Annotated in this window: 216 protein-coding genes, 1 tRNA gene, 5 pseudogenes and 1 other annotated feature (1 of these 223 running past the window's edge); of the genes and pseudogenes, 135 read left to right on the plus strand and 87 right to left on the minus strand. The window is 49.8% G+C overall.

Annotated elements, in window-relative coordinates; translation table 11 throughout:
- The 5 genes from KP22_RS03105 to KP22_RS03125 form a co-directional block, all read left to right on the plus strand.
- Positions 1–101: the end of a DNA translocase FtsK 4TM domain-containing protein gene (locus tag KP22_RS03105; RefSeq protein ID WP_039322308.1), read on the plus strand. It extends 3,349 nt beyond the left edge of the window; the window shows 101 of its 3,450 coding nt (coding positions 3,350–3,450); the start codon falls outside the window, past its left edge; it ends in the stop codon at positions 99–101.
- Between the two features lie 214 nt (positions 102–315).
- Positions 316–927, plus strand: a complete 612-nt coding sequence (gene lolA, locus KP22_RS03110) for an outer membrane lipoprotein periplasmic chaperone LolA (RefSeq protein WP_039300684.1) — start codon at positions 316–318, stop codon at positions 925–927.
- 7 nt (positions 928–934) lie between these two features.
- A complete protein-coding gene (locus KP22_RS03115) occupies positions 935–2,278 on the plus strand; it encodes a replication-associated recombination protein A (RefSeq protein WP_039322310.1) in 1,344 nt (447 codons plus the stop codon).
- A gap of 103 nt (positions 2,279–2,381) precedes the next feature.
- Positions 2,382–3,677: a serine--tRNA ligase gene (gene serS / locus KP22_RS03120; RefSeq protein WP_039300678.1), complete on the plus strand. Its 1,296-nt coding sequence runs from the start codon at positions 2,382–2,384 to the stop codon at positions 3,675–3,677.
- Between the two features lie 315 nt (positions 3,678–3,992).
- Entirely contained in the window at positions 3,993–5,147 is a 1,155-nt protein-coding gene (locus KP22_RS03125) for an MFS transporter (RefSeq protein ID WP_039301113.1), read from the plus strand.
- Here KP22_RS03125 and KP22_RS03130 read toward each other — a convergent pair.
- Positions 5,133–6,074: a LysR family transcriptional regulator gene (locus KP22_RS03130; protein ID WP_039322313.1), complete on the minus strand. Its 942-nt coding sequence runs from the start codon at positions 6,072–6,074 to the stop codon at positions 5,133–5,135. The genes KP22_RS03125 and KP22_RS03130 overlap by 15 nt on opposite strands.
- Positions 6,075–6,348: 274 nt before the next feature.
- On the opposite strand from KP22_RS03130, the gene KP22_RS03135 reads away from it, so the two are divergent.
- From KP22_RS03135 to KP22_RS03145, 3 genes are read left to right on the plus strand one after another with little or no spacing between them, the layout of a single operon-like run.
- Positions 6,349–7,653 (plus strand): cytosine permease, encoded by a 1,305-nt coding sequence (locus tag KP22_RS03135; protein WP_039322316.1) that lies wholly within the window; start codon positions 6,349–6,351, stop codon positions 7,651–7,653.
- 37 nt (positions 7,654–7,690) lie between these two features.
- On the plus strand, positions 7,691–8,800 hold the full coding sequence (locus tag KP22_RS03140; protein ID WP_039322319.1) for an S-methyl thiohydantoin desulfurase family protein: 1,110 nt from the start codon (positions 7,691–7,693) through the stop codon (positions 8,798–8,800).
- Positions 8,801–8,810: 10 nt separating this feature from the next.
- Positions 8,811–10,379: a hydantoinase/oxoprolinase family protein gene (locus KP22_RS03145; protein ID WP_039322322.1), complete on the plus strand. Its 1,569-nt coding sequence runs from the start codon at positions 8,811–8,813 to the stop codon at positions 10,377–10,379.
- An 81-nt stretch (positions 10,380–10,460) separates the two neighbouring features.
- Here KP22_RS03145 and pflA read toward each other — a convergent pair whose 3' ends face one another.
- The 4 genes from pflA to ycaO all read right to left on the minus strand — a co-directional run bounded on the left by pflA (position 10,461) and on the right by ycaO (position 16,894).
- Positions 10,461–11,201, minus strand: a complete 741-nt coding sequence (gene pflA, locus KP22_RS03150; protein WP_039300662.1) for a pyruvate formate lyase 1-activating protein — start codon at positions 11,199–11,201, stop codon at positions 10,461–10,463.
- Positions 11,202–11,470: 269 nt separating this feature from the next.
- Complete coding sequence (gene pflB, locus KP22_RS03155) at positions 11,471–13,756, minus strand: formate C-acetyltransferase (RefSeq protein WP_039300658.1); 2,286 nt, start codon at positions 13,754–13,756, stop codon at positions 11,471–11,473.
- Positions 13,757–13,813: 57 nt separating this feature from the next.
- Positions 13,814–14,674, minus strand: a complete 861-nt coding sequence (gene focA, locus KP22_RS03160) for a formate transporter FocA (protein ID WP_039300655.1) — start codon at positions 14,672–14,674, stop codon at positions 13,814–13,816.
- Between the two features lie 456 nt (positions 14,675–15,130).
- A complete protein-coding gene (gene ycaO / locus KP22_RS03165) occupies positions 15,131–16,894 on the minus strand; it encodes a 30S ribosomal protein S12 methylthiotransferase accessory factor YcaO (protein WP_039300652.1) in 1,764 nt (587 codons plus the stop codon).
- Positions 16,895–17,223: 329 nt separating this feature from the next.
- Between ycaO and serC the strand changes: the two genes are divergently transcribed.
- The 5 genes from serC (at position 17,224) to ihfB (ending at position 22,747) form a co-directional block, all read left to right on the plus strand.
- On the plus strand, positions 17,224–18,309 hold the full coding sequence (gene serC / locus KP22_RS03170) for a 3-phosphoserine/phosphohydroxythreonine transaminase (protein ID WP_039322324.1): 1,086 nt from the start codon (positions 17,224–17,226) through the stop codon (positions 18,307–18,309).
- An 81-nt stretch (positions 18,310–18,390) separates the two neighbouring features.
- Positions 18,391–19,680 carry a 3-phosphoshikimate 1-carboxyvinyltransferase gene (aroA, locus tag KP22_RS03175; protein WP_039300646.1) on the plus strand — a complete coding sequence of 430 codons (1,290 nt, stop codon included), beginning with the start codon at positions 18,391–18,393 and terminating at the stop codon, positions 19,678–19,680.
- 223 nt (positions 19,681–19,903) lie between these two features.
- A complete protein-coding gene (gene cmk / locus KP22_RS03180; RefSeq protein WP_039300643.1) occupies positions 19,904–20,581 on the plus strand; it encodes a (d)CMP kinase in 678 nt (225 codons plus the stop codon).
- A gap of 116 nt (positions 20,582–20,697) precedes the next feature.
- Positions 20,698–22,371, plus strand: coding sequence for a 30S ribosomal protein S1 (gene rpsA, locus KP22_RS03185; protein ID WP_039357911.1), 1,674 nt, complete (start codon positions 20,698–20,700; stop codon positions 22,369–22,371).
- Between the two features lie 91 nt (positions 22,372–22,462).
- Positions 22,463–22,747 (plus strand): integration host factor subunit beta, encoded by a 285-nt coding sequence (ihfB, locus tag KP22_RS03190; RefSeq protein ID WP_005967571.1) that lies wholly within the window; start codon positions 22,463–22,465, stop codon positions 22,745–22,747.
- 160 nt (positions 22,748–22,907) lie between these two features.
- Here ihfB and hisIE read toward each other — a convergent pair whose 3' ends face one another.
- The 9 genes from hisIE to hisL form a co-directional block, all read right to left on the minus strand.
- Entirely contained in the window at positions 22,908–23,540 is a 633-nt protein-coding gene (gene hisIE, locus KP22_RS03195; protein WP_039322327.1) for a bifunctional phosphoribosyl-AMP cyclohydrolase/phosphoribosyl-ATP diphosphatase HisIE, read from the minus strand.
- A complete protein-coding gene (gene hisF / locus KP22_RS03200; protein ID WP_039300633.1) occupies positions 23,534–24,310 on the minus strand; it encodes an imidazole glycerol phosphate synthase subunit HisF in 777 nt (258 codons plus the stop codon). The genes hisIE and hisF overlap by 7 nt, the downstream gene beginning before the upstream one ends.
- Complete coding sequence (gene hisA, locus KP22_RS03205) at positions 24,292–25,029, minus strand: 1-(5-phosphoribosyl)-5-[(5-phosphoribosylamino)methylideneamino]imidazole-4-carboxamide isomerase (protein ID WP_039300630.1); 738 nt, start codon at positions 25,027–25,029, stop codon at positions 24,292–24,294. The genes hisF and hisA overlap by 19 nt, the downstream gene beginning before the upstream one ends.
- 6 nt (positions 25,030–25,035) lie before the next feature.
- Positions 25,036–25,626 (minus strand): imidazole glycerol phosphate synthase subunit HisH, encoded by a 591-nt coding sequence (gene hisH, locus KP22_RS03210; protein ID WP_039322330.1) that lies wholly within the window; start codon positions 25,624–25,626, stop codon positions 25,036–25,038.
- Positions 25,626–26,693, minus strand: a complete 1,068-nt coding sequence (gene hisB / locus KP22_RS03215) for a bifunctional histidinol-phosphatase/imidazoleglycerol-phosphate dehydratase HisB (protein WP_039322333.1) — start codon at positions 26,691–26,693, stop codon at positions 25,626–25,628. Before hisB ends, hisH begins: the two co-directional genes overlap by 1 nt.
- A 15-nt stretch (positions 26,694–26,708) precedes the next feature.
- Complete coding sequence (gene hisC / locus KP22_RS03220) at positions 26,709–27,782, minus strand: histidinol-phosphate transaminase (protein ID WP_039300623.1); 1,074 nt, start codon at positions 27,780–27,782, stop codon at positions 26,709–26,711.
- Positions 27,779–29,107, minus strand: a complete 1,329-nt coding sequence (gene hisD, locus KP22_RS03225) for a histidinol dehydrogenase (protein ID WP_039323422.1) — start codon at positions 29,105–29,107, stop codon at positions 27,779–27,781. Before hisD ends, hisC begins: the two co-directional genes overlap by 4 nt.
- Positions 29,108–29,112: 5 nt before the next feature.
- Positions 29,113–30,012: an ATP phosphoribosyltransferase gene (hisG, locus tag KP22_RS03230; RefSeq protein ID WP_039300620.1), complete on the minus strand. Its 900-nt coding sequence runs from the start codon at positions 30,010–30,012 to the stop codon at positions 29,113–29,115.
- 122 nt (positions 30,013–30,134) lie between these two features.
- Positions 30,135–30,256, minus strand: a sequence feature (His leader region).
- Positions 30,232–30,279 (minus strand): his operon leader peptide, encoded by a 48-nt coding sequence (gene hisL, locus KP22_RS22320; protein WP_106389040.1) that lies wholly within the window; start codon positions 30,277–30,279, stop codon positions 30,232–30,234. It overlaps the preceding feature by 25 nt.
- A 278-nt stretch (positions 30,280–30,557) precedes the next feature.
- On the opposite strand from hisL, the gene KP22_RS03235 reads away from it, so the two are divergent.
- Positions 30,558–31,385 (plus strand): SDR family oxidoreductase, encoded by an 828-nt coding sequence (locus tag KP22_RS03235; protein WP_039322335.1) that lies wholly within the window; start codon positions 30,558–30,560, stop codon positions 31,383–31,385.
- Between the two features lie 8 nt (positions 31,386–31,393).
- Here the strand turns inward: KP22_RS03235 and KP22_RS03240 are convergent.
- Positions 31,394–32,085, minus strand: a pseudogene (locus KP22_RS03240) (response regulator).
- 158 nt (positions 32,086–32,243) lie between these two features.
- Between KP22_RS03240 and citX the strand changes: the two are divergent.
- The 5 genes from citX to KP22_RS03265 all read left to right on the plus strand — a co-directional run bounded on the left by citX (position 32,244) and on the right by KP22_RS03265 (position 36,725).
- A complete protein-coding gene (citX, locus tag KP22_RS03245) occupies positions 32,244–32,741 on the plus strand; it encodes a citrate lyase holo-[acyl-carrier protein] synthase (RefSeq protein ID WP_039322338.1) in 498 nt (165 codons plus the stop codon).
- Positions 32,719–33,579 (plus strand): triphosphoribosyl-dephospho-CoA synthase CitG, encoded by an 861-nt coding sequence (gene citG / locus KP22_RS03250; RefSeq protein ID WP_039322341.1) that lies wholly within the window; start codon positions 32,719–32,721, stop codon positions 33,577–33,579. Before citX ends, citG begins: the two co-directional genes overlap by 23 nt.
- 377 nt (positions 33,580–33,956) lie before the next feature.
- Entirely contained in the window at positions 33,957–34,712 is a 756-nt protein-coding gene (locus tag KP22_RS03255) for a flagellar brake protein (RefSeq protein WP_039301107.1), read from the plus strand.
- A 410-nt stretch (positions 34,713–35,122) separates the two neighbouring features.
- Positions 35,123–35,365 carry a hypothetical protein gene (locus KP22_RS03260; RefSeq protein ID WP_039322344.1) on the plus strand — a complete coding sequence of 81 codons (243 nt, stop codon included), beginning with the start codon at positions 35,123–35,125 and terminating at the stop codon, positions 35,363–35,365.
- Positions 35,355–36,725, plus strand: a complete 1,371-nt coding sequence (locus KP22_RS03265; RefSeq protein ID WP_039300609.1) for an APC family permease — start codon at positions 35,355–35,357, stop codon at positions 36,723–36,725. The genes KP22_RS03260 and KP22_RS03265 overlap by 11 nt, the downstream gene beginning before the upstream one ends.
- 61 nt (positions 36,726–36,786) lie before the next feature.
- On the opposite strand, the gene sbcB is transcribed toward KP22_RS03265, so the two are convergent.
- Positions 36,787–38,214 carry an exodeoxyribonuclease I gene (gene sbcB / locus KP22_RS03270; protein ID WP_039322346.1) on the minus strand — a complete coding sequence of 476 codons (1,428 nt, stop codon included), beginning with the start codon at positions 38,212–38,214 and terminating at the stop codon, positions 36,787–36,789.
- A 281-nt stretch (positions 38,215–38,495) separates the two neighbouring features.
- Here sbcB and KP22_RS03275 point away from each other — a divergent pair, with 281 nt between their 5' ends.
- The 12 genes from KP22_RS03275 to KP22_RS03330 all read left to right on the plus strand — a co-directional run bounded on the left by KP22_RS03275 (position 38,496) and on the right by KP22_RS03330 (position 52,088).
- Positions 38,496–39,446 (plus strand): siderophore ABC transporter substrate-binding protein, encoded by a 951-nt coding sequence (locus KP22_RS03275; RefSeq protein ID WP_039322349.1) that lies wholly within the window; start codon positions 38,496–38,498, stop codon positions 39,444–39,446.
- A gap of 21 nt (positions 39,447–39,467) precedes the next feature.
- Positions 39,468–40,430, plus strand: a complete 963-nt coding sequence (locus tag KP22_RS03280; protein ID WP_039322352.1) for an ABC transporter permease — start codon at positions 39,468–39,470, stop codon at positions 40,428–40,430.
- Positions 40,417–41,424, plus strand: a complete 1,008-nt coding sequence (locus KP22_RS03285; protein ID WP_039300601.1) for an iron chelate uptake ABC transporter family permease subunit — start codon at positions 40,417–40,419, stop codon at positions 41,422–41,424. The genes KP22_RS03280 and KP22_RS03285 overlap by 14 nt, the downstream gene beginning before the upstream one ends.
- Positions 41,421–42,179 carry an iron ABC transporter ATP-binding protein gene (locus KP22_RS03290; RefSeq protein ID WP_039300599.1) on the plus strand — a complete coding sequence of 253 codons (759 nt, stop codon included), beginning with the start codon at positions 41,421–41,423 and terminating at the stop codon, positions 42,177–42,179. The genes KP22_RS03285 and KP22_RS03290 overlap by 4 nt, the downstream gene beginning before the upstream one ends.
- 183 nt (positions 42,180–42,362) lie before the next feature.
- On the plus strand, positions 42,363–42,680 hold the full coding sequence (gene tmaR / locus KP22_RS03295; RefSeq protein WP_039300597.1) for a PTS system regulator TmaR: 318 nt from the start codon (positions 42,363–42,365) through the stop codon (positions 42,678–42,680).
- A gap of 294 nt (positions 42,681–42,974) precedes the next feature.
- On the plus strand, positions 42,975–45,248 hold the full coding sequence (locus KP22_RS03300) for a ComEC family protein (RefSeq protein WP_039300593.1): 2,274 nt from the start codon (positions 42,975–42,977) through the stop codon (positions 45,246–45,248).
- 37 nt (positions 45,249–45,285) lie between these two features.
- The gene (gene msbA, locus KP22_RS03305) at positions 45,286–47,034 is read left to right on the plus strand and encodes a lipid A ABC transporter ATP-binding protein/permease MsbA (protein ID WP_039301104.1); all 1,749 of its coding nucleotides are present in this window, start codon (positions 45,286–45,288) and stop codon (positions 47,032–47,034) included.
- Complete coding sequence (lpxK, locus tag KP22_RS03310; protein WP_039322354.1) at positions 47,031–48,032, plus strand: tetraacyldisaccharide 4'-kinase; 1,002 nt, start codon at positions 47,031–47,033, stop codon at positions 48,030–48,032. The genes msbA and lpxK overlap by 4 nt, the downstream gene beginning before the upstream one ends.
- 293 nt (positions 48,033–48,325) lie before the next feature.
- Positions 48,326–48,508 carry a Trm112 family protein gene (locus KP22_RS03315; RefSeq protein ID WP_005967647.1) on the plus strand — a complete coding sequence of 61 codons (183 nt, stop codon included), beginning with the start codon at positions 48,326–48,328 and terminating at the stop codon, positions 48,506–48,508.
- Positions 48,505–49,257, plus strand: a complete 753-nt coding sequence (gene kdsB, locus KP22_RS03320; protein WP_039300587.1) for a 3-deoxy-manno-octulosonate cytidylyltransferase — start codon at positions 48,505–48,507, stop codon at positions 49,255–49,257. The genes KP22_RS03315 and kdsB overlap by 4 nt, the downstream gene beginning before the upstream one ends.
- A gap of 299 nt (positions 49,258–49,556) precedes the next feature.
- Entirely contained in the window at positions 49,557–50,870 is a 1,314-nt protein-coding gene (gene pelN, locus KP22_RS03325; protein WP_039322356.1) for a pectate lyase PelN, read from the plus strand.
- 324 nt (positions 50,871–51,194) lie between these two features.
- Positions 51,195–52,088 carry a YcbJ family phosphotransferase gene (locus tag KP22_RS03330; RefSeq protein ID WP_039300581.1) on the plus strand — a complete coding sequence of 298 codons (894 nt, stop codon included), beginning with the start codon at positions 51,195–51,197 and terminating at the stop codon, positions 52,086–52,088.
- Here KP22_RS03330 and elyC read toward each other — a convergent pair.
- Complete coding sequence (elyC, locus tag KP22_RS03335) at positions 52,040–52,888, minus strand: envelope biogenesis factor ElyC (protein ID WP_039322358.1); 849 nt, start codon at positions 52,886–52,888, stop codon at positions 52,040–52,042. The genes KP22_RS03330 and elyC overlap by 49 nt on opposite strands.
- A 168-nt stretch (positions 52,889–53,056) precedes the next feature.
- Here elyC and cmoM point away from each other — a divergent pair, with 168 nt between their 5' ends.
- From cmoM to KP22_RS03375, 8 genes are all read left to right on the plus strand, one after another.
- The gene (gene cmoM / locus KP22_RS03340; protein ID WP_039322361.1) at positions 53,057–53,842 is read left to right on the plus strand and encodes a tRNA uridine 5-oxyacetic acid(34) methyltransferase CmoM; all 786 of its coding nucleotides are present in this window, start codon (positions 53,057–53,059) and stop codon (positions 53,840–53,842) included.
- Positions 53,839–55,164 carry a chromosome partition protein MukF gene (gene mukF / locus KP22_RS03345; protein WP_039300573.1) on the plus strand — a complete coding sequence of 442 codons (1,326 nt, stop codon included), beginning with the start codon at positions 53,839–53,841 and terminating at the stop codon, positions 55,162–55,164. Before cmoM ends, mukF begins: the two co-directional genes overlap by 4 nt.
- On the plus strand, positions 55,145–55,867 hold the full coding sequence (gene mukE, locus KP22_RS03350) for a chromosome partition protein MukE (protein ID WP_039300570.1): 723 nt from the start codon (positions 55,145–55,147) through the stop codon (positions 55,865–55,867). Before mukF ends, mukE begins: the two co-directional genes overlap by 20 nt.
- Positions 55,868–55,920: 53 nt before the next feature.
- Complete coding sequence (gene mukB, locus KP22_RS03355; RefSeq protein WP_039322364.1) at positions 55,921–60,360, plus strand: chromosome partition protein MukB; 4,440 nt, start codon at positions 55,921–55,923, stop codon at positions 60,358–60,360.
- Positions 60,361–60,463: 103 nt separating this feature from the next.
- The gene (locus KP22_RS03360) at positions 60,464–60,682 is read left to right on the plus strand and encodes a hypothetical protein (RefSeq protein ID WP_039300563.1); all 219 of its coding nucleotides are present in this window, start codon (positions 60,464–60,466) and stop codon (positions 60,680–60,682) included.
- A 310-nt stretch (positions 60,683–60,992) separates the two neighbouring features.
- Positions 60,993–62,732, plus strand: a complete 1,740-nt coding sequence (ldtD, locus tag KP22_RS03365) for a L,D-transpeptidase (RefSeq protein ID WP_039322367.1) — start codon at positions 60,993–60,995, stop codon at positions 62,730–62,732.
- 179 nt (positions 62,733–62,911) lie between these two features.
- Positions 62,912–63,460 carry a peptidoglycan L,D-endopeptidase MepK gene (gene mepK / locus KP22_RS03370; protein ID WP_039300556.1) on the plus strand — a complete coding sequence of 183 codons (549 nt, stop codon included), beginning with the start codon at positions 62,912–62,914 and terminating at the stop codon, positions 63,458–63,460.
- 80 nt (positions 63,461–63,540) lie between these two features.
- Positions 63,541–64,188, plus strand: a complete 648-nt coding sequence (locus KP22_RS03375) for an MBL fold metallo-hydrolase (RefSeq protein WP_039322370.1) — start codon at positions 63,541–63,543, stop codon at positions 64,186–64,188.
- A 69-nt stretch (positions 64,189–64,257) separates the two neighbouring features.
- Here KP22_RS03375 and KP22_RS03380 read toward each other — a convergent pair whose 3' ends face one another.
- From KP22_RS03380 to pncB, 4 genes are all read right to left on the minus strand, one after another.
- Complete coding sequence (locus tag KP22_RS03380) at positions 64,258–65,448, minus strand: amino acid aminotransferase (RefSeq protein ID WP_039300549.1); 1,191 nt, start codon at positions 65,446–65,448, stop codon at positions 64,258–64,260.
- A gap of 308 nt (positions 65,449–65,756) precedes the next feature.
- Entirely contained in the window at positions 65,757–66,842 is a 1,086-nt protein-coding gene (locus KP22_RS03385) for a porin (RefSeq protein WP_039322373.1), read from the minus strand.
- Positions 66,843–67,137: 295 nt separating this feature from the next.
- Complete coding sequence (asnS, locus tag KP22_RS03390; protein WP_039300543.1) at positions 67,138–68,538, minus strand: asparagine--tRNA ligase; 1,401 nt, start codon at positions 68,536–68,538, stop codon at positions 67,138–67,140.
- Between the two features lie 193 nt (positions 68,539–68,731).
- Complete coding sequence (gene pncB, locus KP22_RS03395) at positions 68,732–69,937, minus strand: nicotinate phosphoribosyltransferase (protein ID WP_039322376.1); 1,206 nt, start codon at positions 69,935–69,937, stop codon at positions 68,732–68,734.
- A gap of 223 nt (positions 69,938–70,160) precedes the next feature.
- Between pncB and pepN the strand changes: the two genes are divergently transcribed.
- From pepN to KP22_RS03410, 3 genes are all read left to right on the plus strand, one after another.
- Positions 70,161–72,776, plus strand: coding sequence for an aminopeptidase N (gene pepN, locus KP22_RS03400; protein WP_039322379.1), 2,616 nt, complete (start codon positions 70,161–70,163; stop codon positions 72,774–72,776).
- A gap of 444 nt (positions 72,777–73,220) precedes the next feature.
- Positions 73,221–74,231 carry a quinone-dependent dihydroorotate dehydrogenase gene (pyrD, locus tag KP22_RS03405; RefSeq protein WP_039300533.1) on the plus strand — a complete coding sequence of 337 codons (1,011 nt, stop codon included), beginning with the start codon at positions 73,221–73,223 and terminating at the stop codon, positions 74,229–74,231.
- A gap of 201 nt (positions 74,232–74,432) precedes the next feature.
- Positions 74,433–75,020: a cell division protein ZapC gene (locus KP22_RS03410; RefSeq protein WP_039300529.1), complete on the plus strand. Its 588-nt coding sequence runs from the start codon at positions 74,433–74,435 to the stop codon at positions 75,018–75,020.
- A 58-nt stretch (positions 75,021–75,078) separates the two neighbouring features.
- Here KP22_RS03410 and KP22_RS03415 read toward each other — a convergent pair whose 3' ends face one another.
- Positions 75,079–76,182 carry a YcbX family protein gene (locus KP22_RS03415; protein ID WP_039322382.1) on the minus strand — a complete coding sequence of 368 codons (1,104 nt, stop codon included), beginning with the start codon at positions 76,180–76,182 and terminating at the stop codon, positions 75,079–75,081.
- 113 nt (positions 76,183–76,295) lie between these two features.
- Here KP22_RS03415 and rlmKL point away from each other — a divergent pair, with 113 nt between their 5' ends.
- From rlmKL to KP22_RS03445, 7 genes are all read left to right on the plus strand, one after another.
- Positions 76,296–78,413: a bifunctional 23S rRNA (guanine(2069)-N(7))-methyltransferase RlmK/23S rRNA (guanine(2445)-N(2))-methyltransferase RlmL gene (rlmKL, locus tag KP22_RS03420; protein ID WP_039322385.1), complete on the plus strand. Its 2,118-nt coding sequence runs from the start codon at positions 76,296–76,298 to the stop codon at positions 78,411–78,413.
- Between the two features lie 3 nt (positions 78,414–78,416).
- On the plus strand, positions 78,417–80,327 hold the full coding sequence (locus KP22_RS03425; protein WP_039322388.1) for an ABC transporter ATP-binding protein: 1,911 nt from the start codon (positions 78,417–78,419) through the stop codon (positions 80,325–80,327).
- A gap of 304 nt (positions 80,328–80,631) precedes the next feature.
- Positions 80,632–81,978 carry a membrane integrity-associated transporter subunit PqiA gene (gene pqiA, locus KP22_RS03430; RefSeq protein WP_072012530.1) on the plus strand — a complete coding sequence of 449 codons (1,347 nt, stop codon included), beginning with the start codon at positions 80,632–80,634 and terminating at the stop codon, positions 81,976–81,978.
- Positions 81,938–83,605, plus strand: coding sequence for an intermembrane transport protein PqiB (gene pqiB, locus KP22_RS03435; RefSeq protein ID WP_414625924.1), 1,668 nt, complete (start codon positions 81,938–81,940; stop codon positions 83,603–83,605). The genes pqiA and pqiB overlap by 41 nt, the downstream gene beginning before the upstream one ends.
- Complete coding sequence (gene pqiC, locus KP22_RS03440; RefSeq protein ID WP_039301101.1) at positions 83,605–84,174, plus strand: membrane integrity-associated transporter subunit PqiC; 570 nt, start codon at positions 83,605–83,607, stop codon at positions 84,172–84,174. The genes pqiB and pqiC overlap by 1 nt, the downstream gene beginning before the upstream one ends.
- 316 nt (positions 84,175–84,490) lie before the next feature.
- A complete protein-coding gene (rmf, locus tag KP22_RS21465) occupies positions 84,491–84,658 on the plus strand; it encodes a ribosome modulation factor (RefSeq protein ID WP_010276992.1) in 168 nt (55 codons plus the stop codon).
- Between the two features lie 422 nt (positions 84,659–85,080).
- Entirely contained in the window at positions 85,081–86,640 is a 1,560-nt protein-coding gene (locus KP22_RS03445; protein ID WP_039300509.1) for a methyl-accepting chemotaxis protein, read from the plus strand.
- 275 nt (positions 86,641–86,915) lie between these two features.
- Here KP22_RS03445 and KP22_RS03450 read toward each other — a convergent pair.
- A tRNA-Ser gene (locus KP22_RS03450) sits at positions 86,916–87,005 on the minus strand.
- Positions 87,006–87,281: 276 nt separating this feature from the next.
- On the opposite strand from KP22_RS03450, the gene KP22_RS03455 reads away from it, so the two are divergent.
- Both KP22_RS03455 and KP22_RS03460 read left to right on the plus strand, forming a co-directional pair.
- On the plus strand, positions 87,282–88,019 hold the full coding sequence (locus KP22_RS03455) for a phosphatase (RefSeq protein WP_039300506.1): 738 nt from the start codon (positions 87,282–87,284) through the stop codon (positions 88,017–88,019).
- A 62-nt stretch (positions 88,020–88,081) separates the two neighbouring features.
- Positions 88,082–88,663: a TorD/DmsD family molecular chaperone gene (locus KP22_RS03460; RefSeq protein WP_039322391.1), complete on the plus strand. Its 582-nt coding sequence runs from the start codon at positions 88,082–88,084 to the stop codon at positions 88,661–88,663.
- A gap of 73 nt (positions 88,664–88,736) precedes the next feature.
- On the opposite strand, the gene KP22_RS03465 is transcribed toward KP22_RS03460, so the two are convergent.
- From KP22_RS03465 to mdtH, 3 genes are all read right to left on the minus strand, one after another.
- On the minus strand, positions 88,737–89,303 hold the full coding sequence (locus KP22_RS03465) for a lipoprotein (protein WP_039322394.1): 567 nt from the start codon (positions 89,301–89,303) through the stop codon (positions 88,737–88,739).
- Between the two features lie 185 nt (positions 89,304–89,488).
- Positions 89,489–90,136: a glutaredoxin 2 gene (gene grxB, locus KP22_RS03470; RefSeq protein WP_039300500.1), complete on the minus strand. Its 648-nt coding sequence runs from the start codon at positions 90,134–90,136 to the stop codon at positions 89,489–89,491.
- Between the two features lie 162 nt (positions 90,137–90,298).
- Positions 90,299–91,504 carry a multidrug efflux MFS transporter MdtH gene (mdtH, locus tag KP22_RS03475; RefSeq protein WP_039300497.1) on the minus strand — a complete coding sequence of 402 codons (1,206 nt, stop codon included), beginning with the start codon at positions 91,502–91,504 and terminating at the stop codon, positions 90,299–90,301.
- Between the two features lie 314 nt (positions 91,505–91,818).
- On the opposite strand from mdtH, the gene rimJ reads away from it, so the two are divergent.
- The 4 genes and pseudogenes from rimJ to murJ all read left to right on the plus strand — a co-directional run bounded on the left by rimJ (position 91,819) and on the right by murJ (position 95,014).
- Positions 91,819–92,403, plus strand: a complete 585-nt coding sequence (rimJ, locus tag KP22_RS03480) for a ribosomal protein S5-alanine N-acetyltransferase (RefSeq protein WP_039300494.1) — start codon at positions 91,819–91,821, stop codon at positions 92,401–92,403.
- A 9-nt stretch (positions 92,404–92,412) separates the two neighbouring features.
- The gene (locus tag KP22_RS03485) at positions 92,413–93,057 is read left to right on the plus strand and encodes a YceH family protein (protein ID WP_039322400.1); all 645 of its coding nucleotides are present in this window, start codon (positions 92,413–92,415) and stop codon (positions 93,055–93,057) included.
- A 29-nt stretch (positions 93,058–93,086) separates the two neighbouring features.
- Positions 93,087–93,224 (plus strand): annotated as a pseudogene (locus tag KP22_RS22605) (gfo/Idh/MocA family oxidoreductase); the annotation flags it as partial.
- A gap of 254 nt (positions 93,225–93,478) precedes the next feature.
- Positions 93,479–95,014 carry a murein biosynthesis integral membrane protein MurJ gene (murJ, locus tag KP22_RS03495; protein WP_039300485.1) on the plus strand — a complete coding sequence of 512 codons (1,536 nt, stop codon included), beginning with the start codon at positions 93,479–93,481 and terminating at the stop codon, positions 95,012–95,014.
- Positions 95,015–95,178: 164 nt separating this feature from the next.
- Here the strand turns inward: murJ and argS are convergent, their stop codons facing one another.
- Complete coding sequence (gene argS / locus KP22_RS03500; protein ID WP_039300482.1) at positions 95,179–96,909, minus strand: arginine--tRNA ligase; 1,731 nt, start codon at positions 96,907–96,909, stop codon at positions 95,179–95,181.
- A 650-nt stretch (positions 96,910–97,559) separates the two neighbouring features.
- Here argS and KP22_RS03505 point away from each other — a divergent pair.
- Both KP22_RS03505 and cutC read left to right on the plus strand, forming a co-directional pair.
- Positions 97,560–98,108, plus strand: coding sequence for a VOC family protein (locus KP22_RS03505; RefSeq protein ID WP_039322403.1), 549 nt, complete (start codon positions 97,560–97,562; stop codon positions 98,106–98,108).
- Between the two features lie 284 nt (positions 98,109–98,392).
- The gene (gene cutC / locus KP22_RS03510) at positions 98,393–99,151 is read left to right on the plus strand and encodes a copper homeostasis protein CutC (RefSeq protein WP_039300475.1); all 759 of its coding nucleotides are present in this window, start codon (positions 98,393–98,395) and stop codon (positions 99,149–99,151) included.
- Positions 99,152–99,308: 157 nt separating this feature from the next.
- Here the strand turns inward: cutC and cmoB are convergent, their stop codons facing one another.
- From cmoB to KP22_RS03535, 5 genes are all read right to left on the minus strand, one after another.
- On the minus strand, positions 99,309–100,295 hold the full coding sequence (gene cmoB, locus KP22_RS03515; protein WP_039322407.1) for a tRNA 5-methoxyuridine(34)/uridine 5-oxyacetic acid(34) synthase CmoB: 987 nt from the start codon (positions 100,293–100,295) through the stop codon (positions 99,309–99,311).
- Positions 100,292–101,035 (minus strand): carboxy-S-adenosyl-L-methionine synthase CmoA, encoded by a 744-nt coding sequence (cmoA, locus tag KP22_RS03520; RefSeq protein ID WP_039300471.1) that lies wholly within the window; start codon positions 101,033–101,035, stop codon positions 100,292–100,294. Before cmoA ends, cmoB begins: the two co-directional genes overlap by 4 nt.
- Positions 101,036–101,269: 234 nt before the next feature.
- The gene (locus tag KP22_RS03525) at positions 101,270–101,665 is read right to left on the minus strand and encodes an MAPEG family protein (protein ID WP_039300469.1); all 396 of its coding nucleotides are present in this window, start codon (positions 101,663–101,665) and stop codon (positions 101,270–101,272) included.
- Between the two features lie 154 nt (positions 101,666–101,819).
- Positions 101,820–102,632 carry a DUF72 domain-containing protein gene (locus KP22_RS03530; protein WP_081926220.1) on the minus strand — a complete coding sequence of 271 codons (813 nt, stop codon included), beginning with the start codon at positions 102,630–102,632 and terminating at the stop codon, positions 101,820–101,822.
- A 96-nt stretch (positions 102,633–102,728) separates the two neighbouring features.
- Entirely contained in the window at positions 102,729–103,946 is a 1,218-nt protein-coding gene (locus tag KP22_RS03535; RefSeq protein ID WP_039322413.1) for an EAL and HDOD domain-containing protein, read from the minus strand.
- A gap of 540 nt (positions 103,947–104,486) precedes the next feature.
- On the opposite strand from KP22_RS03535, the gene aspS reads away from it, so the two are divergent.
- From aspS to ruvB, 6 genes are all read left to right on the plus strand, one after another.
- Positions 104,487–106,283: an aspartate--tRNA ligase gene (gene aspS / locus KP22_RS03540; RefSeq protein WP_039322416.1), complete on the plus strand. Its 1,797-nt coding sequence runs from the start codon at positions 104,487–104,489 to the stop codon at positions 106,281–106,283.
- Between the two features lies 1 nt (position 106,284).
- On the plus strand, positions 106,285–106,728 hold the full coding sequence (nudB, locus tag KP22_RS03545; protein ID WP_039322419.1) for a dihydroneopterin triphosphate diphosphatase: 444 nt from the start codon (positions 106,285–106,287) through the stop codon (positions 106,726–106,728).
- 23 nt (positions 106,729–106,751) lie between these two features.
- Positions 106,752–107,495: a YebC/PmpR family DNA-binding transcriptional regulator gene (locus KP22_RS03550; protein ID WP_010275900.1), complete on the plus strand. Its 744-nt coding sequence runs from the start codon at positions 106,752–106,754 to the stop codon at positions 107,493–107,495.
- A gap of 63 nt (positions 107,496–107,558) precedes the next feature.
- Positions 107,559–108,080, plus strand: coding sequence for a crossover junction endodeoxyribonuclease RuvC (ruvC, locus tag KP22_RS03555; RefSeq protein WP_039301098.1), 522 nt, complete (start codon positions 107,559–107,561; stop codon positions 108,078–108,080).
- A 91-nt stretch (positions 108,081–108,171) separates the two neighbouring features.
- Positions 108,172–108,789 carry a Holliday junction branch migration protein RuvA gene (gene ruvA / locus KP22_RS03560; protein WP_039300459.1) on the plus strand — a complete coding sequence of 206 codons (618 nt, stop codon included), beginning with the start codon at positions 108,172–108,174 and terminating at the stop codon, positions 108,787–108,789.
- 7 nt (positions 108,790–108,796) lie between these two features.
- Entirely contained in the window at positions 108,797–109,801 is a 1,005-nt protein-coding gene (gene ruvB / locus KP22_RS03565; RefSeq protein ID WP_039301096.1) for a Holliday junction branch migration DNA helicase RuvB, read from the plus strand.
- A 123-nt stretch (positions 109,802–109,924) separates the two neighbouring features.
- On the opposite strand, the gene znuB is transcribed toward ruvB, so the two are convergent.
- Together znuB and znuC are read right to left on the minus strand one after the other, a co-directional pair.
- Entirely contained in the window at positions 109,925–110,710 is a 786-nt protein-coding gene (gene znuB / locus KP22_RS03570) for a zinc ABC transporter permease subunit ZnuB (protein ID WP_039300456.1), read from the minus strand.
- On the minus strand, positions 110,707–111,465 hold the full coding sequence (gene znuC / locus KP22_RS03575) for a zinc ABC transporter ATP-binding protein ZnuC (protein ID WP_039301094.1): 759 nt from the start codon (positions 111,463–111,465) through the stop codon (positions 110,707–110,709). Before znuC ends, znuB begins: the two co-directional genes overlap by 4 nt.
- 76 nt (positions 111,466–111,541) lie before the next feature.
- On the opposite strand from znuC, the gene znuA reads away from it, so the two are divergent.
- The 3 genes from znuA to lpxM all read left to right on the plus strand — a co-directional run bounded on the left by znuA (position 111,542) and on the right by lpxM (position 115,032).
- Positions 111,542–112,531, plus strand: a complete 990-nt coding sequence (gene znuA, locus KP22_RS03580) for a zinc ABC transporter substrate-binding protein ZnuA (RefSeq protein ID WP_039300451.1) — start codon at positions 111,542–111,544, stop codon at positions 112,529–112,531.
- Between the two features lie 12 nt (positions 112,532–112,543).
- Entirely contained in the window at positions 112,544–113,866 is a 1,323-nt protein-coding gene (mepM, locus tag KP22_RS03585) for a murein DD-endopeptidase MepM (protein ID WP_039300448.1), read from the plus strand.
- A 188-nt stretch (positions 113,867–114,054) separates the two neighbouring features.
- The gene (lpxM, locus tag KP22_RS03590; RefSeq protein ID WP_039300444.1) at positions 114,055–115,032 is read left to right on the plus strand and encodes a lauroyl-Kdo(2)-lipid IV(A) myristoyltransferase; all 978 of its coding nucleotides are present in this window, start codon (positions 114,055–114,057) and stop codon (positions 115,030–115,032) included.
- Positions 115,033–115,169: 137 nt separating this feature from the next.
- On the opposite strand, the gene pyk is transcribed toward lpxM, so the two are convergent.
- The gene (gene pyk, locus KP22_RS03595) at positions 115,170–116,612 is read right to left on the minus strand and encodes a pyruvate kinase (RefSeq protein WP_039300441.1); all 1,443 of its coding nucleotides are present in this window, start codon (positions 116,610–116,612) and stop codon (positions 115,170–115,172) included.
- A 399-nt stretch (positions 116,613–117,011) separates the two neighbouring features.
- Positions 117,012–117,881 carry a MurR/RpiR family transcriptional regulator gene (locus tag KP22_RS03600; RefSeq protein WP_039300438.1) on the minus strand — a complete coding sequence of 290 codons (870 nt, stop codon included), beginning with the start codon at positions 117,879–117,881 and terminating at the stop codon, positions 117,012–117,014.
- 384 nt (positions 117,882–118,265) lie between these two features.
- Here KP22_RS03600 and zwf point away from each other — a divergent pair, with 384 nt between their 5' ends.
- Positions 118,266–119,741, plus strand: coding sequence for a glucose-6-phosphate dehydrogenase (gene zwf / locus KP22_RS03605; RefSeq protein WP_039300435.1), 1,476 nt, complete (start codon positions 118,266–118,268; stop codon positions 119,739–119,741).
- Positions 119,742–119,908: 167 nt separating this feature from the next.
- Positions 119,909–120,550, plus strand: a complete 642-nt coding sequence (locus tag KP22_RS03610; protein ID WP_039322422.1) for a bifunctional 4-hydroxy-2-oxoglutarate aldolase/2-dehydro-3-deoxy-phosphogluconate aldolase — start codon at positions 119,909–119,911, stop codon at positions 120,548–120,550.
- A 185-nt stretch (positions 120,551–120,735) separates the two neighbouring features.
- Here the strand turns inward: KP22_RS03610 and purT are convergent, their stop codons facing one another.
- The gene (purT, locus tag KP22_RS03615; RefSeq protein WP_039300429.1) at positions 120,736–121,914 is read right to left on the minus strand and encodes a formate-dependent phosphoribosylglycinamide formyltransferase; all 1,179 of its coding nucleotides are present in this window, start codon (positions 121,912–121,914) and stop codon (positions 120,736–120,738) included.
- A 200-nt stretch (positions 121,915–122,114) separates the two neighbouring features.
- Between purT and KP22_RS03620 the strand changes: the two genes are divergently transcribed.
- Positions 122,115–124,166, plus strand: a complete 2,052-nt coding sequence (locus KP22_RS03620; protein ID WP_039322425.1) for a S9 family peptidase — start codon at positions 122,115–122,117, stop codon at positions 124,164–124,166.
- 354 nt (positions 124,167–124,520) lie between these two features.
- Here the strand turns inward: KP22_RS03620 and KP22_RS03625 are convergent, their stop codons facing one another.
- Complete coding sequence (locus KP22_RS03625) at positions 124,521–124,751, minus strand: DNA polymerase III subunit theta (RefSeq protein WP_014699768.1); 231 nt, start codon at positions 124,749–124,751, stop codon at positions 124,521–124,523.
- A gap of 370 nt (positions 124,752–125,121) precedes the next feature.
- On the opposite strand from KP22_RS03625, the gene ftnA reads away from it, so the two are divergent.
- From ftnA to KP22_RS22510, 4 genes are all read left to right on the plus strand, one after another.
- Positions 125,122–125,628 carry a non-heme ferritin gene (ftnA, locus tag KP22_RS03630; RefSeq protein ID WP_039300421.1) on the plus strand — a complete coding sequence of 169 codons (507 nt, stop codon included), beginning with the start codon at positions 125,122–125,124 and terminating at the stop codon, positions 125,626–125,628.
- A 284-nt stretch (positions 125,629–125,912) separates the two neighbouring features.
- Entirely contained in the window at positions 125,913–126,269 is a 357-nt protein-coding gene (locus KP22_RS03635) for a YebY family protein (protein WP_081923363.1), read from the plus strand.
- A 531-nt stretch (positions 126,270–126,800) separates the two neighbouring features.
- Positions 126,801–127,013, plus strand: a complete 213-nt coding sequence (gene cspE, locus KP22_RS03640; protein WP_005967874.1) for a transcription antiterminator/RNA stability regulator CspE — start codon at positions 126,801–126,803, stop codon at positions 127,011–127,013.
- Positions 127,014–127,597: 584 nt separating this feature from the next.
- Positions 127,598–127,744, plus strand: coding sequence for a hypothetical protein (locus KP22_RS22510; RefSeq protein ID WP_167333794.1), 147 nt, complete (start codon positions 127,598–127,600; stop codon positions 127,742–127,744).
- A gap of 42 nt (positions 127,745–127,786) precedes the next feature.
- On the opposite strand, the gene KP22_RS03645 is transcribed toward KP22_RS22510, so the two are convergent.
- Both KP22_RS03645 and KP22_RS03650 read right to left on the minus strand, forming a co-directional pair.
- Positions 127,787–128,269 (minus strand): cupin domain-containing protein, encoded by a 483-nt coding sequence (locus KP22_RS03645; protein WP_039300416.1) that lies wholly within the window; start codon positions 128,267–128,269, stop codon positions 127,787–127,789.
- A gap of 265 nt (positions 128,270–128,534) precedes the next feature.
- Positions 128,535–128,762 carry a YdgH/BhsA/McbA-like domain containing protein gene (locus KP22_RS03650; protein WP_039300413.1) on the minus strand — a complete coding sequence of 76 codons (228 nt, stop codon included), beginning with the start codon at positions 128,760–128,762 and terminating at the stop codon, positions 128,535–128,537.
- A gap of 203 nt (positions 128,763–128,965) precedes the next feature.
- Between KP22_RS03650 and KP22_RS03655 the strand changes: the two genes are divergently transcribed.
- Entirely contained in the window at positions 128,966–130,033 is a 1,068-nt protein-coding gene (locus tag KP22_RS03655) for a malate/lactate/ureidoglycolate dehydrogenase (protein ID WP_039300409.1), read from the plus strand.
- Positions 130,034–130,072: 39 nt separating this feature from the next.
- The gene (locus KP22_RS03660; RefSeq protein WP_039322428.1) at positions 130,073–130,768 is read left to right on the plus strand and encodes an extensin-like domain-containing protein; all 696 of its coding nucleotides are present in this window, start codon (positions 130,073–130,075) and stop codon (positions 130,766–130,768) included.
- Positions 130,769–130,787: 19 nt separating this feature from the next.
- Here KP22_RS03660 and KP22_RS03665 read toward each other — a convergent pair whose 3' ends face one another.
- The 4 genes from KP22_RS03665 to yebS form a co-directional block, all read right to left on the minus strand.
- The gene (locus KP22_RS03665) at positions 130,788–130,979 is read right to left on the minus strand and encodes a YdfD/YebW family protein (protein ID WP_039300402.1); all 192 of its coding nucleotides are present in this window, start codon (positions 130,977–130,979) and stop codon (positions 130,788–130,790) included.
- Positions 130,980–131,111: 132 nt separating this feature from the next.
- Positions 131,112–132,566 (minus strand): 16S rRNA (cytosine(1407)-C(5))-methyltransferase RsmF, encoded by a 1,455-nt coding sequence (rsmF, locus tag KP22_RS03670; protein ID WP_039300399.1) that lies wholly within the window; start codon positions 132,564–132,566, stop codon positions 131,112–131,114.
- Positions 132,567–132,690: 124 nt separating this feature from the next.
- Complete coding sequence (locus KP22_RS03675) at positions 132,691–135,333, minus strand: PqiB family protein (protein ID WP_039300396.1); 2,643 nt, start codon at positions 135,331–135,333, stop codon at positions 132,691–132,693.
- Positions 135,334–135,335: 2 nt separating this feature from the next.
- Positions 135,336–136,616 (minus strand): membrane integrity lipid transport subunit YebS, encoded by a 1,281-nt coding sequence (yebS, locus tag KP22_RS03680; protein ID WP_039300392.1) that lies wholly within the window; start codon positions 136,614–136,616, stop codon positions 135,336–135,338.
- A gap of 292 nt (positions 136,617–136,908) precedes the next feature.
- On the opposite strand from yebS, the gene KP22_RS03685 reads away from it, so the two are divergent.
- The 3 genes from KP22_RS03685 to prc all read left to right on the plus strand — a co-directional run bounded on the left by KP22_RS03685 (position 136,909) and on the right by prc (position 140,308).
- Positions 136,909–137,415 carry a GAF domain-containing protein gene (locus KP22_RS03685; RefSeq protein WP_039300389.1) on the plus strand — a complete coding sequence of 169 codons (507 nt, stop codon included), beginning with the start codon at positions 136,909–136,911 and terminating at the stop codon, positions 137,413–137,415.
- Between the two features lie 84 nt (positions 137,416–137,499).
- Positions 137,500–138,273 carry an RNA chaperone ProQ gene (gene proQ, locus KP22_RS03690; protein WP_039300386.1) on the plus strand — a complete coding sequence of 258 codons (774 nt, stop codon included), beginning with the start codon at positions 137,500–137,502 and terminating at the stop codon, positions 138,271–138,273.
- 19 nt (positions 138,274–138,292) lie between these two features.
- Positions 138,293–140,308 (plus strand): carboxy terminal-processing peptidase, encoded by a 2,016-nt coding sequence (gene prc, locus KP22_RS03695; RefSeq protein ID WP_039300382.1) that lies wholly within the window; start codon positions 138,293–138,295, stop codon positions 140,306–140,308.
- Between the two features lie 117 nt (positions 140,309–140,425).
- Here the strand turns inward: prc and KP22_RS03700 are convergent, their stop codons facing one another.
- The 6 genes from KP22_RS03700 to potA form a co-directional block, all read right to left on the minus strand.
- On the minus strand, positions 140,426–140,686 hold the full coding sequence (locus KP22_RS03700) for a helix-turn-helix domain-containing protein (RefSeq protein ID WP_244879998.1): 261 nt from the start codon (positions 140,684–140,686) through the stop codon (positions 140,426–140,428).
- Positions 140,687–140,722: 36 nt separating this feature from the next.
- Complete coding sequence (locus KP22_RS03705) at positions 140,723–141,355, minus strand: YbhB/YbcL family Raf kinase inhibitor-like protein (protein WP_039322434.1); 633 nt, start codon at positions 141,353–141,355, stop codon at positions 140,723–140,725.
- A gap of 207 nt (positions 141,356–141,562) precedes the next feature.
- Complete coding sequence (gene potD, locus KP22_RS03710; RefSeq protein WP_039322437.1) at positions 141,563–142,606, minus strand: spermidine/putrescine ABC transporter substrate-binding protein PotD; 1,044 nt, start codon at positions 142,604–142,606, stop codon at positions 141,563–141,565.
- A 77-nt stretch (positions 142,607–142,683) separates the two neighbouring features.
- The gene (gene potC, locus KP22_RS03715) at positions 142,684–143,460 is read right to left on the minus strand and encodes a spermidine/putrescine ABC transporter permease PotC (RefSeq protein WP_039322440.1); all 777 of its coding nucleotides are present in this window, start codon (positions 143,458–143,460) and stop codon (positions 142,684–142,686) included.
- Entirely contained in the window at positions 143,457–144,317 is an 861-nt protein-coding gene (potB, locus tag KP22_RS03720; protein ID WP_039300366.1) for a spermidine/putrescine ABC transporter permease PotB, read from the minus strand. Before potB ends, potC begins: the two co-directional genes overlap by 4 nt.
- Complete coding sequence (gene potA / locus KP22_RS03725) at positions 144,301–145,416, minus strand: spermidine/putrescine ABC transporter ATP-binding protein PotA (RefSeq protein WP_039322443.1); 1,116 nt, start codon at positions 145,414–145,416, stop codon at positions 144,301–144,303. Before potA ends, potB begins: the two co-directional genes overlap by 17 nt.
- 367 nt (positions 145,417–145,783) lie before the next feature.
- Between potA and pepT the strand changes: the two genes are divergently transcribed.
- Positions 145,784–147,016: a peptidase T gene (pepT, locus tag KP22_RS03730; RefSeq protein ID WP_039322446.1), complete on the plus strand. Its 1,233-nt coding sequence runs from the start codon at positions 145,784–145,786 to the stop codon at positions 147,014–147,016.
- 78 nt (positions 147,017–147,094) lie between these two features.
- Here pepT and KP22_RS03735 read toward each other — a convergent pair whose 3' ends face one another.
- The 8 genes from KP22_RS03735 to rluE form a co-directional block, all read right to left on the minus strand.
- On the minus strand, positions 147,095–148,216 hold the full coding sequence (locus tag KP22_RS03735; protein ID WP_039322447.1) for a ribosomal protein uL16 3-hydroxylase: 1,122 nt from the start codon (positions 148,214–148,216) through the stop codon (positions 147,095–147,097).
- Between the two features lie 409 nt (positions 148,217–148,625).
- Positions 148,626–150,080 (minus strand): two-component system sensor histidine kinase PhoQ, encoded by a 1,455-nt coding sequence (gene phoQ / locus KP22_RS03740; protein WP_039322450.1) that lies wholly within the window; start codon positions 150,078–150,080, stop codon positions 148,626–148,628.
- Positions 150,077–150,766 carry a two-component system response regulator PhoP gene (gene phoP, locus KP22_RS03745; RefSeq protein ID WP_039322453.1) on the minus strand — a complete coding sequence of 230 codons (690 nt, stop codon included), beginning with the start codon at positions 150,764–150,766 and terminating at the stop codon, positions 150,077–150,079. Before phoP ends, phoQ begins: the two co-directional genes overlap by 4 nt.
- Before the next feature lie 243 nt (positions 150,767–151,009).
- Positions 151,010–152,380, minus strand: coding sequence for an adenylosuccinate lyase (gene purB, locus KP22_RS03750; protein ID WP_039300348.1), 1,371 nt, complete (start codon positions 152,378–152,380; stop codon positions 151,010–151,012).
- 226 nt (positions 152,381–152,606) lie between these two features.
- The gene (hflD, locus tag KP22_RS03755) at positions 152,607–153,245 is read right to left on the minus strand and encodes a high frequency lysogenization protein HflD (protein ID WP_039322456.1); all 639 of its coding nucleotides are present in this window, start codon (positions 153,243–153,245) and stop codon (positions 152,607–152,609) included.
- A 2-nt stretch (positions 153,246–153,247) separates the two neighbouring features.
- On the minus strand, positions 153,248–154,354 hold the full coding sequence (mnmA, locus tag KP22_RS03760; RefSeq protein ID WP_010275749.1) for a tRNA 2-thiouridine(34) synthase MnmA: 1,107 nt from the start codon (positions 154,352–154,354) through the stop codon (positions 153,248–153,250).
- A 138-nt stretch (positions 154,355–154,492) separates the two neighbouring features.
- Entirely contained in the window at positions 154,493–154,939 is a 447-nt protein-coding gene (locus KP22_RS03765) for an NUDIX hydrolase (RefSeq protein ID WP_039300342.1), read from the minus strand.
- A complete protein-coding gene (rluE, locus tag KP22_RS03770; protein ID WP_039322459.1) occupies positions 154,932–155,588 on the minus strand; it encodes a 23S rRNA pseudouridine(2457) synthase RluE in 657 nt (218 codons plus the stop codon). The genes KP22_RS03765 and rluE overlap by 8 nt, the downstream gene beginning before the upstream one ends.
- Before the next feature lie 101 nt (positions 155,589–155,689).
- Between rluE and icd the strand changes: the two genes are divergently transcribed.
- Positions 155,690–156,943 (plus strand): NADP-dependent isocitrate dehydrogenase, encoded by a 1,254-nt coding sequence (icd, locus tag KP22_RS03775; protein WP_039300335.1) that lies wholly within the window; start codon positions 155,690–155,692, stop codon positions 156,941–156,943.
- Positions 156,944–157,079: 136 nt separating this feature from the next.
- Here the strand turns inward: icd and KP22_RS03780 are convergent, their stop codons facing one another.
- From KP22_RS03780 to KP22_RS03885, 23 genes are all read right to left on the minus strand, one after another.
- Positions 157,080–158,219 carry a site-specific integrase gene (locus KP22_RS03780; protein ID WP_039322461.1) on the minus strand — a complete coding sequence of 380 codons (1,140 nt, stop codon included), beginning with the start codon at positions 158,217–158,219 and terminating at the stop codon, positions 157,080–157,082.
- On the minus strand, positions 158,209–158,445 hold the full coding sequence (locus tag KP22_RS03785; RefSeq protein ID WP_039322465.1) for an excisionase: 237 nt from the start codon (positions 158,443–158,445) through the stop codon (positions 158,209–158,211). Before KP22_RS03785 ends, KP22_RS03780 begins: the two co-directional genes overlap by 11 nt.
- 79 nt (positions 158,446–158,524) lie before the next feature.
- Complete coding sequence (locus KP22_RS03790; RefSeq protein WP_039322468.1) at positions 158,525–159,001, minus strand: hypothetical protein; 477 nt, start codon at positions 158,999–159,001, stop codon at positions 158,525–158,527.
- 108 nt (positions 159,002–159,109) lie between these two features.
- Complete coding sequence (locus KP22_RS03795; RefSeq protein ID WP_039322471.1) at positions 159,110–159,397, minus strand: hypothetical protein; 288 nt, start codon at positions 159,395–159,397, stop codon at positions 159,110–159,112.
- Positions 159,394–160,335 (minus strand): hypothetical protein, encoded by a 942-nt coding sequence (locus KP22_RS03800; RefSeq protein ID WP_039322474.1) that lies wholly within the window; start codon positions 160,333–160,335, stop codon positions 159,394–159,396. The genes KP22_RS03795 and KP22_RS03800 overlap by 4 nt, the downstream gene beginning before the upstream one ends.
- Positions 160,328–160,636, minus strand: a complete 309-nt coding sequence (locus KP22_RS03805) for a hypothetical protein (protein WP_039322478.1) — start codon at positions 160,634–160,636, stop codon at positions 160,328–160,330. The genes KP22_RS03800 and KP22_RS03805 overlap by 8 nt, the downstream gene beginning before the upstream one ends.
- Positions 160,636–160,959 (minus strand): hypothetical protein, encoded by a 324-nt coding sequence (locus KP22_RS03810; RefSeq protein WP_039322481.1) that lies wholly within the window; start codon positions 160,957–160,959, stop codon positions 160,636–160,638. Before KP22_RS03810 ends, KP22_RS03805 begins: the two co-directional genes overlap by 1 nt.
- Positions 160,956–161,396, minus strand: coding sequence for a class I SAM-dependent methyltransferase (locus KP22_RS03815; protein WP_244879999.1), 441 nt, complete (start codon positions 161,394–161,396; stop codon positions 160,956–160,958). Before KP22_RS03815 ends, KP22_RS03810 begins: the two co-directional genes overlap by 4 nt.
- A gap of 304 nt (positions 161,397–161,700) precedes the next feature.
- Entirely contained in the window at positions 161,701–162,510 is an 810-nt protein-coding gene (locus KP22_RS22610; protein WP_209428687.1) for a hypothetical protein, read from the minus strand.
- Positions 162,511–162,524: 14 nt separating this feature from the next.
- Positions 162,525–163,151, minus strand: coding sequence for a hypothetical protein (locus KP22_RS03825; protein ID WP_039322486.1), 627 nt, complete (start codon positions 163,149–163,151; stop codon positions 162,525–162,527).
- A gap of 15 nt (positions 163,152–163,166) precedes the next feature.
- Positions 163,167–163,586 (minus strand): hypothetical protein, encoded by a 420-nt coding sequence (locus KP22_RS03830; RefSeq protein ID WP_039322489.1) that lies wholly within the window; start codon positions 163,584–163,586, stop codon positions 163,167–163,169.
- Positions 163,586–164,725 (minus strand): hypothetical protein, encoded by a 1,140-nt coding sequence (locus KP22_RS03835; RefSeq protein ID WP_039322492.1) that lies wholly within the window; start codon positions 164,723–164,725, stop codon positions 163,586–163,588. Before KP22_RS03835 ends, KP22_RS03830 begins: the two co-directional genes overlap by 1 nt.
- A 42-nt stretch (positions 164,726–164,767) precedes the next feature.
- Positions 164,768–166,444 carry a lambda-exonuclease family protein gene (locus KP22_RS22615; RefSeq protein ID WP_052012461.1) on the minus strand — a complete coding sequence of 559 codons (1,677 nt, stop codon included), beginning with the start codon at positions 166,442–166,444 and terminating at the stop codon, positions 164,768–164,770.
- Complete coding sequence (gene bet / locus KP22_RS03845) at positions 166,428–167,273, minus strand: phage recombination protein Bet (RefSeq protein ID WP_039322494.1); 846 nt, start codon at positions 167,271–167,273, stop codon at positions 166,428–166,430. The genes KP22_RS22615 and bet overlap by 17 nt, the downstream gene beginning before the upstream one ends.
- A gap of 12 nt (positions 167,274–167,285) precedes the next feature.
- The gene (locus KP22_RS22865; protein ID WP_280513124.1) at positions 167,286–167,417 is read right to left on the minus strand and encodes a hypothetical protein; all 132 of its coding nucleotides are present in this window, start codon (positions 167,415–167,417) and stop codon (positions 167,286–167,288) included.
- Positions 167,418–167,555: 138 nt separating this feature from the next.
- On the minus strand, positions 167,556–167,891 hold the full coding sequence (locus KP22_RS03850) for a hypothetical protein (RefSeq protein ID WP_039322497.1): 336 nt from the start codon (positions 167,889–167,891) through the stop codon (positions 167,556–167,558).
- Between the two features lie 75 nt (positions 167,892–167,966).
- On the minus strand, positions 167,967–168,227 hold the full coding sequence (locus KP22_RS03855) for a KTSC domain-containing protein (protein ID WP_039322500.1): 261 nt from the start codon (positions 168,225–168,227) through the stop codon (positions 167,967–167,969).
- Entirely contained in the window at positions 168,202–168,501 is a 300-nt protein-coding gene (locus KP22_RS03860) for a hypothetical protein (protein WP_039322503.1), read from the minus strand. The genes KP22_RS03855 and KP22_RS03860 overlap by 26 nt, the downstream gene beginning before the upstream one ends.
- Entirely contained in the window at positions 168,494–168,682 is a 189-nt protein-coding gene (locus KP22_RS03865; RefSeq protein ID WP_039322505.1) for a hypothetical protein, read from the minus strand. Before KP22_RS03865 ends, KP22_RS03860 begins: the two co-directional genes overlap by 8 nt.
- Positions 168,675–168,923 (minus strand): hypothetical protein, encoded by a 249-nt coding sequence (locus tag KP22_RS03870; protein ID WP_039323429.1) that lies wholly within the window; start codon positions 168,921–168,923, stop codon positions 168,675–168,677. The genes KP22_RS03865 and KP22_RS03870 overlap by 8 nt, the downstream gene beginning before the upstream one ends.
- Before the next feature lie 157 nt (positions 168,924–169,080).
- The gene (locus KP22_RS03875) at positions 169,081–169,353 is read right to left on the minus strand and encodes a hypothetical protein (RefSeq protein ID WP_039322507.1); all 273 of its coding nucleotides are present in this window, start codon (positions 169,351–169,353) and stop codon (positions 169,081–169,083) included.
- A 718-nt stretch (positions 169,354–170,071) separates the two neighbouring features.
- Positions 170,072–170,986: a hypothetical protein gene (locus tag KP22_RS03880; protein WP_039322509.1), complete on the minus strand. Its 915-nt coding sequence runs from the start codon at positions 170,984–170,986 to the stop codon at positions 170,072–170,074.
- Between the two features lie 12 nt (positions 170,987–170,998).
- On the minus strand, positions 170,999–171,667 hold the full coding sequence (locus KP22_RS03885; RefSeq protein WP_039322512.1) for a LexA family protein: 669 nt from the start codon (positions 171,665–171,667) through the stop codon (positions 170,999–171,001).
- A gap of 110 nt (positions 171,668–171,777) precedes the next feature.
- On the opposite strand from KP22_RS03885, the gene KP22_RS03890 reads away from it, so the two are divergent.
- The 16 genes and pseudogenes from KP22_RS03890 (at position 171,778) to KP22_RS03960 (ending at position 181,558) form a co-directional block, all read left to right on the plus strand.
- Entirely contained in the window at positions 171,778–172,044 is a 267-nt protein-coding gene (locus KP22_RS03890) for a hypothetical protein (RefSeq protein ID WP_052012463.1), read from the plus strand.
- Between the two features lie 19 nt (positions 172,045–172,063).
- Positions 172,064–172,420, plus strand: coding sequence for a hypothetical protein (locus KP22_RS03895; RefSeq protein ID WP_039322514.1), 357 nt, complete (start codon positions 172,064–172,066; stop codon positions 172,418–172,420).
- Positions 172,417–172,608 (plus strand): hypothetical protein, encoded by a 192-nt coding sequence (locus KP22_RS03900; protein ID WP_052012464.1) that lies wholly within the window; start codon positions 172,417–172,419, stop codon positions 172,606–172,608. The genes KP22_RS03895 and KP22_RS03900 overlap by 4 nt, the downstream gene beginning before the upstream one ends.
- Positions 172,586–172,759 (plus strand): DUF4222 domain-containing protein, encoded by a 174-nt coding sequence (locus tag KP22_RS21470; protein ID WP_072012532.1) that lies wholly within the window; start codon positions 172,586–172,588, stop codon positions 172,757–172,759. The genes KP22_RS03900 and KP22_RS21470 overlap by 23 nt, the downstream gene beginning before the upstream one ends.
- Positions 172,756–173,730, plus strand: a complete 975-nt coding sequence (locus tag KP22_RS21250) for a hypothetical protein (RefSeq protein WP_052012465.1) — start codon at positions 172,756–172,758, stop codon at positions 173,728–173,730. Before KP22_RS21470 ends, KP22_RS21250 begins: the two co-directional genes overlap by 4 nt.
- Positions 173,717–174,535, plus strand: a complete 819-nt coding sequence (locus KP22_RS03915) for a hypothetical protein (RefSeq protein WP_039322519.1) — start codon at positions 173,717–173,719, stop codon at positions 174,533–174,535. The genes KP22_RS21250 and KP22_RS03915 overlap by 14 nt, the downstream gene beginning before the upstream one ends.
- Positions 174,532–175,437, plus strand: a pseudogene (rdgC, locus tag KP22_RS03920) (recombination-associated protein RdgC); the annotation flags it as partial. The gene KP22_RS03915 and the pseudogene rdgC, both read left to right, overlap by 4 nt.
- Entirely contained in the window at positions 175,429–175,665 is a 237-nt protein-coding gene (locus tag KP22_RS22680; protein ID WP_280513133.1) for a DNA translocase FtsK, read from the plus strand. The pseudogene rdgC and the gene KP22_RS22680, both read left to right, overlap by 9 nt.
- Positions 175,662–176,441 carry a KilA-N domain-containing protein gene (locus tag KP22_RS03925; RefSeq protein ID WP_039322525.1) on the plus strand — a complete coding sequence of 260 codons (780 nt, stop codon included), beginning with the start codon at positions 175,662–175,664 and terminating at the stop codon, positions 176,439–176,441. The genes KP22_RS22680 and KP22_RS03925 overlap by 4 nt, the downstream gene beginning before the upstream one ends.
- A complete protein-coding gene (locus tag KP22_RS03930; protein WP_039322528.1) occupies positions 176,438–177,304 on the plus strand; it encodes a phage N-6-adenine-methyltransferase in 867 nt (288 codons plus the stop codon). The genes KP22_RS03925 and KP22_RS03930 overlap by 4 nt, the downstream gene beginning before the upstream one ends.
- A complete protein-coding gene (locus tag KP22_RS03935; RefSeq protein ID WP_039322531.1) occupies positions 177,301–179,289 on the plus strand; it encodes a DNA cytosine methyltransferase in 1,989 nt (662 codons plus the stop codon). The genes KP22_RS03930 and KP22_RS03935 overlap by 4 nt, the downstream gene beginning before the upstream one ends.
- A complete protein-coding gene (locus tag KP22_RS03940) occupies positions 179,286–179,666 on the plus strand; it encodes an HNH endonuclease (protein ID WP_039322533.1) in 381 nt (126 codons plus the stop codon). Before KP22_RS03935 ends, KP22_RS03940 begins: the two co-directional genes overlap by 4 nt.
- Positions 179,663–180,310, plus strand: coding sequence for a DUF1367 family protein (locus KP22_RS03945; RefSeq protein ID WP_039322536.1), 648 nt, complete (start codon positions 179,663–179,665; stop codon positions 180,308–180,310). The genes KP22_RS03940 and KP22_RS03945 overlap by 4 nt, the downstream gene beginning before the upstream one ends.
- A 10-nt stretch (positions 180,311–180,320) precedes the next feature.
- Complete coding sequence (locus KP22_RS03950; RefSeq protein ID WP_039322540.1) at positions 180,321–180,788, plus strand: hypothetical protein; 468 nt, start codon at positions 180,321–180,323, stop codon at positions 180,786–180,788.
- Positions 180,781–181,113 (plus strand): DUF1364 domain-containing protein, encoded by a 333-nt coding sequence (locus KP22_RS03955; RefSeq protein ID WP_039322543.1) that lies wholly within the window; start codon positions 180,781–180,783, stop codon positions 181,111–181,113. Before KP22_RS03950 ends, KP22_RS03955 begins: the two co-directional genes overlap by 8 nt.
- On the plus strand, positions 181,106–181,558 hold the full coding sequence (locus KP22_RS03960; RefSeq protein WP_039322545.1) for a VRR-NUC domain-containing protein: 453 nt from the start codon (positions 181,106–181,108) through the stop codon (positions 181,556–181,558). The genes KP22_RS03955 and KP22_RS03960 overlap by 8 nt, the downstream gene beginning before the upstream one ends.
- A gap of 33 nt (positions 181,559–181,591) precedes the next feature.
- On the opposite strand, the gene KP22_RS03965 is transcribed toward KP22_RS03960, so the two are convergent.
- Positions 181,592–181,996 (minus strand): hypothetical protein, encoded by a 405-nt coding sequence (locus KP22_RS03965; RefSeq protein WP_039322548.1) that lies wholly within the window; start codon positions 181,994–181,996, stop codon positions 181,592–181,594.
- Between the two features lie 82 nt (positions 181,997–182,078).
- Here KP22_RS03965 and KP22_RS03970 point away from each other — a divergent pair, with 82 nt between their 5' ends.
- The 29 genes and pseudogenes from KP22_RS03970 (at position 182,079) to KP22_RS04120 (ending at position 207,121) form a co-directional block, all read left to right on the plus strand.
- Positions 182,079–182,897 (plus strand): TIGR02642 family protein, encoded by an 819-nt coding sequence (locus KP22_RS03970; protein WP_039322551.1) that lies wholly within the window; start codon positions 182,079–182,081, stop codon positions 182,895–182,897.
- 1 nt (position 182,898) lies between these two features.
- A complete protein-coding gene (locus KP22_RS03975) occupies positions 182,899–183,294 on the plus strand; it encodes a DUF6979 family protein (RefSeq protein ID WP_039322554.1) in 396 nt (131 codons plus the stop codon).
- A gap of 140 nt (positions 183,295–183,434) precedes the next feature.
- Positions 183,435–184,028, plus strand: coding sequence for an N-acetylmuramidase family protein (locus KP22_RS03980; RefSeq protein ID WP_039322557.1), 594 nt, complete (start codon positions 183,435–183,437; stop codon positions 184,026–184,028).
- On the plus strand, positions 184,028–184,348 hold the full coding sequence (locus tag KP22_RS03985; protein ID WP_015840528.1) for a hypothetical protein: 321 nt from the start codon (positions 184,028–184,030) through the stop codon (positions 184,346–184,348). Before KP22_RS03980 ends, KP22_RS03985 begins: the two co-directional genes overlap by 1 nt.
- Positions 184,345–184,587 carry a hypothetical protein gene (locus KP22_RS03990; protein WP_039322560.1) on the plus strand — a complete coding sequence of 81 codons (243 nt, stop codon included), beginning with the start codon at positions 184,345–184,347 and terminating at the stop codon, positions 184,585–184,587. Before KP22_RS03985 ends, KP22_RS03990 begins: the two co-directional genes overlap by 4 nt.
- An 84-nt stretch (positions 184,588–184,671) precedes the next feature.
- On the plus strand, positions 184,672–185,208 hold the full coding sequence (locus KP22_RS03995; RefSeq protein ID WP_081926221.1) for a hypothetical protein: 537 nt from the start codon (positions 184,672–184,674) through the stop codon (positions 185,206–185,208).
- A gap of 66 nt (positions 185,209–185,274) precedes the next feature.
- Positions 185,275–185,772 (plus strand): hypothetical protein, encoded by a 498-nt coding sequence (locus KP22_RS04000; RefSeq protein ID WP_156107257.1) that lies wholly within the window; start codon positions 185,275–185,277, stop codon positions 185,770–185,772.
- 78 nt (positions 185,773–185,850) lie between these two features.
- A pseudogene (locus KP22_RS04005) lies at positions 185,851–186,204 on the plus strand (Gp49 family protein); the annotation flags it as partial.
- Positions 186,205–186,429: 225 nt separating this feature from the next.
- On the plus strand, positions 186,430–187,296 hold the full coding sequence (locus KP22_RS04010) for a synaptonemal complex protein 1 (protein WP_039322565.1): 867 nt from the start codon (positions 186,430–186,432) through the stop codon (positions 187,294–187,296).
- A 47-nt stretch (positions 187,297–187,343) separates the two neighbouring features.
- On the plus strand, positions 187,344–189,008 hold the full coding sequence (locus tag KP22_RS04015; protein WP_039323443.1) for a terminase large subunit: 1,665 nt from the start codon (positions 187,344–187,346) through the stop codon (positions 189,006–189,008).
- Positions 189,008–191,149: a portal protein gene (locus KP22_RS04020; protein WP_039322570.1), complete on the plus strand. Its 2,142-nt coding sequence runs from the start codon at positions 189,008–189,010 to the stop codon at positions 191,147–191,149. Before KP22_RS04015 ends, KP22_RS04020 begins: the two co-directional genes overlap by 1 nt.
- A 27-nt stretch (positions 191,150–191,176) precedes the next feature.
- On the plus strand, positions 191,177–192,004 hold the full coding sequence (locus KP22_RS04025; protein ID WP_039322574.1) for a DUF2971 domain-containing protein: 828 nt from the start codon (positions 191,177–191,179) through the stop codon (positions 192,002–192,004).
- 229 nt (positions 192,005–192,233) lie between these two features.
- A complete protein-coding gene (locus KP22_RS04030) occupies positions 192,234–193,283 on the plus strand; it encodes a hypothetical protein (protein ID WP_039322576.1) in 1,050 nt (349 codons plus the stop codon).
- A 61-nt stretch (positions 193,284–193,344) separates the two neighbouring features.
- Positions 193,345–194,568 (plus strand): N4-gp56 family major capsid protein, encoded by a 1,224-nt coding sequence (locus KP22_RS04035; RefSeq protein WP_039322579.1) that lies wholly within the window; start codon positions 193,345–193,347, stop codon positions 194,566–194,568.
- Positions 194,569–194,637: 69 nt separating this feature from the next.
- Complete coding sequence (locus KP22_RS04040) at positions 194,638–195,021, plus strand: hypothetical protein (RefSeq protein WP_039322582.1); 384 nt, start codon at positions 194,638–194,640, stop codon at positions 195,019–195,021.
- Positions 195,022–195,077: 56 nt separating this feature from the next.
- Positions 195,078–195,515, plus strand: a complete 438-nt coding sequence (locus tag KP22_RS04045) for a hypothetical protein (RefSeq protein ID WP_039322584.1) — start codon at positions 195,078–195,080, stop codon at positions 195,513–195,515.
- Between the two features lie 2 nt (positions 195,516–195,517).
- Entirely contained in the window at positions 195,518–196,114 is a 597-nt protein-coding gene (locus tag KP22_RS04050) for a hypothetical protein (protein ID WP_039322587.1), read from the plus strand.
- The gene (locus KP22_RS04055) at positions 196,114–196,776 is read left to right on the plus strand and encodes a phage adaptor protein (protein ID WP_039322589.1); all 663 of its coding nucleotides are present in this window, start codon (positions 196,114–196,116) and stop codon (positions 196,774–196,776) included. Before KP22_RS04050 ends, KP22_RS04055 begins: the two co-directional genes overlap by 1 nt.
- Positions 196,773–198,917 (plus strand): phage tail fiber protein, encoded by a 2,145-nt coding sequence (locus KP22_RS21255; protein WP_052012466.1) that lies wholly within the window; start codon positions 196,773–196,775, stop codon positions 198,915–198,917. Before KP22_RS04055 ends, KP22_RS21255 begins: the two co-directional genes overlap by 4 nt.
- A gap of 43 nt (positions 198,918–198,960) precedes the next feature.
- Positions 198,961–199,395, plus strand: coding sequence for a hypothetical protein (locus KP22_RS04065; protein WP_039322591.1), 435 nt, complete (start codon positions 198,961–198,963; stop codon positions 199,393–199,395).
- Between the two features lie 96 nt (positions 199,396–199,491).
- A complete protein-coding gene (locus KP22_RS04070) occupies positions 199,492–201,117 on the plus strand; it encodes a hypothetical protein (RefSeq protein ID WP_039322593.1) in 1,626 nt (541 codons plus the stop codon).
- Positions 201,114–202,769, plus strand: coding sequence for a phage tail tip fiber protein (locus KP22_RS21260; protein WP_052012467.1), 1,656 nt, complete (start codon positions 201,114–201,116; stop codon positions 202,767–202,769). The genes KP22_RS04070 and KP22_RS21260 overlap by 4 nt, the downstream gene beginning before the upstream one ends.
- A complete protein-coding gene (locus KP22_RS04085; RefSeq protein ID WP_156107258.1) occupies positions 202,766–203,050 on the plus strand; it encodes a hypothetical protein in 285 nt (94 codons plus the stop codon). The genes KP22_RS21260 and KP22_RS04085 overlap by 4 nt, the downstream gene beginning before the upstream one ends.
- Positions 203,047–203,739 carry a hypothetical protein gene (locus tag KP22_RS04090; protein WP_156107259.1) on the plus strand — a complete coding sequence of 231 codons (693 nt, stop codon included), beginning with the start codon at positions 203,047–203,049 and terminating at the stop codon, positions 203,737–203,739. The genes KP22_RS04085 and KP22_RS04090 overlap by 4 nt, the downstream gene beginning before the upstream one ends.
- Positions 203,740–203,989: 250 nt before the next feature.
- Positions 203,990–204,349 carry a hypothetical protein gene (locus tag KP22_RS04100; RefSeq protein ID WP_039322602.1) on the plus strand — a complete coding sequence of 120 codons (360 nt, stop codon included), beginning with the start codon at positions 203,990–203,992 and terminating at the stop codon, positions 204,347–204,349.
- 13 nt (positions 204,350–204,362) lie between these two features.
- On the plus strand, positions 204,363–205,043 hold the full coding sequence (locus KP22_RS04105) for a hypothetical protein (protein ID WP_039322605.1): 681 nt from the start codon (positions 204,363–204,365) through the stop codon (positions 205,041–205,043).
- Positions 205,044–205,046: 3 nt separating this feature from the next.
- Positions 205,047–205,430 carry a hypothetical protein gene (locus tag KP22_RS04110; RefSeq protein ID WP_039322607.1) on the plus strand — a complete coding sequence of 128 codons (384 nt, stop codon included), beginning with the start codon at positions 205,047–205,049 and terminating at the stop codon, positions 205,428–205,430.
- Complete coding sequence (locus tag KP22_RS22130; protein ID WP_081926224.1) at positions 205,430–205,801, plus strand: hypothetical protein; 372 nt, start codon at positions 205,430–205,432, stop codon at positions 205,799–205,801. Before KP22_RS04110 ends, KP22_RS22130 begins: the two co-directional genes overlap by 1 nt.
- A 9-nt stretch (positions 205,802–205,810) precedes the next feature.
- Positions 205,811–207,121: a hypothetical protein gene (locus KP22_RS04120; protein ID WP_244880001.1), complete on the plus strand. Its 1,311-nt coding sequence runs from the start codon at positions 205,811–205,813 to the stop codon at positions 207,119–207,121.
- A 29-nt stretch (positions 207,122–207,150) separates the two neighbouring features.
- On the opposite strand, the gene KP22_RS04125 is transcribed toward KP22_RS04120, so the two are convergent.
- A complete protein-coding gene (locus KP22_RS04125; protein ID WP_039322610.1) occupies positions 207,151–207,318 on the minus strand; it encodes a hypothetical protein in 168 nt (55 codons plus the stop codon).
- Positions 207,319–207,488: 170 nt separating this feature from the next.
- Between KP22_RS04125 and KP22_RS21265 the strand changes: the two genes are divergently transcribed.
- Positions 207,489–215,309: an LPD38 domain-containing protein gene (locus KP22_RS21265; RefSeq protein ID WP_052012468.1), complete on the plus strand. Its 7,821-nt coding sequence runs from the start codon at positions 207,489–207,491 to the stop codon at positions 215,307–215,309.
- A gap of 5 nt (positions 215,310–215,314) precedes the next feature.
- On the opposite strand, the gene KP22_RS04135 is transcribed toward KP22_RS21265, so the two are convergent.
- Complete coding sequence (locus KP22_RS04135; protein ID WP_039322613.1) at positions 215,315–215,527, minus strand: hypothetical protein; 213 nt, start codon at positions 215,525–215,527, stop codon at positions 215,315–215,317.
- A gap of 177 nt (positions 215,528–215,704) precedes the next feature.
- Between KP22_RS04135 and KP22_RS21480 the strand changes: the two are divergent.
- Positions 215,705–215,881, plus strand: a pseudogene (locus KP22_RS21480) (NADP-dependent isocitrate dehydrogenase); the annotation flags it as partial.
- 114 nt (positions 215,882–215,995) lie between these two features.
- Here KP22_RS21480 and KP22_RS04145 read toward each other — a convergent pair.
- From KP22_RS04145 to KP22_RS04155, 3 genes are all read right to left on the minus strand, one after another.
- Positions 215,996–217,105: a 4Fe-4S binding protein gene (locus tag KP22_RS04145; RefSeq protein WP_039322616.1), complete on the minus strand. Its 1,110-nt coding sequence runs from the start codon at positions 217,103–217,105 to the stop codon at positions 215,996–215,998.
- Between the two features lie 416 nt (positions 217,106–217,521).
- Positions 217,522–217,872, minus strand: coding sequence for a Mor transcription activator family protein (locus KP22_RS04150; RefSeq protein ID WP_039300330.1), 351 nt, complete (start codon positions 217,870–217,872; stop codon positions 217,522–217,524).
- Positions 217,873–218,710: 838 nt separating this feature from the next.
- Positions 218,711–219,445 carry an XRE family transcriptional regulator gene (locus KP22_RS04155; protein ID WP_039300327.1) on the minus strand — a complete coding sequence of 245 codons (735 nt, stop codon included), beginning with the start codon at positions 219,443–219,445 and terminating at the stop codon, positions 218,711–218,713.
- Between the two features lie 396 nt (positions 219,446–219,841).
- Between KP22_RS04155 and KP22_RS04160 the strand changes: the two genes are divergently transcribed.
- The 8 genes from KP22_RS04160 (at position 219,842) to kdgR (ending at position 230,455) form a co-directional block, all read left to right on the plus strand.
- Positions 219,842–220,099 carry a hypothetical protein gene (locus KP22_RS04160; protein ID WP_039300324.1) on the plus strand — a complete coding sequence of 86 codons (258 nt, stop codon included), beginning with the start codon at positions 219,842–219,844 and terminating at the stop codon, positions 220,097–220,099.
- A 393-nt stretch (positions 220,100–220,492) separates the two neighbouring features.
- Positions 220,493–222,661 (plus strand): sensor domain-containing phosphodiesterase, encoded by a 2,169-nt coding sequence (locus tag KP22_RS04165; protein WP_039322619.1) that lies wholly within the window; start codon positions 220,493–220,495, stop codon positions 222,659–222,661.
- A gap of 151 nt (positions 222,662–222,812) precedes the next feature.
- A complete protein-coding gene (locus KP22_RS04170) occupies positions 222,813–224,555 on the plus strand; it encodes a sensor histidine kinase (protein WP_039300318.1) in 1,743 nt (580 codons plus the stop codon).
- Positions 224,552–225,301: a LytR/AlgR family response regulator transcription factor gene (locus tag KP22_RS04175; RefSeq protein ID WP_039300315.1), complete on the plus strand. Its 750-nt coding sequence runs from the start codon at positions 224,552–224,554 to the stop codon at positions 225,299–225,301. The genes KP22_RS04170 and KP22_RS04175 overlap by 4 nt, the downstream gene beginning before the upstream one ends.
- A 183-nt stretch (positions 225,302–225,484) precedes the next feature.
- Positions 225,485–226,708, plus strand: a complete 1,224-nt coding sequence (locus KP22_RS04180) for an L-lactate MFS transporter (protein WP_039322622.1) — start codon at positions 225,485–225,487, stop codon at positions 226,706–226,708.
- Between the two features lie 352 nt (positions 226,709–227,060).
- Positions 227,061–227,942 carry a protease HtpX gene (gene htpX / locus KP22_RS04185; protein ID WP_039300309.1) on the plus strand — a complete coding sequence of 294 codons (882 nt, stop codon included), beginning with the start codon at positions 227,061–227,063 and terminating at the stop codon, positions 227,940–227,942.
- 341 nt (positions 227,943–228,283) lie between these two features.
- Positions 228,284–229,450 (plus strand): oligogalacturonate lyase, encoded by a 1,167-nt coding sequence (gene ogl, locus KP22_RS04190; RefSeq protein WP_039322626.1) that lies wholly within the window; start codon positions 228,284–228,286, stop codon positions 229,448–229,450.
- Between the two features lie 213 nt (positions 229,451–229,663).
- The gene (kdgR, locus tag KP22_RS04195; protein WP_039300303.1) at positions 229,664–230,455 is read left to right on the plus strand and encodes a DNA-binding transcriptional regulator KdgR; all 792 of its coding nucleotides are present in this window, start codon (positions 229,664–229,666) and stop codon (positions 230,453–230,455) included.
- The last annotated feature ends 231 nt before the right edge of the window (positions 230,456–230,686 follow it).

Raw genomic sequence — 230,686 nt, forward strand, 5'->3', positions numbered from 1 at the left:
GCGCGGCGCGAATCGTTGAGCAAATGGAAGCGCAGGGTATCGTCAGTTCTCCAGGGCACAATGGCAACCGCGAGGTCTTGGCACCGCCGTCTATGGAATAGTACGCGGTATTGATTGAAGTCACTGCCTAATAAGGGCTGCGCGAGCAGCCCTTACGCAAAGAAGCGTAAAAGCGGCAATAAGCAGATAATTCACCTATCACCGCTCAAGTGGGTTCAGATAACATAGATCTACGAATAACGCGGACGCGATGTAAAACGCCTGATTTAGCTAGGCGAAGGCGCGTTATATTTAGACATTCAAAGGATTATGCGTATGAAAAAGTGGTTAGCTATCAGTTGCCTGATTGCAGGTGTTACCTCAACCGCTGTCTATGCGGACGCGGCAAAAGATTTGCAGGGTCGCCTCAATAAAGTAAACAGTTTCCATGCAAACTTCAGCCAGAAAGTAACCAGTGCCGATGGTGCAGCGGTGCAGGAAGGAGAAGGTGAACTGTGGCTGAAACGCCCTAATTTATTTAACTGGAAAACCACAGCGCCTGATGAAAGTGCATTGATTTCTGACGGTAAAACACTTTGGTTTTACAACCCGTTTGTTGAACAAGTCACGGCAACCTGGCTGAAAGATGCAACGGGAAATACGCCGTTTATTCTGATTACGCGTAACGATGCCAGCGACTGGAATAAGTACGATGTACGGCAGAAAGGCGATGATTTTGAACTTACCCCGAAGTCGGCGAGCGGCAACCTGAAGCAGTTTGCGATTAATGTGACAACAAACGGCACTATTAAGCAGTTTACCGCAACGGAACAGGATGGGCAGCGGAGCGCTTATGTGCTGAAGAACCAGCAAAACGGCGTGGTGGATGCTACGCAATTCACTTTCACACCGCCGAAAGGCGTTACGCTGGACGACCAGCGTCAGTGAGGCCAAAGTGAGCAATCTGTCACTGGATTTTTCCCATAACGAGTTCCAACCGCTGGCCGCGCGTATGCGGCCAGCGACATTGGCGCAGTATATCGGTCAACAGCACCTGTTAGGTGGTGGTAAGCCGTTGCCACGAGCCATCGAGGCAGGGCAGTTGCACTCAATGATCCTTTGGGGGCCACCGGGAACGGGAAAAACCACGCTGGCAGAACTGATTGGGCATTATGGGCAGGCCGATGTTGAACGCATTTCTGCCGTGACGTCCGGCATCAAAGAAATTCGCGAAGCGATTGAGCGTGCCCGACAAAATCGTAATGCGGGGCGACGCACCATTTTGTTTGTCGATGAGGTTCATCGTTTCAACAAAAGTCAGCAGGATGCGTTTTTGCCGCATATCGAAGATGGGACGATCACTTTCATTGGTGCGACAACGGAAAATCCTTCTTTTGAGCTTAATTCAGCATTGTTGTCTCGTGCCCGCGTTTATTTGTTAAAAGCGCTGACAGCAGAAGATATCGAGCAGGTTTTACTGCAAGCGATGAGCGACAGCGAGCGTGGCTATGGTGGACAGAATATTGTTCTGCCTGCCGAAACTGGGCGGATGCTAGCCGAATTGGTCAATGGCGATGCCAGACGTGCGCTGAATAGCCTGGAAATGATGGCGGACATGGCGGAAATTGACGCGCAGGGCATACGTGTTCTGACGCCAGCACTTCTCAACGAAATTGCTGGTGAGCGCAGCGCGCGCTTTGATAATAAAGGCGACCGCTACTACGACCTGATTTCAGCCTTGCATAAATCGGTGAGAGGCTCCGCGCCGGATGCGGCTCTCTATTGGTACGCACGTATCATCACTGCCGGTGGCGATCCGCTATATGTTGCTCGACGCCTGTTGGCAATTGCTTCGGAAGATGTCGGTAACGCCGATCCACGTGCAATGCAGGTAGCGATTTCTGCCTGGGATTGTTTTACTCGCGTTGGCCCCGCTGAAGGGGAGCGCGCCATCGCTCAGGCGATTGTTTATCTAGCCTGTGCCCCAAAAAGTAACGCGGTGTATAGCGCTTTCAAAGCGGCGATGCAGGATGCCCGCGAGAAGCCAGACTATGATGTTCCCGAACATTTGCGCAATGCACCTACCCGCTTGATGAAAGAAATGGGGCTTGGGGCAGAGTATCGGTACGCACATAACGAACCCAATGCTTATGCGGCTGGCGAGATCTACTTTCCGTCGGAAATGGCGGATACGCACTATTACACGCCGACCTCGCGTGGCCTTGAAGGCAAAATTGGTGAAAAGCTCGCCTGGCTTGCTGCTCAGGATCAAAATAGCCCGACAAAACGCTACCGTTGAACTAAGCGTTGCGGTAAGGTTATTGCCGTATTTTCTGAAACCGGCCGCGTAGCGCGCCGTGTACGCCATCATTTCATTTGATAATCATAAGCACAGGATTAGCATGCTCGATCCCAATTTACTGCGTAATGAGCTAGACGCAGTCGCCGAAAAGTTACTGGTTCGCAGAGGCTTTAAGCTGGATGTTGAAACCCTGCGTAAGCAGGAAGAACGTCGTAAAGTATTGCAGGTAGAAACCGAAAGCCTGCAGGCAGAGCGTAACTCCCGATCGAAAGAGATTGGTGCAGCGAAAGCACGCGGTGAAGATATCGAGCCTTTGCGTCGTGAAGTTAATACATTAGGCGAAAAACTGGATGCCGCGAAAGCCGAGCTGGATCAGTTGCAGAATGAAATTCGCGATCTGGCGTTAACGATCCCGAACCTGCCGGATGATTCAGTGCCGCTTGGGAAAGACGATTCACAGAACAAAGAGGTTGCTCGTTGGGGTGAGCCGCGTAAGTATGATTTCGCCGTACGCGATCATGTTGAACTCGGCGAGATGGCTGGCGGACTGGATTTTGCCGCTGCGGTGAAATTAACAGGTGCGCGCTTTGTCGTGATGAAAGGACAGATTGCTCGCTTGCACCGTGCGCTTGCCCACTTTATGCTGGATTTGCACACACAGCAGCATGGTTATCAGGAAGCGTATGTGCCTTATCTGGTAAACCACGCAACGCTATACGGTACAGGGCAGTTGCCTAAGTTTGGTGAGGATTTGTTCCACACCAATCCATTAAGCGAAGAAGCAGAAAGCAGCCAATATGCGCTGATCCCAACGGCTGAAGTTCCGCTGACCAATCTGGTCCGTGACGAAATTCTGGATGAAGAATCCTTACCGTTGAAAATGACCGCACACACGCCTTGCTTCCGTTCAGAAGCGGGTTCGTATGGTCGTGATACGCGTGGGTTGATTCGTATGCACCAGTTTGACAAGGTTGAACTGGTGCAAATCGTCCGTCCTGAGGATTCCATGCAGGCGCTAGAAGAGCTGACGACTCACGCCGAAACGGTGTTGCAACTGCTGAAATTACCTTATCGCAAAGTATTGTTATGTACTGGCGATATGGGATTTGGCTCCACTAAAACTTACGATCTGGAAGTTTGGTTGCCAGCGCAGGACACGTACCGTGAAATCTCTTCCTGTTCAAACATGTGGGATTTCCAGGCGCGCCGTATGCAGGCACGCTGCCGCAGCAAATCCGATAAGAAGACTCGACTGGTTCACACGTTGAATGGTTCTGGTCTGGCGGTTGGTCGTACACTGGTAGCGGTTCTGGAGAACTATCAGCAAGCCGATGGTCGCATCGAAATTCCTGAAGTGTTACGTCCGTATATGGGCGGGTTGGAATTTATTGGCTAATTGTGGTTATTTGAATTAAGCGCCTAAGGGCGCTTTTTTTATGTCTGATGTTCGGTAATATTTTTTCATCGTAAAAGTAATTCGTCTACCTTGCTTCATGTGTGTGACGTAATTGTTAAGATAAAAATCATTTAAAATCAGGCCATTGTTGATGTTCTACTTTTAGTGGTAGCGCCACGCTTGTGAATGTTGATTAATTCTTTCAATCCATAATTCGAGAAAGGCGTTTTAGCACTTTTTGCCTGGATTGACTTTTAAATACGCAGTGGCATGATGCGCTCACTCTTCTCTGGTTGTTTGGTTATCCACTTCGCTATGTCTGCTTATTCTCGCCCAGTGCTGTTATTGCTCTGTGGACTGCTGCTGCTGACGGTTTGTATTGCGGTATTAAATACCTTGGTTCCACTTTGGCTGAGTTATCAATCTCTTCCTGTCTGGCAGGTTGGCCTCGTTGGTTCATCCTATTTCGGCGGAAATCTGATTGGAACGCTATTAGCGGGTAAATTAATCAAACTTTATGGGTTTAACCGCAGCTATTATTTCGCGGCTTTGTTATTTGGTATTGCGATCGTTGGCCTCGGTATTTCTGCGGATATCGGCAGTTGGTTATTCTGGCGTTTCCTTGCTGGAGTAGGCTGCGCATTGATCTGGGTTGTGGTCGAAAGTGCCTTGTTATGTAGTGGAACGCCGATGCAGAGAGGGCAATTGTTGGCTGCTTATATGATTGCCTACTATCTCGGTAGCGTGATTGGACAGCTCTTACTTGGCGTGTTGCCTACGTCATTGTTGAACGTGCTGCCGTGGATGGTCGCGTTAGTTATTCTGGCCGTATTACCACTGCTGTTTACTCGTCTTCCTGCACCGCCAGAACAGCACGAGAAGCATGTCAATATGTGGAAAATGCTGGCGTATCGCAGTGCGCGTTTAGGCGTACATGGTTGTATTATTTCTGGCGCAATTTTAGGTTCGTTGTATGGTTTGATGCCGCTATTTCTCTCCCATCAGGGAATGAATGATGCGCAGGTTGGGTATTGGATGGCGCTGCTGATCAGCTCAGGCATTGTCGGTCAATGGCCTGTTGGACGGATGGCAGATCGTTATGGCCGGCTATTGGTTTTGCGGGTGTTAGTCTTCGTGGTGATTATTGGCTGCATTGCCATGCTGAGTATTAGCCACTACGCCATGGCACCATCGCTGTTCCTGTTGGGATGCGCAGGATTTACCTTATACCCCGTTGCCATGTCATGGGCATGCGAAAAAGTACGACCTGACGAACTGGTGGCGATGAATCAGGCGTTACTCCTCAGCTACACGCTTGGCAGTCTTTGCGGACCAAGCGTTGCTGCGGTATTGATGCAGAGCTACTCCGATCGATTACTGTTCGTACTAATTGCTGCTGTTGCGATGATCTACCTGATGATGTTGCTCAGAAAAGCCGATCATCATCCAACGCCATTAGCTGCTGCCTGAGCTAGCGGCATCAAGGCTGGCGAGGGAATCTTGTCCTGCTTCGACCATATTGTTCCACAGCGCCTCTGCTACCGGGCTAAGGCGCTGCTTTGCATTTCGCACCAGGTAAAATATGCTGGTGAGTTTAAGTTTTTCAGGCGAAATGGCAGTAAGTTGCCCATTTTCAACCCATTTATTCGCATAGTGGTCAGGAAGAAAACCAACATGCGTTCCAGCCAACAAGAGTAGTAAACTGCCTTCTACGTTCCAGGCGGTATTTTGCAAACCTTTCTTTGCTACTGGGCCGAGCTGTTTACTAATTTCGTGCAGCGCATGACCACCAATGAGTAATCTGTTTGGGTTAAGTGTTCCATCTCGCCACTCTTTTTCTATCCTTGCTGCATTTTCCGAGGTGGAATAAAAATAACTTTTCTCAACAAAAACGGGTTGGAAATAGATGTCTGGTGGGACATCATCCGGTAAAACGCTCAGGATAATATCGATATGTCCGTTTTTTAAACGTTCCATTAGCGGTGTATAATCACCGATCTCCAATTCAACAGCAACGTCGGGACTTTGAACGTATAATTTTCCAATCGCGTTGGAGATGACTTTAGCAGGATGGGTGACGGTATTATCCAAACAACCAATGCGAGCTTCACCAATGAGTTGGTGCTTGATCCTGGCTAATCGATTTGCAAAGTCATCTAGCGTAGCAATGACAGATTTTGCTTCCTGATATACAACTTCGCCTTCTGTTGTGAGAGCAAACCCTCCACGACCGCGCTCACACAAAACAAGCCCAAGCGTATCCTCAAGGCGTGATAGATAATGACTCAAGACAGGTTGGCTTAAGCCAGTTACGGCTTGTGCATTGGTAATACCTTGTTTTTCAACGATTTTACAAAAAAGCTTTAACCACCGAATCTCCAGTTTATCTAAGCGCATAGCATTTCCTTCGCATACATTACATATCTGAATGTTAACATCAAAATATATCTGTATTAATCGATATGAAACCGATTTATCTTGTTGCTACGCCACATTATTGATGTGGTCGCCACAAAAAATCGTGGTTTATGCGTCACATCAGGGTCTCTCATAAAGCATAATGGTGTTGTTAGCTTGCTGACGACACCATTGTTCTATACGTCGCCAGACAACCTCTATAAAATATCACAACGATACAATAATTATTTGCTGCTTATTTAATGGAGGAGTTATGTCTCAAGGGAGTGCTGTACCTGAAAAAGAACAACAGGGGCGGCAAATCTATGATTACGAATACGAACCTGTTCCTGCCGAAGCTAGAAAAAGCTGGTATGTCATCGCGTTAATATGGTTGGCAATGGGGATCGATATATCAGGTCTATTTCTTGGTGCTTTCTTAAGCGGTGGGTTGCCTTTTTCTCAGGCAGTTAGCGCAACACTTATCGGATCTGCCTTTCTAGGCGTGCTGGCAGCATTATGTGCTAACGTTGGTTATGGATGTGGATTATCAACAACGCTACTGAGCATCTCCGTTTTTGGCCGCCTCGGTGGAAAGATTATCGGTATTTTCTCCGCAGTTTCATTGATTGGTTGGTTTGCTTTTCAACTCGACTTTTTTGGTGTAATGCTGCAAAAAGCACTACTACATTATCAATTAGAACCAGGACGTTTTCTTATTTTGGTTTTCGGTATGGTACTGATGACCTCTACCGCTATTTGGGGTGTCAGGGCATTGGGAAAATTGAGTATATTCAGCGTGCCACTAATGCTGATATTGATAATTACAGGTTTAGTTTTTGCAGCAAATAATCATCCCGAAATACCTATTCCTATAATTAAAGAGCCAATTAGTATGGGAAGCGCTATCTCTTATGTTGTTTCTATTTGGATAGTATCTGCGGTAATGTCACCGGATATTGCTCGCTATGCGAAAATGCGTAAAGATGCGCTTCTCGGCGCTGGATTAGGCTTCTTTTTGGGCAATAGCTCAACGATATTAGTTGCGCTCATTCTGACTCATCTTGTTGGTACAGAGGATTTAGTGGAAGTGTTCTTCAGTATCGGTTTAGGTATGTCTGCTATTGTGGTGCTTATTTTTGCCCAGTGGACAACAAATAGTACCAACCTTGTTTCTGCATCTCTTGGACTATCCGTTGTTATTCGCGCACTATCGCGACCAGTATTGGTTGTACTCATGGCTATTGCAGGGTTGATATTAGCTTACAACGGTATGATTAATAATTTTACTCGATTCTTGTCCCTGCTAGGTGTGTTGATTTCTCCTATCGCGGGTGTCTATCTCGTCGAGTATTATTTTATTAAGTCTTCACGTTTGCAGAAAAACGTGTCAGAGGCGTCATTCTTGAATGTGGCGGCGGCTATTTCTTGGTTACTCGGTAGTATTGTGAGCCTGTTAACCTCCCCAGATTTTTTCGATTTATTTACGATAAGCTCAATCTCTGCCCTGGATGGCGTAATTGTCAGTATGGCTGCTTATATCGGCATACATAAAATTTTTCCTCAATTGGTAGATTGACCGTGTTACACAAATAACTCGTGATCTTGGGTAGGGTATGTCTCGTTATATTAATGAACAAGCAATTGATGATATAGGATTAGGAGCTGCTGTTCTCGGTACTGGGGGCGGCGGCGATCCGTATGTAGGTTCTTTAATGGTCAAACACGCATTAAAAAATGCGTCCGAAGTTCCTATATTCGGTTTAGATGAAATTAAAGATGATGATGTGTTTGTACCTTTTAGCATGATCGGCGCAACGACGGTTGTTGTAGAAAAGATCATGTCAGCGAGTCAGTTTGTTCGAGCATTTGATGCGATGGAAAAAGCACTTGAACGACCTATTACGGCGACATTTCCCATAGAAGTCGGAGGTATTAACTCCTTAATACCGTTTATTGTTGCGGCCGCAAAAGGATTGCCTGTTATCGATTGTGATGCGATGGGGAGAGCATTCCCGGAAGCGCAGATGGTGACCTTTTTTCTCGACGGTTTATCTTCGGCACCAAATACGCTAGCTGATGAGAAGGGTAACTCAGTTATCATCAATCCTATTGATGGTGTGTGGTCTGAGCGGTTAGCCCGAGCTATTACAGAACAAATGGGGGCGGCCTGTGCGATGTGTGATTATCCGCTTCGCGGGCACGAGCTCAAACGAAGCGCTATTAAAGGAACGCTGACACTGGCGCAAAACATCGGGAAAACGCTGCGTGAGGCTCATCAATCAGGCAGTCACCCGGTGCAGTCTCTGCTCACAGTGCTGAATGGCCATGTCGTTGCATCAGGAAAAATTGTTGATGTAGTACGGCGTACAACCGGCGGTTTTGCTCGTGGAAAAGTGGTGCTGGATGGCATGGGCAGTGACAAAGGTGAGTCCTTTACGGTGCTTTTTCAGAATGAACTCTTATTGGCTTATCGTTCTTCACAGACGGCAGAACCTACGCAGGATAATCTGCTGGCTGTTGTTCCAGATTTAATCTCCATAGTAGATAGTGAAACCGGACGTCCGATTATTACGGAACATTTGCGTTATGGGCAGCGAGTCGATGTCATTGCCTATCCGTGCAATGACAAATGGCGAACGCCAAAAGGGATTGACGTTGCGGGGCCGAAGTATTTCGGTTATCCGGTGCAGTATGTGCCGATAGAACTGCTTGCAAATCGCTGAGCCTTTCCCGATGTTACATAAAAATCATTACCGACTCGGGATTGATGTTGGAGGCACCAACACGGATGCAGCAATTTTAGATGCAAATCTGCGCTGTATTGCGACGGCTAAATTTGCTACCAGTATGGATATTTATAGCGGCATTGAGCGAGTGATTGCTGCGGTATTGGCGCAATCTGGTATTGCGCCTCAGCATATTCGCTATGCGATGTTAGGCACAACACAATGTACCAATGCGATTGTTGAGCGAAAAGGTCTGGATCGCGTCGGGTTATTACGTCTAAGTCTGCCAAGCAGCGATAGCGTCCCACCGTTGTTTGGCTGGGATGATGCGTGGAAAAATACGTTAGGCGAGCATTTTTACCAGCTTCATGGCGGCTATGAGTTTGATGGCCGAGAGATTCATCCTGTACTGCGAGATGAAGTGCTGGCGGTATGTGACAAGATACGTGGGCATGTGGATAGCGTGGCTATCTGCGGCGTATTTTCTCCCGTAAACAATGCGCAGGAACTGCGGGTTGCTCAATGGGTGAATGTAGTATTACCGGATGTTTCCGTATCGTTATCTCACCGGATAGGCAGCACGGGATTATTGGAAAGGGAAAATGCAACGATTCTGAATGCATCATTGCAAAGCACCGCAAACCGTTTTGTTAAGGGTTTTACACAAGCACTCGTTCGGCACGGTATCAACGCTATGCCATTCTTCGGGCAAAATGACGGCACCTTGATGTCCGAAAGTATGGTGAAGCAATATCCGATTCTGACGATGGCCTGTGGGCCAACGAACTCAATTCGCGGTGCGTGCCATCTTTCTGGATTGGATAATGCCCTGATTATCGATGTCGGCGGCACGACGACAGATATTGGCGTATTAGTGAATGGCTTCCCGCGTGAATCAGCAATTGCGGTTGAAGTGGGGGATGTGCGGACGAATTTTAGAATGCCGGACATTATTTCTATTGGCATTGGTGGTGGAACCTGTGTTCGGCAGTCTCAGGATGGAAAACTCACCCTCGGGCCTGACAGCGTTGGCTATCGCCTTCTTGAACAGAGCATCAGTTTTGGTGGGGAAACGTTGACGCTCAGCGATATCATGCTGCAACTTCAGCGTGAACGATGGACATCCACGCTTTCGCATCCACTGCCAGAACTGGATAAAGTGCTTTGCCAGCAGGCTTATCGCCAGATGGTTGAGAAAGTGGAGAGTGCAATCGATCGGATTAAATCGTCGAATGCGGCTATTCCCGCTGTTCTTGTCGGCGGTGGCAGTATTTTACTGCCTGACGTTTTATCCGGTGTCAGCCAGGTCATGCGTCCGCTGAATTTTGATGCGGCAAATGCAGTTGGCGTGGCGTTAGGGAAGGTGGGCGCACAGATTGAACGTGTGGTTAAAATGCCGGATAACGATCGTGAAAAGATAAAAAGCAAATTACAGCAGCAAACCATTTTTCTTGCGGAAGAGACAGGTGCCATGCCCGGCAGCGTTGAAATCATCGATTATCAGGAAATACCGTTGGCCTATCTACCAGGGAATGCGGTACAGGTGAAAATCAAAGCCGCAGGGAGTCTGGCCTAACACAATAATGAGTGATATCCCTCTGCTAAAACGAAAATAGCGCGCCATGAGCGCGCTATTTTTTTCAGGAAATGTCAGAGATTAGTACATTACCTTGTGACCGTAGCTTTCAAGAATCGATTTAACGCGATCCATTGTATCGGCCTTCGGCGGTTTAACTCCGTCTAATTTGTACTCTTCCCCCATCGCGATCCACTTGTGTTTGCCAAGTTCATGGTAGGGAAGAAGCTCAATTTTCTCGATGTTCGTCATATCTTTGGTGAACTCGCCCAGCTTGTGCGCGGATTCATCGTCATCAGACCAGCCGGGTACTACCACATAACGTATCCAGGTACGCTGGTTACGTTTTGCCAGATAGCGGGCGAAATCCAGAGTACGGTGATTCGATACGCCAACTAAATTCTGATGTATATCATCGTTCATTTGCTTTAGGTCAAGCATCACTAAATCACTGACGTCCAAAAGTTCGTCAATGACGGGATCGTAACGACGTACGAATCCATTGGTGTCCAGACAGGTGTTAATGCCTTCAGCCTTGCAGGCACGGAACCAGTCGCGCACAAACTCGGCTTGTAGAATTGCCTCGCCGCCTGATGCCGTGACACCACCGCCGGATGCATTCATAAAGTGGCGATAGGTCACGACTTCTTTCATGAGCTCTTCAACCGTCACTTCTTTGCCGCTGTGGGTATCCCAGGTATCACGGTTATGGCAATACAGGCAGCGCATCAGACAGCCCTGGAAGAAGATGATGAAGCGGATGCCTGGACCATCGACGGTGCCACAGGATTCAAAAGAGTGGATGCGACCAATTACTGACATTGCGAGGTTTTCTCCAAATTTGACCGGACAATAGCGGTCTTTATGAGCGCAGTCATGAGAAAGCGGGTACCGATCTGACAGGGATTTCTGGCAGAAAAACACCGTGTGACAGATGCTGCGTCGAATCTGTTTTGCAAGCCATCCACGTGACGAAGGTAACATAGCGGGCTGGCAAAACAGGCTAACAATCTGAACGACAAGCGAGGGTAAGAAAAAGGCCCCACTGACGTGGAGCCTCTATTTTACGCCTTTTCAGACAGCCATGGAAATTAGATTGACTGCGTGAAAGTACGGGTAATGACGTCTTGCTGCTGTTCTTTCGTCAGTGAGTTGAAACGCACTGCGTAGCCAGATACACGGATAGTCAACTGCGGATATTTTTCCGGGTTTTCCATCGCATCAAGCAGCATTTCACGGTTCATGACGTTGACGTTCAGATGCTGACCGCCTTCGATGCTGCTGGCTTCGTGGTGGAAGTAGCCATCCATCAGGCCAGCAAGGTTAGCTTTACGCACGTTGTCGTCTTTACCCAACGCGTTAGGTACGATGGAGAAGGTATAAGAAATACCATCTTTCGCGTAAGCAAACGGCAGTTTGGCAACAGAAGTCAGAGAGGCAACAGCACCTTTCTGGTCACGACCGTGCATTGGGTTAGCACCTGGTCCGAACGGAGCACCTGCACGGCGGCCGTCTGGTGTGTTACCTGTTTTCTTACCATATACCACGTTAGAGGTGATGGTAAGAACGGACTGAGTCGGAGTCGCGCCACGATAGGTATTCAGTTTCTGAATTTTCTTCATGAAACGTTCAACCAGATCACAAGCCAGTTCATCTACGCGAGCATCGTTGTTACCGAATTGCGGATATTCGCCTTCGATATCAAAGTCGATAGCCAGGCCATCTTCATCACGGATTGGTTTAACTTTGGCATATTTGATGGCAGACAAGGAGTCAGCAGCAACAGACAGACCAGCGATACCACATGCCATGGTACGGAACACGTCACGATCGTGCAGTGCCATCAGCGACGCTTCGTAGCTGTATTTGTCATGCATGTAGTGGATGATGTTCAGCGCGGTGACGTATTGTTTAGCCAACCAATCCATGAAGTGATCCATACGATCCATCACTTCATCGAAGTTCAGCACGTCGCCTTTGATGGGTTCTGATTTCGGACCAACCTGCATTTTCAGTTTTTCATCCACGCCGCCATTGATAGCGTACAGCATGGTTTTCGCCAGGTTGGCACGGGCACCGAAGAACTGCATTTGCTTACCAACGATCATTGGGCTTACGCAACAAGCAATCGCGTAGTCATCGTTGTTAAAGTCAGGACGCATCAGATCGTCATTCTCGTATTGCAGAGAAGAGGTATCGATGGAGACTTTAGCCGCATAGTTTTTAAAGCTTTGTGGTAGTTTTTCAGACCAGAGAATGGTCATGTTTGGCTCTGGAGATGGTCCCATGGTGTATAGCGTGTTCAGGAAGCGGAAACTGGTTTTGCTTACCAGCGTACGACCATCCAGACCCATACCAGCCAGAGATTCTGTTGCCCAAATTGGGTCACCAGAGAACAGCTCATCATACTCAGGTGTACGCAGGAAACGCACCATACGCAGTTTCATGACCAGGTGGTCAATCATTTCCTGAGCTTCTTCTTCCGTGATTTTGCCCGCTTTCAGATCGCGCTCAAGGTAGATATCCAGGAAAGTGGAGACACGTCCAAAGGACATTGCTGCACCATTCTGTGATTTCACCGCAGCCAGATAGCCGAAGTAAGTCCACTGAACCGCTTCCTGAGCTGTTGCTGCTGGGCCAGAAATGTCACAGCCATATTTAGCTGCCATTTCTTTAATTTGGCTCAGCGCATGATGCTGATCGGCAATTTCTTCACGCAGACGGATTGTTGCTTCCAGATCTTCGCCGTTTTCCAGTTTGGATTGCAGAGAAGTGAACTGAGCAAACTTGTCTTTCATCAGGTAGTCGATACCGTACAGCGCAACGCGACGGTAGTCACCGATGATACGACCACGGCCATAGGCATCTGGCAGACCAGTCAGAACGCCAGACTTACGACAACGCAGGATGTCTGGGGTATAGACATCGAACACGCCCTGATTGTGGGTTTTGCGGTATTCAGTGAAGATTTTCTTCAGTTGAGGATCCAGTTCACGACCGTAAACTTTACATGAACCTTCAACCATTTTGATGCCGCCGAACGGAATTAATGCACGTTTCAGCGGAGCATCGGTCTGAAGACCAACGATTTTTTCCAGACCTTTGTTGATGTATCCCGCGTCGTGAGACGTGATAGTTGCAGCAACATTGGTATCAAAATCAACAGGCGCGTGAGTGCGGTTTTCCTCTTTGATGCCTTCCATGACGCTGTCCCACAGCGCTGAGGTCGCTTTGGTTGCGCCAGCCAGGAAAGACTCATCACCTTCATACGGCGTGTAGTTTTTCTGGATAAAGTCACGAACGTTGACGTTATCCTGCCATTCACCTTTGCTAAAGCCTTGCCATGCATTGGCCAATTTTTCATTCAGCTCGGTCATTTTACACCTACCTTTGATATGGATTTCTTAAAACCCGACGTTGCGGCCGATTGCACCTTAGTGGTGCTTGTCTCCACCGCGCAAATAAATTACCCAATATGTTAAACCGACCATTACACCGCCGCCGATGATGTTCCCCAGGGTTACGGGAATCAGGTTATCGGTTATGAAGTGGCTAACGGTTAAATGTTCAAACTGAGATGGCACCATGCCAATGGCATTCCAGAACTCTGGAGCCGCAAAGTTTTTGATAACAATGCCCATAGGGATCATGAACATGTTGGCGATACTATGCTCAAAGCCGCTGGCAACGAACATGGCTACGGGCAAAATCATGGCAAACATTTTATCTGTGAGTGTGCGGCCAGAGTAGCTCATCCACACGGCCAGACAAACCATCAAGTTAGCTAAGATACCCAGGCACAGTGCTTCAACGAACGTATGTTCAAGTTTGTGTTCAGCTGTTTGTAGGACATTGAGACCCCATGCACCGTTTGCGACCATATGCTCTCCTGAGAACCAAATAAGTCCAACGAAGAAAAGCGCGCCAATCAGGTTGCCGACATAAACATTAGCCCAATTATAGGCTAGTTGTTTCCAGGTAATACGTCCACTGGCTTTGGCAATCACGATGAGAACGGTTGAGGTAAATAAGTCTGCGCCGCAGACGACAACCAACATGAGGCCAAGGGAGAAACAGATACCACCGATCAATTTTGCGATACCGAAAGGAATCGTTGCGGTCCCGGTGGTGGAAGTAATATAGAAGACGAAAGCGATCGAAATAAATACACCTGCTGTGATCGCTAAATAAAACGTCGTACACGGTTGTTTGGTAGCTTTATAGACTCCGGCATCTTCAGCAACTTTTGCCATCGCGGCCGGTAGTAATAGAGTGAAGGGGTTGTCAGCTTTCACACTAACTCTCTCTTAAAATTTATCAGCGTTGAGATACTAACAAAGCAGTATACGGTAAAATTTGACGTGGATCATATTGCAAGAAATTAATAGGCTGGTAAGTAGGGTGGTCTAGTAGAATTTTATGGTTAACCAATTGATTTTTATTGTGAAAAAATATTTTAAATTTTACAAAAAGAGTTGAATGACAGACGTTAAACCTACCGATTTAGCGTTAATGAAAATCATGTGTTGTAGAATTTCAGTACCACCTTGTCGAGGTAATTTAATTAAAAATTCACTATTCAATAACAATGTTCTGATTATGCATTTACGAATAATAGATATTGTACTTTGGATAACAAGATAGCCCTTCAAAATAAAGGGCTATTTGGGTTGGATGCAAATTGCCATTTGCCATTTGTAATGGTTTGCACTCATCAATATAAGACGCGTGCTGACTGCATCACTCAGGAATTATTTGGCTTGCCAATAACGACGTTTAGCCTGTTGCAGTTTTTCATAGGCTGCCAGCAGAGATTGGTGCGCAGGCAAAGAGGCAAATGTGTCATCTACGGCAAACAGCCCATAGAAGCACGCTTCGCCTGCAACAGCGGCACTGGCGGCCTCGACTGTCTCACTGCCGTACATTTTGGTAAAGGCGTCGTAATATTCTGCTGGATCGCGCTCAGACTCCTGTGCCAGTAACAGCAGGGTTTGCAGGCAACGGTAGTAATTGCTGCGCTGTGCCGTAAAGACGGAGTCGTTGAAATCTTGCGTCCACTCTGTCCAGGTCAGAGCCTGATCCAGATCGCCGCCAGCCAGAGCCAGCATGGCTTTCAATTCGCCTACACGTAAAGTGAGCCAGCCATTATCTTTGCCTGTGGCAATACCAAGCAACTCGCGTACGCGGGTGAAGTCATCCAACCCTTCGTCGTCCAACTGTTGCAACAGTGCCAGATAGTCTTCTTGTTCCCATTTGCTGTCTGGCAGGGCCAGCAGCGTTTCACGCAGGTGAGCACCCATGCTGTTATTGGCTAATAGTAGATCATCGGCGGGGTAGATGTCTGACATCCCCGGCACGATGATGCGGCAGGCATAAACGGCCAGATGCTCATAGTCAGCAATATAGACTTCTTTATCTTCCTGCTGGAAGATCGCCATCAGCGTCGCGAACTCCTCTTCTGTCGATCCTTTAAAGCTCCAGTCGGCAAATTCATAATCTGCCTGCTTCTTGAACATATCCCAAGAGATCAGACCGCTGGAATCAATAAAGTGGGTTTCCAGATTGGCGTGTTCGGCAACTTCTTCATCATCGAACGTCGGTGGAGTAAATACGTCCAGATCTTTCAGGCCACGACCCTGTAACAGTTCAGTGACGGTACGTTCCAGCGCCACGCCGAAGTCAGGGTGCGCGCCGAAGGAGGCAAAACAGGTGCCGTTAGCAGGATTAAACAATACCACGCAAATGACCGGATATTTCCCGCCCAGTGAGGCATCGTAAGAGAAAATCGGGAAGCCTTCTTTTTCCAGCGTGGCAATCGCTTCGACTACGCCAGGATAGCGGTTCAACACATCTTGCGGAATTTCCGGCAGGCTGATGGATTCAGCAATGATTCGGTTTTTAATGCTGCGCTCAAACACCTCAGACAGCCCCTGAACGCGGGCTTCGTTGGCGGTGTTACCGGCTGACATCCCGTTAGAGACGTACAGATTACCGATGATATTCATCGGAATATAAACGGTTTGCTGATCGGACTGACGAGTAAACGGCAGGGCGCAAATACCTCTGTCGGCATTGCCGGATTGCAGATCGATCAGATCGCTGGCGCTCAATTCCTGTTCTGGGTCGTAAAACTGGTGCAGACGTGCATCCAGAATGCCTTCCGGCAGCGCATTATCTTCCGGGATCGGGAACCATTTTTCATTCGGATAGTGAACGAAATCACCGTTCGCGATAGCTTTACCGAGATAGAAGTCAGCAAAGAAATAGTTGGTGGACAGACGCTCGAAATATTCGCCTAACGCGGAAGCCAGAGCCGCTTTTTTACTGGCACCTTTGCCGTTAGTGAAGCAGAGCGGGCAATCGCGGTCCCGAATATGGACAGACCAGACGTTTGGCACTGGGTTCAGCCATGACGCTTCTTCGATGTTAAACCCCAGGTCCTGGAGTTGCTGTTGAAAACGGGCGATGGAAACTTCCAGGGCGGCGTCTTTGCCTGGGATAAACGTTTGAGTCATGGTGTTCACTCTTATCGAGATTAGCGGAAGCGGCATGATACGGATTTTTCTGCCTGGACTCTATTTATTCATAACAGATTGGCAACAGCGAAAAAGAACAGACTGCGTAACGTGCCGTTTTGCATAATGAAAGCGCAATAAGCGTTGCAGCCGCGGTGGACGAGTGATAAAACCGATAACAGGGTAAAAGTAGTGTGGTTATGACGGACATCCCGTTATAACGGCGATCTTGTAACAGCGGTATTTTTATAACTAGCAGATTTGTAACTAGCAGATTTGTAACTACAGTGATAAAAACAGCCGCTATTTTTCAGATGTGGTGAGGGGAAATGGCTCAGATTTTTAATTTTAGCGCCGGTCCAGCAATGCTGCCGGTTGAAGTATTGCGTCGTGCTGAACAGGAATTATGTAATTGGAATGGCTTGGGTACATCGGTCATGGAAATCAGCCACCGCAGTAAGGAGTTTATGCAGGTTGCCGCTGAATCCGAACAAGATCTGCGTGATTTGCTGAAAATCCCCTCTAACTACAAAGTGCTCTTTTGCCACGGGGGTGCACGTGCACAATTTGCGGCAGTGCCGTTAAATCTCTTGGGTGAGCGCTCAACAGCGGACTACATCGACGGTGGATATTGGGCACACAGCGCAATCAATGAAGCAGAAAAATACTGCACGCCTAACGTGATTGACGTTAAAACGCGCGTTGGCGATCTGCGGGGCGTTAAGCCGATGCGCGAATGGAAATTGTCTGATGACGCTGCGTTTGTGCATTACTGCCCGAACGAAACGATTGACGGTATTGCGATCGAAGAAGAGCCGGATTTTGGCGATAAAATTGTGGTCGCCGACTATTCTTCCAGCATCCTGTCTCGCCGGATTGACGTTAGCCGCTATGGTGTGATCTATGCTGGTGCGCAGAAAAATATCGGACCTGCTGGCTTGACGCTCGTTATCGTGCGTGAAGATTTACTGGGGAAAGCGCGTCGTGAGCTGCCATCAATTCTGGATTACCAGGTTTTGGCGGACAATGACTCCATGTTTAACACGCCGCCGACCTTTGCCTGGTATCTGTCCGGCATGGTCTTCAAGTGGCTGAAAGAGCACGGCGGTCTGGCTGAAATGGAAAAACGGAACCAAGAGAAAGCCGACCTGCTATATAGCGCGATTGATGGTAGCGATTTTTATCGTAATGATGTCGCAGTAGCGAACCGCTCTCGCATGAATGTGCCGTTCCTGCTGGCGGACTCCGCGTTGGATAACGTCTTCCTGGAAGAATCCGTCGCTGCGGGTCTGCACGCGCTGAAAGGGCATCGTGTTGTAGGCGGCATGCGTGCTTCTATTTACAATGCGATGCCATTGGAAGGCGTGAAAGCGCTGACTGAGTTTATGGCCGACTTCGCACGTCGCCACGGTTGATTCACGCCAACCTTGCTATACATTTTGATCAACCTCGGACTTTCCGGGGTTTTATGTCCACGTTGAAAGAATAGGCTTCACATGCAGGAATCCCTGACCCTACAACCCATCAAGCTGATTAACGGTACACTTAACCTTCCAGGATCAAAAAGCGTCTCTAACCGTGCGCTTTTGCTGGCAGCCTTATCTAAAGGAAAGACCCGACTGACGAACCTGTTAGACAGTGATGACGTTCGTCATATGCTGACTGCTTTAACGGCGTTGGGGGTGGAATATCATCTGTCATCTGATCGAACCGTGTGTGAGATTATTGGGCTGGGTGGTGCATTTACGGCGGAGCAGCCGCTGGAACTGTTTTTAGGGAATGCGGGTACCGCGATGCGTCCACTGGCTGCGGCTCTGTGTCTGTCGGATGGCGATATTGTACTGACAGGCGAACCGCGTATGAAAGAGCGACCGATCGGGCATCTGGTCGATGCTCTACGCCAGGGTGGTGCGAAGATTGACTATCTGGAACAGGAAAACTATCCCCCGCTTCGCCTGCACGGTGGTTTCCAGGGCGGCGAAATTAGCGTGGATGGCAGTGTGTCGAGCCAGTTTCTGACAGCCCTACTGATGACAGCGCCACTGGCCGTGCAGGATACGCAAATCAGCATTCAGGGCGATCTCGTTTCTAAACCGTATATCGATATCACGCTACATATGATGAAAGCGTTTGGTATTGATGTACGCCATGAAAATTACCAGCGCTTCTTCGTGGCGGGTCGCCAGCAGTATCGTTCACCGGGTGATTATCTGGTTGAAGGCGATGCGTCGTCGGCCTCTTATTTCCTGGCTGCAGCGGCCATTAAAGGCGGTGTTGTACGCGTGACCGGCGTGGGTCGTAATAGCGTACAAGGTGATATCCGTTTTGCCGATGTTCTGGAAAAGATGGGCGCAATTGTACGCTGGGGTGAAGGCTATATTGAATGCGAACGTGGTGAACTGCACGCGATCGATATGGATATGAATCACATCCCTGATGCCGCAATGACTATCGCTACGGCGGCGCTTTTCGCTCAGGGCGGTACCACCACGCTGCGTAATATCTATAACTGGCGCGTTAAAGAAACCGATCGTTTAGCTGCGATGGCGATTGAGCTGCGCAAAGTAGGCGCGGAAGTGGAAGAGGGGAATGACTACATTCGCATTACGCCGCCAGCCAAGCTGAAAGCGGCAGAAATCGGCACGTATAACGATCATCGCATGGCGATGTGTTTCTCGCTGGTGGCGCTATCAGATACCCCAGTCACGATTTTGGATCCGAAGTGTACGGCTAAAACCTTCCCTGACTACTTCGAGCAATTGGCGCGTCTCAGCGAACTGGCTTAATTCCTTTCTAAGGCACGGCTCCCGTGCCTTTTTTCTCGTTCGATTTCCACCACATTCCGCTCTGTTTTCCTTCCGAAAGTGCGTAGCGCGTTCAGATAATGCCTTATTTTTCCCGTCATTCCGGTATTGTGGGGTAACCTTTCTCTGTATTGATGCGTATAATGAGGCATCCGTGATGCCATAAACGGCATAAGCGGAACTTCCCAGTATTAAGGAGAGAGAAATGACGGTGATGGCACCGGTAGTTACGGTTGACGGACCGAGCGGCGCAGGTAAAGGTACTTTATGTAAGGCATTGGCTGAAGCTTTACAATGGAACCTGCTGGACTCGGGGGCTATCTATCGTGTTTTGGCGTTGGCGGCGTTACACCATCGTGTGGATATCAGTTCCGAAGATGCGCTGGTCCCGCTAGCCTCTCATCTTGATGTGCGCTTTGTTGCAGAAGATGGGCAGTTGAAAGTCATTCTGGAAGGTGAAGACGTTAGCCACGAAATTCGTACCGAAGCGGTGGGTAACACGGCTTCTCAGGCAGCGGCTTTTCCTCGCGTTCGTGAAGCATTATTACGGCGGCAGCGTGCTTTCCGTGAGGCTCCGGGGTTGATTGCCGATGGACGTGATATGGGAACTGTGGTCTTTCCTGACGCGCCGGTGAAGATTTTCCTGGATGCCAGTGCTGAAGAGCGTGCACAACGTCGCATGCTACAGTTGCAGGGGAAGGGCTTTAATGTTAACTTTGAACGTCTTTTGTCTGAGATAAAAGAACGGGATGAGCGCGATCGTAGCCGCCCCGTTGCGCCGTTAGTGCCTGCTGCCGATGCGTTGGTGCTGGATTCAACGGAAATGACCATCGATGAAGTGATAGCGCGTGCGTTGGCTTATGCCCGCGAAATTTTAGCGTAATCACAGAAAACTGAATTTTTACCTCGCTGTAAGGATGCACAGCGGGGCATGTTAAACAACCCCATCGAGCAGGATGCCAGATGGACGTTAAATTGAAACCCTTAAGATTATCAAACATGACTGAATCTTTTGCTCAACTCTTTGAAGAATCCCTGAAAGAAATCGAAACCCGTCCTGGTTCCATCGTACGTGGTGTTGTTGTTGCTATTGATAAAGATGTCGTACTGGTTGACGCCGGTCTGAAATCTGAATCTGCCATTCCGGTAGAGCAATTCAAGAACGCACAGGGCGAACTGGAAATTCAGGTTGGTGATGAAGTAGACGTTGCTCTGGACGCTATCGAAGATGGCTTCGGTGAAACCCTGCTTTCTCGCGAAAAAGCTAAACGTCATGAAGCATGGCTGACGCTGGAAAAAGCCTACGAAGAAGCTGCAACGGTTACTGGTATTATCAACGGTAAAGTTAAAGGCGGTTTCACTGTTGAGCTGAACGGCATTCGTGCGTTCCTGCCAGGTTCTCTGGTAGACGTTCGTCCGGTTCGCGACACGCTGCATCTGGAAGGCAAAGAGCTTGAGTTCAAAGTTATCAAGCTGGATCAGAAACGCAACAACGTTGTTGTTTCCCGCCGTGCAGTTATCGAATCTGAAAACAGCGCTGAACGCGATCAACTGCTGGAAAACCTGCAGGAAGGCATGGAAGTTAAAGGTATCGTTAAGAACCTTACTGACTACGGTGCATTCGTTGATCTGGGTGGCGTTGATGGCCTGCTGCATATCACTGATATGGCTTGGAAACGTGTTAAACACCCAAGCGAAATCGTCAATGTGGGCGACGAAATCACTGTTAAAGTGCTGAAATTCGACCGCGAGCGCACCCGTGTGTCTCTGGGTCTGAAACAGCTGGGCGAAGATCCATGGGTCGCTATCGCTAAGCGTTACCCAGAAAGCACGCGTCTGACTGGCCGCGTAACCAACCTGACTGATTACGGCTGTTTCGTTGAAATCGAAGAAGGCGTTGAAGGTCTGGTACACGTTTCCGAAATGGATTGGACCAACAAAAACATCCACCCATCCAAAGTTGTTAACGTTGGTGATGTAGTGGAAGTTATGGTTCTGGATATCGATGAAGAACGTCGTCGTATCTCCCTGGGCCTGAAACAGTGTAAATCTAACCCATGGCAGCTGTTCGCAGAAACTCACAACAAGGGCGACCGCGTTGAAGGTAAAATCAAGTCAATCACTGACTTCGGTATCTTCATCGGTCTGGACGGCGGCATCGATGGTCTGGTGCACCTGTCCGACATCTCCTGGAACGTGGCTGGCGAAGAAGCCGTTCGCGAATACAAGAAAGGTGATGAAATCGCCGCTGTTGTTCTGCAGGTTGACGCAGAGCGCGAGCGTATCTCCCTGGGCGTGAAACAACTGGCTGAAGACCCGTTCAATAACTACCTGTCTGTTAACAAGAAAGGTGCTATTGTTACTGGTAAAGTTACAGCAGTTGACGCCAAAGGTGCTACAGTTGAATTAGCAGACGGCGTAGAAGGCTATCTGCGTGCTTCTGAAGCTTCTCGCGATCGCATTGAAGATGCAACGCTGGTACTGAACGTTGGCGACAGCGTCGAAGCGAAATACACCGGTGTTGATCGTAAAAACCGCGTGGTTAGCCTGTCTGTCCGTGCGAAAGACGAAGCTGACGAGAAAGATGCAATCGCAACTGTTAACAACAAGCCTGAAGAAAACAATTTCTCCAGCGCGATGGCAGAAGCGTTCAAAGCAGCTAAAGGCGAGTAATCACAACGGTAGAATGAGCAACGTAAGTTGCTCATTCTTGTAACGGTAGTCAGTTATCCTGGCTATTGATAGCCACGTATTTGGAGGCGCTATGACCAAGTCTGAACTTATTGAAAGGCTTGCTGGACAGCAATCTCATATCCCGGCCAAAGTGGTTGAGGATGCAGTGAAAGAAATGCTTGAACAAATGGCCTCTACGTTAGCCGAAGGCGATCGTATTGAAATCCGTGGGTTTGGCAGTTTTTCACTTCACTACCGTGCACCGCGTGTAGGTCGTAATCCGAAAACGGGTGATAAAGTTGAGCTGGAAGGTAAGTACGTCCCTCACTTTAAGCCAGGTAAGGAACTCCGCGATCGCGCTAATATTTATGGCTAATTTTTAGTCCTAAATACCAGCCTTATAAAAGCACCCACGTTGGGTGCTTTTTTACATTAATAGCCACCGTACTCTCAGCACTCCTGTCGATATGGCACGTCTATCTAACATCATATATGTTATCCCGCGCTATCAATGGCTGATAACGCGGGGAACAAGCCTACTTATTGTGACGCGCTTTCAGACGATTGATGATGGTCGCCAGATCTAAATCCTGATCCTGTAGCAGCACCAGCAGGTGGTACATTAAATCTGCGGCCTCGTTGGTCAGCTCTTCGCGATCGTGTACCGTTGCCGCTAACGCAGCTTCCAATCCTTCTTCGCCGACTTTCTGCGCAATACGCTTGGTGCCGCTGGCATACAGACGTGCAGTATAAGAACTGTCTGGGTCGGCATGCTTACGCTCTGCCAGCAGTTGCTCCAACTGATAGAGGAACGTCCAGTCGCTGGCAGCAGGCGAGAAACAGCTGCTGGTACCCAGATGACAGGTTGGGCCGATAGGATTAACCAGAATCAGCAGTGTGTCGTTATCGCAGTCTGGCGTGATTGAAACGACATTCAGGAAATGGCCGGAAGATTCGCCTTTCGTCCACAACCGCTGTTTGGTACGCGAGAAAAACGTCACCTTGCCGCTCTCTTCGGTAGCCTGCAACGCATCCTGATTCATGTAGCCCAGCATCAACACTTCACCGGATACCGCATGTTGCACGACAACTGGCAGCATGCCGTCCGTTTTTTCCCAATCGAGTTGGTTTCGTTGCTCGTCGTTTAGAAAGAACTCTTCACTTAACACACTCGAATCTCCACACCTTGTTGCTTAAGATATTGTTTCAGCTCGCCAATATTAATAATTTGCTTGTGAAACACCGATGCAGCCAGCGCGCCATCAACGTGGGCGGTTTGGAACGCATCTAGAAAATGTTCCATGGTGCCAGCGCCGCCAGAAGCAATCAGCGGAACATTGCAGACATCACGCACCAGATTTAACTGATGTAAATCATAGCCGTTGCGCACGCCGTCCTGATTCATCATGTTCAGGACAATCTCACCCGCGCCGCGCTTTTGCACTTCTTCCACCCAATCCAGCGTCTCCCAGGTGGTGACCTTGGTACGCGTTTCGTCGCCGGTGTATTGGTTCACATGGTAGCGGCCGGTGGCGGCATCATGCCAGGTATCAATTCCGATGACGATGCACTGCACACCATAGCGATCGGCCAATCGGGTAATCAACTCTGGATCGGCTAACGCGGGTGAGTTGATGGAGATTTTATCCGCGCCGAAAGAGAGGATTTGACCAGCCTCTTCCACGCTTTTAATGCCGCCCGCCACGCAGAAAGGAATATCGATAACTTCCGCAACGCGTGACACCCAGCTTTTGTCGACGACGCGGCCATCGGAAGACGCGGTGATATCATAAAAAACCAGTTCGTCAGCGCCTTCCTGTGCGTAGCGCTGCGCCAACGGTACGATGTCACCGATGATTTCGTGATTACGGAATTGCACACCTTTGACGACCTGACCGTTACGCACGTCCAGACAGGGGATTATCCGTTTTGCCAGCATGAAATAGCCTCCGCGACGTTAAATTTACCTTCCAGCAGCGCACGACCAACGATAACGCCTTGCACGCCGCTGCCGCGTAAATTGGCGATATCAGTCAGATTACCGATGCCGCCGGATGCCTGAAAGGCAATCTGCGGGTAGCGCTGGCTAATTTCACGATAGAGCTCGACGTTAGAGCCGCTTAGCGTACCGTCACGGGAAATATCAGTGCACAGTACATGCTTCAGACCGAACGGCAGATATTGTTCGACGACCTGCTCAAGCGTGGCGTCTGAGTTTTCCTGCCAGCCGCTGATGGCGACGAACTTCGTACCGTTGGCGTCGATACGTACGTCCAGCGCGAGTACCAGCGCTTCTGCGCCGTAACGGGTGAACCATTGCTGAACGAGTTCCGGCTGCTTAACGGCGGTAGAGCCGATGACAACACGGCTGGCACCGGCTTTTAGCAACGCTTCTACGTCCTGCTCAGTACGAATGCCGCCGCCGATCTGTACCGGTACGTTAACGCCAGCCAACAGCGTGGTTAATAGGGGGATCTGTCGGGCTGATGGATCTTTTGCTCCGGTCAAATCCACCAGATGCAGTACGCCTGCACCTTGTTGTTGGTAATCCTGCAAGCGGGGAAGCGGATCGCTTCCGTATTGGCGCTGCTGGCCATAATCACCCTGATGCAGACGGACAACCTGTCCATCAATCAGATCTAATGCGGGAATAATCATGACGCTCTACATCTCCAGAAAGTTTTTCAGCAACTGCGCGCCCGCAGCACCAGAACGCTCAGGGTGGAATTGCACACCAAAGAAATTATCTTTTTCCAGCGCCGCGGTGAAGGCTTCGCCGTAGTTGGCTTGTGCAATCGTGTTTTCGCAGACTGGCATTGCATAGCTGTGAACGAAATAGAAATAAGCGCCGTCATCGATATCGCGGAACAAACGATGTCCGGCCTTCGGAATCACCTGATTCCAGCCCATGTGCGGCAGCGGCAAGCCGTGATCAACCATCTTTTTCACTGGCGCATCGACAATCCCCAGCGTGGGGATGCCACCATTTTCGTCGCTGTGTGTCCCCAGCAACTGCATGCCGAGGCAAATGCCGAGAACCGGTTGAGTACAGGCTTTGATCAGCGCGATCAGATCGCGTTCTTCCAGTTGATTCATCGCTGCCTGCGCGGTGCCTACGCCCGGCAGAAATAGCTTGTCTGCTTGCAGGACAATCTCGGCCTCGCGGCTGACAACAGGCGTATACCCCAACCGCTGCACGGCGTAGGTCACCGAAGAGAGGTTAGCGCAGTCGGTATCAAGAATGACGACTTTCATCAGAGCACTCCTTTCGAACTCGGCAGCGTGTCACCCTCGACGCGAATTGCCTGACGCAGAGTGCGTCCGAAGACTTTAAACAGGCTTTCCACACGGTGATGATCGTTACGCCCTTTGGTTTTCAGGTGCAGTGTGCAGGCCATGGAATAAGACAGTGAGCGGAAGAAGTGTTCAACCATTTCCGTACTCAGATCGCCAACGCGCTGATAGTTGAATTCGGCTTTATATTCCAGATGCGGACGCCCTGAAATATCCAGCGCACAGCGTGCCAGGCACTCATCCATCGGCAGGACGAAACCAAAACGGCCAATACCGCGTTTGTCGCCCAGCGCTTTATTCAGGGCTTCGCCCAGTGCCAGACCGCTATCTTCCACCGTGTGATGATCGTCAATGTACAGGTCGCCTTTCACTTCAATGTTCATGCGGAAGCCGCCGTGAGTGGCGATCTGATCCAGCATGTGATCGAAGAAGCCGACGCCAGTATTGATTTTGCTGCCGCCTTCCTGATCCAGCCAGACGTTTACATCAATTGCGGTTTCACGCGTGACGCGGTTGACGTGTGCATGGCGGTTACGTTTGGTCAACTGGTTGGCGATCGCTTGCCAGTTCAGCCCACCTCGCTGGTAGAGCAGGCCAGTAATGCCCATATTCTGCGCCAGTTGGATATCGGTCTGACGGTCACCGATGACGTAGCTATTTGCTGTATCCATCAGGCCGTTGTTCAAATAGGCAGTCACCAGTTCGGTTTTGGGTTTGCGGCAGGTGCAGTTATCCGCCGGCAAATGTGGGCAAATCAACACTTGCTCAAACTGGACGCCCTGCGATGTCAGAATCTGCATCATCAGGTTGTGCGGGGGATCGAAGGTTTCCTGCGGAAAACTATCGGTTCCCAGCCCATCCTGATTCGTGATCATCACCAGCGTATAACCAGCCTTTTGCAGCGCCAGCAGCGAGGGAATGACATCTGGTTCCAGTGCCAGTTTATCCAGACGGTCAACCTGAAAATCCTCAGGCGGTTCAGCAATCAATGTTCCGTCACGGTCGATAAAGAGGTATTTCTGGCCCACGTGAGCTCCTTAAAATTAAGCGTTGATGCCCGGCAATGATTGTAACGCAGCAACAACGCGTTCACATTCGTAGCGGTTGCCGATAGTAATGCGCAAACAGCCTGCGAGGCTGGGTTGCTTATTTTGATCACGCAGAATAATGCCCTGATCCCACAGTGTTTTAAATACAGAAGGGGAGGCGGTAAAGCGTACCAGCAAGTAATTACTCTCGCTGTGAAAGACTTCCTCAATGCAGGGAATATTTTTCAGAATCTCGCTCAGCCAGCGGCGGTTGGTCGTCACCTCTGCAACATTCGCCTTCATCTTGGCGATCCCTTCGTGGCTCAGTGCCTGCGCGGCGATATCTGCCACGGGAGTGGACAGCGGATAAGGGGCGATCACCTTCAGCAAAAGCGCAATCACCTCTGGGTTCGCCAGCGTGAAGCCACAGCGCAATCCGGCAAGTGAAAAGGCTTTGGACAAGGTACGCAGAATCACCAAATGAGGGAACTCGGCCAGCCAGCCCGCAGTGGTCGCCTGCGGACAGAATTCAATGTAGGCTTCATCGATAACGACCAGCGCTTTTCCCTGTGCCAGCGTCAGCAACTGGCGTAAATCATCCCGAGCAATCAGGTTACCGGTCGGGTTGTTTGGGCTACAAACGTAAACAACTTTGGTGCCGTCGAGCTGTGCTTCAATCGCATCAAGATCCAACTGCCAGTCTGATTTGCTTGCCGCCGTGCGGCGTTCGACGCCAAACGTTTCGGCGCTGACGGCGTACATACCGTAGGTCGGAGGACAGAAAAGAATGGCATCTTTCCCCGGTTCGCAGAATGCACGAATCAGCAATTCGATACCTTCGTCGGCACCACGGCTAACCAAAACCTGTTCTGGCGTTACGCCTGCATACTCGGCGTAACGGTTGATAACCAGAGCCGGCTGACATTCCGGGTAGCGGTTCAACGTCTGCAAGGTTAACTGAAATTCTGGCGCTTGAGGATATTCATTGGCATTTAGCCAGACATCGCCGTTGCCACCCAGACGGCGTGCAGACTGATACGGTGTCAATGCACGGACGTTGGCGCGTGCCAGTTCTTCAATGCTGCTCATGCTTGCTCCTTCAGTGCTGCAACACGTAGGGTAACGGCGTTTTTGTGGGCGGTCAGCTGTTCAGCCTGTGCCAAAATCTCTATTGTTGGTGCCAGTTGCAGTAACCCCTGCGGCGTGAGCTGCTGTACGGTCATGCGCTTCTGGAAATCGGCCAGACCCAGGCTTGAATAGGTTGAGGTATAGCCATAGGTCGGCAAAACATGGTTAGTACCGGAGGCGTAATCGCCAGCGGATTCCGGTGACCAGTCGCCAAGGAACACGGAACCGGCGCTGGTGATGCTATCAACCAGCGACTCGGCATCGCGTGTCTGGATGATCAGGTGTTCAGGGCCATATTGATTGCTGATTTCAATGCACTGCGCCAAATCACGCGCCACGATGACGCGGCTGCTGGCAAGCGCCTGACGTGCGATGTCGGCACGAGATAGCTGGGTTAGCTGTTCTTCAACAGCGTCCGCTACGGCTTTGGCCATGGCTGCATCGGGTGTGAGCAGGATGACCTGCGAGTCCGGCCCATGCTCTGCTTGTGACAGCAGATCGGAGGCGACAAACGCGGGCGTCGCACCGCTGTCGGCGATCACCAGAACTTCTGATGGTCCTGCGGGCATATCAATCGCTGCGCCATCAAGCTGCTGGCTGACCTGACGTTTGGCTTCGGTGACGTAGGCATTGCCTGGGCCAAAAATCTTATCGACTTTCGGCACGCTATCGGTGCCAAATGCCATCGCGGCAATCGCTTGTGCCCCACCAAGCTGAAAGACTTCTTTAATGCCGCACAACTGTGCGGCATACAGAATTTCATCGGCAATCGGCGGCGGTGAACACAGCACCACACGACCGCAGCCTGCGATGCGTGACGGTGTTCCCAGCATCAGCACGGTTGAAGGTAGCGGGGCAGACCCCCCAGGAATATACAGGCCAACCGTCGCGATAGGGCGAGTAAGCTGCTGGCAACGTACGCCGGGTTGCGTTTCGATATCGACAGTCGGCAGCTTTTGCGCGTTGTGGAATGTCTCGATATTACGCACCGCGATTGCCATGGCCTGTTTTACCTCATCACCCAAACGGGCGGCGGCGGCGGTAATCTCGGTCTCGGTGACGCGAAGCGTATTCACCTGAACCTTGTCGAACTGTGCGCTGTAGTCGCGTAAGGCGCTATCACCGCGGCTTTTCACGTTTGTCAGAATCTCGCTTACAACGGTGGTAATGCGATCTGAGGCAGAAATGGCTGGACGAGTCAGCAACTGACGCTGTTCTTCTACTGAACAGTGCTGCCAGTCGACAAGCGTGCTGAAACTGCCGATGCTATTGGTGTTGTCAGCCATCGCCATCACTCCATCATTTTTTCAATCGGCAGGACCAGAATAGAACTGGCACCCAACGATTTCAGTTTTTCCATGGTTTCCCAGAATAGCGTTTCGCTGCTGACCATGTGCATAGCGACTCGACTTTGGTCGCCTGCCAGCGGCAGAATGGTCGGGCGCTCTGCACCTGGCAGCAGGGCTATGACTTCATCCAGACGTTCGCTCGGCGCGTGCAGCATGATGTATTTGGATTCACGTGCCTGAATCACGCCTTGCATACGGGTCAGCAGTTTATCGATTAGCTGTTGTTTCTCTGCGGGCATCTCGCCGTCGCGCTGAATCAGGCAGGCTTTGGAGCGGTAAATCACTTCCACTTCGCGCAGGCCGTTAGCTTCCAGCGTGGCACCGGTTGATACCAGATCGCAGATGGCATCGGCCAGACCCGCACGCGGTGCCACTTCGACGGAACCGTTGAGCAGACAGGATTTGAAATTGACGGATTGTCTGTCGAGATATTGTTTGAGCAAGTGAGGATAAGAGGTGGCAATACGTTTGTTTTGCAGGCATTCAGGGCCGGTATAAGCTTCGTCCAATGGCATGGCCAGCGACAGTCGGCAGCCGCCAAAGTCCAGTCGACGCAGCGTGAAGTAACGCGGATCTTCGCCTTGTGCTCGGCGATTTAACAGCTCTTCTTCCAGCACATTTTCACCGATGATACCCAGATCGACCACGCCATCCATCACCAGACCGGGGATATCGTCATCACGAACGCGCAGGATATCAATTGGCATATTTTCTGCGAACGCGATAAGACGCTGTTGCTGTAAGTTGATTTTAATACCGCAGCGCGCCAGCAGCTCGCGTGAATCGTCGCTCAGGCGGCCTGACTTCTGCATTGCGATCCGTAAACGTGTTTTATCCAGCATGGAAACCTCATTAACCTGTCAAATTTAAATTTCTAGCAATATAGCGAGCATAAAAAAACGTCGGGAACGTTTTTTAACGTTGCATAGCAACGGCCTGTAAGGTGCGCACAAGGATAGCGCGCATAAAAAAACCCTCGGAAGGTGATCTTCCGAGGGCTCTCATTGAGTTCTGCGCCACTGGAAGATCTTAACGTCTTCCAGCACCAACTGCCCGAAAGACTAATCAGGATGATGGTGATGATGGTGGTTAAACAGAACGCGTGTCATAAAATGTCTCTTTGTTATATCAGTGTTTATTAAATCAGTAACGATTTATCTGTCGAATAACCTAAACCATGTGCGGGCTATTGTGCAACATTTTTTTAGCAGATATAGGAAGTTCGTTTTAGTCGGGCAATAGGCCAGCATAATCGCGCTGGATATCGGCTCTTAATAGGCAGAAAAGCCTGCTGAAATCGGACAGGCTCTATAGCGATGGAGGTAAAAGCCGTTTACTCTGTTGACGAAGGTGTTAATAACAGACTCCTTGCAGGGGAGAGCGGAAGATGAAAAAAGTATCGATTGTTGGATTAGGCTGGCTGGGTATGCCGCTGGCTCTGGCGCTGAATGGACACGGTTACCACGTGACGGGAACCAAAACCACTCAGGATGGCGTTGAGGCGGCGCGGATGAGCGGAATTGAGTGCTATCAACTGACTCTGACGCCTGAGCTGGAATGTGATGCTGATGAGCTTAGCGCATTACTACAGGTTGATGTATTAATCGTGACGTTACCCGCGAGCCGAACGGCGGAAGGGGGCGAAGGGTATATGCAAGCGGTACAGCAGTTGGTGAATATGGCGCGCGTGTTTCATGTTCCGCGCATTATCTTCACCAGTTCAACCTCGGTCTATGGCGATAGCGACGGTACAGTAAAAGAAACCTCACCGCTACAGCCGACGACGGTAGCAGGGAAGACGCTGGTATCCCTCGAACAGTGGTTGCAGCATTTACCCAATATCTCTGTCGATATCCTGCGTCTTGCTGGGCTAGTTGGTGGCGATCGCCATCCCGGTCGTTTCCTGGCGGGTAAAACCAATCTGCCGCGTGGCAATCATGGCGTGAATCTGGTGCATCAGGAAGATGTGCTGGCGGCGATCCTATTGCTGCTGAAACTACCCAACGGTGGGCATATCTATAATCTGTGCGCGACAGACCATCCAGCCAGACAGGATTTTTATCCTGAACAGGCGCGCAGATTACTCGTGTCTCCGCCGCAGTTTGCACCCGTGACCGAGAGTTCTCAGGGCCGAATTGTTGATGGACAGCGCATCTGCCATGAGCTTGGGTTTGACTATCAGTATCCTAATCCCTCGACAATGCCGTTGAACTGACTCAGTGGCTATTTTTTGTAGTATAGCCAGCGTGGATGACCAATCTTTCCGTAACGCATTTCGATATCGAGGAACTGATTTTCAACGCAGAACTCAAGATAGCGGCGCGCTGTGGTTTTACTGAGCCCGGTTTTTTCTACGATATCATCGACAGAATAGAGCGTATCGCCCCATCGCTGGCAAAAATCTGTTTGATCAGCCCTAGTGTGTTCTCCTCAATTCCTTTTGTGGATGATGAGGAAGCCGTGCCGGACGATTGTAGCTGGTAGAGAATATCGACATTCTGCTGATCGACAATTTTGTACGTGTGTTGGGTTTTCACGAATTGAATAAAACGCTCCAGCGAAGAGCGCAGCCGCGGATAGGAAAGCGGCTTGATGATGTACTCAAAGGCCCCGCAGCGAATCGCCTGAGCGCAGGTATTCATATCGCTGGCGGCGGTAATAAAGATAACGGAACAGTCCATTCCTTTAAGTAGTTGGCTTTCAATCAACGACACCCCTTCGCCGTCAGGCAAATAGTTATCCAGCAGAATGAGTCGCGGTTTGTGCTACTGAAGAAGTTTTTTGGCTTCAAAAAGTGTAGCGGCAATCCCTACGACACGCAGATTGAAATGTTTTTCAATAAATTCAGCATGAATATTGGCCAGCTTACTTTCACCTTCAACGATTAAGACATCGAAATGTTCAGTGTGCTGCATGGTGTGAATTCCTGTTATTATCTGAAATATAAAATAAAATATTGCGCCCGTTATCCCCATCATATATCAAGCTGTCGATGCGTTGCTCAACATGCGGCAACCCAAAGTATTGGGGTGATAGTGGTATAAATAGGGAAAATATGCTGCCATTCGGCTGATTGGCCGAAACTTCAACGATTCCCTGCGCAGTTCGCCAGCAAGAATGGCTTGTTCGGCACGGTGCGACGCTGGTGTCGCTGACGCTGGCCACTCCGGGGACGGTAAAAGATAGTGAAAGCTATCGGCAGGTGATGGCGGAAGCCGTCAAGGCATTCACCTTGTTGTGTCAAACGCGCGGCTGGACGGTGCTGGAGCAGCAAACATTTTGGCTGGCAACAGGAGCGGAAGGGCTGTGGGCAATCACCAAGGATGCGCTGTCGGTGAAAGTGGCGACTATTGTGTTGGAAGATAACCACGAACTGGGGCGGCTATGGGATTTCGACATCTTCAGCCCAGAAGAAGGATCGATTGGTCGAACCATGCTGGCGCACAGCGGACGCACCTGTTTATTGTGCGATCAGATGGCACACGCCTGTAGTCGTTCACGTCGTCATTCACTGCCCGAGCTGCTCGAGCACATTGAGGACAAGGTCAATGCCTACTTTACGCCAGCCTGACGGTGTACGGTCGCTCGCGGCCTCTCGTTCCGCCGTCAGTGAGTATCGTGAACATGACCCGTTACCCGATATCGACCAGCGAGTGGCGCACGCGCTGACGATGGAAGTCATGTTGACGCCGAAGCCTGGATTGGTGGATCGCGCTAATAACGGCTCTCATCGCGATATGGATGTTGCACTATTTCAGACCAGTATTCAGGCCATTTCTTCCTGGTTTCGACATTTTACGGATGCCGGTTATCAGCATGCTAGCGCGCCGCTCGCGCAGCTGTTGTCAGCGACGAAAGGCGTGAATACTCACAAAGGTGGAATTTTCGCGTTTGGGCTGCTGTGTACCGCGGCTGGTTGGTTGGCAGGGCGGGGAGAACGAGTGACGCAGCGTAGCCTGTGCGACAGCGTTGCTGCCATGTGTCACGATTTGGTGCGTAATGAGCTGGCGACGTGCTCTGGAGCCGCAACGGCGGGTGAGCATCTCTATCAGCGCCATGGCCTAACGGGCGCGCGAGGAGAGGCCGCTAGCGGTTTCAATACCGTATGCCAGCATGCCTTGCCCGCTTTACAGCGGGCTATTGCTGCTGGCATGGACGACGAAACGGTGTTATTGCAGACGCTGCTGGTATTGATGGCCTACAATCCTGACACCAACGTCGTTTCACGCGGCGGAATGGACGGATTAGCGTTTGTGCAAGATTACGCACGAAGATTGTTGACGGGGCCGCTGGATCGCCAGGCGCTGAGAGAGATGGACGACGCGCTGATTGCCAGAAACCTTAGCCCGGGCGGCAGCGCCGATTTACTGGCCTTAACCTGGCTGCTGTATCACTATCCTGTTGAATAGCTGGCTGGTCATCGCGATGACTCGCGTAGATAATTTTCATTATTCGATTGTGCTTTAACACTTTCCCGGTTATTCCGCTAAAGTTATTGAGAAAATTGCCGATATCGTTTTCACCAACTTATACTCTAAATAATTTGAGTTACGTGTGTGCTGGTTAGTCAAATTCGCTCACGACGAATTTATTCTTCGCTTACCACCTTGTTGTAATTCGAATTATTTAGGGTAGGTATCATTCTGTTTCAGGGACTCCGAATTATCGTTTCAATATGCAGCCAATGCAGTGGCATCGTGTTGGCACACATGGGACTTGAAAGATAACGGAGAGGCATGCATCAATATAAGCCATTGACACATAATCCATGTAAATAATGGTGGGGATGAAAGCGGTGAATGAAAATTTGAAAGAGCAGTTTGTTAAGCGCAATAAACTGGCTATCTGTGCAACGCTACGCGAATTAAAGAAGAATGATACGTCTCTGATGGTCCATCATTCTCACGGACAGTTCATTAGTAAAATTCTTGACGTCGTACCCGATAACAACCTGTTTGTCTTCGATTTAGGCGGCATTGAGCGTGAAAATAGCCGCGCGCTGTATGCGGGCGCGTTGTCTTTCATTGCCGAGCCTGCTGGCGCGAAAGTTGAATTCAATGCTGAAATTGCGAAAACGGTGAATTACGACGGGCTGCCTGCCTTTAGCGCGCAGATTCCTGAACTCCTTTATCTTATCCAGCGCAGAACCTATTTCCGCATTAATACGCCACTGTGGCCACCGTTGACCTGCCGTGGCGAGCTGCCGGATGACAGTGTTTTTACGTTCACCATTAAAGATCTCTCTCTGGGTGGGTTGAGCCTGTATACCGACCGCGATACCACCGGGCTGTTGACCGAAGGCGACATCATTAAAAGTGTGGAAATGGATCTTGCTGATCACGGCTTTTTCTGCGTTGATTTACAGTTCGTCGGCCAGGCAATGGTGAAGATCGTCGATAACAAAGGCGAATTGAAACTGACGCAGCGTTTGAGCTTCAAATTCCCTTCACTGAATGCGACACAGGAACGGGATCTACAGCAGGTTATTTTTGAGCTGGAAAGATTACAAAACGAAAAGAAAAAGCGGTTTCAGGAGTTGTAATTTTTAAATGCAACCCTTTGTTTGGACTTCACACATAACAGCAACGTTTTTCATTACGAGTATTAACGTATCGCCCGACTTATTTACCTACAAGTAATGCGAAAGCCCGCGTACAGGCGGCTTGAAGTATCACGGGGCTAAATAAATTGTTTCCAACGTTCTCAGAGCCTTGTCAGATGAGATCGTCTGGTGCAGAATACGCGCCTTGCAAATAACCGACGTCTAAAAGCGTCGGTTATTTTTTTACATTTATGCTCGTCATACTTCAGGTTGCAGAGGTATTGGTGTGGTTCTTACCTTCTCTCTGTGGCTCAGGTTTGCTGGGTATAGGGTCTTCAACGAAAGAGGCCGGACAACGATCCGGATAGATAATTTTGTGTGTGCCTGTGAGCACAGTGAGGAAAGGAAAGATGGGGCAATTAACACGTTTCGCACCGGTGCCCGCCGGTTTGTGCTGCAATGGTATTGGTTATGGCGCGACGCAGTCGCAAGTTATCTCTGGTGCTATTACAGCCACCTCTTCTCATCGTGATTCAGGCGAGTCCTGTATCCACTCTCTTATTTTCAGTACGTCTGAGTATGACGGTAGTGCGTTCGCAGAAAATAATGCCGCGTCTGCCGTGATGAACGGAGGTGTGCGTCATGTCGCTTGATACTCATCTGCCTCATGCCGGCGCAAAACGTACTCAGCTCAAAAGAACGCTCACGCTGTGGCCCGTTGTCATGATGGGGCTGGCGTATATGCAGCCGATGACCATTTTTGATACCTTTGGTATCGTGTCTGGCCTGACCGACGGCCATGTGGCTACTGCTTATGCGTTTGCGCTGGTCGCCATTCTGTTCACAGCGCTGAGCTATGGCAAATTGGTAAAGCGTTTCCCGTCTGCCGGTTCAGCTTATACCTACGCGCAAAAAGCGATCAGTCCACACGTTGGATTTATGGTCGGTTGGTCGTCACTGTTGGACTATCTGTTCATGCCGATGATCAACATCCTGCTGGCGAAAATCTATCTGGAAGCGATTTTCCCCGGCGTGCCGTCATGGATTTTTGTGGCGGCGCTGGTCGGGCTGATGACGCTGTTTAACCTGCGTGGCATCAATCTGGTTGCCAACCTGAACTCCATTATCGTGGTGGTGCAGGTTGCTATCATGGCGGTGTTCCTGGGGCTGGTGATTCACGGTGTTTATTTGGGTGAAGGTGCCGGTACGCTGACCAGTACGCGTCCGTTCTGGTCCGATAACGCCCACGTTGTGCCCATGATCACTGGGGCAACCATTCTCTGCTTCTCGTTTCTGGGTTTTGACGGCATCAGCTCGCTGTCGGAAGAAACACAGGATGCAGGTCGGGTGATTCCAAAAGCTATCTTCCTGACGGCACTGATCGGCGGCGTGATCTTTGTTGCCGTGGCGTATTTCCTGCAACTGTATTTCCCGGATATCTCGCGCTTTAAAGAGCCGGACGCGTCTCAGCCAGAAATTATGCTGTATGTCGCGGGTAAATTCTTCCAGTCCGTCATTCTGGTGTTCTCCTGTGTCACGGTGCTGGCATCGGGTATGGCTGCACATGCGGGCGTGTCTCGCCTGATGTATGTGATGGGGCGTGATGGCGTGTTCCCGGAGCGTTTCTTCGGCTACATCCACCCGAAATGGCGTACGCCGTCTTTGAACGTCCTGCTAGTTGGCGTGATTGCACTGTCTGCGGTTTCGTTCGATCTGGTGACGGCCACTGCGCTGATTAACTTCGGTGCGCTGGTGGCATTTACCTTCGTGAACCTGTCGGTGATTTCACAGTTCTATATTCGTGAACGCCGTAACCGTACCGTGAAAGACACCATTAACTTCCTCGTGCTGCCTGTGATGGGCGCGTTGACAGTAGGTGCGCTGTGGGTCAATCTGGAAGCCAGTTCGATGACGCTGGGTCTGGTGTGGGCAACGATCGGATTGTTATATCTGGCATTTGTGACGCGCAGTTTCCGTCAGCCTGTACCGCAATGTAGTGAAGAGCCTGTGTAAGTCAATTGATGGCTTATGTATGAAAAAAAGCGGAGCCAACGAGCTCCGCTTTTTTTATGTCTTATCCCACCAGTTCCTGCGCATAGGCGTAAAGCGCTTTGAGCTGCGTCATCTTCTCTTTATCGTCTTCATGACGCTGATACAGGTCGCTGAGTTCTGACAGGTAGGACTGCAAGCGTTCCGGCGTAAATATCGCACGCCGATGTTGCAGCCAGCGCTGTTGCTCGCGGTCATCCAGCGTACCGGGGAAATTGCGAGCGCGGTAACGGAAGAACAGAGGTTCCAGACGATTATCGGCAAACGTGAGATCTAACGCAGGGAGATTCTGCGGTGCGGTCTCCTGAATAATTTTCATCGCCATGCGGTCGGCATCGCCAAAGAAACCATCATAAAGCCGTAAATCGACATCATCAGACGCGGCGAAAGCGGGAGCGTCGGCAAACAACTCCACCACTTTTTCCCTGACGTCCGCGTTGTTGCGCAGCAGCGCCAGATTATCCAGACAACGTTGACGGTCAACGCCCAACCTTGCCGCATCTTCTGGCCGTAACGTGTTGGCGGGCGCCAATACCGGACACTTATTTATGTGCACCAACTTGAGCGGAACCGCGCTCTGGTTGGCTTCCAGCGCATCCCGACGGGTATATAACCGCTCACGCAATGCTTCGCTACCCAACTCCAGCAGCGGTGTCATATCACCAGCCAAATCGCACATGATGACCGCATTACGGTTATCCGGGTGCCAGGCGAGCGGCACAACCCAACTGGTGTTGCTCCGCGCCGCGCCAAACATGCCGGAGACGTGAACAAGCGGCTTCATTTGCGGGATATCAATTAACGCGGAAACCTTGTTTTTATTACGCAGTGGGAACAGATACTCAAACAGCTTGGGCTGCGCCTGCTTAAACAGCTTCGCCATCGCAATGGTGGCATAAACGTCGGACATTGCATCGTGCGCCTGCTCGTGCGAGATGCCGTTGGCCTTTGTCAGGTGTTCAAGGCGAAAACTGGGCAAGCCGTCATCATTTTCTGGCCAAACGATGCCTTCCGGTCGCAGGGCATAGCAGGCACGCAGCGCATCCAACAAATCCCAGCGAGAATTACCGTTTTGCCAGCTATAGGCGTAAGGATCGTAGAAGTTACGATAGAAAATATTACGGCTGACTTCATCATCAAAGCGGATGTTGTTGTAGCCCATGATGCAGGTGCCAGGCACGCTGAATGCGTCGTGGATCTGACGGGCGAACTCCGCTTCATTGACGCCTTTCGCCAATGCGATCTGCGGAGTGATTCCGGTGATCATCACCGCTTCTGGTTCCGGCAGGTAATCATCGGTCGGGCGACAATAAATAACTAACGGCTCACCGATAATATTGAAATCCATATCGGTACGGACACCCGCAAACTGCGCGGGGCGGTCGCGCGCTGGGTGCTTGCCGAATGTCTCGTAATCATGAATGAAAAAAGTGGGTTGTGTTTTATCGGCCATATATGCAGTTAGCTACGTGTACGCGCTGAGCCTGAAGTTAGGCAAAACAGACTGGAAAGCAGAAAGGATACCATCGAATCGACTTTTCTGCGGTGCTTTCCTGATTTACATCACTTCCCTGACTTACATCAATAGGAAGGGAGACATAATCACTAGGCATGCGTATGTCCATTCGGTTACAATTTTCGCTTTAATGCGAATGATAATTAAATTCTTTATTGCCTCGTAGATGACTCTGTGAGGCGTATTCGGCAACAAACAGCGAAATGGAGAACACACTTATGCGGTTAAATGCAGCGTTTGCAGTGAAGGCGACGTTATTGGCATCTATGTTTGTCCTGGCTGGCTGCGATCAGCAGGCATCGTCTTCAGAAGGAAGTCACACGGTAAGCATTGAGCATGCGCAGGGAACCACACAGGTTCCGCAGCCGCCGCAGAAAGTGATTGTATTTGATCCCGCTGTGCTGGATACCCTGGACGCGTTGAAAGCCGAAGGGATTGCTGGCGTACCAAAAAGCAGCACGCCGCTGCCTGCATTTTTATCAAAATATAACAGCGATAATTACCTGAATGCAGGGACGCTGTTTGAACCCGCCTATGAAGCGCTCAGCAGTGCTAAACCCGACCTGATTATTGCTGGTGGACGTACGCGTGATGCCTACGACAAGCTGAGCGCTATTGCACCAACGATCTCGATGGATGTAGATGAACACCAGTTTATGGCGAGCTTTACCCAGCGTATCGAGCAACTGGGTACGATCTTCGGCAAAGAAGATGAAGCGAAAAAACAGATAGATGACTTTAAGCGACAGATCGTCCAAACGCGCGCCAAAACAGAAAACGCCGGCAATGCGCTGGTATTGATGATCAGCGGTGGAAAAATGTCTGCCTACGGTCCTAAATCGCGCTTTGGTTTCATGTTTGATGAACTGGGCTTTAAACCCGCGACCGAATTCCCTGAATCCGGGCGTCATGGCAACGTGGTTACCTCCGAATTTTTGCTGAGCGTGAACCCGGAGTGGCTGTTTATTCTTGACCGTGATAGCGCGATTGGTCGCCCAGGTGGAGAATCTGCCCAACAGGTGCTGGATAACCCACTGATTCATAAAACCAACGCCTGGAAAAATAATCACGTGGTCTATCTGGATTCTGCATCGCTGTATATCGCTGGGGGGCTGCAAAGCTACAAAAACCTCGTGAGCACTGTCAGCGACGCGTTGGATAAGAAATAACGGCAGATTACGGCAGAATCAATGAAGTCTTTTTACTATTTACTGGGCCTTTTGTTTCTGGCCGGCATGATCGTTGTCAGCCTGTTTGTTGGGGCTGGGCACTTAAACATGCAGGCCGTCTGGAACGACCCAGACATGCGCGATATTTTCTTTATCAGCCGCGTTCCTCGCACTCTGGCTTTGCTGCTGGCTGGCAGCGCCATGAGTGTTGCCGGTCTTATCATGCAACTGCTGACGCAAAACCGTTTTGTCGAGCCGTCTCTGGCGGGAACCACACAGTCGGCCAGCCTTGGCCTGCTGGTGGTGATGATTGTCGTGCCTGGTGCGACAATCATCACCAAAATGGTGGTGGCGAGCCTGTTTGCGTTGGCGGGCACCTTCCTGTTCATGATGCTGCTACAGCGGATTGTGCTGAAATCTGCACTAGTAGTGCCGCTGGTCGGCATTATGCTGGGCGCGGTTATCAGTTCAATCACCACGTTTGGCGCGATGTATTTTGATCTGTTACAGGCGCTGGGCAGTTGGGAATCAGGTGATTTTTCCGGTGTCTTGCAGGGGCGCTACGAGCTGCTCTGGCTGGTTGGCGTGTTAACGCTGGTCGCCTGCTGGATTGCTGACCGTTTCACCGTTGCAGGCATGGGGCGCGAATTTTCCGTCAATGTCGGTCTTAACTATCGGCAGGTGATGTTGATGGGGCTAAGCATTATTGCTGTCGTCAGTGGTGTTGTAGTGGTGGTGGTCGGTAGCCTACCCTTTATCGGACTGATTGTGCCGAACCTGATCAGCATGATGCTGGGGGATAATGTGCGCAAAACGATTCCGTGGGTATGCCTGCTCGGCGGCGGTCTGGTGCTGTGCTGCGACATTATCAGCCGCGTGATTCGTTATCCTTTCGAGATTCCGGTGAGCGTGATTCTCGGCGTCATTGGCGCTGCCGTTTTCCTTCTCTTATTGCTAAGCCAGAAACGCCATGTCAGTCAATGAACGTAATACGGTGCTGACCGATGCTGTCAGCGAAAAACGGGCGGGATTATCGCCAGTCCAGCGATTGTTGTGGCTGACGGGTGTGGCTGTCGTGGTGATTGTGCTATTTATGACCATCAATCTAGGCAGCAACTTACGCTACATTTTGACGCACCGTGGGCTGATGCTGACGACGATGTTACTGGTGGCTTTTGCGGCCAGTGCATCGACCGTACTATTCCAAACGGTGACGAATAATCGGGTGCTGACGCCATCGATTATGGGGTTTGAAGCCCTGTTTATCCTGATTCAAACGTCACTGGTATTTACTTTCGGCATCGGCGGTATTCCGGGGCTGGGTATTGAGGGCAAATTTGTTCTTGAGACACTGCTGCTTATCCTTTTCTCCGCGCTGCTGTATCGCTGGCTGTTTACCGGCAGTCGCAATAATCTGCATCTGGTCTTGCTGGTCGGCATTATCTGCGGCACGTTGTTTCGCAGCATGGCGGGCTTGATGCAGCGCCTTTTGACCCCCGGCGAGTTCGCAATCTTGCAGGGGAGGATGTTTGCCACTTTCACCCGCACTGTCCCCGAACTGGTTGCACTGTCTGTCGTGATTACGCTGGTGGTTGCCGTGGTGATCTGGCGTATGCGCTTTCGCTTTGATGTGCTGGCGCTGGGGCGTAATAACGCGATTAATCTTGGCATCGACTACAAACGCAGCGTCACGGTCATTCTGCTGCTGGTTTCTGTGCTGGTTGCCATTTCAACGGCATTAGTCGGTCCGCTTACCTTCTTAGGCTTTATGGTCGCAAACCTGGCCTATTTGGTCATCGGTTCCAGCCAGCATCGCCTGTTGCTGCCCGCGGCTTTCCTGCTGGGTGTTATTTCACTGGTTGGTGGACAACTTGTGCTTGAGCATCTGCTGGATATGTCTGGAGCGCTGTCGGTCGTTATCGAATTTGTGGGTGGGTCGCTGTTTATTGTGTTGCTACTGAAAAAGGTTTCCGTGTGATTGAGATCGGCAATGTAACTAAAACGTATAATAACGTGACAGTATTGAACAATGTCACGGCGACGGTGCCTCGTGGTGGCGTTACGTCGATTATCGGCCCAAATGGTGCAGGGAAGTCGACATTGTTGTCCATTATCAGTCGCCTGCTGGAAGCCGATCGCGGGCAGGTAAAAGTTAATGGCATGGATGTGATGACAACGCCAAGCGATAAGCTGGCGACGTGTTTGTCTGTGCTACGGCAGGAGAATCAGTTTACCAGCCGCTTAACGGTGGCAGAACTGGTGGGTTTTGGGCGCTATCCTTATACCAAAGGGCGTCTGAACGCTGACGATCGTGAACGCATCAGCGCTGCGTTGGCTTTTCTCAACCTGACTGAGTTGAAAGATCGGTTTTTAGATGAGCTTTCCGGTGGTCAACGTCAGCGAGCCTATGTCGCGATGGTTTTGTGTCAGGACACAGAATATGTGTTGCTGGACGAGCCGTTGAATAATCTGGATATGAAACACGCCGTAGCGATGATGAAGCAAATTCGCCGTGCGGCCGATGAGTTAGGTAAAACCATCGTACTGGTTATTCACGATATCAACTTTGCTTCCGCCTATTCAGACTACATTATTGCGATGCGCAAAGGGCAAATTATCTATACGGGAAAACCGGAAGACATCATGGTGTCCGATGTGCTGGAAGATATTTTCGATACGGAAGTGGCTATTGAAGAGGTTCATAACCAGCGCATCGCAGTATATTACCGCTAAACACCTGTCATACTTCAAGCTAACGTACGTGCAACTCGAATTATTTAGGGTATTTTGGTGACAGAGTATCCGCTTGGCGTTGTATTAGCGCAAAGGGCGTAAGCACCGCTTGAAAGACGTTGGGTATAACCTGTATGGTAAATGCATAAAGAATTTATGTATGACTTAAGGTAAGGGCTAAAGATGGATAAGGACACTAAGCCGTGTTTCCAGGATGTACTGGAATTCGTGCGCATGTTTCGTCGTAAAAACAAGCTTCAGCGTGAAATTGTCGACAACGAAAAGAAAATTCGTGATAACCAGAAGCGCGTTCTGCTGCTGGATAACCTGAGCGAATATCTTAAACCTGGCATGTCCATTGAGGACGTGCAAAATATCATCGCCAGCATGCGCGGTGATTATGAAGACCGCGTCGATGACTACATCATCAAGAACGCCGATCTGTCGAAAGAACGCCGTGAGCTGTCTAAAAAGCTGAAAACGATGGGTGAAGTTAAGTAACCCAACACACTGTTTTCTACCATGAAAGGATCGCTTCGGCGGTCCTTTTTCTTTTGATTTTAATCGCCTCATATCCCGCTTTTTCTGCCCAACCCATTTTTCAACTGTGGCTGCATTGAACGCCTGAAAAACTGGAGTCCAGATCGCGCGCTGAATGTCACTTTATGCAATGTAGCCATTTTATTGCGAAGCGTTTTCCTACCTGAGTTTTCTGTTCTGTTGCATTAGTTTGGGTTACTGCAACATCCCATAGCGAACCACAGGGAGAGGGAAGGTGCATCATGGTAATAAACGATGTCGGTAAATAGTCTGGCGTGGGCGGGCGTGCTCGGCATCCTACCTCTGCTTTTTTTACCGCAGATCCCCGTGTCGACGCTATTGTGGTGGGGAGTTGTACTGTCTACCTGCGTGATATCCGTGGGATATCGTCATGCGGGAATACGTTTTGTGGCGCTTGTTACGGTGAGTTTTTGCTGGGCATTATTAAATGCGCAAACTCTGTTGTTGCAAATTGAGCGCATCACGCAGGATTCGGTTCACGCAGTCGTGACGATCAGCAGTATACGATTCAGTGAACACAGTGAAGCGTCGCTCACCGTTCGGTTGGAAGAAGTCAATCAGCAGCGGATATTCCCTCCGCTATATGCCCAACTGATCTTATCACCTGCTATGGAAAACTGGTGCGGTGGCCAACGTTGGGCAATCACTGCCAATTTTCGCCCCATCCATAGTCGACTAAATGAAGGTGGGTTTGATAGTCAACGTTGGGCAGTAGCCAAGCGACAACCGCTATCGGGTCGTGTACTAACGGCAAACGTACTTGATGGCCGCTGTGATTTTCGCCAGCGCACGATTACGCAGGCAGAACAGCAGGTTCAAGGGTTGCCTTGGCGTTCTATTTTACTGGCGCTGACGTTTGGTGAGATGAAAACGGTTAGTACAGAACTTAAAGCGTTACTCCAGAATACCGGAACGATGCACCTGATGGCGATCTCTGGTCTCCATATCGTGCTCGCGGGTCTGGTTGGTTGGGGAATGGCTCGGGGCTTACAGTATGGCTTTCCTGTAACGTGGATTAGCTATCGTTTCCCATTATTGATGAGCGCTGTGGCTGCATGGGGATATGTCTGGCTGGCAGGGGGGAATCCTCCTGCTGTGCGATCTGCGCTGGCACTTAGCGTATGGGTTTGTCTAAAAGTACGGAGCGTTAACTGCTCAGCATGGCAGGTTTGGCTATGGTGCGTCGCGTTGATTCTGGTCAGCGATCCGCTGAGCGTGCTGTCAGACAGCTTTTGGCTATCTTGTCTGGCGGTGGCATCACTGATTTTCTGGTTTCAATGGGCGCCGCTTCCTCATCGGCTACAGATACAGAAACGCTGGTTCTGGCTGCGTTGGATCCACCTGCAAACGGGAATTACGCTGCTATTGGTGCCTCTGCAACTGCATATTTTCCATGGTTTTAGCGCCACCTCTCTGCCCGCAAATCTTTGGGCTGTACCTTTGGTATCCTTCGTTACCACGCCACTCATTTTGCTCGCATTGAGCACTATCGCGTTCGCACCGCTGAGTGAGATTTTATGGTGGTTAGCAGATATTTCGCTACGTGGGGTATTCGCACCGTTGACTTACCTACAGACGGGATGGATTTATCTTGATGCTTCTCTGCTGCTAGCGAGCATCGCGGGATGGGGCGCTGTTGTGGTATGGCGTTTTAGCTGGTGGCGAACTTATCCCGCGAGTGTTGGCATTCTGATTCTGGTTTTATTGGTTTTTCGCATAAAGCGTGATGAGCCAGATTGGCGGGTGGATATGCTGGATGTTGGCCACGGTCTGGCAATTGTAATCGAACAGCGTGGTAAGGCAGTGCTATACGATACAGGAAACCGTTGGGAAGGTGGCGACATGGCGACGCGAGAAATCCTACCTTATCTACGATGGCGAGGTGTGGACGTAGAAAACATTATCCTGAGCCACAGCCATATGGATCATATCGGGGGGCTGGAGACACTACAGACGGTTTACCCTAAAGCAGCGATATATAGCGCAATAAAATCTATAAATCATCGGCCTTGCCTGCGTGGAGAGCATTGGCGCTGGCAGGGTCTTACCTTTACTGTCCTATGGCCGTTAGCGCTCGTCGAACGCGCGGAAAATAACGACTCCTGCGTTATCCGCGTTGATGATGGAAAATATCGTGTCTTATTGACTGGCGATCTGGAGGCTGATGCAGAAAAAGCGTTGATAAAGTTAGAGCGCAGTGCGCTGCATGCGAATTTGTTACAAATCCCTCACCATGGCAGTAAGACTTCATCGTCACCTCCCTTTATTCGTGCGGTTAATGCTGAGTTGGCAATGGCCTCTACGGCACGCTATAACCCGTGGCGGCTGCCTGCAATAAAGATTGTTGAGCGATATCGGCAATATGGTTACTCATGGCAGGATACTGCGTCATTCGGACAGCTAAGTGCTCGCTTTTTCAGCGATTCATGGCATGTTCTACGGTTCAGGGATCACATATCGCCTCGTTGGTATCATCAGTGGTTTGGCGTAAAGCGGTATAATGAGTAAAATGGTCGGCTATTTCTTCCCAATTCAGGTTCACTACATGCTGAATGATAAAGATCTCTCCACCTGGCAGACCTTTCGCCGCCTATGGCCGATGATCTCTCCTTTTAAGGCAGGACTAATTGCTGCTGCAATCGCACTTATTATTAACGCAGCTGGCGATACATTGATGCTCTCGCTGTTAAAACCCTTGCTGGATGAAGGATTCGGCAAAGCGGAACGCTCTGTATTGCTCTGGATGCCATTGGTTGTCATTGGGTTGATGCTAGTAAGAGGGCTCTCTGGATTTGTCTCCAGCTACTGTGTTGCCTGGGTTTCTGGCAAAGTAGTGATGAATATGCGTCGTCGCCTCTTCTCCCACATCATGGGGATGCCGGTCGCATTCTTCGATCAACAGTCAACAGGAACGCTGTTATCCCGTATCACCTATGATTCTGAGCAGGTTGCAGCTTCGTCATCTGGCGCGTTGATTACCGTTGTCAGAGAAGGTGCCTCAATTATCGGCCTGTTTATTCTGATGTTCTACTACAGTTGGCAATTGTCCATCATTCTGATTGTGATTGCGCCAATTGTATCGATCGCCATGCGCGTGGTGTCCAAACGGTTCCGCAGTATCAGTAAAAACATGCAAGATACGATGGGACATGTGACTACCAGCACGGAGCAAATGCTTAAAGGCCATAAAGAAGTACTGATGTTTGGTGGCCAGAGCGTTGAAACTAAACGTTTTGATCAGGTTAGTAACCGGATGCGCCATCAGGGCATGAAAATGGTGTCTGCCTCATCCATTTCCGATCCTATCATTCAGTTGATTGCATCACTGGCGCTAGCATTTGTTCTTTATGCTGCGAGCTTCCCCAGCGTGATGGAGACGTTGACTGCCGGGACGATCACGGTGGTGTTCTCTTCCATGATCGCGCTGATGCGTCCGTTAAAATCACTGACTAACGTTAATGCACAGTTCCAGCGCGGTATGGCCGCGTGCCAGACGCTGTTCGCCATTCTTGACATGGAACAGGAGCGTGACACCGGTAAACTGGAAATCGAACGGGCGAAAGGTGAACTTGAATTCCGTCAGGTGAACTTCGCTTATCCGGCGAGAGAAAATCTGGCACTGAAGAATATCAATCTGCATATTCCCGTGGGTAAGACGGTAGCCTTGGTTGGCCGCTCTGGGTCAGGTAAATCAACGATTGCCAGTTTGATCACGCGTTTCTACGATATTCAGTCGGGTGAAATTTTGCTTGATGGTCATGATTTACGCGAGTATCGCCTGTCTTCCTTACGCAATCAGGTGGCATTGGTTTCTCAAAATGTCCATCTGTTCAACGATACGATAGCGAACAATATTGCTTATGCACGTAATGAGCACTACAGCCGTGAGGAAATTGAGCGTGCGGCGACAATGGCGTATGCGATGGACTTCATCAATAAGATGGATCACGGCTTGGATACGGTCATTGGTGAAAACGGCGTGATGCTTTCAGGCGGACAGCGGCAGCGTATTGCGATTGCCCGAGCGTTACTGCGTGATAGCCCGATTCTGATATTGGATGAGGCTACGTCGGCGCTGGATACGGAATCTGAACGCGCGATTCAGGCGGCCTTAGACGAACTGCAAAAAGATCGTACTGCACTGGTGATTGCCCACCGTCTTTCCACGATAGAAAAAGCGGATGAGATTCTGGTGGTTGAAGATGGCAGAATCATTGAACGAGGCGATCATATTGCGTTACTTGCAGCTAATGGTGCCTATGCTCAGCTACATAAAATGCAGTTTGGCGAATGATTGAGCGTATCTGGTCCGGGCAATCACGGCTCTATTGGCTGTTACTACCGCTTTCGTGGTTGTACGGACTCATCACTTTTCTGATCCGCCAGTTTTATCGACTCGGGTGGCGGAAAAGCTGGCGCTCTCCTGTTCCCATCGTAGTCGTAGGCAATTTGACGGCAGGCGGCAATGGGAAAACACCCGTCGTCATTTGGCTTGTCGAACAGTTGCTGCGTAGGGGGTATCGTGTCGGCGTGGTATCACGTGGTTACGGTGGGAAAGCTGAATGTTATCCTCTGCTGCTTGATGAATCGGTCACGACGGCGCAGGCTGGCGATGAGCCGGTGCTGATTTTTCAACGTACCAGAGCGCCTGTTGCGGTAGCCCCTCGTCGCGCAGAAGCTGTGAGCGCATTATTGGCACGGTACACGCTAGATGTGGTGATCACCGACGATGGATTACAGCATTATGCGTTGGCAAGAGATATCGAACTGGTTGTGATTGACGGAATGCGGCGTTTTGGCAATGGATGGTGGCTGCCCGCGGGGCCGATGCGGGAAAGAGAAAGTCGCCTGGCGTCGGTGGATGCCGTCATTGTTAATGGTGGCACGGCGCGAGCCAACGAGATAGGTATGGCATTAACAGCGGGTATGGCGGTTAACTTACTTTCCGGTGAGTCACGACCGTTGAGTCAGTTGCATGATGTCGTTGCGATGGCTGGCATCGGACATCCCCCGCGTTTTTTTGCTACGCTGCGCGACGCTGGCGTTAGCATTGCGCGCGAGGTCGCCTTTGCCGATCACCAACCGTATCAGCCAGAACAGCTCAACTCACTGACTCAGAATGCGATACAGCCGCTGCTGATGACGGAAAAAGATGCCGTAAAATGTAAGGCATTTGCTCAGGATAACTGGTGGTATCTGCCCGTCGATGCCGTGTTAGCTGAGCCGTTCGGCACGCAATTGCTCGATAAACTGGAAAATGTGCTTCATCGGAATACGGGGAGCAGAGCATAAATTGCTCTGCTACCACGGTTTCAGATATCCCTCGTGGATATCACCTTATTAGATCGCTGCTGTAGCGAGAAAGAACATGCCGGTCATCGATCGGCCCATAACGTTGGCAAATCTTTCGCAGAATGAAAACGGTGATGATGGGATAGAAGAGCAAAGCGTTTGCGCCATGGATGGCGCAATCCGAGCGTACAGGGATGTATTTACAGCGTCTTTACGATCTACCCATCATCATCGTCTAGCGGACTTTGTCAGCACCCTCAGCCGGTCATCGATCGGCCAAAGATGGAGGAAGCATGGATCACCGTTTACTTGAGATTGTTGCCTGTCCTGTTTGTAATGGTCGGCTGTATTTTAATAAAGAGAAACTGGAGCTGATATGCAAGGTCGATGGGTTGGCCTATCCAGTTCGTGATGGTATTCCCGTGCTGCTGGAAAACGAGGCGCGTAAACTTGGGGCTGACGAGATAACACAATGACCTTTACTGTGATCATCCCCGCGCGCTTTTCGTCAAGCCGACTGCCGGGTAAACCGCTGGCGGATATCAACGGCAAACCGATGGTCGTTCATGTGATGGAACGGGCACAGGAATCAGGTGCACAGCGCGTCATTGTTGCCACCGATCATCCTGATGTCGAGGTCGCCGTGCGGCAAGCCGGTGGTGAAGTGTGTCTGACTCGCGCCGACCATAATTCTGGCACCGAGCGGCTGGCTGAAGTCATCGAGCGCTATGGTTTTACCGATGATGACATCATTGTTAACGTTCAAGGTGATGAACCACTCATTCCTTCCGTTATCATTCGTCAGGTTGCGGAAAACCTCGCAGCCAGTAAAGCAGGCATGGCGACACTGGCCGTGCCGATTGAAACCAGCGAAGAAGCCTTCAACCCGAATGCCGTAAAAGTGGTGACCGACGCTGAGGGATACGCGCTGTATTTTTCCCGAGCGACGATTCCCTGGGACAGAGAGCGTTTTGCTCAGTCTAAGGAAACCATTGGCGATCATTTTCTGCGCCATATCGGCATTTATGCCTACCGTGCGGGTTTTGTTCGTCGTTATGTCACATGGGCCCCGAGCCAACTGGAGCAAATCGAATTGCTGGAACAACTGCGTGTGCTGTGGTACGGCGAGAAGATTCATGTTGCGGTCGCTAAAGCGGTTCCTAGCGTCGGCGTTGATACGCCAGATGATCTGGCCCGTGTGCGACAAGTCATGGCGGGTGAGTAAAACGTACCACAGCAACCTGCTATGAGTATTTCATGGGGTGTCTATTCTTGACGGAATGAAAGCCCCATGAAATTTTTCTTAGTATCACTATTTCATTTTAAATTGTTTAGCAATTATTGAGATAAACATTCTTAAATTTTCTCAAACTACGCTGTATCGCTTTATTTATGCAGATCATGCATTCCCGTCCTGAATAAAACCGCCGAGAGCGGAACTTTTATTTTTAAATTTAAATGCTACTATCAATTTGCCATGTTTTCGCATGGCATTTTTTTATTTCAACTAAGGATGGTAATGATATGAATGCTAAACGTTATATAACAAAAATTTTTCTCGGCGGTATGTTAATGAGTGCTGCTGCAAGCGGCAGTGCGGCGGTTTATTACATGGCACCTAACGGCGATGACGCGAGTAACGGCAGTAAAAACTCGCCCTGGAAAACGATCGATCGCGCACAGAAAACGTTAAATGCTGGTGACCGCCTGTGGATCCGTGGCGGGAAATACGTATTTACCAAGGGATTGAACGTCTGTACTACTCGCACTGATGTAGTGAATGCGGTCACGCTGAGTAAGAGCGGTACAGAAGGTAAGCGCATCGAGTATTGGGCGTCTAGCGGAGAAGTACCAGTTTTTGATTTCAGCCAGATGCAGGACGATTGCCGGGTCAAAGGGTTCAACGTGGTTGCCGATTGGGTTTCCGTGAAAGGATTGGAAATAACCGGTGTTCCGCAACGTAATAACCTTAATCATGAATCCTGGGGCGTGTGGAACAGGGGTAGCAATAATATATTCGAGCAATTGAATATCCACCATATTATGGGTACCGGCCTGTTCATCCAGCGCGGGGGAAATAACCTGGTATTGAATAGCGACTCTCACCATAATTACGATCCACTGACATCGAATGGTGCGGGGCAAAGCGGAGATGGCTTCGGTGCGCATATCCCTGCTAATCAGCCAGGTAATATTTTCCGTGGTTGCCGCGCATGGTCAAATTCGGATGACGGTTTCGATTTAATTAATGCTTATTCTCCGGTGCTGATTGAAAACTCCTGGGCCTGGTCGCACGGTTATCTACCAGGGACGACACAGTCGCTGGCGGCGGGTAATGGGAATGGTTTTAAAATTGGTGGCTACGGTGGCGTTTATGTGGCGAATGCGGTGAAACATACCGTGCGTAACTCAGTTGCCTTTTTAAATAAGGCAGCTGGTTTTTATGCTAACCACCATCCGGTAGCGAATGATTTCTTTAATAACACTGGCTATAAAAATAACCCGAACTTTAATATCCGCGGTATTGATGCAAGCGGAAAAGCGATTGGTCTGGGCACGCTGCGCAACAACGTTTCTCACGGCGGTAAAGACCTGTCGTTCTCCGACGGGGCCAATATGCGCTATAACTCGTGGGATCTGAAAATTACGGTATCAGATGCTGACTTCGAGAGTGTCTCCGTGACCGGATGGGACGCACCGCGTAAGGCAGACGGCAGCTTGCCAGTACTGAAGAGCTTGCATCTTGCTTCGGGTAGCGCGCTGATCAACAAAGGTGGGAATGTTAAACTGCCTTACAAAGGTTCGGCTCCAGACCTGGGGGCTTTTGAACGCCAATAATGATTGCGTGTTAGTATACTACCCGTCACTCACGATATCCCCTGCTGACGTACAGGGGATATCGTTGCAATCACCTCGGCAGGGAGTGTTCCCTGTCGTCATTGATCTCCGTTTATACTCTAAATAATTCAAGTTTCAGGCAGGCGGCAAGAGAAGGAGTCCCGATGAGCTTACATAGGTAAGTGATTCGGGTGAGTGAACGCAGCCAACGTACATGCAACTTGAAGTATGACGAGTATATTTGATCTGCGTTGAAGTATTTGTCGTCTGCTCGCCGCATCATAATGAGTGGAGCTATTTGGCTCAACTAAGGTATAGCCGTTTATGGAACAGTTGAAATCGGAACTTAGTACGGTTTTGGGGGAAAGTCTCAGCCGACTTGAGCGTATAAGCGAACAGCCCTATGCGGATCTGTATGCCTTGTATGATAAAGAAGGTAATGCGATTCCTTTATTGGCCAAAAGTTATGTTTGCCAGGGTGTGGCGCAACAGGAAGCCTACAAACTTTCGATGCTGGCGCGTGAAGGCGATGTCCGTCTGCCAACCGTTTATGGGCTGGTGGTGACACAACAGAAGCCTTATCGGGAACTGCTGCTGATTGAACGCCTGCGCGGTGTGTCGGTGGAGGCTCCACCAAGAAATGGCCAGCGCTGGACGCTGCTAATGGATCAAATTGTTGAGAACGTATTGGCCTGGCATCGAATTGATAGCCATGGCTGCGTGGGATCCGTGGACAGCACACAGGACAATGATTGGTTCAGTTGGTATCAACAGCGTCTGGAAGTGCTCTGGTCTACGTTGCTTAATGTTAATGCGCCACAGCTTACACAACAGGATCGTACCCTGCTTTATCGCTCGCGCCAGTGTTTAGAAAGGCTGTTTGAGGATTTTGAGGATGGCTGCGTGTTAGTACACGGCAATCTTTCTTTGCGCAGTATGTTGAAGGATGCGCGTAGCGACCAGCTATTAGCGATGATTAATCCGGGAATGATGCTGTGGGCACCCAGAGAGTATGAACTCTTTCGTCTTTGCGAATCTGGCATGCCGGAGCAACTGCTTTACCACTACCTCAAGCAAGCGCCGGTATCTGAATCCTTCGTCTACCGACGCTGGCTCTATGTCATTTGGGAAGCCGTATCCCGTTATATCCATACCGGACAGTTAGACCGTCAGCTATTTGATGTGGCTTCCCGCGAGCTGTCTCCCTGGCTGGAGTGAGTCGATGGCTGTTGTGCGTCGTGCGCTACTCCCGTGGTCTCTTTTAGTAACTGCCAGAGGCGGCCGAGCGTTTCATACCAGGCTCGCTCGCTGTGGGATAAATAGTAAGCGGAAGGGAACACTTTCTCCCATGGGTTGAGCGCAGACGTGATCGCCATCTGATTCGCCGGAGCAGGAATCGGTGTCAGCCCCTGAGCTTGAAAAAAGCGAATGGCGCGAGGCAGGTGGTTAGCCGAGGTCACGAGCAGGAAAGGGCGATCGCCAACAATTTTAGCGGTTTCTGCTGCTTCTTCTTCCGTATCTCTTGGTGTATCCAGAATGACGATGTCCTGCCGGGGAATACCTAAACTTTCTGCTACCAGCGCCGCTGTTTTTGCACTACTGACAGGGTTACCTTGTGCCGCACCGCCGGTAAAAATCAATGTTGAGCCGGGGTTAGCATGATAAAGGCGAATGCCTTCTGTGACGCGCGGGAGGCTGTTGCTGATGAGATTGGAGCTGGGTGCCCATTCCGCGTTAAAGGTATATCCCCCGCCTAACACGACGATATAGTCGATTTTGCTCGCCTGCGGCGTCTGTTGCCAGGTTGGATACTGTGATTCCAGTGGTAATAACAGCCGGTCGGCAACAGGTTGCAGACTGAGTAGAATAAGCATCAGCCAACTGGCTAATATTAGCGTTTTTCCCGAGCGCTGCCGCTGGGTGCACCAGAGCAACAACAGGCCAACACCCATCAAAAGTAATAGCAATGGCAGGGGTTGTAGAAGGCCACCGACGAACTTTTTGAGTGTGAAAAGCATAAAATCGCGTTCCTTTTGAGTGAAAAAACCGCATCCGGGAAGATATCATGCGGTAAGGCCATTTATTCTAAGCCAGCCTGTGCCAAAATGGCAGGCTGGAAAAAATTGCATCGCGCAGACATATGCTGCACGAGCTTCCCCCGTTTATATGATGCGGAACATTGACTGATGCAGGATCGCAATTTTAACGATATCGCCGAAAAATTTGCTCAAAATATCTATGGCACAACGAAGGGGAGACTTCGGCTGGCGGTATTGTGGCAGGATCTTAGCGATCTTTTGGCTCAGCTTCCTGCACGACCGTTGCGCATCCTTGATGCGGGAGGTGGTGAAGGGCAGATGTCTTGTCGTCTGGCGGCTTTAGGACATCAGGTCTTGTTGTGCGATGTTTCCGATGAGATGATTCAGCGCGCCAAAAACGCGGCAGCGGCGCAGGGTGTCACCCATAACATGCGTTTTGTGCAGTGTGCCGCACAGGATATCGCGCAATATATGGAAAGCCCCGCCGATCTGATATTGTTCCACGCGGTGCTGGAGTGGGTCGCGCAACCGCAGCAGGCGCTGAAAATATTGTATGATTGCCTATCGCCCGGTGGTGCGCTGTCTTTGATGTTTTATAACCATCACGGGCTATTGATGCGTAATATGGTGCTGGGCAACTTTGATTATGTTCAGGCTGGCATGCCAAAGAATAAACGGCGTTCTTTATCGCCAGATCACCCGTTAGATCCGCAAGACGTGTACGGCTGGCTCGATGAGATGGGGCTGATCATTAGCGGAAAAACGGGTGTGCGTGTGTTTCATGACTATTTGCAGAACAAGCAGCAGCAGATTGATAAATTTGCCGACATTCTTGAGCTTGAACAGCGGTATTGTCGGCAAGAGCCTTTTGTGAGTTTGGGCCGTTATATCCATGTCATGGCGCATAAACCCCATTTGAAGGATGCATTATGAGTGATTTTTCCCAGACTGTACCCGAACTGGTCGCCTGGGCACGAAAAAACGATTTCTCCATTTCCCTCCCCACCGAACGCCTGGCGTTTTTGATGGCGATTGCCACGCTTAATGGTGAACGTATGGATGGTGAAATGAGTGAAGGTGAGCTAATTGATGCCTTCCGTCACGTGAGTCAGGGATTTGATCAGACGAACGAAACCATTACCGTCCGCGCCAATAACGCCATTAACGATCTGGTACGTCAGCGGTTACTTAACCGCTTTACCAGTGAGCAGGCGGAAGGTAATGCGATTTATCGTTTGACGCCGCTGGGGATCGGCATTACCGATTATTACATTCGGCAGCGTGAGTTTTCGACGCTGCGGTTGTCCATGCAGCTCTCCATTGTTGCGCAAGAGCTCAGCCGTGCGGCCGATGCGGCACAAGAAGACGGCGATGAGTTTCACTGGCATCGCAACGTATTTGCACCGTTGAAATATTCCGTTGCTGAAATTTTTGACAGTATAGATTTGTCGCAGCGAGTGATGGATGAACAGCAGCAGGGCGTTAAAGACGATATCGCCGCGCTGTTAAATCAGGACTGGCGAGCGGCGATCAGCAACTGTGAACAACTGCTGACGGAAACCTCGTCTACGCTGCGTGAATTGCAAGATACGCTTGAAGCCGCAGGCGACAAGTTGCAGACGAGTTTGTTGAGCATTCAGGATGCGATTATGAATAATCCGCATAATCTGGAGTTTGTCGATAAGCTGGTATTCGACCTGCAAAACAAACTTGACCGCATTGTAAGTTGGGGGCAGCAGACGATAGATTTGTGGATTGGGTATGACCGCCACGTTCATAAGTTTATTCGTACTGCGATTGATATGGATAAAAATCGCGTCTTTGCCCAGCGGTTGCGTCAGTCAGTGCAGAGCTATTTCGATAATCCGTGGGCGTTGACGTTCGCCAACGCGGACCGTCTGCTGGATATGCGTGATGAAGAACTGACGTTGCGTAGTGAAGAAGTGACCGGTGAACTGCCGCCGGAACTGGAATACGAAGAGTTTAGTGAAATGCGCGAGCAGTTAATCGCGCTGGTCGAGCAAGCGCTGCATAAATATAAAGCGCAACAGATCCCGCTAGATTTGAGTGAAGTGATGCGTGAATACCTCGCGCAGCATCCTCGTTCGCGGCATTTTGATGTTGCCAGAATCGTGGTCGACCAGGCAGTACGTCTGGGCGTAGCCGAAACAGATTTCACTGGATTGCCAGCATTGTGGCAGGCAATCAATGATTACGGAGCCAAGGTGCAGGCCCATGTCATCGACAAATATTGAACAATTTATGCCAGTAAAAATGGCCACCGCGCTGTCGAATAACCTCTTTCCCGCGCTGGACAGCCAATTGCGCGCCGGGCGCCATATTGGTATTGAAGAGCTGGAAAACCACGTGTTTTTGATGGATTTTCAGGAGGTACTGGAAGAGTTTTACAGCCGCTACAACGTGGAATTGATCCGCGCGCCGGAAGGGTTTTTCTATCTGCGTCCGCGCTCCACCACGCTGATCCCTCGTTCGGTGCTGTCTGAGCTGGATATGATGGTAGGGAAAATTCTCTGCTATCTCTATCTGAGCCCGGAGCGTTTGGCACATGAAGGCATTTTTAGCCAGCAGGAGCTTTATGAAGAGCTGCTAAGTCTGGCAGATGAAAGTAAGCTGCTGAAGCTGGTTAACCAGCGTTCCACCGGTTCCGATCTGGATCGCCAAAAGTTGCAGGAAAAAGTCAGAACATCACTCAACCGCTTACGTCGGCTAGGTATGATCTACTTTATGGGTAACGACAGCAGCAAATTCAGGATTACCGAATCGGTGTTCCGCTTCGGCGCTGATGTACGCAGCGGCGATGATGCCCGCGAAGCACAGCTACGCATGATTCGCGATGGTGAAGCGATGCCTGTGGAAGGTACTTTGTCGCTGAAAGATGACAGCGACGAAAACGATCGCACCGATGATACCGCGCCAGAAACGGGCGAGGATGAATAAGAGCTTATCCCATCTCTACCGGGATAGGCTCTATGTGTTGAGGATGAACAGGAATGATTGAACGCGGTAAATTTCGCTCACTAACGCTAGTCAACTGGAACGGTTTTTTTGCCCGCACCTTCGATCTGGATGAACTGGTTACCACGCTATCCGGTGGTAACGGTGCCGGGAAATCCACCACGATGGCCGCCTTTATTACGGCGCTGATCCCTGACCTGACACTGCTGCATTTTAGAAACACCACCGAAGCAGGTGCCACCAGCGGTTCACGCGATAAAGGCCTGCATGGTAAATTGCGTGCTGGCGTCTGTTACTCCACGCTGGATGTTGTTAACTCGCGTCATCAGCGCGTGCTGGTTGGAGTTCGTCTCCAGCAGGTTGCGGGGCGTGACCGTAAAGTCGATATTAAGCCTTTTACCATTCAGGGGTTGCCGACGTCTATCCAGCCGACGCAAATTCTGACGCAGGTGGTCGGCGATCGTCAGGCGCGCGTACTCTCGTTGCAGGAACTGAAAGATCGTGTCGAGGAAATGGAAGGCGTTCAGTTCAAGCAGTTTAACTCCATCACCGATTATCACTCGCTGATGTTTGATTTGGGCGTGGTGCCTAGGCGCCTGCGTTCAGCCTCCGACCGTAGCAAGTTTTATCGCCTGATTGAGGCCTCGTTATACGGTGGTATTTCCAGCGCGATTACGCGCTCACTGCGTGATTACCTGCTGCCGGAAAACAGCGGCGTGCGTAAAGCGTTTCAGGATATGGAAGCGGCGCTGCGCGAAAACCGCATGACGTTAGAAGCGATTCGCGTCACCCAGTCTGACCGCGATCTGTTTAAGCATCTGATTTCCGAGGCGACGTCCTATGTTGCCGCAGACTACATGCGGCATGCTAATGAGCGTCGTATTCATCTGGATGGTGCGCTGGAATTGCGGCGTGACCTGTTCTCCAGCCGCAAGCAACTGTCGAGCGAGCAATATCGTCATGTAGAAATGGCGAGGGAATTGGCGGAGCAGAGCGGTGCTGAAGGCGATTTGGAAACGGATTACCAGGCAGCTAGTGACCATCTGAATCTGGTGCAGACAGCGATGCGCCAGCAGGAAAAAATCGAGCGTTATAACGCCGATTTGGAAGAGTTGAGCTACCGCCTCGAAGAACAGAACGAGGTGGTGGAAGAAGCGCGTGAGCAGCAGGCCGAAAACGAAGAACGTGCCGATGCCGCCGAATTGGAAGTGGATGAGCTGAAAAGTCAGCTTGCCGATTATCAGCAAGCGCTGGACGTGCAGCAAACGCGTGCCATTCAGTATCAACAGGCGCAACAAGCATTAGAACGCGCCCGCACGCTGTGCCAGTTGCCGGATCTAACGGCAGATAACGCGGATGATTGGCTGGACAGCTATCAGGCGAAGGAGCAGGAAGCGACAGAAATCCTGCTGATGCTGGAACAGAAGCTGAGCGTAGCAGATGCGGCGCACGGCCAATTTGAGCAAGCCTATCAACTAGTGAGCAAAATTGCTGGCGCAGTTAATCGTAACGAAGCCTGGCAGGTTGCGCGTGACTTGCTGCGCGACAGTTCTTCACAGCGCTATCAGGCGGAGCGAGTACAGCCGCTAAGGATGCGGTTGTCTGAGCTGGAACAGCGCCTGCGTGAACAGCAGGATGCTGAGCGTTTATTGCAGGATTTCAGCAAGCGCAACGGTCAGGACTATCAGCCAGAAGAGCTGGAGTCGCTCCAGCAAGAACTTGATGCCCGTATCGAAACGCTGTCATCTTTGGTGGCGGAGGCGGGTGAACGCCGTATGGCACTGCGGCAAGAGCTGGAGCAAACCCAGCAGCGAATTCAGAAGCTGACGGCTCGTGCGCCAGTCTGGCTGGCCGCACAGGAAATGCTGACACAACTGAGCGAGCAGAGCGGCGAAACGTTTGAAGATAGCCGCCAGGTGACGGAATTCATGCAGCAACTGCTGGAGCGCGAGCGCGAAACGACGGTCGAACGTGATGACATCGCCGCCCGCAAACGTCAAATCGAAGCGCAGGTTGAGCGATTAAGCCAGCCCGGCGGCTCAGAAGACCCGCGCCTGAACGCGCTGGCGGAACGTTTTGGCGGCGTGCTGCTATCTGAGATTTATGACGATGTGACGCTGGATGATGCCCCGTACTTCTCGGCACTTTATGGTCCATCCCGCCATGCGATTGTGGTGCCCGATCTTTCTCTGGTGCGCGATCAGCTTGCTGGTCTGGAGGATTGCCCTGAAGATTTGTATCTGATTGAAGGCGATCCGCAGTCGTTCGATGACAGCGTGTTTGCCGTTGAAGAACTGGAACGCGCCGTCGTCGTGAAAGTCGCGGAGCGCCAGTGGCGTTACTCCCGTTTCCCTGAAGTGCCGCTGTTTGGTCGTGCCGCGCGGGAAATGCGTCTGGAAAGTCTGCGGGATGAACGAGAAGCGCTGGCAGAGCAGTACGCGACGCTGTCATTTGATGTGCAGAAAACGCAGCGCTTGCATCAGTCTTTCAGCCGTTTCATTGGTACCCATCTGGCGGTCGTTTTTGATGAAGATCCTGAAGCGGAAATCCGTAAACTCAGTTCCCGTCGCGGTGAGCTAGATCGGGCAATGGCCAGTTTTGATGGCGAAAACCAGCAGCAGCGTCAGCAATATGAGCAGGCGAAAGAAGCCAGCGCGCAACTGAATAAACTGATTCCGCGCATCAGTCTGCTTTGCGACGAGACGTTGCAGGATCGCGTGGAAGAGATTCGTGCAGAGTTGGATGAAACCGAAGAATCTGCTCGTTTCATTCAGCAGCATGGTGCGACGCTAACTAAGCTGGAACCGTTGGTTGCTGTCTTACAAAGCGACCCGCAACAACATGAGCAGTTGCAGGAAGATTATACCCAGGCGCAGAACGCACAGCGGCAGGCAAAACAGCAGGCATTTGCACTGACTGAGGTTGTGCAACGTCGCGCGCACTTCAGCTATGCCGACTCCGCTGGGATGCTGGGTGAGAACGCGGGTTTGAATGACAAATTGCGTCACCGTCTGGAACAGGCCGAAGCAGAAAGAGCCAAAGCACGTGAACAGTTACGTCAGCATCAGGCACAACTGACGCAGTACAGCCAGGTTCAGGCATCGCTGAAAAGCTCTTATGATGCCAAACAGGATATGCTTAAGGAACTGACGCAAGAGCTTCAGGATATCGGCGTGCGTGCGGATGCCGACGCGGAAGCCCGTGCCCGTCAGCGCCGTGATGAGCTCCACGCTGCATTAAGCACTAACCGTTCGCGGCGCAATCAGTTGGAAAAACAGATTACGTTCTGTGAAGCGGAAATGGACAGCTTGCAGAAGAGATTACGCAAGCTGGAACGCGATTATCACCAGATGCGTGAGCAGGTTGTGATGGCGAAAGCAGGCTGGTGCGCGGTCATGCGATTGGTGAAAGATAATGGCGTCGAACGTCGCCTGCACCGCCGTGAACTGGCCTATATGGAAGGGGATGAACTGCGTTCCATGTCGGATAAAGCACTGGGTGCGCTACGTCTGGCCGTTGCGGATAACGAACATTTGCGCGATGTGCTGCGGCTTTCCGAAGATCCTAAACGACCAGAACGCAAGATCCAGTTCTACATTGCTGTTTACCAGCACCTGCGTGAGCGTATCCGTCAGGATATTATCCGTACCGATGATCCGGTAGAAGCCATTGAACAGATGGAGATCGAGCTTAATCGTCTGACTGAAGAGTTGACGGCGCGTGAGCAGATGCTGGCAATCAGTTCACGCAGCGTGGCAAACATCATCCGTAAAACAATCCAGCGCGAGCAGAACCGTATTCGGATGCTGAACCAGGGGCTGCAAGCGGTCGCGTTTGGCCAGGTGAAGAGCGTGCGCCTGAACGTCAACGTACGTGAAACGCATACTACGTTGCTCAACGTATTGTCCGAACAACAGGACATGCATCAGGATCTGTTTAACAGCAATCGTCTGACTTTCTCGGAAGCGTTGGCAAAACTGTATCAGCGCCTGAACCCTGAAATTGATATGGGACAGCGTACGCCACAAACGATCGGCGAAGAGCTGCTTGATTACCGAAACTACCTGGAAATGGAAGTGGAGGTTAACCGTGGCGCGGATGGGTGGCTACGAGCGGAAAGTGGGGCGCTGTCTACCGGGGAAGCCATCGGTACCGGGATGTCGATTCTGGTCATGGTGGTACAGAGTTGGGAAGAAGAGTCTAAGCGTCTACGTGGCAAAGATATTATTCCATGTCGCCTGCTTTTCCTCGATGAGGCCGCACGTCTGGATGCCAAATCTATCGCCACGCTATTTGAGCTATGCGATCGGTTGGAAATGCAGTTGGTTATCGCGGCACCGGAAAATATCAGTCCCGAGAAGGGAACTACGTATAAGCTGGTGCGTAAAGTCTACCAGAACAACGAACATGTCCATGTGGTTGGGTTACGTGGTTTCGGAACGGAAGCGCCGGAGACACAAGAGCAAGCTTCGTAGCGATAAAACTTGCGAGGTTGCTGACAAAGTCCGTAGAGCGAGAGTAACGGATAGATCGTAAAGACGCTGTGAATACATCCTTGTACGCTCGGATTGCGCAGATATGAATCTCATCGCTGAGATTCACCCTGCCGGGCCGTCGCAAGCGACGTTCAAAAGCGTTCCTGACGCTTTTGTCCATGGCGCAAACGCTTTACTTTTTTATTCCGTTACTCTCGTTTTTCATTCAGTCAATAGGTTTGTCAATGGTCTGAAGCCGCTTTTTAAGCGGCTTTATTTTTTTCGTAAAGCGTTGTGTAAAGGCAATGTTGGCGGTGAATAGATTCATCAAACGCGTAAGATAATAACCAGAAGAAGAAGCAAAAATATTTTTCTCTTTATATACTGATGATAAAACGGGGCAAACCGTAGAGAGATTGACGGTTGTATGTTGTAAAGCTGAGTGCCGTAATAACGGACGTCATATAAAAACGATCCTATTTCATTTTTTATCGTTTTCTACGATGAATGGAAAACGAAAAAATGAGTTTACGCCAGTGTGAACGTATACGAGCGAATTCGGTTTGTTATTTCCATATTCAACGTAGATTGTCATAAAAGCATAGTGATTAATGAGTACAGGGGATAAATGGATGTCGTTGTTACATAAACGAAAAATGGTCAGGCTGCTGTTGCACATGGGTTGTATTTGGGTTGGAAGCCTGTCTCCTTCGTTTTCGGTGCTGGCAGCATCTCCGACGGTGATATCCGACTTATCACAGAGTTCGGGTGTGGTTTCTGTAGAGAATAGCCGTGCTGGGCTTTTGGCGGCGCTGCCGCATGGCGTGACGGTACATTATCTCTCTGATTTGTCATCACTTTATGCCCAACATCAGATGCAACCTATGTGGGGTGATAACCGTGCGGTTCAACAGTTTCAACAACAACTTGCTGAATTAGCGCTCGCAGGCGTACAGCCGCAGTTCACCACCTGGGTGACTTTGCTAACCGATCCTCAGTTGACCGGGTTTGCGCGTGATGTCGTGCTATCCGACGCGATGCTTGGTTATTTGCAGTTTGTATCTGGGGTAGAGCGCAACGGCAATGATTGGCTCTACAGCAGAGTACCTTATCGTGTGCAATCTCCCACGCTCAATGTTGTTTCGCAATGGCAACAGGCCGTGAAATCCGGCACCAGTGCAGCCTATATCGTGTCGCTGGCACCGCAGCATTCACAATACGCCAAAATGCATGAAGCACTGAAGACGATGCTGACGGACAATCGTCCGTGGCCAAGTCTGAATCTGGCCGAATCTCTACGCCCCGAACAGCAGAGTCGAGAGCTGGCAGTATTGCGTGAAATTCTGCAACGTACTGGCATGCTGTCGTCAACAGAAGGTATTACGCTGTTCAACGAAAATACCACAGCGACGGCGGTATCGGTTGGGCAGGCTACGTTGATTGACAGCGGCACGTCGCTAGACGAGCGCTACACGGGCGAACTGGTCGAAGCGGTTAAACGCTTCCAGCACTGGCAAGGACTGGAGGGTGATGGTGTTATTGGTAAACGTACCCGTGACTGGCTCAATGTTTCTCCGCAAATGCGTGCTACGCTGCTGGCGCTGAATATCCAGCGTCTGCGCCTGCTACCGGATAATGTTCATACTGGCATCATGGTGAATATCCCCAATTATTCGCTGATCTATTATCAGGATGGCGCTGAGCGTTTATCGTCGCGTGTCATTGTTGGACAACCTAAACGTAAGACACCGTTGATGAGCAGCTCGCTGTATAACGTGGTGGTCAATCCGCCGTGGAATGTGCCTACGACGCTGATTCGGCAGGATATCATTCCTAAAGTAGTACGCGATCCTGGTTATCTGGAGCGTCACGGCTATACTGTGTTGTCCGGCTGGAGTCAGGATGCCGAAGTGATCGACCCCTCGATGATCGATTGGCAGGTGGTGTCACCAGAGCGTTTCCCGTATCGCCTGCGTCAGGCACCTGGTGCGAACAACTCGCTGGGGCGCTATAAATTCAATATGCCTAACTCAGAAGCGATTTATCTGCACGATACGCCTAATCACAACCTATTCCAGCGTGATATTCGTGCGCTGAGTTCTGGCTGCGTGCGGGTCAATAAGGCATCTGAATTGGCCGGTATGTTATTGCAGGATGCGGGATGGAACAATAATCGTATTTCTTCCACGCTCGATCAGGGAAACACCACCTTTGTTTCAATGAAACATCGGATCCCGGTCAATCTCTATTACCTGACTGCATGGGTGGCGGAAGACGGTAGGCCGCAGTTCCGAACAGATATTTACAATTATGATGATACCGCCCGAGCTGGGACGAAAGTATTGTCCAGAGCAGGACTGTTGCTTCAGTAAGTATTGAAAACACGGGCATTAGCGGTTTTCGTATTTTATCATTTTGCGGGGGATCGATGCGATCTCCTGCAAACCCTTAAACAAAGCGGGTTGACTCACTTTTGTCTGGCAGTTAAGGTTCAAGGCGGTGCGTTTTGCGCCTCCTTGTATACCGTTCTTTTAGCCAGGATACTTGTTCTATGGATCACATTGACAACCATCGCCGTAAGTGGCTGGCACTGGGTGGTGCTGCGTTGGGCATCGCACTGCTTCCCGGTCAGGCATTTGCAACGTTATCTACACCACGACCACGAATTTTGACACTGGACAACCTGAATACCGGAGAGCGGCTAAAAACGGAATTCTTTGATGGCAAACGGTATAACAAATCAGAACTTTCCCGCCTGAATCATTTTTTCCGCGATTATCGCGCCAATAAAGTCAAAATGATCGACCCTCAACTTTTCGATCAACTCTACCGTTTACAGGTTATGTTGGGCACTAATAAGCCCGTACAGCTGATTTCCGGTTATCGCGCGATAGATACGAATAATGAATTACGTGCGCATAGCCGAGGTGTGGCAAAGCAGAGCTACCACACGAAAGGGCAGGCAATGGATTTCCATATTCAAGGTGTTCAACTGGCCAACATTCGTAAAGCTGCCACCAAGATGCGCGCAGGTGGGGTTGGCTATTACCCTCGCAGTGATTTCGTTCATATCGATACTGGTCCAGTCCGCACCTGGTAGCCTTCTGCCTCAGCGCTATACTTTTTTGATACGGTTCGCGACACATCGCGAGCCGCTCAGCTTGTTCAACATGGAGTGATATGAAATATCAAATTGTTCCGGTGACGGCATTTAGCCAGAACTGCACGTTGCTATGGTGTGAAAAAACCAATGAAGCTGCCATTGTCGATCCTGGCGGTGATGCAGAAAAGATCAAACGCGCCGTTGCAGATACAGGCATTTCGGTTAAGCAGATTTTGTTAACGCACGGCCATTTGGATCACGTCGGCGCAGCAGCGGAATTGGCCGAGCATTATCAGGTTGCGATTATTGGCCCACAGATTGAAGACGCTTTCTGGCTGGAAGGGTTACCAGCACAGAGCCGCATGTTTGGCCTGGAAGAGTGCGCGCCGCTGACGCCATCGCGTTGGTTACAGGAAGGTGATGAGGTTTGTGTAGGGGAGACGACGCTGACGGTTTTCCACTGCCCGGGTCATACACCTGGTCATATTGTTTTCTTTGATGCCGAGTCAAGGCTGGCACAGGTCGGTGATGTTATTTTCAATGGTGGTGTAGGGCGCACCGATTTCCCTCAGGGGGATCATCGGGCGTTGATCGCGTCGATTAAAAATAAGCTGCTGCCGCTGGGTGACGACGTAACGTTTATTCCGGGGCATGGCCCGATGTCGACCTTAGGACATGAGCGTAAAACCAATCCTTTCCTACGTGAAGATACCGCGATTTGGTAGTGTTTTATAAAGTGAAAAGTAGAAGTAAAAAAGCCGACACAGTATGTCGGCTTTTTTATCGCAGGGCGATCAGAGTACGGCAACAATCGCTTCGCAGAGCGGAGCCATATTCTCTGGTGTCATTCCCGCAACATTGATACGGCCAGAATTCACGGCGTAAACGCCGAATTCTTCACGTAGACGTAGAACCTGCTCCTTAGTCAAGCCGCTGAATGAGAACATCCCATTCTGGTTGATGATAAAGGAGAAATCCTGCTGTGCGCCTTTTTCCTGCAAGGTATTCACGAACAGCTGACGCATACGTTGAATACGCTCCCGCATCGCTGTCAATTCCTGCTCCCAAATGGCCTTCAGCGCATCATTGCCCAAGATGGTAGCCACAATGGTCGCACCGTGTGACGGTGGGTTAGAGTAGTTTGCGCGAATAGCAGCTTTCACCTGACTGAATGCCTTGTCTGCCGTAGCAGCATCAGCAGCAACCAGCGTACAGGCACCGACGCGCTCATTGTACAAACCGAAGTTTTTAGAATATGAGCTGCATACGATCAGTTCTTCGTGCTTCGCGGCGAAAATACGCAGGCCTTCTGCATCTTCTTCGAGGCCGCGGGCAAAGCCCTGATAGGCAAAGTCAAACAGCGGTAACCAGCCTTTCGCTACCGACAACTCGGCCAGCGTAGCCCACTGCTCAGTGGTAGGATCGATACCGGTTGGGTTGTGGCAACAGCCGTGGAACAGCACCACGTCACCCGCTTGCGCGGCGTTCAGGCTGTTCAGCAGGCCATCAAAATCCAGCGCGTGGTTCGCCGCATCGTAGTAGTCATACTGGCACACTTCCAAACCGACGGCAGAAAACACATTGTTGTGATTTGGCCAGGTTGGGTTGCTGATCCAAATGCGCTTTGCAGACGTCTGATTGGCAATGAAATCTGCCGCTACGCGCAACGCACCGGTTCCGCCTGGAGTTTGCGCTGTACGGGCACGTTTGTCGGCAATAATGGCGTTCTGCTTGCCAAACAATAACTCTTGTGTGCACTGACCGAATGCGGGTAAACCGTCAATGCCCAGATAGTTTTTGGTGGTTTCATTTTCCAGCAGATACTGCTCTGCTTTTTTTACGCTGGTCAGAACCGGGGTTTTACCGGTTTCATCTTTATAGACACCAATACCCAGATTGATTTTATTCGCGCGGTCATCGGCGCGGAAAAGATCGGTCAGCCCGAGAATAGGATCGGCTGGTGCAGCAGAGATATTTTCAAACATTGCCAGAATGTTCCATAACTGAGATGAAATAAGAATTCTCAGAGTACCGCCAGTAAAAGGCTTTGCCAACCGTTGATGTTAAAAAGAAAGGGAAATAACAGGGAGAAAGAGAGAGACGAAATAAAAGACTGGTTAGGTGAGAATAATTGGCGCAAAGCAGAAACAAAAAATACGGAGAGTGTTTTTCAATATCGCTGGTAACGAGCATTAAGAGCGCACAATCTGACACACCATAAAAAAGACAGAGCCGAGGCTCTGTCTTTTCCTGCAATGCGAACGATTAACTCGTTACGTTATGCAATGCCAAATTAGAACTGGTAAACAACGCCGACGTCTACACGGTCATTATTTTCGATACCGTAATCGTTGTTTTTGTCCAGCAAGCTAATGTCGTATTCAACGTAAGTAGAGAAATTTTTGTTGAATGCATAGGTTGCACCAACGCTCGCATATTTCACTGCAAAATCATTGCGACCAGTGTTGGTAGCGCTTAAAGTATCCACTTTGTCTTTACGAGAAACGTAAGCCAGAGTAGGAGTCAGACCGAAGTCGAAGTTGTATTGAGCTACAACTTCAAAAATCTGGCTCTTATCAGCGATACCGTTGCCAGAGTTGATTCTGTAGAAGTTGCTGGCTTCGCCATAAGTGGCTGCCAGGTAAACATTGTTCGCGTCATATTTCAGACCTGTTGACCATACGTCTGCACGCTCGCCGCGAGCGCCAATGGTTGCAGTTTGCTGGTTGTTAGTACGGTCATAAGTACCATAAGATGCCACTACACCTACGCCGAAATCAGTGTCGTAGGTCAAAGACGTTGCCCATGCATCGCCATGGCTACGGCTGATGTTTGAAGACGCTGTTTCATCTTTAGCTACGTATTGTACACCAAAGCCCAGGTTTTCAACTAAACCAAACAGGTTAGCAGTACGGAAGGTCGCTGCGTTACCAACACGACCAGTGATGGTATCTGTGATGGAACTGTCGCCGCCGTTTTCTGGCAGAACGTCGGTATAAGCGAGACCGTCATAAGCAACACCCAGGTTACGACCGTAGTCAAAAGAACCAAAGTCGGCAAATTTCAGACCTGCAAAAGCATAACGGGTTTTATTCTCGGAAGTATCTAAAGAATCTTCAGTACTTTTCCCGTCGAATTGATACTCAAAACGTCCGTAACCTGTCAGATCGTTAGTGATCTGCGTTTCACCTTTAAAGCCCAGTCGAGCATAAGTGTTGTCTTCGTTTTCGGCGGTTTGGTTTTGGAAAGCATAACCTGCATGTACACGACCAGTCAGATCCAGCTTGTTGCCGTCTTTGTTATAAACTTCGGCTGCGTTTGCTGCGCCTGCGACTAACAGAGCTGGGATTACTACTGCAAGAATATTGCGTTTCATCATTATTACCCTCATTGGTGTTATTTGGACACCTGCCACTGCCATAAATAATTCTTTAGGGAACTATTCCTGAAAGTTTGGTGTCTTCCTGTGTCTGAACGCAGTTTTCCATTCACTCGCGCGTTAATCCACCCCTAAGATGCTACAAAGTTCGCAATCGAGTAACAAATAGAAATAATATGTTTCTGAATGTAAATTATGGGGAGCTTTGTGAGACATAACAAAAATTAAAAAAAAAGAGCCGGGAAACCCGACTCTTCTTTTCTACATATTTGTTTTACTTATATTAAATTTTTATTTAGAAACTGGCGTTCCTTGGCGTGCGTGGGAAAGGAATGACATCGCGCACATTTTGTACACCGGTAACATAGGCAATTAATCGTTCGAAACCTAAACCGAAACCAGAATGGGGAATGGTGCCGTAACGACGTAAATCACGATACCACCAGTAGTCTTCTTTATTTAGTCCCATCTCTTCCAGACGGCTATCCAACTGTGCCAGACGCTCTTCACGTTGGGAGCCCCCAATGATTTCGCCGATTCCGGGTGCCAGAACGTCCATCGCGGCAACGGTTTTACCGTCGTCATTCATACGCATGTAGAAAGCTTTAATGTCTTTCGGGTAGTTTTTAACCACAACCGGTGCTTTGAAGTGTTGCTCAGCCAGATAACGCTCATGTTCAGATGAGAGGTCAACGCCCCAGTAAACCGGGTTCTCGAACGAGTGTCCGCAATTGAGCAGAATCTCAACGGCATCGGTGTAATCTACCTGTGCGAAATCGGAGCTGACGAATTTTTCCAGTCTAGTGACTGCTTCTTTATCAACGCGTTCGGCAAAGAATGCCATATCATCGGCACGCTCGTTCAGTACGGCTTGGAAAACATACTTCAGCAGGTTCTCTGCCAGAGCAGCGACATCATCCAGAGAAGCAAAAGCAACTTCCGGTTCGATCATCCAAAACTCAGCCAGATGGCGGCTGGTGTTGGAGTTTTCTGCGCGGAAAGTTGGACCAAAGGTATACACGTTGGACAACGCACAAGCGTAAGTTTCGCCATTCAACTGACCGGATACGGTCAGGAATGCTTCTTTACCGAAGAAATCTTCGCTGAAATCTACTTTACCTTGTTCGGTACGCGGCAGGTTTTCCAGATCGAGCGTAGAAACACGGAACATTTCACCTGCACCTTCGGTATCAGATGCGGTAATCAGCGGGGTAGACACCCAGAAGTAACCATTCTCGTGGAAGAAGCGGTGGATCGCCTGTGCCAGCGTATGGCGAACACGCGCAACGGCACCGATCAGATTGGTGCGCGGACGCAAGTGCGCGACTTCACGCAAATATTCGATGCTGTGGCGCTTTGCCGCCATCGGATAGGTATCAGGATCGTCAACCCAGCCGACGACGTTAACGTTGGTTGCTTGCAGCTCGAAGCTCTGGCCTTCACCCGGAGAGGCGACGACGTTACCAGTGATTTCAACGGAGCAGCCGGTAGTCAAATGCAGTACATCATCCTGATAATTCGAGAGATTATTATTAACGACGGCCTGTAATGGATTAAAGCAGGAGCCGTCATAAACGGCGATAAAGGAGATACCGGCTTTAGAATCTCTCCGGGTACGTACCCAGCCGCGCACGGTGACTTCGCTGTCAACGGCAACACGGCCTTGCAGTACATCGACTACAGGCACTACGCTCATAAAATTCTCTCTTTAATTAATCGTGTTTAAGAAATATATCGTGTTTAAAACGATGAGTGGCCCAATCCGAGCCATTTGCTATGTTACTTGCGATGCAACAGGACACAAGCAGAAATCACCAGAATGGCGCGAAGTTTTCGCTCATGCCGGTGAGTCTGCTGCAAAGTTGGTCAACCTCTTATAGGAGAAAGCCTTAACTGGCTTTTTTCACGCTGGGTAAGTCAAACGCTTTGCGTAACTCGCACACGAAGTTCTGATCCTGACAGATGGTTTTACCCGGGCTATCGGAGAGTTTCGCCACCGGTTTGCCGTTACATTCCACCAGTTTGATCACGATATTCAGCGGTTTCACGCTGGGAATGTCACACGTCAGGCGTGTACCCATGCCAAATACCAGATTCACGCGCTGGCAGAAGTGACGATACAGTGCCAGTGCTTTATCCAGATTCAGATTGTCTGAGAAGACCAGCGTTTTGCTCATCGGATCGATGTTCAAGCGTTGATAATGAGCAATGGCTTTCTCTCCCCAGTCAACCGGATCGCCGGAATCGTGGCGTAGCCCCTGATAGGCTTCGGCGAACGGTAAATCGAAATCGCGCAGAAAGGCATCCATAGTGATGCAATCGGTCAATGCAATGCCTAAATATGTGGGATATTCACGTAGCCACATTTGCAGTGCGGCACGCTGGCTGTTTGCCAGTGTCGGGCTAATCTGCTGATGTGCCTGAAACCATTCGTGTGCTTGCGTACCGACAGGTGTGATACCTAAGCGTCGCGCCAGATCGTAATTACTGGTGCCGATGAGGTAAGGAAAATCGGCTTGTAGTGCCGTAACGATGGTGTGCTGGATATCATGTGAGAAGCGGCGACGTGTGCCGAAGTCCATCAGTTTGAACTGGTTGAGATCCACATCCGCGCTGTGCTGACGAAAGTTCTCCAGTGAGGCTGACAGCTGGACCAGCGCTTGCTCTGCGGTGACGTTAGGCGAACGATGTCGATGTACGACTTCACTGATCACCGCCAGCAGAGGCACCTCCCACAGAATCACTTCACGCCACGGCCCGGAGATGCGGATATCGAGCTTGCCAGCGTTATTTTTGATCGAAACCTGCTGCGGATTGAAATGGAAGTCCCGCAGCCAGTGGAGATAGTCCTGCTGAAAGAACGGCAGAGAAGAAAGATAGGTGAACTCATCGTCACTCAATGACAAGAAACGCATCAGATCAACCTGATGGGCTATCTCGTCGGCGTAAACGCCTAATAACTCATCACCGCGACAGCGAAATTCAGCCGCAACGTCGACATCATAGTAGTGATGATACACCGCCTGTTGCATGTGCAGCTTGTAGGCATCGGTATCCAGCAATGAGTGCAGAATCGGGGAAGTGTGCAAAGTCATAATGCGTTACAGCATCCTTGTAAGATGCTTATCCACCATCGGGACAATCAGCAATGTCCGGTCAGTATACCTTGATTATCCGTTTATTACATTACGACAACATAGCGAGACGTGCTGGAGTGAACCACGGTACGATGATTATCCTCATTATTTTGTCGTGGTAACATTAAGATAACAGGCTTAGACTTGATCTTTGATGCTTATGACGAGGTGGAAACTTTATATGAATCAACAGCCGCAAATAAAATATCGCCATGACTACCGAGCGCCCGATTATACCATTACCGACATTGCGCTGGATTTCGAGCTTCATGCCGAGAAAACGCGCGTAAAAGCCGTTAGTCAGGTGGTGTTGCAAGGGGAAGCTGGCGTACCGTTGAAGCTGGATGGTGAAGGGCTAACGCTGATTAGCCTGAGTGTTGATGGACAGCCGTGGACACATTACCAGCAGCAGGACGATGGGCTGATTGTCACGCAGTTGCCCGCACGTTTTACTCTCAGCATCGAAACGGACATCAATCCTGCTGCCAATAGTGCGCTGGAAGGGCTATACCTCTCTGGCGATGCGCTTTGTACGCAGTGTGAGGCCGAAGGTTTCCGCCACATTACCTACTATCTCGACCGGCCGGATGTGCTGGCGAAATTCACGACGCGAATCACCGCGGATAAAGCTCGCTACCCTTATTTACTCTCTAACGGCAATCGTATCGCACAAGGAGAGCTGGAAGGCGGACGCCACTGGATTGAATGGCAAGATCCGTTCCCGAAACCCGCTTATCTGTTTGCACTGGTTGCCGGAGATTTTGATGTCCTTCAGGATCGCTTCACGACACGTTCTGGCCGCGATGTTACATTAGAGCTGTTTGTTGACCGGGGCAACCTCGATCGCGCAGGCTGGGCGATGACCTCGCTGAAAAATTCAATGAAGTGGGATGAAGAGCGTTTCGGTCTGGAATACGATCTCGACATCTATATGATCGTCGCCGTTGATTTCTTCAACATGGGGGCGATGGAAAACAAAGGGCTGAACGTATTCAACTCTAAATACGTGCTGGCCAAGGCAGAAACCGCGACAGATAAAGACTATCTGAATATTGAAGCGGTGATCGGCCATGAATATTTCCACAACTGGACGGGCAACCGTGTCACCTGCCGCGACTGGTTCCAGCTTAGCCTGAAAGAAGGGCTGACGGTGTTCCGCGATCAGGAATTCAGTTCCGATCTGGGGTCGCGCCCGGTGAATCGTATTGATAACGTGCGTGTGATGCGCAGTGCGCAGTTTGCTGAAGATGCCAGCCCGATGTCGCACCCGATTCGTCCCGATCAGGTGATCGAGATGAATAACTTCTACACGTTGACGGTCTATGAAAAAGGATCGGAAGTGATCCGTATGATGCACACATTATTGGGTGAAGAAGGCTTCCAGGCTGGCATTCGTCTGTATTTTGAGCGTCACGACGGCAGCGCGGCGACCTGCGATGACTTTGTTCTGGCTATGGAAGAAGCTTCCGGTGTTGACCTCACGCAGTTCCGCCGTTGGTACAGCCAGTCGGGCACGCCGGTGCTGACAGTACGTGATGATTACGATCCGCAGACGCAACAGTACCTGCTGAGCGTGAGCCAAATGACGCCAGTCGGCGCCGACAAGCAGCAGAAGCTGCCGCTGCATATTCCGTTAGATATTGAACTGTACGATCCGCAAGGACGGGTGATCCCGTTACAGAAAGAGGGGCAACTGCTGGCGTCGGTGCTTAATGTGACCGAATCTGAACAGACCTTCATTTTTGATCAGGTACCTTGCCGTCCGATTCCTTCTTTATTACGTGAGTTCTCCGCGCCAGTAAAACTGAACTATGCCTGGAGCGATGAACAACTGACATTCTTGATGCGTCACGCGAGTAATGCGTTTTCACGTTGGGATGCGGCACAGAGTCTGCTGGCCAACTATATTCGTCTGAACGTCTCTCGCTATCAGCAGAAGCAGCCGCTTTCCGTGCCAATGCATGTTATCGATGCCTTCCGTGGTGTGTTGCTGGACGAAAAGCTGGATCCAATGCTGGCTTCTCAGATTCTGACACTGCCTAGCGAAAATGAAATTGCTGAGCTGTTTGACATCATCGATCCGACGGCGATCGCTGCCGTACGTGAAAGTATGACTCACACCATGGCGAAAGAAATGGCTGATGAGTGGCTGGCGGTATACCACGCGAATCACGCGCCGCAATATCGTATCGAGCACGCGGATATGGGAAAACGTGCGCTACGCAATACCTGCCTGCATTATCTGGCATTCAGCGATGTGGATCAGGCGAGTAAACTGGTGCTGGAGCAGTTCCGTCAGGCGGATAACATGACGGATTCGCTGGCAGCGCTATCGGCGGCGGTAGAGGCCCAGTTGCCAGTGCGCGATGAACTGCTGACGCAGTTTGATAACCGCTGGCATCAGGACGGTTTGGTCATGGATAAATGGTTTGTGCTGCAAGCCACCAGCCCGGCGGCCGATGTGTTGACTCGTGTGCGTGAATTGCTGCAACACCGTTCATTTAGCCTGAACAACCCTAACCGCCTGCGTTCGCTGGTGGGGGCGTTTGCGGCCTCGAACCCATCGGCTTTCCATGCCGAAGACGGCAGTGGTTATCGCTTCCTGACGGAGATTCTGACCGATCTGAACACCCGTAATCCGCAGGTTGCGGCACGCATGATCGAGCCGTTGATCCGCCTGAAACGTTATGATGCTAAACGTCAGGCGCAAATGCGTCAGGCGCTGGAGCAACTGAAGACGTTGGAAAATCTGTCTGGCGATCTGTTCGAGAAGATCAGTAAGGCACTACAAGACTAATCCTGCCACGCTAATCCTTCTGTCACACGCGGTAGTCTGCCGCGTGTGGTGATGATTTCTACATCATGATTTCCCGTCCCGCAAACGTTTTACTTTCCGCAAAGATGGAATTACCATCACCGACCGTGAATTCACAATCTTAGATTGTGACGCTTATTTTTGCGGAATGATAACGGTGGTTGGGGATAGAAGAGTAAAGCGTCCGCGCCAGGGACAAAAGCGTCAGGAACGCTTTTGAACGTCGCTTGGGACGGCCCTGCAAGGGTGAATCTCAGGGATGAGATTCATATCCGCGCGGCTCGAGCTTACAGGGATGTACTCGCAGCGTCTTTACGATCTATCCCTTACCACAGCGTGATGTACGTTATTATCAAGCGCTAATCCACTATTGCTTACTTCCAGCGTAGGCAAGATACCTTTGCGATAGGGATCTCAGGAGACAATATGTTCTACCCCGTTATCAAAAAAGCCCTGTTTCAGCTCGATCCAGAGCGTGCACATGAGCTGACCTTCCAACAATTACGCCGTATTACCAACACACCTTTTGAATTTCTCGTCCGTCAATCTGTTCCGACTAAACCAGTGACCTGCATGGGGCTATCTTTTAAAAATCCTCTTGGTTTAGCGGCGGGATTAGATAAAGACGGCGAATGTATCGATGCATTAGGCGCAATGGGATTTGGTTTTATTGAAGTGGGAACGGTAACGCCGCGTCCACAATCCGGTAATGATAAACCGAGACTATTCCGTATAGTGGAAGCGGAAGGGCTGATCAACCGGATGGGCTTTAATAATAAAGGTGTGGACTATCTCGTCGAGAATGTAAAGAAAACGCGTTTTGGCGGTGTATTAGGGATCAACATTGGCAAGAATAAAGATACGCCAGTTGAGCAAGGTAAAGACGATTATTTGATCTGTATGGATAAGGTTTATCCTCACGCGGGTTATATCGCTATCAACATTTCGTCACCCAATACGCCAGGATTACGCAGTCTGCAATATGGTGAAGCGCTAGACGATCTTCTACTGGCGATAAAAAATAAGCAGACAGAGTTAAATGAGAAGTACCAGAAATACGTCCCAGTGGCGGTAAAGATCGCGCCGGATCTTTCAGAAGAGGAATTGATCCAAATTGCCGATAGTCTGGTTCGGCATAACATTGACGGTGTGATTGCTACTAACACAACACTCGATAGAAAACTGATTCAAGGATTAAATCACTGTGGTCAAACGGGCGGGTTAAGTGGACGACCGTTGCAGACAAGCAGTACGGAAATTATACGCCGTTTGTCACAGGAATTAGCGGGACGTTTACCCATTATTGGCGTTGGAGGAATTGATTCTCTGGTTGCTGCTCGTGAAAAAATGGATGCTGGCGCGTCGCTGGTACAGATATATTCAGGCTTTATTTTCCACGGCCCTCGTCTGATTAAAGATATCGTTACACATATTTAATCCGAAATTCCTTTCATTTCTAGCTGGGGGTTTATTTATCCCTCCAGCTAGTCTATATTTTATCCGTTTGCGTAAATAATCTATCAATCGATGTCTGAACTTCTGACCGCGATGTTTATGAAGATGAATGATTATTGCGATGTAAGAAAACACAATCAGTCATTTCTGATATTTTTACTGTGAAGGCGAAGGGTAAATAATATGAAGTTAAAACCTGACGATAACTGGCGTTGGTATTTTGATACCGAACACGATCGCCTGATGTTAGATTTGGCTAACGGCATGTTATTCCGTTCTCGTTTTCCATCTAAAATGCTAACACCGGATGCATTTAATGAATGTGCATTTTGCGTTGACGATGCCGCGTTATTTTTTACCTATAATGACAAATGCCAGAAAGCGGCACTGCATCGCGACCTTCAAGGCGAATTAGTCTTGAATGCGCTAGTGGCAACCCGATTCCTGAAACCGTTAATGCCGAAAAGCTGGCATTTTATCCAACAGCCGAATGCCGTGACTTATTCACCGCAGGCGGGTGACGTTGTGCAGGTGCAGCTCACCGAAACCCATGAAACAGCGTGTTTTTTGGTGGCGGAAGCAGGAGATAAAGCCTGTCTCTGCCTGCTGGCGCAAGAACAACTGTCATTAAGTGGGAAAACCATGGTGCTGGGTGATGCCATCAAAATCATGCACGACAGATTAATTCTGGCCGTTATTCAGAATAGGTCTGAGTGGGAAACTACGCTGGGTGAAGGCACGTCGGCATTTGAGTACGCCAAGGTCGTCTAATCTTCCCTGGTATTGATTCGTCATACTTCAAGCTGCATGTGCGTCGTGCCTCATCGAATTATTGCAAATGAATGTCACTCTGCGGAATACAGCTACAGCTAAGAATCTCACCGTTTGCTCTGATGGCGCTTTGCTTCAGTGCTGAAACCTCTCCGCTGACTAACGTCAATTTACAGCAACCACACAGTCCAGCCCGGCAAGAGTAGGGGACGCGAATACCCTGCTGCTCTAACTGCTCCAGTAAAATCTGCTGATTATTCCCTTGTAACGATTTTCCCTGATAGTGAATGGTGACGGCTTGTTCGCTTTTTTCAGGAACGACGAGGCTTTCGACGACGTGACCGGAACCATAAGGACGCGGCGGCTTGGTCGCTAAAACTTCCAACGTGTCGCCCACGCGAATGATGCCCGTATTTCTGGCTACCAGGTTTTGCCCAAAATCAACGTCGCCATTTTCGGCAGTGCGGAAAGATTGCAGCGTAGCCAGCGGTTCTGCCGAAGGGTGCTTACGGCCGCGCTCGGTGCTGACGGTGGTCAAAATGCAGCGGCTACAGGGTTTGACAACGTCAAAAATAACCTCGCCAATTCGAATGGTTTTCCAACTGTCTTCGACAAAGGCTTCCGCGCCTGTCACCACCAGGTTGGGGCGAAATTGCTCAATTTTAATGCCGGCGGTACAGCGTTGCCGTAGCGCCTGAAATGACGCGTCATTGATTAACAAAAACGGATAACCATCGGCAAACGCCAGAGGGACGTCTGGATAATGCTTAACTCGCCGTGACGGATCGCTGCCTACCCAGCGAAGCTGGACGGAACGTTGGAAATAGTGGCTTAGCCAACGATTGATGGCATCGGGCGCGACGAACGCCGTAAAGTGCGTTCCCCAGACTTCTGTCGGCTGAGGTGCTTCTGTGAAATCGGCAAAGCGTATCGTGGCAGTCTGTCCATCCGGAGCGGCAATAAACAGCCCATCCGGTAGCAGCGCAGGAGTAAATAACACCATTTGTGGATACTGGCGAGCGGTAATAAATGTGCCATCAGGTTCGGTAATCATGAAGGCACGATCGTTCGCCAAACCGCTGACAGACGCCATCGCGTGGGACAGCTGTAGCCCCCGCATCGATTTTACTGGGTGTATATAAAGCTGCGTTACGCCGATCACTGACCTATTCCTTGCCGAAGTAAAGCGGCAACTTTATGACAAGCGTCTCGGATTAGCTATAATGCGCCTCAATTTCTTTCTTCAATGTATTTCTTTTTGGTGATAGTGACGACATGAATGCTTTGTTTGCCAGCACGGCGCGGGGACTAGAAGAGTTATTAAAAAGTGAACTCGAATCATTGGGTGCGCAGTCCTGTGCGGTTGTGCAGGGCGGTGTCCATTTCGAGGGTGACAACCGCCTGCTGTACCAGAGCCTGCTGTGGAGCCGTCTGGCGTCGCGCATTCTGCTGCCGCTGAATGAATTCAAGGTACACAGCGATCTGGATTTGTATCTGGGTGTGCAGGCGATTGACTGGTCAACGATCTTTAGCATCGATAAAACCTTTGCCGTACATTTTACCGGTACCAATGAAGATATCCGCAACAGTCAGTATGGCGCGTTAAAAGTAAAAGATGCGATTGTGGATAGCTTCACGCGCAAAACCGGGCAGCGACCGGATGTGGCGAAACAGCAACCGGATATTCGTGTTAACGTCTTTTTGCAGCGTGATACGGCCAGCGTCGCTTTGGATTTAAGCGGTGACGGCCTGCATCAGCGTGGTTATCGCGATCTGGCCGGACTGGCTCCGCTCAAAGAGAATCTGGCGGCGGCGATTGTTTTACGTTCCGGCTGGCAAAACGGTGCGCCAATGGTCGATCCGATGTGTGGTTCCGGTACGTTGCTGATTGAAGCGGCAATGATGGCGTCTGACCGTGCACCCGGTTTGCATCGTACACACTGGGGATTTAACGCCTGGTTAAAACACGATGCTGAACTGTGGCATGAACTGACCAGCGAAGCACAGCAGCGTGCTCGTCAGGGTTTGCAGGCGACCACGTCGCGCTTCTTCGGATCGGATAACGACCGTCGGGTTATTGAGATCGCTAAAGCCAATGCGCGCCGTGCAGGCGTTGCCGAGCTGATTTCTTTCGACGTGAGGGATGCAGCACAGCTAAAAAATCCACTGCCGGAAGGCCCTAAAGGTACGGTTGTCAGTAACCCGCCTTACGGTGAGCGTCTGGAAAGTGAACCCGCGTTGATCGCCTTGCATAATATGCTGGGCCGTAAGATGAAAAGCGATTTTGGCGGCTGGCAGCTATCGCTGTTCAGTGCGTCGCCGGAGCTGCTGAGCTGTCTGCAACTGCGTGCTGAACGTCAATTTAAGGCGAAAAACGGCCCGCTGGACTGCGTGCAGAAAAATTATCAACTGGCGGACACGCAGGGTGAATCTGCGGGACAAATCGCGGAAGATTTTGCCAACCGCCTGCGTAAGAACTTGCGCAAGCTGGAAAAATGGGCGAAGCAGCAGGGGATTGAATGCTATCGCATCTATGATGCCGATCTGCCTGAATATAATGTCGCTGTCGATCGCTACGGTAGTTGGGTCGTTGTACAAGAGTATGCACCGCCGAAAACTATCGATGCGCAAAAAGCCCGCCAGCGGTTGTTTGATGTGATTAACGCCACGCTGAGCGTGCTGGAATTACCGTCGAACCGTCTGGTGCTGAAAACGCGTGAACGTCAGAAAGGCAAAAACCAGTACGAAAAACTGGCGCAGAAAGGTGACTTCCTTCTGATGGAAGAATTTGGCGCTAAGCTGTGGGTCAACCTGACTGACTACCTCGATACCGGCTTGTTCCTCGACCACCGTATCGCCCGCAAAATGCTGGGTGAGATGAGCCGTGGTAAAGATTTTCTCAACCTGTTTGCCTATACCGGAACGGCGAGTGTTCACGCTGGGCTGGGCGGTGCACGTTCAACGACCACCGTCGACATGTCGCGCACCTATCTGGAATGGGCAGAGAAAAACCTGCGGGTGAATGGCCTGACCGGGCGTCAGCATCGTCTGATACAAGCGGACTGCCTGTCATGGTTACATAACGGGCATGAACAATTTGACGTGATCTTCATTGACCCGCCGACCTTCTCTAACTCAAAACGCATGGAAGAGTCGTTTGATGTTCAGCGCGATCACTTGGCGCTGATGAAAGATCTCAAACGCCTGTTGCGCCGCGGCGGCACCATCATGTTCTCTAACAATAAACGTGGCTTCCAGATGGATATTGCTGGCCTGACCGCGCTGGGGCTGAATGCCAAAGAAATTACCGCGCAGACCCAATCACAGGATTTTGCCCGTAATCGTCAGATTCATAACTGCTGGCTGCTGACGCATGCCGGTGAGGAAAAGTAACCGATGTCTTTAATTAGTGTTTCAGGTGCATGGCTGTCATTTAGCGATGCGCCGCTGTTGGATAACACCGAACTCCATATCGAAGAGAATGAACGTGTTTGTCTGGTTGGCCGCAACGGTGCGGGCAAATCGACCCTGCTGAAAATTCTGGCCAAAGAAATTCCGTTGGATGATGGTCGCATCACCTATGAACAGGATCTGATTGTCGCGCGTCTGCAACAGGATCCACCGCGTGACGTTGCTGGTAGTGTCTTTGATTTTGTTGCTGAAGGGGTCGCCGCGCAGGCGGATCATCTGAAAAACTATCACGCCATGCTGCGCCTGGTAGAAAGTGATCCAAGCGAAAAGAACCTGAATCAGTTGGCTAAGTTGCAGGACATTCTGGAGCATCAGGGGCTGTGGCAACTGGAAAGCCGTATCCATGAAGTGCTGGAACAGCTTGGCCTGTCTGCTGATGCGCCATTGGCATCGCTCTCCGGCGGCTGGTTGCGTAAAGCCGCACTCGGCAGAGCGCTAGTGAGCTCACCGCGCGTGCTGCTGCTGGATGAACCGACTAACCATCTGGATATTGAGACGATTGACTGGCTGGAAACCTTCTTGAAAACGTTCCAGGGCAGCATTGTCTTTATCTCCCATGACCGTTCATTTATTCGCAATATGGCGACCCGCATTGTCGACCTCGACCGCGGTAAACTGGTTTCCTGGCCGGGTAACTACGAAAAATATCTGGAAGGGAAAGAAGAAGCGCTGCGGGTTGAAGATCTGCAAAATGCGGAGTTCGATCGCAAATTGGCGCAGGAAGAAGTGTGGATCCGTCAGGGCATCAAGGCTCGTCGTACCCGTAATGAAGGCCGCGTGCGGGCATTGAAGGCAATGCGTCAGGATCGTGCTCAGCGTCGTGAGGTCATGGGTTCGGCGAAAATGCAGGTTGAAGAGGCAGCTCGCTCCGGCAAGATTGTGTTTGAGTTGGAAGATGTTAGCTACCAGATTGACAATAAAGTGCTAACACGCAATTTCTCTGCTCAGGTACAGCGCGGCGACAAGATTGCGCTGGTAGGACCGAATGGCTGCGGTAAAACCACGCTGCTAAAATTGATGTTGGGTGGATTGGAACCTGTCAGCGGACGTGTGCACTGTGGCACGAAGCTGGAAGTTGCCTATTTCGATCAGCACCGTGCTGAACTTGATCCTGAACGTACAGTGATGGACAACCTGGCGGAAGGCAAGCAGGAAGTGATGGTCAACGGTCGTTCACGTCACGTGTTGGGCTACTTACAGGACTTCCTGTTCCATCCAAAACGTGCGATGACACCAGTAAAAGCGTTATCAGGTGGAGAACGTAACCGTCTGCTGCTTGCACGCTTGTTCCTCAAGCCTAGCAACCTGTTGATTCTTGACGAACCGACCAACGATCTGGATGTGGAAACGCTCGAATTGCTGGAAGAGTTGATCGAAAGCTATCAGGGAACCGTTCTGCTGGTCAGCCACGATCGTCAGTTCGTCGATAACTCGGTCACCGAATGCTGGATCTTTGAAGGCGATGGCAAGATTTCCCGCTTCGTCGGTGGATATTTCGATGCGCAACAGCAGCGTGCAACGACAACGCCACTGCGAACGACGGCTGCTCCGGCAGTCACCGCTCCGGTGACGACAGCGAACACCGCACCGTCCGCTAAACGAAATGTCGCGAAATTAAGTTATAACCTTCAGCGCGAATTAGAGCAGCTACCGTTGCGTATTGAGCAACTGGAGCAGGAAATTGAGTTGTTGCAAGTGCAAATGAATGACGCCAATTTCTTTAGCCGCCCACATGACGAAACGCAGCAGGTATTGACCGCGCTGGCGGAAACAGAAAGTGCACTCGAAATCTGTTTCGCCCGTTGGGAAGAGCTGGAAGCACAGAAAAACGGCTAATTAGTTCAGGTTGTTGACAATCTTATCCGCTGAGTGAGAACGGTGATAATGGGATAGAAGAGTAAAGCGTTTGCGCCATGGACAAAAACGTCAGGAACGTTTTTGAACGTTGCTAGCGACGGCCCTAAAAGGGTGAATCTCAGGGATGAGATTCATATCCGCGCAATCCGAGCGTACAGGGACGTATTCACCGCGTCTTTACGATCTACCCATTATCACCGTACGATGAACTTTACTAGTAGCCTCAATGGTATTGGTGGCGAGACTTTCGGTCAGAAGCCGACGAGTTTGGAGGAGAGGGCGCGTGTGTTCCCATCACGATCGGCATGACTGTAATCTTCAATGTGAGCATGACCATCAATATGAGCATGGTCTTGAACACGAACATCATCACCATGATGACTATATGCTTTGCCCGCAGTGTGACCTGCTGGTAGAGCTACCTGCATTAGCTCACGGGCAGAAGGCAACCTGTCCTCGCTGCAAAACGGCGCTAACCAGCCGCCAGACTGAGCCGCGTAAACGACCAGTTGGCTACGCGGTAAGCGCATTGTTCATGCTATTGCTGGCAAACCTTTTCCCCTTTGTTTCTATGCGCGTAGCGGGTATCACCAGCGAAATTACCCTGATACAGATTCCTAAGGTGATGGTGGCGGAAAACTACGCCAGCGTCGCGACACTGTTTATGCTTTTTGTTCAATTAGTTCCAGCGTTCAGTATGGCGACGCTCATTCTGCTTTGCCTGCATGCATCACTGCCGTTGGCACTGAAAAAAGGCATGGGCAAGATGTTGTTTCATCTTAAAAGTTGGGGCATGGCAGAAATTTTTCTGGCAGGTGTGTTGGTCAGCTTTGTCAAACTCATGGCCTATGGTGATATTGGTATCGGCACCAGCTTTATACCTTTTGTTCTATTCTGTCTGTTACAACTGCTCGCTTTTCAAAGTCTCGATCGGCGCTGGTTGTGGAACGACATTGTGGTGCCGCCTGTATTATCTGCCCCACCGGTTTTGGGGAAAAGCGGGCTATCGCAAGGGTTGCGTTCGTGCTCATGTTGCACCGCGATTCTGCCAGCCAACCAGTTACTATGCCCACGCTGTCACTCACGTGGACACGCCCGTAAGAAACATAGTCTGCAATGGACGCTGGCGCTGCTGATCACCTCTGTGATGCTGTATATCCCCTCGAATCTGATGCCGATTATGGTGACCGAAGCCTTTGGCGATCGTATGGGATCGACGATCATGTCGGGTGTCATTCTGCTGTGGGGAATGGGGTCCTATCCTGTCGCCATGGTGATTTTTGTTGCCAGCGTGATGGTGCCAACGCTAAAAATGCTGGCGCTAGGCTGGCTGTGCTGGCAGGCCAATGGCAAAACAAAAAAAACGGAAGACAGTGAGCGGATGCATGTCATCTATGAGATGGTTGAGTTTGTTGGGCGTTGGTCAATGATTGATGTATTCGTTATTGCCGTGTTGTCTGCGATGGTGCGCATTGGTCGTCTGATGAGTATTTATCCCGCCATTGGGGCGGTACTGTTCGCGGCCGTGGTGATTCTGACCATGTTTGCCGCGATGATGTTTGATCCCCGTTTGTTATGGGATCGTCGCGATGATGTTCTTCATAAGGAGTCTTCCGTTGGCGAAAGATAATCATGCCGTTGCGGATGTAGAAACAATTAAACGCTGGTCGCCGGTCTGGATTGTACCGATTGTCACGGTGCTGATCGGTGCCTGGATACTGTTTTATCATTTCAGCCACCAAGGGCCGCAAATTACGCTGATTACCAGCAACGCCGAAGGGATTGAAGCGGGAAAAACCGCGATCAAAAGCCGCAGCGTTGATGTTGGTGTGGTCGAGAGCGTTGTGCTGAGCGACGATCTTCATCAGGTGGAAATCAAAGCCCGCCTGCATGACGGAATGGATAAGCTGATAAAGCAGGATTCCGCTTTCTGGGTGGTGAAACCACAAATCGGTCGGGAAGGGGTTTCCGGTCTGGGTACGTTGTTATCCGGTGCCTACATCGAACTGCAACCCGGCGCGAATAAGGATGAGAAGCGAGAGTTTACTCTTCTGGATGCGCCGCCGCTGGCTTCACCGGATGCGAAAGGCATCAGGGTGATACTTGACAGCGATCAGTCCGGACAGCTGAATGCGGGTGACCCAGTTTTGTTCCGTGGCTATCGTGTGGGATCGGTGGAAACCAGTGAGTTCGATCCGAAAGCGCGCAAGATGCGCTATCAGCTGTTTATCTCGGCTCCGTATGACGGCTTAGTCACCAATAACGTCCGTTTTTGGAAAGACAGCGGCGTTGCGTTCGATATGTCGGCACAAGGCATGCGTGTCGAAATGGGCTCGCTGACCACGCTATTCAGCGGTGGCGTCAGCTTTGATGTCCCGGCTGGATGGGAACTGGGTGATGCGGCTAAAGCCATGGCGGAGTATCGACTCTTTGATAGCCCGCGCAGCATTCAGGACTCGCTGTACACCGAATATAAAGAGTATCTGCTGTTCTTTAGCGAATCGATCCGTGGTTTACAGGCTGGGGCACCGGTTGAATTCCGCGGTATTCGGTTGGGTACGGTTGCCGAAGCGCCATTTTTCCCGAAAAATATGAAGCAGGAACTGGATGATGATTATCGCATTCCGGTGCTGATTCGTATTGAACCCGATCGGTTCGAGAAGAAAATTGGTGGCTCGTTCGACTTTGAGCAGCATCTTAAGCAGGCCCAATCGCTGGGGCTACGCGCCTCAATGAAGTCGGCTAACCTCCTGACGGGCGCGCTCTATGTTGATTTCGATTTTTATCCAAAAGAGAAAGTGGATAAAAAGCTACTGGTTCTGGATGGCTACCCGATTCTGCCTACCATTGACGGTGGCCTGTCACAGATTCAGCAGAAGCTGATGGCGGTGTTGGATAAGGTGAATAACCTGCCGCTGAACCCGATGGTTAATGAAGCAACGAAGACGCTGACGGAAAGCCAGGCGACGCTGCGCGAAATGCAAAAAACGCTGGCGACGTTGAATAAACTGACCTCCAGCAAAGCGATGCAGAACCTACCGGAAGATATGCAAAAAACGTTGCTTGAGCTGAATCGGAGTATGAAAGGCTTCCAGCCCGGCTCACCGGCATATAATAAGATGGTGGCGGATATGCAGCGGTTGGATCAGGTCTTGCGGGAACTACAGCCAGTGCTGCGAACCCTGAATGAGAAAAGTAATGCGTTGGTGTTTGAGGCCTCTGGTAGTCAAGATCCTCAGCCGAAGAGGGCAAAATGATGATGAAAGTATGGACGCTAGCTCTGGTGCTGGTATTGAGTGCCTGTAGCAGCAGTAGTAATACGCAGAAAACGTACTATCAGCTACCGGTAATGGCGGATACCAGCACGACGCAAACTGCGGTGTCACAGGGGCGTCCGCTATGGGTTGAGCATGTCAGCGTGGCGGATTATCTCGTTAATACAGGGTTGGTCTATCAGACTAACGACGTGCAGTATGTTATTGCCAGTAATAACCTGTGGGCCAGCCCGTTGGATCAGCAATTGCAGCAGGCGCTGGTGGCTAATCTAGGGCATAAGCTGCCCGGTTGGGTCGTGACCACGCAACCACAGGGAAGCGAGCAGGCGGTGCTGAACGTTTCTGTCACAGGCTTTCACGGTCGTTATGATGGCAATGTTGTGGTACGTGGAGAATGGATGCTGACCTATCAGGGAAAAGTACTTAAACGTCCTTTCAGCGTGTTGCTGCCGCAAACGGAAGATGGCTATGACACGTTGGTAAGAACATTGGCGCAAGGCTGGCAGCAGGTTTCTCAGTCGATTGCTCAGCAGGCCAGTACGCTTAACTAAGTGTTACCAATGTTTAGTATTACCTGATGTGGTTTGGCAGAAATGCCGACGTTTAAGATCACGTTGCTAAAAATCTGACCTCTAAAGATGTAATGCAGTGACTGCATTGCACTTTTAGAGGTTTTTTATTGTTTTCAATTGGTTAGGTTTTTTCATGCCGTGGTGGGGAAAATTCCTATTTTTGATCACAAATATGACACTGGCGTGAATTTTGCGCCTTGACCTTTGGCGGCAGAATCGGTATTGATAGTCTGTGATTGCTTGTAAAGTAATCATTGTTTTCTTTCCACCAGATAAATAATGAGGGAAATAAGGCATGAAGAGACAGAAACGCGATCGCCTTGAACGGGCTCATTCACGTGGTTATCAAGCTGGTATTGTCGGTAGACCAAAGGAATTTTGTCCTTATCAATCAATTAATGCCCGGTCTTACTGGTTGGGAGGCTGGCGAAAAGCCATGGAGGACAGGGCTGTTACCGCTTAGCGCGCCTTGTCATTAGAGGGAATGCCTCCGCTTTTGCGGAGGCTTTTGTTTTCAAGGGTGAATGTTTTTAGGGGCCAAATGCCCTGATCCTACTTTTCTCTGTTCAACCGACACAGAGCTCAACGACAGATACGATCAACAAACACGATTAACAAATGCATGTGCCTCGGATAGCGATTCGAGGCTTTGTTATTTCTGTAATCTCATTTACGTATTTATTTCGATTCCGACCATTTATGGCCATTTCCTCGTCGTTATTGCGCATTGTTGCCTTTAAATTGAGCGAATAGGATGATTGTTCATTATTTATTGTTAAAAAATCTATCATTACTACCTGAATGGTATGGCTCAAGCTGGCAATGTAGTGTAATTTTTTTATTCGGAATTTTCTGAAAGAGTTAGAGAGTAGAGAGAAGAATATAGTGAAATTACGAACCAGAATTGCACTGCTATGCGGTACGACCTTGCTAGGGATGCTAATTTTATCTGCGGTAGCACTGAACACACTCTATAACGCGATGATGAGTGAACGCACCGGCCAGCTTTCTACGCTGGTTGAACTGGCTCATTCGGCGGCGCAGAAAGCGTACGAGTTGGAGAAAAGTGGCCAACTGTCGCGCGACGAAGCAGAGAAAGAGGCCAGACGCACGATCGGGAGTTTCCATCAGGGCGATCGCTATTTCTTCGTGCGTGGCTATACGAATGACGTGAACTATGTGCACCCTAATCCTAAGCGTATTGGTATCGTCGATGCGAATGGTGGTAAAGAAGCTGGAGAACGCTACCGAGCTTCGCTTCAAGGCAATACGATTGGTACCGTGATTGCGGAAGGGACGCGTCCAGGGCAGCAAAATAAGGTTGAGAAGCTTTACGCCGTTATTAAATTCGAGCCTTGGGACTGGACAATTGGCTATGGTGATTACATTGACGATATTCAGCAGACGTTCTGGCGCAATGCGCTGATCTTACTGTCTTTAGGACTGGTTCTGCTGTTAATTATTTCTGCGTTTGCATGGAATATGTTGCGCACGCTGATGCGCCAGCTTGGCGGAGAACCGCAATACGCCGTTGATGTTGTACGCGAAATCGCGGAAGGCAATTTACGTGTTGAGGTTGAAACGACGCCGGGCGATCAAACCAGTATTCTTTACGCTATCCGTGCGATGCGCGATAACCTGTCGCATTTGGTTAATCAGGTCCGCAGCAGTACTAACTCGATTGCTACGGCTTCGACGCAGATCGCATCGGGTAACGGCGATTTGTCTGCCCGTACTGAATCGCAGGCCAGCGCATTAGAGCAGACAGCATCGGCGATGGAACAGCTAACCGCAGCGGTGAAACAGAATGCGGATAACGCCCGCTATGCAAATGAACTCGCGGTGTCGGCATCGGACGTAGCGGTGCGCGGCGGTGACGTTGTGAGTCGGGTCGTCGTGACGATGGATTCCATCAGTTCATCATCTCGCAAAATTGTAGATATTATCGGTGTTATCGATAGCATTGCTTTCCAGACGAACATCCTGGCGCTGAATGCGGCGGTGGAGGCTGCGCGTGCTGGTGAACAAGGGCGTGGCTTCGCCGTGGTCGCGAGTGAGGTGCGCACGTTGGCACAGCGTTCGGCATCCGCTGCCAAGGAAATCAAAGGTTTGATTGATGACTCTGTTGCCAAGGTTGGAGAAGGCACGGATTTCGTGAAGCAGGCTGGCGATACGATGAATGAAGTGGTTGAAAGCGTGCATCGCGTAACGTCTATGATGGGTGAGATCAGCATCGCGAGTGCAGAACAACGCTCGGGCATTGAACAGGTTAACCTCGCGATATCGCAGATGGATCAGAGTACCGAGCAGAACGCGGCATTGGTTGAAGAAGCACTGGCTGCGGCACACTCGCTGAATGAACAGGCTCAAGAACTGTCACGTACCGTTGAACAGTTCCGCGTCGATGAGTCGGCGGGCAGCTATCTGGCGCTAGATGCAAGATAGCTGGAGAAAAAAGGCAGAGTTCTGGGGTCTGATCGGACTCTGCCGATATTTTTCACCTGCTCCATCACCCTAAAAGAAAACGCCCCTGACTTGCGTCAGGTGGATGAGTATACTGGGATTGACTCGCGGCGTCCTGCCGCTCGCCCTTCGGGCCGCCGTTGGCGCTCCAAAACGCCAGTCCTGTCGTTTTGTCGAACCCTGTCAAAGCTTCTCATCCGTTCCATCACCCTAAAAGAAAACGCCCTTAACTTGCGTCAAGGGCGTTTTCTTTTATATGGCGGTGAGGAAGGGATTCGAACCCTTGATACGTTTTCACGTATACACACTTTCCAGGCGTGCTCCTTCAGCCTCTCGGACACCTCACCGTGGCCTCGCTGTCTGTCTTGCCAGCGGACGGCGCTAATGTAGGTAAATTGCCGAACAGCGTCAACAAACTTCTGCATCACTCGCGTTCAATTAGCTAAAGTTAACGCAATTTGTTGCTTTGCTCACCATTTTGCTCTCGCCTTGGTTCATTCCCTGCATTGAGCTGAAGCGTAATGTTTCATTTTTGTTAGCCATGTGTTGTTGATTCGCTCGCTGGCTGCGGAATATCCCTGGAAATGGTATGCTGACTTGCAAACATTGACTCAGGAGAACCTATGTATCCCGTCGATTTACATATGCACACCGTTGCCAGTACCCACGCTTACAGTACCTTGCATGATTACATCGCTGAAGCACAGCAGAAGAATATCCGCCTGTTTGCTATTACCGATCATGGCCCGGATATGGCGGATGCGCCGCATTACTGGCATTTTATGAATATGAGGGTTTGGCCGCGTCTGGTTGATGGCGTCGGTATCCTGCGCGGTATCGAAGCGAATATCAAAAACATCGACGGTGATATCGATTGCACTGGCCCCATGTTGGATCAGGTCGATGTGATTATTGCAGGCTTTCACGAGCCGGTTTTTCCACCGCAGGATAAAGAAATACATACTGCGGCGATGATCGCGACCATGGCGCGTGGGGATGCACATATCATTAGCCACCCCGGTAATCCCAAGTTTCCCGTCGATATCCGCGCGATTGCTGAAGCTGCGGCGGAATACAACGTTGCACTGGAGCTGAATAACTCCTCTTTTATGCATTCACGCAAAGGAAGTGAACCAAACTGTCGAGCGATTGCTGAAGCTGTTCGTGACGCCGGTGGGCTACTTTCTTTAGGTTCTGATTCCCATATTGCGTTTTCTCTGGGAGACTTTACTCACTGTGAACGTATTTTGCGGGATGTGAATTTCCCACAAGATCGGGTATTAAACGTAAGCCCTCGGCGCGTGTTGGATTTCCTCGAACAGCGTGGAATGCCTGCTATCGCTGAACTTGCTGATTTGTGACCGCGTCACTTAAAGATATTGTCACTTGAAAACATCACCCCTTAAAAATAAATAGGTAATGAATGAACGAGTTTTCTATTGTGTGCCGTCTATTGGGTACGCTGTTTTATCGCCAGCCGCAGGATCCTTTGCTGACACCGCTGTTCACGCTGATTAAAGAAGGGAAATTGGCGCAGCACTGGCCGTTGGATCAGGATGCTTTGCTAGCCCGTTTGCAAAAGGGGCTGGATTTATCCGCGATGGCTGCGGATTATCAGGCGCTTTTTGATAGTGAGAATGGCTCAGTTTCGCCGCTGCGTTCGTCCTATGAAAACGATGCTGATGACGCAGAAATCCGTACCTTTCTGCAACAGCGCGGCATGCCATTCAATGACGGTGCAGTCGGTCATTTTGGTAGTTTGCTGCTCGCGGCGTCATGGCTGGAAGATCAGGCACAACAAGACGAAACGGCTGCGCAGATTACCCTGTTCGATGAATATCTATTACCGTGGAGCGATCGTTTCCTCGGGAAAGTAGAAAGTCACGCCACTACGGCATTTTACCGCACACTGGCGATAGTGTGTCGCGAAGCCCTGGAAGCCATGCGAGATGAACTGGGTGAGAGCGAAGAGGATGACGAAGACGAGTCTGAAGCCGAAGAGTAATACGCCAGGCCTGCTATGCCGATAGTGAACAAAGCCGATAGCAAACATTGTGTATGCTATCGGCGAGTGAGCGTTAGTCAGTAAACAGGATAACAATCTGGCCGGGTTTGATTTCTATGCCTTTTGCCATTTTCTTCGCCATTGATTCTGTTGTGCTCTTATCGGCATTCAACACATAAGCGGGTTTTTGGTCAAAATAGCTTTTCAGTGATTGATTGAGGTAAGGGCTTAGTGTTTTCATTACCGTCTGCATTTTTTCCGGCTGTACGGTGTAATCAACCAGTTCCATATCTTTCAGATAAATCGCCCCCTGAGCTTTATCAAAGACTGGCTGTGCTTTCAGCGTAAGTTTCATATCAGCAGCCTGATTGCCCAACAGGGACGAAATATCGACCTTCGCATTGCCTGCGAGTGTGATTTTACCGGGTTCTGCACGGCCAATCTGACTGGAGAGTTCGGTCAACACGATATTCGCATCGACTACGCCGGGTACGCCTAGCTGTTTCTGATAATCATTGTGCTTTTGCAGGTACTCATTCACTTCCTGCTCACTGAGCGTGTATTGCGTAAGTTTATTGCAGCCGCTGAGTGTAAAGGCCAGTAGCACTGCGGCTACTGCCATCCATCCTGATTTTTTCATTATTTTGACCTCTTAATACTCGTTGTTACGCGCACAATTTATCTATCTGGCGGTCTATTCATGCGAAAAATCACCATGATTTCGCTTGGGCAGCGTGCGCCTGATGCCCAGGGTAAACAATAGGATAGCACCGAAATGGCCGATAACGCCGCTTCAAAACGAAGCGGCGGAGTACAACTGAGCGGTTAGATTGCCAGACTGCTGAGTAGCGTTACCTGAGTTTGCTTCGCCATATTATCCCGATAGTCTGCAACACGAGAAGGCGGCGTAATGCCTGCAACGATAGACAAAGAACGGAGTAACGGGAAGAGCTCGATGTCATCTGTTGATAGCACACCGTTACAGGCATTCGGCTGAACAATCAGCGGATCAAGAGCCTGTAAGTCATTGTTCAGTTTCTTAATCAGCCCCTGAGAATGGCTTAGATGGTCAGCAAAATTGCCTAGCTGAGCTTCCTTCTTATTCACAAAATATTGCCGTGCGGAAGCGGAGGCAAACTCTTCAAAGGCCGCCTGAGCAAAGCGGGGGATAATCAGACGTGGCGTGTATTCGGTAACTTTACGTAGCCAGGTAGCGATTGCTGGATTGGTTGACCCTGTCAGCAGCGGCTTGCGGTCGTAATTATCGATGAAATGAACGATGTCCATGCTTTCTGGCATGTAGCTGCCGTCATCTTTTTGCAGAATGGGCACCATCTTTTGGCCAATCAGTCGCTCTGGCGTTGCAGCGTCATCGTTCGCCAATATTTGCAGTTCGACAGGGAGATTTTTCAGACCAAAGATCATGCGCGCTTTAACGCAGTAGGGACAGTGATCGTAAATGTAGAGCTTCATACGTCGTCTCCTAAATTACAAGGTATAGACAAAGGCCGCGGTACGGCCACGAAAGGTTAATCGAGTGTGCGAGAGGGCTCGCGAGGAAACAATTGTTTGAATGTATTAGGAAAGTATAGAAGGGCTTTACCGACGAGATCAAACTCGTCGGTAAAATTTAGACTAATGACCACCCAGCATCGCAGGTTCGATGCGGCGTTGATTGAACTGCCAATACAGCGCGGCTAACGTCAGGAACCCGATGGTACCGAGCATGAACCACGGCAGTTCCGGCTGATTCAATGCGTGTCCGGTATCAAATAACCAGCCGCCGCCGCTGTAGCCAATCGCCCCACCGAGTGCCAGCCCAAGTCGGCTGAAGCCCATATAGCTGCCTCTGGCTCTGGAATCTGCCAGCGAGGCGCTCAACGTTTCACGTGCAGGCTCAGCGATAATCGAACCTATGTAAAACAGGCTGATAAGCATCAGCAGCGGCTGAAGCTCTGTCGCCATCCCAATTGGAAACATGCTGACGGACATGATAAAAAGCCCTGCCATCAGGCGCTGTTCCAATCGGAAATGTTTCTCGCTCCAGCGGGCGATAGGATAAAGCAGCGTCAGCGATAGCGCCGCCTCAATGGCGTACATCCATTTCACCGCAGACGGCGTTCCGGCGATTTCGTTGACCATAATGGGTAGCATTAACAAAACCTGAACGGCCAGCATGTAGTAGCCCGTCAGTGTCAATACGTACATCAGGAAACGGCGGTCGCGAATCACGCGCGTCAGCCCTTCCATAATTGGCGTTCGTACCGTCGAAATCCGGTAGGCTGGTAACAGCCAGGCATTAAGCCCTGCTACAAGTACGAAAATGACCGCGCCAACCCAGCAGACAATCTCGAAATCGTACTGAAGCAGCCAACTGCCGAGCAGGGCACCAATAACGGCACCGGCGCTGTCCTGCATCATCAGCAGGGAATAGAAACGTCCACGTTCTTGTGGGCGGATCAGCTTGATCACCAGCGCGGTACGTGGTGGATCAAATAGCGTACCACCCAACCCGGACAATGCGCAGGACAACCAAAGCAGCCAGGGTTCATCGGCAATCGCCATGAAAACAAAACCGGAGGCACGCAGCAGCATCCCAGTGATGATCATCGGCTTGGCGCCAAAACGGTCAGCAATAGCGCCGCCAAAAATACCCAGACCTTGCTGAATAAATTGACGCAATCCCAATGCGATACCGACTAATAAGGCGGCCCAGCCGAGTTGATCGACAAAACGAATGGAAATAAGGGGGAAAACGACGAAGAACCCTAAAACCACCAGCATATTATCGAGTAATAAAAAATATTTACCCAAGCTCCGAGCTTGCGACATCAGAGGCATGTTTCACCACAACGAAGAAAGGAAGAAAATAACCGACGTGACTATTTTGTACTCTAATTCGACTTTGGTATAGCCTATTGTTGGATAATATTTTTTTATCGATTTAACGTTATCCGAGTATCATTTCAGCGAGAAAAAATGGCTTTCATGATTCAACTGCGCAATAACTCGGCGACGAGGATTTTACGTCTCTGAATTTATGTGGTTATAGTAAGGATTATCGGGAATACCGATATTTTCTGCTTGTGTGAAATAGTCACTTTTTCAGCGCCGATGAATTTTACTTATCGATAACATGGAGAGTAGGGGGAAAAATGTTTGGCTATCGTTCAACGCCAGCAAGAGTGCAATTGACAACTGATAGGCTGGTGGTGCGTCTGGCGCACGAACGCGATGCATGGCGTCTGGCTGAATACTATTCTGAAAACCGTGATTTCCTTAAACCGTGGGAACCCGTCAGAGACGCGAGCCATTGCTATCCATCAGGCTGGCAGGCGCGACTTAGCGTGATTAACGATATGCATAAGCAAGGCAGTGCTTATTACTTCCTCCTGTTGGATCCGGATGAAAACGAAGTGTGTGGCGTGGCGAATTTCAGCAACGTGCTGCGGGGATCGTTCCATGCCTGCTATCTGGGTTACTCTCTCGGTCAGAAATGGCAGGGGAAAGGGCTGATGTACGAAGCCTTGCAGCCAGCATTACGCTATATGCAGCGTCAGCAGCATATGCATCGCATCATGGCTAACTATATGCCGCATAACCAGCGCAGTGGAAATTTATTGACGCGTTTGGGGTTTGAACGAGAAGGCTATGCAAAGGATTATCTGCTCATTGATGGCAAATGGCAGGATCATGTATTAACCGCGCTGACCAACGCCGAGTGGAAGTCTCCGCGTTAAGGAAAAATGATGAAATACCAATTGGATGCTCGTGAAGCTCGTGTAATCGGCTGCATGCTGGAAAAACAGATCACTACGCCGGATCAATACCCTATGTCGTTAAACGGCATCACTACGGCTTGCAACCAGAAAACCAACCGTGAACCAGTGATGGAACTGAGCGAAAGTGAGGTACAGCAAACGTTGGATTTGCTCGTGAAGAAGCATTTCCTGCACACGCTCAGCGGCTTTGGTAACCGCGTTGTGAAGTACGAACATCGTTTTTGCAATTCTGAATTTGGTGACCTGAAGCTCTCTCCGGCGGAAGTAGCGCTGGTGACGACGCTTCTGCTACGTGGCCCACAAACGCCGGGTGAATTACGAACCCGTGCTGCTCGCTTGTATCAATTTTCAGATGTTGGAGAAGCTGAATCTACTCTTGAACAATTGCAACAGCGTGGCGATGGCCCATTTGTTGTGCGACTCTCTCGGGAGGCGGGCAAACGGGAAAGCCGCTACCGGCACCTTTTCAGCGGTGAGGCTAGCGATGCTGTGGTTCCTGAAGAAGAAAGAGAAAGCGAAAACGAAAACTCAAATCCGCTGGTTGAGCGAGTTGAGGCGTTAGAAAAAGAGGTCGCTGAACTCAAACGTCAGCTTGCTGCGCTGTTAGCGTAGTAGAATCTGTATCAGGGAGAAAATCAGCCATGAAACCTCAGTTTTCATCTGCGGAAAACGTTGTAGAACCTACCGTGTCCATCCAACGCCCTCGTATCGGTGTCGTTGGATTGGGATCTATCGCGCAGAAAGCCTATTTGCCCATTCTTAGTCAGGCTGAACGTTGGGACGCGGATTTGTCGGTGCTGTGCATCATTTCATGGCAGCGATTGAACAACGGAAACCAGCAGAAACATCAGGTAACCAGGCGTTACTGTCCCTGTGTATGATTGAAAATTGCTGGGAAAAAGCTGAAAAGTTCAGCGGTTATAACAATGCCCGGTAGCTATTACACGTGCAATGCGTAGACTAGTCGCACCTCGCAATCAGGATGACCCCAACGGGTTAATAATCGCGCCTGAAACGTTCAGAATATAATCAGATGAATTTACTTAAATCACTGGCTGCCGTCAGTTCCATGACCATGTTGTCGCGCGTTTTAGGATTTGTGCGCGATGCTATCGTCGCCCGTATTTTTGGTGCAGGTATGGCGACAGATGCTTTCTTTGTCGCGTTCAAACTGCCCAATCTTCTCCGGCGTATTTTCGCAGAAGGCGCATTTTCACAGGCTTTTGTGCCTATTTTGGCCGAATATAAAAGCCAGCAGGGCGAGGAGGCTACGCGAACATTCCTCGCTTATGTTTCCGGTATGCTGACGCTGATTCTGGCATTGGTCACCGTGGCGGGGATGGTTGCGGCTCCTTGGGTCATAATGGTCACTGCTCCCGGTTTTGCCGCGACGCCGGAGCGTTTTGAGCTGACCTCGAATCTATTGAGAGTGACGTTTCCCTATATCCTACTAATCTCACTGACCTCAATGGTGGGGTCGGTGCTAAACACCTGGAACCGTTTTTCGGTGCCAGCCTTTGCACCGACGTTGCTTAACGTCAGCATGATTGGCTTCTCGCTGTTTGCCGCACCGTATTTTAATCCTCCAGTGATGGCGCTAGCGTGGGCGGTATTGGTGGGGGGAGTACTGCAACTTGGCTATCAGCTACCGCATCTGAAAAAGATTGGTATGCTGGTGTTGCCGCGCCTGAAATGGCGTGATCCGAGCGTCTGGCGGGTCATGAAGCTGATGGGGCCCGCGGTTTTAGGTGTCTCGGTGAGCCAGATTTCGCTGATCATCAATACTATTTTTGCGTCCTTCCTCAGCGAAGGGGCGGTGTCATGGATGTATTACGCTGACCGTTTGATGGAGTTTCCTTCCGGTGTTCTCGGCGTGGCATTAGGGACGATCCTACTGCCGTCGCTGGCGAAGAGTTTTGCCAGTGGTAATAATGACGAATACTCCCGCCTGATGGATTGGGGGCTCCGCCTGTGTTTCCTGCTGGCGCTGCCGAGTGCGGTTGCATTAGGCATCTTGGCTCAACCGTTAACGGTGTCGCTATTCCAGTACGGTAAATTTAGCGCCTTTGACGCGCTGATGACCCAACGAGCGCTGATTGCTTACTCGGTTGGGTTGATGGGATTGATTGTCGTTAAAGTGTTAGTTCCTGGCTTTTATTCCCGGCAGGATATCAAGACGCCGGTAAAAATAGCGATAGTCACGCTGATCCTGACGCAAATTATGAACCTGATCTTTATCGGACCGTTGCAACATGCGGGTCTGGCGTTGTCCATTGGTCTGGCATCCTGCCTGAATGCAGGACTGCTGTATTGGCAACTGCGTAAACAAGATATTTTCCAACCACAGCCGGGTTGGATTGGTTTTCTGGTTCGCCTGCTGGTTGCGGTTGTCGTGATGTCGCTGGTTTTACTGGGTATATTGTGGTGGATGCCTGCATGGGATGACGGCACTATGACGATGCGAATCCTGCGCTTGCTGCTGGTGGTCGTCGCAGGCGCGGGTGCCTATTTTGCCACGCTGGCGCTGTTAGGATTCCGTCCCCGAGATTTCGCCCGTCGTAGCGTGTAACAACGTTGTTGAATAAAAAAACGTCTGGAACGTTTTTCAACGTTGCGTAGCAACGGCCCGCAGGGTGACGGACAAGGATGTCCGTCATAAAAAAACGCCATTGGTGGCAGCACCAATGGCGTTTTTGTTGTCAATCGACGAATAGGTTTTCAGTCGATGGAGAATTACATCTTCTCGACGGTTTCGATGCCCAGCGTATCCAGACCTTGCTTCAACGTTTTCGCAGTCAGCAGCGCCAGTCTCAGGCGGCTCTGGCGCACATCGTCACTTTCGGCATTGAGAATCGGGCAGTGCTCGTAAAAACCAGAGAACAGGCCTGCCAGATCGTACAGGTAGCTGCACATCACATGCGGTGTGCCTTCGCGCGCGACGGCGGTGATGGTTTCTTCAAATTGCAGCAGACGCGTAGCAAGCGCCAGTTCGCGCTCATCAGTTAGCATAATCGGCTGCGTTAAGCTGTCTTCCTGTATTCCGGCACGCTTGAAAATAGATGCAACGCGGGTGTAGGCGTATTGCATATACGGTGCGGTGTTGCCTTCAAACGCCAGCATGTTGTCCCAATCAAAAACGTAGTCCGTGGTACGGCTCTTCGACAGGTCAGCGTATTTAATCGCGCCGATAGAAACCACTTTCGCCAACGTAGCTAACTCGTCGCTTTCCATCTGTGGATTTTTCTCGGCGATGAGTTTCAGTGCACGCTCGTAGGCTTCATCCAACAGTTCAGACAGTTTGATTGTTCCGCCAGCACGTGTTTTGAATGGTTTACCGTCTTTGCCCAGCATCATGCCGAACATATGGTGTTCCAGGCTGACAGAATCAGGCACGTAACCCGCTTTACGCACGATGGTCCAGGCCTGCATCAAATGTTGGTGCTGACGAGAGTCGATGTAGTAAAGCACGCGATCGGCGTTCAGCGTTTCATAACGGTATTTGGCACAGGCGATATCTGTTGTGGTGTAGAGATAGCCGCCATCCTTTTTCTGGATGATGACGCCCATCGGTTCGCCTTCCTTATTTTTGTACTCATCAAGGAAAACGACCGTTGCACCTTCACTTTCTACCGCCAGACCTTTTGCCTTCAGGTCGGCAACGATACCCGGCAGCATGTTGTTATACAGGCTTTCACCCATGACATCCTGTTTGGTCAGCGTGACATTAAGGCGTTCATAGTTGATCTGGTTCTGCGTCATGGTGATATCGACGAGTTTGCGCCACATCTGGCGGCAATATTCATCGCCACCCTGTAATTTCACCACATAACCGCGGGCCCGCTCGGCGAAGTCGGCATCTTCGTCATAGTGTTTCTTTGCTTCACGATAAAACGCTTCAAGATCGGACAGGTCCATCTCGTTGGCGCTTTCGTTTTGCATTTTTTCAAGGTACGCAATCAGCATGCCGAACTGCGTACCCCAATCGCCAACGTGGTTAGCGCGAATAATATGGTGACCTAAAAACTCCAGCGTACGGGCTGCGGCATCCCCAATAATGGTTGAGCGCAGGTGGCCGACATGCATTTCCTTTGCGACGTTGGGAGCGGAGTAGTCAATCACGATAGTTTGTGGTGCAACTGGCGTTAAACCCAGTTTTGGTGCATTCAGAGCATTCTCAACCTGGTTCGCAACCCATTGCTTATCGAGAAAAATATTAATAAATCCCGGGCCTGCGATTTCTGTTTTTTCCGCAATACCTTCCAGTGCTAAAAGCTGGACGACTTTTTCAGCCAATTGTCGCGGCGGCATGCTCAGTTTTTTTGCCACGGCCATGACGCCATTGGCCTGATAATCACCAAACTGTGCTTTTGCTGACTGACGAACCTGAGCTTCGCTGTCTGCTGGCGCGCCCGCGGCGGTTAACGCCTGGCTGACTTTTTCGGAGAGAAGAGCCTGAATATTCACCGGTTTACCTTAAATAAAAAATTATGCCTTGCTTATACCATATTTGCCTTTCCTCGTCAGCAGACAGGGGGAGGCAAAGAGATGTTCAGGCGAAAAAACACCCGCAGGGTAGGAGATAAAAAGGGGCGATGATATGAAAAATAGATTAGGAGAGCACGAAAAGGAAAAGGCAATTTTAGGTATAATAAAAATAAATCAAATCGCGATGTTAACGTTTTTTTGACCGACTATTTGCACCAATTCTATGTGAGTTTCTGGTTTTAAAATGACGAAAAATAGCGTACGCCGCAATAGCGATAAGCGCGATGGATATAATGAGTAAAACCATGATGATATCTCAGCGTTATTATTTATTTCCTCAATTTATACGTTTTCTTTTCGGCGTTCAATGGGTCGAATCTGATTTAAGATTCCTCCCAGAATAAGTTGCAAGACGTATCGCAGATTAACGTCGGGTAAAAAGGTTTACGTTTATTAACCAAACTGTGTTGTTGGCCTTTCTTTACATTTAATGCGTTTCACGTAACGAAGGTGTAAATAAATGTACATAGGGAAAAATAGAATTTAATTAGAATGTGTTATGAGTGTGATATTGTCACCGCGACAATGGTTATTAATAAAGTGATATGCCGCAAGGAGTTTTACCCGATATGTTACCCAATGATTTAATAACGGATTTAGCGCGTTTTGAGCAAGAGTTACTGGCATTAGCTGGTGTGCTACAGCTTGATTTGGGCACCTTTCATGCTGATCATATCTCACTGCGTTGCCATCAGAATACGACGGCCGAATTATGGAAAGCGGCGTTACTAAAGGCTGGCAGTCTTTTGTCTGAAAAGCAAATCAATGGTCGTCCAATCTGTCTATTTATACTGGATAATGCAATATCCGTCGGCCCCTGGCAGATGACTTGTATCGAGCTGCCGTGGCCAGGGAAAAAGCATTATCTGCACGAAGGATGGGAACATGTAGAACTAGTGCTGTCTGGTGATGCGGAAACGCTGCACCAGCGTGCGCTGGCCTGTTTGTCTGATGAGGCACTGCGAACGCCAGGCATCAAGCTCAAATTCAGTTCTCCGCAAGGAGAAAAAGAGCGCATTCCTAATCCGACGCTGGCAGTAACCAATGGAAAAGTGACAATAAAGTTTCATCCATTTGATATACGCGACGTTGTTGCGAGCGAAATGTCGTCGCAATGAATATAGTGGATAATTTTCACGCAGAGTAATCAGAAAGATAACATTGTTTGAAGGGTAAAATCGTGCGTCACGTTATTCGTGTTAAATTTCTTTGCGCTGGAAAAGATTAATAAAATTGTGGTTTATGTCATGTTTATTTCGGGACTGTATTGCGTTCATTGTGACTCCCGTCTCCTCACGATATGAATGTGAATGCCATAGTTATTACTTTAATCGGCGTAATGATTCGTCGATTTTTCGATAATTAAGAAAAGTAGTCTGGGAGTTTACATGGAGGAGCAGCGATGACGAAACTGGAAGTATGCTGTTATAGCGTTGATTGTGCGATAACAGCAGCGCAGTCTGGGGCTGACAGAATTGAACTCTGTGCAGGGCAACGAGAAGGCGGATTAACGCCATCCTATGGTGCGCTGCGCGGTGCGCGCGAAAAGGTCGCGATTCCTGTTCATCCGATTGTGCGTCCAAGAGGGGGCGATTTTTGCTACAGCCCGACGGAGTTTGCTGCTATCAAATACGACATTGAGCAGATTCGTGAGATGGGATTCCCCGGTGTCGTTGTCGGCGTACTCAATGAGGAAGGGCACATTGACTTGCCCAAAATGCGCGAAATCATGGCGGTGGCTCAAGGGATGGCAGTGACCTTTCACCGCGCGTTTGATATGTGCCTGAACCCTTACATTGCGCTGGGGCAACTCACTGACCTTGGCGTAGCGCGCATATTAACCTCAGGGCAACAGCAAACGGCGGAAAATGGATTACGGTTATTACGTGAACTAACACAGGCCAGTCGCGGTCCAATTATTATGGCGGGTTCCGGTGTGCGGTTAACTAACGTGCACAAATTTCAGCAAGCCGGTATCCGGGAACTGCATAGTTCCGCAGGCCAGTGGACGCCATCCCCTATGCGTTATCGCAAAATCGGCGTGTCGATGTGTTCTGAGACGGAACTAGATGAATTTAGCCAGTATTGCGTGGATGGTGATGTAGTGGAAGCCATGAAACGAACGGTCAGTCCGGATCGTAAAATGCAGTATGTATCGTAGTGTAAGGTGTTACATGATGCAGCGGTTGATAGATCGCATATGCTAGATATGCCACATTGTTATTATTAAATTTTGCCGCGCCGCATACCATCAGGTTTGCATGGCAAGTACCAAGCCCCAGTGTGTTGCTGGGGCTTTTTTTGTCCAGCGCAGTAATTTAGGGTTGGTAGACCCCAGGTTTACGTGCAACCAACACCGCTCGTACCGGTGCGGGGTAACCTTCCACCGTTTTCGTTGGATCATCAGGGTCGAGGAATTCTGCCAGCGACTCGGTGATCATCCAATCTGTCCTGCGCTGTTCCTGCATTGTAGTTGTGCAGATATCAACGACGCGGACATCAACGAATCCGCATTTCTCAAGCCATGTCGTTAAAGCCGCAGCAGACGGAATGAAATAGACATTGCGCATTTGCGCGTAGCGTTCTCCCGGGACCAGCACCTGATTTTCATCACCTTCAATGACCAGTGTTTCGAGCACTAATTCACCACCTGCAACCAACTGATTTTTCAATTGCCACAGGTGATCGAGCGGGGAGCGACGATGGTATAGCACACCCATGGAAAATACGGTGTCGAACGCAGCCAGTTCGGGGAGTTGCTCAATGCCAAGTGGCAGAACGTGTGCACGCTGGTCGTCGCCGAGTAGCTTACGCACGGCTTCAAACTGACATAGGAACAGTTGCATGGGGTCGATGCCAACCGCCATCGTGGCACCTGCACCTACCATCCGCCACAGGTGATAGCCGCTGCCGCACCCTACATCCAAAATCAGGCGATTCTTCAGTGGGCTGATGTGCGGCAGAACGCGCTGCCATTTCCAATCTGAACGCCATTCCGTGTTGATATCCACGCCGTAAAGCGAAAAGGGGCCTTTGCGCCAGGGCATCAGATTACGTAGCAGCTTTTCAATCCCTTCGCGCTGACCGACGGAAATATCGGGCTCCATGCGCGCCGTGACGCTGTCGTTCAAATCCAGAGAGGTTGGCGTCAGCGACGGGAGATGTTCTAGCGAGTTAAACCAGAGTTTGAATTTACCGTGCAGGGATTCTTGTTGCCAACTGCTGAGCTGTGAAGGCAGCGTGTTAAGCCAGTGGCTGAGCGGACTCTTTGCGATTTGCTGATAAAAATTGCCGAAATCGATCACGCTTTTTCCTCTGCTTTCACGGCTAATAACGAACCAAAATTAAAACACTGAAACCAGATCTCGCTGTGCTCAAAACCGGCATCTGCCAGTCGAGCTTTATGGGTTTCTACCGAGTCGGTCAGCATGACGTTTTCCAGCATGCTACGCTTCTGACTGATTTCCAGCTCGCTGTAGCCATTTGCCCGTTTAAAATCGAGATGCATGTTGAACAGCAATTCGCCGACGTCTTTGTCCGCAAAATTGAATTTCTCAGAGAGCACCAGCACGCCGCCGGGATTCAATCCTTGATAAATACGCTCGATAAGCACTTGACGTTGGGAAGGCTCCAGAAACTGAAGAGTAAAGTTCAGCACAACCATGGAAGCATTCTTGATATCAATGTTCAGAATATTCGCTTCTATAATTTCGACAGGCGTTTCGGAGCGAAAAGCATCAATGTGGCTACGGCAGCGTTTTACCATCGCCGGAGAATTGTCTACCGCGATAATTTTGCAGCCCGGCACATGGATATTGCGTCGCATAGACAGCGTGGCCGCACCTAGCGAACATCCCAGATCGTAGACGTGGCTATCCGGACGGACGAACCGTTCTGCCAGCATGCCAATCATTGAGATAATGTTGGAATAGCCGGGCACGGAACGTTGGATCATATCGGGAAATACGTCGGCAACGCGTTCGTCGAATGTCCAGTCGCCTAAATTGGCAATTGGCACAGAAAAAAGCATATCGCGGTTTGGCATGGCGGAAAGTGTACTGAGAGTAATAAAGAGGCGCACATTCTAGCAGAATACGCCATACCCGTCATACTTCAAGTGCATGTGCGTTGCTCAAAACGCTGATGTTTTGTCCTGAAACGCGAACTATTTAGGGTATCTAGCCTTCACTTTTCACATTGTTTGGGCACGGATTTTGGTTCCCGGACGCATAATGTTTGTGCGCCCGAGAGAGGCTGGTATCGTTTTTGTCTCACGCCATCAATACAACGTAAAAACCAGATCCCAGGGAAGATAATAGAGGTTTGCTGCAATCATCAGGATGAGTGAGGCATAAGTTGTCGACATACCTGATCGCCGCCAGCGGAATTCGCGATGCCGAAGGCCGTAATAGTGAGCTAAACGCCCGGTAATCAATAGAATGCCGCAAAAATGGATCATGATGATAAGGGCGCCATTCATTTCCATCAGTACCAGTAGAATCGCCGCAATTGGAATATATTCCACTGCATTGCCATGTACGCGGATCGCCGTTTGCAATTCATAAAATCCGCCGTCGCCGTAGGCCACGCGATACTGCATTCTCAGTTTCACAACATCAATAGACAGCTTTATCAACAAGATTGCGCCGAGCACGATATAGAGCGCACTTACCATTTTTTACTCCGTGACCTAACCGAAAACGGCTTGCAGAATGATAGCTTTACCTAACGCAACTGTCGCCTGTAAAGGCTGATTTTTTTAGCGGAAATGGGTTACGTTATAAAACTGTTTATAACTAAATGAACTAACACACCTTATATCTTGTGGATCAGAAAAGTGTCGCCTGCTGCGGCCAATCTGGCGGGGACGGCAGTGTCGGGTCGATCTCGGCGAGTAATGGCCAAAGCTGTTGAGCTAACGGTGGGGCATCACCGATATCTGGTGTGTGAATAAAGAAGAAAGGATTTGCCTGAGGCCATTGTGGCAATTTGTTACGCCATGACTCGAACCAACGCAAATTTTCTTCCAGAGTTTCACTGCCGATAAAGCGGATTAGCGGCTGTGTAGCCGTTAGCACAGCGTGTACCGGAACGCGAGGTTTCTTCCGTTGGGCTTCACGCATGGCAGGACTGTCTGGCGCGGCGTGATGAACCGGACGGCTATCGAGAATCACGCGATTGATACCGCGCTGCTGTAATCCCTGATTCAGCGCTCGTTCCTCATCGCCCTTAGCAAAAAATAGCGGGTGACGCACTTCCACTCCGTAGCTAAATCCTCGAGGCAAGGTGTCAAGAAAGCGCCACAGAACGGATAATTGTGCTGGCCCGAAGGTCGCGGGAAGCTGTAGCCATAGCTGTCCGATTCGATGTCCAATCGGTTCAAGGCATTGATAAAACAGGCCAACATCGCTATCGCAGTTTTGCAGGGCGGCTTTATGGCTGATCGTTGAGGGAAACTTGAAGCAAAAACGAAAATCATCATGCGTCATGTCACGCCAGCGCTCGACAACCTCGCGTGAAGGCAACGCATAAAAAGTCGTGTTACCTTCGACACAGGTAAAGTAGCGGCTGTAGTCGGCGAGATCGTTTAACCCCAACCGACTCCATGCGGGGTGCTGCCATTGTGGTAATCCGATGTACATCATCGCACCATAACTTCATTGAGATTGAGCTTCACTAGGGTGGTGTCGATTATCGCGTAATTGTCAGGACCGCGCGAGTGAGCCGAGAGGAATCGTTTATAAAACCTCATCTGCCCACTGTGTTGCTTCCATTATCATGGTAAAAAATTTTTCTTCACCGATACCCACCTGAGCTAAAAGGTCTTCAAGCTCTTCCCATTCTTGTTGTTCATATTTAGCGATTAACTTGAGATAAATCGCCAGTTCGCCAGTATGTTCTAATAAGCCTTGGTTAATTTTTTCCGATAGGGATATTTGTGAGAGTAACAGCGGCATCGGTGAGTCTAATACAGCGTCTATCAGCGACAATAATCCGCAGAGAAATGCTTCGGTGGTATCTTTCTTCACATTAAAAGAGGCATATAGTAATTCGAAAAATCTGGCGCGAATGAGACTGGTGCGGTAAAGCTCGCTGGGTTTATTCTCATTACTGTTGGTGATACAAATTAATGATACAAAACGTTTAAGCTCGCGTTGTCCAAGCAACATCGCCATAGCGCGGAAAGACATCGTGGCTGAGGTAATTCCGAAGCGAGTGTTGTATTTGATATTAGTGATATGGCGCATCAATTTGTAATAAAGCGACAGATCGGCACAGACCAATTCTTCGATCGTGGCGTAGTTGATCTCAGGTTTATTGACTTCTCTCAGTAGTCTGATGGTATTGCTGGAATTATTGACCAACTTTTTCGACTTAATCATTTCAGGTCGACTGAAAAAATACCCCTGAAACAGCGAGATACCTATTTTTTTACTTTGCAGGTATTGCTCGTGTGTTTCTACTTTTTCGGCCAGATAAATTAACTTACGCTGTGTGTTGCTCTTAATGAAATTTTCAATGTCACTAAAACCCGACAGAGACAAATCGAATTTGATGATATCAATGAAAGGCAAAAACCGATCCCATTCTGACTTCATCGAAAAATCATCGAGTGCAATTCTGAAGCCCTTTCTTTTTAATTTTTTTACGGCGGCAAATAATTCATTGTCGGGAGGAGAATTTTCAAGAATCTCTATAACGACTTTTTCCTGCGGTAACACTTCAGCCTGGCCGTTGATCAGCATCTGATAGGGAAAATTAATATAGTAAGGTTGTTCAACGACGGATTTCGTCAATGGGTTGGTTAAGAACTGATCGGAAATAAGCTGTGCGGTGGCAAATTCAGGGCTGACGTCAGGGAATTTATTCGTGACGTCCATGCGAAAAAGTAACTCGTAGGCAACGGTTTGGCGATGTTGATTTAAAATGGGTTGACGGGCAACAAATGAATACATACTTGTTCTCCATGTAAACCATACGCATTAGCCAATAAAGGGAAAGCGTTTTTTATTAAAATTTTTATAAAAATAAGCAGTTACTTAGTAATTTTAGCAGGTTTTATTAAAAGAAGGTCAGTTTCCACAAATCCTCATGCTGTACGTGTTGGCATACCCGTGCTGTCGGGCGGATGAATCTTCAGAGGATTTGCCTACTGATATGCCGTTTTTCTGACGGTTTTTCAGCTCATCATATTCAGGCGACTCGGTTTGTCTCTGACGTTTAGTTTTGCAACAACTCCGCCGCGATTAGTGAACATTCTGTTAACCGAGAAGGAAATTTCGTAAAAAGAGTAGGCGGCGACGTCGCAGAGCGTTACCTTCATGCTTATCGTTCGGGCGAATATCCTTTATAATAGCCGCCTTTTTTCATCAGACAGTAACCCAGAAAAACCATGCCGTGCAGCGAAAATGCCACTGTTTTTGCGTTGTGATCTACCGTGAAAAGTAATCCACCGTGAAACGTGTGAGCTGGCGGATGAGTAAAAGGACATCGTGATGCGTACTAATTATTGCGGGCAGTTGAATTCGTCCCATGTGGGCCAGGAAGTGACATTGTGCGGTTGGGTTAACCGCCGCCGCGATCTGGGTGGTTTGATTTTTATTGATATGCGTGACCGAGAAGGGCTGGTTCAGGTGTTTTTTGACCCTGACCGTCAGGATGCATTTAAACTGGCATTCGAGTTGCGTAACGAGTTCTGCATCCAACTTACCGGTGTAGTCCGCGCCCGACCAGAAAGCCAAATCAACAAAGATATGGCGACGGGTGAAGTCGAGATTTTTGCCAACGCTCTGACGATAGTTAACCGTTCTGAAGCGTTGCCGTTGGATTCCAACCAAATCAATACTGAAGAAGCGCGTCTTAAATACCGCTATCTGGATTTGCGTCGTCCTGAAATGGCGCAGCGCCTGAAAACGCGTGCACGTATCACCAGTTTTGTACGCCGCTTTATGGATGACCATGGCTTCATGGACATCGAAACGCCGATGTTGACGAAAGCGACGCCAGAAGGCGCGCGCGACTATTTGGTGCCAAGCCGCGTACATAAAGGCAAGTTTTATGCGCTGCCGCAGTCCCCACAGCTGTTCAAACAGCTGCTGATGATGTCTGGATTTGACCGCTACTACCAGATCGTCAAATGCTTCCGTGACGAAGACTTGCGTGCCGACAGACAGCCTGAGTTTACCCAAATCGATGTAGAAACCTCGTTCATGACCGCGCCTCAGGTGCGTGAAGTGATGGAGCAACTGGTGCGTGAACTGTGGCTGGACGTGAAAGGTGTCGATCTGGGCGATTTCCCAGTCATGACGTTCGCGGAAGCGATGCGCCGTTTCGGTTCCGACAAGCCCGATTTGCGTAACCCGCTGGAACTGGTTGACGTTGCCGATCTGGTTAAAGACATCGAATTTAAAGTGTTCTCTGGTCCGGCAAATGATGCCAAAGGCCGCGTTGCGGCGATCCGCGTACCGGGTGGCGCACAACTGAGTCGTAAGCAGATTGATGAATACGGCAAATTTATTGAAATCTATGGCGCAAAAGGTCTGGCTTATATCAAGGTCAACGAGCGTGCCAAAGGGCTGGAAGGCGTTCAAAGTCCGGTAGCAAAATTCCTGAGTGAAGAGGTTCTGTCTGCCGTGTTGGATCGCACTACCGCACAAGATGGCGACATCCTGTTCTTTGGCGCGGACAGCGCGAAAGTGGTAACCGATGCGTTGGGTGCGCTTCGTCTCAAGCTGGGGCGCGATCTGAGCCTGACGAAAGACAATAGCTGGGAACCGCTATGGGTTGTCGATTTCCCTATGTTTGAGGAAGATGGCGAAGGCGGGTTGGCTGCAATGCACCACCCGTTTACCGCACCGCGTGACATGCTGCCTTCTGAACTGGCTGCTAATCCGGTTTCGGCGATCGCCAACGCTTACGACATGGTCATTAACGGTTATGAAGTAGGTGGCGGTTCTGTGCGTATTCACAGCGGTGAGATGCAACAAACCGTATTCAGCATTTTAGGCATCACCGAGCAAGAGCAGCGTGAGAAATTTGGCTTCCTGCTGGACGCGCTGAAATATGGTACACCGCCGCACGCGGGTCTGGCGTTTGGTCTTGACCGTCTGGTAATGCTGTTGACGGGCACTGATAACATTCGTGACGTTATCGCTTTCCCGAAAACGACGGCAGCAGCGTGTCTGATGACGGAAGCGCCAAGCTTCGCCAATCCAGCCTCGCTGCAAGAGCTTGCCATTGCGGTTGTTGTGAAAGGGAAAGTGGCTCAGGATGGAAAATCCGAGAACGAATAAGATGGTATATAAGCGACCCGTTTCGGTTCTGGTGGTGATCTATGCCCGTGATACCGGACGGGTGCTGATGTTGCAGCGGCGTGACGATCCTGAATTCTGGCAGTCGGTAACGGGCAGCATAGAAGAAGGGGAAAGCACGTCGTATGCCGCACAGCGTGAAGTCAAAGAAGAAGTTAACATCGATATATCCGCGGAAGCGTTATCACTCTTTGACTGTCAGCGCTGTATTGAGTTTGAGCTATTTGCTCATTTGAGACGTCGCTATGCGCCGGGGGTTACGCACAATACCGAACACTGGTTTTGTCTGGCGTTACCCGCTGAGCGCGAGGTGCAATTATCCGAGCATCTTGCTTACCAGTGGCTGGATGTGCCCCACGCGGCACAACTGACCAAGTCCTGGAGCAACCGGCAGGCGATTGAGGAATTTGTTATTTATCCGGCCTGAACAGGCTTTTTTCGGAGATTTTTATGGCAGGTCATAGTAAGTGGGCTAACACAAAGCATCGTAAAGCAGCACAGGACGCCAAACGCGGTAAAATCTTTACCAAGATTATCCGCGAACTGGTCACCGCAGCCCGTCTGGGCGGTGGCGATCCGGGTTCTAACCCACGTCTGCGCGCCGCGATCGATAAAGCTCTGTCCAATAACATGACGCGCGATACGCTGAACCGCGCGATTGCCCGTGGCGTCGGCGGTGATGATGATGCCAACATGGAAACCATCATTTATGAAGGCTACGGCCCGGGCGGCACGGCCGTCATGGTGGAATGCCTGAGTGACAACCGCAACCGTACCGTTTCCGAAGTGCGCCATGCGTTTACCAAAACCGGCGGCAATCTGGGTACCGATGGCTCCGTTTCGTACCTCTTCACCAAGAAAGGCGTCATTTCTTACGCGCCGGGTCTGGATGAAGATGCGGTGATGGATGCTGCGCTGGAAGCAGGTGCCGATGATGTCGTGACTTATGACGACGGTGCGATTGACGTATTTACGCCGTGGGAAACGTTCGGTGACGTGAAGGACGCGCTGGATGCGGCTGGTCTGAAAGCGGAGTCTGCTGAAGTGTCTATGATTCCGTCCACCAAGGCGGATATGGATGCAGAAACGGCACCTAAGCTGATGCGTCTGATCGACATGCTGGAAGACTGCGACGATGTGCAGGAGGTTTACCATAACGGTGAGATCTCCGATGAGGTAGCTGAGCTGCTGTAATAGCGGGTCGGTGATGCAAAGTGGAAACAGCGACCTATACGGGCGAATCGGCGGAGCGGCACGATGACAATCATAGTAGGTATCGACCCCGGTTCGCGCGTGACGGGTTATGGCATTATCCGTCAGCAGGGGCGACATCTGACCTATCTTGGCAGCGGTTGTATTCGCACTGTGGTAGATGATATGCCCACGCGGCTTAAGCTGATTTATGCTGGCGTCAGTGAAATCATTACGCAATTTCGCCCAGACTGTATGGCGATTGAGCAGGTTTTTATGGCGAAAAACCCGGATTCAGCATTGAAACTCGGGCAGGCGCGTGGTGTGGCGATCGTCGCCGGTGTGAATCAGGATTTACCGGTGTTTGAATACGCCGCGCGTTTGGTTAAGCAAACGGTGGTCGGAACTGGCGCGGCGGATAAAAAACAGGTGCAGCATATGGTTCGATCGCTGTTGAAACTGTCTGCCAACCCGCAGGCGGATGCTGCCGATGCGCTGGCGATTGCGATTACTCACTGCCACTTTAACCAGAGTCTGCTGCGTACGGCAGCGGCGAAAGTAAACCCACTGGCAGGAAGACTGCGCTGAAACAGGAGGCTGGATATTCATCCAGCCTTTTTTATGTTATATACTCGTCATACTTCAAGCCATTCATTCCCTATGTAAAAGGAAGCGCAACGTGATAGGTCGCCTCAGAGGCATTATCCTGGAGAAACAGCCGCCGCAGGTGCTGATAGAAGCTAACGGCGTGGGTTACGAAGTCCATATGCCGATGACGTGCTTTTACGAACTCCCTGAGCTTAATCAGGAAGCGATTATCTTTACTCATTTCGTGGTCCGCGAAGATGCACAACTGCTGTTCGGTTTTAATGATAAGCAGGAAAGGGCGCTGTTTCGCGAGCTGATCAAGGTGAATGGCGTTGGGCCGAAGCTGGCGCTGGCGATTCTCTCTGGTATGTCCGCAACGCAGTTTGTCAGCGCAGTTGAGCGCGAAGAGATTGGCGCATTGGTTAAACTTCCCGGCGTAGGTAAGAAAACGGCGGAAAGGCTAGTTGTAGAAATGAAGGATCGCTTCAAAGGTTTGAGCGGTGATCTGTTCAATCCGGTCAGCGATATTCCGCTGGCGTCGCCTGCAACCACAGACAGCCGCGTTGGTGAACCCGAAACAGAGGCCGCAGCGGCACTGGTGGCGCTGGGCTACAAACCGCAGGAAGCTAGCCGCATGATTTCCAAAATCGCGCGCCCTGATGCAGACTGTGAAACCCTGATCAGGGATGCACTGCGCGCGGCGCTGTGAGGTATTGATGATAGAAGCCGACCGTTTGATTTCCGCTGACGCCGTTCCTGAAGAAGAATTTCTCGACCGCGCGATGAGACCTAAGCTGCTGACCGAATATGTAGGCCAGCCGCAGGTGCGTGAGCAGATGGAAATTTTTATCCAGGCTGCGCGTAAACGTGGGGATGCGCTGGATCATTTACTCATTTTTGGGCCTCCTGGCTTGGGTAAAACGACGCTGGCGAATATTGTTGCCAATGAGATGGGCGTGAATATGCGCACAACATCAGGCCCGGTATTAGAAAAAGCAGGCGATCTTGCCGCACTATTGACTAATCTCGAACCACATGATGTGTTGTTCATTGATGAAATCCATCGTCTGTCTCCTGTAGTAGAAGAAGTGTTGTATCCCGCTATGGAAGATTATCAGTTGGATATCATGATCGGTGAAGGACCCGCCGCCCGTTCGATCAAACTCGATTTGCCTCCTTTCACGCTGATCGGTGCAACGACGCGTGCGGGGTCGTTAACCTCGCCGCTGCGCGATCGCTTTGGCATTGTGCAGCGTCTGGAATTTTATAATGTGGCGGATTTGCAGTATATCGTTGGCCGTAGCGCACAGTGTTTGGGGCTCGATCTGACGCCGGAGGGTTCCCTTGAAGTGGCACGTCGTGCGCGTGGCACGCCGCGTATCGCCAACCGATTATTGCGCCGCGTGCGTGATTTTTCCGAGGTTAAGTCGGAAGGTGCGATTACCGGAGCCGTGGCGACACAGGCGCTGGATATGCTGGCCGTAGATACCGAAGGTTTTGACTACATGGACCGTAAGCTGCTGTTAGCGATCATTGATAAATTTATGGGGGGCCCCGTCGGCTTGGACAATTTAGCCGCGGCGATTGGCGAAGAACGCGAAACTATCGAAGATGTATTGGAGCCATTTCTGATTCAGCAAGGGTTCATCCAGCGTACGCCGCGTGGCCGAATGGCGACACAGCATGCCTATCGGCATTTTGGCTTAACACGCGAAGAATAGTATCGCCTGAGCGTGCGGTTTGCTAGCAGCAGGGCAGAGTCGACAAGGAAGACGGCAAATTGCGCTGATCAATCCCGGCGCTAGCAGTTCAGCGGAACTTTCTTTTTAGTTTTTTGTTGTTGGTTAGGCGGGTTGTGGCTTGAGCAGGCTGACAATAAACAGCAGCGATGCACACAGTACTACCGACGGTCCGGCTGGCGTATTGTAGCCAGCCGAGAACGCCAAACCGCCTGTCACGGCAATGATTCCAACAATAATGGCGATGCTCGCCATTTGTTCCGGTGTCCGTGCGAAACGTCTGGCGCTAGCGGCGGGAATAATCAACAGCGACGTAATGATTAATGCACCAACAAATTTCATGGCGATACCAATCGTTAATGCGGTAGTCAGCATTAAAAGCAGCTTGGTGCGCTGTAATTTCACGCCGTCGACGTATGCCAGTTCTGGGCTAATCGTCATGGAAAGCAGCGCACGCCATTGCCAACGCATAACGGCAATAACGACCATCACACCAGCACCGATAACCCACAGATCCTCTGTTGTAACGGAGAGTAAATCGCCAAATAGGTAGGCCATTAAATCCACGCGCACGTTATTCATCAGGCTAACGACAACTAACCCAAGCGACAGGGCGCTATGTGCCATGATGCCGAGTAACGTATCGACGGCCAGATAGGGACGGCGCTCGAGCCAAACGAGGCCTAATGCCAGAATGAGCGTCACGGCAATGACGGCAGAAAAGAGGTTAATATTCAGTAACAGACCGAATGCGACGCCAAGTAAGGACGCGTGCGCCAGCGTATCGCCAAAATAAGACATCCGTCGCCAGACGACGAACGAACCGAGCGGACCTGCCGCAATCGCCAACAAAACCCCTGCCAGCCAACCGGGAAACAACAGTTCTATCATGCGTCGTTTCCACCTTGTCTCTTTAGAATGATACGTCCTTGCAGGTCATGACGATGATTATGATGGTGGCGGTAGATCGCCAATTGCTCCGCACCGCGATGGCCAAACATCGCTAAAAATTCGGGATGAAGGGAAACAACCTCAGGCGTGCCGGAGCAGCAAACATGTTGATTAAGGCAGAGAACTTCATCGGTTTTCGCCATCACCAGATGCAGATCGTGTGACACCATCAGCACGCCGCAGTGGAATTCCTGCCGCAGTTGGTTAATCAGATCATACAGCGCCAGCTGCCCATTGACGTCGACCCCTTGTGTCGGCTCATCCAGAACCAGAAGTTGCGGTTGGTTGAGTAGTGCACGAGCCAACAGCACGCGCTGGGTTTCTCCACCGGAGAGTTTCTGCATCGGCTGTTCAAGCAGATGTGCAGCCTGAACACGTTTAAGGGCAGGTAAGATATCCTGCTTTTTCACGCTCGGTCGCAGTTGCATAAAACGGCTGACGGTCAAGGGCAGGGTGGAATCCAGATGTAGCTTCTGCGGAACGTAGCCAATTCGCAGTGCGGGATCCCGAACGAGTGAACCGGAGGTAGGGGAAAGTAGCCCCAATACCACGCGCACCAGCGTCGATTTCCCTGCGCCATTCGGCCCCAGTAGCGTCAGAATTCGACCAGCCTGTAGAGTCAACGAGATATTTGACAGGATCTTCCGGCTGCCAAATGTTACTGAAATATTATTAAGTGATACCAATGTGGACATATAATTCGGTTTGCATAACCCATGTAATGTTATATTATAACAAATAACACAATAAAAATCGACGGGATCGACCTTCATGCAGCTATCTATTCAACAAAAAAAATGGTTAAAAAGTGTGTTTGTTGCCAGTGCGCTACTCGCAAGCGGGATATCAATCAATGCAGCATCCGCTACGGTCATTACTTCAATTCGTCCTTTGGGATTCATTGCGTCGGCTATTGCCGATGGCGTGAGGCCAACCGAGGTTTTGTTACCTGATGGCGCATCGCCCCACGATTATGCCTTGCGCCCGTCTGATGTCCAGCGTTTACAGTCCGCCGAACTGGTGATTTGGGTTGGGCCGGAAATGGAAGCGTTTCTCGGGAAACCGTTAGCGAAAATTTTACCTGCAAAGCAGATCGCGCTTTCCGCGCTGCCAGCCATTAAATCTGAGCTGGAAAAAGAGGCCGGACATGACCATGACGATGCACAGGATGAGCATGAAAAAGGCCACGTTCACAGTAATACTGCCCATGATGACGGTGACGATGGTCACCATCATAGTGAGTACAATATGCACATTTGGCTCTCGCCGGAGATGACAAAACAGGCGGCAATTGCCATTCATGCAAAATTATTGGAACTTATGCCTCAGAATAAGGACAAACTAGACGCGAATCTGCTTTATTTCACGGATAAAATTGCGCAAGCAGATGAAAAAATTGTTAAGATGCTAGCGCCTGTGCAGGGTAAAGGGTATTTCGTGTTTCATGATGCCTATGGCTATTTTGAGAAGCATTACGGGTTAAGCCCCTTGGGACACTTCACGGTTAATCCCGAAATCCAACCTGGCGCACAGCGTTTACATCAAATACGAACACAGTTGGTTGAGCATAAAGCCGTATGCGTTTTTGCTGAACCGCAATTCAGGCCAGCCGTTATTAATGCTGTTGCCAAGGGAACCGACGTACGCTCGGGTGTGCTCGATCCATTGGGAAGCAACATTGCACTGGGTAGAGATAGCTATGCTGATTTCCTATTGCAGCTATCGAACCAGTATGTGAGCTGTCTGGAGGAAAAATCATGAGGATACGAATAAGTGCAGCAGATAGTCCGAACTATCGCTCTGGCGTATAACAGCTTACCTCGGCCCCATCGCGTCATGCTGGGGTCGCTTACCGTTGTCACATTGGCCGTTGCTGTTTGGCGGCCTTTTGTTTATCCCCACGTTGATGACGCGCCCGTCATCGTAAAAGATATCGACCTGGAAACCAGTCAGCTACGAACCCTGACGCCAGAAGCCAGTGAACCGATAGACCAACCTTCACCTGATGACGACATTCCGCAAGATGAGCTGGATGATAAAGTTGCCGATGAAAGCGGCGTACATGAGTACGTCGTCTCTACAGGCGATACCTTAAGCAGCATTTTGACCCAGTACGGTATTGATATTGCGGATGTTACCCAGCTTGCGGATCAGAATAAAGATTTGCGTAACCTGAAAATTGGTCAGCAAATCTCGTGGGCTCTGGGAGATAATGGCGACCTGCAAAGTTTGACCTGGCAGATGTCTCGTCGTGAAACACGAATTTATGAGCGTGTAGGCAACGATTTTAAAGAGCGTGTCGAGACGCTAAAAGGCGAGTGGCGTAACAGCGTTCTGAATGGTAGGGTCAGTGGCAGTTTTGTCAGCAGTGCGAAAAATGCTGGTTTGACGAGCACAGAAGTGCGAGACGTGATCAAAGCGCTGCAGTGGCAGTTGGATTTTCGCAAATTACGTAAAGACGACACGTTTTCTGTCCTGATGTCCCGTGAAATGCTTGATGGCAAAAGTGAACAAAGTGAACTGATCGGTGTTCGCCTGAATACCGGCGGTAAAGACTACTACGCTATTCGTGCAGAAGACGGTAAATTCTATGATCGCGAAGGTTCTGGTTTGACGCGTGGGTTTATGCGTTTCCCGACCATGAAACAATTCCGTATTTCCTCCAACTTCAATCCGCGTCGTTTGAACCCGGTGACTGGGCGTGTTGCACCGCATAAAGGTGTCGATTTTGCCATGCCTGTCGGTTCACCCGTTCTGGCCGTTGGGGATGGTGAAGTGGTGATTGCAAAACGCAGCGGTGCTGCGGGTAATTATGTTGCCATCCGTCATGGTCGCCAGTACACCACGCGCTACATGCATATGCACCGTATCCTGGTGAAACCAGGGCAGAAAGTGAAACGCGGCGATCGCATTGGATTATCCGGTAATACAGGGCGTTCTACAGGCCCGCATCTGCACTACGAATTCTGGATCAACCAGCAGGCGGTAAACCCGCTGACGGCTAAACTGCCGCGTTCTGAAGGGCTGGCGGGTAAAGAACGTCGTGATTATCTGGCGCAGGTGAAGGAAGTGGTGCCGCAGCTTAAGTTTGATTAACGATATTGACTGCATGTTATGCCGGTGGCTTGCTGCCGGCATTTTCATTTGTAGAATATTTGATAGAACATCGGTTCCTGATTTTTTATTGTCGTGTAGACGTGTTTTTGCATAATTGTCAGTAAGTGTTGCTAAACGCCAAGCGGCAATTATGATTAGATTTATTGATTGAATTGAAGAGTTTAGGCATGGAAAAAGAAAAAAAATCGAACGCTGAATTTGTTCCCCAGTTTCAACGCGCCTTTTTTCATCCGCGCTATTGGGGTGTTTGGTTAGGTGTTGGCGTGATGGCACTTACAGCCTATATCCCTGCGCGGTTAAGAAACCCTGTGCTGGGTGGGTTAGGGCGTTTTGTCGGGAGAATATCAAAAGGTGCTCGCCGTCGTGCCCGCATTAATCTGCTGTATTGCATGCCAGAGTTAACGGAAGCACAGCGTGAAGCTATCATCGATGACATGTTTGCGACGGCACCTCAGTCGATGATCATGATGGTCGAAGTTGGGATTCGTAATCCAAATAAAATCGAGAAATATGTTCGTTGGCACGGCGGAGACATTCTTGAACGTATTAAAGCGCAAGAGAAGAACGTGATTTTTCTGGTTCCGCACGGATGGGGCGTCGATATCCCTGCGATGTTGCTGACTTCTCGCGGACAGCGCATGGCGGCGATGTTCCATAATCAGAAGAATGCGCTGGTGGATTATTGGTGGAATCGGCTACGCCGTCGTTTTGGTGGCCGCATCCATGCTCGCAACGACGGTATTAAGCCGTTTATCAGCTCTGTACGCTCAGGATGCTGGGGTTATTACTTACCCGATCAAGATCACGGCCCTGAACACAGCGAGTTCGTTGATTTCTTTGCAACCTATAAAGCAACGCTGCCTGCTGTTGGACGGCTAATGAAAGTGTGTCGGGCTGATATTGTGCCGTTGTTTCCAGTATATAACGCCAAAGATGGTTGCCTGGATGTGTTTATTCGCCCGCCGATGGATGATTTAGCGGATGCGGATGATGCATACATTGCGAGGCGTATGAATGAAGAAGTCGAAATTCTGGTCAGGCCAAATCCAGAGCAGTACACCTGGATTCTGAAGCTGTTGAAGACCCGCAAGCCGGGTGAGATTGAGCCATATTGCCGCGATGAATTATACCGCAACAAGAAGTGAGATGAGTCACGGATAGACGCGCATCGATAAAAAAGCCGGACGAGAAATCGTCCGGCTTTTTACTATCATACATTTACCATCACGCTATTATTATCACAATTACCGTCCGTTAACTTAGTAGCGGACGGCTAAAATGATTATTCCACGCGCAGGATACGGATTGTGTTGGTGGTGCCTACGGTGCCCATGATGTCGCCCTGTGTGACGATAACTAGATCCCCAGACATCAGGAACCCTTTGTCACGCAGTAGGATCACTGCATCATTGGCGGCAGCAACGCCGTCTGTATAGCTGTCGAAATGCACGGGGGTTACGCCACGATACAGCGCGGTCAGGTTCAGCGTATGCTCATGACGAGACATTGCGAAAATCGGCAGGCCGGAACTGATACGGGACATCATCAGGGCGGTGCGGCCTGATTCCGTCATGGCGATCAGCGCAGTAACCCCTTTCAGGTGGTTAGCTGCATACATGGAAGACATCGCGATGGATTCTTCAGTATTATCAAACTGTACATCAAGGCGGTGTTTGGATACGTTGATGCTTGGGATTTTCTCCGCACCTAAACACACTTTTGCCATCGCCGCGACGGTTTCAGCAGGATATTGACCCGCGGCGGTTTCTGCTGACAGCATTACGGCATCGGTGCCATCTAACACGGCGTTGGCGACGTCCATTACCTCGGCGCGCGTTGGCATCGGGTTGGTGATCATCGATTCCATCATCTGCGTGGCGGTAATGACAGCACGGTTCAGTTGACGAGCACGACGGATCAACTTCTTCTGAATCCCTACCAGCTCAGGGTCGCCGATTTCAACGCCCAAATCGCCTCTGGCGACCATTACCACGTCGGAAGCCAGAATAATGTCATCCATTGCGGCATCTGAACAGACGGCTTCAGCGCGTTCAACTTTTGATACGATCTTGGCGTTACAACCTGCATCGCGTGCAAGGCGGCGTGCGTAATTGAGATCTTCACCAGTACGTGGGAAAGAGACCGCCAGATAGTCGACGCCAATTTTTGCGGCAGTAATGATGTCGGCTTTATCCTTTTCCGTCAGGGCTTCGGCAGACAGGCCGCCACCGAGTTTGTTGATGCCTTTATTGTTAGACAGCGGCCCACCAACGGTGACTTCGGTGTAAACTTTTAGACCTTCAACCTGAAGGACTTTCAGTTGTACGCGGCCGTCATCCAATAACAGGATATCGCCAGGCACTACGTCGCCTGGCAAGCCTTTGTAATCGATCCCGACCCTTTCTTTATCGCCTTCGCCTTTCGCTAAGTTGGCATCCAGCAAGAATTTGTCGCCGACATTCAGGAAAATTTTACCTTCTTTGAAGGTAGAGACACGAATCTTTGGACCCTGTAGATCGCCAAGAATGGCAACGTGGCGGCCTAATTTAGCCGCAATTTCACGAACTTTGTTGGCACGTAATTGGTGATCTTCTGCTGTGCCGTGAGAAAAATTCATGCGTACTACGTTAGCGCCCGCACTGATAATTTTTTCGAGATTATTATCGCGGTCGGTAGCGGGCCCCAGGGTGGTAACAATCTTGGTTCTTCTGAGCCGTCTGGACATGTATAACTCCGTTCACTTGTGAAGCTGCAGTGTTGCGATTAAGCGTCGAATAACGGTGTAAAATGTCACCATACAACAAAACTATTTCACCTGCGTTATCCGAACATCGTGTTGAGTCTGATTATCATACTGTACAGGTAATCCCTACTATCTTTCCATGCCCATAGTCTGTGGCCATATCAAGATGAGGCGGGTAGATAATACCGCTCATTTTTATTACCCGTGCAACTTTACGTTGCATGTGCGTTGGCTTCGTTCAAATACTCGCCCTCGCGGGCCAACGCTTCGCGTTGTTCAAAACGTTAACGTTTTGTCCTGAAACTCGAATTATTTAGGGTACAAGATGTAACTAAAAACAAAGCACAACATAAAACTTAACTATTATCAGAAAATCAGGTATCACCTGAACGGGTTAATCAACCGTTCGTCTTTATCAAAGCGTGATTCACGCAAGGCCTCTTTGACTCGTTTCAGGTTATCTCGAAATTTTTCCCCACGACGCAGTGTGAACCCCGTAGCCAGAACGTCGATCAGCGTCAACTGAGCGATGCGGGATACCATCGGCATATAGACATCGGTATCTTCGGGCACGTCAAGCCGCAAGGCCAGCGAGGCTTCACGCGCTAGCGGCGTGCCGTCCGAAGTGATGGCGATCACCGTTGCATCGTTCTCGCGTGCTAGTTGCGCCATTTCGACCAGACTTTTGGTTCTGCCAGTATGGGAAATCAATACCACGACGTCGCCGTCGCTGGAGTTCATGCAGCTCATGCGCTGCATCACGATGTCATCAAAATAAACGACGGGGATATTGAAGCGGAAGAATTTGTTCATCGCATCATGTGCGACAGCGGCGGAAGCACCTAGCCCAAAGAAAGAGATTTTCTTCGCCTGTGTCAGCAAATCCACCGCGCGGTTGACGGCGGTTACATCCAGGCTCGATTTCACCTGCTCTAATCCCGCCATCGTGGATTCAAAGATTTTACTGGTATAGGCATCAACGCTGTCATCTTCTTCAACGTTGCGGTTCACATACGGCGTACCGTTCGCCAGACTTTGCGCCAGATGTAGTTTAAAATCGGGAAAACCTTTTGTTTCAAGGCGACGACAGAAACGATTAACCGTTGGTTCACTGACATCAGCCATTTTGGCCAAGGTCGCGATGCTGGAGTGAATGGCCGTCTGCGGAGTGCTCAGGATCACTTCAGCCACTTTTCTTTCTGATTTGCTCAAGAGTTCTAAGTGACTCTGGATTTTTTCCAGCATATTCATACGACAAAGGCCATGTAAGTTTTTTCCAATTTCAACTAAAGGTACAACTGGCATGCATTACGTGAAAAAATGCACGTCGTGAAAATATACTACGACCCTGTAGTGGTTGGCAGAGGGCAACACGTTAAGTTGGGGCGTTTTTTTGCCAGAACATGACATGTGTCTAACTTTCAGAAAAGTAATCGACTGTCAGAAACGACGAAAAATTTCGTTTTAGGGCGGATGCATAAATGACTTCAGCCACTGCATAGGCCGATTTATGCCTGATTTTCAGGCAATGGCGACCATTATTTGGCATTTTTATGATGGGTTTACTGGCTGTAGTCAAAAAGAGTACATTATCGCTGTAATAAAATTACAGCATCCTGCAACGAGGAGATGAACATGGCGGTAACTTCAACAGCCCAAGCATGCGATCTGGTTATTTTTGGTGCCAAGGGCGATCTGGCGCGCCGTAAATTGCTGCCTTCCCTGTACCAGTTGGAAAAAGCAGGTCACATCCATGCGGACACCAAAATTATTGGGGTGGGTCGTGCGGATTGGGATAAAGCGGAGTATACCCGCGTCGTGCGCGAAGCGCTTGACACCTTTATGAAAGAAGCCATCGACGATAAGTTGTGGGAAACGCTAAGTAGTCGGCTGGATTTCTGCAATCTTGATGTAGAAGACACGAAAGCCTTTAACAAGCTGGGCAAGATGCTTGACCAGAAAAATCGTACCACTATCAACTATTTTGCGATGCCGCCCAGCACATTCGGTGCGATCTGCAAAGGGTTGGGGACTGCGGGGTTGAATAAAGAGCCTGCGCGCGTGGTAATGGAAAAACCGCTGGGTACCGATCTGACTTCTTCTCGCGTCATTAACGATCAGGTCGCGGAATTCTTTAACGAGTGTCAGGTTTACCGTATTGACCACTATCTGGGTAAAGAAACGGTTCTTAACCTGCTGGCGCTGCGTTTTGCCAATTCGCTGTTCTCCTCGAATTGGGACAACCGGACTATCGATCATGTGCAGATTACGGTAGCCGAAGAGGTCGGGATTGAAGGCCGCTGGGGCTATTTTGATAAAGCTGGCCAGATGCGTGACATGATCCAGAACCACCTGTTACAGATTCTGACGATGATTGCGATGTCACCGCCATCTGATTTGACGACCGACCGCATCCGTGATGAAAAGGTAAAAGTGTTGCGTTCACTGCGTCGTATTGATCGCTCCAACGTGCATGATACGACGGTGCGCGGTCAATATTCTTCTGGCTTTGTTCAAGGGCATAAAGTACCGGGCTATCTGGAAGAAGAGGGTGCCAATAAAAGCAGCAGCACGGAAACCTTTGTCGCGATTCGTGTCGACATTGATGACTGGCGCTGGTCTGGCGTGCCGTTTTACCTGCGTACCGGCAAACGTCTGCCAACGAAATGTTCAGAAGTGGTGGTGTACTTTAAGAATCCAGCATTGAATCTGTTCCATGATTCTTACCAGCAGTTGCCGCAGAACAAACTGATTATTCGCTTGCAGCCGGATGAAGGCGTGGAAATCCAGATTCTGAATAAAATTCCGGGATTAGAACACAAGCACCGCCTGCAAACGGTGAAGCTGGATCTGAGCTTCTCGGAAACCTTTAATCAACAACACTTGGCGGATGCTTATGAGCGCCTATTGCTGGAAACCATGCGTGGGATTCAGGCGCTGTTCGTTCGTCGCGATGAAGTTGAAGAAGCCTGGAAATGGGTGGATTCCATCATGGAGGCCTGGGCGATGGACAACGATGCGCCGAAGCCGTATCAGGCAGGAAGCTGGGGACCGGTGGCATCCGTAGCGATGATCACCCGCGATGGCCGTTCCTGGAATGAGTTTGAGTAAGTCTTTGCGAGTGAATCAGTAACAGGAGTGCTGAAGTGGTTCGGCATTCCACAGTTTTAATGTATGGCTAACGGTGCGGTCGGACATCTGCGGCGACGCAGAGCCCTGTGGCAGGGGCGCGCTATATAATTAATGATGCCTTTGGGCATGACTGGAGATAACTTTTGATGAAAAACTGGAAAACGAGCGCGGAACAAATTTTGACAACGGGTCCTGTTGTTCCTGTGATTGTGGTCAACAAACTGGAACATGCGGTACCGATGGCAAAAGCGTTAGTCGCGGGTGGCGTTCGCGTTCTGGAACTGACATTGCGTACCGATTGTGCCATTGAAGCGATCCGCGTGATTGCGAAAGAAGTACCAGAAGCCATTGTGGGCGCAGGTACGGTGACAAACCCAGAGCAGTTGGCTGCGGTTGTTGAGGCTGGTGCGCAGTTTGCCATCAGCCCTGGCCTGACTGAGCCATTGTTGAAAGCCGCGACGGAAGGCAACATCCCGTTGATTCCAGGTATCAGTACCGTCTCTGAACTGATGCTGGGTATGGATTACGGCCTGCGTGAATTCAAATTTTTCCCAGCGGAAGCTAACGGCGGTGTGAAAGCGCTTCAAGCGATCGCGGGGCCGTTTGCTCATATTCGTTTCTGCCCGACGGGGGGTATTACGCCAAATAACTACCGCGACTATCTGGCGCTGAAAAGCGTACTGTGCGTGGGTGGTTCCTGGTTGGTACCGAACGACGCATTGGAAAATGGTGATTACGCGCGTATTACTGAACTGGCGCGTGAAGCTGTTGCAGGCGCAAAAGCTTAAATCTGTTTGTTACTGAATGACAAAGGCCACTCGCAGCGGGTGGCTTTTTTACACGGCAGGCTATCCCTGCCTGCCACCCTCCGAGCCGTTGCATCGTAACGTTGAAAACCGCTCCTGCGTTTTTATGGCGAGTATTCAGTCCGCCGTCAGTAACGTTTATTTCATCTTGTCAGCAATAAAATGCATCAACCGCTAACTTTTACGTCTGCCGCGACGCGCTTGGCGATGTCAATTGCATCTGCTGTGGTTTCCGCACTGGCTAACGCAACGCCCATCCTACGTTTGCCGCTGATATCCGGTTTGCCAAACAGGCGAATTTGCGTATGAGGGAGCAGTGCATTTTCCAGTCCCTGATAACGTACATTGTTACTGTCCAGTTCCGGTAAAATCACGGCTGAAGCCGATGCGCCGTACTGGCGAACCGCGCCAATTGGCAGTCCCAGGAAAGCGCGAACGTGCAGAGCAAACTCGGACAGATCCTGAGAAATCATCGTCACCATGCCGGTATCGTGCGGGCGAGGGGAGACCTCACTGAAAATGACTTCATCACCGCAGACAAACAGTTCAACGCCGAACAGACCATAACCGCCGAGCGCTTTTACAACATCGCTGGCCATCTTTTGTGCGCGTTCCTGCGCCAGCACACTCATCTGCTGCGGCTGCCAGGATTCGCGATAATCGCCGTCTTCTTGTCGATGCCCAATAGGTGCACAGAAATGAATGCCGTCAACGGCATGGATGGTCAGCAGGGTGATCTCAAAATCAAAATTAACCAATCCTTCCACGATGACGCGTCCACCGCCCGCTCGGCCACCCTGTTGGGCATAGAGCCATGCCTGCTCTAATTGCTCAGCGGCGCGAATCAGGCTTTGCCCTTTGCCGGATGAACTCATGACTGGCTTCACAATGCAGGGATAACCAATCTCTTCTACTGCCCGATGAAAACTCTCTTTGCTGTCGGCAAAGCGGTAGACAGATGTCGGAACGCCGAGCGTTTCGGCGGCCAGACGGCGGATGCCTTCACGGTTCATCGTCAAACGAGTGGCTTCTGCACAGGGAACAACATGGTGACCCTGTTTTTCTAGCGTCACCAGCATATCAGTAGCGATGGCCTCAATTTCCGGCACGATGTAATCAGGGCGTTCTGCTTCAACTAACGTTTTTAATGCATCACTATCCAGCATATTGATGACATAGCTACGATGCGCAACCTGCATTGCAGGAGCATCGGCGTAGCGATCGACCGCGATCACTTCGATTCCCAGGCGCTGACATTCAATTGCTACTTCTTTGCCTAATTCACCGGAGCCAAGCAGCATCACTCGTGTGGCATTCGCACGCAGGGCGGTTCCAATTGTTAACATAACCTTATACCTGATCGGGTTGTGAAAAATGGCCGCAGTATAAACGAAAACGTTTGCGTACGCATTAGAGAGGAAACGCATTGGAATGCGTTACGCAAAAGCGCATCAAGAGACAAGGACGTGGCTTGGCATTGCAGGGCAATCGTGCCACTCTTCTTGCAGAGTGAAAATTTTATGTCAAGACAACGAGATCCGACGCGATGAAGACACCGCAAGCTGAAAAAAGACCCCACGCGATAAGTACACATGGCGATACGCGTATCGACAACTATTACTGGCTGCGTGACGACGAGCGTGTCGATCCGCAGGTGTTGGCCTATTTGGAACAGGAAAACGCCTACAGTGAAGCGATCATGGCACCTCATGAGACGCGTAAACGGTCGCTGTATGACGAAATGGTTAACCGTATTCCGTCGACGGATATGTCAGTGCCGTATGTCAGAAGGGGGTATCGCTATCAAAGTCGCTATGAGCAGGGCAAAGAGTACGCTATCTATCTGCGCCAGCCTGAGCAGGTAACTAAAGAGTGGCAAACGCTGTTGGACGGAAATCAACGCGCGGAAGGTCATGAATTTTACAGTCTCGGTGCGCTTGAAGTTAGCCCGAACAACTTGCTGTTGGCGCTCTCGGAGGATTTTTTATCCCGCCGACAGTACACGATACGCTTTCGTGACCTGAGCCGCGACGAATGGCTACCGGATGTGATCGAAAATGTGACCGCAGGTGCGGAATGGTCGGCCGATTCGACGATGCTTTACTACGTGCGCAAACATGAAAAAACGCTGTTACCGTATCAGGTCTACCGTCATCGCTTGGGCAGCGATCCGGCGCAGGATGAGCTGGTGTATGAAGAGAAGGATGACACCTATTATGTCAGCTTGAGTAAAACGACATCAGAGCACTACATCACCATTTATCTCAGCAGCACCACGACGACAGAGGTGCTATTACTTGACGCGACGATCCTAGACGCGGTGCCGCAGGTATGCATTCCACGCCGGAAAGATCATGAATATGGTATCGATCACTATCAGGATCGGTTTTATCTGCGCTCCAACCGAGAGGGCAAAAACTTTGGTCTTTACCGCTCGGATAAGCCCGATGAGCAAGCACTGGAAACATTGATTGCTCCACGTGAACACCGTGTGCTGGAGAGTTTTGAACTTTTTCGCGATTGGCTGGTGGTGGAAGAAAGAGAGCGCGGCTTGACTTGCTTACGCCAGATCCACTGGCATACGCAGGAAGAAAAAACAATCGCTTTCAATGACCCGAGCTATGTGACGTGGTTGTCGTACAACCCTACGCCAGATACGACACTGATGCGATATGGTTATTCATCAATGACAACGCCCAGCACGTTGTATGAACTGAACCTGGACACGGGGGAACAGCAGTTACTTAAGCAAGCTGAAGTGAAAGATTTTTCCCCGAATAACTATCAGAGCGAGCGCCTGTGGATCACGGTTCGCGATGGCGTCGATGTGCCCGTTTCGCTTGTTTATCATCGAGACCATTTCAACCCAGGTAAGAATCCGATATTGGTCTACGGATACGGTGCTTATAGTCACAGCCTGGATCCTGATTTTAGCGTTAGCCGTTTGAGCCTGTTGGATCGCGGGTTCGTCTTTGCTTTAATACATATTCGTGGCGGCGGTGAGCTTGGGCAGCAGTGGTATGATGATGGTCGACTGCTCAATAAGATGCACTCCTTCACGGATTTCATCGATGTATCTCAGGCATTGATAGAAAAAGGCTATGGCGACAGGAAAAATATGTTCGCCATGGGGGGAAGCGCGGGAGGATTACTGATGGGGGCGGTAGTGAATATGGCACCCGATCTGTTTAAAGGCGTCGTCGCTCAGGTTCCATTCGTTGATGTGCTGACGACAATGCTGGATGAATCAATTCCGCTGACGACCGGAGAGTATGACGAGTGGGGCGATCCGAATGAACAAACCTACTATGACTACATCAAGCAATATAGCCCCTATGACGGCATTACCGCACAGGGGTACCCACATTTGCTGGTGACTACCGGATTACACGATTCTCAGGTTCAGTATTGGGAGCCTGCAAAATGGGTGGCGAAATTGAGGGAAGTCAAAACGGACGAGCGTCTGGTGCTATTGTATACCGATATGGAAGCTGGGCACGGCGGGAAGTCTGGTCGCTTCAAACGCTATGATGATATTGCGCTGGAATATGCTTTCCTGTTGATGGTGCTTGAAAAAGTTGAAGAAAGTCACGAATAAGAGATAACAACTGGACTATATGGGTAAACCCGTTTTCGGGTTTACCCTATCGGCATGGCACTTTACTGGGCCAATATCAGTACTCAGGTAATATCAGTCTGCGGTTTCTTTGCCCTTTTCTCGGCTCGTTTTTCGGCTGCCGTTTTCAAGGGCTTCTTCTTACTGTTTTTTTTGCTATCCAGTCCTTTACTCATATCTTGCCTCGCTTGATAAAAGGTTAGGTTGCCACTCCATTAACCTCCTGTCTGAGTCGATATGCAAGCAGAAAATCGTTTTTTGCTATGTGGCAATGTAACTCGTGGAAAGGGAGGTTTTTCACGGTAAAACAGTCTTAGATTGGCATGAGGGGAATCGCTATTTAGACTTAGGTTCGTAAGGTAAGCGAGAGAATTGTAGTGAGCGCTGGCGATAAAACATCACACGTTCACGAAAGTAGTTGCGCAAGTGCTCGGGTTGTTCTCTCTCAACGACTTCCGGAATAACGGGCATATTGTAACGTTCTTTGAAGGCAACACCTGACGCTGCCAAGTCTACGTTAACTTTATCCATATCCTCTTTGGATAGTTCTGCCAGATTATGTCCCATACCACTTTCTCCTGCCTATTGGCCACCGACTGATGTGTGCCACGGTAAAGTAGCGGCAGAGAAATGGCAAGTGTTCGCCTTATCATGTGGATGTTTATTATTCTCATTACGAAATGGGAATCATTTTTAATACCGAGCGTCATAAATAATATATCGGATTTGTTATTTTTGATAATAAAAACGATTCGCAATAATATAGTAAACCCTCATCCTTAAGTGATAATAAATATCAACAACAAGGAGTTATAAATAATTGTTTTTTATGTATTTTTTATTAATTCCTTATCATTGTTAATAAAGTGTTTTTTATTTTATTTTTCAGGCATAATGCCCAGAATAATTTCACCTGCCGGGAAAATAGGACATTACTATGTTAAAAAAAGAAATGATTCAGAAGCTGAATGAGCAACTTAATCTGGAGTTTTATTCCGCCAATTTGTATCTGCAAATGAGCGCATGGTGCGGTGACAAAGGTTTTGAAGGCGCATCCAGCTTCCTGAAGACGCACTCTCAGGAAGAAATGCAACACATGCAGCGTCTGTTTGACTATCTGGATGACACGGGAAGCCTGCCTGTATTAGGCGCAATTGCGGCTCCGCCAATTGATTTCGATTCACTGGCTGATGTCTTCAAGCTGACTTATGAACACGAACAGTTGATTACAGCAAAAATTAATGAATTGGCACACGCTGCGATGGCGTTGCAGGATTATTCTACATTTAACTTCTTGCAATGGTACGTTGCCGAACAGCACGAAGAAGAGAAACTGTTCCGCTCTATTCTGGACAAACTTGCATTGGTTAATGCCAGCGAAGGCGGCTTGTTCTTTATCGATCAAGATTTGAAAAAAATGTCTGCGGCGGCACCGTCAGCCTAACGACAATCGACGTCTCTGTCGGCGCCAAGGCGCATTTTAATAACGCGGGATAATGTTCTCTTTATCCCGCCATTTCTTCTCTTGGCCGACTTTTCACCCTATATCTCGCGGTAAGTTTTATTCTTGGCCCGGTGCTCGACTTCACCTTCCTCTGTCGCTATGATCGCATGAGTTGTGATATACAACCTTATGTTTTATAAGGTTTGATGCTGTCTTCCTGTTATTCGGATAAGGCTGCAAAAACTCACACACATCACTGTCTGAATATGCATGTCGGGAATACCATGATGAATAAATTTTTGCTATCTATCGTGTTTGCCTCACTTTCTGCGAATGCTTTTGCTGCCGCCAAACTGGCAAATATCAGTCGGCTTGAATACGGCGATCGCTGGGCTTTCACGCGTGAGGAAGTTCAACTGATTTGTCGCCCTGGCAATGCGCTATACGCCTTACATACCGGTACACTGATGCAATATCCGCTGAATGATGTTGCCATTGAGCAGATGAAGTCTGGGCGAGTAAGTGCACAGCCGATAGACGTTATCTGGCTGGACGATCCTAAACATCCTGGTCAGAAAAAAAGCCTTCAGCCATTTATCGATCGTGCAGAGCAACTGTGTCAGCCAGATGCTAAACCGTAAAGTCATTGATTTACTTATTAATGTTAACTATTTGCTTCTTTATGGTTAGAGTAAAGTGTGAAATCTGTTCCATTTGTGCTCATTGCGAGCAGGTTGAAGCTGGAAAAACTAGGGGAGTTGGCTAAGCTTAAATCTACAGGGCTAGTACAGCTTGTATAAATGCCAACTTTTAGCGCACGGCTCTCCCAAGAGCCATTTCCCTAGACTGAATACAGGAATCGTATTCAGTCTTTTTTTTGATGTATCGGTTGGTGAATCGTTGTTAATGAACGCTTGGCGTGAGACGAGTTTCTTTTCTTCCTTCCTGTCTTCTAAAGGTTTTTAAGAATAAATGCTTGCTAAAGATTGTTATACATGCGTTAATAGCTCGTCGGTTTGATTCGCAGACCTAAAAAGCAGTTTAGTAAAGCAGTTCTCATTTCAAAGTGTATCCATAGATATCCCTTCTTTTGAGCCTCCTTATTGTTGCTAATTAAATTCTGTGCACAGGCCCTATTTGCCGGAAGGCGCTATAAAATTAAGGTAATTTCTATGTCTAATAAAATGACTGGTTTAGTAAAATGGTTTGACGCTGGTAAAGGTTTTGGTTTCATTACTCCTGATAACGGCAGCAAAGATGTATTCGTACATTTCTCTGCTATTCAGAGCAACGATTTCAAAACTCTGGACGAAGGCCAAAAGGTTGAGTTCACCATTGAAAATGGTCAGAAAGGCCCATCAGCTGGCAACGTTGTTGCACTGTAATCAAGCCAAGTTGAATTAATGTTTCTCTTGCGATAGCGATGATGGTTTAAACCGGAGCAGCCAAGAAAACACTAAAAACCCCTAGCGTAAAGCTGGGGGTTTTTGTTTATATCTCAAACGAGCCTTTATAGCGGTTATACTTCAAGCTGCATGTGCGCTGGCTGCGTTCACTCACCTGAATCACTTACCTGAGTAAACTCATCGGAATTCCCTCTCTTTCCGCCTTCCTGCCACTCGAATTATTTGAGGTATATGTTTAGATTCCTCTGAATCGAATTGCCTTGTTCTTAATCATTCATTGGGGAGCAGCTTAATTTATTACTACATAGCGAACGGACGTATTTATTCTTTCTCGATTATAAAAATACCTTTCATCGAAACGCCCATCGACAAAACGATGCGTAACTACCATCCTCGATGGTGAGTAGGAGGCTTTTTCCTGCAATAAAATTATGGTGTTTATTTGATGATTAAAACTAAAAATAGCTTTTTTTGATGGGATTTTAGCGTGATTGACGAATTTATATCTCGGTGATAGGAACTATCGACTAAATTAATAGAACACGAAGTAATAGGAGAAAGCGATGACTGAGAAAAATACGAGCACCAAACATAAGAATGAAGATGACCATCCAGCAAAAGATGCACCGAAGGATCAGGGTGAAATACCGCGCAAACGTGATGATAGCAAGGATGATGTCGAAGATCCGTTTGATGCCAACAAGGATTAACATATTGGCGACAGGCCTCTGTCGCCAACGTTCTGTGAAAAATTAATGTGTTTTGGCTACCGCAGTAGCCGATGAGTTGGGAGTGAAATAATCATTATCTTCCACAATTGGAATATAAATTCTGACCCACTCACTGCCTTCAACCATCTCCCAACTGTGTCCTTCACCCTGCGTATCAGCAGCGATCAAGACTGTTCCCGGAGAAAGTAGGAAAGTGGAACCGTCACTCACCCGGAATTTTAATGTTCCCTTCAGCGTGATGACATATTGTTTGCGTGGTGCCGGGTGAACGTTCATCTCCCATGCCTCAGTGGAGTTACTGAGCCAGAATTGCTGTGCGGTGATTTTTTCCAGAGCGGGAACACTGCCTGTTACGAAGGCAGAGTGATTGTCTGGTGTATTGATCAGCTTGATAGCCGATATCCGGGTTTCCTCAGCATGAGATGTGGAAGATGTTGCTGAATAAACAGTAACGGAAATCAATAATCCGGCGAGCGCCAGAAGAAAACGCGATGTCTTTTTCATTTAAATAAAATCCAATGCTATTTATGTCTGATAAACAGGCAACCCTATGTGTGCCTGTTGTTTATGTGTACTTCTTATCATGTCGGGATGGTACTGCTGAGGTATATCTTTCACCAGATGGTTAAAACAATTGCATTGATTGGAATATCGTTTGATTTGTTTATATTTTATTCACGATGGCATTGTGCGCAGGAGCGCCGCGCAGGAAAATTGTAGGGAAAAATACGACAGAGGAGCCCTGAGGCTCCCTGACGTCTGGCTCGATTTATTTATACAGAATCGCAGTGCCGTGTAACCGATCGTGCCCGGTAGCGGAAACAATGCGATATGACGACGCGCCAGCTTTTTTGGCTTTTTGAGCGACCTGCGCTTCGAAAGCGTCTAACGTTTTTGCACCACTCACGGAGAGCGTTGCGATTTCCTGCGCAGCAAAAGCGCCGAAAGATAAACTAGAAAGAGTAATAACTGCGATAAAATTTTTGATGATTTTCATGGATCATTCCTTCACATTTTGTTGTGTTAATTAGGCAGATTGCCTTGATGCGGAAAATGATAGCGCCATGAGGCAGTCATGAATATCAGAGAGATTTGTTATTCTTTTTCAAAAATACTGTTCTTTATTGGCTGTGCCATTCAGATCTGTTCCGCAGTAGGATGAGTATTGTAAATAATGAATTAATGATGAAGGGAAGAGATATGCAGATTTCAGTCAGTCGTTTGGCAGCGGCGATGCAAGCCGTATTGCAAAAAGCAGGATGTGAAGCAAGAGAAGCCCGTATTGTCACCGAACACCTTGTGGCCGCTAACCTGAAAGGACATGACAGCCATGGCGTCGGAATGTTGCCGCACTACGTTGAATTCATCACGAAAGGGATTATGCATCCGAATACCCCGGCGCGTTTGCTGCGTGATAGTGGAGCCGTGCTGCAATTTACCGGCGATCGCGGTTTTGGCCAGCGTACAGGTAAAGAAGCGATGCAGGCAGCCATTGAGCGGGTAAAAACGACGGGCGTGTGTCTGATGACGTTATCGTCTACCTGCCATTTGGGACGTATCGGCACCTATGGGGAAATGGCGGCGGATGCTGGGTTCGTTTCGATACACTTCGTGAATGTTAACGATATCGACCCGATAGTGGCTCCCTGGTGCGGTACTGAGGCACGCTTCGGGACGAACCCCATCTGTATTGCGTTCCCGCCGACGGATCGCAATGCGGCCTTTGTTCTGGATTTCGCTACCAGCGTGGTGGCATTGGGAAAAACTCGCGTTGCATATTTGGCTGGTAAAACATTTGATGAAGACGTGATGTTGGATAGCAACGGCATTTCTACTAACGATCCTAAAGTGATGTGGGAAGGAGAGAAACACGGCGCGTTGAAACCCATCGCTAAGCATAAAGGCGGCGGGTTGATTTTAGCCGCTGAAATGCTGGCAGGATTACTCTCCGGTGGCGGAACCATCCAGCCAGAGAACGCGCGTCAGGGGGCGATAGTGAATAACATGACGACGATTATCATCGATCCCGCCAGCATGGTTTCCATGACGTGGTTACAAAAAGAATATGATGCGATGCTGGACTACGTTCGATCTTCAACGGCACCGGATCCGGCACTGCCTATTTTAATCGCTGGTGAACCAGAACGTATCTCTTTGATGGAACGAAACGCCGGCGGTATTTATCTGTCCGATCAGGAATGGCAAAAAATCGTGGATGCGGGGCTCTCTTTAGGGATGAATCCAGCCGAGTTTGCGTTAATAGCATAATATTATTCAGGAGAAGAAAATAACCGGGAGACGAAACTGATGCGGCGATGGGGGATATTTGTGATGATACTGGGGACGCTAGTGGCTCTGGCACCCTGGATTCAGCGTCATCTCCCACCCGGTTATGATCCTTTCTCTCCGCTGACCGTCGATGACCCACCTACGTTTATTACCCGACTGAAAATGAAGTCTGTTGCCAACGACCCCGAAGCCTGTCTGGCGCTATTAAAGCAAGCGCAGGAAAATGGTCGGCTACGATTCGCCGTGGCCAATGATATCAGTGGACAATGCCCGGTGGCGTCACCTGTCCGGGTGCAGGGTTTTGGTCCGGTCACACTCAGCTCCAGCTTTCTTGCCAGTTGTCCACTTGCGCTGAGCAGCACGATGTTTGTGGCGCAGGTTGCGGTGCCGCAAGCTGAGTCTCTTGGTTCTTCGTTGAAGCGTATTGACCATATGGGCAGTTACGCCTGTCGAAATGTCTATCATCGTCCAGAAGGGCGTTTGAGTGAGCATGCAACGGCAGATGCGTGGGATGTCACCGCTTTTCGCCTGTCTGACGGTCGACAGGTTAGCGTTCTAAATCAGTGGTCAGAAACGGGGGCTCGTGGCAGTTATTTACGTAACACGTTCAGTGAAAGCTGTCGTTTTTTCGGTAATTCGCTAGGGCCGGAATACAACGCTGCGCATGCCAATCATTTTCACTTTGGCATGCGTGGTTTTGGCGTATGTCGGTAAATTTACATAGAGCAAGGGGTTAAAAATCAGCGTACTCCTGCGCAGGAACCCAGAAGCCATCAATATACTCTTCGATAGGGAAGCAGCCAGCGCGACGCAGGCGTTGTTCGTCCATCGCTTGCAGACACTGTGCTTCGTTGTTGTAGGCACCGACGACCAAATCGTCACAGCCATGCCCGAGGTAACAAACAAATATCACTAATGCAACCATGCTGTTCTCCAGACATTACTATTACCGCAATTCTCTCTACCTATCGGAATAATTGTAGATGAAAATCAGTGAGGGAAGGGGAATGAGCGGTTCATCAGATGGTTTTATCACCACCTGATGCAGAAACCGCATTTATTCTTTAGAAAGAGGCCGCGCAGAGGACGCGCCATCCCGGACTAAATCACGTGGCAGGCTGTTTTTTATCCGACTATTGATGCGTTTTGCCAGGCCAACAGGTGTGTGCTGGTAGGTTAAAATTAACTCATTCGCAGCAGGAAGCGGTTCCGGGTAGCTGTCTTTGCCCTGAAACCATTCGCAGGCGATGCGATCGTTCAGTGCATAGGCATTGTCGGCGAGTGGATCGGCCAGCGCGACAATTGCTTCATGCTGCCAGCGGAAACCTTTGGGGAAGCGTTCGGCGAGTTTAATGCCAATACGTGAGAATTTGATATTACCGAAAGCAGAGGCCAGTGCCGCCGGGAAGAGCCAAATCTCGCTATCGCGCTGCCACAGTTGGAGCAACGCTTCATCCCAGTGAACACCCTGTTTATGCGCTGCTTGTATGAGCAACGTGCAATCTTTGGGCGTGACGGGAGAGAACGGGAATTTACCGACTTTATAACCAGGGCGCGGCAGTGGCGGCACGCTGGCCGTTTTACGTAACCGGGCAACAAAGAAACCTTCACTGTCATAAATCTGTGGGAAGACATGCAAGAAGCCTTCTTCCGTTGTGGCGCGTTTGGCGTCGACGAAGAGATCGTCTAACGATTCAAATTCGCATGCATCAGGGAATTGCGCCTGTAGCCAATGGCAGACCTGCTGGTTTTCCTGCCTATTCAGCGTACAGGTGGAATAAATCATGACGCCACCGGGCTTGAGGGCATGGAACGCGCTCAGAATCAGGTCGCGCTGCGTAGCGGCAATATCGATGATGCTCTCTTGCGACCAGTGGCTCATCGCCGCCGGATCTTTACGCACCACGCCTTCGCCCGAGCACGGGGCATCCAGCAAAATCGCATCAAAATATTCCGGCAGTGCGGCCCCGAAAACCCGGCCATCGAAGTGCGTAATCGCGGTATTGCTGACGCCACAGCGGCTGATGTTGGCATGCAGCACTTTTACCCGACTGGCTGAATACTCGTTAGCGACAATAGCACCTTCATTATTCAGTCGTGCCGCGATCTGCGTCGTTTTAGAACCTGGTGCGGCCGCGACGTCCAAAACCGTTTCCAGCGCAGCGTTACGATGGAACAGGGCGCTGACGGGCAGCATCGAGCTGGCTTCCTGAATGTAGAATAGCCCGCTCAGGTGCTCTAATGTATTGCCTAGCCGCGTGTTTTCTTCTTCCACATTAAGCAGCCAGAAACCTTCCGGACACCAGGGAATTGGCTCAAGCTGCCAGCCGTAAGGCTGCACCAACTGTAGAAAGGTATCGACGCTGATTTTTAACGTATTGACGCGGATGCTCCGACGCAGCGGGCGCTGGCAAGCGGCAATGAAATCCTCCATCGAAAGAGATGAAGGCATGATGTCCCGCATAGTGTCGAGAAATTCAGCTGGCAGGCTGGCTGGGGTAAATTTTGCCACGGCGTGGTTCCGTACAGGTTATTCAGTTAAACGAGGGGAAGAAGCGGCGCAGTGTAGCACGGATCTTTCATTGATAGCGTGAAAACGACAGGGCGGCAATAGCCGCCCTGTCAGGTGATGAATGTTAATTATTCGGGGGATTTGGAATCGCCGTCCCCCATTGCCGCCACTCTTTTGGTTCCTCGTTCCTCAGCAGAAAATGTTTTCCTTCCTGTGCTTTGGGGGCGAGTGGCGTGCTGGGTGGCGTGGCAAAAGCGATACCGCCGCGAATGAATTGCTGGAAGGTTCCGCTCTTGATGACGCCGCCAACCAGTCCGAATTCCAGGTTGTAACCCGAAGCTTGCCAGAAGACGGAATTATCGCGTACCAGATGCTGATAGCGTTTGCTGATGCGTAAGGACACGGCAATGCGATCCGACAAGTTGCCTAACGACAGCCCAGTGACTGTACCTACTTCCATACCGCGGAACAGAACCGGCGTACCCACCTGCAACGCACCCGCTTCTGGCGCATCAACGCTGATATTCAGACCGTCCTGATAGCGAGAATCAGAGATGGTAGCCTGTTGCAGCTCAAAATTGCGCGTTACTCTGCCGTTACCCGGTTCGACGTTGATATAAGGTTGGAATAGTGTCTCCAGATGATTCACTCCGGCGGCAGAAATTTCTGGCGTGACAACGGAGAATCGCGTCCCGGAACGGGCGAAACTACGCACGTATTCAGGATAAAGCACGGCCTGAACCAGCACTTCGCTACGTTGTTCGGACAACTTCAGTGAATCCAACTGACCGATATCAATGCCCAGATAACGGATCGGCATACCTGGTGCAAGTTTGCTGGCATCGTAAGTGCGTAGAATGATGCGGCTCCCCACAGCACGCGCCGCCGTTTCGTTGTTGTACAGAACGCGTTTGCCACCTTTAATTTCCGGTGCGCCCTCCAGATTATCAAAACTGATCGCACCTTTAAGCGCACGATTCAGCGGTGAAGCCTGTACGGTCAGGCCCGACGTATTCAATTGCACTCGGGCTCCGCCTTCTGCCCAGAACACGCTGTTTTCCGTCAACAGTTTGCGATGTTCAGGACGGATATACACTTCAACTTCAAAGATATCGGCTTTGGGGCGAACTCGCATGATTTCACCCACCTGGAATTTACGGTACAGCACGATAGAACCGTCCTGAATATCCGGCAGGCTATCGGTCACTAGCGTGAGGGTAGGTGAGGGGGTGGAACCGCGAATACCCTCTTCAGCTTTTTCGATATCGCTGAACAACGGATAACGCGCTTGAATCTCGCCTTTGCTACCCGGTAAAACCTGAATGCCGCCGCTAACCCATTCTTGTGCGCTTGCGCCCAGCACTTGAATCCCATCAAGCCCCATCTTCACATTCACACGGCTGTTAACGATAAATTTGCTGTCGTGGTGCAATAGTTGACGATATTGTGGCTCGATCACCAAAATAAAGCTGACACCTTGTTCATCCAGCGTGCGCTTCACTACCTGACCGATTTGTACGCCGTGTAGCAGCACGGGTTGACCGCTATCAATGCCGTAACTCTGTGCCGCCGTAAGCTGAATGGAAAGCGCGCCGGGTTGAGTGAGCTGCTGTTGCCCGCTATCCAACACGTTAAAGTGCTGGCGCGGTTCACCTTCACCGGGGAGTAACGTCAGCGTTGGGCCGCTTAGCAAGCGTGACACATTTAGGTCGCTGAGCGAAAGCTGCGGCTTGGACAGTTCGATGCGCGTGCCTTCTCGCATCAGTGAAACGACGGAAGGATCGATGATCAGCTCTCCACTGACCTTACCACCATCTGGATTCAACGTGATTTTATTCAGCGTGCCGACTTCTAATCCTTGATACATCAGCGGAGTACGGCCTTCAGATAGGCTGTCGCCGGAAGGTAAATCCAGCGTGATTTTCACCCCACGCTGGCTTTGTGCCAGATCGGGATACAGGCGATAGGATTGATCTGCCGCTGCGTCCTCGCTTTCTTCCGGCGAGTCGAATGCGATCGCACCGTTAACTAGTGCCGCCAGATTTTCCATCTCAATTTTTGCGCCACTGACGCTAATGTCCGCATTAAAGCCGGACACATTCCAGAATCGGCTATTTTTCTTCACCAGATGGGTGAAGCGGCGCTCAACCAGCACGTCAATCATCACCCCGCGGCGATCCTGAGAAACCATGTAATCGTAGACTTTCCCCACCGGAATTTTACGGTAGTAAACCAGCGAGCCGGTATTCAGTGAACCGAGGTCGTCGGCATGGAGATGAATCAGCAATTCTCCCGTATTCACACGATATTTCGGCTGTGTATCCAGCGCGGAGAAGTGCTCTTGCGCCTCGCCCGTACCGGGCATCATACCGATGTAGTTACCGCCGACTAGCGCGTCCAACCCTGAAACGCCGGCGAGAGAGGCTTTAGGGGTAACCAGCCAGAACTGCGTGCCGCTGCGTAACGCTTCCTTCATATCGCTTTTTATACTGGCTTCGACCTGTATGGTGCGCAGGTCTTCGCTGAGCTTAATATTTTGCACTGTGCCGACTTCAACCCCTTGGTAGCGCACTGGCGTACGCCCGGCGACAATACCGTCAGCGGAGACGAAATCAATAGTGACCGTTGCACCGCGTTCTTGCTGATTGGTGTAAATCAGCCAGCCTGCAATCATCAACGCAATCAGCGGCAGTAGCCAAAATGGCGACAGTCGGCGCTTATTCTTCACGGTAGCTTCAATTGGTGTCTCAGGCGTATTATCTTGCATTGTTATTCCACATCAGTGTTGTCCCACATCAGTCGGCTATCCAGCCATTCAACGGCAAGGATAGTGAGAATCACCGCTGCGCCAAAATAAAAGGCAGCAGGCCCCATAGTGAAAGCGAGTAATTGATCGCGGTTGACGAGCGACATCGTCAGTGCAATCACAAATAAATCGAGCATGGACCAGCGCCCGATCCAACGGATAACGCGCAGCATCTTCATGCGCATCATTATGTTACCTTCTGACCGGAGATGGATACTCACCAACAACCCGAACAGCACAATAACTTTAGTCAACGGCACCAGAATACTCGCGATAAAGACCACCAGCGCCACCGGAACATTACCTGACGCGAGTGACATAATTCCGGAAAAAATCGTGTCCTCCGTGCGTGCACCGTTGACATAAATAATGGATATGGGCAACAGATTCGCGGGGAACAGTAAAATTATAGAAGCGATGAGCGCAGCCCAGGATTTTTGCAGGCTTTGCCGCTGACGTACGCGCAGCGGAATATGGCAACGGGGGCAGCGACCCCATTTGTCAGGTGAACTGGTGAAATGGCAGGAAAGGCAGATTCGATAGCGATCCGGTGAAATTAACGGCCTCATGCGCGGATAAAACCGCTGCCAAAGCTGGTCGGTATTTAAGTGGATCAGCGTTAACAGGCTTAAGATCATCAGTGCCAGAAAGGCCACCAGCCCGATCCCCACATGAACATCCGCGAACTCACGGACTTTAATCGCGGCGACGGCCATACCGACCAGATAAATATCCAGCATCATCCACTCTTTTAGCCGTTGCAACATGAGCAGAATAGGACGCAGATTCATCCCGATTCGGGGAGCGAAAAACAGGTACAACAGAGAGAAAACTAGCGTGAGCGGCGCACCAACGGTACAGAAGGCGACCATACTGGCCGTGAGCGGGTGGCCCTGGCGGGTTATTTGCCAAATACCTTCAAACAGGCTGGCATTGATCGTGACACCCAGCAGGCGAATGCTGATTAGCGGTTCGGTAAAGGCAAACGGCATCAGGACCAGCATAGCGACGGCCATCGCAGCAAGCCGGGAAATGGTCCAATCTCTGCCTGAGCTGACTTTGGCATCACAGCGCGGGCAATTGGCTGTTTGAGTCCGCTTCAACTGCGGCAGCGCAAAAAAGGCATCACATTCCGGGCAGCGATGATAACGATCTATTGTGGATTCGGTGCTCTCTGCGCCACCCGTTAGCGGCGGTCGGGGAGAGGAAAACGGCGCAGGACTGACTATATTATGTATTTTCATCTTTCCTGCGATCCGGTAAAAGGTGTCGAGTCCCGTTATCCTCATGGATAACATACTCACAGCTATTCAGTGTAACTGAATGATAAATTCATAAAAGGGTATGATCTCTGAGCGAGGTTATTTTGCTGGTGGAAATAGCACGATATGCACGATAACGATACCGTAAAGCGGATGATTCTTCGCGCGAAGGCGCTAATCTTATGGCATTCTGTAATAGATGCTTATGCAGTCTGTGTGGGATCCTTCCGCACGGTGTTGAAAAGACAACGATATACTTTATGAATAAACAAGCATGAATAAACAGGAATTTTATCAGGATCTCATTCGCGATATGTCATCGCTCATCGCGGATGAAAACCGTTTTATTACGATTTTATCAAACAGCAGTGCGCTGCTGTTTGAGCGCTTGGATGGGGTTAACTGGGCAGGGTTCTACCTGTTGGATAACGATACGCTTTTTCTCGGACCGTTTCAGGGCAATGTTGCCTGTGTACGTATTCCGGTTGGTAAAGGTGTATGCGGTGCGGCAATAGCTGAAAATCGCATTCAGCGTGTGGATGATGTTCATGCGTTCCCAGGTCATATCGCCTGTGATGCCGCGAGTAATGCTGAAATTGTGCTACCGCTTATCGTTAACGGGCAACCGATTGGCGTTCTGGATATTGACAGTACTCTTTATCAGCGCTTTGACGCCGCTGATGAAGAAGGGCTGAAGGCCGTGGTGAGCGTACTTTGTGCTCAACTGGAAGTGAGCGATGTGATGACATTCATCAATTCTCTCACGTTGAGACAAGGTTAACGTGGCAATTGCCGATGGCGTCATTATAATGACGCCTGTTCATGCCTGCGCCGGTTGGCAAACCCGTTGTAATCAGGAAATTTCATGGAAAATCAACCTAAGTTGAACAGTAGTAAAGAAGTCATTGCCTTTTTGGCAGAGCGGTTCCCGCTTTGTTTCACCACTGAAGGTGAAACTCGTCCGTTAAAAATCGGTATTTTTCAAGATCTTGTTGAGCGTGTACCGGAGTCCGATAACGTCAGTAAGACGCAATTGCGCTCTGCGCTGCGCCTTTACACCTCAAGCTGGCGATATCTGTACGGTGTAAAATTGGGTGCTCAACGCGTCGATCTGGACGGTAATCCGTGCGGCGAGTTGGAACAGCAGCATGTCGATCATGCCCGTAAGCAGTTGGAAGAAGCAAAAGCGCGAGTCCAGGCTCAGCGTGCTGAGCAACTGGCGAAAAAACGTGAAGCAGCCGGAGAAACGGCAGAAGCAGCGCGTACCCCTCGTCCTGCTCAGAAACGTGCCCCGCGACGCGATGGTTCAAACAATCCATCTCGAAGCAATGCGTCTCAAAACCCAGCATCTCGAAACAGCGCATCGCGTCAATCTCGTCAGCCTTCTTCCGGCCAATCGCAGTCCTCTTCTCAGCAATCAGCCAATGCTCAATCGCGGCAGGACAAACCTGTTAGCCATGAGCGTCAGCGGGTTGCGGTTACGGATGTTTCCAAACTGCAAATCGGTCAGGAAATCAAAGTCAGAGCCGGCAAAGACGCCATGGATGCCACCGTGCTTGAAATTGCCAAAGGCGAGGTCAGAGTGCAATTGGCTTCTGGACTGGCAATGATTGTACGCGCAGAACATTTGCAGTTCTGATACGGAGGCCAGCCTGGGCATGAACAACTTAGTCAGAATAACCGCCATTGCAGGCTTACTGCTGGCGGGCTCTAGTTTTGCAAATGAAAACATTACACGTGTTGAACAGATTCCTCAGCTCCATCAGGAACCTCAACATGCAACCGTTAGCGACAGGGTGGCCTCACGTTTCCTGCGTTCGCATTATCGCCAGTTTATGCTGGACGCGCAGTTCTCTGAGAAAATTTTCAATCGCTACCTCAACATGCTGGACTACAGCCACAACGTGCTGTTGGCCTCTGATGTAGCGCAATTTTCCGGGCAAAAAAACCAGTTGGGCGAGGCGTTGAAATCCGGTCAACTGGATATTCCATACGCGTTGTACAATTTGGCGCAGAAGCGTCGGTTTGAGCGTTTCCAATATGCGCTGTCGCTGCTGGATAAACCGGTCAGTCTGACGGGCAATGATACGTTTGAGCTCGATCGCAGCAAAGCCCCTTGGCCGCAAAACGCGGGTGAACTTAACCGCCTGTGGGATGCCAAGGTAAAATATGACTGGCTCAGCCTAAAGCTGACCGGTAAAGATGATAAAGACATTAAAGAGACGCTGACCAAGCGTTACCAGTTTGCGATTCGCCGTTTGGCGCAGAGCAACAGCGAAGATGTCTTCCAACTCGTCATGAACGCCTTTGCGCGTGAAATTGACCCGCATACCAGCTACCTGTCACCGCGTAATACCGAGCAATTCAATACCGAAATGAGCCTGTCGCTCGAAGGGATTGGTGCGGTATTGCAGATGGATGATGACTACACCATGATTAATTCCATGGTGCCAGGCGGTCCGGCAGCGAAAAGCAAAAACATTACCGTTGGTGACCGTGTGGTTGGCGTAGGCCAAAGCGGCAAACCGATGGTGGATGTTATCGGCTGGCGTCTGGATGATGTGGTCGCACTGATCAAAGGGCCGAAAGGCAGTAAGGTGCGTTTGGAAATTCTGCCGGCTGGCAAAGGGACGAAAACCCGCATTGTTACGCTGACGCGTGAACGTATTCGCCTTGAAGACCGCGCGGTTAAGATGTCCGTCAAGACGGTCGGAAAAGATAAAGTCGGCGTGCTGGATATCCCCGGTTTCTATGTTGGGTTGACGGATGACGTCAAAGTTCAGCTCCAGAAACTGGAAAAACAGAACGTCAGCAGCGTCGTGATTGACTTGCGGACTAACGGCGGTGGTGCGTTGACGGAAGCGGTAGGGCTTTCCGGTCTGTTTATCCCAAGTGGCCCTGTGGTTCAGGTCCGCGATAATAATGGCAAAGTGCGCGAAGACAGCGACACTGACAGTATTGTGTATTACAAGGGGCCGCTGGTGGTGCTGGTAGACCGCTTCAGTGCTTCCGCTTCCGAGATCTTCGCAGCGGCGATGCAGGATTATGGTCGTGCACTGATCGTGGGTGAGCCGACGTTTGGTAAAGGCACCGTACAGCAGTATCGTTCTCTGAATCGGATTTACGATCAGATGCTGCGCCCTGACTGGCCTGCGCTGGGTTCCGTGCAATACACGATTCAGAAGTTTTATCGCATTGACGGTGGCAGTACTCAGATGAAAGGTGTGACGCCTGACGTGATGATGCCAACGGGCACCGAGACGGTAGATACTGGTGAGAAGTTTGAAGATAACGCGCTACCGTGGGACAGCATCAAAGCGGCTAACTACATCAAGAGCGGCGATCTGAAGGCGCTGATTAGCACACTGAATGAGCATCATCAGGAACGTATCGCCAAAGATCCTGAGTTCCAGTACGTCGCGCAGGATATTGCCCGCTACAACGCGATGAAGGATAAGCGCAACCTCGTGTCGCTCAATCTTGCTCAGCGTGAGAAAGAGAATGACGACGATGAAGCGATGCGTCTCAACCGGATCAACGATCGACTGGCGAGAGAAGGTAAAAAACCGCTCAAATCGCTGGAAGATTTGCCGAAAGATTATCAGGCTCCCGATCCTTATCTGGATGAAACGGTAAAAATCGCTAACGACTTGGCGCAAGAACAGAAAGAGTAATACGCTAACGTCGTTCTGATCGTCTTTTGACCGTACTCAAGCGCCCTGTTGGTCTATCTGACAGGGCGCTTTGCTTTAGATATGGCAGGATGGTGGCGCTACTCCGCCAATGGTGGATTAACGAATCTTGGTAGGCGAACAGCCAAAGCGGTTTTTAAACTGTTCGGAAAAACGAGCCGAGGATTTATACCCGCAGGCCTCAGCCAGACGTTGCATACTCCATGACGTCGTCTGTACCAGCATCATCGCGTGCTGCATCCGCGTCTCTAACAACAGCACGTCAAAACGCGTCTGCTCGGCGGATAGTCTCCTACGTAGCGTGGCGACCATACCGCTGTAGCGGCTGGCCTGATGGCAAACGCCAGTCCGTCTCTGCAATCAGAGACGGAGAAGCAGGGCGTAACGCAGTCACACTCATAGCAATTGAGGATTCAGCGTATACAGTCCGGTTAATTTCGCTTCCGCCAATACAGGCGCGTTAGCGAGCGCTGCGCGGACATTCGCCCCGTTAATCTCACCTTCTATGGCTAAAGAAGGCGTTGCGAGCGCGTAAAGTGTGAAAATGTAGTGATGAACCAGCGCATCGTTCCACGGCGGGCAAGGGCCATCATAGCCATAGTAAGTGCCTTTCATCTGCTCGTCGGCGTCAAACCAGGCGGTGTAATCATTGATGCCGTGTCGGAGTCCTATTGGTGCAGTTGGACCTGTTTTTCCACGCGGAGTAATGCTATCTGAATGCGAGGCTGCTGCGATTTCGCTGACGCTGGCTGGAATATCCAGCAATAGCCAATGATAGAAATCGACACGTGGCAGAGAGGCGCTAACCTCGCAGCCTTCCTGATTCACATCGTCACCACGGCTGGGTACATCTGGGTCGTGACAGATCAACACAAAAGACTGTGTCCCTTCAGGAGCGCCGTGCCAGGCAAGATGGGGATTATGATTAGAAGACAGCGCAATGTGATTGTTTGCATCCGGAATGGCAAAGGCAAACTCACCTGGGATATTTTCGCCGTCCTGAAAACTATGGCTGGAGAGTTGTAGCATGGTGATGCACCTATCGTGATTCTTATGCGTGTTGAATCATTATAGAAGAAGCTGTGCGAAATTATTTTCCTAATACCGTCAGGATAATGCTTTTAGCTGTCAATTTGATGGCTTGAGGTGGTATTGCTTGCCCTGCAATATGAAAAATCGGCTTCCGATAAAGGAAGCCGCTGTGGTTTAGTCGATAAGTATCACGGTATCTCGCGATTAACGACCGGCTTTTAGCTGCTGAAAATAGGTTTCATACAGCGTGCTGGCGCTGCCAACGTCGTTCTGCCATTCGCCTTTGGCGATGGTTTCATCATCTGGATACAGCGTTTTGTCACCTGATACCTCCGGCGGAAGTAATTTTTTCGCCGCCAGATTTGGCGTTGGATAGCCGATAGTTTCCGCAACCTGCGCCGCGACTTCCGGGCGCAGCAGGAAATCGATCAGTTTCATTGCACCGTCAACGTTTTTGGCGTTGGCCGGAATAGCCAGGCTGTCCATCCAGAAGATACCGCCTTCTTTTGGCCAGATGACATCAAGCGGTGTTCCGGCTTGACGCGCTACATAGGCAGAACCATTCCATACCATACCCAAATTCACTTCACCCTCAATGAACGGGTTGCCGGGATTATCCGAATTGAACGTCAGCACGTTTGGCATTAAGGCTCGTAACTCTTTATAGGCCGCCTCAATCTCTTTGGGGTCGGTAGTGTTCGCGGAGTAACCCAGTTTACGCAGGGAGATTTGGAACACTTCACGTGCGTCGTCCGTCAGCAGCAGGCTATTTTTGTATTTTGTATTCCACAGATCGGCCCAACTGGTGACGCTGGCAGGGTCAATCTCTTCATGATTAATGCCAATCGCCGTTGCTCCCCAGATATAGGGAATAGAGTAGTCGTTGTTTGGATCGAAAGATTTGTGCAGCAGGTTCGGGTCGAGATTATGGAAGTTACTGAGCTTGCTGGTATCAATCTTTTGCAGCATGCCTTCTTTGCTCATCTTGGAGATGAAATAGGTCGAAGGAACGACCAGATCATAGGCACTGTCTTGATAGGTTTTCAGCTTGGCATACATGCTCTCATTGGATTCATAGGTGGAGTAAATCACCTTGATGCCCGTTTCTTTAGTGAACTGTTCCAATAGACCCGGCGGCACGTATTCGGTCCAATTATAAAAATAGAGCGTTTTGCCGTCGTTGGCATTGGCGGCACTGATGCTGAACGCCATCGCGCACGCTGCCAGTAGGTGTGGCCACTTTTTCATTATGTTTACCTCCTTACAAGTCCCAAAGGTTATATCAGCAGATATAAAATAACGGTATTTATCGTCGCGCTAACATCTTACTTTTTGGTGCGGTCGCGTAAAATTAGCTGACTACTGAGCACGAGCACGAGCGAAAGAATCAGTAGGATCGTCGCCAGCGCGTTGACTTCCGGGGATACGCCGACCTTCACCATCGAGTAAATCTTCAAGGGCAGAATTTCATACGCGGGCCCGGTGACAAATGAAGAAACCACCACGTCATCCATCGACAGCGTAAAGCTGAGTAGCCAACTGGCGGCCACTGCGGGCATTGCCAGCGGCAGAATAATCTTGCGCAGAATAATCACTTCGCTGGCACCCAAATCGCGCGCGGCTTCCAGCATCCGCACGTCAAAACCTTTCAGACGCGAGTAGACGGTCACCACCACAAACGGCAGACAGAAAGTAATATGGGAAAACAGCAGCGACCAGAACCCGAGCGAGATACCCAGCAGCATAAAGAGTACCAGCAGCGAAATTGCCATCACAATATCCGGCGACATCATCACCACGAACAGCATGCCGCCGACAAAAGGCTTGCCGCGAAAACGGTAGCGATACAGTGCCACGGCCGTCAGAGAGCCAATCAGCGTGGCAAACGTCGCGGAAAACACCGCCATCGTCAGTGAGTGCTGTGCGGCCTGAAGCAAGCTGTCGTTGTTCATCAGTAGCCGATACCAATCCAGCGTAAATCCCTGCCAGTTGATGCCAAAACGCGCCTGATTAAACGAATTCACGATCAGAATAATGATTGGAATATACAGATAAGCGTAAATGATGGACATAAATCCACCGCGGATTAAGCGTCCAGTCATTCCAGCTCTCCTTTTTTATTCAGCAGGCGGGCGGTGCGATAGTAGATAAACAGCAACACGCCCATGACCAGCGTCAGGCAGATACTGGTGGCAGCACCAAACGGCCAATCACGGATATTGAGGAACTGGCTTTTAATCACGTTGCCGATCAGCAGATTTTTGGCACCGCCCATCAGGTCGGCCACGAAGAACAGCCCCATGGCAGGCAGCAGCACCAGCAGGCATCCAGCGATAATTCCCGGCATGGTCAGTGGGATTACCACGCGAATGAAGGTTTGCCATTTATTTGCCCCTAGATCGCGGGCGGCTTCAAGGTAGGCTTTATCGAGTTTTTCAATACTGGAGTAGAGCGGTAGCACCATGAACGGCAACAGGATGTAAATCAGGCCGAGAATCACCGCTTCGGACGTGTACATAATACGTAGCGGTGCATCGATAAGGCCTGTCCAGAGCAAAAACTCATTCAGATGCCCGCGCGTGCTGAGGAAAATTTTCAATCCATAAATGCGGATCAGTGAGTTGGTCCAAAACGGCACTATCAGCAGAAACAGCATCAGAGGCTGAATTTTTTTCGGTAAGCGCGCCAGAATAAAGGCAAACGGATAGCCCAGCAGTAAACAGCAGAGCGTAGCGATAACGGCCATGTTCAGCGAATGCAGTAGGACTGAAGCATAAAGCGGGTCGACCAGGCGCGTATAATTTTCCAGTGTAAAGACCAGGCTGACGAAATGCGCATCATCGCGCGTCAGAAAACTGGTTCCGATGATCATCAGGTTGGGCAGGAAAACAAACAACACCAACCAGGCAACGATGAGTGTGATAATGGTATTTTGAAAGCGTTTACGCGAGGTCTTCATCGTGCAGGACTACCTCCCAACTTTCCACCCAGGTGACGTCCACTTTCTGGTTGAGTGAATGGTCGAAGTCGGGATCGTCTTCGTTAAAGAACTCGCTGACCATGACCATCTTGCCGTTTTCCAGCTCAATGTTGGATTCCAGCGTCATGCCTTTATAGTTACGCTCGCGCACGTAGCCTACCATTCCTTCTGCCTGCATTCCGTCGCCAAGCTCGTCGACGCGTAGATCTTCTGGTCGTAGCAGTACGTTGAGGTGTTGACCGACATTGACAGGAATACTGACGGTGATAACGCATTCGTGACCTTCGACCTGAGCACGCACTCGCTGTTCATCTAACTGCTCCATTACGATGGCATCAAAAATGTTGATTTCGCCGATAAAGCTGGCGACGAATAGATTTTTTGGCTCTTCGTAGATTTCACGCGGCGTGCCGTCTTGCTCGATGCGCCCATCGCGCATTACCACGATGCGATCAGACATGGTCAACGCTTCTTCCTGATCGTGCGTGACGAAAATAAAAGTGATACCCAGTTTACGTTGCAGCGCCTTAAGCTCGTTTTGCATCTGCTTACGCAGCTTATAATCGAGTGCGGACAAGGATTCATCCAGCAACAGAACCTTCGGCTGGTTAACGACGGCGCGGGCGATGGCAACGCGCTGTTGCTGTCCGCCGGATAACTGGTGCGGGCGACGCTGAGCCAGCTCATCCAACTGCACCATTTTTAACGCTTCAATCACGCGCGGCGTTATTTCTGCGGCGGGTGTTTTCTGCATACGCAGGCCAAATGCCACGTTCTCAAACACGCTGAGATGAGGAAACAATGCGTAGCTTTGAAATACGGTATTCACGTGCCGCTGCTCGGCGGGCTGGTGGGTGATATCCTGCTTTTGCAGCATGATGCTGCCACTATCGACCGTTTCCAGACCGGCAATTAGACGCAGTACGGTGGTTTTTCCGCAGCCGGATGGTCCGAGGATCGTCAGGAACTCACCGTTATTAATGGTGAGATTAAAATGTGAAATGATGTCTTTGCCACCAAAACCTTTATGGACGTTGAGCAATTCAACGACCGGCACAGTCAGAGAGTTTTCTTTCATTAAGGTATAGCTCTATTTCCTGATTTGGCCGATCACCGGCATCTCCGTTGCGATCGTGCCAAGGGTTGTCACCTTTCAGCCAGCGTGCGCAGTTAAGGGCGGCATTTTACGGGAAACGCTGTCTAACGCCAACTTGTGTGGTTCGACTTCCTGTCAACAGATGCGTAAATAGCGGTGATTCAGCCAATGAATTCGCGCGTATGTTTCCCGATTGTTACCTGATCTGAGAACACTTCGTGATGCTAGCGACGCTTTTTGCTCTGAATTCTGGTCCCACGGTTTGTTAAATCGGGAAAAAACTGACCTGACGCAATATCTGCTGTAGTAGCCCTATCCATAATGCTTTTCAGGGTTCAGGGGGCATAAGATGGATAAATTACTCGACAGATTTTTAAACTACGTTTCGTTTGATACACAGTCTAAATCCGGTGTTCGGCAGGTGCCGAGTACCGATGGCCAGTTGAAATTGGCGCGTGCGTTGCAGCAGGAACTACTCGAACTGGGATTTGAACAGGTCGTACTGAGCAAACAGGGTTGCCTGATGGCGACGCTTCCGACGAACGTTGCCTGGTCAGTACCCGCCATCGGTTTTATTTCACATATGGATACATCGCCGGACTTTAGCGGCAAAAATGTTAATCCGCAGATTCTGGAAAACTATCGCGGCGGCGATATTGCCTTGGGCATGGGGGATGAGGTGCTGTCACCCGTGATGTTCCCAGTGTTGCACCAGCTACTGGGGCATACGCTGATTACGACAGACGGCAAGACGCTGCTGGGGGCGGATGATAAAGCAGGGATCGCGGAAATTATTACCGCGCTGGTGCGTTTGAAAAAAAGCCAGCTACCGCACGGTGATATTCGCATTGCCTTTACGCCCGATGAAGAAATTGGCAAGGGCGCACAGTTTTTTGATGTCAAAGCGTTTAACGCAAAATGGGCTTACACCGTAGATGGCGGTGGCGTTGGTGAACTGGAGTACGAGAACTTTAATGCCGCGTCGGTTCAGGTGAAGATTGTCGGTAACAATGTGCATCCGGGGAGCGCGAAAGGCGTGATGGTGAACGCGCTGACGCTGGCCTCTCGCTATCATCAGCATCTGCCGGAGAGTGAATCACCGGAGCAGACGGAAGGCTATCAGGGTTTTTATCATCTTCACAGTATGAAAGGCTCTGTGGAGCGGACGGATCTGCACTATATTGTCCGGGATTTTGATCGCAACGGCTTTGAACTGCGTAAAAAGACAATGCTGGACATTGCAGAAAAGGTCGGCGCGGGGTTGCATCCGGATTGCTACATTGAAGTCACGATTACCGACACCTACTACAACATGCGTGAGCAGGTTGAGCAGCATCCGCACATTATCGCGTTGGCACAGCAGGCGATGCGGGATTGCGACATTGAACCAAATATGAAGCCGATTCGCGGTGGTACTGACGGCGCACACCTGTCATTTCAGGGATTACCGTGTCCGAACCTGTTTACAGGCGGTTACAACTATCATGGTAAACATGAATTTGTCACGCTGGAAGGGATGGAAAAAGCCGTGTCTGTGATTATGCGCATTGCAGAGCTGACGGCGCTGCGTGCGAAGCCGTAAGCGTGTCCATTTTACAGAGACGAATAAGGCGGGAAGTTCCCGCCTTATCTTTGTGTGAACAATTAGCTTAGTTTGTTTTTAATCCGCGAAATACCAGTAGCCGCTGTTAATCAGTACCGTGAACTGTGCGAGGAAAGAAGGATCTTCCAGCGCGTCACCCAGTTGCTCTGCATCAATGGCAGGGTGCTCAGCCAACGCAAACAGCGCGGCCTTGTGCGTACTGTTCACTTTCTCCCCGTTAACGAAGCAGTCATCCCCAACGCAGATGACGCGCAGACCGCCTAAACGGCGCAGTGGCTCACCCTGTTGCAAATACTCATACACTTCGCCAGCCTGATAAGGCGGTTCCGGCGGTGAGAGGTCAAGCTCATGACGGGACTGGGAAATAAATTCACCAAACCAGTTCTGAAAATGTTCCGGCTGTTGCACGAGCTCTAGCATCATTTTTTGCAACGCATCCAGCTCTTGGGGGAGCACGCTGGCAATATGGTCACGGGATGGGATATTCGGATCGCTGTAGCGATAGCTACCCAGTTCGCGGGAAAGCACATAATCGGCAAAGCCGCTGACCAACTCGCGAGCATTCGGTGCACGGAAACCTACTGAGTAGTTCAGCGAATTCTCCAGCGAGTAGCCTTCGTGCGGGAAGCCCGGCGGAATATACACGATATCACCCGGTTCCAGCTCTTCATCAATAATGGCTTCAAACGGGTCGACCTGAAGCAGGTCAGGATGCGGGCAGTGCTGCTTCATGGGTATTTTTTCACCGACACGCCAGCGGCGACGTCCGGTTCCCTGAATGATGAAAACATCATACTGATCCAGATGGGAGCCTACGCCACCACCGGGAACGGAAAACGAAATCATCAAATCATCAGTACGCCAGTCTGGCAACTGTCGAAACGGCTGCATCAAGGCGGAAGAGGGTTCATGCCAGTGGTCGACCGCCTGAACTAACAGCGACCAGTTGCTTTCCCCCAGATGATCGTAGCTCTCGAAAGGACCATGGCTCACCTGCCAGCGCCCGTTCTGATGGCTGACTAGCCGGCTATCTACCTCATTTTCCAGCGCCAGACCCGCAAGTTCGTCGGGTGAAATCGGGTCTATAAAATGAGTAAAGCCGCCTTTAATCAGGAGCGGACGTTTTTGCCAGTAGTTCGCTAAAAAATCCTGCCAGTCGAGATTGAGCTGATAGTCCATACTGTTTTCCAGAAATTCGTTTTTTGAGGAAATGACTGTTCTTGAAGACATGATTTTTCTTGAAGTAATCCGTATTTTAAAACAATCCACATTTTGGCACTAAGTATATACTCTAAATAATTCGAGTTGCAGGAAGGCGGCAAGAGAAGGAAAAATTCGTCGGGAACGAATTTATCCAGCCAACGGCTGGCCTCCGGTGAGAGACAGGATGTCTCTCATTTCATCCCGATGAGCTTACACAAGTAAGTGATTCGGGTGAGTGACAAATCTGCTAGAGGCAGATTTGAACGCTGCTTGCAGCGGCCCCAACGGGGCGAGGTCCACGCGAGTGGGCCGAGTAGCGTAGCCAACGTACATGCAACTTGAAGTATAACAAGTATAGAGGAAGCATCGCTCGCTGTACTGTCTTTCACCCTTCGTTCGGACTCAGGTTCTGGCGGGAGAAAATGGCCTCGACTCGGGCACCCCCCAGTGCGCTGTCGCTGATGAGGATCGCCCCCTGATACTGTTCGATAATTTCGAGGGCAACGGCAAGGCCAATACCTTGTCCGGGGCGCATGCGGTCGGCACGCTGACCACGCAGGAAGATCATTTCGCGCTTGCTTTCGTGGATGCCGGGGCCGTCGTCATCGACAATCAGATGCAGTTTATGATCGGAATATTGCACGCTGATTTCGACAAATTCCAGACAGTACTTGCAGGCGTTATCAAGAATATTGCCCAGTACTTCCATAAAATCATTCTTCTCACCGACAAAGGTCAGCTCGGGCGGAATATCAAGCGTTAATACCACGCCTTTGCGTTGATAGACTTTATTTAACGCGGAACATAAGCCATCCAGTAGCGCTGGAACCGAGTGCACCTCACGTATCAGTAGATTATGTTCAGAGCGTACGCTGGCACGATGCAGGTAGTAGCCAATCTGCTGCGAGATGCGGCTGATCTGCGCCAACATGATAGGCTCCGCCTGATCGATAGTAATTTCTTTGCCGGTCCGCAGCGCGCGTAATGTGGTCTGTAAAACCGCCAGCGGCGTTTTCAGACTGTGGGTGAGGTCGGTGAGGGTTGTACGGTACTTATGGTAGCGCTGGCGTTCGTTGTTCAGCAGGATATTCAGGTTTTTCACCAGGCTAAATAATTCACGTGGCGGCTTTTCATCCAACTGATCGCGCGTGCCTTTCTCTAGTTCAGCAATTTGCTTAACCAGATGCTGAATAGGACGCAGGCTCCAGTGAGCACCAAGCCAAAGCAGGGGAAGCACTAGCAGAAGATTGGCGATCAAAACATAGCTGAACCATTCCCACACCACGTCTTCCTGTTGCAACTCCTGCGGGATGCGGTCAACGACGACAATGGTGATGGAGGGAAGATGGTCGGTCTTCGGATAAACATTCACGGCGATGGAGTGCGTCAGCGCGTTGCTATGCGCACCGTTCAGCGCCCGCAGGCTGCTTAACAGCAAGGCGTTACCGGTTAATACTGCACTGCTGGTGTCGGTATCGGTATCCAATTCATGGTAGGCCGTCTTGTTCAGCCATTCTGCTTTTATCAGCGCTTCCAGCTCGGGAACATGCTTTTCGCGCCAGAGTACGTTGCCATTCTCATCATATATCAACACCAGCGTGGGGAAATTGATGTCAACATCGGGAGGCGTGACGATGTTCAGCTGATTATCGCGCCACTGCGCAAGACTGTAGTAGAGGTTACTTTCGCCACGCAGCAGGCGGAATGAGGTTTTATCAAAGTTGACGCTGTAGCCGATAATGGCGACAACGCCATAGGCCAACGACAGCGCCAGCACGATGGCTGCTGTCGCGAGTAGAAAACGAATGCGAAGCGAGAAGGGCTGCTTCTTATCACTCATGCTGGGCCTGAGGGCGTATCAATATCAAAGCGATATCCTTGTCCGCGTACGGTAGTAATTACATCTAGCGCATCTGCCTGCTGAATTTTTTTGCGTAGCCGTCCCATTAATACATCAATGGTGTGGCTTTCCCGCAGCTCCGCATCGGGATACAGCTGTAACATCAGCGACTCTTTGCTGACGACTTTACCTTTGTTGCGAATCAACGTCTCGATAATGGTGTATTCAAACGCGGTCAGCTTGATCGGAGTGCTGTGGACCATCAGTTCGCGGCGCGACAAATCGATCTCAAAGGGCGGTAAGCTGATAATTTGCGACGCCAACCCACTGTTTCGCCGCATCAGTACCTGCAAGCGTGCCACAACTTCCTCCATATGGAACGGTTTGGTCACGTAATCGTCCGCACCCGCTTCCAGCACGGCCACTTTGTCCTGCCAGCCTTCACGGGCGGTCAGCACCAGAATAGGAAGTTTGACTTGATGCGCGCGCCAGCGACGAATCATGCTCATGCCGTCTTCATCTGGCAATCCGAGGTCGACAATCGCGATGTCCGGCATATTCTCATGTAGGAAATAATCCGCTTCTTTCGCGTCAGACGCCGCGTCAACCTGATGTCCCATTTCGTTCATCTGAACGGTTAAATGATGGCGTAGTAACACATTATCTTCAACGACCAGAATCCGCATCGTTATACCCTCTGTCGAATAGATAGAATCATATTTATCGAAATGTTTTTATGTAGCCTATTTTTCACGTACGTCTCCCCCCGCATATCAACATTATATGCAGAGAAGGTAATTTATTTTATTTGCTAAATTATCCACGGAAAGGGTAAACCGAATATAAACAAGCTGGAAATGGTTGGTGTTATGGAAAACTGGCGGGCAGGACACCCGCCAGAGAGAGTACGACATACTGCCTGAAAACGTTTATTTCAGGTCATCAACCATAGCGATAGCGCGGCCAATATAGTTAGCTGGCGTCATCGCTTTCAGACGCGTTTTTTCCGCTTCTGGTAATTCCAGACCATCGATAAATGCCTGAATGCCTGCCGCGTCAATGCGCTTGCCGCGCGTCAGCTCTTTCAGTTTCTCGTAAGGCTTTTCAATCCCGTAGCGGCGCATCACGGTCTGGATAGGCTCAGCCAATACTTCCCAGTTATGATCCAGTTCATCAGCCAGACGATCGCGGTTCACTTCCAGTTTGCTGATGCCTTTCATCGTGGCCTGATAGGCAATTAGCGCATAGCCTACGCCCACGCCCAGATTACGTAGCACCGTAGAGTCAGTGAGGTCACGCTGCCAGCGAGAAATCGGCAGTTTGCTTGCCAGGTGCGCCAGTACGGCGTTCGCCAGCCCCAGATTGCCTTCCGAGTTTTCGAAGTCAATCGGGTTAACCTTGTGCGGCATGGTAGAGGAACCGATTTCGCCCGCAATGGTTTTTTGTTTGAAGTGATTCAGTGCGATGTAGCCCCAGATATCACGGTCAAAGTCGATCAAAATGGTGTTGAAACGCGCGATGCAGTCGAACAGCTCAGCGATATAATCGTGCGGTTCGATCTGTGTGGTGTACGGGTTCCAGTTGATACCTAGTGAGGTGACAAAGCTTTCGCTGAACTGGTGCCAGTCGACTTCCGGGTAGGCTGCCAGATGGGCGTTATAGTTGCCGACGGCACCATTAATTTTACCCAGAATCTCAACCTGCTGTAGTTGACGATACTGGCGTTCCATACGGTAAGCCACGTTAGCGAACTCTTTACCGATGGTTGAAGGGGTGGCTGGCTGACCGTGTGTACGTGAAAGCAGAGGTATATCACGGTATTCCTGTGCCAGATTTTTCAGCGCATCAATCATTTGGCGCCAGTGCGGCAGGATGACGTCGCGGCGAGCAGTATCCAGCATCAGCGCGTGAGACAGGTTGTTGATATCTTCTGACGTACAGGCGAAGTGGATGAATTCGTTGACGGCATGCAGGGCAGGAATCGCGGCGACTTTCTCTTTCAGAAAGTATTCAACGGCTTTCACATCGTGGTTGGTCGTACGTTCAATAGTTTTAATGCGTGCTGCATCTTCTTCGTTGAATTCGGCGACAATTTTATCAAGGAAAGCGTTTGCGTCAGCGTCAAATGCAGGAACTTCCTGGATCTCTGCACAGGCTGCCAGTTTTTGCAGCCAACGTACTTCAACCTGCACACGGAATTTCAGCAAACCGAATTCGCTGAAAATGGTGCGCAACGTGCTGACTTTATCGCCGTAGCGTCCATCAATAGGGGAAACGGCGGTCAGTGAGGATAATTCCATCGCAAGCAACTCCTGAGATTGGTTTCAATAACAATTATTTTAAGAACAATTGGTTTTAAGAACACGTGGCTTTAAGTACACGCAGTTTTTAAGAACATCATGTAGTTTCGATAATAACGAGTTTCAACAACGGGCTAATCTTTATCCAGCCAGTTTTAATACAAAATCGAGTATTGCAACGCTGGCGTTAATCACACCAGCGTCAGCTATAACGGCAAGAATACCATCAAACAGATGGGCAACGCGCCAATATCTGTTTCGCTTCTTTGACCAGTTGGCTGCGTGAGAACATCAACTGCAAGCGCCCGCCGCCAATCTGTTGCCAGAGCACCGTAGAGCGGATACCGGCCAGCAGCGCGGCACGTACTTTAGCCTGCACCTGACTATTCTTTAGCACTTCCGGTGAACCGGTAACCTGAATACGTGGCCCCAATGTACTGATGACATCCACGTAAATCGCGGCCAGCGCGCTAACAATCGTTTCGGAAAGTAGCTCAAAATGCTCCAGTTGTCGTTCCAACTGCCCGATGCGCTTACCCAATTCGTCAAGCGCAGCAGATTTTGCATTCAGCTTGCGTTCTAACGCGATCAGACTGAAGGCATAGCGTGATAATTCTGCACCAATACCTTTATTGCTGCTGGTATTCAGAATACCCAGCAGTGTTTCCAGCCCAACTTTCAAGTTTTGCTCGTCATTACCGTAAACGGCTAACGTGGACGCTGGATTGAGGTTCAACACGCTGTTCAGTGAGGTATGCAGCACATCGTTATTACAGTTCCCCGTGTGGGCCAACTGCTGGACTAAATGCGCCGATTGGCAAACGCCCGCTAGCGCCAGCGTAATTTCATAATAATTCTTAGCCACGGTTACTCCTGTAAGCGTTCTTCGATGATGCCGCCACCAAGGCAAACGTCGTCCAGATAAAAGACAGCGGATTGGCCTGGCGTTACGGCAGCGACGGGCTCATCAAAACGTACGGTAATGCGATCGTCGCCAAGTGGGGTGACGGTGCAGGGGATATCCGCCTGACGATAACGAGTTTTTACCGTGCAGCGTAATTCAGCGGTCAGCGGTTGGCGATCGACCCAGTGTAACTGCTGTGCGATTAAGCCGTACGACATCAGGCGAGGGTGTTCGTGACCCTGCGCGACATACAGAATGTTGTTGGCGACATCTTTATCCACCACGTACCAGGGATCTTCGCCGCCGTCTTTGACGCCGCCAATACCCAGCCCTTTGCGTTGCCCCAGCGTGTGGTACATCAGCCCCTGATGTTGTCCCATCGGTTTATTGTCGTCGACAGAGAGAATCGGGCCGGGCTGTGCGGGCAGATAGCGCGCCAGAAAATCGGTGAATTTGCGCTCGCCGATGAAGCAAATACCGGTAGAGTCCTTCTTCTTCGCGGTGGCCAGTTCAAGCTCTTCGGCGATCTTACGGACCTGTGGCTTTTCCAGTTCGCCGACGGGGAACAGACTCTGTGCAATCTGTTCATGGCTTAGCGTATAAAGAAAATAGCTCTGGTCTTTGTTGCCGTCCATGCCGCGAAGCAAGCGGCTTTTGCCGTCAACATCGTGACGACGGACATAGTGGCCCGTCGCGATATAGTCCGCCCCGAGATCCTCAGCAGCGAACTCCAGGAAGGCTTTGAATTTGATTTCTTTATTGCACAGAATATCGGGATTGGGGGTACGGCCCGCTTTATATTCTTCAAGGAAGAGTTCAAACACGTTGTCCCAATATTCAGCGGCAAAATTGACGGTATGGAGTTCGATACCCAGCTTGTCGCAAACGGCCTGCGCATCGGCAAGATCCGTGGCCGCTGAGCAATATTCCGTGTCGTCGTCCTCTTCCCAGTTCTTCATGAACAGGCCTTCAACATGATAGCCCTGTTGCTGTAACAGGTAAGCGGAAACGGAGGAATCAACACCGCCGGACATACCGACAATCACTTTTTTCTGGCTGTTATCTGACATGGGAGTCTCACGAACTGAAATTTACTGGTGCATTGATGCGAAAAACAAGCGCCATATTTTAGCATGTTGAACCGAGCGCTGCATCGCTATTCCTGCCGCGTGGTGGTTAGCCCGAATATGGCAAGAATAGCTAAATCTTTAAAAGGGCCAGTTGAATGCACCTAATACGGTTAACGGATAGCGTTCTGACTGCTGATAGCAGCGAATACTTTCTGCCACCAGCGGTGAACGAAGCTGGCGAGAATGCAAAATTTCCTCTGCGGTCACCCAGCGACAGCATTCGATGTCACTGTCGTGCGGCTGGGTGTCGACCCGCCGAGGCAGATCGAGTGCGAAGCAAAAGCGTAAAAACGGTGTGTTGTCTGGAGCAATCCATTGATGGAGGCGCAAGAAACTTTGCGGCGCGGCCTGAATGCCCGTCTCTTCCCATAGCTCACGGCTCGCCGCCTTAATCAGTGTTTCGTCGGCTTCCAAATGACCTGCGGGTTGGTTCCATAATAATTTGTCGTTAATTAACTCTTCGACGACCAGAAAATGGTTTTCGGCCTGTACCACACAGGCGACTGTCACATGGGGTTTAAACATCCGCTATCTCCTTCCATTCTCCGGGTAACAGGTTTTCTACGGTTTGGTTGGCCATACCGTATCGAATCAGACGCAGGGTAGGATACCCGATATTTGCCGTCATGCGACGGACTTGCCGATTACGGCCTTCATGCAGCGTGATTTTTAACCAGCAGTCGGGAATGCTTTTACGTTCGCGTATGGGCGGATTGCGCGGCCACAGCCAGCCAGGTTCAGGTACGATCTCCGCACCCGCGGGCAGCGTTTTGCCGTCATTCAACTCTAGACCGGAGCGAAAGCGCGTCAGTGCGGCCTCATCAGGAATGCCTTCAACTTGCACATAGTAAATTTTGGCCGTTTTTTTCGTTGGCTGAGTTAGCTGCGCTTGAAGCTTGCCGTCATTGGTGAGAATCATCAGGCCTTCGCTGTCGCGGTCCAGACGCCCGGCGGCATAAATACCGCTAATCGGAATGTAATCTTTCAGCGTGTGGCGTCCACCTTCGTCTGTGAATTGTGGCAGGACATCGAAGGGTTTATTGAACAGAACGATTCGACGCGGTGCGTTGTCAGGCAGCCGTTTTCTTACCGGTTGTGAGCTGAATCGTTTAACTTTGTGATTTTTAACAGGGAATTTATTCATCATCTTTATAGTCGCGGATAACAAAAGCATTATACTCGAAATGGTTTGCGATTGGCGCGGGCTAAATATTCAAGTAGTATTGACACGCATCTTACAAGTCATTAACAAAATTGCGCTCGAAGGAGAGGTTAATGGAAAGCAAAGTAGTGGTACCGACAGAAGGTCAGAAAATCACGGTTGATGCTCAAGGCAAGCTGGTTGTTCCTAACAATCCGGTTATCCCGTTTATCGAAGGTGACGGCATTGGTATCGATGTAACGCCAGCCATGATCAACGTAGTAGACGCTGCCGTGAAAAAAGCCTATCAGGGCAAGCGCGCGATTTCCTGGATGGAGATCTACACGGGTGAGAAATCCACGCAAGTTTACGGTAAAGATGTCTGGCTGCCAGACGAGACGCTGGATCTGATCCGTGAATACCGTGTGGCGATTAAAGGCCCGCTGACAACGCCAGTCGGCGGTGGTATTCGTTCTCTGAACGTTGCACTGCGCCAACAACTGGATCTGTATGTTTGCCTGCGTCCGGTACGCTACTACGAAGGTACACCTAGCCCGGTTAAACAGCCTGAGCTGACCGACATGGTGATCTTCCGTGAAAACGCCGAAGACATCTATGCAGGTATTGAATGGAAAGCGGGTTCTGCTGAAGCAGACAAAGTGATCAAATTCCTGCGCGAAGAAATGGGCGTTAGCAAAATCCGTTTCCCTGAGCAGTGTGGTATCGGCGTGAAGCCGTGTTCCGAAGAAGGTACCAAGCGTCTGGTTCGCGCTGCGATCGAATACGCGATTACCAACGATCGTGATTCCCTCACGCTGGTACACAAAGGCAACATCATGAAATTCACCGAAGGCGCGTTTAAAGACTGGGGTTACCAGTTAGCGCGTGAAGAATTCGGCGGTGAGCTGATCGATGGCGGCCCGTGGATGAAGATCAAGAACCCGAACACGGGTAAAGAGATCGTTGTAAAAGACGTCATCGCCGATGCATTCCTGCAACAAATCCTGCTGCGTCCTGCTGAATATGACGTGATCGCCTGTATGAACCTGAACGGTGACTACATTTCTGATGCACTGGCGGCACAGGTTGGCGGTATCGGTATTGCTCCGGGCGCAAACATCGGTGACGAATGTGCACTGTTTGAAGCCACGCACGGTACTGCACCGAAATATGCGGGTCAGGATAAAGTGAACCCAGGTTCCGTTATTCTGTCTGCTGAAATGATGCTGCGTCACCTGCAATGGTTCGAAGCGGCTGACCTGATTGTTAAGGGCGTTGAAGGCGCTATCAAGAACAAGACAGTGACTTACGATTTCGAACGTCTGATGGAAGGCGCTAAGCTGCGCAAATGTAGCGAGTTTGCGCAGGACATCATCGATAACATGTAATCTTACTGTTATCACATTGATCGGCGGGGGCGCTTTGCTCTCGCTGATTTTTAACATCGAAAAAGCCATTCAGTAAAATCTCAGTAAAATTCCTCAGTAAAATAGAGTGAAAAATAACCTGTCTGATAATGGGCTCTCATCCTGCTTTAATCTGAATTGTTAACCAATCTTTACCGCGGTCGTCGTTGTAGCTATCTGTCTGCTGCTGTGATTTATGCCCCAGAAGCATTCGAGTATCGACGCCACCTTGCTCCCTATAAAGCCGCTCTGCTAATGACCGCTGTTCGTGAAATGTCGGTGGTGTACCGTTTTCCCACACAAGCGCCGTCTTATCCCTGGCTGCACTGAATCGCATCGTAATAGTTCTGGATGCCACGGCAGCGCCACGCTCTGCTTGCGAGGTGGAACGAAAGAAGTGAACCAGATGGGGACTGACAACGTAATCTCTGCACCGTGCAATGACATCGCGTAGCGTCCATCCTGTGGCATTGGATTTCAGTGATAGTGGAATAGCAACCCGGGCACCCGTTTTCTCTTGAACAACATGTAGGTGATCATCCCAGATATCTGAAAATTTCATGTTGGCAATATCACCTAAGCGCTGAGCTGTCACCAGAGCAAGTAGCATGGCATTACCCATATATTGATGCTGAGCATCGGCCACGTCAAAAATGGCCTGCCATTCGCTTAGATCCAAGCGCTGGCGTTGAATTCTTTTACGTGGCTGCTTGGTGGCAAGCGCAGGGTTATAACCAGGGGGAACTTCGCCAGCATGCTGCGCCTCTTTGAAAACATCAATGAGGACGGAACGAACTACCTGAGCCATGCGTGATTGTCCGTTGGCTTTATAGTCATCCAAAATTTCCGCAATATCTTTAGCCCCAACCTCCGTGAGTAATTTCATTCCTGCGTGCTGATTAAATAAGGATACGGGTTTATTTCGCTGTTTGTGGGTATTGAGCCTGATGTCGCCAGATTTCAATCTCTCGTCTTGAATTGCTTTATATTTTTCCAACCAACCGCTTACTGTTATACCTTTTCCTGAAATTGCCAGAGTACTTTCCCGGATAGCAAATGCCTGTTTCACCTGCTGTTCGCTAATTCGTAGGTTGGCTTCTATTGCGATTGCGGTAGCTTCAGCCTCATTTGTTCCAAGTCCGTGCCTTTTACCCGTTAAAGGGTGTTTATATTGCCAATAAACTCGCTTGGTTCGTGGATCGGTAAAACAAAATAGGTTCTGTACTTTGATATTATGTTTCCGGGGTCTACCGGCCATCTGAAAGAATCCTTTTCAGTAGTGGGTTATCTGATTTATTTATTGTGGGTTCGGAGATCATGCCGATAAAACGCGCATCTTTTTCCACCATCCATTCACGCCCGACTTTTTGCGGTGGTGGGGAAATCATTTTGTGCCGAGCATATTTATTTAATGTATTTTGCGATGGCGTTGCATCACCAAATTCATCTATTGCCCACTCTTTGAGTAAAAGCATTCTCGCCATTGGTCAGTCCTTGTAAAAAAGGCGTGCCAAAGACACGCCCGTATTTTGGTCGTTTGGTCTGGGTAAGGAAGGGGCTTGGTTAGAGGAAGGTCCAGTTTTCCGTTTCGGCGTTATGTCCGAAGTTGTATTCGATCTGAGGGGATGACAAGTCCAACTTTTTCATTTCTTCAACAACGGTAGTGATAATGGCGATATCCTGCTTTAAGCGTCCCAGATGATATTTTTTTCGGCGTAGCAGGCTTTCTAACGCCAACTTCTGTGATGGGAAAGCAAAAGATCGCTCTGCTGATTTTGCGACTTTCTTGATCGCGTACCGCATATTTTTCTTTTTCCATCCCTCGAGCCATCGTGCCTTATCCCGATCAATATCATAATCTTTAGCCCAGCGAGCAGGGCACAGAAAGGCATAACTATTGGTCTGGTGAAAGGCTATATATTGCTCGGCGATAACTTCAATCCCTGCTTCCTGAACGGTTTCAAAATATCGCCAGTAAACAGGGTAGCCATTATGTTCAGTTTTCGATTCCGGGAATGGAACCGACCATGATTGAGGCATATGCTCCTCCTAAATTTAGGAAACAAAAAAGCCGCTGATTAGGCGGCTCGGTTATTCGTCATCATTAACATATCCGTGCTGGTCGTTTAAATTCCATGCTAAAGGCTGCTAAACCTCCCGAGCCTTTAGCATGGCGTCAGCTAATGCGTATGCATTTTTGGCCGCCGCATTAGCGTTTCCAGATATTACTGGGTGAACTGCATCAATTCCGTAGGATGATAGCCATCCCTGCATCGCCTTTGCTGCGAAATAATCACGCAGTGTCATGCCGCAGCACAGTTTGTTAACTTCGGCGATGTATTTCGTTTCGTCCTCTGAACCAACATTTTTCAGGGCTAAAGCGTGTGCTACGTGACGTTCAACCGGAAAGGCTAGCTTGCCTGTTTGTTTGCTCATAAATCCTCACTCATATGCATCGGCTGGGGAGCGGCAGCGAGCATTGCGCGGTGACCTGCGATGAATACACCACACGGGCCAGTTCCACGGTTAAACTCTTCAAATGCGGCAGTACATGCGGAACGAAAGGCCTCTGTATGTTCCATTGGGACAAGTGCTAATTTGTAACCATCCGGAATTACCGGATAGTTGCCCATATCGAGCGGTTGCTCGGGATGGTTGGCTAACGTGCATTCGCAGTCAACCGATCCCAGCATTTGAGGGCAATGATACGTGCCACGACCACCGCATTTCGGACATGGAATATTTTCAGGAATATTTTGTGGTTCGTTGTGTTGTTGGTGCTGGAGCATTGCGGCGCGGCAGGCGTTCCAGCCAACACAATAGTCGTAGCTCCTATAGATTTTGGTACCCCATCCTGCCGCTTTTTCTTCTCTTCCTTCGTAGAAGACTTCTTCAGGCACCACGTAAGGCTGGATAAGTAAATCCCCCGTATGATTGAATGTTGACGCTCGGAATTTATCCACGATGCGCCCTAACGAATTGAAATTCATAAATGGTACTTCGTGATGACCTTTTTTCTGTCCCTCACACCATGTAACAGGGATTCCTCCAGTCATCTCAGCTACTGTGTCACGAATTTCATCAAACGTAGCCGACCGCAGCGCGTAAGGCTGACTTGCTGACTTGAATACAGGGAAATACGGTTCCGTATTTTCCTCATATTCTGGTTTTTCTTTCGATATATCCAACCCGAATTTTGTGTCATAAACCCAATAGGCAGGCTCTTTCGCCGCCTCACGTCGCTGTAACACTTCGGTGATAGCTTTTACCGCGTCACTCCATCCCGCGCTTTCTAATTTGTCTGTCGTTTCGCTAGCCATATCGATAAAGGTGTCGCGTAATACTTCCAGCCTTTCTTTGCTTAAATCACTCATCGCTATCCCCTGTAACAATATAGGTGTCGTCAGGAACCTGAATGGTCATAACTGCGCTATAACCGCTATCCCACTGCCCGAAAGATGCAGGCCACGCTGGTATTTTCGTATCTTCATTGACTTGTCCGACGCCGATAGCCCAGCAGCCAGCATCCGTATAACAAGCAACGACTAGCATTTCCCCTTCGGATGACTTGAGGTGATAAATACCGGGATTTCGGTACACGCAGATTTCTTCGCGAATAGCGTCGTCACATTCGAAGAGGTCATCGCTCATGCCATAGAATTTCAGTTCTTTCACTACTCCTCCCAATTAACGCTGGTCACGGCCGGCAGTGCGATAATCGCGTCCAGCAACTCCCGTAGCATTGTTGATGTGACACGGCGGAAATGGGATTTAACGGCGGTGGGGTACATCGCACTTTTCACGCGGTACCAGCCCTTCTTGTTGAATACGGCCTGTTCCCAATGCCCGCCGAAATCCAATTGCCGGAACGTCTTGCCGCGCATTTCCACGCGGAACCGCACATGCCGATCCGGTGCCGTCCCGATAACGCTGGAAATGCCCACAACGGCCGGATAGCCGTCATGAGCTACGGTGACGGTTCTATTTAAGTCCGTCATTCATCCTCTCCTTTGAGAAAGCAAATCCAGTGAGTGTTACTGCGTTTGCCTGATAAGTGGCCGAATGCAGGCCTTTGATTGGTTAGTGCCAGCACGTCACGAACTGGTATCTGTGTTTCATTCCATTTAAAGATCAGCGTACCGAGCGGTCGCAGTACCCGAAATGCCTCACTGAATCCGGCCCGCAAATCGTCTCGCCATGTTGCACTGTCTAATGCACCGTACTTTTTACGCAGCCAACTGCTTTCGCCAGCGCGTAGAAGGTGGGGCGGATCGAAAACGACAAGGGAGAATTGAGCATCGTCAAAGGGAAGGGCGCGGAAGTCGGCGATAACGTCGGGGTTAATTTCCAGACTACGCCCATCACATAAGACATGGCGCTCTCGGCGAATGTCGGAAAACACAGCGCGGCTGTCGCTTTTATCGAACCAAAACATGCGAGACCCGCTGCACATATCAAGAATTGGACGTTGGGGGGGGCATTAATCACCTCCCGCGGGTATAACGGCTTCAACTGGCAGGCACTCATAAGATCTGGGTAATTTTTGCGCCCTAACATCAGCTTCACAATTTTGCAGATCAGGATAAACCCAGCCTTGCGGTTCATATTGGCAGGGCTGGAACGTGTAACAGACGTAAAGAAATAGACCGAACAAGGCGGCCTCCTTCGTTATTCGCTGGAAAAGGGGATAGCCGCATCACAGAACGGATGCGGTGAAATTCAATGCGGGCTGACAGCGATCAGTAATCGCCGGGGTAATACACCTCGTCGGCGTCGTCCTGATCGAGTACTAACAGGCTGTCACCGTAGTAAAGCGCTGCGACCAGCTTTTCAAAGCGGGTGTAGAAGGTGATAACTTTCTTACCGAGAATATCGCCGTCACATTTCCCTGAATACAGGCTGTAACATTTAACCCCATCGTGTGTAATCGCTTTTTTCTGTCCGTTTTCATATTCGACGGCTTCAGACAAATAAAGGTTGTTACTAAATTCAAAGGGATGAGTTTTACGTTTGGCGCTCGACCAACTCCGTTCTTCAAATTGCTCTTTCTCTAACCCTACGCGGAATCCGCCATAATCACTGTATTCCATTAGTACTTCAGGGCGTTGCCATCCTTCCTGAGCAGCAGCTTCCTGATGGTCTTCAATGAACGCAGCCCATAGTTCCGACGCTTTAATGAATTTTGGGATCTGTTTTTCTGTGATAAACGCGGCGACTTTTTCGCGCATCTCCGACACTAACTGGTCAGATACCGCTTCTTTCTCCCACTGGGTTGCCAGCTCTTTTAGTAGCAGAAGGTTATAACGTGGCAAATCGACAACATCGGTGATATTGGCGGGGAGGGCTGATTGCAGCGCACGTCTAACGGCATCGGGGAATGTGCCCCAACTGAAGGTATCTTTGATGGCCTTTTCATACAATTTTGCGACATGCTCTTGGATCATTTGCTGATACGCGTCGGATTTTTCAAACGCGGCACAGTGAGCGGCGATATCGACCGCAAGGCTTGCAGCGTTTACGGTGGTTACTTCAGTGGTGTTATTGGTCATTGGTCAGTCCTTACTTATTTGATTTGTTTAAATTCGATAACCCAAATCCATGGGTTGGCTTGCCAGCTTCCGACGCCGTAAATCGATTCCCATAAATCCCGATACCAGAGGAATTGATCGTAGTCTCCGCCATCAATGGCTCGTTCCGCTGGGTATCCTTCTGCGATAATCCCATCACGTGGGATATGTTTAAGCCGCTCAACACGAACATCGGTGATTTCCAGCGTGATCCGACTGGCGTAACGGGGCATGTGGATTGATGGCACCCATTTGATCGGAGCGGTTTCCCCGCTTGCTGTTTTGTACCTGATGGCATCAGGATTACTGGCGCGATACACGCGAAACTCACCAGTACCGCCTAAGGCATCGCGGCGAACTTGAAGGCCAGAAGTCTCCCGTACCCACAGCCGATCGCCGGGTTGCCCGAATGGGCATTTAGCGTCCCATGTTCCACCTGTGCTTTTGGTATAGGCGTACAAGCCATCAATTTCATCACCGTTTTCAGCACGGCCTGAAATTATTTCTATCTGATGATCACGGCGGTATTGGCTACGGTCGAACGGCTGCGGCTTAATAATCCGCCGCGTCTGCGTTTTGCGCCCATCAAGAATGGCGCGAACCATTTCGCCGTTAAAAATCATTCCCCGTTCCTTCACTCAAGCCTCCCTACCCAAACGATTCAAAATCACCGCTTTAGATGGCAGCGGCAGTTGCTGAGCCAGTTGCCACTGTTTGCGCTGAACTTGGGTTTTGTGCGCCAGCAGTTTGCGGATATCGCCTACCGGGATACTGGTATCTTTGGCGATCACGTTTTCGTTGATGCCGCGGCGGTGTAACTGATAGATGCCGAGCATGATGGATGACGAGTAATTGCGCCGTGCGCCAATACGCGGCGTTGCTGGTGGTTGTTTTTGGGGACCATAGCCTGTGTAAATGGGTTTAGGCTCCGGTTTATACGGTTCACCCACGCGTATTGATGATCGGGTTCGCATACGGTAAATGATGACAGGCAGCCAGTTGCATTTATCGTCTTCTGACTTAAACAGCACGCCAACAGGGTTCAATTCTTCTTCCATCACGCTGCCTCGCTCTGTTTTTGTGCCAATTCCCAATCCTTTACCAACCCTATGCATTTCGCATGTACCTGGCGTGCCGTGCTGATTCCAAAACCTTTTACTTTCTCGGCCAGCGCATCCGGTGTGCGGCGCACCACATCAAACAGCGAGTGAATGCCCGCTGCGCTGAGTAGGTCGAGGTGCTGCTCTTTCAACGGAAGCGAACCGACCAACACGGATTCCGCCCATTCAGCTCGACGAACTAAGTGAGGATGCGTTGCTTCCAGCAGTTCACGAATTCGTGCGGTAACGGCTTCGGTTAGGCCTTCCGGCCATGCGTCTTTGAAGTTTTCTACGGTGGGGTAGATCGGCACCGCCCATTCCGACACTGACACGATCATGCAGATACCGATGGTGCTGCGGATCTCAAGGTGCCAGTCGATATCGTTCAGGATTTTTACGTCATATTCAGGGGAATAAAGCTGTAATCCCCATTGGAAGGTGTAGAAATAGAACTGTGTGCCGCTGGCGGTCTGCCAATAGCGTTGCTCAACGTCACCATCAGCACGCTGTAGACGCGCCCTCATATCAGTGATCGCGTGATTCAATTCATCGTTGAGCTGAACCATCGTTGATAGCTTGCTGGTTTTATCAGCCAGTTCTTTCTTCAGCCGGCGGATTTCAGTTAATTGCTGATCGCGTAGCGTTCGGCTATCGCTTAAATCGATTTTTACGCGCGCCAGTTGTGCTTTAAGACGCTCAGGGTTTAAGGATTTCAACTGATTAAGCTCAGTTGCCAACATCCCCTTTTCGGTGAGGGCCAGCTTATATTTTGCTGTGACACTATCACGCTCTGCGGTGGCTTCGGCGGCTGCCAGCTCTGCACTTTCAACACGTTCCTGAACCTGTGTCAGCGCTAATGCTTTGGTGGTCAGGTCGTTTTCGGCAGCCTCCAGTCGGTCAATGATGGCGTTGTAGTCATCGACTTCTTTATTCAGTTGTTCGATGCACAGGGCCTGTGCTTGATCTAACAAAACCGTCGCGCTTTCGACAGAGCGCTGAACGATCCCCGTGGTTTGCTCAATGGCTAAGTCGAGTTGCGCCCGAACGGGGCGCAGGGAAGATTCCAACACGCCAGCGGCGGTTGTCGTGGTTGTCATAACGATTTCCTGATGCTATCCCCCATTAAAGAGGGGGAAGAATTAATTACGGAGAGTGAACGGGCGGATATTGTCGCTGGCGACGGCATTTAGCAGCTTTTTAGCTGTACTTTTGGCGATTTTAACGTCGGCACTGGCTAAATCTGCCAGCAGTTGTTCAAGCAAGAGATTGAGATCGGGCTGTTTCACGGCAACTTGAGTGGATTCGCCCAACGTTTTCGGCCAGTTAATGGTGCCCGGTGGATAGAGCGGTGTACGTGCGACTTGTGTAAGGGGCTCTGTTACCGTTTGCTGTGCCTGCTGTGCCTGCTGTGCCTGCTGTGCCTGCTGTGCCTGCTGTGCCTGCTGTGCCTGCTGTGCCTGCTGTGCCTGCTGTGCCTCCAATCGCGCAGTTTCTTCCTGGCGGATACGTTCACGATCAGCTTCCAGCCGCGCATCTTCAGCCTTTTTATACGCATCAATACGTGCTGTTACCGCCAGTTTGAAATCATCGAATGGCTTGGCGACCAATTGTTGCAAGTCAGCCAGTAGCGTGCGGTAATCTGCGGCGTTGGTGTCCAGCCAGCCCAATTTGGTGCGCAAATCGGTTGCTTGCTGATCGGCGGCTATTTTGCCATTCGCCAATGCCGTGTCGATCTTGTCCTGAATGCTCGACATGGTTTTCAGGCCTTTGACCGCCCCCACAAAGTCCGGTGCTACTGCATCTAAATACACACCATTGATTTCTCTCTGTAGTTCGGAGATATGAGCAGAAAAGGCCTTACGCGCCGCCACCACTTTCTCAGCGCGGCGACGCTCTTTCTCACTGGCGAGTAGCTTTTCAGCCATAAGGCGATTGTCGCGCACCAATTTGGCAAGCATATCTTTCTGGCGTTTTGCTTCATCCACGCTTTGGATCTGCGCCAGCATCATGGATTCGGCAGCATTCAGTGTGTCTTCGGCCTTTTTCATCGCCTTGATTTGCAGGTCGAGATCGGCAAAATCCTGATCAGTCTGCGGCTCTCTGATCAGTTTATTCTCGATGAAGTCGCGTAGCGCCACTTCGAAAATTTTGAAATTCTCTCGTACCTCAATCTGACCGTTAACTTGAACAGTTACTGCTGGCAGATCCTGTACTGGATCTGCGACTACGGTTTGATGAGATTCAGACGGAACATAGACGGCCAGATCTCGTTCAAACTGTGCCCAGCCTGCTAGCAGTTTTTCAATTCTTCCCGGTACTGGCCAGTATTCCAACACATGGAAATTTTCTTCCGAACCATCGGAGCAAACGAATAGCGCTTTTTCAGCCCCGGTTACATAAAGTTGCTGCTCTAGCTGCCAATAGTAGTGTGGGGCTAGTTCGTCGGACTCAATCATGGCAACCACATCTTTGTTTAATAATTTGTGCTCGAACACTGTGGTTTCCGACATATCGATACCGTCTACCGATGCCAACAGATTGTCACGAGTAGCGACAATCGGGAACAGGTCTTCACCAAGCCTTTCCTCCAGAATTGTGCGAGCTTTAGCTTCGGTTTCGTGTCCTGCGTCGAATAAGCGCTGCGTTGCGGCACCCACTTCCGGCGCAATGCCGGTTGCTTTCAGGTTAAGAAGCGTGTTTCTTGTCTGATATTTGCTTTCGCCCATACAGGCCGGTGCTTCGCTGGCGGTGAAATACTTAGCACGTAGAGCGATCCACTCAGGCGATCCCTGTTGAACATCATGAATTGTGTGCATTGACTGGCTCCAAATCGCGGACTGCGAGGATTTGTTCTTCGGAAAGGGTGTATTTGCTGCTGGCGGTATCAATAATCTGCTGTGCAGATTTTTTGCCGCTTTCCATCAACTGCTGCCATTGCGGCAAATTGGCGTTGAAACGCTCTTGTGGATAATAGGTAATGGCTAATGTTTCAGATGTTGCAGCCTTCGGTGTAACATCCCGAGCATTGTTGAAATCCAGATCTTTGCCTTCCATTTCCTCCGCTGTGGGCTGCTGGCCGATTTCAGGCCATGCCTTACGCAATGCCTGTGCCTCTGCACATTTTGCTAATTGCGCATAAGGTCGGCGTTTCCACATCGCGTTTGGTGCTTTGGCGTCCTTACTGGCAGTGGCGTAGTTCTCCAGCCAATATTCTTTGGCGCTAAATTCCACTATGTGACCGTCAGGCATCAGCTTGTAGACAGTGTATTTGCACCAGGCGGGAAAGGTGATTCCGACGCTGTCCAACTTTTGGGTGGTATCTGGCCCGAACTCCGGCTCTTTTGCTCCCGCGTAACTACCGGATCGGTCAGCCTGAATGCGATACAGACCTATGCCGGGCATGACCACATCACGCCACCCATACTGCCCTGATTGAGAGTCTTTAACGTTCATCGGCACCAGATGAACTGGCTTCATTAGTGGGTCGAGGCTGCGGGCGCGGCAGTAATTGACCGCCAGAATAATGGACTCTTCTTTGGCTCCCGGGAAAACACTATTTTTCAGTGCGCTCCAGGTCGGTTCATCAATGCCGAGACTTGCCACCGCTGGCGGCAGCGTCGACGTGGTTATAGTGTTGCTGGTCATGGTCAGTCCTTATTACAGAATTAACGACAAGGCAGAAAGAGCGGCGAGGGTGACAATGATCGGGTATATCACGCCGTGCTTCTGATGATGATGGATGTTGTGGCTACCAATGCGGTGTTGGTACTGGATATGTTTTACGGACACGGTATACTCCTTAGCGATTGGGTTGGTCCCCGATCAACTGCTGATGACTATGGTCATTGGTCAGTCCTTATGGTCAACGGTTTGGTCGCTGTTGACCGGGATAGCCCCGGTGCAAACTGGGGCTTTTCTCTTTTTGGGCTACCAGATAAATTCATCGGGTACGCTGTTCTCTTCGGCGTCGAGCTCACTGATGCGCTCAGTGGCCACCGCTATGAAAAACAGTTTTTCCTGAAACTCGTCTAAACATTCAGCCATTTCCGCTGATTTGACTAATCGAAGAATTGGCCGCTTATCAATGCCAGAAACACTCTCGGATACGATGAGTTGCTTCAGGCGAACGGTAAAATTTACGTTTTGGCGCAGTGATTCCATACGTTCTTCCAGTACCGCCTTTCCCATAGGGTTGGTATGCAACTTGCTCTCATACCGCTCAAGCCTTTCCTCCCGCATTCGTTGGTAGTTGTATTCGTTCATCGGAAACCTCGCTTTTTGCCAATAAACTTACTCATGCGCCCTGATGAGCGGGGCGCATGGTGAAAGCCTACTGAGTTACGCTTCCGTCTTTTCTTCATTGATACGCTGATAAGGGAAGCGGTCGGTGTGAGGCTTGATATTGCGATAGAAGTGACTACCTACAGAGTCAGCGCCAGAGAACGCCGCGAAATCGTCGGCGCTCACGTTGCTGTAGTGGTACAGATTGCCCGGTGCGTCGCCGCGACCGTTGAAGCGAATAGCCAGCGTGTTGGTCACTGGGTCGTGGCCGATGCTGTGGATCTGAGATGATTTAACGGGGTTCATGTTGATGGTCATTGGTGAGTCCTCTTAGTTTAAGTACATAGTTCATGCAGAAGGTCGGACTGCATTCTTTCCAGAAGTTTTTATGCTGCATTTTCTGGCTGGGTGGGTAGTAACAAACGGTGCCTAGCGGTGTACGGAAGATTAAGGTGTTGCTTCCTTCTTCCAGTTGAACACCGTTCTTAATGAAAAACGCCTTGATACGCTCGTATGCGCCATCACGGGCTTTACGACGGCGCTCTTTTAGAAAGGGTTTTAGATCCCTGTAGTGATCGCCCACATCACCCATGCTGATCTCTCACTTTTCTCATGAAATCGCTGTCTGGCGCGGGTGGTTCCAGCATTTCCCCATTACCCAAATAGTCCGGGTTCATGTATTGCTCATGGAAGATGTATGCCTCTTCTTGGCAGTTAGGGCAGTGATTGCTGCCGTGCTTGTTAGTGCCGCACATGTCACAATATTTACTCATCTGCCTTACCCTCAAACTTGGTGCCGCAGAACGGGCAAAAGTTGATTGCAATATTGGTGTCGCCGTTGGTACAACGCTGTTCCGGTTCCCCATTTTTTTTGCGCTTGCGGTAACGAAAACGGTAACCAAGCATGACATTGCAGAAATCTCCTTTGGAGAAGATAAAGACACGGTTGTCAAAGTCGGATTCATCAACCTCTGCGCAGTTGTCCGCAACGGCATCACGCAACTTTTTATCCATTGCTTTCTTGGTTTCTTGAAAACACTTACAGGCCATCTGACACCTCATAAATGAAATAAAAAAGCCACCCGAAGGTGGCTGTGGTTGCCCTGGTGAGGCGTAAAACTCGCTTTTCAGGCGAAAAAAAAGCCCACCGAAGTGAGCTTGATTTAGGTATTTAGTAAACGCCGTGTGGAATTTTGCTACTGCCGCGCATTTTCTGGCGACCGACCGCGGAGTAGCCAACGTAACGATCTGGATCGCTACCGTCGTTGGCTTTAACTGAACGCAGTTTTTTAGGTTGGGCAGGGTAGTCAGTAATTGAATAACAACTTACAGCAGCCTGAACCGCCCTTGTTACACGGTCACTTTTCCGCTGGGTGATACGCTGAAGGTTCTCTACGCACTGGCGTACATTTGCAGTGCGGCGTTTTTTACGTGGCTTGGTCATTGGTCAGTCCTTATGGTTTGCTTTGGTGGTGTGGTGGCCGGCGCTGATCTCCGGCTTGTCTATTCAGGTGTTAGTCGCCACCGTCGGAACGGGATAAACGTTAATATTTTCACCTGCTTTGTTGGTTGCTACGGCTTACCGGGTATTTACACGACCTGTCTTACAGCCTGTCTTTTCCAGCAACCATTAGGCCCGTTACGCCTGCGTATCAGCCTACGCATTCACCACACCCCAAAGAAAACCAGCCACACTCTCGCAGTGGCCGCGCTCATGCCCTTGAGTCGTATGCCGCCCTATGGCCGCCCATAACCAGTTCAGGATTGGCTGTCCTGATGCTTCCCCGGCGCCACTTTATTCATTAACCCTAACCAGATGCGAAGCTGGCTCACGACTTGAGACTCGGGCGCAGTTTATGATCCTGCGATTGCTGCCTTTCGGCTGCTGCGGTCTATCCGCGCTGTTACTTCATCTTGGTATCCTCCAATGTTGGTAAACCTCATGTTTAGCTGTAGCCGTCGCACCGGTACATGCAGACCGTTGGTGTGTGCAACTTAACCTGATTTTTAAAGAGCGTATCCGCTTGGGATAGCCAAAAGGTATAACTATACCGGTACTTTTGCAATAGAGTTTTCGGTAAAGTTTCGGTATTTTATGGTTTTTCATTGATTTTTAAGCAAAAAAAGCAGCCTTGAGGCTGCCATGTGATTCTAAGATGAATTCAGTCCACTGGTATCAGTGGAGCGATGACGGAAAGCATTCTATCTGTTACTTCCCTGCCAAAACTTGGTATTGGCTGGAGGCATAAAAACAAGGCCCTACTACCTAAAAACAGCACATAATCAATCTCTTTAATGTTTAAAGTGTAATCATCTAATTTTGAAAGAAAATTATCTTTCTCCCGTTCACTCATATTAATGAAATTATCAATGGATTTATATTTATCGATAAATATTTTATATGTATTATAAAAACCTCTAGCGAAAACAATTTTTTCTGCCTCTTGAAGGTTATTCAATTCATCAATGATTTTTATATATTCATGGCACTGCGTCATGATTACATCGTCTATATGATCAAGGTTGTTTCCTTGATTCTTTTTATCTGCGCAATCAGACAGAGATAGTACATAGTCAATGAAATGTGCCTCTGTATTATATGGGCCATTGCCAAGATTAAAGCGCTCTCTATCATGCGTAACCTTGATTATCATTGTTGTACCGGGTTCCACAGATGGTTCAAGAAAGTACACTCTTGGTGGCTTAGTTATTGATTGATCAAATAATAATCCTACATAGCTAGGGCATATAGCTTTACCATCATTAATGGTGAAAATCCCAGACACTTCTGAAAAATCGAATAATAAAAATAGCTCATTAGTTCTAGCTCGAATGAATTTCGCTTTTATCATGGACAAAGATTCGAGCGGCGTTGTTTCCCATTCACTAAAATGACTTGAACTAAATATTCTTGCTCTAAGGCTTTTAGTTGGATCTTGGTAAAAAGTCTCCGCAAAAGCTTTGGGATTGCTTTTACTAAGATTAAGCATATTTCCATAACAAAACGAAAGAATGGCCGCACAGATATCATCTCTTGAGCGTTTTTTTCCTTTAAACAAGCCTGATAGAAATGACACAATATTATTCCTTTATACTGTTTTTACATGGCAAACAACGGTTCCGATTAACTCACATTCACCATTAATTTTTAAAAATCTTGCCTCTGGGGGGTAATCTGGATTTAAAGCCTTGAGATAATGCTGCCCATCCATGATCTGCAACTGCTTAAAGGTGGCTTCAAAGTTGCCATTAAGTCGAGCAATCACATATTTTCCGCTTGGTGGATCAATTAGTTCAGGGTCAACATAAATAATGTCCCCAGGCTCAAACCGCGGCAACATTGATTCACCTTCAATTTTCAGTGCGAATGAATGTTGGCTGCACTTCACTGGGCAGGGGTAGTAAGCATAGTCTTCTCTGGGGAGAAGAGTTGCTTCAGTAAATGAACCTGCTTGTACCCAACTAATCAATGGAACTTCCCTTGTTAAAACGTCTACTGGTGTTGCGTTATCCACCACAAGATCAGGCATCACCAGCTCCTTATCACCCTTTCCCGAAACGAGCCAGTTCGGGTTTACCTTTAAAGCCTTAGCTAAGGAAAAAAGATTATCCGCTCGGGGCTTTTGTGTAGCACCAAGCTCAATTTTACTGATCGCCATTCGTGTTACCCCTGCCTTATCTGCAAGCGTTTCTTGCGTCATGCCAAGTTCTTCACGTCGCGCTAGCAGGCGTTCACCGAGAGTTTCATATTTATTCATAGGTATAAAAGTAACTCAACTTAAATAAACTTTGCTATCGATATAGTTTCGGTATAAATTTGCTTTATCGGTATAACTATACCTTTGTGATGAGATGAATAGGTGAAATCATGGAAAACAGTATTAAACTAATACGCCTTAGAGAGCGTATTGAGGCTGCCGAACAGGTTATTAGGCACTTCGATAGTCCTTACCAAGCGGCAACTGCCCTGGAATGCTCCTATGAGGCAATAAAAACCTATCGGAAGAGAGGGCTGCCTGAAAAGGTCGCTTTACTCTGTCACATGTCCACGGACATTCCATATGTCTACAACCCCACGGACTACGGCCGCAATCCCGAAAACCTAAACCTGGTTCTGACCAAACCAGTTAAGTAATTACGCTAAGGACTAACCAATGACCACAATACGCCAACCTGCCGCACCAACGGCAGGGGCTGCGATCGCTTCTGGCGTTCGCAAGGAATTGCTTTCCCGCAAGAAAGTGGGCAAGGCTGGCTTGCCGTTCCATGTTGTACGGGAAGATCAGATCAAAACCCGTTGGACGGAAAGCGAAGCGGCCACCATCAAAAGCGTGGCTGGCGCCATGTCATCCAATCCTGCCGTTGAAACCAACACCGCTGCTATCCGTGGCTTTTTGGCGATGTTCGCCGAATCCCCTGAAATGCTGGAGCATGTTCATTCTGAACTTAAGGCCGCAGGTCTGCCGATCCCCGACTGGTTGCCGCTGGCGCCGAAAGGAGCAGCGCGATGAATCAAACTCAAGGTATCGAAATGATTGCCGACATCGTCGGTAAAAAACTTGATATCGCCGGGGATGAAACCCGGCGTTTGGCAATCACAGGGGCTTTGTCTGGTATGACGCAGGCGTTTTATTCCCGCCAGCAGCCTCCGGCAGAAATGGATACGGCAGGCGAGCATGACACATGTTCAGTCGCTTGATCGGCGCTACCGAGATCAGCGCGGCGTGATTGTGCATGTGACTGGGTATGACCGCGCCAACAAGCAGGTAATTTTTATGCGCACCGGCTATCCGCACCAGTGCAGCCAGCCGCTGTGGAAATTTCAGAAATATTATACGGAGGTCAAATGAGTCGGTTAATTCAGTTACTCAGCCGACCTATCGCTTACCAGCCTGCGTTTGCAGATTTACAGTCTGGAAAGGTCAGGTCTGGCACCGTCGGAGCCGTATTCCTGTCTCAGATGGTTTACTGGCATAACAAAATGAACGGTAACTGGTTTTATAAAACCAGAGAAGAGATAACGGAAGAAACCTTTCTTTCCCGTAATGAACAGGAGACGGCCCGTAAGCGGTTAGTTGCGCTTGGCGTGTTGGAAGAACAGCGTAAAGGTGTACCCGGGAAAATTCACTATCGCGTGAATGCCGATCGTCTGGAATATCTGTTGTTGCATGGCGATGATGCCCAACAAGAAGAGCCGAAAGAGGAGTTACCGGAAAGTGCTGAATCTCCACAAAGTGAAAATCCCACAATGCGGGAATCCAACAATGTGGAAAATCCGCCAACTACATTGCTGGAATCCAACCAACAGCATGGCGGGAATCCAGCATTGTTTCTTACAGGAGATTACACAGGAGACTACACAGGAGATTACCGCGCGAGTGCGCCGCCGAAAAATTCAGCAAACGTAGCCCTTCCGAAAAAGCGAACACGCAAAGCGGAACCAAAACCATCCTCTGATAATTTTGATTTCTCAGGCTTCCCATCGATACCCAGCGATCAGGTGTGGGGCGATTACGTGAAGCACCGCAAAGCCAAACGCGCCCCGATCACGCAAACCGTCGTGAATATTCTCGGCCAAGAGCTGACGAAAGCCGTTAACGCTGGCTGGACAGTCGATCAAGCATTGGGTGAAGCGATGGCTGCTGGTTGGCAGGGGCTGAAGTTTGAATGGCTGGCGAATCGCAATCAATCGGTACGCGGTGTTATGCCGCTGAACAAGCAGGAAGCGCTTGAAGCCCGCAATGCACAGGCATTTGAAGAGTGGCTACAGGAGGAAGCTCAGGCGTTGGAGAATCGGGGGGGTATCGATGGTCGCCACTGACGAACGCACTGATTTAGCGGTGAAGCGCGAGTTTGCTGAGCTGCTGAAAGCGACACTGGCCGTGTACGGCAAGGATTCATCGAAAGCCGTGATCCGCCTGTACTGGAATGCTGTCGGTTCATTCGACATCGGACTGATTCGGCAGGCGCTCAGCCAGTGGATCACCGATCCCGAGCAGGGGCGCTACGCACCAAAACCCGCCGATATTATTCGCAACATCCAGCGACTCACTGGCCGCCCGTCATGGGTTAGCGCTAATGAGGCGTGGGCAATCGCGCTGCCTGCACAGGATGAGGCTAACACGCTGATCTGGACAGCAGAGATCGCTCAGGCATGGCGCGTTGCTGAACCTATTTTCGCTGATGGCGATCGCGTTGGGGCAAGAATGGCGTTTATCGCAGCTTATGAGCGCCTTGTTGCGACCGCTCAGTCTTCTGGCGTCTTGCCGCAGTGGACGGTTTCGGAAGGCTGGGACAAAGGGGCTGTGAAAGGTGCGGTAGAACAGGCTGTTAACGCAGGGTTATTACCTGCACCGGATGCTACCCGATATTTATCCCCGCCTGCCAGTTTGCCACCGCCAAAGGTGGACAGGGGAAAACGGGATGCGATGCTGACAAAAATTCAGGCATTCGCCGGGATATTGCTGGATCAGAAAGAACAACGGGAAACGCAGGAACGGCACGAAAGGGAGGAACGACGAGCACAAGCAAACAAGGAATTAGATAAGCGCTACCAAGATGAATTACGCCGTGCTGCTGACCACAGCACAACTGATGAAAACCAAGAAGTAAGGGCTGACCAATGAGTATGACGTTTAAAAATGCACTGATTTATCGCCTGAATAGCGATGTGATGTTTGATGATCTGGAAAAGAAACTGGCTCCGTTTGCCTTCACCCCATGCGGTAGCCAGGATAGAGCAAAAACGGGCTGGATATCGCCTATTTGTCCGCTGCTCGATGTGCTTTCTCACCAGGCTAACGGGCAGATCATGCTTACGTTGCAGCGCGAAGAAAAGATCCTGCCTGCGCCTGTGATTGCGCGTGAGCTGGCCGCCAAAATCGACAGCATGGAAACCGTGCAGCGGCGCCGTCTGAAGAAAACCGAGAAAGATGCGCTGAAGGATGAAGTTATCCAAACGCTCCTGCCGCGTGCGTTCAGTAAATACCATACCACCAAGATCTGGATTAACGCAGGGGCTGGGCTGATCATCGTTGATGCCGCCAGCGGCAAAAAAGCGGAAGATGCACTGGCGCTGCTGCGTAAAACGCTGGGATCGCTGCCCGTTGTACCGCTGACGCTGGAAACGCCCATCGAGTTGACGCTGACCGAGTGGGTGCGCAACGGTAAAGCGCCTGCGGATTTTGCTTTGCAGGAAGAGGCCGAGTTGAAAGCCGTACTGGAAGAAGGCGGCATTCTGCGCAGCAAGCATCAGGATCTGACCAGTGACGAAATCACCAATCATATCGACGCAGGCAAACTGGTCACCAAGTTGGCGCTGGAATGGCGCGAACGTATCAGCTTTGTGCTGGCCGATGACGGTAGCCTAAAAAAGCTGAAATTCTCCGACTCTTTACTCGAGCAGAATGATGGTATCGAACGCGAAGATGAAGTCGCACGCTTTGACGCTGATTTCGTGTTGCTGACAGGGGAATTGTCGGCGTTGATTCGTGAGCTGGTAGCCGCGTTGGGCGGGGAAGTGAAACGCGTAGCGCCTCAGCCTGAGAACTACGATTTGCAGGACGACAAGCTTTATCCTGATGCGGTTCAGTTTGTGCAGACATCCGGGCGCGCGACAATTTCAGGGCTCCAGCGTCATTTTCGTATTGGCTATAACCGCGCGGCGCATTTGATTGAGGCGATGGAAAGAAAAGGCGTAGTTTCCGCGCCGATGCATGACGGCTCACGGGCAGTGATCGGGGAGGTGGTGCAATGAACACTCCGGTCGTGATTGCCAATATTGCCGTTCGCCGCGACGCCGACGGTCGCTACAATCTGAATGATCTGCATCGTGCGTCTGGCAGCGAAAAACGCCACGCGCCGAGTTATTGGCTTGCAAACAAGCAAAGCGCTGATCTTATTGCTGAATTGGAAACTACCGGGATTCCGGTAGTTAAGTTGGAAGGGCGCAACGGCGGGACATTCGTATGCCGAGAGCTGGTTTATGCCTATGCGATGTGGATTTCTCCTGCTTTCCACCTGAGTGTAATTCGCACCTTCGATAGCGTGGCAAACGCAAGCCCAGCAACGGGTAATATCAGCGACCGAGTACATGCTGGCATCTTGATTGTAGAGTCTGCTGCTCGACTGCTGAATCTGTCGAACAGCTCCAAGCTCGGGGCTTATCAAAAATTACAGTCGGTCATTGGCATACCTAACCTGATGCCTAGCTATGCCATCGATGCACCTAGCGATGCAGCCGATGGATCCAGCCGTTCTACGAAGTCCCTTACCGATTTGTTGCGCCAGCATGGTTTCACCATGACGGCGGCGATCGCGTATGTTCGGCTGGAGGCCGCGGGGATTGTTGAGCGTAAAACGCGCCTCAGCACAGGGAAGCAGATCAAGTCATTTTGGTCCGTTACATCACAGGGACTGCGTTACGGTAAAAACATCACCAGCCCGGCGAATCCGCGTGAGACACAGCCGCACTTCTTCGAATCACGTTCAGAGGACCTTCTGGCGATTATTGCTGGGAGGGATGTCGCATGATCGATTTCTCCGAAACCGAGTATGTATCTTCCTTACTGCGACAGAAATCAGAACCTGCACATCTTCTGAAAGATGTTGGTGACCAATGGCGCACACCTGATCCGCTTTTCTGGGGCATCAATGCGATGTTCGGGCCGCTTGTGCTCGATCTGTTTACCGATGGCGAAAATAGCAAATGTCCGGCGTTTTATACGGCAGAGGACAATGCGCTGGCGCAGGATTGGGCGGCGCGGTTGGCAGAGCTGAACGGTGCAGCATTCGCTAACCCTCCTTACAGCACAGCGAAAATGCATGAGGGTGAATATATCACCGGCATGCGTCACATCATGGCCCACACCGCAAAAATGCGGGAGCGCGGCGGGCGCTATGTTTTTCTCATTAAGTCGGCCACGTCTGAAGTGTGGTGGCCGGAGCAGGCCGATCACGTTGCGTTCATCCGTGGACGTATCGGCTTCGACGTTCCCACATGGTTCAAGCCGAAAGATGATAAGCAAATTCCCAGCAGCGCAGGCTTTGGCGCGGCAATCGCCGTGTTTGATAAAGAATGGCGCGGCCCGGCTATCAGCTACATTCAGCGGGAAAAACTGCTGGCGACGGGGGAAGCGTTTTTAGCGCAGATCCGGCGTGAAGCGGGGCGCTTAGCACCCCAGCAGTCGATCATCATTCCTGATACCGAGAATACCGTCTGGCCTGCGGAAGTTAATTTCCTGTTCGAGCGGATTTCTACAGCAACCACGCTATCCGCCGGTCTGCAAAATAAACTCCGTAGTCACATTAACCGCCTGAAGCTCGAAGGCGTACCGGATTCAGCCATTATCACCACCGCAGAAACATTATCTGTAGCCATGGGAGCCGCAGCATGAAAAACAGGGAAATTGTTGTCGATAACTTTGCAGGTGGCGGCGGTGCTTCCACTGGAATTGAAATGGCGATCGGTCGCAGCGTTGATATCGCGATTAATCACGATCCTAACGCGATTGCGATGCACACGACGAATCACCCTGACACGTTGCACTATTGCGAGAGTGTTTTTGATATCGATCCGGTTGCTGCGACTTCTGGCCGTCCTGTTGGTTTGGCTTGGTTCTCACCAGACTGCCGCCATTTTTCAAAAGCGAAAGGTAGCAAGCCTGTAAAGAAGGAAATCAGGGGGCTGGCTTGGATAGTATTGCGTTGGGCGCTTGCAGTTCGTCCGCGCGTGATGATGCTGGAGAATGTCGAAGAGTTTAAAACATGGGGGCCGTTGCTGACCAATGCGGATGGCACGCAACAGCCCGATACGGCGCGCTCAGGGGAAACGTTTGAAGCGTTCTGTGGCATGTTGTCGGGGGGAATTCCTGCCGATCATCCAGCGTTAGCCGAGGCATGCGAATTTCTGGGGATTGAGCCAGCCAGCGAGCAGGGCAAGCAGCTTATTCGCGGACTGGGTTACAACGTCGATTACCGCGAGCTGCGCGCGTGTGATTACGGCGCGCCAACGATCCGTAAACGCTTTTTTATGGTGATGCGCTGTGATGGGCATCCGGTTGAATGGCCAGAGGTTACGCACGCGGATCCGAAATCGCCCGCAGTGCAAGCAGGAAAATTGCAGGCATGGCGCACAGCTGCTGAATGTATAGATTGGTCAATCCCTTGCCCGTCTATTTTCGAGCGTAAAAAGCCGCTGGCGGAAAATACGTTGCGACGTATAGCGCGCGGGCTGGAGAGATTTGTTATCAACAACCCGACGCCGTTTATCGTTAAGTGCAATCACACCAGCACAAAGACGAAATACGATTGTTTCCGTGGGCAGGCGCTTGATGAGCCATTGCAGACGATCACTCGCAAGCATGGCTTTGCGGTTGTAACTCCGCATCTGACAAAATTCCGCACTGGCGCTGTTGGGCAGGAAGTATCGGAACCGATGCCCACAATCACGGCTGGCTCATCGGTTCGACCTGGTGGCAATGGACATGCACTGGGAATGGTAGAGGCAACTTTAGAGCCGTTTATTGTTGGCGCTGGTGGTCCGAAGTATTCAGCAAAACCAAAAGCGGTAGAGCAGCCGATGAACACCTTGTGCAATACGAATCACTCTGCGCTGATAACGCCGTATATCGCTCGCATCGGTCAGACGGGGTTTGGCGGCGATCGTATGGCGTATGATGCTCAGGACCCGCTGACGACCGTAGTAAGCAAAGCGGAACATTTGCTAGTGGCTCCTGTAATAGCGCGACAGTTTGGTAACAGCGTAGGCCATGGTGCCGATGAACCAAACGGCACAATCACGGCTGGCGGTGGCGGTAAATCTCAACTGGTATCCGCGTTTCTGGCTAAACATTTTGGCGGAAATTACACGGGGCCTGGCGCGAATCTGGATGAACCGGCACACACAGTAACGACCGTTGATCATCATGCGCTGGTAACCTCGAACCTCATAAAGATGAGAGGGACGAACACAGGTCAGCGCACTGACACGCCGCTGCAAACGGTGACCGCTGGCGGAAACCATTTCGGAGAAGTTCGCGCGTTCCTGTTGAAATACTACGGCAACGAGAAAGAGGGCGTGGATATCAATGACCCTATGCATACAGTTGTTAGCCGCGACCGATTCGGGCTGGTGACTGTAGAGGGCATCGATTATCAGATTGTCGATATCGGCATGCGCATGCTGCAACCGCATGAACTGTACGCCGCTCAAGGCTTCCCGGAGTGGTACATCATCGATCAGGATTTTAGGGGCGTGAAATACGCAAAAGATAAACAGGTGGCGCGTTGCGGTAACGCTGTACCTCCTCCATTTGCCGAAGCGCTTGTGCGTGCAAATTTGCCTGAAATGTGCGCCAAAAGTGAAGAGGTGGCTGCGTGAATCTCACAAAAGGACAGCGAGAAGCCGTGCGCCTTAAGTTTGGTGGGCGATGTGCTTACTGTGGTGAGTTATTAACAAAACGCTTCCATGTTGATCATGTTGAGCCGGTCTTGAGGAATATCAGCAAAAACTATGCAATGGAAAGGCCTGAAAACAACACCTTAGAAAATCTTTATCCAGCCTGTATCCCATGCAATTTGTATAAGTCGAGCTGCCCTGTTGAGTTGTTCAGAGAACGGATTGCTACGCAAGTTGATGTGACTCGCAGGGCGTCCCGTAGCTATAGAACTGCTGAGGCGTTTGGACTCGTTAAGCCGATGGGTAACTCTGTTGTGTTCTGGTTCGAGAAATATAACGCAGGGGAGGTGTCCGCATGACAACCGCTACCCGCAGCAAATCACCGAAAAAGCACAAAACTGAAGCGCTGGGCGTTTTGCTGCCTGGCGGCGGCATCAAATATTGTACCGATCACGATCGCGATGTAATGAAAGGGGTGCCAATCGGCACTCCGATCTCGCTCACACCCATCGGCGACCGGCGCAATATCAAACATCACCGTAAATTCTGGGCGTTGCTGGATCTGGGGTTTTCGTATTGGGAACCTGCGTGGTCGTTTGTCAGCGATCGGGAGAAATGGATAGCTCATGAGGTTTCTAAAGAAGTCGCTCAGGAAGCGGGTGATCCTTCTTTATATGACAACGTTACGAGGATTATTGCTGAAAGAGTTCTGGAACGGCTAACGGCACAGCTTAAGCGCCGCTTTGATCCAGAGGCAGTTAAAACCAAAGATGCTTACTTGAATCACGTCATGGTAAAAGCCGGATTCTACGATCTGGCACCTAATCCTGATGGCGGTACGCTGAAACAGCGTTGGAGCATTGCATTCGTTAACATGGGGCAAGAGAAGTTCGACAAGGTTTACCGCGGCGTATTTGGCGTGATCTGGAATGAGACGTTGAGCCAGTATTTTGCTGATGAAGCCGAAATGGAGAACGCGGTTCACCAACTGATGAATTTTTGAGGACTGACCAATGACCGATAATGTGGATTTTCCAGACGATAGCGACAACGTTTTACAGTTTACGAAGCGCTTTGATGATAACGCTGATATCAAGGAGATGCGGAATTTTGTTGAAGCGCCGAAGCCAGAAGGTCGAACGTGCCTCCATGAGCGGGTTGTGGTTTCTGAACATGAACGCTCGGTGAAATGCCGTTTGTGCAGCGCGGTATTGGATCCGTTTGATCACATGCTGGCTTTAGCGAAGAAAGAAACCCGCATTGAGTGGGAGTTAACAGGCTTACGGAGTGAGATTAAATCGCACCGTGAGGGGCTGGAGAAGCTGAAGCGTGAAGAGGCTAATTGTAAGGGCCGGATGCGTAACGCTCAAAATCGCCTCAATGATATTAATGGGCAGATCCGCGCAGCGAATCAGGAACTTCAGTTTGTGCTGAAACGGGTGGATGATATTAAAGCAATAAAGGAGAAGGGCGATGCTTAAGTCTCCGGCTTATCGCTCGAAAACCCTCCGTGATTCAGCTCGTGGGCGGGTTTGCACGTTGCAGATCTCTGGCATCTGCAACTTTGACCGCGAAACGACAGTTTTGTGCCACCTGCCCAGTTCGACACATGGCATGGCCTATAAGTCGGATGACTTCTATGCGGTGTTCGGCTGCTCAGCATGTCATGACGTGATCGATGGGCGCATGCTGTATGACTGGCGACCGGGTGAAAAAGAAGAAACGTATCTGGCTGCGCTGCATGCTACATGGCGCATCTGGTTTGAAAATGGGCTTCTGGCTGCGAAAGGGGGGAAGTTTGCGTAATTCAATTGACGCACTTTCCGCTGTCGGCAGCCAGTCAAAACTGGAAGTCTGTAACGGTTCAGTGCGCAAAGTTTCGCACCAAGCAGAACTGGAAGAGCAGGCCGCGCTCATTGAGTGGGCGGATAAGACCGTGATCAATGGCATTAAGATCGGGGATTATCTGCTGCACATCCCAAACGAGGGAAAGCGTGGGCCGAAGGCGGCGCGTGATGCAAAGCGGCTTGGCGTTCGCGCCGGTGTTCCCGATCTATTTCTGTCACTGCCTTGCGGTGGATATGCTGGTTTGTGGATTGAGATGAAAGCTAAGGGAGGGAAATTGTCTGCACAGCAAGAGGTTTGGCTAAAACGATTGGATGAAGTTGGCTATCGGGCTGTTTGTTGTTTTGGATATAACCGGGCTATCGAAGAAGTAAATAATTATTTAACCAGTTATTCTTGCACATAGCCCAAATAGCCGCATAGAAGATGTATTTATATGTTATTTTTTATCTGCATAATTAATAATTGGAATTAAACACTGATTGACAATAATACCAGCAACTGCGAATGATAAAAAATACTGCCACGGCATGGAATTGAATATTCCATTGATAAACCCTAATAATCCAAGTAAAAATAAAACTATCAGTGTGAAGCAAGTTGTTATACGAAAGATACCGCGATCATTACTTAATAATCGGTCAAAGCCACCATTGATAATATCCCAAAAAATAAATGCTGAAAAAGCAGTTATAAATCCCATTGAGTAACCAAATGCTATATTTTTTATAGATAAATAATTATCTTCATTCAAGAACTGTAATGATTGGAGTAAAATAAACCACATAATTGTCCCCAATGCTGCCAACCAAAATTTCCATGGTTTTGGTTTTGTTACGCTCATGTTTATTACTCCTTTAAGTTAATATAAAGTGTGCTTTTAGATTTGATGGTATGTATTTTTAGTGAAAATTGGGGCTGACCAAATGACCATAGCCATAGAACAACTTATCAAGATGCACGATCCGCGCTGTATGAGTATTGAATCACTGAACGTAGGGCGTGGGCAAGGTATTCTTTCCAAAGAACAGATCGTTGGAGCGTTTGCTATTGCGCAGCGAAAAAATCCTGTTGGCTACGATCTACTAATGGCGAAGTATCGACATGATAGCGACGCGGGTTTGCGTATCATGGGAGCTATCTATGCTTGGCGTTTTTATAAAAAATACAAACATCTTGAGCATTCAGACACTGCCTGCCATCTGGCAATGAATATGGCGTTAGAGCGCAACCTACCTGCTCAGGTGGAGCATATCGCCAAATTGCTGCGCCGATATGGTGCTCGATCATCTCAAACGCGCAAGAATACGGATGCGTTACAGTCTGAAATCAAGCAACTGGATAAAAGACGTTGCCGAGATAAGGCGAGTGACGCTGAGTATTTTTTGGCAGGAGTAGAAATAGATCAATTGCGTGTCCGTATCAAAGCGGAGCGACAGGCTCTATATGATTGGTCAGAAAAAGAGGCGCGGCACAGCAATATTTGCCCGCGTTGTAGTGGAACGGGAAAAACATTACGCCCAGCGATCGCAGTGTGCAACGAGTGTGGCGGCAATGGACGAATCACTGCGACATTTGAGCATCTTCGCCAATCGCTGATGGATATCTCAGGGGCTGTGATATCGGCGGGTGAATGGCCGGAGTATCTGGATCTAGTTAAACGCTGCATGCGCTGGTTGTATGTTGAAGAGTCTCAGGCAGTTAGTGCTCTCAGCACTAAAATTCATGATGAAATGGAGGCATGACATGGGGATTTATGGTGAAACAGCCGTGGCGGTAGCAAGTAATTTTATTTATGGGCAATCGCCGCAAGAATGCTGGGAACATGAAATAACTCATTTCACTAGCAGTAAAGAAAGCAGGAGAAAAGGTTGTCCCAAATCTGCATTTCTTGGGCTGTGTCAGGATGGCTATGTAAAGGATGTTCCGAAAGGGAATTATTTACCTCCAGACAGTCCAAATAAAAAATACGCAATAGCTGCTGCTGAAAGATTATTAAGTGAACCAACCAGAAAATATTCTAAATCTGATTTATGGAAAAAAGCGACGGAACATTTTGATGAGGCTGCGAAAAATCAAAATGGGCAAATGGATGTTGTTCTGGCATTAAAAGACGCCGGATTACTACAGAAACCTGATTGACCTAATCGCCTATACGCGCTAAATTTGCGAAAGATACCGGAGTATGCCTTAAAAAGCTGCTCCGGTTTTTTATTGGTCAGTCCTCAAGCCTGCATGGTTCGCCCAGCAGGCTTTTTTATTTCCTGCACATAGAGCGTGTTATGTCCAAAATTCTCACCCTTTTAGATTACCGAGTCGCCGCGAGTAGTTTGGGGGTTCCGGTTGCTACGGTTAAAGCTGTGACTGAAGTAGAAAGTAACGGCAGCGGATTTTTATCGGATGGTCGGGTAAAAGTGCAATATGAGCCGCACGTCATGTATCAGCAACTGACGAAACATTTCGGCGGTGATCGGGCAAATGCTGAGTTAGCGAAACATCCTGAGCTGGTGGCACGTAAAGCGGGGAGTTACCAACCCTTAGATAAAGAAGATAAAGATATGGATCGTGCTGCGACGGTGATTGACCGCCGTTGTGCGTTGCAATCCTCATCATGGGGAGCATTCCAGATCATGGGTTACCACTGGGAAACCTGCGGTTATCCAACATTACAGGCTTTCGTTAATGCCCAATACACGGCAGCAGGGCAACTCGATACGTTTGTGCGCTTTATTAAAGCGGATGCCAAACTGCTGGCAGCGCTGAAAAATCGTGACTGGGAAACCTTCGCTCGAATTTACAACGGCCCAGCGTATGCCAAAAATCGCTATGACACCAAACTTGAAAATGCATATAGCAAATATCGAGGGGCAGCGTAATGGAATGGCTATCCCGACTTTGGGAGCAATTTCAGTGGGCGGTGGCCGGGCTCATTGGTGCACTGATATCTGTACCATTCCAGAGCGACTTAAGAACGGCACGCGGGATCGCGATCTTCGTTTTCACGGGTAGCGCCTGCGCCCATTATCTGACAGGCATTGTTGGCGATTATTTCAATATCAATCCTTCGTCGGCTGGCGGGATTGGTTTTCTTCTGGGGGCGTTCGGCGGTTCGCTGATTGCTGCTGTAATCAAGGCTATTGAAGCTGCCGATCTGTGGGGGCTTATCCGATCCCGATTTGGTGGAGGTGCGCAATGATTTTCACCATCGCCTACGTCACCATTCTTCTGTGGGCTGGGTGGTGCGTGTTCAGTGACCACGTTAAAGATGGGGTAATCGGCAAACTAATGTATTCGGCACTTTCTGTTTCATGTATGGGGGCGCTGATTGGTGGAAGCGGATCAGATAGACAGGCCGATAGCATTATTTTGCTATGTATTGCGATGATAGGAATTCGGCACTTTGTCCTAAAACAGATTAATTTGTCTAAAAATTAGCCTTTTCAGGGCTGTTTTGACGACGCTACGTGAAATCTGAATTCTTCACCCTCATCAATCCTCTCACTTTTTAACAGAGAAACCATGTTAACCACGAAAATGAAAGCGCTGCTGTTATGCGGCGGGTTGGCTGCTGCGTTCGGCGCAGGTTGGTATGTGCAGGGATTGCGGTGGGATAAGGATATTGCGCAGCGTGATAAGCAGCAATCGGAAGATATCAGTGCAAGTCAGCAAGCTGTTATCGCCGGGCAGTCGCTCCAGTTCCATCGTTACAACGAAATTGCCAGGCAGGCGAATCAGTATGCCATCAACATCAAGGGTAAATCCGATGAAAAGCAAATTATTTACCGGACAATTGTCAAATATCATCCTGCTAGTCGTGAGTGCGTGCCTGATGATGTCGCTACTGGGCTGCTCGACTACGCGCACCGTCTACGTGCCAGCGCAATGCGTGCCTCTGCCAGCGGAACTGACTCAACCAGTGTTAGTGCCGCTGCCTCCGGCTGCCGATTGACGTATGGGCAGGCGGTTTACTGGATTGATCCGTTGTTGACTGCGATTGACCAGGCAAATAGTCGGTTTTCTACAATCAGGGAAATCGAAGAGTTACGTAATTATTGATCTGAATGTAGCAATACGTATGAAGTCAATGTGTGAAATTAATATCAAACAGATAGGAGTAATAAAATGGTTTTTAGATTAAAAAGCACTCGTACTACAATTGTAAGTGGTTACCCAATTCCTTCGATGGAGCAGGTTGAGGGTGGTTATTTGATGCATTTTCAACTTCAACTTCCCGTCCCCGCTGACGATCAACTGACATCAACAAATCAATTAGCACAAGTGACATTAGATCATCCGATTTATGCAAAGCGTGGTGACGATTTTGTTTTGTGCCCGACTTCTCAGCAATCGGCAAATGTTACTTTTGTTGAAGAAGACTTACCGGAAGAGATTGGTGTAGGGAAAAACAAGTATTTTACTTTAGATACTGCATTATTTGTGCATTCATCAATGATTCCGACTCATTTCAAAAATGATGATGGTCGTTATATTGAATTAACAAGCAGAAAAAATGTGCTGACAGATCCTGACGCTCCGGTCATTAACTATTCGGCTTCAATTATTTATGAAGCTGAAATAAGTGTTGATGATACAGATGTATCGGATGCTGAACCCGTATAAATAAATAGTCTAAATAATCAAGCCTCGCAATAGTGAGGCTTTTTTTTCGCTTTAGCAAAAGGTAACCCCATGACACAAATCACCGATCAACATATTGAGAAAGATATTCAGACCAAAGGCTTAACCGCACCTCGTGTCACGCCGGAGCATGTTGCGAGTGTTATCCGCAGCGAATTCTATTTCACAGCAGGTGACGGCGTGCGTGGTGAGTCGCATATGGGAACATCACCAGCAGGTATAGCCAATAGTCTCAACCAATTGACTATCTGCGTGTTGGTGTTGCGCAACGGCTTCACGGTAACCGGCGAATCAGCCTGTGCCAGCCCAGAGAACTTCAACGCAGAAATTGGCCGTAAGATTGCCCGCCAGAACGCGGTTAACAAAATCTGGCAGTTGGAAGGCTATTTGCTGAAGCAGCGCCTTTATGAGCAATCACTCTCGGAGCCGCTGCCAGATGACGTTGAATCTACCACCTTGCTGCGTGACCAATGCGTGAAAATCAACGGTATTCCGTTTTTTCTAATGGGAGATGTCAAGGCAGCTACTGGTAAGGGTGGCACTGCACTGGCATTTGAACAGCAAGCGTCGTGTGGAAAGTAACGCATTCCAGAGTCACTTCCCAGAGGTGGCTCGATAATGCTTACTCAGTAGGATGCTATGGCAAAGTACGATTGGAAAAAGCTGCTGGCCGATTATGCAACGGCATACTCAGCAACGGGAATCTCCCCAGTAGAGTGGTGCGCTCAGAATGAGGTGCCGTATAGCTCTGCGAAGCGTTACATCACGATAAAGGCTGCAACGGATTTCATTGGGCAGAATTCGCAAATTCGCAGTTCGCAAAAAAGTGATTCGCAGATTCGCAAAGAGAAAGGCGCGAATCGCAAAAGCGAGAAAAAGCGCGGTGATTCTAAAGATAACGATACTGATGAATCAGCAGACGCAGACGACAGCGACACCAGCGATCAGCCGCCAGACACGGAGCCGAACGGCCGAGATGAAAAAGGGCGCTTTACCGAAGGCAATCCCGGCAATCCTAATCCGGTTAACCTGTTCCAGCCTGGCAATCAAATCCCGCGCAAGCATTCTGCTTATGCCAAATATCTGGACGCCGATGAATTGTTCGATGCCGCCAGAGAAACCGAGCTGCGTGATGAGCTGATTTTCACCCGCGCCCGTGCATTGTCAGTAACGAAAACGCTGAACAAAATCATGGAAGATTTGCAGAAAGCTGAATCAGTCGAAGCACGTATCGAGCTTTACGATAAATTCATCAAGGCCGAGCAAGGTCTGGATCGCAACATTGCCCGGATTGAGTCGATCGAAAACAGCCTGAGTAAATTACAACTGGATGCGGTGAATGTTCCGCGCCTGAGCGCTGACACGCTGCGCATTAAGGCGGCGACCGCCAAGCTGAAGGCCGAGACAGAGAAACTGACAGCAGAAAGTAAGGATGTGACGACGCCACTAACCGATGTGGTGCGTGATATTCATGCGATGCCGGATGATGGAATGCTGGCGCAATGACGACACCGCACTATGATGCCAGTCTCGCAGAAGACGAGCTGGACGGAATGACCGAGGCGCAGCAGCGCCTTTTTATTTTGTCCAAATTGAGCAATCCGTGGTGGCGGCTCAACAATCTGTACAAGATCGAGAATGAAAAAGGCCAACTGGTCACGTTTCGGATGCGTCCGGCACAGCGTCGCTTATTCAAGCACATGCATTACCGCAACATCATTCTCAAGGCGCGTCAGCTCGGTTTCTCTACCGCGATTGATATCTACCTGCTCGATCAGGCGCTGTTCAACAAGAACATCAAGTGCGGGATCATTGCGCAGGATAAGACCGCCGCTGGCGAAATCTTCCGTACCAAGATATCAATACCGTTCGACAATCTGCCTGGCTGGTTACGTTCATCTTTCAAGATTACTGAGCGACGCAGCGGGGCGAATGGCGGCTATATCCTGTTTTCTCATGGCTCCAGCATTCAGGTGGCCACATCCTTCCGCTCGGGTACGGTTCAGCGTCTGCACATTTCCGAGCACGGGAAAATCTGCGCCAAGTATCCGGCGAAGGCCAAAGAGGTGCGAACCGGTACGCTGAACGCCGTGCATGACGGCTGTATCGTGTTTGATGAATCCACAGCGGAAGGCGTTGGCGGTGATTTCCATACCATGAGTACGCGGGCGCTGGAACTGGCGCAATCCGGCGTTGATCTGACGATGCAGGATTACAAGTTTCATTTCTATCCGTGGTTTGACGATCCGAAATACGTTGCGCCCGTTCCGGCCGGTGGTCTGCGCCTGAGTAAATACCACCAGGAATATTTTGCTGCGGTGGAAGCAGCAACACGCGTCACGCTGAGTGATGAGCAAAAGCAGTGGTATATCCGCAAAGAGGTCGAGCAGGGTGAGGAAATGAAGCAGGAATTTCCTTCTACGCCGCAGGAGGCTTTCTTAACCTCTGGCCGCCGTGTATTTGCCGCGATCAATGTGATGCATGCCGAAGGGCGCTGCACCCCGCCGCTGATTGTGTATGACGTAGAACCTGAAGCCGGTAAGCGCACAAAGGTGCAGGCGTTGCGCGGCGGCGATAAAGAGGAGCTTCAGCGCACGTTACAAAATCATCTGCTGGTCTGGGAATTGCCAGATCCCGACGAGGATTATGCTATCGGCGCTGACGTGGCGGAAGGTCTAGAAAATGGTGACCGTTCATCTTTTGATGTTGTGAAGAAATCGACAGGCGAACAGGTGGCGCACTGGTTCGGTCATCTGGATGCGGAATTGTTCGCACAACTGCTGGCGCACATCGGCAAGTGGTACAACACCGCTTACATCGGGCCGGAACGAAACAACCACGGCCATGCAGTATTACAGAAACTGCGTGATATTTACCCCGTTCGTGCTATTTACGCCGAGCAGCACCTTGATCGCGATAACGACGATGAGACACCGAAGCTGGGCTGGCTGACGACCAAGCAGAGCAAGCCTGTGGTAACGGAAGGGCTGAAAACGTTACTGCGTGAAAAGGCCAGCGGCATTCGCTGGGTCGGCACCATCAACGAACTCAATACCTATGTCTATGACGCCAAAGGCAGCATGGGCGCACAAACCGGTTGTTTCGATGACCAGGTGATGAGCTATGCCATTGCGCAGGAAATGCGTGCCCGCATGCCAGCCAGACCGAAACTGAAACCTATCAACCGTTCTAAACCCACTCACTGGATGTCACATTGATGAACACAGCCGCTATTGAAGCTGAGGCACAGCCACAGCAGCAGGACACTCGCCAGCAGGACAACCGCGACCGCTTTACACAGCGGCAACTACTGGATCTTTCATCGGATATTGACGCGCAGCCAGACTGGCGCACCACGGCAAATACCGCCTGTGCGTATTACGACGGCGATCAGCTTGCGCCTGAACTGGTAGCGAAACTGCGTGAACGCGGCCAACCGCTGACGATGCATAACCTGATTGCGCCAACCATCGATGGTGTATTGGGCATGGAAGCCAAGACTCGTACCGACCTGATGGTTATCGCTGACGATCCTGATGAGGAAATGGAGCAACTGGCTGATGCAGTCAATGCGGAGTTTGCTGACGTTTGCCGCTTGTCCAACATCAATAAGGCGCGTTCTGATGCTTACGCTGAGCAGATCAAAGCGGGGTTGTCATGGGTTGAGGTGCGCCGTAACAGCGATCTGTTTGGTTCACGCTACAAGGTCGGGACCGTTCACCGTAATGAAGTGTTCTGGGACTGGCACAGTCGCGAGTCAGATTTGAGCGATTGCCGCTGGTTGATGCGTAAGCGCTGGCTGGACGTGGATGAGGTGAAAGCCACTTTTCCCAACATGGCGCAGGTTATCGACTACTCGATCAATGAATGGCGCGGGTTTGTGGACACCGATATTGCCGAGGGGCAGGAGTCTGCCTTAATCAGTGCCTATGATGAGTATCAGCAGTGGAGCCGCAAGGATACGGAATGGGTATCTGCCAACCGTAAGCGCGTCATGTTGCAGGTGATCTACTATCGCACGTACCAGCGGGTGCCGGTTCTTGAACTGTCTAATGGCCGTGTTATCCAGTTCGATAAAAACAACGTAATGCACGCCGTGGCGCTGGCGACGGGGCGCGTGTCGGTGGTGATGTCTCGCGTCAGTCGGATCCGTGAGGCGTGGTTTGTCGGACCGCACTTTCTTGGTGACCGTCCATGCTCAGCGCCGCAGGGCATGTTCCCGCTAGTACCGTTCTGGGGGTATCGCAAAGACAAAACAGGCGCACCGTACGGCTTAGCTTGCCGAGCGATCCCCGCTCAGGATGAAGTGAATTTCCGCCGTATCAAACTAACCTGGTTGCTACAGGCCAAGCGGATCATCAAAGATGCCGACGCGGTTAACATGTCGGACAAACAGCTTGTCGAAGAGGCTGAACGCCCGGATGGCGTGATTACACTTAACCCTGACCGCCGTAATAAAACCACCGCCGCCGATGCGCTGAACATCCAGCAGGATTTTCAGGTGGCGCAGCAGCAGTTTCAGGTCATGCAGGAGAGTATGAAGCTGATTCAGGATGGTATGGGCGTGTATTCGGCCTTTCTGGGGCAGGATTCCAGCGCAGCTTCCGGCGTGGCGATCAGCAATCTGGTCGAGCAGGGTGCCACGACGCTGGCGGAAATTAACGATAACTATCAGTTTGCTTGTCAGCAAGTCGGACAATTGCTGCTGTCATATTTACTGGAAGACCTAACCCGTCGGCGCAATTACTCTATTGTGGTGAACCGTGACGATCCACGTCGTCGTAAATCGGTCACTATCAATGAAGAGTCCGGTGACGGGATGACTAACGATATTTCCCGCCTGAGGGCGCACATTGCACTTGCGCCGATCCAGCAGACACCAGCTTATAAATCGCAGTTGGCCGAGCGTATGTCGCAGGTCATTACCGGATTGCCACCGCAAGTGCAGGCCACGGTATTGGATATGTGGGTCGAGTTGCTGGATGTGCCGAAGAAGGCAGAGTTTATCGAACGTATCCGCAGTGCGCTGGGAACGCCTAAGGCACCGGATGAAATGACGCCAGAAGAGCAGCAGGTGGCTCAGCAGCAACAGCAGTTGCAGGCGCAACAACAAGAACTGGCAATGCGTGAAATTGCTGGGAAAGTTGCGAAACTGGAAGCCGAAGCACAGCGTATTGCGGCAGCGGCTCAGCGTGAGCAAACCTTAACGAACAGCCAACGCTTTGATGATGCAAAAACGCAGGCAGAAACCGGTCGCATACTTCAGGATATGGAGAACACGACGCGGGAGGTTGAGGCGCTGAATGCGCAGATGATGCAGAGTATTCAGGGACAAATTGATTCGATCCCGATAGACTAAAGTGGTCTAATAAATAAGGAGGTTTCTATGGGTATAATTTACCATTATTGTAGCCCTGATGCATTTCTTAGTATCGCTAAAAATAAAAAATTATGGTTAAGTGCTACTAATAATATGAATGATTTTTCTGAAGGTGCTTGGTTATCAAAGGCTTTGGGAAACGTATTATCTTTAAATCTAACCTCTGATAACAAGGCTATGAGAGAAGGAATACTTCGACAGTTCAATATAAATAATAATATAAAATATATAACATGCTTCTCAAAGAAACCTGATATTTTAAGTCAGTGGAGAGCCTACGCTCAGAATGGTGAAGGTATTGCAGTTGGGTTTGATGAGGAGTCATTAGATCTGGAATCAGGGATGGCGTTCAATCACCCAGATCCTAAGTTTAGTATAAAATTAAACGATGTGATGTACATGAGTGGCAATGAATTATCTAACATGTTAGTTAATCTATTAAAGGAAAGTGGAGTTAAACTTTTACCAGAGAAAGAAAACCTTTCTCCAGAAACGTTGATGGATTTAGGGAATCGACTTTCGTATCTATCTCCTGTAGTAAAAAATCCTGCTTTTATTGAAGAACAAGAAAAAAGGATTATATATTCCCCTTTGGTTTTGAGTGATAAAAAAGATAATAGTACTAAAATTTTTAACCCAATTGGAGATATGCACTATCGTATATCGAATGGCTTTTTAACATCGTATTTTGAGTTTGAATTTAAGGGTGAGTCTATCGTAGAAGTAGTTTGTGGGCCGAGAAGCAAATTTTCCCAATATGACATTGAAACCTTTCTTGGCTTGAATCATCTGGGGCTGGCAAGGATTTATAGAAGTGCTGCGACTTACAGGTAGTTATTGCCTTCTACAAAGATACGCGCTAAATTCGCGAAAGATACCGGAGTATGCCTTAAAAAAGCTGCTCCGGTTTTTTTATACCACAAATTTGGTATCGGCCACCTTCGGGTGGCTTTTTTGTTTGTGCCGATAAGCACTTTAGCAATAGAGCGCTTATTCGCATGGGCAGCGATACGCCTTTTCCCTTTCGGATCTATCCGACAAATAGACATGCAGGAGTAATGACGTGAGTGTTGATATTGATAATTTAACCGGTGAAGAAACAGCGGAAGAGCTGGAATTATTGCTGAGTGGCTTGGGCGATGTCGATATTTCTGATGAGGCGACGGGCGCGGTAATCACTTCCGGGCAAACAACCGCCGATAATCTGAATGAGCAGCAGGAAAATAAGGGCGATACCACCACGCTGACGCCGGGCGTAGCTGCACAATCACAGACGACCACGACTCAACAGCCAGCCTCCGATGATAAGGGTAATGATTCCGCGAAAAGCATTCTCAGCCGCGATGGTAAACACACCATTCCTTATGATGTGCTGGAAGCAGAACGTGCTGAAAAACGTCGCCTGTCTGAAGCGAATCAGCGAACGTCTACGGAATTGGTTGAAGCTCGGCGACAGTTGGAAGTCTTCACGCGCCAGATTAATGACGCTGGTTTACAGCCTGCGCAGTTGCCGGAAAAAGCTAAGATCACGCCAGAGCAGATTGCTACAGTCCGTGAGAGTTTCCCTGAAGTGGCGAATGTGCTTGATGCGTTAACACAGAAAGTGGAATACCTGCAATCTGCACAGCCTGCATCAGCAGTTTCTCAACCTGTTAATGACAACCCTGTGATGGCGGCGCTGGATGCTACGGCTGAACTGAAGAACTGGCAAAGCAGCGATCCTGACCGTTTTACACTGGCGGTACATATCGATGAAACACTCAAACTTGATCCCGCATGGAAAGACAAACCGTTAGCTGAAAGATTCAGTGAAGTCGAGAAGCGAACCCGCGCTGCTTATGGTGAGCCTGTGGAGAGTGCACCTCAACAGGCTACGCAAGCCGCACAGCAGCAACCGACCACTGAAGCACTTCAGCAAAAAGCAGCAGACCTGCTGGCGAAAGCGAATGCCTCGTCACACTTGCCTGCGTCACCGTCAGATGTTGGTTCAACGACGCAACATACTGCATCGCCGCTGGAACAGGCGGCTAATGCCGATCCTGACCAATTGCAGGCGATGTTTGCTGGCATGACCGATGCGCAGATTGAAGCGCTGCTAGAACAGGCCATCTGACGTTAAACACTCATATCATCCAACCCGCCGCGTGCGGGTTTTTCATTTTTAGGGAACCACTATGACTACGATTACCTCCGCCCAGGCGAATAAGTTGATGCAGGTTGCGCTGTTCACCGCAGCCAACCGCAACCGCTCGTTCGTTAACATCATGACGGAACAGCAGGAAGCACCAAAGGCGGTCACGCCAGATAAAAAAGGGGTGAAGCAAACCAGTTTCACTGCGCCCGTTGTACGTATCACCGATCTGCAAAAGTCTAAAGGCGATGAAGTGGATATGCAGATCGTCCACAAACTCAGCAAGCGTCCGACGATGGGCGATGCGAAGCTGGAAGGGCGCGGTGAAAATCTCGCCTTCGCTGACTTTTCGCTCAAAATCAACCAGGGGCGCCATGTGGTTGATGCGGGTGGGAAAATGTCAGAGCAGCGCTATAAGCACAATCTGAACAAAACCGCGCGCACTTTGCTGGGGACGTACTTTAATGATCTGCAAGATCAGTGCGCGACGGTGCATCTGGCGGGCGCACGCGGTGATTTCATCGCTGATGACACCATCCTGCCGCTGGCCGGTCATGGCGAGTTCGGCAAAATTATGATCAACGATGTGCTACCGCCGACCTACGACCGTCACTTTTATGCAGGTGATGCGACCAGTTTTGAAGGTCTGGATGCTGCGGATCTGTTTACGCTTGGCGTTGTCGATGATTTATCTCTGTTTATCGATGAAATGGCGCACCCGCTCCAGCCCGTCAAAATGTCGAAAGACGAAATGGCGAATGACGATCCGTATTATGTCCTGAACGTGACGCCGCGCCAGTGGAATGATTGGTATACCTCCACGTCGGGTAAAGACTGGCAAGCGATGCTGTCACGCGTTATTCAGCGCTCTAAAGGTTTTGATCACCCGCTGTTTAAAGGTGAGTGTGCGATGTGGCGCAACATCCTGGTGCGCAAATACACCGGAATGCCAATCCGCTTCAATACCAGTTCTCAAGTCGCGGTTTCCAATAACGATCTGGCTGCGACGGTAGCGCAGAAGGAAGCAAAAACCACTATTGACCGTGCCATCTTACTGGGCGGTCAGGCGCTGGCGAACGCTTACGGTACGGGCGAAGGTGGCGGCCACTTTGGTTACCACGAAGAGAAAGTGGATCACGGTAACGGTACTGAAATTTCCGTTCGCTGGATCAACGGCCTGAAAAAGATCCGCTTCCAGCAGAAAGACGGCCGCGTGAGTGATCACGGCATTATCGTGGTGGATTCCGCAATTTCCACAGGGCGCTAATCACTCCCCCAATTCCTCTCATAACAGCAGGCTTCGGCCTACTTATTTGTTTTATCAGGAGAAAATATTATGGCAACGATTCAAGCGCCCTCTATGCGTGATGCGGTGTATCAAGGGCCACAGGGCAATTTGTCTTTGGCAGAGAGCCAGATTGTGCTGGCTGCCGCTGCTGTCGGCGATGTTGTTGAACTGCTGGAAATGCCGATCGGTATGCGTATCTGTTCCATTGATATTGTAAGCGATGCGTTGGGTGCGAATACCACCGTGGCGATCAAGAGCGGTAACCAGACTCTTATTGCGGCAGCTAGTCACGCGACTGCCGTTGCGAAGTCCGTGCCTATTGTGCCGTATAGCACGGCGGCCAGCGGTGAAAAAATTACCGCCACGATTGCGGGCGGTGCCGCAACGGGTCGTCTGTTCGTTAATGTGAAATATGTTGCGGTAGGCTACTAAGCTGCTTCCAACATCATCCAGCCCACTTCGGTGGGCTTTTTTATAAGGATTAAAAAATGGCAGAGATTTCTGTTGTATACATCGGTGATAAAGACAAGAAGCGCGATACCGTAACAGGTAGTCGCCTGATCTTTCCTCGCCTTAAGCCTGTCGGCGTTGAAAGTGGCATTGCTCACCAGTTACTGGAATTCCCTACCGTATGGGTGCGTGAAGACCAGGTAAAATCGGTATTGGCACAGTCTGCGGAAGACGAAGAATTAAAAGCCCAGTTGGCAGCAAAAGAGTTGGCACGTCAGCAGGCTGAAGCCGCGGCGAATAGCTGGGTGGTCAAAATCGGTAATGATGATGTTGATTTGGCAAAACTAACCTCAGTCCAACTGGCGACGCTGGTTGAAGCGGAAGACCTGGCGGATTTGAGACAAGGCGCTCAGGAAAAAGTTGACGATTTCCGCGCACGGGTTCGTGAAGCTATCAAGGCTAAAGCGGAGGAGTAATCATGGCTACACCGGATGATTTCATTCCTATTGTTAGACGTTACATTAATGGTCCGTTGGATTTGCAGATCTGGGAATCGTTGATCGAGGCGGCCATTACGTTCTGTCGTGAATCCCTTTTTTGCCGTGATACGCAAGAGATTGATGATGTGAAAGCGGGGGAGGTTTATGCCCTAACAGGTGGACAAGCACAGCGTGCGGTGAAACTATTTCAGGTGCTCGATTACTCGGATCAACAAAGTAACGCTAGTGCACCAGCCAGAATGCTGCGAGCAGGAAAGCACTTCACCGTATCGTCGGCGGGAACGGTGAAATTTTCCGGTGACTATAAAAAAGTCGTCGCATTCTTTGCTTCCGCACCAATGCGAGACGCAACGGAAATTCAGGATGTGCTTTTCAATGACTGGGCGGAAGTACTCGCCCATGGTGCACTAGAAAGTCTTTACCTGATGCATGCTCAGGAATGGAGTGATGCAGATCGTGCTAAATATTTCAAGCAAACGTTCATTGAAGGTTACCGGCGCGCCTACCGTGAGGCACTCGATCGGCCAGGTACAACCTGGGTTCCTCGTCCTGTTATCACGCACGAGTTTTACTGATGATTACAATCAATGATGTGATTGGGCGTGCCAATGCGCAGCTGGTGGATACACACTGGCTGCGCTGGTCAAAGTCTGAGTTATTGGATTATTTTAATGATGCTGTTAACGCCATCATTATTATTCGTCCTGATGCTGGCTCTTCCCGCGAAACACTTTCTTGTGCTGTCGGTGCGCGTCAGACTCTACCAGATGGCGCATTAAGATTGTTGGAGGTCATTCGGGTTGTTGGTGGGAGGGCGGTTCAGCCGATTCGTCGAGACTTGCTGGATTATCAGTTTCCTAACTGGCATGTCATGACTGGGTCAGTAGAACGCTATTGCTATGATGAACAAACACCGAAAACTTTTCTTGTATTCCCTGGTGCGAAAGCGGGTACTGAACTGGAAATTTCAGTATCTCGCTTACCGCCAGCCGCTGCCATTGATGACCTAAAGCCCACGGTCAATCGCCGCTTCCCTCTTGACGATCTGTATCTCAACCCTGTGCTGGAATGGATGCTGTTTCGCGCATTTGGAAAAGATGCAGAAAATGGCGCCAATGCACAACTATCATCCCAGCATTATCAAACCTTTGTCGATCTACTGGGTGTCAAGTCACAAGTTGAGCAGGCAGTTGCACAGAAGGTACAGCCCCAATCTCAGCGAGGAGTAGTAACGTGAGTGTATTGATTAGCGGAGCATTGCTTAATCCTGCTGGTATTCCTGTAGCAGGCGCTGAGATCACCTTTACTGCATTAACGACGAGCGATTCTGTGCTAAATGGCTTCTCTGCGTCGACAGTGACTAACGATAACGGTGAATACGCTATTCCGTTGGAGCACTGTGTTTATTCTATTGCTATTCAAAGCGATGGTTACAACTCTATTTATGGCTCCGTTTCTATTAATGAGAAGTCTACGCCAACGACGATCAACGAATTATTAAAGCTGGCAACGATGGAGCAGGCTGTTACGCCAGCTGTTATTGTCTATTTCCGCGAAATCCAAACCGACGTTGCCGCGAAGCTGGCTACGATGCAGACGCTGAGTAACAACGCGACGACTGCGGCACGTGATGCGACTACTGCCAGAAATCAGGCGGCTCAGTATGCCCAAAGCCTCAGTGCGGCGGTAGCTCAAGCCCAGCAAGCCAGCACATCAGCAACAGCCTCGGCAAATGCCTCTACTCTCGCTAAGAATGCTGCTGAGACGGCGGCCAGAAACGCCCAAAACACGCTTACTGATGCAATGAAGAAATCAGCGAATGGTGGTGATATTACGGATTCTGCTGCTTTTCGCGCAAACCTAGGTTTAAAAGATGCGGCAACAAATGATGCGCAAGCATCGCCCACTGACTCGACTGCCGGACGTGTCTTGAAAATAGCAAGCAACGGCGCGGGACCGTTTGGTCTCGGTTCTGCTGCGTCGTTTTTATCAACATCTGATGTTGTTGTTCAACTCAGAGGAATGCAAACCGGATTTGCTCGCTGCACGATAAACACTGTCAGAGCACCCACCTCCGCCGCCTGGCTATTCAATATTATGCGCTGGGACAGTAATACATGCTGCGTCATCGCAATAAGTACTGTTCCATCTCAGGGGCTGTATTTCATTGTGATTGGCTCTAACACAGACAGTGGGTGGCAACCATTATGGGCGGGCAACAATTTAACATTGCCAATTTCCACTAACAACGGGGGTTCGGGTACAAACACAGGAGCATTTGCGAACGGGCCAAATACGCAAGCCCCGTCAACCATTGCCGCTTTTCTGGCGTCAGTAGCTGGCTACGGTAATAATTCAGCAGGCTCTGCGTCTATATCAGACGACGCAGGAAGTTGGCACACGTATCTAAGTGTGAAGCATCGTTCAGGCTCGGGGGACGGCATTAACTACGGCTTCATTCTAGAAGACAGAGGGATGACGTCTAGTGACTACACCGGCTTTGTACTGCGAAAACAGCTCCCGACTGGGTGGTTGCCACCTGTAAATATACTGCATTCTGGCAACACTGTTAAGCAAAGCAACACAATGGATACTACCCCGAACAGCGTTCTATTGAACGGTGCGTTTGGGATGGGGTTGGGAATATCTCAAGCAACTGTACCGGCATACACAGACATAACGACATCAGGAATAACGCGCACATTTAAGTCGCCACAGGGCGGGGTAGGTTACCCAACAACAGACGTGGCGTGGTGCGGCCAGCACTGGGCCTATGATCACAATGCCGGCGCATCGCTGGCAATACTTGCAGCCCAGTCTATTGGGCAAGTCAGGGCGCAAGTAAATGTTCGCAGAAATGCAAACCAGTTGGGCTGGCTAAACGTATTACTTTCAAATCAATACGTTACGGATTCTGGCGGTTTCTACAAAACAGCATCGCCAGTTGTTAATATTTACTCTGACGGTTCATTCACTACTACAGACGAGGCCGCGGGCGTTAATGTTGAAAGACTGAGTGAGGGAGTTTACAAAATCACCGGGTGTCACGGTATGCACTCTGATGCAGCGTGGAACGGTATCGACGGCGGTGTAAGTAATCCGCGTTGCCGCAATGGGCTGGAACTGACGTGGAACGATTTTAGCGTTGAATCAGATGGCTCTGTAATCGTCCGCACGTATCATCGACCGCACCCCTATGCAATTTCATTCGCACGAAATGAAATTGACGGTTATAAAAACGGTGATCCTATCGATATTCCACGTGGGTTATTCATTCAGGTTCGTGTGAACATGCCTGAGCGAGAAGAGCCGAAACCCACTGTCATGCATAGCAACGTTTATTGTAACAGCGTTTCTTATTATAATTATCCCCGATAACTTAAGTCGTTAAATGTTTTCCGGCAAACATAAAGGATTATGTATGAAGCTTTATCATGTGACCTCACCATCGTCTTTGTTGTCGATAGTTAAATCAGGTGTATATCGCTGCTCTACAGTTGATGGGGATCAGGGATTGAATTGCTTTAATACTGATAAACCTCGCAGAACAAATGTGGAGCAAATGTTTGGTGGATACGGTGCAATGCTGATTATTGAATGTGATGATTCTGTCGTGATCAATGAAATGCCATGGCGCTGTCACGTCCCGGCTGGCACTAATAGTCACCTAGTTAGGATCGTTGATGTCTGTATTACTGAATGGGCATATCTTGATGATATTGGTGAGAGTTGGTGGACAAAATTTTTACCGAATAAAATGCGTGAGAAAACGATTAAGAGACAAGTAGATAACTTGGAGAATAAGATTCGCGAGCGGCTAGGCACAGAAGTGGTGAATTTGTCTATTACCTATTAGATCTTGTTATGAAGAACCATACGCGCTAAATTCCCCAAAGATACCAAGCCTCGCCTTAAAAAGCGGGGCTTTTTTGTTTTCTGTCTCAGGATACTCATGGCGACCATCGACATCACCACAATGCGAGGAATGATGCCACGCATTGTTGAACATCTCTTGCCTGAATCTAATGCGACGGTGGCAGAGAGCTGTCACTTTCGGCATGGCGTTATCACACCGATGCTGGATGATACCGATCAGGGAAAGACCTTTACCGTCAAACCAAGAACGATATTCCACTATCGGGATAATTTTTGGTTTACCTGGAACAAGATTGTTGATGCGATCCGTAGCCCTGTCGCCAATGATGACTATGGGCGCGTCTATTATACCGACGATGAATTTCCAAAGGTCACCTCTGCGCAGATTGCGACAGGCGGTAACGGCAATTATCCCTCGGCATTTTTCCGTCTTGGTGTACCGGTGCCTGCCAACCCGATCGTCATTGGCACAATCACGCCGCCGGCTGACGTGGAAGAGGATGATCCAACGGATGATGAGACGCGTTTTTACACTGAAACTTACGTTACCGCATACGGCGAAGAGGGGCCACCGGGGCCAGCTTCAGACGAGCTAACTATCGCCTACTCCGGCAGTTCGGTGACACTGCAACTACAGCCACCCGGCCAGCAGAACAATAACGTCACTAAACGTCGCATCTATCGCTCAGCGACCAGCAGTCAGGCAGCGGATTTCTTATTGGTGGCCGAACTGGATATTGCCGTCGGTGTATTTGTTGATGACCTTTCAAATGCTCAACTTAGCGCCTCACTGGAGACTTACGATTATTACATGCCGCCGGATGGCATGATCGGTTTGTGCATGATGTCTAACGGTATAGCTGCTGGATTTAAAGGCAATCAGGTGATGTTCAGTGAAGCCTATTTGCCTTACGCATGGAAAGACAGTAACAAGCAGACCACGCAGGATGATGTTGTGGCGATCGCGCCAGTAGGAACAACGCTGATCGTTGGCACGAAAGGTATCCCCTATATTTTTTCAGGCATCACTCCCTCGAATATCACGTCAACACATTCCTTGGTTGCACTGTCCTGCGTCTCCCGTCACTCAATGGTAACGATGGATGGTTTCGCTTTATACGCCTCGCCAAATGGCCTTGTTTCAATCAGTGCCGACGGTGCGGCGACGCTCGCCACGGCAAATATCATTGAGGCAAAGCAGTGGCGAAAAGACTTTAATCCAACGACTCTCAGAGCCTGGCGCGTAGAAAATGAATATCTGGCGCTGTATGACACAGATAACGGCGTTGCTGGGTTTATTTTCGATCCTGCCAGCATGGATATTCGTTACATCACGGCGTCGTTTGATACCGCTTATAACGATCCGGCTGGCGACACGCTCTACATCGTGAAGGGGCGACAGCTACATACGTTTAATGATGGCGCTTTCAACCTGAATATGCGCTGGCGTTCAAAGCAATATCTGGCACCAACGAATACGGCATTTTCCTGCCTACGAGTCATGAGTAATGCGTTAGCGCACGTCGGCGTCATTCTGCACGTTGATGGTCGCTCAGCGTTGCATTTGCCACCAGGCAGCCTGCGAGAGCCACTCATTAAGCTGCCTGCTATTCGTGGCAAACGCTGGCAGATTGAAGTCTACGGCAGCATGCAGGTAGATCGGATTACGTTAGCTACATCGATGCAGGAAATGACAGCATGACCGCAAAGTTTAGAGCGGGTAAAGATCAGGCGGCAGTATTAGAGAACGTTGAAACACTCACTGGCCAACGTGGTGATGGTAGAAATCGTGCTGTGACGTATGGCGATTTGGCGACTCTTGGTCTGGCTAACTTGCGTCAGCTAGGGGGAGGAAAGGTTACGCTGACGCCGGGTAATGGTTCTGGCGGTTCTAATTCTGGTGGTGTACAGAAACCAACCAAACCCACCAATTTCAAAGCGACAGGTGGCTTTGCTTACGTGTTGCTTGAATGGGATATGCCCAATTATCGCGGTCGCTCGCTGACGGAAATCTATCGTTCTTCTGAAGATAATCTGGCAAATGCAGTGCTAATCGCCAGCTCTGCTGCTGGGGTTTATGGTGACCCCGTCGATCCAGACTGGAAAGGGTACTACTGGATACGACATGTTAATGCATTGGGTGAACCGGGGCCGTTTAATGACTCAAAAGGCACCTTTGCACAAACACATCCCGATCCGGCCGCCATCATTGAGGTGATTAAGGAGCAATTGAATGCGTCCCCATTAATAAAAGAATTAAATGAGGATTTGCAGGACTCAATTAAGCAAACGGATAAAAAAATTGGCGATGCAAAGACGGAGTTAAATAAAGCGGTCATTGACGCTGAAGTGAGAGCCAAAGCTGTTACTGATAGACTGTCTTCAACTATCAAGAGTGAAGAGCAGGCGAGAGTGGAGGGCGATAGCGCAATATCCAGATCGGTTGACAGCCTGTCTGCCGAATATAAAAAAGCAGATCAGGCACTTAATACCAGCATCAGCGAACTCAATAAATCAATGGCTAGCGCCGATCAAGCACTATCAGAGCGTATTAGCTCGATTGATGCGGCATATAAAAAATCAGATCAGACGTTGACCGCGAATATTACCGCTCTGGATAAAACGATAGTCGATAAAACTCAGGCGCTGAGCCAGCAAGTTTCTCAGGTGGAAAGCGGTTATAAAAATGCTGATTCGTCACTAAGTGCAAAAGTGCAGCAAGAGTCTGAATCACGCACGGCGGCTGATATAGCGATAGGAAAGCGTGTTGATACCGTTAGCGCTAATCTGGATAAAAATATTGCAGCAGTACAAACCAATGCACAGGCAATCGTGGCATTGGACGGCGTAAAATCCATGTGGACGGTTAAGGCGCAGGCAGGGAATATTACGACCGGGATTGGTATCGTTGCATCCAAAGACAGCAGCGGTAACACTATTAGCCAGGTGGCTGTAGCCGCTAATCAATTCTTTATTTACGACCCCAACAACCCGAATGATAAAACCACTTATGCGATCCCGTTTGCGGTATCCAACGGCAAAGTGGTAATCGATGAGTTGGTTGCAAAAGAGGCGGTGATCAAAATATTGGCTGCGCAAACCATTATCGCTGACAGTGTAAAGGCAGGGATTGAGATTGTTTCGCCGTATATAAAAACTGCACGTATTGAAAGCGGCGGGTTCACTGTGGACGCATTGGGTAATGCGACATTCGGACAGTTGGTGAAAATATCGGCGTCAGGTGAAATAGAAATAACGTCATTACTGAATGGTAAAAAGCTAATATTCAAAAATGGACTTTTTCAGGTGTTTGATGAAAATGCACGTTTGAGAGTAAAATTGGGGATTTGGTGATGCCGGTAGGGTTACAGGTTTTTGATAAGGGTGGCAATCTCATCCATGATACTAACCATGGTTTTGCCACGCTACTTGGCTCTTTTGAAATATCAACAACTACTGGTTCTAAATCGCTGGATATTCCCTACGGAAAGATATTTGCGTTTATCGCCAAGGGTGAAAGAGAGGCCGTATCAAATGGGCGAAAATATCATTTCGGTGTATGGGTAAACGGCAAAACAATTTATTGGGATCACATTGTGAAACCTGTTGTTGTCTGTTATGGATTATGTACGTGATGGATAATTATTTTTTTGTTGAGGGCGACAATGGACGGATCCAGATCGATGATAATTTTAAGAATCTATCATTGGTTAAGAAAGTAACTATTCCGGCCAATATCAATTGGACTGAATTTAATGACCGATACTATAGTGATAATGCATTGGTTGCATTCCGCCCCAGCTTTCAAAATGGCGACAGTGATCCAAGCAGTGATAACGGTTATTATGCTCCAGAGTACAGAATTAGCAATGGTATATTGCGGATTAATAACTATCTGTGGGGCGCGCCGCCGCCAATGGATTTTTATATTTTTGACGCAGCGGATCCACCTTTAGAACCTGATGCAGGGCTGGCGATATTTAATGCACAAGGTGAACCAGTTTACTCAACGAATAATAGTTATTTACGTGTGGTTGAGTTACGAAGCGACACGTTAGGTTATAGTATTCCAGCAACGATCCCAAACCCTATCACAGCCCCTGTACTTGTTGGTGAGTATTCAAGTAAAGTTGCCGTTGCAGTGGTCGGAGAGGCTCACTCTGCAAGTTGGGCACCGGGTGATCGTTGGGATTTTCACCAGGTAATAAAATTCATTGGCAATAAAATATATGCAAAATACCTTTTCGAAGAGTCAAATTCTTCGGCCGGATCGGGCAGCTACGAGCAAAACAATTTTTCGTTAATGATAATCAAGGTTGATTGAGGGATATATGAAAAAAATCATGATGGTTGTTTTATGTTCATCTTTTATTTTTGGATGCTCAACTAAAGACGAGCAGCAAGATGGGTGTAAGGTTATTTACTATAAAGGATCAGAACTGAACTCCGAGCGAGGCTACGTGACAGAATCAAAATTAATTAATAATGAGAAGTATTATCTTCTGAAGTCAGCTCGCGATAATGGGTGGATTCCAGAAAAGAATATAACTTTTAATTCGTGCAAAAAGTAGCCGATGGATGAGTTAATAAAACGTGTTGCCATAGACAGCCGAGAACCTAATTTAATCGCCAATATTCAAAACGCCTGCCGTAAAAAGCAGGCGTTTTGCTTTGGTACGGAAAATGGCCGAATCGTATTGGTGCCAAAATCACGTAATGGCATTCCTTATGTTTTTGTCTGGCTGGCGGTCAGTGCGGAGCAGGATGGCATCGCGCGTCATCTGGATGAGGTAAGGACGCTGGCTAGAATGATTGGGGGGCGCTGGATTGAATTCAATACTGCGAGAAAGGGCTTTATTCGGATTGCTGAAAAATTAGGGTTTGAGCGATTACACGACGAAGAGGGATTCATGACATTCAAAATCCCACTATGAAAAGAGGTGAATCATGGGCGGAAGTAAAGGTAGTAACGAGATCAAAGAAACATCCCAGCAGCATGCTGCTGCGGATGTAGCGCGGCAACAATGGAACCTCTACCAGAATGAGTTGAAACCCTATGAAAACCTATTTATGGATAAGGTTGAGGGGCTTAACGAGCAGCAGAAATACGACGGCATTGCTGGTGATGTAAATTTGGGATATCAGCAGCAGTTCAGACAGGCTCGACGGCAGGCGGCCGATGGTTTGACGTCGTCAGGCGTTGATCCCAGCAGCGGTAAATTTCAATCAACCCTGAAAGATGTAGCGACTGGTCAGGTGGCGGGGACAATTGATTCAACAAATCGCGCCCAAACAGATCAGCAGAATAAGTATGTTGCGGGACTGCAAGATGTTCAAGCGCTGGGGGCGGGGCAAAAAGCAGAGGCGCTGCAAGGATATCAGAGCATTGCATCCGCATCGCAACAGAAAGCGGTTTCTGACGCAGAAAATTCGTTAGCGAAAGTTCAAGGCGCTCAGGGATTAGTTGGCGTACTGGGTGGTGCCGCCGTGCGGACGTATGGGTTATCAGATGCCAAAAATCAGTCAGCGCCTAGGGCATTCTCAGGATCCAAATCCGATGGTGGGTTTGGTATATCCAGCACGCCGTTTGGCGGAACAACGCACAGTAGTTGGTTAAACAGGGGGTAAATTATGGGGTACGCATCAGACACTTTTGCGGATATCACTCGGCAGCAATACGCGGATTGGCAACAGCGATATTACCCAAAATTACAAGGCCTGATGGAGCTTTCAACCAGTGGGCAGTTAATGAACAACCAACTCGCACGTGCTGACGCGACACAGCAGCAGGCACTTCAAAGTGCAACGCTAGGTCAAGCCAATCAACAAGCTCGCTATGGTGCGTCTGTACAAAGCAATGCGGGCGATAACAGCTTGGGGTTGAAATCCGCATTGGCGATGGCGGGCTCAAAAAATGGCATACGCGAGGCTGAAACAGATCGGCAAATGGGCATTCTAACGGGTGGTTCCACATCACTTCGCGGTCTTCTTAATATTGGCGGGAGTACAACATAATGGGATACGGATTACTGGATATTGCGTCGCAGACACGGCAGCAAGCGCTTCAGGGCATGCAGCAATCGGCCGAGTTGGAGCAACAGCGCGAATCTGCAAACGAGCAGCTAAAAAATATGCAGAAACAAGGACAGATGCAGATGGTTGGCGTGGGGGCTGGTACTGGTGCGGCTGTGGGGGCTGGGTATGGGGCGGCGGCCGCAGCAGGAACTGCGGCAGGTGCCGGGGCAGCGGCAGGTGCGGGAACAGCCGCGGCAGCAGGTGGCGCTGGGGCGGGAGCAGCGTCAGGGGCAACGGCGGGGTCATGGGGTGGTCCGATTGGCATGGGTATTGGTGCGGCCATTGGTCTTTTAGCCAGCCGGTTTCTTTAAGGAGGATTTATGGCAGATGTGCGTGGACTGGCCGATGGATTCCTGGCTGGGTTTAATACAGCAGATCAGGCGATATCGCGCAAACGCGAATTGGGCTTACGTGATTTACAGTTACAACAGCAACAACAGGATTCGGATCGCCGCTTTGGATTGGCCCAGGAACAGTTTGATTACGGTAAAGAAACCGGATTGCGCGATTATCAGCGTCAGGTTGGGCGGGATAAACAGCAAGATGAGCAATGGGGGCTGACGCACGCGCTGAATGCTAAAAATGCCGATCGGTCATACGCTCTGCAAGCGCAGAGCAACAACTTGGCGCAACAGCGGTTTGATTTTCAGGTGAATGAACAGAAGCGGCAAGAGCGCATTCAAAATGAAATGCCAGTTATCAAAATGTTTGCAGATCAGTTGGATAAGACTGGGAATGTTGATCCTGAATTAATTAAGCAAATATCACCTGATAATCCATTACACCCTAAGCGATTTATCGGCGATAAAGCGATTAAGAGCGTGGCGGAGATCAATCGAATCATGCCAGCGGTTCTCAAGGGCGATATGGACTATAACGATCCGGCGGCTATCAGTTTGATGAATAACGTATTATCTACACATATCCAGCGTGGGATAGGTGATAAAGATCCAGAAACAGGTAAGACGATTAAGTCAAAAGAACTGGGACATATCGGGTTAACTGAGGACGGCCAGCGAGTAGTTCCAACCCTGAAAGTTACGTACACGGATGGCTCTGTGGCGGATAAACCCATGACCCGCTTTGGTTCGACAGATCCTAATGACACTATTGCACCGATCGCTTTGCCTCGTCTTATGGAAGAAATTCGGGGTTATAGTCAGATGGTTGGCCAGTTAAATTACGGTGGCCGCGCGAAATTCCTCAATGACATGGTTAATCCGCCGGATAAAACCGCCGTGCGGGAAGAAACGAAAGGGCTGCGTAAAGACTTACTGGATGTTGGCAAGGCGAGAGCGAAGGCTCTGGCTGATCCAATGGCGCAAGATCCGCAGACTGCCGCGGGGATTAACTCACAATACGACCAGTTGGAACAGCAGGTGAGAGATTCATATGGGCAGCCCCAGCAGCAGCCGAAAGCACAAGATGGTACAGGGTTGCAACAGTGGGTGGCTGGCGATCAGAGCAAAGTCGCGTTTGCTCAGAAAGCTATCGCCATGGGCGTGCCTGTATCATCATTGAGTGCGGAGCAACTGGACGCCAAGTATTTGCAGTATACGAAAGGGGCGAAGGCGTCTGCTGATGCTGCTGTAGCTAACCAGTTGCGGAAGGCACGGAGCACTCAAGAGTAAGAATAGGCGCACGAGTGCGCCTAAAATTATCAACGATAGCCACCGCCACCAGGTCGAGAGTCGGCAGAGCGCCCACCACAGCGCGAACCGTCAGCCGCAGTATCTGAATCATGCTGGCAGCGGCCAGATCCCGCCATTGCTTGAAATGATGAACCTAAAGTTAACATCATAAAAAGCAGAACAATTGCTTTCTTCATTATTATATTCCTTGAATGTGTGTAGTCTGCCAAGTAGCAGCAACAAGAGCGTAGTTCAAGAACAAACTTTTGCCTGTTATTTTTAGCCTGAACGCGCTAAATTCCCCAAAGATACCAAGCCTCGCCTTAAAAAGCGGGGCTTTTTTTTGCCCTAAATTCTGGAGTCCGTAATGACCTACGACCCGCAGCAGCAACGCCCTGAGCAACAAGTGGCGAACAGCAACCGTCAAGCCCTAAATATTCAGCAGCCAGGTGAGCTATCCGATTTCGACCGTCAGTTCTTTTCGTCAGAAAGCTGGAATAAACCGGTAGTTGAACCCAAATCAACCTGGAGCGATGACCTCAAGGCGCTGGTGGCTGCGCCTCTTAACATGGTGGCAGATGCTGGGCAGTTATTCAAAGCAGGCACTCAAATTCTGGATGATAAGGCGGCGGAGGGGGCTGGCTCGAATCCATTGGGGATCGATAGCGGCATGCTGGATGTTATGCGTCAGAATGCAGGTAATCCGCTATCTCGGGCAGGAAATGCAGCGATTCAAGGCGCGGGCGATCTGGCAGGAAGCGCCGCTAAATCTATTCTGGACTCTCGCACCGAAGGTGCAAAACAAGCGGCAGCTTTGGATTTCGCAACATTAGATCAGGACAGCAACGGGAATATAACGGGTATCAGTGCGGGTGAAGGGACATTCAATGCCAGCTCATGGATGCAAAATGCTATTCCTAGCATAGCTACCATGATGACGTCGGGTCTATTATCAAAAATGTCTGCCCAAGCTGCCAGAGGGGCGGTTGAGCAAACTGTCTTCAATCGCCTTAGTAAAACTATGCCAGAAGAAGCTGCCCGTCAGCTTGCGAAAGAAACCGCAGAGCGTGCCGCGGCTGTTGCAGGGAAAACGACATTCGTCGGCGCTATGTCCGCAACCGCACAGGGTCAGGGCGGTATCGACATGCGGGAGCAGATCAATAGCCTTCCATTCAATGAGTTGATGGAAAGTTCCACATTTAAAACAGCGTTTAACTCAATTGATGCCGACCCCAACAACGCGAACCTATCTGATGGTCAAAAGTTGGATCTGGCGCGCGCTCAGGTAGCTGATCAGGCGGCAAGTGCTGTAACCGCAGATCCCCGTTTACTTGCAGTCAATATTGCCGCGTCAACACTGGGCGATCACACGTTGCTGAAACTGCTAACACGTAAGGGCGCTGCTTCTGGGGTGCTATCTGGTATGACGATAGGAGCCGTGTCAGAAGGTGCAACCGAATTTGCTCAGGGAGCAGGGCAACGTTATGTTCAGAATGAACAGCTGATCGACACCGCAGGGCAAAAAATCGACCCGATGAAAGATGTGCTGGAAACTGGTGTAAATAATACGGTTGTCGGTGCTGGCATGGGGGGGGCTATTGGTGCCGTCGGTGGTGTTCGTGGGCGACAGGTAGATCAGCAATCTAATCCCGAACCAACGCCCGGAGATCTTACTGGTGAGCAACCGCAATCTACGCAGGTCGATGTGCCTGAGTGGAATGTAACTGAAAAACAGTCTTCCGAGGGTAATGGTTCGTCTATCCCCGTCGTAAAAATGGGCGATGATTCTCCCCCTCCGGGTTATACAGGTGAGTGGCGTGATGGTGGCCCTGTGATATCTGTCACTCAAGGTGCAGATAATTCACAATTCAATCCTGAGAATGTTGCTGGTACGCCACAAGGCCGCATCGATGAGTTCCGTGATACGCCAACTTACCTCCGGCAGGATCCGCGTATTCAGGGATTTGCTGAAGACAGTGATGTGCAGCGTGCGCTTGCTGAACAACCTGATTCGCCTACCGCAGAGCAACTCATTCGCCAGCAGATTGAGCAAGGCGATCAGGGCTATTCACCGCAAGAATTGGAGGCGCTGGAACAGGCTGAAAGAATTATCGCGGCGCGTCGTCCACGCCTTCCCGCGCCAGGTCAAACATCTGTGATCGCTATGCCGGGAGAAGTCAGGCAGCCATTTGGTGATGATATTCAGGCTGGTGCTGGTCCGCAGTTTGATGCAGGGAAGCAGGTGCGCGGGCAAGAATTCATCCCCGCCGAACGCGCTCTGGCTACGAATGAGGTTGGCCGTACTAATCAGACGTATGACGGCGAGGCGGTGCCAACCAGTGCGATTGAAGATAAAAATATTATTTTCTCTGGTTCGCCGACTATTGATGAGGGGCAGACGGCACAGCCTCCGCAGTTTACTGAAGGGGAAACACGTACTCAGCGGCAGACGCGGGAATTTAGTGATGCTATGGGCGTTAACGATCAGGCTGCATTACCCGATCAACGCCACCGCGTCGGTGGTATGCCCGTAGATGCACAAACGGAAGCCTACGCGCGGGGGGAACCGGTAGGACAATTGAAGTTTTATTATAAAGGTCGTCCATTTCCCAGCGAGTATTTAGCCGAGCGATCCAAGTGGGCGAAGATGGAGGGAGCCGTAGTTGAAGAGGTGGACGGCGGTTATGCGGTACGACTGCCGCCAACACAGGAAGATATCTCAGCAGCACAGACTTTCCCTGGATACAGAATTGCTGAAACTGCTGTTCCAGACGGTGCTGGGGGCGTGGTTAAAGGCTTCTCTGTTCTCCGGACGGACGGGAACCGTTCTGGACAGCGCGTTAGTAATCATTTCACTCATGAAGATGCCGTGCAGTCGGCGGTACGCCATAGCGAAAATGATGCATCAGAATCCCGTCAGGCAGAAAAACGGAGGAAGGAAGCTGAAGCGAAACGTGCGCCGACTGATGAGTTTCTTGATGCGCAGAATTTGACTCCTATGCAGCGTGGAAAAGCGGACAAAGCGTTGCAAGAAATGGTTCATTACACTGAATTTGATCGCCCGGTGACGAGGGCTGATGCCGTCCAGTCCTTGGTTGGTCGAGGCTGGCGCCCAGAAACAGCACAGAGATCGTCTGAGAATGGAAAGGCAAAAACGTCGTACCGGATTGTTTCTGATGATGGCGATCTCTATAACGTAACAAAAACGGAGCATGATTTTGCTGCTCACTTGGTTGCCAGACAGGACTCACAGCCATCGGAACCCGCGGCGGACACTATCACGCTTCCATCTGGTGAGTTGCTCACGGTGACCATCGATCGGGGAGTCTCTGGGGCCGCCTATCTGACAACCGAAGATGGGAAACGAATCAACTCAAGCACGAAACAGATTGAGAGCATCAAACGTGAGCTTGCTGGCGATCACTCTGCCAATGGTGGTATCGGCGATCTTGCCCGGTTGAATGCCGCCCTGAAACACATACGTCAAACAGGCCAGCAGGATGCAACTGCGGCATTACCAAAGAAGAAAGACACGGGTCCGTTCTATTCGCGGCAAATGAATCGCCAAGAACAGCAAGGCTCGCTCGTCACCCAAACGCCTGCGTTCAAGAGTTGGTTCGGCGACAGCAAGGTGATGGATGCCACTGGTCGGCCGCTGGTTGTGTATCACGGTACTGGCAGCGATTTTGAACGATTCGAGCAAAATACAAACCGGGGCGCAGGAGGGGAATCCGCAAGGCAAGGATTCTTCTTCACTACATCGTCAGACGTGGCAAACAGTTACGCAGAGGAAACGCCAGAGTTCCAACGCACTCGCGATTATGACCGATCTCAGCGCCTTATGGACGCGGGCAAATACGAAGAGGCTGAAGCGCTTGAGCGGACTCTGGAGAGTGAGGATTACAATGGAGGGATGTCACCAAACGTTGTCCCTGTTTATTTGTCAATAAAAAACCCGATGGTGGTTGATTTTGAAGGACGAACCTATGACGCAAGCCGTGATAATTTAAGTAAGATAATCGATAAGGCCAAAAGGAGCGGGCATGACGGCGTCCTTTTTAAGAATATCGATGATGCTCCGAACTCAGGGCTATCCCCTTCAGATCACTATGTCGCTTTCCGTCCAGAGCAAATTAAGAGCGCTGTCGGCAATCGGGGTACTTTCGACTCAAGCGATCCGCGAATTCTGTACTCCAAAGGCACGGACATCGGCGGCGGCAATGTCATCCATGACGGCAGCTTTAGCAAGGATGGTGAACGTCCGGCGCAAGGTATGCTTCGCGACCGCGTACAGTTGGCCGCCGATGGGTTTGTCTCCCACCTTAACGGAGCAGCCAAAATTAAAGTGAAAGCGGTGCAGACGCAGGCCGAAGCTGCCGCGATGATGCCTAACGGCATTCCTGCGGAATTCGGCACGGTTCATGCCATTTACCAGCCAGAGCTGAGCCGTGTGATTGTCATCGCGGACAACATCGCCAACGCCCGTGAACTGCGTGCCAAGCTGCGTCATGAAGTGATTGCACATCACGGGCTGGCATCAGTGATTGGCGATGTGGAATACGATCGCATCATGCGTGTGTTACATCAGACGCGGGACAGCCAGAATAAAACCATTCAGGATGTTTGGCGACAAGTCGAACAGTCATACGGGCAGGAGTCGTTAGAAACACAGGCGAATGAGTTTCTGGCGCATATGGCAGAGCGTACCGAGCTAACGAAGCTGGGCGGTGCCTGGGATCGGTTCGTTACGCTGCTGACCAACGCATTGCGCAAAGCGGGCGTGCTTAACCCTATGGATATTACGCCAGCGGAGATCCGCAACATCCTGCGCACCATCACCGGCCGCTTCCAGAAAACGGCGATGTATGCCAATGAGCAGCCTGGCACCCGTGAGTTCGATAACACCTTCTCGCGTACCGATGCGCTGTATTCAAAAGCGGATGATGTCGATCCGCTAACGCCATTGCCGCAGGAGGCTGAGCAGTACCGCGCCGATCTGGACAGGGCTATGCGGTCGCTGAAGTCTGGTGATGTGTCAGTAAGATTAGGCAGAACACCGCCAGTGTTAAGGGCGCTGGGTGCGCCTAATCTGGATATGTTTATTAACCGTGATACCGTGCGCAAGGCCACCAATGGGGTGAAGCATAATGTCCCTTTATCGGTGATCGAAAATCTCCCTGAACTCATGCACGATCCACTTGCTGTATACCGTTCGTCTACCCAAAACGATGCGGTAGTGATTTTACTTGAGGCGCAAGATGCAAATGGGAATCCGGTGGTATCGGCGGTGCATATGAATGCCAGAAAGCAGAATATGGAAATTAACAGAATTGCTTCAGTTTATGGCACGGTAGGCGGAATGTCTAAAGTACAAGGGATGGAGGATGCTGGGTTGGTGCTGTATCGGCGGGCAAAAAAAAACCCTAACCAGCCTCATTCAGCCGGACTCCAATTGTCCGGGGAGAGCACTAACCAGGGTTCAGACTCTGCCAGTCGCCGATACTCACAGGGGCTTCAATTGCCCAAGGAGGGCGACCCCGCAGAATCAAGTAGAAATATACTCTCTTCCGCCGACATCCGCAAGAACAAGACGCTGTACTCACGCTCTGGCAATCCAGCAATGGACGCCGAAACTAGCCGTAAAATGGGCTTCAACGTTGAAAAGGGCTGGTTTGATAAAGCCAAAGACTTCTATCAGATGGCAGCCGATAAAGATCGGACGGAACTGAAGCAATGGTGGCAAGAAACCTTCCGCAAACTGAACACGAAAACCTTTGACGGTCTGGCACCGTTAAAATACGCCGAAGATGCGGCAGGTAAATCTGATGCGATGGTTTCCGGCTACACGGCGGCGCGTATGTCTGCGGGTTCTGGTTCGGTGACGGCGGCAGTTCTGGAACACGGTCTGGTGCGCTATAACAAGAAAGAGGGGATTACTGAGCGCATTCCGGGTACAGGTAAGGCTGATTCTTTGATGGGCATTCTGGACGGACTTGGCAACCACCGTGAAAACTTCCTCAAATGGATTGCTGGCCACCGTTCGGAGCGCCTCATGTCCGAGGGCAAAGAGAATAACTTTACCGCTGATGAAATTGCCTACATGAAATCGCTGAACCGTGGGAATGAACAACTGTTTGCCGATCAAAAGGTAAAATATGATGCGTTTATCAAGTCCATCATCGACCTACAGCAGGATATGGGCCTGATTGATCCAGATAGTCGGGCGACATGGGAAGATGCCTGGTATCTGCCTTACTACCGTGAAGCGGAGAACGGCGAAACACACGGCCCGTGGACAACACGCGGTATTGCCAACCAGAGCAGCACCATCCGTAAGCTGAAAGGCTCTGACCTCACCATTAAAGACCCGATTGAAAACCTGTTCAACTACGTTGCTAAGTCGGTTGATGCGTCGATGAAGAATGAGGCTATGCGCCGTTCTGTTACGAATCTGGCCGATACTGGGGTCATCGATATTATCGATAGCCCCAACGAGATGGATTACCAGCGCCTAAAGAAAGACACAGTGAAAGTTTTTGTTGACGGTAAAGAGCAGCTAGCTCGCGTCAATGATCCCGATCTTTACCGTGCTTTCACTATGATTGATCTGGAACGTAGCAATTCTCTGTTCATGCGGGCTGCGCGGCAGGCCAAGCGCGTGTTGACCATCGGCACCACGTCCATGCCCGACTTCATTATCCGTAACTTTATGCGTGATGCTATCCATTCATGGGCGATAAATAAGGACGGGTTCAAACCTGCAATTTCTTCATGGCAGGGGCTGAAGAAAGCCATGCGCACAGATGATACTCTGGTGGATATGATGTTTGCTGGTGCTACGTTCGGTGGTGGCTACTCCAATGTTTACGATCCAGCGGGTACCGCTTCCAGTATCCGTAAGGTGCTGCGCCGCAAAGGTTATAACGATAGCCAAATCCGTGAGTTTGAATCATCAATTGTGCGTAATAGCAAAGAGGTGATGGATAAAATCGGTGCAGGGCTGGAGAAATACCAGAAAGTCAGTGAAGGGGCGGAGAACGCTAACCGAATCGCTACTTACGATGCGGCGCTAAAGGCAGGAAAGAGCAAGGCACAAGCTGCCTTTGAATCTCGCGATCTGATGGATTTCAGCATGCAAGGCTCCAGCGGCCTGGTAATCGCGCTGTCTGATATGGTGCCGTTCTTCAATGCGCGTTTGCAGGGCATGAGCAAACTCGGCCGCGCAATTAAAGAAGATCCGCGAGAAGTTCTGAAGCGAGGCGGCTATATTGCGGGGCTATCGCTAGCGCTGCTGGCGTTGAACTGGGACGATGACCGCTATGAGGAGCTACCTGATTGGGATAAGGACGCCTACTGGCATGCATGGATTGGCGATCAGCATGTTCGCTTCCCGAAACCGTTTGAAATTGGCCTGATGTTCGGCACGTTGCCGGAGCGTTTTGTCCGCACGCTGGGTGGTGCTGATACACCTGGAAAATTCGGTAAGGTCGTTGCGCACAACTTCTTTGAAACGATGGCATTCAACCCGATACCGCAGGTGACGCGCCCCATTCTGGAAGCATTCGTGAATTATGACTTTTTCAAAGGTGGCCCGATTGAGAACATGGCCGATAGCAACGTTATTGCTGGCGCACGTTATAACGACCAAACCACGCTGTTGATGCGCGAAATAGGCGGGGCGATGAATCTTTCTCCTAAGATGATGGATCACATCATTACCGGATATACCGGCACGCTAGGTTCATACATTCTCGGCGCGACGAATATTATCATGCGTAACATGGGTGATAACGGTGCGTCGCCGTCGCTGCGACTGGATGAAATGCCCGTCATCAAAGCGTTCGCCCGTGGGGCCGAACCGGCGAAATCCACCCAGTTCACGGAAGATTTCTACCGTATGATGACGGAAGCCAACCAGATAAACAGCACGATAAACTCCTATCGCAAACAGGGCCGTCAGGATGAGGCCAATGAGCTGTTGCAGGATAACCGCGAGAAACTATCGCAGCGCAAGGCGTTCACTTCGACACAAAAGCAGGTGAAGCAGCTTAATGACCAAATCGAGCTAACCCGTATTGATCGTATCTTAACGGCAGACCAGAAACGGGAACGTATTGATCGCCTTATGGAGAAGCGGAATAAGTTGGTTCAGCAGACCGTGAAGCGGATACATCCGTATTTCGACTAATCAGATTACTTCAGCCAACTCCTGATGCACATAACGAGTGTCAGGAGTAACAGAAAGCCGGTAATACCGAGAATGATGCTGGTCGTGCTATCCAGGTGCATGCGAGATTTACTGGTTATCAGGCATGCACCAATGATAAATGGCACAGAGAACGCGGGATGCACCAGCACCATAACGGCGGCCATAGCTAGGCACAGAATGAAGGCTACAGATGACATGTTATTAGTCCGTTAAATTTGTTAAGGGGTGAAATTACAGGCAATTTTCGGGGAAAGGTATTCAGTAAAATACAAAGTAGCTCACTGTTTTCTATCGATATTTATCTTAATGAAAACGATGCTGTTCAATGCGCTATTTTCTATTTTTCTTTATATAGTTCAGTATGTTGTGGTTTTTCCTTCAATCTACTGCTGCGTCATCTGCAATGGTTCGAAGCGGCTGACCTGATTGTTAAGGGCGTTGAAGGCGCTATCAAGAACAAGACCGTGACTTACGATTTCGAACGTCTGATGGAAGGCGCTAAGCTGCGCAAATGTAGCGAGTTTGCGCAGGACATCATCGATAACATGTAATCTGTTGTTAAGCGCAGATGAATAGCAGGGGCCTGTCTGGGCCCTTAATTTTTCCTCAAGTTTCTTCCAAAAAACCATCCTATTTTGTATTCATCACCGTTGACCTAGCCTTATTTACGGGTGACCAATGCTCTGTGACTCGGGGATGAGCCGGAAGTACATATGTTCGGGAATTGGGCTGTCCCAACTGCCGATGTGTATTGCAAAACCGATTGTGCCGAAAAGGATACCAAGTACCAGTATCGTCATGGCAATACCGGATAGTGCGCTTTGTCGCCATAGCGGTTTGGCTGCCTCACACCCTTTTTCCTGCGATCCTGACGGCTGAACCAATGAGAAATAGAGCGTTGATGCCACCGGGCAGGATTCGATGCACGTCATGCAGGCCGTGCATTCGGCTGTTCTCACCTGAATCAGTTTATCCACTGGGATATTAGATGGACAGGCTTTAGCGCACTTGCCGCAGTCGATACAGCTGGTGGCGTTTCTGCGGATCTTGAAAGGGGATAGCAGCGAAAATACGCCCAAGAGTGCGCCGTAAGGACATAGATAGCGGCACCAGAAATGGCGGATAAACAGGCTGGCGAGCATAAAGAGAAAAACGCAGAACAGCGTGATTGTGCCGATATTGCGGAAAAAACCGAGCATTTTGACGTCAGCGATCAGGCCGTAAGGTGACATCAGAAACATATAAATGCCCTGTGCTGGCATTGATAAGGCGATGTAGAGGAAAAAACTCAATAACAGGTATTTCAGACTACGTAGCGGAATGTCTAGCCACCTCGGAAGAATGACAAGACGGTCAACTGTTTTTCCCCCCAATATACCTATCCACTCAGAAATTGTGCCAATAGGGCACAGCCAGGAACAGAACGATTTTTTCAGCAACAGACTGATGAGAATAAATGCGAGAAGTAATAGCATTGACGCAAGGTGGATAGGGGGGAGATTACCCGTTTCCCACGTGAACTTAACGTTCATTAACCCCGCAATCGGCAGCCAGCCCTCAATACCGCCTGGCCTTGAAATATAAAAACTCGTGCCGCCAGTTTCAAAGTAGCGTACCCAAAAATAGAAGGTGACGCCGATATAGATGTTGATCGCCAGTAGTAGAATTTGTGTTGCTCTGCGCCAGGTCAGAGCGTTGCGCCAGTCTTGCCAGGGGAGTTTGCCACCAGTGGTTCCGGGTCGGCGTTGCCACCGTTTTCTTACTTTCTCGCTCATTGCTCTCAATTGCACCAAATGGATCGTGAGGCTACGTTATCATGCCCTTTACGCTTAAAAATTGATTTGTGCATTATAAGTGCACGTTTTTGGGTTTCTTAGCTGGTAGTTGTATAAAAAGGTGGGAGATCGTGCACTTTTTATTGCATGCACTATGTAGTGCTAAGAGTTTTTTCTGAGGATAGATAAAGATATAAAAATAATGGGTACGCAAATGCACCCATTGTATTAATTATCTGGAAATGTTTAATATATTAACTATATTTTAATTTTCGTGTATTGACCAGAGATCGCAGATAGAAATACGTTATTGCATTGAGCATAACTCGAATGATTTATGTTGTATTTTATTAAAGTCAGATATTGTGGTTTTTATCAGGGTTTTATTTTAATTATCAATTTATTTTAATTTATCGTTACGCCTTATTTTGATGTTTTGCCTGTAACTCATCTTTCCTCATCGTTCTGACAATTTTATAAATCCATTGCAGCGAGACATTATATTTTTTTGCCAGAGCGCTATGATTACGACCATCGAATTCTTCATAGATTTGAAGATCACGCTGAGAAGCACGCCAGGATAGTCCCATCGGAAAATAAACGTTTTGTCCACCCCATACGGTCATCATGTGTTTGGCTACGGCATTGCCGACTAGTTCGGCTGTTTGTGGATCCAACTCCGTGACGTTTTTGACCGTATCGGCAACGTGTTGAGAAAGCTCAACCAGAAGCTCAGGACCTTTACTGCGAAATTGTGGCTCAGTCATAATATTACCTCATCCTTAAAGAAAATAATTTTTGCTATGTGAGAGTTCGAGCATTGCTGTCTCAAGTGCAACAACCGTGTTACGTGTTCATTTAAAACCATGGTTGTTTTTGTGTCAACATCTTTAGTTTTAAATTAGGTTGTTTTTGGTTGTGAAAGCAGGAGGCTGTTGTAAAGCGATAGGTAAGGGAAAGTCACAGAGAAAGAACCTCCGCTGATACTCGTCACTCATTACCGTTCGGGCCTTCAGGCCACTTTGTCCTACTATGCCTTCTGCTGACGCCTGTCCGCCGTTCAGCGCACCTTACGGCGCACTCAGTCCTGAATGCAGGACGCCGGACAGGCCTCCTGGGGTAAGCTCAGCCGCTTTCACCACGCTCCTGCCCGATCTACCAGATAGTTATGGCCTTCGCAATCATTGGCTTTCTCTGCTAGCCGGGCAGGCCTCATATCGGATTTCTGTTCGTCAGGTCATGGTTTTGCTCCACGTTTCCTTCAGACCCCGCCTCGCGACGACGCCCTTGCGCTTCGCTAGTCCTTCGCCACCATCATGCTGGACAGGGGACTTTCACCCCCGAGCTACTGTGCATGCCCAGCACACCAAAAAAAACCCGCACAAGGCGGGAAAGCAACACATAGACAGGAGGAATAACACAACATCAACAAGGGTTGATGAAACAGTAGCACGGTGATTGTATAAAACTGTTACGTGTGGGTAAGGTTATCTGGGCGAAGGTAAACGTTTTTGAAGTAGAAAACAAAGTCGGTGCTGCATTGTTCACCGACTTTGTTGAGAGGAAAAGCTATAACGCCTTACGCGAAAAATCACCTATATAGAGCTATAGCAGCACTGAATACCAGAACACTCGGCCGATGATCTCGACTTCTGATTCGTAAGCTTCTTCGTCAGCATCGCGGTTAAAGCTATGGATGACAAGGAGGCCACCAGGCTTGCGGTAAAGCTGTTTGATTCGCTTGAGCTTATCGTTGCCGCTGCCCTCCTGAGCAATGGCGTAGAGTTTTCCATCAATGATGCGCTTATTGTTGGTATCGACTGCGACGGTAGTACCATCCGGGATGATGGGCTCCATACTGTCTCCCGCTGCTGGGAAACAAAGAACGCCCGAACCGTCTGTGTTTGCACCGACCTTACGCAGCGTGGCTTTAGAAAAACGGAGCTTAAAACCGTTGTAATCCTCACTTTGAATGCGTCCGTCGCCGCAGGCAAACTCAATATCCTTTAAAAAAGGCACTTCCACCTCGTCCTCTGATAGTTCTGTCGTGCTGTCCCAAGCTGATACTGTGCCCCATTTTGATGTCGGCGGAATACTCGATTCCCGGAGTGATCTAATCACCCTGTCGCTACGCATTGGGTCTTCGCCATTTGCCAACCATTCGGGTCGGATATGGAGTGCATTGGAAAGCTCAACAATTTTGGTTGTCTGCGACGCTTTCCCCACCTCAATCTTCTGTATGGCGGCCTGAGATACACCAATCATGTCGCCAAGTGCTTTTTGGCTAAGCCCTTGTGCAGTCCTGGCGGTTTTTAATCGTTCTGCAAGTGTCGTTTTCATTCGTTCAATTTACAACCTTGGTTGTAAATTATCAAGCGGATATTAATCTTGTTTAAAGAAACCAAAGCTATGTTATGTATCGTTGATGTGCGAAGGGCATCATAAATACAACCATGAAAAATTTAAGTTGTTATTGCGTGCAGGAAAACTGTGCAGATGTATGAGATAGCATCAATATAAACGCTATCACCTGACTATCAAAAATTCTAATAAATGTCAGATGGTCATAGTATCGTCTTATTCCATCACCTGATTTGACTTAAACATGGGTGTCACTTGATCTAAATCATAATCTGGCAGTATGCATTTTGCTCTTATGGAAATCCCGTTGTGGGAAATTTAACCAATGAATTCGTTTAATTAAGTATGCGCATGACTGCGTATCGCGGAGGATGTATGTCTGTAATTCGCACGTGTTTAAATCTGTTTGGTGGTGATACGGTAATTGTCCGGTGTGCTAATACATTTGAAGTGCAAATGAGCAATGGTGAACAGGAAGCGATGACAGAAGAGAATCGTGCTACGCAGGATTCTATTTGCCGTCATGCTGAAGGTGAAGTGTATTTAACCGTACCTTATACAGGGATTTGGGATGTCGTGATCCGAGCGAAAAATGACACCCCTGAACACTCAATAACCTATTTTCCTGCCTGATGCTTCCTTGGTTGGTTATATTCTGTTAATAACTTGATAATACATTGTCGTTATCTGGTCGTGAGTCTTTGAATATGCCAACCTTATTCTTTATTTCTACCTTAATCGCTCAACGTTGTGAGTGTATCGGTATCTTTCTATTTCACTTTCCATCTATCACCTTAATTGATACTTCCACTTGTTATTATTAATGATTCGAAGGGGTGATAGAGTCTGGATCTTTTGCCATACTCAACACTTAGCTACCACGCGTCGTGACTTCTGGCAAGAGAAGGGGCTTTGGTTTGCTAACGTTGGCCCGCTGTTCTTATCGTGCTCATAACTGCAACATTTTGGATTTATAGCTAAAATTTTGTCTAATCTGAACATCAATACGATGGGAGGGGGGAACCCATGAGCCGTGCCCCAATAAGCAAAGATGAAAACAAACGTCTTGCTGCTCTTCGTGAGTATGGCATTAAGAACGTATTATTTGACCCTAGCCTGAGTAACCTGATTAGCCTGGCCGCTAACATCTTTAGTGCGCCTATTGTTCTGGTGTCATTAGTTGAGGCTGAACGCCAACTGTTTGCTGCCAGCGTGGGGGTGCCTTTTTGTGAAACATCTCGCGATGTCTCTTTTTGCGCCCATACGATTCTAAAGAAAAAGATCATGGTGGTGCCTGATGCGCTCAAAGATGCGCGTTTCAAAAATAACCCGCTGGTTGTGGGAATCCCTTACATTCGTTTTTATGCAGGTATTCCATTAATTACACCATCCGGCCATGCTATTGGCACGCTATGCGTTATCGATTTAAAACCCAGAGCCACATTCACCAAACGTGATGAGCATAATATGCAGGATCTGGCTTCATTGGTGATGGACAAACTAGAAATGCGCCGCCTAGAGCTGGCGCGTAAAGCCAGTCAGATACGTTTTGAAAATATCGCCAATACCTCTCCCGATACAATTTTGTGCGTTAATGAGAAGGGAATGATTACCTTCTGGAATACCGCTGCGGAAAATATGCTGGGGTATGGTGACGAGGATATTATTGGCCGTAATATTAATACCATCGTGCCTGATGCCTTTATTGTGCAGCTTAACCATTTAGTCACTGACCGTGATTCGCTGATGAAAGGTGTGACGCTGGAACTGAATGTGCAAGCTAAAAGTGGCAGTCTGGTACCCGTTGAATTGTCGGTTTCTATGTGGGAAGACAACGACAACATTAGCTATGGCGCGATATTGCGTGACATTACAGAACGTCGACGCAATGAAGAACGGCTGTTTTTATTAGCACACATGGATCCACTCACGGGGTTGGCAAACCGGACGTTATTAACCTCTAATCTCGAAACCGCGCTAAAGAATGAACCTGCCGTCTGTATCATGATGGTCGATCTGGACGGATTTAAAGATGTTAATGATAGTCTGGGGCATTCCAGCGGCGATGATATTCTGGTGTATGTTGCCAAAAAAATAAAAGCGACGGTCCGCTCCGGTGATGTCGTGGCGAGAATGGGCGGGGATGAGTTTGCGCTGTTGTTTCCCAGCCTGAATGATAAAAGGGTCGCGGGTAAAATTGCTGAGCAAATTATTCATGAAATTTCGCAGGCAATGATCATTGACGATCACCAAATCAATATTAGTGCCAGTATTGGGGCGGTGCTATACCCCGACTATGGGCTAACCGTGCAAGATCTCTTGACCAGCGCCGATTTAGCTCTATATCAAGCGAAGTCAGAAGGGCGAAATTGTTACCGTTTTTTCACGCGTGAATTGCTTGAGGTCTTTCAGGCCAAGCATGCTTTTCAGCTCGAGTTTGTACGAGCTTACGAGCAGCATGAATTTGAAATGTTCTATCAGCCACAGGTAAAACTGGCGACAAATGAGATTGTTGGCGCGGAAGCACTGTTGCGCTGGCGTCACCCAGAAAGAGGATTGCTTGGCCCAGCCGCATTTCTCACCGCACTGGAAAATGGGCCGTGGGCGGAGCGAGTCGGCGATTGGATCGTAGAAACGGCATGTAAGCAGGCCGCCGAGTGGTGTCAGACTAGCGACAGATATTTTCGTATCAGCATTAACCTTTTTAGCGCGCAGTTTCGTACCGGTATGCTGGGGCAGAAGATTATGGACACGCTCGCTCAAACAGGGTTGGAACCAAGTTCTCTTGAATTGGAGATCACGGAAAACATTATCCTCCGGTACGATGAGAATATGTTGCAGCCATTAAAGACATTGCGGGAAGCGGGAATCGGCATTGCATTTGACGACTATGGGACAGGCTATGCATCGCTTAGCATGCTAAAAAATTACCCGGTCACGCGACTGAAGATCGACCAAACCTTTGTCAGAACTATGTGTGAATCTCCGCCGGATGCGGCGATTGTTCGGGCGATCCTGTATCTTGGAAAAAGTTTCGGCCTGGGCGTGATTGCAGAGGGCGTGGAAACATTAGAGCAGAGTGAACGGCTGCGGAGTAAAGGGTGTGAGGAAGCACAGGGATACTTGTTTGGGCATCCGATGCCTGCCGAGGAGTTCACCCAGTTACTGAAATTGAATAAGCCGATAGACGTATAAATAAATGATGGTGCTATACCAGTCCTCCTTAAAAGCCCGCGCCTGCTGGCTTTTATGCTGTGCGCTTGCCATTCGGTTAACTGACTAAAAAGTGGAATGTGGATCACATTTTTTCTATAGTGCAGGCTCGTAAACCAGTACCGGATGTCCCGTGCACGAAATATTTGAGATGCTCCTTGCGGTTTTTGACCGCGCGGCCTTGATGCTAATTTGCCTATTCTTCCTGACGAGGACGCGTCAGTTCCGGCAATTGCTGCAAAAAGAGCAACATTCGCCGAGAGAGCGGGTGACGGTGACGGCCATCTTTTCACTGTTTGCGCTGTTCGGTACGTATTCCGGCATTAACGTTGAGGGATCGCTTGTCAACGTGCGCGTGATTGCTGTGATGTCAGGCGGTATTCTCTTTGGCCCTTGGGTGGGGATCGCGACCGGTATCATTGCGGGAACGCATCGTTATCTCATTGATATTGAAGGTATCACCTCTATACCTTGTCTGATTACCAGCATTATTGCTGGTATCACTTCGGGCTATATCAATAAGAAAGTTAAAAAAGAGCAGCAGTGGAGCATCGGGATTCTGGGCGGGATGCTATGTGAGTCATTAACTATGCTACTGGTTGTGGCGTGGGCGACGCCGATCGAGTTAGGGCTGGATATTGTTTCAAAAATTGCGGTGCCAATGATCCTGGGTTCCGTATGTATTGGTCTGATCGTATTGCTGGTACAGAGTGTGGCGAATGAAAAAGAGGTGATTGCTGCCAGACAAGCCAAGCTCGCGCTGGATATCGCCCATAAGACACTGCCCTATTTTCGCAATATTAACAGTGACTCACTCACGGCCATTTGTAGAATCATTCGTACTGAAATTAATGCGGACGCAGTGGCAATAACAAACACGCAGCATATTCAGGCTTACGTAGGGATCGGGGAAGAGAAATATAATATTGGCCACGATATTATCAGCCCGATGACGCAGCAGGCGATGCATGACGGGAAAATCATCATTAAAAATAATGATGAACAACATCTGACGCCGGAGATCCATTCGATGATCGTCATCCCGCTGTGGGAACACGGGCAGGTGACCGGTACGCTGAAAATCTATTATCGCCATGCACACAAAATTACCTATTCATTACGCGTGATGGCTGTCGGTTTATCACAAATCATGTCAACGCAAATTGAAGTATCCCGCACAGAACAACTGCGAGATATGGCAAATAAAGCGGAACTGAGAGCGCTGCAAAGTAAAATCAATCCGCACTTTCTTTTTAATGCTCTAAATGCGATCTCCTCGTCTATTCGTATTAATCCCGATACGGCGCGCCAGTTGGTGATCAATCTGTCTCGCTATTTACGCTATAACCTCGAACTCAACGACGATGCGCTGATAGATATAAAAAAAGAGCTGTACCAAATTCAGGATTATATCGCGATTGAGCAGGCGAGATTTGGCGCTAAGTTGACGGTGATTTACGATATTGACGACGATGTGGCGTACAAAATTCCTAGCTTATTAATTCAGCCGCTGGTGGAAAATGCGATTGTGCATGGGATTCAGCCTTTTAAAGGCAAGGGAACCGTGGTGCTGTCGGTGAAAGATCAGGGCGATAAGCTGCTAGTGGCGGTAAAAGATACTGGCCACGGCATCAGTCAGGAAACGATGGATCGCGTTGCGCGCAATGAATTACCGGGCAATAAAATTGGTCTGCTGAATGTGCATCATCGGGTCCGCTTGCTCTATGGTGATGGCCTGCATATTCGCCGTTTGGAACCAGGGACCGAGATTTATTTCTACATCCCACGAGAAGATAAAATCCCGTCGGCATTGCCGGATAGTATTCAAGCGCCATCCTCAAGAGAGGCTGCTGAGCAAACAGGAGGCAACCCATGAAAGCCATTATTGTTGAAGATGAGTTCCTTGCGCAGCAGGAACTGAGTTACCTCATCAAACAACACAGTGATATTACGGTTGAGGCGACATTTGATGATGGGCTGGATGTCCTGAAGTATCTTCAGCATAACGAAGTTGATGCGATCTTTTTGGATATCAATATCCCATCATTAGACGGCGTCTGGCTGGCGCAAAATATCAGCAAATTCGCGCATAAGCCTTACCTCATTTTTATTACGGCCTACAAAGAACATGCGGTTGAGGCGTTTGAAGTCGAGGCTTTCGATTACATTCTCAAGCCGTATCATGAATCTCGCATCATCACGATGCTGCGCAAACTGGAAGTGACCTGGCAGCAGCGCCAGGTTGCACCTGCTGCTGAAACTGGCTCGCATGCAGGGGCGCCAAGAGGGGCTCAGCAAACGATTAATCTGATGAAAGATGAGCGGATTATCGTCACGGATATTAACAATATCTACTACGCGTCTGCACAGGAAAAGGTCACGCTGGTTTATACTCGGCGGGAGGAATTCGTCATGCCGATGAATATTACGGAGTTTTGTAGTCGCTTGCCGGAAGACTATTTCTTCCGCTGCCATCGCTCTTACTGCGTCAACCTGACAAAAATCCGTGAAATTGTGCCGTGGTTTAACAATACCTATATCCTGCGATTAAACGATCTGGATTTTGAAGTCCCGGTGAGCCGGAGCAAGATAAAGGCGTTCAGGTCATTGATGCGTCTTTAAAGGCATTTCATTCCGCGTTTCAGGCATCTCATTCCTCATTCGAACAACCACTGTCAGCCCGCTTGTATACTGGCCTCAGCCCATAAGCTGACAGTGTTTTGATGGATTTTCTCTTCTCAACATCAGCTTATATTTTTAGCGTGCCGAGTGAATCGGACCAATTTTTGATGTAGGGGAAAACCCATGAATACCAAACCTGTTAATCGGGGATTGATTGTCCTCGGTACCATCATCACCCAAATGGGACTCGGCACGATTTACACCTGGAGTTTATTCAACCAGCCATTGGTGGACAAATTTGGCTGGACGCTGAGCTCCGTTGCGACGACGTTTTCCATTACCAGTTTCTGTCTGGCATTTGCAACGCTATTTGCCGGTAAGTTTCAGGAACGTATTGGCCTGCGCCGCCTGACGATGATCGCAGGCATCGCCCTGGGCGCTGGTCTGATGGCAAGTGCGGTGAGCCCGTCGTTGACGCTGATTTATCTGCTGATGGGGGTTGTCGTTGGTTTTGCTGATGGCACAGCTTACATCACGACGCTGTCCAATTTGATCAAATGGTTCCCTAATCGCAAAGGGTTGATCGCCGGTATTTCGGTTGGTGCATTTGGCACCGGAAGTCTGTTGTTCAAATATGTAAATAGCTTTTTGATTGCGGAAGTAGGTGTGTCAGAAGCCTTTTTCTACTGGGGGATTATCGTTATGGCGATGATTCTGGTCGGAAGTTCACTGCTGAAAGAACCTGCTGCAATGCCGGTACAGCAGGCTGCTGTTCAGGGACAGACGCGTGATTTCTCGCTGGCCGAGATGTTGGCGACCAAAGAATCGTATTTGCTATTTATTATCTTCTTCACTGCGTGCATGAGCGGCCTGTATTTGATCGGTATTGTAAAAGATATTGGTGTGCAAATGGCCGGAATGGATATGGCGACGGCGGCAAATGCCGTGTCTGCGATTGCGATTTTTAATACCGTGGGTCGTATTGTGCTTGGGGCGCTTTCCGATAACGTCGGGCGTATGCGCGTCATCACTTTTACGCTGTTTGTGACGATTTTGGCGGTGTCTGTGATGACGTTTCTGCCACTTAATCCAATCCTGTTCTTTATCTGTGTCAGCGCGATTGCCTTCTGTTTTGGTGGCAACATCACGGTGTTCCCGGCGATTGTTGGCGATTTCTTCGGCCTGAAAAATCACAGTAAAAACTACGGCGTGATTTATCAGGGGTTTGGTATCGGCGCGTTGTCTGGCTCGTTCATCGCTGCACAACTCGGGGGATTCCAGGCGACATTTATGGCCATTATTATTATGTCTGTCGTCTCACAGCTGATTACCCTGTGGGTCAAACCACCTAAACATCAGCCTGTTACTGCTTCAATGCGTACGGATATGGCACACGCACAGAGCTGATAGCGCGGCCACGCTAACGGAACATCGCGCTGGGCTCCACAAGCCGCTCGGCGCGAGTTTTTCTTTTTCCCTACCTCAACGTTTCTTCTCTTCACCAACTGAAATATCGCGATACCGTTCATCACTTTCCCAGCCATCCACGTGTCACAGACAAGTACCTAGTGTCATTATACGAACGCTATCGCACTGACGTATCGGGTTTTCAGTAGGCAGGATGCCGCTTTCCTTTTGAAAAGTGTAAAGTTATGTGGATTTAGTAACTGAAAAGTTAAGAATACTTGAAAATGCCACGGCAACCCATACGATGTAGGTGTTGCAACTTAATCTTTCTGCGAGAGGAAATCAGACTTTTATGATGCGTATTGCGCTTTTCCTGATCACCAACCTGGCGGTGATGTTGGTTTTCGGGCTGGTACTCAGCCTGACGGGAATTCAGTCCAGCAGTGTCCAGGGCTTAATGATTATGGCTGGGCTGTTTGGCTTTGGCGGTGCGTTTGTTTCACTGCTGATGTCTAAATGGATGGCGTTACGGTCCGTTGGCGGTGAAGTCATTGAACAACCACGTAACGAAACCGAACGTTGGCTGGTGGAAACCGTTCGTTCACAGTCACAGCAGGCTGGGATCGCGATGCCACAGGTGGCAATCTACCATGCACCGGATATCAATGCGTTCGCAACGGGAGCCCGTCGTGATGCATCGCTGGTGGCAGTAAGCACCGGTTTGCTGCAAAACATGAGCCGTGATGAGGCCGAAGCAGTTATCGCGCACGAAATCAGCCACATCGCGAATGGCGACATGGTGACCATGACGTTGGTTCAGGGGATCGTAAACACCTTCGTTATCTTTATCTCTCGTCTCATTGCGCAAGTCGTTTCCGGTTTCCTGTCCGGCAACCGTGACGAAGGTGAAAGCAGTAACGGTAACCCGCTGGTTTACTTCGCTGTAGCAACGGTGCTGGAACTGGTGTTTGGTATTCTTGCCAGCATTATTACCATGTGGTTCTCACGCTACCGTGAATTCCATGCCGATGCTGGTTCAGCCAAGCTGGTAGGGCGTGAAAAAATGATCGCTGCACTACAACGCTTGAAGACCAGCTACGAGCCACAGGAAGAGAGCAGCATGATGGCTTTCTGCATTAACGGCAAATCAAAATCCTTCAGCGAACTGTTTATGTCACACCCGCCGTTGGATAAGCGAATCGAAGCGCTGCGCTCTGGCGAATACCTGAAGTAATTTACCGTAGTCTCCCCACAAAGGCCCATTCGGGCCTTTGTTATTTCTGCATTTATTGGCTCTTCGCTCCTGTGCTTTCCCTGTACGAATGTTTTCATCAGATCTGAACCAGGTGGTGAAAATATGAAGAATGTTTTATAAAATAAAACCACGATCACGGAAAAATGAAACATTGTTTCTATAATGCTGATATAACAGGCGTCTCGCGTGAGATTGGTGGCCTGATTTTTGAACAACTGGTGTCGGGATGACCGATTTATCGGGCGATTGAAATGTCAGGTTATCGAAGAGTATGCGCGTGTGGCGTTAAATTCTTCATGATAAGTTCTAAGGATTTACGGATGGCCAAAGGTAATAAGATCCCTCTAACGTTTCATACCTACCAGGATTCAGCAACCGGCACCGAAGTTGTGCGTTTAACCCCGCCCGATGTTATCTGCCACCGCAACTATTTCTACCAGAAGTGTTTCTTCAATGACGGTAGCAAGCTGCTGTTTGGTGCTGCATTTGATGGCCCATGGAACTACTATCTGCTGGATTTAAAAGAGCAGAACGCCACCCAGTTGACGGAAGGCAAAGGTGACAACACCTTTGGTGGTTTCTTGTCTCCAAACGACGATGCGCTGTATTACGTTAAAAATACCCGTAATCTGATGCGTGTTGATCTGGCTACGTTGGAAGAGAAAACGATTTATCAGGTGCCGGACGACTGGGTCGGCTACGGTACCTGGGTTGCCAACTCTGATTGCACCAAAATGGTCGGTATCGAAATCAAGAAAGAAGACTGGAAGCCATTAACCGATTGGAAAAAATTCCAGGAATTCTACTTCACTAATCCTTGCTGTCGTCTGATTCGCGTCGATTTGGTAACGGGCGAAGCTGAGACTATCCTCCAGGAAAACCAGTGGCTGGGTCACCCAATCTACCGCCCGGGTGATGACAACACGGTTGCCTTCTGCCACGAAGGTCCACATGACCTGGTTGATGCCCGTATGTGGTTCATCAACGAAGATGGCACCAACATGCGTAAAGTGAAAGAGCATGCTGAAGGCGAAAGTTGCACTCACGAATTCTGGGTGCCGGATGGTTCCGCGATGATTTATGTCTCTTACCTCAAAGACGATACCAACCGTTATATTCGTAGCATCGATCCTGTTACGCTGGAAGATCGCCAACTGCGCGTCATGCCGCCGTGTTCTCATCTGATGAGTAACTATGATGGCACACTGTTGGTCGGTGATGGTTCCGATGCACCGGTCGATGTGCAGGATGATGGCGGTTACAAAATTGAGAACGATCCGTTCCTGTATGTTTTCAACCTGAAAACGGGCAAAGAGCATCGTATTGCACAGCACAATACATCCTGGGAAGTGTTGGAAGGGGACCGTCAGGTCACTCACCCACACCCATCTTTCACACCGGATAATAAACAAGTCCTGTTTACTTCTGACGTAGATGGAAAGCCTGCGCTGTATCTGGCGAAGGTTCCTGATTCAGTCTGGAACTAATAATACTAATAAATCCGCGTCACGTTTCTGGGCGCGGATTATTTTAAAATATTTACTTACATATTATTTTATTAAGTCTCTGACGCGGTTATTTCTCAAACTTAACTTGATTATCGTTATTGCTCCATTGCCATAATCAAAGCGTTCCCTTTATACTAAAACCATTGTTCTATTTTTTTTAAAACAAAAAAACTGAGTAGGGTAACCACAAAAATGGCTATTGCAGATTTAGATAAACAACCCGATTCCGTGTCGTCCGTTTTAAAGGTTTTTGGTATTTTGCAGGCATTAGGTGAAGAGAGAGAAATTGGTATTACCGAGCTTTCTCAGCGAGTCATGATGTCTAAAAGTACCGTTTACCGCTTCTTGCAGACGATGAAATCCCTGGGCTATGTGGCGCAGGAAGGTGAATCAGAGAAATATTCGCTGACGCTCAAGTTGTTTGAACTTGGTGCAAAAGCTTTGCAGAACGTAGATTTAATCCGCAGTGCGGATATACAGATGCGCGAGTTGTCTGCACTGACGCGGGAAACGATCCACCTTGGCGCGTTGGATGAAGACGGCATCGTTTATATCCACAAGATTGATTCTATGTATAACCTGCGCATGTATTCGCGCATCGGTCGCCGTAACCCATTGCACAGTACCGCAATTGGTAAAGTGCTGCTGGCGTGGCGCGATCGCGGTGAAGTGGAAGAAGTTCTGTCTACGGTTGAATTCACGCGTAGTACACCACACACGTTGTGTACTGCTGAAGATCTTCTCAATCAATTGGATGTCGTGCGCGAGCAAGGTTACGGGGAAGATAAAGAAGAGCAGGAAGAAGGACTGCGTTGTATCGCTGTGCCAGTATTCGACCGTTTTGGCGTGGTGATCGCTGGCCTCAGTATTTCTTTCCCAACGATTCGTTTTTCGGAAGAAAATAAACACGAATATGTGACCATGCTGCACACCGCAGCCAGAAATATCTCTGAGCAAATGGGCTACCACGATTACCCTTTCTGATATTCCCGCTCGATCCTTGAGCCTGTCTTTATCGACAGGCTTTTTTGTGGCGTGCCATCCCTAGCCGCCACCCTGTGGGCCGTCGCAAGCGACGTTGAAAAACGCTCCCCACGTTTTTTTATTTTTTGTACCAATACGATAGCGATGTGCATCAACACGAGGCGGTTAAGGGATTGGGTAGGGTATCGAACTTAGCTACGCCACGGTGTTAAGATAGCCGACAGGTATCTG

Origin of the sequence: Pectobacterium betavasculorum (genome assembly GCF_000749845.1) — a bacterium.
Taxonomy (GTDB): Bacteria; Pseudomonadota; Gammaproteobacteria; order Enterobacterales; family Enterobacteriaceae; genus Pectobacterium; species Pectobacterium betavasculorum.

What these genes read in the sequence shown, in the direction of transcription:
- KP22_RS03410 (WP_039300529.1), top strand. Translation starts at nt 74,433, where the DNA reads ATGAAGTTAAAACCTGACGATAACTGGCGTTGGTATTTTGATACCGAA.
- KP22_RS03530 (WP_081926220.1), bottom strand. Translation starts at nt 102,632, where the DNA reads ATGTACATCGGATTACCACAATGGCAGCACCCCGCATGGAGTCGGTTG.
- hisH (WP_039322330.1), bottom strand. Translation starts at nt 25,626, where the DNA reads ATGAAAGTCGTCATTCTTGATACCGACTGCGCTAACCTCTCTTCGGTG.
- ogl (WP_039322626.1), top strand. Translation starts at nt 228,284, where the DNA reads ATGGCCAAAGGTAATAAGATCCCTCTAACGTTTCATACCTACCAGGAT.
- KP22_RS03255 (WP_039301107.1), top strand. Translation starts at nt 33,957, where the DNA reads ATGAAAGCGGTGAATGAAAATTTGAAAGAGCAGTTTGTTAAGCGCAAT.
- mepK (WP_039300556.1), top strand. Translation starts at nt 62,912, where the DNA reads ATGGATCACATTGACAACCATCGCCGTAAGTGGCTGGCACTGGGTGGT.
- hisA (WP_039300630.1), bottom strand. Translation starts at nt 25,029, where the DNA reads ATGATTATTCCCGCATTAGATCTGATTGATGGACAGGTTGTCCGTCTG.
- KP22_RS04045 (WP_039322584.1), top strand. Translation starts at nt 195,078, where the DNA reads ATGGCAGAGATTTCTGTTGTATACATCGGTGATAAAGACAAGAAGCGC.
- zwf (WP_039300435.1), top strand. Translation starts at nt 118,266, where the DNA reads ATGGCGGTAACTTCAACAGCCCAAGCATGCGATCTGGTTATTTTTGGT.
- cmoM (WP_039322361.1), top strand. Translation starts at nt 53,057, where the DNA reads ATGCAGGATCGCAATTTTAACGATATCGCCGAAAAATTTGCTCAAAAT.
- znuC (WP_039301094.1), bottom strand. Translation starts at nt 111,465, where the DNA reads ATGTCCACATTGGTATCACTTAATAATATTTCAGTAACATTTGGCAGC.
- citG (WP_039322341.1), top strand. Translation starts at nt 32,719, where the DNA reads ATGCCTACTTTACGCCAGCCTGACGGTGTACGGTCGCTCGCGGCCTCT.
- KP22_RS03380 (WP_039300549.1), bottom strand. Translation starts at nt 65,448, where the DNA reads ATGTTTGAAAATATCTCTGCTGCACCAGCCGATCCTATTCTCGGGCTG.
- KP22_RS22610 (WP_209428687.1), bottom strand. Translation starts at nt 162,510, where the DNA reads ATGACCAATAACACCACTGAAGTAACCACCGTAAACGCTGCAAGCCTT.
- KP22_RS03705 (WP_039322434.1), bottom strand. Translation starts at nt 141,355, where the DNA reads ATGCTACAACTCTCCAGCCATAGTTTTCAGGACGGCGAAAATATCCCA.
- ldtD (WP_039322367.1), top strand. Translation starts at nt 60,993, where the DNA reads ATGTCGTTGTTACATAAACGAAAAATGGTCAGGCTGCTGTTGCACATG.
- potA (WP_039322443.1), bottom strand. Translation starts at nt 145,416, where the DNA reads ATGAAAGAAAACTCTCTGACTGTGCCGGTCGTTGAATTGCTCAACGTC.
- pepT (WP_039322446.1), top strand. Translation starts at nt 145,784, where the DNA reads ATGGATAAATTACTCGACAGATTTTTAAACTACGTTTCGTTTGATACA.
- phoQ (WP_039322450.1), bottom strand. Translation starts at nt 150,080, where the DNA reads ATGAGTGATAAGAAGCAGCCCTTCTCGCTTCGCATTCGTTTTCTACTC.
- KP22_RS03795 (WP_039322471.1), bottom strand. Translation starts at nt 159,397, where the DNA reads ATGAGCAAACAAACAGGCAAGCTAGCCTTTCCGGTTGAACGTCACGTA.
- pqiC (WP_039301101.1), top strand. Translation starts at nt 83,605, where the DNA reads ATGATGAAAGTATGGACGCTAGCTCTGGTGCTGGTATTGAGTGCCTGT.
- KP22_RS03675 (WP_039300396.1), bottom strand. Translation starts at nt 135,333, where the DNA reads ATGCAAGATAATACGCCTGAGACACCAATTGAAGCTACCGTGAAGAAT.
- KP22_RS03635 (WP_081923363.1), top strand. Translation starts at nt 125,913, where the DNA reads ATGATGAATAAATTTTTGCTATCTATCGTGTTTGCCTCACTTTCTGCG.
- potB (WP_039300366.1), bottom strand. Translation starts at nt 144,317, where the DNA reads ATGAAGACCTCGCGTAAACGCTTTCAAAATACCATTATCACACTCATC.
- KP22_RS04110 (WP_039322607.1), top strand. Translation starts at nt 205,047, where the DNA reads ATGGGGTACGCATCAGACACTTTTGCGGATATCACTCGGCAGCAATAC.
- KP22_RS03300 (WP_039300593.1), top strand. Translation starts at nt 42,975, where the DNA reads ATGTCGGTAAATAGTCTGGCGTGGGCGGGCGTGCTCGGCATCCTACCT.
- KP22_RS03280 (WP_039322352.1), top strand. Translation starts at nt 39,468, where the DNA reads ATGAAGTCTTTTTACTATTTACTGGGCCTTTTGTTTCTGGCCGGCATG.
- KP22_RS03525 (WP_039300469.1), bottom strand. Translation starts at nt 101,665, where the DNA reads ATGGTAAGTGCGCTCTATATCGTGCTCGGCGCAATCTTGTTGATAAAG.
- KP22_RS03990 (WP_039322560.1), top strand. Translation starts at nt 184,345, where the DNA reads ATGATTTTCACCATCGCCTACGTCACCATTCTTCTGTGGGCTGGGTGG.
- KP22_RS04025 (WP_039322574.1), top strand. Translation starts at nt 191,177, where the DNA reads ATGGGTATAATTTACCATTATTGTAGCCCTGATGCATTTCTTAGTATC.
- pflB (WP_039300658.1), bottom strand. Translation starts at nt 13,756, where the DNA reads ATGACCGAGCTGAATGAAAAATTGGCCAATGCATGGCAAGGCTTTAGC.
- KP22_RS03550 (WP_010275900.1), top strand. Translation starts at nt 106,752, where the DNA reads ATGGCAGGTCATAGTAAGTGGGCTAACACAAAGCATCGTAAAGCAGCA.
- purB (WP_039300348.1), bottom strand. Translation starts at nt 152,380, where the DNA reads ATGGAATTATCCTCACTGACCGCCGTTTCCCCTATTGATGGACGCTAC.
- KP22_RS03965 (WP_039322548.1), bottom strand. Translation starts at nt 181,996, where the DNA reads ATGAGCGTAACAAAACCAAAACCATGGAAATTTTGGTTGGCAGCATTG.
- KP22_RS03935 (WP_039322531.1), top strand. Translation starts at nt 177,301, where the DNA reads ATGAAAAACAGGGAAATTGTTGTCGATAACTTTGCAGGTGGCGGCGGT.
- KP22_RS03360 (WP_039300563.1), top strand. Translation starts at nt 60,464, where the DNA reads ATGAATCTCATCGCTGAGATTCACCCTGCCGGGCCGTCGCAAGCGACG.
- lolA (WP_039300684.1), top strand. Translation starts at nt 316, where the DNA reads ATGAAAAAGTGGTTAGCTATCAGTTGCCTGATTGCAGGTGTTACCTCA.
- KP22_RS03885 (WP_039322512.1), bottom strand. Translation starts at nt 171,667, where the DNA reads ATGAATAAATATGAAACTCTCGGTGAACGCCTGCTAGCGCGACGTGAA.
- KP22_RS03870 (WP_039323429.1), bottom strand. Translation starts at nt 168,923, where the DNA reads ATGGATAAAAAGTTGCGTGATGCCGTTGCGGACAACTGCGCAGAGGTT.
- KP22_RS03620 (WP_039322425.1), top strand. Translation starts at nt 122,115, where the DNA reads ATGAAGACACCGCAAGCTGAAAAAAGACCCCACGCGATAAGTACACAT.
- KP22_RS03860 (WP_039322503.1), bottom strand. Translation starts at nt 168,501, where the DNA reads ATGGGTGATGTGGGCGATCACTACAGGGATCTAAAACCCTTTCTAAAA.
- KP22_RS03955 (WP_039322543.1), top strand. Translation starts at nt 180,781, where the DNA reads ATGCTTAAGTCTCCGGCTTATCGCTCGAAAACCCTCCGTGATTCAGCT.
- KP22_RS04165 (WP_039322619.1), top strand. Translation starts at nt 220,493, where the DNA reads ATGAGCCGTGCCCCAATAAGCAAAGATGAAAACAAACGTCTTGCTGCT.
- KP22_RS03145 (WP_039322322.1), top strand. Translation starts at nt 8,811, where the DNA reads ATGTTACATAAAAATCATTACCGACTCGGGATTGATGTTGGAGGCACC.
- hisF (WP_039300633.1), bottom strand. Translation starts at nt 24,310, where the DNA reads ATGCTGGCAAAACGGATAATCCCCTGTCTGGACGTGCGTAACGGTCAG.
- KP22_RS03375 (WP_039322370.1), top strand. Translation starts at nt 63,541, where the DNA reads ATGAAATATCAAATTGTTCCGGTGACGGCATTTAGCCAGAACTGCACG.
- hisD (WP_039323422.1), bottom strand. Translation starts at nt 29,107, where the DNA reads ATGGCTGACAACACCAATAGCATCGGCAGTTTCAGCACGCTTGTCGAC.
- KP22_RS03130 (WP_039322313.1), bottom strand. Translation starts at nt 6,074, where the DNA reads ATGCGCTTAGATAAACTGGAGATTCGGTGGTTAAAGCTTTTTTGTAAA.
- KP22_RS03535 (WP_039322413.1), bottom strand. Translation starts at nt 103,946, where the DNA reads ATGTATTCATTTGTTGCCCGTCAACCCATTTTAAATCAACATCGCCAA.
- KP22_RS03655 (WP_039300409.1), top strand. Translation starts at nt 128,966, where the DNA reads ATGCAGATTTCAGTCAGTCGTTTGGCAGCGGCGATGCAAGCCGTATTG.
- KP22_RS21260 (WP_052012467.1), top strand. Translation starts at nt 201,114, where the DNA reads ATGACCGCAAAGTTTAGAGCGGGTAAAGATCAGGCGGCAGTATTAGAG.
- kdgR (WP_039300303.1), top strand. Translation starts at nt 229,664, where the DNA reads ATGGCTATTGCAGATTTAGATAAACAACCCGATTCCGTGTCGTCCGTT.
- KP22_RS03945 (WP_039322536.1), top strand. Translation starts at nt 179,663, where the DNA reads ATGACAACCGCTACCCGCAGCAAATCACCGAAAAAGCACAAAACTGAA.
- murJ (WP_039300485.1), top strand. Translation starts at nt 93,479, where the DNA reads ATGAATTTACTTAAATCACTGGCTGCCGTCAGTTCCATGACCATGTTG.
- KP22_RS03900 (WP_052012464.1), top strand. Translation starts at nt 172,417, where the DNA reads ATGAATCAAACTCAAGGTATCGAAATGATTGCCGACATCGTCGGTAAA.
- rluE (WP_039322459.1), bottom strand. Translation starts at nt 155,588, where the DNA reads ATGCTTTTGTTATCCGCGACTATAAAGATGATGAATAAATTCCCTGTT.
- mdtH (WP_039300497.1), bottom strand. Translation starts at nt 91,504, where the DNA reads ATGCCTCTGATGTCGCAAGCTCGGAGCTTGGGTAAATATTTTTTATTA.
- nudB (WP_039322419.1), top strand. Translation starts at nt 106,285, where the DNA reads ATGGTATATAAGCGACCCGTTTCGGTTCTGGTGGTGATCTATGCCCGT.
- znuB (WP_039300456.1), bottom strand. Translation starts at nt 110,710, where the DNA reads ATGATAGAACTGTTGTTTCCCGGTTGGCTGGCAGGGGTTTTGTTGGCG.
- KP22_RS03505 (WP_039322403.1), top strand. Translation starts at nt 97,560, where the DNA reads ATGTTACCCAATGATTTAATAACGGATTTAGCGCGTTTTGAGCAAGAG.
- KP22_RS03850 (WP_039322497.1), bottom strand. Translation starts at nt 167,891, where the DNA reads ATGAACGAATACAACTACCAACGAATGCGGGAGGAAAGGCTTGAGCGG.
- KP22_RS03665 (WP_039300402.1), bottom strand. Translation starts at nt 130,979, where the DNA reads ATGGTTGCATTAGTGATATTTGTTTGTTACCTCGGGCATGGCTGTGAC.
- htpX (WP_039300309.1), top strand. Translation starts at nt 227,061, where the DNA reads ATGATGCGTATTGCGCTTTTCCTGATCACCAACCTGGCGGTGATGTTG.
- ihfB (WP_005967571.1), top strand. Translation starts at nt 22,463, where the DNA reads ATGACCAAGTCTGAACTTATTGAAAGGCTTGCTGGACAGCAATCTCAT.
- KP22_RS03765 (WP_039300342.1), bottom strand. Translation starts at nt 154,939, where the DNA reads ATGTTTAAACCCCATGTGACAGTCGCCTGTGTGGTACAGGCCGAAAAC.
- KP22_RS03855 (WP_039322500.1), bottom strand. Translation starts at nt 168,227, where the DNA reads ATGACCATCAACATGAACCCCGTTAAATCATCTCAGATCCACAGCATC.
- KP22_RS04105 (WP_039322605.1), top strand. Translation starts at nt 204,363, where the DNA reads ATGGGCGGAAGTAAAGGTAGTAACGAGATCAAAGAAACATCCCAGCAG.
- mnmA (WP_010275749.1), bottom strand. Translation starts at nt 154,354, where the DNA reads ATGTCAGATAACAGCCAGAAAAAAGTGATTGTCGGTATGTCCGGCGGT.
- KP22_RS03485 (WP_039322400.1), top strand. Translation starts at nt 92,413, where the DNA reads ATGAAATACCAATTGGATGCTCGTGAAGCTCGTGTAATCGGCTGCATG.
- KP22_RS03330 (WP_039300581.1), top strand. Translation starts at nt 51,195, where the DNA reads ATGGAACAGTTGAAATCGGAACTTAGTACGGTTTTGGGGGAAAGTCTC.
- pyk (WP_039300441.1), bottom strand. Translation starts at nt 116,612, where the DNA reads ATGTCCAGACGGCTCAGAAGAACCAAGATTGTTACCACCCTGGGGCCC.
- KP22_RS03950 (WP_039322540.1), top strand. Translation starts at nt 180,321, where the DNA reads ATGACCGATAATGTGGATTTTCCAGACGATAGCGACAACGTTTTACAG.
- pncB (WP_039322376.1), bottom strand. Translation starts at nt 69,937, where the DNA reads ATGACTTTGCACACTTCCCCGATTCTGCACTCATTGCTGGATACCGAT.
- KP22_RS03930 (WP_039322528.1), top strand. Translation starts at nt 176,438, where the DNA reads ATGATCGATTTCTCCGAAACCGAGTATGTATCTTCCTTACTGCGACAG.
- cmoA (WP_039300471.1), bottom strand. Translation starts at nt 101,035, where the DNA reads ATGCCAAACCGCGATATGCTTTTTTCTGTGCCAATTGCCAATTTAGGC.
- KP22_RS21250 (WP_052012465.1), top strand. Translation starts at nt 172,756, where the DNA reads ATGAGTCGGTTAATTCAGTTACTCAGCCGACCTATCGCTTACCAGCCT.
- cspE (WP_005967874.1), top strand. Translation starts at nt 126,801, where the DNA reads ATGTCTAATAAAATGACTGGTTTAGTAAAATGGTTTGACGCTGGTAAA.
- KP22_RS04175 (WP_039300315.1), top strand. Translation starts at nt 224,552, where the DNA reads ATGAAAGCCATTATTGTTGAAGATGAGTTCCTTGCGCAGCAGGAACTG.
- ruvB (WP_039301096.1), top strand. Translation starts at nt 108,797, where the DNA reads ATGATAGAAGCCGACCGTTTGATTTCCGCTGACGCCGTTCCTGAAGAA.
- KP22_RS03610 (WP_039322422.1), top strand. Translation starts at nt 119,909, where the DNA reads ATGAAAAACTGGAAAACGAGCGCGGAACAAATTTTGACAACGGGTCCT.
- KP22_RS03975 (WP_039322554.1), top strand. Translation starts at nt 182,899, where the DNA reads ATGGGGATTTATGGTGAAACAGCCGTGGCGGTAGCAAGTAATTTTATT.
- KP22_RS03915 (WP_039322519.1), top strand. Translation starts at nt 173,717, where the DNA reads ATGGTCGCCACTGACGAACGCACTGATTTAGCGGTGAAGCGCGAGTTT.
- KP22_RS03135 (WP_039322316.1), top strand. Translation starts at nt 6,349, where the DNA reads ATGTCTCAAGGGAGTGCTGTACCTGAAAAAGAACAACAGGGGCGGCAA.
- KP22_RS04145 (WP_039322616.1), bottom strand. Translation starts at nt 217,105, where the DNA reads ATGAGCGAGAAAGTAAGAAAACGGTGGCAACGCCGACCCGGAACCACT.
- KP22_RS03645 (WP_039300416.1), bottom strand. Translation starts at nt 128,269, where the DNA reads ATGAAAAAGACATCGCGTTTTCTTCTGGCGCTCGCCGGATTATTGATT.
- mukB (WP_039322364.1), top strand. Translation starts at nt 55,921, where the DNA reads ATGATTGAACGCGGTAAATTTCGCTCACTAACGCTAGTCAACTGGAAC.
- lpxM (WP_039300444.1), top strand. Translation starts at nt 114,055, where the DNA reads ATGGAAAAAGAAAAAAAATCGAACGCTGAATTTGTTCCCCAGTTTCAA.
- KP22_RS03875 (WP_039322507.1), bottom strand. Translation starts at nt 169,353, where the DNA reads ATGACCAAGCCACGTAAAAAACGCCGCACTGCAAATGTACGCCAGTGC.
- KP22_RS03125 (WP_039301113.1), top strand. Translation starts at nt 3,993, where the DNA reads ATGTCTGCTTATTCTCGCCCAGTGCTGTTATTGCTCTGTGGACTGCTG.
- cmk (WP_039300643.1), top strand. Translation starts at nt 19,904, where the DNA reads ATGACGGTGATGGCACCGGTAGTTACGGTTGACGGACCGAGCGGCGCA.
- KP22_RS03285 (WP_039300601.1), top strand. Translation starts at nt 40,417, where the DNA reads ATGTCAGTCAATGAACGTAATACGGTGCTGACCGATGCTGTCAGCGAA.
- KP22_RS03825 (WP_039322486.1), bottom strand. Translation starts at nt 163,151, where the DNA reads ATGATTTTTAACGGCGAAATGGTTCGCGCCATTCTTGATGGGCGCAAA.
- KP22_RS03265 (WP_039300609.1), top strand. Translation starts at nt 35,355, where the DNA reads ATGTCGCTTGATACTCATCTGCCTCATGCCGGCGCAAAACGTACTCAG.
- KP22_RS04100 (WP_039322602.1), top strand. Translation starts at nt 203,990, where the DNA reads ATGGATGAGTTAATAAAACGTGTTGCCATAGACAGCCGAGAACCTAAT.
- ruvC (WP_039301098.1), top strand. Translation starts at nt 107,559, where the DNA reads ATGACAATCATAGTAGGTATCGACCCCGGTTCGCGCGTGACGGGTTAT.
- KP22_RS03865 (WP_039322505.1), bottom strand. Translation starts at nt 168,682, where the DNA reads ATGAGTAAATATTGTGACATGTGCGGCACTAACAAGCACGGCAGCAAT.
- KP22_RS03660 (WP_039322428.1), top strand. Translation starts at nt 130,073, where the DNA reads ATGCGGCGATGGGGGATATTTGTGATGATACTGGGGACGCTAGTGGCT.
- ycaO (WP_039300652.1), bottom strand. Translation starts at nt 16,894, where the DNA reads ATGACTCAAACGTTTATCCCAGGCAAAGACGCCGCCCTGGAAGTTTCC.
- prc (WP_039300382.1), top strand. Translation starts at nt 138,293, where the DNA reads ATGAACAACTTAGTCAGAATAACCGCCATTGCAGGCTTACTGCTGGCG.
- proQ (WP_039300386.1), top strand. Translation starts at nt 137,500, where the DNA reads ATGGAAAATCAACCTAAGTTGAACAGTAGTAAAGAAGTCATTGCCTTT.
- KP22_RS03385 (WP_039322373.1), bottom strand. Translation starts at nt 66,842, where the DNA reads ATGATGAAACGCAATATTCTTGCAGTAGTAATCCCAGCTCTGTTAGTC.
- serS (WP_039300678.1), top strand. Translation starts at nt 2,382, where the DNA reads ATGCTCGATCCCAATTTACTGCGTAATGAGCTAGACGCAGTCGCCGAA.
- KP22_RS04040 (WP_039322582.1), top strand. Translation starts at nt 194,638, where the DNA reads ATGGCAACGATTCAAGCGCCCTCTATGCGTGATGCGGTGTATCAAGGG.
- pyrD (WP_039300533.1), top strand. Translation starts at nt 73,221, where the DNA reads ATGTTCTACCCCGTTATCAAAAAAGCCCTGTTTCAGCTCGATCCAGAG.
- KP22_RS04135 (WP_039322613.1), bottom strand. Translation starts at nt 215,527, where the DNA reads ATGTCATCTGTAGCCTTCATTCTGTGCCTAGCTATGGCCGCCGTTATG.
- KP22_RS03685 (WP_039300389.1), top strand. Translation starts at nt 136,909, where the DNA reads ATGAATAAACAGGAATTTTATCAGGATCTCATTCGCGATATGTCATCG.
- KP22_RS04055 (WP_039322589.1), top strand. Translation starts at nt 196,114, where the DNA reads ATGATTACAATCAATGATGTGATTGGGCGTGCCAATGCGCAGCTGGTG.
- KP22_RS04050 (WP_039322587.1), top strand. Translation starts at nt 195,518, where the DNA reads ATGGCTACACCGGATGATTTCATTCCTATTGTTAGACGTTACATTAAT.
- KP22_RS03460 (WP_039322391.1), top strand. Translation starts at nt 88,082, where the DNA reads ATGAACGAGTTTTCTATTGTGTGCCGTCTATTGGGTACGCTGTTTTAT.
- KP22_RS03600 (WP_039300438.1), bottom strand. Translation starts at nt 117,881, where the DNA reads ATGAATATGCTGGAAAAAATCCAGAGTCACTTAGAACTCTTGAGCAAA.
- KP22_RS22510 (WP_167333794.1), top strand. Translation starts at nt 127,598, where the DNA reads ATGACTGAGAAAAATACGAGCACCAAACATAAGAATGAAGATGACCAT.
- KP22_RS03455 (WP_039300506.1), top strand. Translation starts at nt 87,282, where the DNA reads ATGTATCCCGTCGATTTACATATGCACACCGTTGCCAGTACCCACGCT.
- aspS (WP_039322416.1), top strand. Translation starts at nt 104,487, where the DNA reads ATGCGTACTAATTATTGCGGGCAGTTGAATTCGTCCCATGTGGGCCAG.
- potD (WP_039322437.1), bottom strand. Translation starts at nt 142,606, where the DNA reads ATGAAAAAGTGGCCACACCTACTGGCAGCGTGCGCGATGGCGTTCAGC.
- KP22_RS03800 (WP_039322474.1), bottom strand. Translation starts at nt 160,335, where the DNA reads ATGAGTGATTTAAGCAAAGAAAGGCTGGAAGTATTACGCGACACCTTT.
- KP22_RS03970 (WP_039322551.1), top strand. Translation starts at nt 182,079, where the DNA reads ATGACCATAGCCATAGAACAACTTATCAAGATGCACGATCCGCGCTGT.
- KP22_RS04070 (WP_039322593.1), top strand. Translation starts at nt 199,492, where the DNA reads ATGGCGACCATCGACATCACCACAATGCGAGGAATGATGCCACGCATT.
- kdsB (WP_039300587.1), top strand. Translation starts at nt 48,505, where the DNA reads ATGACCTTTACTGTGATCATCCCCGCGCGCTTTTCGTCAAGCCGACTG.
- znuA (WP_039300451.1), top strand. Translation starts at nt 111,542, where the DNA reads ATGCAGCTATCTATTCAACAAAAAAAATGGTTAAAAAGTGTGTTTGTT.
- KP22_RS03890 (WP_052012463.1), top strand. Translation starts at nt 171,778, where the DNA reads ATGGAAAACAGTATTAAACTAATACGCCTTAGAGAGCGTATTGAGGCT.
- rpsA (WP_039357911.1), top strand. Translation starts at nt 20,698, where the DNA reads ATGACTGAATCTTTTGCTCAACTCTTTGAAGAATCCCTGAAAGAAATC.
- potC (WP_039322440.1), bottom strand. Translation starts at nt 143,460, where the DNA reads ATGACTGGACGCTTAATCCGCGGTGGATTTATGTCCATCATTTACGCT.
- KP22_RS03260 (WP_039322344.1), top strand. Translation starts at nt 35,123, where the DNA reads ATGGGGCAATTAACACGTTTCGCACCGGTGCCCGCCGGTTTGTGCTGC.
- KP22_RS03735 (WP_039322447.1), bottom strand. Translation starts at nt 148,216, where the DNA reads ATGGACTATCAGCTCAATCTCGACTGGCAGGATTTTTTAGCGAACTAC.
- KP22_RS22615 (WP_052012461.1), bottom strand. Translation starts at nt 166,444, where the DNA reads ATGCACACAATTCATGATGTTCAACAGGGATCGCCTGAGTGGATCGCT.
- KP22_RS03425 (WP_039322388.1), top strand. Translation starts at nt 78,417, where the DNA reads ATGTCTTTAATTAGTGTTTCAGGTGCATGGCTGTCATTTAGCGATGCG.
- serC (WP_039322324.1), top strand. Translation starts at nt 17,224, where the DNA reads ATGGCTCAGATTTTTAATTTTAGCGCCGGTCCAGCAATGCTGCCGGTT.
- msbA (WP_039301104.1), top strand. Translation starts at nt 45,286, where the DNA reads ATGCTGAATGATAAAGATCTCTCCACCTGGCAGACCTTTCGCCGCCTA.
- mukE (WP_039300570.1), top strand. Translation starts at nt 55,145, where the DNA reads ATGTCATCGACAAATATTGAACAATTTATGCCAGTAAAAATGGCCACC.
- KP22_RS04125 (WP_039322610.1), bottom strand. Translation starts at nt 207,318, where the DNA reads ATGAAGAAAGCAATTGTTCTGCTTTTTATGATGTTAACTTTAGGTTCA.
- KP22_RS22130 (WP_081926224.1), top strand. Translation starts at nt 205,430, where the DNA reads ATGGGATACGGATTACTGGATATTGCGTCGCAGACACGGCAGCAAGCG.
- pqiB (WP_414625924.1), top strand. Translation starts at nt 81,938, where the DNA reads ATGATGTTCTTCATAAGGAGTCTTCCGTTGGCGAAAGATAATCATGCC.
- tmaR (WP_039300597.1), top strand. Translation starts at nt 42,363, where the DNA reads ATGGATAAGGACACTAAGCCGTGTTTCCAGGATGTACTGGAATTCGTG.
- KP22_RS03925 (WP_039322525.1), top strand. Translation starts at nt 175,662, where the DNA reads ATGAACACTCCGGTCGTGATTGCCAATATTGCCGTTCGCCGCGACGCC.
- KP22_RS03895 (WP_039322514.1), top strand. Translation starts at nt 172,064, where the DNA reads ATGACCACAATACGCCAACCTGCCGCACCAACGGCAGGGGCTGCGATC.
- KP22_RS03780 (WP_039322461.1), bottom strand. Translation starts at nt 158,219, where the DNA reads ATGGCCGGTAGACCCCGGAAACATAATATCAAAGTACAGAACCTATTT.
- KP22_RS03465 (WP_039322394.1), bottom strand. Translation starts at nt 89,303, where the DNA reads ATGAAAAAATCAGGATGGATGGCAGTAGCCGCAGTGCTACTGGCCTTT.
- KP22_RS03830 (WP_039322489.1), bottom strand. Translation starts at nt 163,586, where the DNA reads ATGGAAGAAGAATTGAACCCTGTTGGCGTGCTGTTTAAGTCAGAAGAC.
- hisG (WP_039300620.1), bottom strand. Translation starts at nt 30,012, where the DNA reads ATGCTGGATAAAACACGTTTACGGATCGCAATGCAGAAGTCAGGCCGC.
- rimJ (WP_039300494.1), top strand. Translation starts at nt 91,819, where the DNA reads ATGTTTGGCTATCGTTCAACGCCAGCAAGAGTGCAATTGACAACTGAT.
- elyC (WP_039322358.1), bottom strand. Translation starts at nt 52,888, where the DNA reads ATGCTTTTCACACTCAAAAAGTTCGTCGGTGGCCTTCTACAACCCCTG.
- rlmKL (WP_039322385.1), top strand. Translation starts at nt 76,296, where the DNA reads ATGAATGCTTTGTTTGCCAGCACGGCGCGGGGACTAGAAGAGTTATTA.
- KP22_RS04000 (WP_156107257.1), top strand. Translation starts at nt 185,275, where the DNA reads ATGGTTTTTAGATTAAAAAGCACTCGTACTACAATTGTAAGTGGTTAC.
- KP22_RS21470 (WP_072012532.1), top strand. Translation starts at nt 172,586, where the DNA reads ATGACACATGTTCAGTCGCTTGATCGGCGCTACCGAGATCAGCGCGGC.
- icd (WP_039300335.1), top strand. Translation starts at nt 155,690, where the DNA reads ATGGAAAGCAAAGTAGTGGTACCGACAGAAGGTCAGAAAATCACGGTT.
- asnS (WP_039300543.1), bottom strand. Translation starts at nt 68,538, where the DNA reads ATGAGCGTAGTGCCTGTAGTCGATGTACTGCAAGGCCGTGTTGCCGTT.
- KP22_RS04180 (WP_039322622.1), top strand. Translation starts at nt 225,485, where the DNA reads ATGAATACCAAACCTGTTAATCGGGGATTGATTGTCCTCGGTACCATC.
- KP22_RS04035 (WP_039322579.1), top strand. Translation starts at nt 193,345, where the DNA reads ATGACTACGATTACCTCCGCCCAGGCGAATAAGTTGATGCAGGTTGCG.
- KP22_RS03625 (WP_014699768.1), bottom strand. Translation starts at nt 124,751, where the DNA reads ATGGGACATAATCTGGCAGAACTATCCAAAGAGGATATGGATAAAGTT.
- mukF (WP_039300573.1), top strand. Translation starts at nt 53,839, where the DNA reads ATGAGTGATTTTTCCCAGACTGTACCCGAACTGGTCGCCTGGGCACGA.
- KP22_RS03835 (WP_039322492.1), bottom strand. Translation starts at nt 164,725, where the DNA reads ATGACAACCACGACAACCGCCGCTGGCGTGTTGGAATCTTCCCTGCGC.
- phoP (WP_039322453.1), bottom strand. Translation starts at nt 150,766, where the DNA reads ATGCGGATTCTGGTCGTTGAAGATAATGTGTTACTACGCCATCATTTA.
- KP22_RS04010 (WP_039322565.1), top strand. Translation starts at nt 186,430, where the DNA reads ATGGCAAAGTACGATTGGAAAAAGCTGCTGGCCGATTATGCAACGGCA.
- ftnA (WP_039300421.1), top strand. Translation starts at nt 125,122, where the DNA reads ATGTTAAAAAAAGAAATGATTCAGAAGCTGAATGAGCAACTTAATCTG.
- KP22_RS04160 (WP_039300324.1), top strand. Translation starts at nt 219,842, where the DNA reads ATGTCTGTAATTCGCACGTGTTTAAATCTGTTTGGTGGTGATACGGTA.
- KP22_RS03815 (WP_244879999.1), bottom strand. Translation starts at nt 161,396, where the DNA reads ATGTTTTGGTTCGATAAAAGCGACAGCCGCGCTGTGTTTTCCGACATT.
- purT (WP_039300429.1), bottom strand. Translation starts at nt 121,914, where the DNA reads ATGTTAACAATTGGAACCGCCCTGCGTGCGAATGCCACACGAGTGATG.
- pepN (WP_039322379.1), top strand. Translation starts at nt 70,161, where the DNA reads ATGAATCAACAGCCGCAAATAAAATATCGCCATGACTACCGAGCGCCC.
- KP22_RS03235 (WP_039322335.1), top strand. Translation starts at nt 30,558, where the DNA reads ATGAAAAAAGTATCGATTGTTGGATTAGGCTGGCTGGGTATGCCGCTG.
- bet (WP_039322494.1), bottom strand. Translation starts at nt 167,273, where the DNA reads ATGACCAGCAACACTATAACCACGTCGACGCTGCCGCCAGCGGTGGCA.
- yebS (WP_039300392.1), bottom strand. Translation starts at nt 136,616, where the DNA reads ATGAAAATACATAATATAGTCAGTCCTGCGCCGTTTTCCTCTCCCCGA.
- aroA (WP_039300646.1), top strand. Translation starts at nt 18,391, where the DNA reads ATGCAGGAATCCCTGACCCTACAACCCATCAAGCTGATTAACGGTACA.
- sbcB (WP_039322346.1), bottom strand. Translation starts at nt 38,214, where the DNA reads ATGGCCGATAAAACACAACCCACTTTTTTCATTCATGATTACGAGACA.
- pelN (WP_039322356.1), top strand. Translation starts at nt 49,557, where the DNA reads ATGAATGCTAAACGTTATATAACAAAAATTTTTCTCGGCGGTATGTTA.
- grxB (WP_039300500.1), bottom strand. Translation starts at nt 90,136, where the DNA reads ATGAAGCTCTACATTTACGATCACTGTCCCTACTGCGTTAAAGCGCGC.
- KP22_RS03995 (WP_081926221.1), top strand. Translation starts at nt 184,672, where the DNA reads ATGTTAACCACGAAAATGAAAGCGCTGCTGTTATGCGGCGGGTTGGCT.
- KP22_RS04065 (WP_039322591.1), top strand. Translation starts at nt 198,961, where the DNA reads ATGAAGCTTTATCATGTGACCTCACCATCGTCTTTGTTGTCGATAGTT.
- KP22_RS04015 (WP_039323443.1), top strand. Translation starts at nt 187,344, where the DNA reads ATGACCGAGGCGCAGCAGCGCCTTTTTATTTTGTCCAAATTGAGCAAT.
- KP22_RS03650 (WP_039300413.1), bottom strand. Translation starts at nt 128,762, where the DNA reads ATGAAAATCATCAAAAATTTTATCGCAGTTATTACTCTTTCTAGTTTA.
- KP22_RS04120 (WP_244880001.1), top strand. Translation starts at nt 205,811, where the DNA reads ATGGCAGATGTGCGTGGACTGGCCGATGGATTCCTGGCTGGGTTTAAT.
- KP22_RS03980 (WP_039322557.1), top strand. Translation starts at nt 183,435, where the DNA reads ATGTCCAAAATTCTCACCCTTTTAGATTACCGAGTCGCCGCGAGTAGT.
- KP22_RS04155 (WP_039300327.1), bottom strand. Translation starts at nt 219,445, where the DNA reads ATGAAAACGACACTTGCAGAACGATTAAAAACCGCCAGGACTGCACAA.
- KP22_RS03985 (WP_015840528.1), top strand. Translation starts at nt 184,028, where the DNA reads ATGGAATGGCTATCCCGACTTTGGGAGCAATTTCAGTGGGCGGTGGCC.
- KP22_RS04020 (WP_039322570.1), top strand. Translation starts at nt 189,008, where the DNA reads ATGAACACAGCCGCTATTGAAGCTGAGGCACAGCCACAGCAGCAGGAC.
- KP22_RS03275 (WP_039322349.1), top strand. Translation starts at nt 38,496, where the DNA reads ATGCGGTTAAATGCAGCGTTTGCAGTGAAGGCGACGTTATTGGCATCT.
- KP22_RS03790 (WP_039322468.1), bottom strand. Translation starts at nt 159,001, where the DNA reads ATGCCTCAATCATGGTCGGTTCCATTCCCGGAATCGAAAACTGAACAT.
- cutC (WP_039300475.1), top strand. Translation starts at nt 98,393, where the DNA reads ATGACGAAACTGGAAGTATGCTGTTATAGCGTTGATTGTGCGATAACA.
- KP22_RS03315 (WP_005967647.1), top strand. Translation starts at nt 48,326, where the DNA reads ATGGATCACCGTTTACTTGAGATTGTTGCCTGTCCTGTTTGTAATGGT.
- lpxK (WP_039322354.1), top strand. Translation starts at nt 47,031, where the DNA reads ATGATTGAGCGTATCTGGTCCGGGCAATCACGGCTCTATTGGCTGTTA.
- KP22_RS03810 (WP_039322481.1), bottom strand. Translation starts at nt 160,959, where the DNA reads ATGACGGACTTAAATAGAACCGTCACCGTAGCTCATGACGGCTATCCG.
- rmf (WP_010276992.1), top strand. Translation starts at nt 84,491, where the DNA reads ATGAAGAGACAGAAACGCGATCGCCTTGAACGGGCTCATTCACGTGGT.
- KP22_RS03140 (WP_039322319.1), top strand. Translation starts at nt 7,691, where the DNA reads ATGTCTCGTTATATTAATGAACAAGCAATTGATGATATAGGATTAGGA.
- KP22_RS21265 (WP_052012468.1), top strand. Translation starts at nt 207,489, where the DNA reads ATGACCTACGACCCGCAGCAGCAACGCCCTGAGCAACAAGTGGCGAAC.
- pflA (WP_039300662.1), bottom strand. Translation starts at nt 11,201, where the DNA reads ATGTCAGTAATTGGTCGCATCCACTCTTTTGAATCCTGTGGCACCGTC.
- hisC (WP_039300623.1), bottom strand. Translation starts at nt 27,782, where the DNA reads ATGAGCAGCATTGAAGAACTGGCACGCGCCAACGTCCGTGCATTGACA.
- KP22_RS03785 (WP_039322465.1), bottom strand. Translation starts at nt 158,445, where the DNA reads ATGGCGAGAATGCTTTTACTCAAAGAGTGGGCAATAGATGAATTTGGT.
- KP22_RS04150 (WP_039300330.1), bottom strand. Translation starts at nt 217,872, where the DNA reads ATGACTGAGCCACAATTTCGCAGTAAAGGTCCTGAGCTTCTGGTTGAG.